Here is a 229725-nt window from a genome sequence, read left to right as displayed (position 1 = left end):
ACGGTCTTGCCCACGCCGGCGCCGCCGAACAGGCCGACTTTACCGCCCTTGGCGAACGGGCAGATCAGGTCGATGACCTTGATGCCGGTTTCCAGCAGGTCCGCGGACGCGGCCTGGTCGGCATAGCCCGGTGCCTTGCGGTGGATAGCCCAGCGCTCGTCTTCGCCGATCTCGCCCTGCTCGTCGATGGGACGACCCAGAACGTCCATGATCCGGCCCAGGGTCTTGGTGCCGACCGGGACGGAAATGGGTTTGCCGGTGTTCTCGGCTTTCAGGCCACGCTTGAGGCCTTCGGTGCTGCCCATGGCGATGGTACGGACGATGCCGTCGCCCAGCTGCTGCTGGACCTCAAGCGTTGTCTCGCCACCTTCAAGCAGCAGTGCGTCATATACCTTGGGGACGGCGTCACGTGGGAATTCCACGTCGATGACCGCGCCAATGATCTGAACGATGTGTCCGCTACTCATGCTCGGTTCCTCGTATCTTCAAAGTCAAAAAAACCAGTCGGATCGTGGCCGCCTTATACCGCGGTCGCGCCGCTCACGATCTCGGAAATCTCTTGGGTGATCGCCGCCTGACGTGCCTTGTTGTAGGCCAGCTGCAGTTCGTCGATGATGTTGCCGGCGTTGTCGGTCGCGCTCTTCATCGCGATCATCCGCGCTGCCTGCTCACAGGCGAGGTTTTCCACCACGCCCTGATACACCTGAGATTCGATGTAACGTATCAGAAGGCCATCGAGAATCGGCCGGGCATCCGGCTCGTAGATGTAATCCCACTGGCTTTGCTTGACGTCGTCCTTGCCCTCTTCTTCCTTCGGCAGCGGCAGCAGCTGGCTGACCACCGGCTTCTGCGTCATGGTGTTCACAAACTCGTTGCTCACCAGATACAGACGGTCGATGGTGCCTTCCTGGAAGGCGTCCAGCATAACCTTGACGCTGCCAATCAGCTGCTCGGCGCTGGGGCGATCGCCCAGGTGCGTGAGCGCGGAGACAACGTTGCCACCGTAGTTGCGGAAGAAGGAAGCCCCTTTCTGACCGATGGCGCACAGGTCAGTTTCGACGCCCTTCTGCTTCCATTGTTTCATTTCGCGGACCAGGGCCTTGAACACGTTGATGTTCAAGCCGCCACACAGGCCGCGATCCGAGGACACGACGATAAAGCCGACCCGTTTGACCTCACGCTCGTTCATGAACGGGTGGGTGTATTCGGCGTTGGCCTTGGCGATGTGCCGGATCACCTGCTGCATCTTTTCCGCGTACGGGCGGGTCGCCTGCATACGATCCTGAGCTTTGCGCATCTTGCTCGCCGCCACCATTTCCATGGCGCTGGTGATCTTCTGCGTGCTCTTGATGCTGGAGATCTGATTACGAATTTCTTTTCCGACGGCCATAACTCACTGCCTTTTCAAGTTAGACACCCGAGCCTGAAACCAACAGAGCCCGCCTTGAAGGCGGGCCATCCGTGGTTACCAGGTCTGAGTGGTCTTGAATTTCTCGAGTGCAGCTTTCAGGCCGGCGGCGATCTCATCGTTGTAATCGCCTTTCTCGTTGATCTTGGCCAGAAGCTCACTCTGTTCAGTGCGCATCCAGTCCATCAAGGAGGCTTCGAATGCCACCACCTTGTCGACCTCAACGTCGTCCAGGAACCCTTCGTTCGCTGCGTACAGAACCGTACCCATTTCAGCCACGGACATCGGGCTGTACTGGTTCTGCTTCATCAGTTCGGTGACGCGCTGACCATGCTCCAGCTGCTTGCGGGTCGCGTCGTCCAGGTCAGAGGCGAACTGGGCGAAGGCCGCCAGTTCACGGTACTGGGCCAGGGCGAGACGGATACCGCCGCCGAGCTTCTTCATGATCTTGGTCTGTGCCGCACCACCGACCCGGGAAACCGAGATACCCGCGTTCATCGCCGGACGGATGCCAGAGTTGAACAGGTTGGTTTCCAGGAAGATCTGACCGTCGGTGATGGAAATCACGTTGGTCGGTACGAACGCAGACACGTCACCGGCCTGGGTCTCGATGATCGGCAGAGCCGTCAGGGAGCCGGTCTTACCTTTCACTTCGCCGTTGGTCATCTGCTCGACGTAGTCGGCGTTGACGCGGGAGGCACGCTCCAGCAGGCGGGAGTGGAGGTAGAACACGTCACCCGGGTAAGCTTCACGGCCCGGCGGACGACGCAGCAGCAGGGAGATCTGGCGGTAAGCCACTGCCTGCTTGGACAGGTCGTCGAACACGATCAGGGCGTCTTCGCCGCGATCGCGGAAGTATTCACCCATGGAGGTACCGGCGTAGGGCGCCAGGAACTGCATGGCGGCCGGATCGGCGGCACCGGCGGCGACCACGATGGTGTGGTCCATAGCACCGTGCTCTTCGAGCTTGCGCACCACGGCCGCGATGGACGACTGCTTCTGGCCCACGGCAACATAGATACACTTGATGCCGGTGTTCTTCTGGTTAATGATCGCGTCGATGGCGACGGCGGTCTTACCGATCTGGCGGTCGCCGATGATCAGTTCCCGCTGGCCACGACCGATCGGCACCATGGTGTCGATGGCCTTCAGACCGGTCTGGACCGGCTGGTCAACGGACTGACGGGCGATAACGCCCGGCGCCACCTTCTCGATGGGCGCGGTCAGCTCGGCGTCCAGCTCGCCGTTGCCGTCGATCGGATTGCCCAGGGCATCCACGACGCGGCCGAGCAGCTTCTCGCCCACCGGGACTTCCAGGATCCGGCCGGTGCAACGCACCTTCTGGCCTTCGGCGAGGTCTTCGTAATCGCCCAGAACCACGGCGCCGACGGAGTCGCGCTCAAGGTTCAGCGCCATGCCGAATACGCCGCTGTCGAATTCAATCATCTCGCCGTACATGACGTCGGCCAGACCGTGGATCAGCACGATACCGTCGGAAACCGACAGGATGGTGCCTTCGTTACGTGCTTCGGAAGAGATGTCGAGCTTCTCGATTCTCTTCTTGATGATGTCACTGATCTCGGATGGATTCAGTTGCTGCATGCCTTTATCCTCAAACCGTTATCTGCAATCAGGAACCTATCGCGTCGGCCAGCTTGGCCAGCTTGCCCCGCACGGAGGCATCGATGACGACGTCGCCTGCGCGAATCACGACGCCACCGATCAACGACGAGTCAGTCGTGGTAGACAGGTTCACTTTACGGCCTAACTTGCGGGAGAGCGCTTCGACCATTTTGGCTTCCTGTTCGCTGGTAACCTCGAACGGGGACGCCATTTCCACATTCACAGAGCTCTCCAGCTGAGCCCGCAACCCTTCAAACAAGGCATTGATTTCCGGCAAGAGGGGCAACCGCTTGTTTTCGGCCAGCAGCGCAATGAAATTACGCCCCTGCTCCGACAATTTACCCTCGCAGAAATCGGCAAATGCCGATGCTTTTTGCTCGTCCGACAGCGTCGGATGCATCACCAGGGCTTTCGCCTCGGGATGGCTCGCCACCGCGCTCGCAAAGGCCAGCATGTCGGTCCACTCATCGAGGGTACCGGATGCCTGGGCAACGGCGAACGCGGCATTGGCGTATGGCCGGGCTAGCGTTATCAACTCTGCCATGTCAAACCTCGTTTACAGTTGCGCAGATAGCTTGTCCAGCATCTCGCTGTGAGCTTTGGCGTCGACAGAGGTTTCCAGGATCTTTTCCGCCCCGATCACAACCAGGGAGGCGAGTTCCGCGCGCAGGGCATCCTTGGCACGGTTCTGCTCCCGTTCGATTTCGGAACGGGCCTGGGCGATGATCCGATCGCCTTCCTCGCGAGCACTCTCTTTTGCTTCGTCGATCAGACGGGCTGACCGCTTGTTCGCTTGCTCGATGATCTCGGCCGCTTTTTGCTTGGCTTCACGCAGTTCCTGGGACGCTTTTTCCTGCGCCAGCTCCAGATCACGGTTCGCGCGGTCAGCTGCGCTCAGGCCGTCGGCAATGGTCTTCTGCCGGTCTTCCATGGCCTTGGTGATCGGAGTCCAAACGTACCGCATGGTCAGCCATACAAATACGGCAAACGCGATCATTTGACCGATAAATGTAAGGTTAAAACTCACACCGCTTCTCCACTAATGGAATGAATTAGGTGGTCAACTTCGGTGCTTGGTTAGCCTGCAACAACGAACAGGATGTAGAGCCCCAGACCAACGCCGATCATCGGTACCGCGTCCACGAGACCCATGACAACGAAGAACTGGGTACGCAGCATCGGGATCAGTTCCGGCTGACGGGCGCCGCCTTCCAGGAACTTGGAACCGAGGATACCTACGCCGATGGCCGCGCCGACGGCTGCCAGACCCATCAGGATACCGCTTGCCAGTATGATCAGAGCTTGTGCTTCACTCACAGTGTTATCTCCTAGTTAATGGTTTAGCTTGGGTTAGTTGGTAATGGTTGATGGAACGAAATTTAGTGGTGCTCACTGGTCTCGAAGGACTGTGACATATACACAATGGTCAGCACCATGAAAATGAACGCCTGCAGCGAGATGATCAGGATGTGGAACATCGCCCACACGATCTGAAGGCCGCCGCCGAAAATGCCCAATGCCGGGCCGGCACTGTACATCAATGCAATCAGGATGAAGATCATCTCGCCCGCGTACATGTTGCCGAACAGCCGCAGCCCGAGGGATACCGGCTTGGCAATCAGGTTCACGAACTCAAGGACAAAGTTGATGGGCACGAACAGGGCCTGGACCACCGGGTTCTTGTGACTGAACGGGTGGGTCGTCAGTTCCCCGACGAAGCCGCCAAAGCCTTTTTCACGGATGCTGAAGAACAGGATCAGCAGGAACACGTCGAAGGCCATGCCCAGGGTAATGTTGGGATCGGTGGACGGCACCACCTTGAAATAGACGTGGTGCGGGTCCATGCCAAAGACATGCTCACCGACCACCGCCGCCGCCGCAGGCAACAGGTCCACGGCAATCAGGTCCATGAAGTTCATCAGGAACACCCAGACCAGAATGGTCAGGGCCATGGGCGCGATCATCGGATTCTTGTACGGGAACATGCTCTTGACGTTGTCCTGGACAAAATCCACGACCATTTCCACGAAGTTCTGGAAGCCGCTCGGCACGCCCGCCGTCATGTTCTTGGCCACCTTGCGGAACATGATGAAGAACACCAGGCCAAGGGCCAGGGACCAGCCCATCATGTCCACGTGGATGGCCATAAAGCCCATCTGGGAGGCTTCCTCACCGTTCTGCGCCAGGGTCCAGACCGCGTGGTCCTGACCGGGGCGGCTGCCCGCCGGCAGCTGACCGAACGTCAGGTTGGTCAGGTGGTGGTCGATGTAACTTCCCGGAGTCAAGTTCTCGCTCTCGCCAGCCATGTCAGTCTCTCAAGTTCTAAGTTTCAAAGATTTTGGCCCCCAAAACAGGGGAGCCAATGAATTCGTCAGCAACACCAGGATGAAGGCCGCAAAATACAGCCTGGCGTCGAGGGGGTGGGCCCACTTGAAAACGGCGACGAAACACAGCCCCGTGAGCGATAACTTGACCACTTCACCCCAGTAAAACGCACTCACCGTGCGTGCTATCGCCCCCGCGGGCCGATAGCGGAATACGTGCCGTGCGAACAGTGCGTTGGGGAGAGTAAAGGAGAGCCCACCCAGCAGCGCAGAATACGCACCAACCAGACCAAAAAACAGGTAGCCGATGACGGCAATGGTCAGTGTCAGGCCCAGTTGCGCCAGGATCAGGCGGTGTACCGGTGGCCGCATCCGGTCGGTTCTGCGTTCCGTTTGCTTGCGCGGAATGAGCATTTCGCCGGCCACCTTCGAGGCTTCAGACACGGTCTGGCATTTAAGATAACGGGGCGGGATTATATGTGTTTACCGAGGCGGGTTCAATATGAACGATTCGTAATTCGGTGAGAAAAACACCTTTATCGGATATGGCCCAGAATGCCGTCCAGTTCGTCCAGCGAACTGTACTCAATGACCAGCTTGCCTTTGCCCCGCTGGCCATGGGCGATGGATACCCGGGCACCCAGCCGCTCCGCCAGATCGTCCTGCAGCGCGCGGATGTTCGGGTCCAGGGCGCCTTTCTCCGCCGGCTTCGCCCGGCCGGCTTCCTGCTGCAGCCGCCGCACCAGCGCTTCGGTCTGGCGCACGGAGAGTGACCGGGCCACCACCTGCCGCGCCACCTGCAGTTGCTGTTCCGGCGGCAGGGTAAGCATGGCGCGGCCGTGGCCCATTTCCAGGTCGCCGTGCTCCAGCATCAGGCGCACGTCCTCGGCCAGGTGAATCAGTCGCAGCAGATTGGTGATGGTGGTGCGGGATTTGCCAACGGCCTCGGCGACCTGGGCCTGGGTCAGGCCAAACTCGTCCTGCAACCGCTGAAGGGCGAACGCTTCCTCCACCGGGTTGAGGTTCTCCCGCTGGATGTTCTCGATCAGCGCCATGGCGATGGCGGCGTCGTCCGGCACGTCGCGAATAATGGCGGGCAGGCGGTCCAGTTCGGCCATCTGCGCGGCGCGCCAGCGGCGCTCGCCGGCGATCAGCTCAAAGCGTCCCTCGGCAACGGGGCGCACCACCACGGGCTGCATCACACCCTGCTGCCGAATGGAATCGGCCAGCTCCTGCAGCGCCGCGGGGTCCATGTCACGGCGCGGCTGGTACCGGCCCCGCTGGATCAGGTCGACCGGGATTTCACGCAGCTCGCCGTCGTGGCTGGTCGCTTCCTGGTTCAGGTTCACCCGCGAGCCCTGCAGCAAGGCGCCGAGTCCGCGTTCACCCAATCCTCGTTTTTTAGCCGCCATGGTGTCTGTCATGTGTCCCGTTGCTGTTGGTGAAATCGCGGCCCATGTTACACCGCAACCGGCGCCGATGTCTTTTTGCTGCCGTGCCGGCGGACCATTTCCCCGGCCAGCGCCAGGTAGGCGACCGCGCCCTTGGAGGCACGGTCGTATTTCAGCGCGGGCAGGCCGTAGCTTGGGGCCTCGGCCAGGCGCACGTTGCGGGGAATCACCGCCCGGTACACCTTGTCGCCGAAGTACTCCGCCAGCTGGGCGGACACGTCCAGGGTCAGGCTGTTGCGGGGATCGTACATGGTGCGCAGCAGGCCTTCGATCTGCAGGTCCGGATTCACGGTTTCCTGGATCTGCTCGACGGTGTTCATCAGCGCCGCCAGGCCTTCGAGAGCGTAATACTCGCACTGCATGGGGATCAGCACGGAGTCGGCGGCGGAGAGGGCGTTCACCGTCAGCAGGTTGAGGGAGGGCGGGCAGTCGATGAGCACGTAGTCGTAGCGGTCCCGGATCTTGTTCAGGGCCAGCCGCAGCCGATGCTCCCGGCCGATCTCGTTCATCAGCTCCACTTCGGCGGCGGTCAGGTCACCGTTGCCCGGCATCAGGTCAAAGCCGGCGCTGTCCACGGTCACCGCCACCTGTTCCACGTCCGCGCGTTTGGTCAGCACGTCGTAGCCGGACCGCTCCACCGCGTTCTTGTCGACACCGCTACCCATGGTAGCGTTGCCCTGGGGATCCATGTCCACCAGCAGCACCCGGCGCTTGGTGGCCGCCAGCGACGCCGCCAGATTGACGCAGGTGGTGGTTTTGCCCACACCGCCTTTCTGATTGGTCACTGCGATGACGCGCGCCATGATTCGCCTCCTGTTGCGGGTTGCCGGCACAGAACCGGGTCGATCGTACCGGATAACGGTGGTGTCGGCCGGGGCCTGCTCAGCGGGCCCGGGTCACGATCAGCAGGTGCCGTTCGCCGTCCGAGCCAGGCACCGCCAGCGGTTTGCTGGATTCTACCTGCCAGCCGGCCGGAAGGGCAGCCACTTCATCATCCGGATACTGGCCTTTCATGGCAAGGAAGGCGCCGCCGTCCGCCAGCAGCGGTCCGCACCAGGCCACCAGGTTCGGCAACGCGGTGAAGGCCCGACTGCTGATCTGGCGAAACGGCTCGCCCGGCCGGCAGTCCTCGGCCCGGCCGTGGATCACCGAAACGTTGCCCAGGCCCAGTTCCAACACGCACTGGTTCAGGAACCGGGTTTTCTTGCCGTTGCTGTCCAGCAGGGTGACGTGCAGGTCCGGCCGGGCGATGGCCAGGGGAATGCCGGGCAGGCCGCCACCGGCGCCGACGTCCAGCAGGCGGTCGGTGGTCACTTCGGGCAGCAGGCTGAGGCTGTCGAGTAACTGGCGGGACACCATGACCTGCGGGTCACGCACGGCGGTCAGGTTGTAGGCCCGGTTCCACTTGTCGAGCAGGGCCAGAAACGCCAGCAGTTGCGCCTGCTGATCACCGCTGAGACCCAGGTTCATACGTGCCAGTCCGTCCCGGAGCTGGCCCGGCCACTGTGGATAACTCATCTCAGGCGCTTTGCTTTTTCAACAGGTCACGCTTTTTCAGGTGCACCAGGATCTGGCTGACCGCAGCCGGCGTCACGCCCTGGATACGGGAGGCCTGGGCCACGGTTTCCGGCCGCACGTCCTTGAGTTTCTGCTTGATCTCGTTGGACAGGCCGCCAATGACGTCGTAGTCCAGATCGATGGGCAGCCGGGTGTTCTCGTTCCGGCGCAGCCGGTCGATCTCGTCCGCCTGCCGGGCGATGTAGCCCTCGTACTTGATCTCGATTTCCACCTGCTCGGCCACGGTCTGATCGTCCGCCCGGTCCGCCCCGATGGCGGCGATCTGCTCGTACGCGATTTCCGGACGGCGCATCAGCTCGGCCAGGGACTGGTCCCGGGTCAGGGGCTGGTTGAGGAAGCCGTTGGCCCGGTCGCCCGCCTCGGTGTTCGGGTGGACGCGGGTGCTTTCCAGGCGCTGGCGTTCCCGGGCAATGGCCTCCCGCTTGTCATTGAACGCGGCCCACCGGTCGTCGTCCACCAGCCCCAGCCGGCGTCCGGTGTCGGTCAGGCGCAGGTCGGCGTTGTCTTCCCGCAGGATGAGGCGGTATTCCGCCCGGCTGGTGAACATCCGGTAGGGCTCCTTCGTGCCCATGGTGATCAGGTCGTCCACCAGCACGCCCAGGTAGGCTTCGTCCCGGCGCGGGTACCACTCGTCTTTATCCTGCGCCCGCAGGGCGGCGTTGATGCCCGCCAGCAGGCCCTGGGCGCCCGCTTCCTCGTAACCGGTGGTGCCGTTGATCTGGCCGGCAAAATACAGGCCCCGGATGAACTTGGTCTCCAGGGTGTGGCGCAGGTCCTGGGGGTTCAGGTAATCGTATTCGATGGCGTAGCCCGGCCGGGTGATGTGGGCGTTCTCGAAGCCGGGGATGGAGCGCACCGCCGCCAGCTGGACGTCAAACGGCAGGCTGGTGGAAATCCCGTTCGGGTACAGCTCGTGGGTGGTCAGGCCCTCGGGCTCCACAAAAATCTGGTGCGAGTCCTTGTCCGCGAACCGGTTGACCTTGTCCTCGATGGACGGGCAGTAACGCGGGCCAACGCCCTCAATGTTGCCGGCAAACATCGGCGAGCGGTCAAAGCCGCTGCGGATGATGTCGTGAGTCTGCTCGGTGGTGCGGGTGACGTAGCAGCAGATCTGCTCCGGATGCTCGTCCCGGTGGCCGATGAAGGACATCACCGGGGTCGGGTCATCGCCCCATTGCTGTTCCATCACGGAAAAGTCCACGGAGCGGGCGTCGATGCGCGGCGGGGTGCCGGTTTTCAGGCGGCCGACGTTGAACGGCAGCTCCCGTAATCGCTTGGCCAGGGCATTCGCCGGGGCATCGCCGGCGCGGCCACCGGCGTGGTTCTGCATGCCGATGTGGATAACCCCGCCCAGGAAGGTGCCGGTGGTCAGCACAACCGTCTGTGCCCGGAAGCGGATCCCGGTCTGGGTCACCACGCCGGTCACCTGATCGTTCTCGACGATCAGGTCGTCGGCGGCCTGCTGGAACAGCATCAGGTTGGGCTGGTTTTCCAGCAGGTGGCGGATGGCGGCCTTGTACAGCACCCGGTCCGCCTGGGCGCGGGTGGCGCGCACCGCCGGGCCCTTCCGGCTGTTCAGGGTGCGGAACTGAATGCCGGCGCGATCGGTGGCCCGGGCCATGGCGCCGCCCAGGGCATCAATTTCCTTGACCAGGTGGCTCTTGCCGATACCCCCGATGGCGGGGTTGCAGGACATCTGGCCCAGGGTCTCAATGTTGTGGGTGAGCAGCAGCGTCTGGGACCCCATGCGCGCCGCCGCCAAAGCGGCTTCAGTGCCGGCATGGCCGCCGCCAATGACAATGACATCGAAACGGGTCGGAAAGTCCACTCTACACCTCGGAAATCTGGGGATATCAACAGGGCGGCGAGTATAACGCCTCACCGGTGAAATTGCAGCGGGAATGCGCAAATTTTAACCAGTTTGAGCCGGTCCCGGGCGGCCATCGGGAGCGCGGGTGTCCTTCGACCGGCAGAGCTTCCGTCAGTGAATACCGAAATTCCCGGTGAATCATGGGCTTGTAAACGGGTGTTGAACTCACGTTTTAAAATTTTATCCACAGGAAAAGCGGCCTAAAAAAGCCCTATTATAGAAGCCTAATATATTGTTTTTATTGTATTTTATGAAAATGACACTCCGCTTATCCGGGAGTTGTTCATCAAGTTTTCCACAATGTGCCCGGGTATTGCCCTGCACCGGTGCAGCCGCACCAACCGTGACGGGCCTCGGCGTCGTTTTGGTGCGCCGCCGGATGCGAACGATCGGCCATGGCCGTCCCTGGCGGCAAATTCCACAAGTTGGCACGGAACTGGCCTCATGGTATGTCCCTGGTTTCTGTTGTACCGGCTATGATCAAACACCACCATTTGTCCTCGGCCTACCAGCCGATCCTCAGCCCCACCCACCAGAAGCTGGTGGGTTACGAGGCGTTGATCCGCGCCAGTGACCGGCGCGGACAACCGGTCTCACCGCCGGCGCTGTTTGCCGAGGCGGCCCGCCAGGGCTGCAGCGCCCAGCTGGACCGCCACCTGCTGCACCAGCATGTGGCCCACTGCCCTGTCGGGCCGGACCCGGCCTGGCTGTTTCTCAACATTCACCCGGACTCCTGCACCCGGCCGGACACTTCTCTGGACGAACTGGCCCTGCAGTGCGAAGCCGGCGGCATCGCGCCGGACCGCATCGTACTGGAGTTCGTGGAAACCGCTTCCGAGCATCCGGAAGCCTTGCTGAATTTTATCCACAGGGCGCGGGCGCGCGGGTTCCAGGTGGCGATTGACGATTTCGGCGTGGGCGACTCCAACTTTGAGCGGCTCTGGCGCATCCAGCCGCTGATTGTGAAACTGGACCGGAGCCTGCTGCTGAACGCGGAATCCCACCGCCGGGCCCGGCTGCTGCTGGAAAGCCTGGTGAAGATGATTCGCGAAAGCGGCAGCCTGGTGCTGCTGGAAGGCATCGAGACGCCGGCCCAGGCCCAGCTGGCGCTGGCAACGGACGCGGATCTGCTGCAGGGGTTCCTGTTCGGCCAACCCGGGCCTGTGACAGAGGAGGGGCGGGCTCAGGCCGAACAGCGCCTTCGGGAGACCGTGGCCCGGAGCCAGGACTGGTGGCAGCAGAACGACCGGGACCAGGAAGGCTACCTGACCCTGCTGCGCTACGAGATGATGGAGGCAGGGCACCGGGTGGTGCGGGACCTGCCCTTTGCCGAGGCCTGCGCAGCCCTGCTTGGCCTGGACGGCGTCAAGCGCTGCTTTGTGCTGGATCATCGGGGCGTGCAGCTGGGGCGTCTGGCCCGGGCCAACCCGGACCGGCAGCAGATCCGCTTCAACCCGCTGTACGAGTCCTCCGGCGCCTGCTGGGCGCACCGGGATTATTTCCAGCGGGCCCTGGAGCACCCCCAGCGGATCCACTGCTCCCGGCCCTATGTCGGCCTGCCCGACGCCCGCCGAACGGTCACTTTGTCCACCGCCCTGCCCGGTGCCCGCCACCGCCGGGTGCTGTGCGTGGACATTCACCCGGACGATCTGTTCGATGGCCACCTGACCTTTCCCGCCAGCCTGTAGCGGGCCGCCCGCCGGGCCTCAGCGGGATTCCGCCGAGGCCTGGCGGTCCAGTTCCTGCTCAATCGCGTTGGTGGATTTGGCAAACCGGGCCAGCAGGTTGTACAGCACCGGGATCAGGAACAGGGTCAGGGTGCTGGCGAACAGCAGCCCGCCCAGAATCACCATGCCGATAGACGCCCGGCTCTCGGCGCCGGCACCGGTGGCGATCACCAACGGAATGGCCCCGAAGATGGTGGAGATGGTGGTCATCAGCACCGGCCGGAAACGCAGCACGGCGCCTTCCAGGATGGCGTCACGGACCGCGTAGCCCTGATCCCGCAGCTGGTTGGCGAATTCCACGATCAGGATGCCGTTCTTGGCCATGAGCCCCAGCAGCATGACGATGCCGATCTGACTGTAGATGTTCAGGCTGATGCCGGACCACCACAGCGCCAACAAGGCACCGGTCACCGCCAGCGGCACTGTGAGCATGATGATCAGCGGGTGAATCCAGCTTTCGAACTGGGCCGCCAGCACCAGAAACACGATGATAAAGGCGAGACCGAAGGTGATGAAGATGGCGTTGGAGGACTCCTGGAATTCCCGGGACAGGCCCTTGTAGCTCACCCGCGCCTCCGGCGGCAGGTTATCCACAGCCAGGGTGGTCAGGTAGTTCAGAGCCGACCCCAGATCGTACCCCTCCGCCAGGGAGGCGCTGATCACCACCGCCGGCAGCCGGTCAACCCGTCTGAGGTCCGGGTTGGCGCCGGTCTCCTTCACCGACACCAGGGCTTTGAGGGGAATCAGGCTGCCGCCGTCCCGGGGCCGCAGAAAAATCTGCTCCAGGTCGTCCGGCGTCGCCCGGTCCGCGTCGGCGGCCTGCACGATCACATCATACTCCCGGCCCCGATCCAGGTAGGTGGTGACCTGGCGGGAAGCGAGCATGGTCTGCAGGGTCAGGCCCACGTCCTGGACGGTGATGTCCAGGTCCGCCGCCCGCTCCCGGTCGATGTTCACCAGCAGCTCAGGCCGGGTCAGCTCGAAATCGGTTTCGAGGTTCAGCAGGTTCGGATTGTCCCTGGCCCGTTCGACGATTTCCTCGCTCCAGGCCTGGACCGACTCATAGTCCGGCCCCGCCACCACAAACTCCACCGGCTGGTTAAAGCCGCGCTGGCCCAGGCCAGGCGGGTTCACCGGCACCACCCGCACGCCGGAAATGTCCGCCAGCTTGCCGCGCAGCTCGTTGGTTACCTGCTGCTGTTTGATGTCCCGCTGGCCCCAGGGGGCCATCCGCAAGATCATGAACGCGTTGTCTTCCTCGTCCCGGAAACCAACGATGGACAGCAGTCCGTCCGCCACGCCGCTGTCCAGGTACGGCAGCAGACGGGCTTCCGCCCGCTGGACGTAATGATCGGTGTACTCCACCGTGGCGCCCCGGGGCGCCTTGGTCGGCAGGATGATGACCCCGCGGTCCTCGGTCGGCGCCAGTTCCTGGGGCAGCGTCGGGTAGATCACGGCGGCCGCGATCAGCCCGGCGATACCCAGGCCAATCAGCAGGCCGGGCTGGGCCAGGGAGAACCGTAGAAGGCGCGCATAGCCCCGGGTCAGGCCGCCAATCATCCGTTCGCTGGTGGCCCAGAACCGGTGCCCCTCGGCGCTCTCCGGGCTGTGGCGCAGCCACTTGGAGCACAGCATCGGGGTCAGGGTCAGGGCCACCACGCTGGAGAACACCACCGCGGCGGCCAGGGTAAAGCCGAACTCGGCGAACAGTCGGCCGATGTTGCCCCCCATGAACGAAATCGGCACAAACACCGCCACCAGGGTCAGGGTGGTGGCCACCACCGCGAACGCCACCTGTTTGGCGCCCCGGAAGGCCGCCAGCAGCGGCGGCTCACCTTCATCGATGCGACGCTGGATGTTCTCCAGCATGACGATGGCGTCGTCCACCACCAGGCCGATGGCAAGGATCACCGCCAGCAGGGTCAGCACGTTGATGGAAAACCCCAGGAACCCGAGGCCAATGAAGGCGCCGATCACCGCCACCGGGATGGTAACCGCCGGAATCAGCGTGGCACGCCAGGAGCGCAGGAACAGGAAGATCACCAGTACCACCAGCACCACCGAGATGGCGAGGGTGCTGATCACCTCCTCGATGGAGGCGCGGATAAACACCGATTCGTCGTAGTTGTCCTCTATCGACACCTCCGGCGGCAGGGTCTCGCGGATCTTGTCCAGCTCGGCCCGGACCGCATCCGAGACCGCCACGGTGTTGGCCTTGGACTGGCGGATAATGCCCAGGCCCACGGCGGTCTTGCCGTCCGCCCGCAGCCGGCTGACGTCGGATTCGACCCCCAATTGCACGTTGGCCACTTCGCCCAGCCGCAGCAGATCGTTGCCGTTCCGGCGGATCACCAGGCGGCGGAACTGGTCAACGCTGGACAGCCGGCCTTCGGCCCGCACGGTAAAATTGCGGGTCGAGGAATCCACCGACCCGGCCGGCAGCTCCACGTTGTTGGCCCGCAGGGCCTGCTCGACTTCCGCAACGGTGATGTCCCGGGCCGCCAACCGGTCCCGGTCCAGCCAGACCCGGATGGCGTAGCGGCGCTCGCCGCCGATGCGCACGTCGGCCACACCGTCCAGCACCGAGAGCCGGTCCGCGAGGACCCGGTCGGCATAGTCGCTCAGCTCGGCGCTGTCCCAGACGTCGCTGCGAAGGGTCAGCCACATCATCGGGCGGGCGTCCGAATCGGCCTTCTGGATCACCGGGGCGTCCGCCTCCTCGGGCAGCTCATTGGACACCCGCGCCACCGCATCGCGCACGTCGTTGGCGGCAATGTCCACGTCCCGGGACACGTTGAACTCGATGGTGGTGCGGGATTCGCCCTGCTCGGTGGACGATTCAATGGAGCGGATGCCTTCAATACCGCTGATGGCGCCTTCGATCACCTGGGTAATCTGGGTATCCACCACCTCGGCCGCCGCGCCGGTGTAGTCCGTCGAGATGGACACCACCGGCGGATCGATGTCCGGGTATTCCCGCACCGGCAGGCCGAGCAGGGCCGAGACACCGAAGACCACGATCAGCAGGTTGAGGACGGTGGCGAACACCGGCCGCTTGATGGACAGATCGGAGATAATCACGGATCAGGACTCCGACGGTGGCGCGAAACGGTTGTCTGGCAGAACGTTCTCGTCGTCTTTCACGGAAATCCTCTGGCCGGAACTGAGGCGGTCCTGACCGGTGACCACCACCGGCTCGTCCTCGCTCAGGCCGGAAACCACTTCCACAATGCCGGGCTCGCGGACCCCGAGGGCCACGGACCGGCGGTCCGCCACGCCGTCTCCGGCGACAAACACATAGCTTTCATCACCGCGCACCAGCACCGCCTGCTCCGGCACCACCAGGGCCCTGCGTTCGTTCAGGGTCAGGGAGGCGGACATGAACTGTCCCGGCCGGAGGGCGTGGTCCCGGTTGTCAATCAGCGCCCGTACGGACAGCGACCGGCTCAGCTCGCTGACCCGCGTATCCAACTCCGCCAGGGCGCCGGTAAAGGTGCGGTCCGGGTAGGCCGGGGAGGTGCCCCGCACGGCCTGGCCGGCCGCCACCTGGCCCAGGAAACGCTCGGGGATGGCAAAATTGAGTTCGAGACGATCGGTGTTATCCAGCGTGGTGATCGGAGTACCGGCGGTCAGGTACGCGCCGGGAGAGAGATCGGACAGGCCAACCACGCCGTCGAACGGTGCTTTCAGGGTAAGGTTGTCCAGGCGCACCCGCGCCGCCTGCCGCTGGGCGAGGGCCACGTCAACGGCGGTTTTCAGGGCGTCCACCTGGGATTCGGCGATGCTGTTGTTGGAACGAAGCTGGCTGGCCCGGGCGAGCTGGCGGCGGGCGTCCGCCAGTTGCGCCTCGATCTCCGCCAGGTCAGCCCGGGCCTGGCGGTCGTCCAGGCGAAGCAGCAGGTCGCCCTTGCGCACCCGCTGTCCGGCCTTGAGGTGGATTTCAACCACCCGGCCGCTGACTTCGGTGGTCAGGGCCACCGCGTCCACCGCCTTCAGGCTGCCGACGGCGTTCACCGCGTCCCGCACGGTTTCCATGTGGGGCAGCACCGTGTGGACCGGTGTGGGCGGGCGCTCGCCCTTTGCCACCGCTGCCTCGGAACTGCCATAGCGCTGATACCCCAGCGCCATCAGCACTGCCACTACCACCACGGCCAGGGCCGTCACCCACTGTCGGATCATGATTGCTTCGGTCTCTCGGTCAGCGGGGCGCCCGTGGCCCCGGTTACTCTTTCTGGATCACCAGCACCAGTTCGCCGACGTCGACGCCCCATTTGCTCATGGTGGTCTGGTTGATCACCGTGTCCGGCGTCACCAGGTACATCCAGTCATCCATGCGCAGGTCCAGGGTGCCATCCCCGTAGGCGACCCGCAGCACGTAGTTCATGTTGATGGCGTTGCCCTGCCAGCGCATGACACCGGGCTCCACCACATCGCCGGCGGTGGCCTGGTAGCCCTTGCCTTTCGGCGTCAGGGTCCAGACCCGGGTCTGCACCTCGCCGTCGTCGAAATGGAACTCCTCGTTCAGCGTTCCCACGCCCTGGTCGTCCCAGGACGCCTTGATGGTGGCGTCGAAGGTCCGGATCACTTCCCCGGAATAGTCCTTGACCACGCCCCGGGCGCTGAGGGAACCCTGGAAAAACTCGCTCGGAATCAACGTGGGCTGGCGGCCGTCATAATCGTCCAGAGAAGGCGACGCACAGCCGCTGAGCAACAGTACCGAGAAACATACGGACAACGCCCAGCGCAGACCAGCGGCGCTCGGACGGATACGGGACGTTTGCATGACTTTTACACTCCTTGGCGGTGGAATCGTGGGGCTTGCGCCTGGCAGAAGTACGCTGGGAACGGGGGCTCCGATCAGCGGCATGGCCAGGGCCGGCCCGCACGGCTGCGACAGGCGCAGCGCGCTGTGGCCGCCGCGGCCGGGCGGGCAGAACCGCCGCCGGATTGTCCAAGCTGACAGGCCTCCGGGCGCTTTCCGTCAATGGCAGGCCTCGGGGAATAGCGTACAACAGAGCCATTGGAGCCCCGTCTCCCCGGATCTCAACGGTCGTTTCACCCCCGATTTCAACCCGGATACAGAGGATTTGCCATGCCCGTATACAAGGCCCCGCTGCGCGATATGCGCTTTCTGCTGAACGAGGTATTCGACTACCCCAGCCATTACGCCTCCCTGGAGGGCGGCGCCAACGCCACCCCGGACATCGTGGACGCCATCCTGTCCGAATGCGGCCGCTTCTGCGAGGAAGTGCTCAGCCCCCTGTACCAGTCCGGCGATGAAGAGGGCTGTGTGCTCAAAGACGGCGAAGTGACCACACCCAAGGGTTACAAGGACGCCTACCAGCAGTATGTGATGGGCGGCTGGCAGGGGCTGTCGGCCCCGGAAGCCTATGGCGGCCAGGGCCTGCCCGCGTCCATGGGCCTGCTCAAGCAGGAAATGATGGGCACCGCCAACTGGCCGTTTTCCATGTACCCGGGCCTGTCCCTGGGGGCCATGAACACCATCTACCTGCACGGCGATGAGGACCAGAAGCAGACCTACCTGGTGCCCCTGACCGAAGGCCGCTGGGGTGGGACCATGTGCCTGACCGAACCCCAGTGCGGCACCGACCTGGGCCAGGTCAAAACCCGCGCCGAACCCCAGGCGGACGGCAGCTATGCGGTGACCGGCACCAAGATCTTCATCTCCTCGGGGGAGCATGACCTCACCGAGAACATTGTCCACATCGTGCTGGCCCGGCTGCCGGACGCCCCCAAGGGCACCCGCGGCATCAGCCTGTTCATCGTGCCCAAGTTCCTGCCGGACGCTGACGGCGGGGTCGGCGAGCGCAACGGCGTCACCTGCGGCAGCCTTGAGAAAAAGATGGGCATCAAGGCGTCCGCCACCTGCGTGATGAACTTCGATGGTGCCAAGGGCTTTTTGATCGGCCCCGAGAACCAGGGCCTGGAGTGCATGTTCACCTTCATGAACACGGCCCGTATCGGCACCGCCATCCAGGGCGTGGGCCCGGCGGAGCTGTCGTACCAGTGGTCACTGGATTACGCGAAGGAGCGGCGCTCCATGCGCGCGCTGTCCGGCAAGAAAGACCCGGATCAGGCCGCCGATGCGATCATTCACCACGCCGACGTGCGCCGCATGTTGCTGACCCAGAAGGCCGTCGCCGAGGGCGGCCGGGCGATGCTCTACTACGCCGCCCGGCTGGCAGACCACATGGTGGAGGGCCACACCCAGGGCGACGACAAAAAGGTGGAGGAATACGATGACAAACTCGGCTTTCTGACGCCCATCCTGAAGGGTTTCCTGACCGAGCTGGGCTACGAGTGCACCAACCTGGGCATGCAGGTGTTCGGCGGCCACGGCTACATTCGCGAGCACGGCATGGAGCAAATCGTTCGGGACACGCGGATTGCCACCCTGTACGAGGGCACCACCGGCATCCAGGCCCTGGACCTGCTGGGCCGAAAGGTGCTGCTGATGACCAAGGGCGGCGCGGTGCGGGACTTCAGCCTGACGGTCGCCAACTTTGCCCGCAAGCACGTGGCGGACAAGCGCCTGCGCCCGTTCGCCGTGGAACTGCTGAAGCTGACGGCCCAGTGGAACGTGCTGACCATGCGGCTGATGCTGGCGGCCCGCAAGGACCGGGACCTGGTCAGCGCCGCCGCCAACGACTTCCTGATGTACAGCGGCTACGTGACCATGGCTTACATCTGGCTGCGACAGGCGGCGGCCGCCGCCGCGCGGCTGGATAACGGCGGCGAACAGGCGCCCGAGTTCTACCAGGCCAAGCTGGCCACCGCCGAGTTCTACTTCGAGCGGCTGCTGCCCCGGGCCCAGACCCACGCCACCAGCATGCTCAGCCCGACACGCTCGCTGATGCAGCTGGACGCGGAGCACATGAGCTTCATGGGTTGATGATGCAGGCCTGACGGCACCTGGCAACGAGCCGGGGCCTCACGCCTACGGGGTTGAACCCGGCTCGCACAGACCGCTGTGGGCGCAGGGGGTGGGAACCACAAACCGCTCCCGCGGCTCCGGCGCCGGGCAGGCCGCCTTGCGCTGGGCCGGGCCCAGCAGCAGGAAGCGAGTTCGGTCCGCCTTGCCCAAGGGCGCGGCGGTGGTGTCATCGAAACAGCTCAGATCGGTGCCGGTTTCGATCACCAGGTACCGGTCCGGGCCTTCGGCCATCCACTGCCAGGCGTTGCGCTCCTGCTGCTCAACGCTCGAGAAGTAGCTGAAGTGGGTCATGTCCTTGCGGGAAAACAGGATGAGCTGTTCGCTGAAGTTCAGCAGGCCCAGCTGGGCATCCGGCGGGGTCAGCGCTTCGGCCCGGGCCAGCACGTTGCGGGGCGTTTTCACCGGTTCGAGGATGGTGAACCCCCAGGTGGCGTAAAGCACCCAGGCGGCCATCATGCCGACAAACCAGCGGGCCAGCGCGTCGCTGCGCCGAAAGCCCCAGAGCAGGGCACACCAGATCAGCCCCGCCACCAGCAGCATCGCACCCGCCTGGTGCCAGAGTGAGGGATCGTCGGTGAACCGCTTGGCGCCTTTGACCAGGGCTGGGAAATCCGCCAGCGCCAGGCCGCCGGTGACCACAAGTGCCACCGCCAGTATCGCCTGGGCTCCGGTGATCACTGCGCCAAACCAGCGGCTGGGCCGCTGTCCGTCGGACAGTGCCCGATCCAGCACCGCCGCCACCGCCAGGGTGAACATGGGCAGGGCCGGCAACACGTACAGGCCCCGCTTGCCCGGGCTGAGGCTGAAAAAGGCCACCACCAGAACCACCCACACCAGCAGGATCCGAAGGGCCGGATCAGACCGCCAAAGACGAACCAGCGGACGCCACAGCGCCAGCAGCAGGAACGGCAGCGGGAACCACTGGCCGGGAATCACCTTGGCAATGAAGAAATACCAGGGCTCGATGTGCATCCAGGCGTTGGCGTAGCGGTGGCCCGTCTGCTTGAACAAGATATTGTCCCGATAGGCCAGGGCGTCCGGAGTGTTCAGGTGCTGCACGTACAGCAGCATCGGCACCAGCCAGCAGGCAATCACCGCCAGCATCGCCACCGGCCCGAGCCAGAGACGCCAGCCCAACGTGCCGGTCGGCAGGGTGTTGTCCCGCCAGCGCCACCACAGTACCGGCAGCAGTAGGAAGATGGGCAGAAAACCGACGCCCTTGGTGATCACCCCCAGCCCCATGAAGGCAAAACCGGCCAGGTACCAGCCCCAGGCCGGCCCGAGCAGGAAGTGCCGCAGCAGGCCGTAACAGCCCACCGTCACCCAGGCCATCTCCATGCCGTCGATCTGGGCGTTTTTGGTCTGGGTGACAAACTGCACCGGCAGCAACAGGAGCACGGCCGCCAGCGCCGCCACCCGGGGGTTCCAGAGCCGACGCCCCAGGTCATACACCAGGAAAACGGTGAGCAACCCGCACAAGGCGTTCGGAATCAGGTAGGTGAGCTTGAGGTTGCCGGTCAGCCAGTACAGCGCCGCCAGCGTCCACATGAACACCGGCGGTTTGTCGGGGTACAGCTCGCCGCCGCGCATGGGCAGCATCCATTGGCCGGAATCCACCATTTCCCGGGCGACTTCCACAAACCGGGGGCTGTCCGGCGGCCAGGGGGAGTGCAGGCCCAGCCCCAGGAAGATCAGCACGGCGGTGCCCAGAAAAATCAGCCAGAAACGCCGGCGCTCCGGCCACTGGTCCAGGCGTGCCATGACACGGTTCAGGGTATCCGGCGCCAGCATGTCAGTGGGGTCTCCGGTGGGTCAGGCCCGAGTCAAGGCCAGAGTTGAGGGTGGCGTTGAGGTCGGCATCGAAGCCGGAGCGAAGGTCCGAGGTGGGATCAGAGCCAGGCGCAGCGCCCGCCGCTTCCTCCAGAACCGCCTCGGGAGCGGCACGCCGCAGCAAGGCCCGCAGGCCCCACGCCACCGCCAGAGACAGCGCCACCAGCAACCCGCCAAAGGCGACCGACCCGGACTGGGCGTGGCCGGCGCCGGAACCGGCCAGCGCAAACACCAGAGTCTGGGGCAGATAGCCCAGGGCGCTGCCGGCCAGGAACGGGCGTGCCCGCAGCCCGGACGCACCGCTCAGCAGATTGGTGACCAGGTTATTGCCCACGGGCAGCAGGCGGATCATCAGGATGGCGCTGAACGGGTGCCGGGTTACGGACTGGTGAAACCGGCGAAGCCGGCCGCCCATGCGGCTGGCCAGCCAGGGACCGAGCAGCCAGCGGGCGGTGTAGAACGGCAGCAACGCGCCCATCAGTGTGGCCAGGGTGGCCATCGCGGTGCCCACGGTGGCACCCAGGGCAAAGCCGCAGGCCAGGGCCAGCACCTGCCTCGGGCCACCCACCCCCGTGTACAGCGCCCCGAGCAGGATCGCGGTGACATACCCCAATGCCCCATGCTCATGCAGATAGCCGGCCAGCCTGGTTCTGTCGGCAATCACCGACCAGTCCCCGTTGCCGGCCAGGGCAACCAGAACCACCACCACGCCGAGGACCAGGACGCCCGGCTTCAGCCATCGCCTCACGTTAACGCCGCTCCGCTTCCACCGGCGACGGCCAGCCCAGGGACGGCAGCCGGTGAATCAACCACCAGACCCCGATCAGATCCACAATCCCGACCCAGGCCCGGTTCCAGGCGGAATACTTTGATACGCCCCGGGTTCGGTGCCGGTGGTTCACGTCCACCACCACCACGTTGCCGCCAATGGCGCGCACCAGCGCCGGCACAAACCGGTGTGCGTGATCAAACCAGGGCAGGGCCAGAAACGTGCGGCGGGGCAACAGCTTGAGCCCGCAACCGCTGTCCGGCACGCCATCGTGCAGCAGGGCGTTGCGAACCCGATTGGCGAGCCGGGACTGGAACCGTTTCCAGCGGGTATCCCGCCGCTGTCGGCGGTAGCCGGCAATCACATAGTCGGTTGCCGCCAGGCCCCGGGCACGTTCGAGCAGCGCCGGGATATCCGCCGGATCGTTCTGGCCATCGCCGTCCAGGGTGACCAGCCAGATACCCGTCGCGTGACAGGCACCGGTTTTCACCGCGGCGCTCTGGCCCAGATTGCGGGCGTGGGCGATGCCCTGGAACCGGCACCCCAGGGTCGTCGCTGTCTCTTCAGCCCGGGCCAGCGTGCCGTCCGAGCTGCCGTCATCCACCACCACGATTTCATAGGTGGGGCCCTCCGCCAGCGCCTGATGGATTTCCTGCATCAGGTCGCCGATGTTCTCGGCTTCGTTCATCACCGGGATGATCACGGACACTTGGACATTGGGCGACATGCTGGCGGGTTCCTGCTCCTGGCGTCATTCGCCCTCGATGAGAGAGCGGTCAATGCAGGAAGTGTCGCGCCAAAAACTTAACTCAATCTTGTTTTCGGTCAGGAACGCGACAGGAGGCAAAGAGACGCTGACCGATTACCTACCCGGACGCGGATGTTAGTATGCCGCTTAACATCGGACCCCAAGGAGGAAGTGACTTGACCACGACGCCCACGCACTATCCCATCGGCACGCCCGGTATCCCGTGGGGCGATGCAGAACGCGCGGAATGGCTATCCCGTCAGACACGCCAGCGCAGCTATGGGAACGAGGTGTTGGACGTGATCGAGCGCCTGCGCTCGCGCTTTGATGTGGAGGAGTACGGTTGCCTCGACTACGGTGCTGACCGTTATCCTCTGATGGCGATCCGCAGTCGCGGCTGGCGGGATGATCGGCCAATCGTGCTGGTGACCGGCGGTGTCCACGGTTATGAAACCAGCGGTGTTCATGGTGCGCTGCAATTCGTCGAGCAGCGTGCCTCGGACTATGAGGGCCGCATCAATCTGCTGGTGGCGCCTTGCGTCAGCCCCTGGGCTTACGAGCGTATCCACCGCTGGAACGCCAACGCGGTCGATCCGAACCGCTCGTTCCGGGATGACGGTCAGGCGGAGGAGGCGGCGGCCCTCATGCGCCTGGTCGCGCCCATCCGCCATCAGGCCTTGCTACACATCGACCTGCACGAAACCACCGACACCGACGAAAGTGAGTTTCGCCCAGCCCTTGCCGCCCGCGACGGCAAGCCGTTCGAGCCGGGCGGGATTCCCGATGGCTTCTATCTGGTGGATGACAGCGAACGCCCGCAGCCCGAATTCCAGCAGGCGGTGATTGAGGCGGTGGCGCAAGTGACCCATATCGCGCCGGCCGACGACAAAGGCGAGCTCTTTGGCACCCCCGTGGCAGCCCGCGGCGTTATCGAGTACCCGATCCAGCACATGGGCCTGTGCACCAATCTCACCCGCGCGCCCTACCGGACGACGACCGAGGTGTACCCGGACAGCCCCCGCGCGACAACCGAGCAGTGCAATGCCGCCCAGGTGACCGCCGTGTGTGCGGCGATTGATTACGCCCTGGCGCACCGATAAGTCGGTGCAGCGATCGCTCCCGACTCAGTGAGAAGATACATAGAAGGACGGGGACTCCGGGGGCGGAAGCTCGAAGGATGACCGCATCCAGGCCACCTCTTCCCGGGGCGAGCGCCCGAAAAGACGGCGAAATTCCCGGCTGAATTGGGACGAGCTCTCGTAGCCGACATCCGCTGAGGCCGCCGCTGCGGTCATGCCATTCCGGAACATCAGCAGTCTCGCCTGATGAAGCCGGACGGCTTTCACATACTGCATCGGCGATGTCTGCGTGACCTGTCTGAAATGGGTGTGGAAGCTCGGCGTGCTCATGCGGGCTTCCCGGGCCAACTGATTCACGTCCAGGGCGGTGGCATAGCGGGCATGGATGAGCCGGACGACTCGGGCGATGCGCCCGAAATGTCCCTCCATGTCCAGAGCGGCCCGCATGGCACCGCCCTGGGCACCCGTCAGCACCCGGAAATAGAGCTCACGCACCATCGCCGGCCCCAGAATCTGGCTGTCCCCGGGCGACGCCATGATTTCCAGAAAGCGTTCCACGGTGGCTTCCAGGGCGGGCTCCATCCTGGACGAGAACATACCGCACGGCGGCGCCGACGCGGATATTCCGGATTCCTGCAGTTCAATCAGCAGTTCGGCCGCCAGCGGTAAGTCCAGATGCAGGTAGATGGCCAGCAATGGCGCTTCCGCCGAGGCATCGGTCTCCATCGTGAATGGCACCGGAATGGAGACCGCCAGGTACTGCCGGGCATCGTAAACGTAGGTTCGATTGCCCCAGTAGCCGCGTTTACGCCCCTGGCAAACAATAACAATGCCGGGGTCATAGAGGACAGGCGTTTTCTGCAGCGGGCGGTTCGACCGCAGAAAGCGAACGCCAGGCAACGCCGTCAGATTGTAGCCCTCCCGGGGAGCCATCGACTCCAGCAACGCCACCATGCGCCGTTCCCGCTGACCCTCCGCGCTTGATTCGCCCGCCATGCACCTGCTCCTGATCGTTTTGTCCCCCTATTCTGGCCCATTTCCGACCCCAGACCATTCCTGTCATAGGATTAGGCAACAAACTCAGAAGATCCTGCGTTCTGATCCTGACCCCACCGCTCTACGATGGCTCCACCGCCCATCAACCAGAGAGTGACGTTATGAAACGAAGCAAAACCCTTCTGATCACCGGTGTCAGCAGCGGGTTCGGCCAGGCCCTCGCTGAAGCTGCGCTTGCAGCGGGGCACCGGGTGATTGGCACGGTGCGCCAGGCCAGCGCGGTGTCCTCCTTCGAAGCCCATCCGTCCGGAAACGCCCATGCCCGTCAGCTTGACCTGACCAACACCCCCGCCATTGCCCGGGTTGCGGAAGAGATTGAGGCCAGCCTCGGCCCCGTCGATGTCTTGGTTAATAACGCCGGCTATGGCCATGAAGGCGTACTGGAAGAATCACCAACCGACGAACTGCGCCGGCAGTTCGAGGTCAACGTGTTCGGTGCGGTTGAACTCACCCGGGCGCTACTCCCCTTTTTCCGTCAGCGCCGGGCCGGCCACATCATCAACATCACCTCAATGGGCGGGTACATCACCATGCCCGGCATCGCCTACTACTGTGGCAGCAAGTTCGCGTTGGAAGGCATTTCAGACGCCTTGGGCAAAGAGCTGACACCGTTCAACGTCCACGTAACCGCGGTGGCACCCGGCTCCTTCCGGACCGATTGGGCCGGCCGTTCCATGCGCCGTTCGCCCCGGAAAATTGCCGATTACGATCCGCTGTTCGATCCCGTTCGCCAGGCTCGTCTGGAGAAAAGCGGCCAGCAACTGGGAAATCCGCAGAAGGCAGCCAAGGCCATGCTGGAGCTCATCGCAAGCGACCAACCTCCGGCGCATCTTCTGCTGGGCAGCGACGCCCTAAAGCTGGTCCGAGAACGCCTGGTGGGTATGGCACAGGACATCGACGCGTGGGAGCGCCTGACCGTTTCGACGGATGGCTGATCGTCAACCGGGGCCAACGTCGAGGCCCGGAGAAAGGGGATGTTCAAACGTATCCCGGTGTTTCACTTCCCGATACAGAAGCTCGAGAAAATATGCCCCAGCAGATCATCCGGTGACAGGTGCCCGGTGATCTCTCCAAGGGCGTCCTGGGCGGCCCTCAGGTCTTCGGCCAGGAGTTCGCCGGCGCCGTAGCCTTCGAGCTGGGCCTGGCCGGCCAACAGCGAAGCCTGGGCCCGTTCCAGGGCGTCCAGGTGCCGGCGGCGGGCCAGGAAGCCGCCTTCGGTGGTGGTCTCAAAGCCCATGCACTGCTTGAGGTGATCCCGCAGGGCGTCCAGGCCTTCGGCGGACTTGGCCGCCAGGCGGATGACCGGCGCGGCGCCGTGCTCGCCCCCGGTGTAACCCGCGGTCTCGCCGGACAGGTCAACCTTGTTTCGAATTACGGTGACCGGCGCGCCGGCGGGCAACTTGTCCACAAAATCCGGCCAGATCGCCTCGGGGCGGGTCCGGTCCGTTGTGGTGGCGTCGACCATCAGCAGGATCCGGTCGGCCTGGCGAATTTCCTCCCAGGCCCGGGCGATGCCGATACGCTCCACCTCATCCGGGCTGTCCCGCAGACCCGCGGTGTCGATGATGTGCAGGGGCATGCCATCGATGTGAATGTGCTCCCGGAGCACGTCCCGGGTGGTGCCTTCGATGGCGGTGACGATGGCCGCCTCCCGGCCGGCCAGGGCATTGAGCAGGCTGGACTTGCCGGCGTTCGGGCGACCGGCAATGACCACCTTCATCCCATCCCGGAGGATGGCGCCCTGCTGCGCCTCGGAAAGAATGTCCCGGACCTGGGCAATCAACCCGGCCAGGTCGCTGCCGACCTTGCCGTCCGCCAGGAAATCGATTTCCTCCTCCGGAAAATCGATGGCCGCCTCCACGTAGATACGCAGATGCGTGACCGCGTCCACCAGCGCATCGACCCGTCGGGAGAACACGCCCTGCATGGAGCGGACCGCGCAGCGGGCGGCCTGCTCGGAGCTGCTCTCGATCAGGTCGGCAATGGCCTCCGCCTGGGCCAGGTCCAGCTTGTCGTTGAGGAACGCCCGCTCGGAAAACTCACCGGGGCGCGCCAGCCGGGCGCCCAGGGCACAGGCGGCTCGCAGCAGCAGATCCAGAACCACGGTGCCACCGTGGCCCTGAAGTTCAAACACGTCTTCGCCGGTGAATGAATGGGGGTTGGGAAAAAACAGGCCAATGCCTTCGTCGATCAGCTCGCCGTCGGCGCCGTGGAACGGCCCGTAGTGGGCGTATCGGGGCCGCGGTGAGTAACCCAGCATGGTGTTGGCAATCGCGAGGGCCTCCGGGCCGGAAACCCGGACAATACCGACACCGGCGCGGCCGGGCGCCGTGGCGATGGCGGCAATGGTATCGGTTTTCATGGTGGGGGCTCCCTTGAACGCAACCTTGAACGCAACAAAGGCTCCCGGAGGAGCCTCTGTTGTATCCGTCAGCGAGTTTGGCCGGCTCAGCTCTTCTTGGCCGCCATCTCGTTCTGGATCTTACGGGTAATGTACCACTGCTGGGTGATGGACAGCAGGTTGTTCACCAGCCAGTACAGGACCAGGCCTGCCGGGAACCACAGGAAGAACACGGTGAACACCATCGGCATCAGCTTCATGATCTTCGCCTGCATCGGGTCCGGCGGTGTCGGGTTCAGCTGGGTCTGCAGGAACATGCTGGCGCCCATCAGGATTGGCAGAATGAAGTACGGGTCCATCTGCGACAGATCATGAATCCACAGGAAGAACGGCGCGTGGCGCAGCTGGACGCTCTCGAACAGAACCCAGTACAGGGCAATGAACACCGGCATCTGTACCAGGATCGGCAGGCAGCCACCCAGCGGGTTGATTTTTTCCCGCTTGTACAGGGCCATCATTTCCTGGGACATGCGCTGGCGATCGTCGCCGTAGAGTTCCTTCAGCCGGCTCAGTTGCGGCGCCACTGCGCGCATCTTGGCCATAGAGCGGTAGCTGGTGGCGGACAGGTGGAAAAACACCGCTTTCACGCACACCGTCAGCAGGATGATGGATACACCCCAGTTGCCCACCAGGCCGTGGAACCATTGCAGGATGTAGAACAGCGGCAGTGAGATGAAGAATAGCCAGCCAAAGTCGACGGTGCGATCCAGGTTCGGGGCCACGTTTTCCAGCCGGTCGATGATCTTCGGACCAACGTAGACCCGGCCGCCGACCTCGGCGCTGTCACCCGGTGCCACATCGGTAGACGGGTAAACAAAGCCCATCACGTTCAGGTTGCCACGATGGGTGGTCTGGAACTGGGCAGGGACGTCCTTGGCGGGAATCCAGGCGCTCAGGAAGTAGTGCTGCAGGAACGCCATCCAGCCGCCGGTGACGGTCTGGTTGACCTTGTTGTCCTTGAGGTCACCGAGGTCGTGTTTCTCGTAAGGATCTTCCGGCGTGCTCACCACCAGCCCCAGGAACGACTTGATGCCCATACTGGTCTGGGCCGTGGGGTCCGGGGTGTCATCACGGACGATCTTGCCGGTGAAATTGGCTTTCCACGGCTTGGCAGACTGGTTGTCGATCAGGTAGTTGACGCCAATCTCGTAGCTGTTCCGGGCAAACTGATACTGCTTGGTAATCTTCACGCCCTGCCCGGTGGTCAGGGTCAGATTCACGGTCAGTTTGTCTTGCCCGTCCTGAAGCTGGTACTGGCTTGCCTCCGTGTTGTAGACCGGCGCATCGCCGTTAGAACGGCTGTCCGGGCCGTCCTGGCCGATCAAACCACTTTCCAGCACGTAGGTTTCGTTGGCGGTATGCTTGAGCAGCGCCATCGGGTCCGGGCTGTTCAGGGACTTGCTGTATTTGAGCAGGGAAGCGCGCACCAGGTTGCCGCTGACCCGGTCAATGGTGATGTCGTACACGTCGGTGCGCACATCCACGTAGCGGTTGTCGGCGGACACGGCGGCCTGGCTCTGGCTGCCGGCATTGCTGGTCTGGGTATCCGGTGTGCTGAGCTCTGCATTCTTTTTGGCGGTGTCCGGTCCCGGCAGGGTCAGGTCATCGGGTGCCTGGCCAGGTGCACTGCCGGTATCGATCTGCGCCGAATCCGCGGCGGTGCGCTGCGGCGGCTGGTGATAATCCTTGTTCCACGCCAGTACCATCAGATAGCTGACTACCGCCAGGCCGGCAAATAACACAATGCGTTTGATGTCCATAGGATTACTGTCTGGTCTGGGAAGTGGGGGAGCAGGTGTCGATACCGGGAACGGGATCGTAGCCGCCGGGGCTCCAGGGATGGCAGCGCCCAAGGCGTCGTAGCGTCAGGTAGCCACCTTTGAAGGCGCCGTGGTGACTAATGGCTTCAACCGCGTACTGGGAACACGTGGGAATGTGCCGGCAGTGGCTCGCCATCATGGGACTGATGGCCAACTGATAGACACGGATGGGAACCAGCAGTAAACGGCGCATTAGGCGGACCCTGTACCGGGCGGCGAGCGGTCTCCGGTGAGGGAGCCTTCGGCGGACCGGACTTTCTTCCGGAGCCGGCGCCAGAGTTCGGTCAAAACGGTGTGAACCTCGGTGTTGTCGAGCTGGGGAAGCCCCTGACGACCGAGTACCACGATATCCAGGGCGGGGAGAGCCGTTTCGTGGCGAAACGTTTCCCGAACTTGGCGTTTGATCCGGTTTCTCTGGACAGCCAGTTTCACGTTCCGCTTGGAGAAGATCAGTCCGACCCTGGCGTGTCCCAGTGAATTGGGTGCCGCCAGGATCAGAAAGTTCCGATGCGGAACCTTGTACGTCACCCGATCAAAGACCTGGCTGTAATCCGCCGGTCGCAGCAAACGATGCGATTTGGGGAAGCCCAGGGTCGTCATCGGGGGAAGTCAAACTCAGGCGCAGAGACGGGCGCGACCTTTCGCACGACGACGGGACAGCACCTTGCGGCCGTTGGCAGTGGCCATGCGGGCACGGAAACCGTGAACGCGCTTACGCTTCAGGACGCTCGGTTGAAACGTTCTTTTCATGATGACGATCTCACAAATCAGGTTTTGGAATTCAGTAACTGGCTGGAAAATGAACAGCCAAAACAGGAGCGGCATTCTATGCAACTGGGGCCGAAAATTCAACGGCTTTGATGCGGCGCGCATCCGTGCTTTCCGATAACTAATGTAATGAGTCTTTTTGAAATTTCTTTTAAGGATATTTATTACTGTTGTTAGGCAGGGCCTTTTCTGTGGAAAACCGGCTTTTTCTCAGGTAAATCCGTTTTTTAGAGCGTTGACAAGGAGGCCGACAAGTCGGTCTGAGCCCTGTTGAAAACGCCAGGACCGATTGTGGGAAAGTCGGCAAACGCCGGATCGCATAAGTTATCCCATGATTCGTCCGAAGGTTGCGCACAGGGCTGAGCCCGGGGCGTGCACAAGGGGCTGTGGGTAACTCTTCTGCGGGTATTTTTCTGTACACAAGCCTGTAGGTAAGTCTGCACGTTTTTGTTTTTCTGAAAGATTAATTTCCACAGGCTGTTCATGAGCGTGTTCAGACCCTTTCACAGAGCTGGCGGCTCAGGGTAGAATCCTGGGTCACCTCGCATTACCGGACGGTGGTCGTCCGGTCAGAGAATGTCTGTGTTTTCGGGAGTGGCCGGTTGTGCCCAACAGTGTCTGGCATCAGTGTCTTGACGTACTCCGGGACGAGTTTCCCGCGCAACAGTTCAATACCTGGTTGCGGCCGTTGCAGTCTGATCATCGTGAAGGCCAGTTGGTGCTGTTTGCGCCGAACCGCTTTGTCATGGACTGGGTCAACGAGAAGTACCTCCGACGTATAGAAGAAGTGCTTAAAGAGTTGAACGGAGGCCAGGCACCCCGCGTAAACATGAAAGTGGGCTCCGCCCCGAGGGCCCAGGCATCCGTGGAACGTGCCGACGATGCCCGTCGCGCGTTCAACGGCGCCGGAACGGCAAGGGACGTTGGCGAGGAAACCGGGGGCCAGGTCACGGAAGAAGAGCGGGGCGTTGCCGCGACCGTATCTACCCCGGTCAATGGCACCGGCAGCCATCCCCGGGAGCGACGGGATGTTCAGGTAGAAGGGGATATCAAGCACCAGAGCTTCCTGAACGAAAGCTTCACCTTTGAGACCTTTGTTGAGGGTAAATCCAACCAGCTGGCCCGGGCGGCGTCCATGCAGGTGGCGGAGAATCCGGGCGGCGCCTATAACCCGCTGTTCCTTTATGGCGGCGTCGGCCTGGGCAAAACCCACCTGATGCACGCGATCGGCAACGAGATCGTGCGCCGGAATCCCCGGGCAAAGGTGGCTTATCTCCGGTCTGAGCGGTTTGTGGCGGATATGGTCAAGGCGCTTCAGTTGAACGCCATCAATGAATTCAAGCGTTACTACCGGTCGGTAGACGCGCTGCTGATTGACGATATCCAGTTCTTTGCTCGCAAGGAACGTTCCCAGGAGGAGTTTTTCCACACCTTCAACGCGTTGCTCGAAGGGGGCCAGCAGGTGATCGTGACCTGTGACCGGTTCCCAAAAGAGATTTCCGATATGGAGGAACGCCTGAAGTCCCGGTTTGGCTGGGGTCTGACGGTGATGGTGGAACCGCCTGAGCTGGAAACCCGGGTGGCCATCCTGATGAAAAAGGCAGAGCAGGCGAACGTCAAGCTGAGCAGCGAAGCGGCGTTTTTTATCGCCCAGAAAATTCGTTCCAACGTTCGTGAGCTGGAAGGCGCCCTTCGTCTGGTGATAGCGAATGCTCACTTCACCGGTTCGGACATTACCCCCCCGTTTATCCGGGAAAGCCTGAAGGACTTGCTGGCGCTGCACGAAAAGCAGGTCAGCATCGACAACATTCAGCGAACCGTGGCGGAGTACTACAAGATCAAGGTGGCGGACCTGCTGTCCAAGCGGCGCACCCGGACCGTCACCCGGCCGCGACAGGTGGCCATGTCGCTGTCCAAGGAGCTGACCAACCACAGCCTGCCGGAAATCGGTGAGGCGTTTGGCGGGCGTGACCACACCACGGTGCTGCATGCCTGCAAGAAGATCGTGGAACTCCAGGAGACTGATCCGGGGATTCGCGAGGACTACCAGAATTTCATGCGATTGCTGACCACCTGACGTGGCGGGCGTTGGCAAGTCGAGATAACCCTTGAACCTACAAACCGAATAAGCCGAGTGCCATGAAACTGACGATCAGCCGTGAATCCTTACTCACGCCACTTCAGAGCATCGCCGGGGTGGTGGAAAAGAAACAGACCATGCCGGTTCTGTCCAACGTGTTGCTGGTGGCGGAGGACAACATCCTGACGCTGACCGGGACCAATATGGAAGTGGAACTGGTGGCTCGGGTCACGCCGGTACATGTGGATCAGCCGGGACGCATCACCGTGCCGGCCCGGAAGCTGGCGGACATCTGCCGCGCGCTCAATGATGAAGCGCCGATCGAGCTGGCGGTGGAAGGTGATCGCCTGCACCTGCGTTCGGGCAACAGCCACTTCACCCTGTCTACCTTGCCGGCGGAGCATTTCCCCAACGTGGAAGACGAGGCCGAGAGCTTCCGGCTGGACGTGCCCCAGAAGGAACTGAGCCGGATGCTGGACGCCACGGCATTCGCCATGGCCCAGCAGGACGTGCGCTACTACCTGAACGGCCTGTTGCTGGAAGTGGCCTCGGACCACGTGCGGACGGTGGCCACCGACGGTCACCGGCTTGCGCTGGCCCACTTTGATACCACCACCGGCAGCGGGGATCTTCGGCAGGTGATCGTACCCCGCAAGGGCGTCCTGGAACTGGCGCGGCTGCTGGACGACGTGGAAACGCCGGTCACCCTGGTGATCGGCGACAACCACCTGCGGGCGACGGTGGGCGCCTACACCTTTACCTCCAAGCTGATCGAAGGCAAGTTCCCGGACTACAACCGGGTGATTCCGAAAGGCGGGGACAAAGTGGTGCTGGCAGATCGGTCGACCCTGAAAAATACTCTGCAGCGCGCGGGCATCCTGTCCCACGAAAACATCCGCGGTGTTCGCCTGAACCTGAGCCCGAACCAGCTCCAGGTCTTCGCCAACAACCCGGACCAGGAACAGGCCGAAGACGCGCTGCCGGTGGAGTACCAGGGCGAATCCCTGCAGATCGGGTTTAATGTAGGGTATTTGGTGGACGTGATGAACGCGCTGGATGAGGCCGAGGTAAAGCTGACCCTGTCAAACCCGAACAGCAGCGCGCTGATCGAAGCGGAGAACGACAACCGGTGCCTGTACGTGGTCATGCCCATGCGGCTGTGATCGGCCGCGCAGGGATCGCGTTGATGATGAAAGGAGAATGCCGCCCATGGGTACGGTAACCAATAGCCTTAAAGGTGCTTTCCGGATTGGCCAGACGCTCTCGGTACTGGGCCGTACCGGGCTGGACTGGGTGCGTGGCGACCGGCCGCCAGCGCCCCGTCTGCTGCGCCAGACCTTTGAATCCCTTGGGGCCACTTACATCAAGCTGGGTCAGTTCATTGCCAGCTCCCCCACGTTTTTCCCCAAGGCGTATGTGGAAGAGTTCCAGTACTGCCTGGATAAGACGCCGAGCCTGCCGTTTGGCGTGATCAAGCGCATCTTGCGGGACGAGCTCGGGCGCCCCCTGGATGAGATCTACGCGGAGATCGATCCGGTGGCGCTGGCGTCAGCGTCCATTGCCCAGGTGCACGCCGCCAAACTGGTGACGGGCGAGGACGTGGTGATCAAGGTCCAGAAGCCCGGGGTGGAAAACATCCTGCTGACGGACCTGAATTTCCTCTACCTTGGCTCCCGCATTCTGGAAACCCTGGCGCCAAAGCTGTCGTGGACGTCCCTGTCTGGCATTGTGGAAGAAATCCAGCGCACCATGATGGAAGAGTGCGATTTCATCAAGGAAGCGAACAACCTGAAGGTGTTCCGGCAGTTTCTCCAGAACACCCACAATGAAGACGCTACCTGCCCGCGGGTTTACGATCATTGCAGCACCCGGCGCGTGCTGACCATGGAGCGTTTTTACGGCGTGCCGCTGACCGACCTGGAAAGCATCCGGGGATACGCGCGGGACCCGGAGCACACCCTGATCACGGCGATGAACACCTGGTTCGCCAGCCTGACCCAGTGCGAGTTTTTCCACGCGGACGTCCACGCGGGCAACCTGATGGTGCTGCGGGACGGCCGGATTGGTTTTATTGATTTTGGCATTGTCGGGCGGATCCGACCGGACACCTGGCAGGCCGTCAGCGACTTCATTTCCACGGTGATGGTCGGCAATTTCGAAGGGATGGCGGATGCCATGATCCGGATCGGCGTGACCCGTCGGACGGTGCGCGTCGCCGACCTCGCGGCGGATCTTCGCCGTCTGTATCAACAGATGGATCGGATGGTTCCGGACGATGTGCCGTATCAAGCCGACAAGGCGGACGACGACGTCAACAACATTCTCATGGACATGGTGAAAGTCGGGGAAAGTCACGGACTGCACTTTCCTCGGGAGTTCGCCCTGCTGCTCAAACAGTTCCTCTATTTTGACCGGTACGTGCACATTCTGGCGCCGGAGATGGATGTGTTCGTGGATGAGCGGCTGACCATGCTGCACTGATCGGCGCCCATGGCCCTGGTTCGCCTTCAGACCGAACACTTTCGAAATCTGGGCCACGATTCTGTGGCCTTCTCTCCCTCCTTCAACCTTCTTTACGGCGCGAACGGCAGTGGCAAGACCAGCGTGCTCGAGGCCATCGGCTATCTGGGCCTCGGGCGCTCGTTCCGCATCAGCCGTCATAAAGCCGTCGTTCGTCACGGCGAAGCCCGGTTCACGGTCTTCGGCGCGCTTGCCGGTTTAGCACCGGTCGTCGGGGAAGGGCCTCATCGGGTTGGGTTGTCCCGGGACGTCGTGGCCAAGGAGACGACGCTGCGGGTCGACGGCGAGAACGTCCGCAGCTTGTCGGAGTTGGCGCGGCACCTGCCGGTGTCGGTGATCGACCCGGGCGTTTTTGAAATCGTGGCCGGGGGACCCGGTTATCGTCGGCAGTTTCTGGATTGGCTGGTGTTCCACGTGGAACCTTCGTTCGCGGCGCTGTGGCAGCAATGCCAGAGAGTCACGTCACAGCGGAATCAAACGCTGAGAAATGGTAGAATTGATGAATCCCTGTTGCGGGTCTGGGACAGCCAGTTCGCTGGCCTGGCAGAGCGCCTGAGTGATTTCCGGCTGGCCGGGTTCGAGCGGTTCCAGCGAGCCTTCCAGGCGCTGATTGCCGAGGTGTCGGTGCCTTGGACGGACGGTCTCCGTCTGGAGTTCTACCCGGGATGGGACCGGCAGCAGGCGCTGATGGATGTGCTCCGTGCGCACCGCGAGCAGGAGCTGAAGGTGGGCCACACGCTTTATGGCCCGAACCGTGCGGACGTCCGGCTGAAGTTCCAGGGCCGGCCGGTGGCGGAAACCTTTTCCCGGGGCCAGCAGAAGACGCTGGTTATCCTCATGAAGATTGCCCAGGGCATGGTGCTGGGGGAAGAAGGCCGGCAGGTGACCTACCTGCTGGACGACATCAACGCTGAGCTGGACGTCGGGCATCGGGCGATGCTGGCCGAGCGGCTCAGCGCCTTGGGCAGCCAGGTCTTTATAACCGCGATTGAGCGACCGGAACCCGAACAGCTGTGGGGCACGCACCGAGCCCCGGAACACCAGATGTTCCACGTGGAACATGGCACATTGACGGAAGAATAAATCGGCGTGGCCCGAACCCGGCATTTGTCCGGACGGACAACCCACGGATCGACGGTCACGACCCTCAGGAGTCACCCAATGAGTGAATCGAACTACAATTCGTCCAGCATCAAGGTTCTGAAGGGACTGGATGCGGTGCGAAAGCGGCCGGGCATGTACATCGGTGATACCGACGATGGTACCGGCCTTCACCACATGGTTTTCGAGCTGGTGGATAACTCCATCGACGAGGCGCTGGCCGGCTACTGCTCGGAAATCGGCGTGATCATTCACCCGGACGAATCGGTCACCGTTCAGGACAACGGCCGTGGCATTCCGACCGACCTCCACGAAGAAGAAGGGGTCTCCGCCGCCGAAGTCATCATGACCGTGTTGCACGCGGGTGGTAAGTTCGACGACAACAGCTACAAGGTGTCCGGCGGCCTGCACGGCGTTGGTGTGTCCGTGGTCAATGCCCTCTCTTCTGAGCTCACCCTGACCATCCGCCGGGACGGCAAAGTCTGGGAGCAGCAGTACACCCACGGCGTGCCCAATGCCCCGCTGGCGCCGGTGGGCGACACCGACGCGTCTGGCACCAAAGTGCGCTTTGTGCCCTCCCCCGAGACCTTCTCCCACATCCGGTTTCACTATGACATCCTGGCCAAGCGTCTGCGGGAGCTGGCGTTCCTGAACTCCGGCGTCCGTATCCGCCTGACCGACGAACGCTCCGGCAAAGAGGAGGTGTTCCAGTACGAGGGTGGTTTGCGGGCCTTTGTGGAGCACCTGAACACCTCGAAGACGCCGCTGAACCGGGTTTTCCACTTCAATCGGGAGCGGGAAGACGGCATCGCCGTGGAAGTGGCGATGCAGTGGAACGATGCGTTCCAGGAAAACATCTACTGCTTCACCAACAACATCCCCCAGCGGGACGGTGGCACCCATCTGGCCGGCTTCCGCGCCGCCCTGACCCGCTCGCTGAACAGCTACATCGAGCAGGAAGGCCTGGGCAAGAAAGCCAAGGTAGCGACCTCCGGTGACGATGCCCGGGAGGGTCTGACGGCCATCGTCAGCGTCAAGGTGCCGGATCCGAAGTTCTCCTCCCAGACCAAGGACAAGCTGGTCTCCTCCGAGGTGAAAACCGCGGTTGAGCAGGAACTGTACCAGAGCTTCAGTGATTTCCTGCAGGAACAGCCGGGCGAAGCCAAGGTCATCGTCAACAAGATGATCGAGGCGGCCCGCGCCCGGGAAGCGGCGCGCAAGGCCCGGGACATGACCCGCCGAAAAGGCGCCCTGGACATCGCTGGCCTGCCCGGCAAGCTGGCGGACTGCCAGGAAAAGGACCCTGCCCTGTCCGAACTGTTCATTGTGGAGGGTGATTCCGCCGGTGGCAGTGCCAAGCAGGGCCGGGACCGGAAAACCCAGGCTATCCTGCCCCTCAAGGGCAAGATTCTGAACGTGGAAAAAGCCCGGTTCGACAAGATGCTGTCCTCTGCGGAGGTGGGCACCCTGATCACGGCCCTTGGCTGTGGCATTGGTCGGGAAGAGTTTGATCCGGAGAAGCTGCGCTATCACTCGATCATCATCATGACCGACGCGGACGTGGACGGCTCCCACATCCGTACCCTGTTGCTGACCTTCCTGTTCCGGCAAATGCGGGAAATCATCGAGCGTGGCCATGTGTTCATCGCCATGCCGCCCCTGTACAAAGTGAAGCGGGGTAAGCAGGAGCAGTACCTGAAGGACGAAAAGGCGAAGGAAGCCTACCTGACCCAGAGTGCTCTGGAAGGCGCGCAGTTGTTCGTGAACCCGGAAGCACCGGCTATCAAGGACTCTGCCCTGGAAACCATGGTCAAGGATTACCAGGCGGTGATGGCGATGATCGATCGCCTGTCCCGGGCCTACCCGGCCAAGGTACTGGAGCAGATGCTGCACAACGTCACCCTGAAGCCGGATGACCTGAAGGATGAAGCCGCCGTGGCCCGGTGGGTCGCGCGCCTGGGTGACGGCCTGCAGCTGGACACCCGCACCGGCACCAAGTACACCTTCTCGGTGGCCCGGGACCAGGAGCGAGGCCTGTATCTGCCCAAGGTCACGCTGACCGTACACGGTATTCCCCACGACCACACCTTCAGCCACGACTTCTTCAGTTCGTCCTCCTATGCCGCCATCGCGCGCATGGGTGAAACCCTGGAAGGTCTGATCGAGGAAGGTGCATTCGTGCAGCGTGGTGAGCGCAAGCAGGCGGTGCTGTCGTTTGAAGGTGCTCTGGATTGGCTGATGAAAGAAGCGCAGCGCGGCCTGAACATCCAGCGCTATAAGGGTCTGGGTGAAATGAATCCGGAGCAGCTCTGGGAAACGACCATGGACCCGGAAACCCGCCGGATGATGAAGGTGACCATCGAGGACGCCATTGCCGCCGACCAGATCTTCACCACCTTGATGGGGGACGATGTAGAGCCCCGCCGGAACTTTATCCAGACCAACGCGCTGGAAGTCACCAACCTGGACGTGTAAACCCGGGTGTCCGGTAACAAAAAACGGCGGGCCGTCGAAAGACGTGCCCGCCGTTTTTTTGGTGCCTGTCTGACGCTGGGTTCAGTGGCAACCGGACCCCTCAGCGGTGCCCGTCTGATTCCCGCTTTTCCGACTTTTTCTTTTCTTTTTCAAGAAGATGGGGCGCCATTACCTCCTCAAGGGTGTGGTCGGTCAGGCGCCGGATGGTGCGCCACAGGTAATAGAAGATCAGCATCATCATGACCATCGACGGAATGGCGATCATCGGGTAGCTAACGAGCGTCATCCGGCCGAGCTCTTCGTTAAACGCTTCGGTACCGGAAGGGCTGTTCACGATCCAGCGGGCCAGCACGTAGTTCATCACCGAGGAAAACGCGAAGGTGCCGGCGAACATGTAGGTGGCGTTCAACAGCCGCCGCTCGAATTCGTTTTCGTTGCCTCGCTCTCGCAGGGTCTGCTGGATTTTATCCACATCCAGCACGGAGGGGTTGTACAGCAAGGTGCGCACCAGCGGGTATTTGGTCCGGGTGGACACCAGTACGGCAATGCCGATGATGGCCGGTACCGCGGCTTCCTTGATGGCGAGCCAGCGGGCGTTCAGCTCGAGCAGGCCAATACCCCCGGTGAGCATGACGCTGATCAGGCCCAGCAGTGCGATGAAATTTTTCTTGCGATAGCGGATCAGTTCAAACAGGCCCCAGGCCAACGGAAACGCCAGCCCCAGAATCAGGGCGTTGACGCTGCCGAGGCGGTCTTCGCCGCTGAATTTCATCAGGATAACGGACGGGATGACGATACTGACCAGCAGGTCGATCCACGGGCGGGGTTTGTGGTCGTGGGCTGGGGAAGACGGTCGGGAGGTCATGAACGCTGCCTGTTGGGTGACACACGGGCAGGCCCGGAGGGGGCACTGCCGGAACGGTTGTCCGGCAGTATACGATGAATCCCGGGGGCCGGGTAACCGCTACGGCTCCAGGCACCGGCAACCCGCCGGCCTATCGTGTTGAGTGCAAGTCGGTGGTGAGTATAGGCGCTCCAAAACGCGCTCCTTGCGGCACGTCCATGTGACGCTTGAGCGGCGCCATCCCTGGCGCCGCACAGTTTTGGAGCGCCTATACTCACCACCGCCGCCGGCCATATACAGGCACCTCAACCCAGCGTCGCGTCAGAAACTCCCGGTCGTGCTCGTCGCGGATCCGCTGGCACCGGTCTGAAGCGTGTTATTCGCGCCGCCCTCCCAGACCTGAAGCGCCGACGGGTCGGATTCGCTCCGTTTCAGGCACTTCCACTCCACGGCGGTGTTGGCCGGCAGGTCAAATTGCCCGGTCCAGGTCGGGTAGCTGACCGGGTCGAGCTTGAGGGCGCTCGCCGGTGACCAGTTGCCCAGCGCCGGCAGGTTGCCAGTCACATACACGCTCTGGCCCAACTGGGTCGTGCCATTGGCGCACTCGAAGGTGACGCTGACGGTCGTCGCCGTGCCACTGCCAGCTCCGGCGCCACCGGACCCGCTCCCGCCGTCACAGGGCGCTCCGATATGAAGCGCGGCGGCGGACATGGCGGGAATATTCAGGTTCACCTGGCCGCCCTGCACCGTCACGCAGGCGTTATCGCCGGCCACGTTTCGATACTGGCCATCCGGCAGCGAGGTGGCGAAGGTTCGTGACAGCGCCCCTCCTTCACGATTGATGGCGACAAAGCCCTTGCTGCCCCGGTTGAACGCAATCTGGTTGTTGCCGTTATCCCACCAGCCGTTCACGCCGGTGCCGTCAGTCGCGTTGCGGAACGCCACCATATTGGCAATCGAGCTCCATCGGTGTTCACAGATCCAGGCCCCGCCGCACTGGGCGCTGCCGTTCTGGTACACCGGCTGAGCCGGCGGCCCCTGGTCGCTGTCGGAGAAGGCGTAGCTGGACATGACTTTCGGGTAGCCGTAGGGCCAGCCCAGCATGAACACGTTGGCCAGGTTATACAGGGCACCGTTCTTGTAGGTCAGCACGTTGCTGCCCCCCGCGCCGTGCCCGCGCTGGTTGTCGTGGTTGTCGGTGAAGACCACGGCGTTGCCACCGGCGATAAAGCCCCAGCTTTCGCCAAAGGCGTTCAGATAAGCCAGGCGCTGATTCTTGAACACGTCACCGATGGATGCGCTGTAGCGAAATTCGGTGACATCGGCGGTGCCGGTATATTCGTTGGCGCTGACCGCCTCGCCGCCCAGGTCGATCACCTCCTGGAACACGTAGAGCGGGTCGGTCACCCGGGACAGGATGCCGGCAATATCCCCAGGCGCCATGTGCTTGGCCGCGTCAATCCGGACGCCTTTGACCCCCAGCGACGCCAGGTGGTTCAGATAGCCCGCCAGGGTGTCCTGCACGTAGTTATCCCCGGTATCCAGGTCCGGCAGCCCGACCAGCTGGCAGGTGCGGACGCGCCCGGCGTTGTTGCCATAATCCTCGGGGTTGATGGTGCAGGGGCTGTGGAAATCGTTGCTGCTGTATATCGGGTAGCTCATGGCGCCGGAATTGTAAGCGGACCCACCGGTGCCCGTACCGCTGCCGTTGGCCATGTGGTTGATCACGGCGTCGGCGTAGACATCCACGCCGGCGGCGTTGCACCGCTGGACCATGTCGGCAAACGCCGCTTCGTCGCCGCTGCGGCTGCTGAGCTGATAGCTGACCGGTTGATAGCGCGTCCACCAGGCGCTGCCCTGGATATGCTCCTGAGGCGGTGACACCTGCACGGCGCTGAAGCCCTTGGGCCCGAGAAAATTCTCGCACTCCTGGGCCACATCGGACCATTTCCATTCGAACAGATGCACAAACACGCCGGCTTCGGCCTGCGTTGCCGGCGCGGTCAGCGCCAGCGCGAGGGCGGCACCGGCCGCCAGTCGGGATAGGGAGATCATGACATGCTCCTGTGTTGTCGTTGTTGTGGTGCATTGTTGCCGGCTTGGGTTGTTGGTTTTTTGTTCAACGGGCCGGTTTATGCACCATGCAATGATCAAGGCGCGTCAGGCACATCCTGAAATAGAAAAAGGGGGGCGTAGTTGCAGGAAGGGTATTGTTTTTTGTCACATCCATGGCCAGGTGAGCGGAGCGGTGAGCTCCGTCAGGAAACTGTCCGGAGCCAGGGATGGCGGAGGCCAAGCGTCACATGGGCGAGGTCGAGCGTTTATGAAGCGAAGCTTCATGCGACAACCGAGCGACTGCAATCTGCGATTGCAGGCTGGACCCCGGAGGGGTGCCGCAAGGAGCGTGTTTCCTGACGGGGCTCACCGCTCCGCTCTTGCACCAAAGCCAAGACAAAAAAAGCCGGGCAAACGCCCGGCCTTTGGTGTCCAAAAGATACGGTACCCGTCAGGCACCCACCTCCTTGAGACACGCCTCGACGATATTGAGTCCTTCGTCCAGCACCTCATCCTCGATGGTTACCGGCATCAAAAAGCGCAGGGTGTTGCCGTACATCCCGCAGCTGAGCAGGATCAGCCCCTTTTCCTTGGCTTTCTTGGTGATGGCACCGGCGAGTTCAGGCATCGGCTTGTGGGACGCTTTGCTTTCCACCAGCTCAAACGCCGCCATGGGGCCAAGGTTGCGGGCGTTATCCACATGCTCGAACTGGTCCTGCCACTGGCTGAACCGTTGCTTGAGTTTATCCCCCAGGCGCTGGCTCTTACCCAGGATGTCCTCTTCCTTGATCACGTCGAATACCGCCAAGGCTGCGGCGCAGGCGGTCGGGCTGCCGGTGTAGGTGCCGCCCAGTGAGTTCGGGCCGGAGGAATCCATCACCTTGTCGGTACCCACGACGGCAGAAATGGGCATGCCGTCCGCCATGGATTTGGCCATGGTCATGATGTCCGGCTCAACGCCGCTGTGCTCGATGGCGAACAGCTTGCCGGTCCGGCCAAAGCCGCTCTGCACTTCGTCGACGATCATCAGGATGTCGTTCTCGTCGCAGATCTTGCGGATGGCTTTCAGGAAACTGGTTGGCGCCGGGTAGAACCCCCCCTCACCCAGGACCGGTTCTAGCACGATGGCTGCGGTCTCGTGGGCCGGGGAATCGGCCTTCATGGTCATCGCCAGGCCGCGCAGCGCGTCTTCCTCGGTGATGCCGTGGTACGACACCGGGTATGGCGCGCGATAGACCAGACCGGGCATGGGTCCAAAGGACGTCTGGTAAGGCGCGGCCTTACCGTTCATGGCCATGGTGAAGAAGGTACGGCCGTGGTAACCGCCGTCAAAGCAGATCACGTTGTTCTTGCCGGTGGCGGCCCGGGCAATCTTGACGGCGTTTTCCAGGGCCTCGGCGCCGGAGTTGGCCAGCATCACCTTGCCGTGGCCTTTCACCGGCACCATTTCACTCAGCTTCTGGGCGACTTTCACGTAGCCCTCGTAGGGCATCACCGTCTGGCAGGTGTGCATCAGCTTGTCCAGCTGCGCCTTGACCGCCTCCACCACTTTCGGGTGCCGGTGGCCCACGTTGAGCACGCCGATGCCGCCGGCAAAGTCGATCATCCGGCGCCCGTCGGCGTCCCAGACCTCCGCGTTCAGTGCATGATCGGCAAACTGCTCATTGGGACTTGCTGCGCCCGCCGCAACGTAACGTTCTTTGAGTGCCTGCAATTCTTGATTGCTCACTTTGCGATCCTCCTGTTCTGGAGTGAGTAGGTTTACACCCCAGTGTAAGGAGTACGGCGGCCCGCCACAAACCGACCAATGGGTCAGTCGGCGGGGGCATCCCGGAATTGCAGGCTCGCGAGCCGTCGATAGAGGTCACTGGTGCGCAGCAGCTCGTCGTGCCGGCCCACGGCCAGCAGGCGGCCCTGGTCCATCACCGCAATGCGGTCGGCGTCCCGGACCGTGGCCAGGCGGTGGGCAATCACCAGGGTGGTACGGCCGGCGGTGAGAGAGGGCATGGCCTGCTGGATCAGATGTTCGCTTTCCGCGTCCAGGGCACTGGTGGCTTCGTCCAGAAGCAGGATGGGCGCGTCGGCCAGCAGCGCCCGGGCGATGGCCAGGCGTTGACGCTGGCCGCCGGACAGTCCCTGCCCGCCGTCTCCGAGGGGTGTGTCGTAGCCCTGGGGCAAGGCCTGGATGAACTCATGGGCGTGGGCGATGCGGGCGGCCTGCTCGATGTCCCCCCCAGAGGCGTCCGGGCGGGCGTAGCGCAGGTTATCCGCTACCGTGCCGTGGAACAGGGCCGGGTTCTGGGGCACCAGGGCAAAGCACCGGCGCAGGTCGGTCAGTGCCACCGTGGCGGTGTCCACCCCGTCCAGGAGAATGCGCCCGGCGGTGGCCGGGTAGAACGCCAGCAGCAGATCGAACAGGGTGGATTTGCCGGCGCCGGACGGGCCGACCAGCGCCAGGGTTTCGCCGGGGTGAATCGTCAGCGAGAGCTGATCAATCGCCGGCGTGCCCGTCCGCCCCGGGTAACAGAAAGTCAGATCCTCCAGGACCAGCGCGCCGGTCACCCGGGCCGGCAGTGTGGCGGTGGCGGCATCGGGGTGCCGATCCGGCGCCGTTTGAAGCAGTTCAAACAGCCGGGCGGCGGAGCCGGCAGCGCGTTGCAGCTCCCCGATCACTTCGCTGATGGCGCCGGCGGCGACCCCGACAAGTAGGCTGTAAAACACAAACGCGGCCAGCTCCCCCGGGCTGATGCGCCCGTGGATCACATCCAGGCCGCCAATCCAGATCACAATGCCGACAGCGCCCATCACCAGGGAAATGGCCAGTGTGGTCAGCCAGGCCCGTTGGCGGATGCGCTGGCGGGCGATGTCAAAGGCCCGTTCGGACACCTCGGAGAAGTACTGGCGGTCGTGGGGTTGGTGGTTGAACGCCTGTACTGTTCTGATCTGGCTGAGATTTTCCCCCACGTAGCTGCCTACATCCGCGACCCGATCCTGGCTCAAGCGGGACAGCGCCCGCACCCGTCGGCCGTAGAACAGGATGGGCGCGATCACCAGGGGAAACCCCAGCAGGATGATGCTGGCCAGCTTGGCGTTGGTGACGAACAACAGCGCCAGCCCGCCCACCAGCATGAGCGCATTGCGCAGGGCGATGGAGACGGTCGAGCCGATCACCGACTGCAGCACCGTGGTGTCGGCGGTAAACCGGGACTGGATTTCCAGGGCCCGGTTCTGCTCGAAGAACCCCGGGGTCAGATCAATCAGGTGGTTGAACACGGTCTTGCGGATGTCCGACACCACCCGCTCGCCAATCCAGGACACCAGATAAAACCGGGCAAACGAGCCGAACGCCAACCCCAGCACCAGAATGAAGAACAGGCCAATGGCCCGGGCCAGGGCCGCGGGTGATTCGGTGGCCAGCCCCTGGTCGACCAGGATGCGCAGCCCCTGCCCCAGGCCCAGGGTGATGCCAGCGGTGAACACCAGCGCGACCAGGGCGCCGGCAACGGCGTTGCGATAAGGGCGAATGAAGCCGGTGACCAGGGCCAGGGCCTTGCGGTGGCGTTCCTGCATCATGCCTGGTACACCACCACCCGATTTCGGCCCTGGTCCTTGCCCTGGTAGAGCGCCCGGTCGGCCCGCACGACCAGGTCACCGGCGTCGGTATCGGCGGCGTCGACGGTGGCAACGCCACAGGTGATGGTGCCGCGCAGGTCCCCCGACCCGTCAAACCGGAGCCCCTCGATGGCGGTGCGGATTCGCTCGGCCAGGGCCCGGGCCTGCTCGGTGGTGCTGCTGGTCACCAGCAGGGCAAATTCCTCGCCGCCGATCCGGGCGAACGTATCGGTGCTGCGCAGCTCTGTCTGGACCCGCTGGCTGAACTGTTGCAGAACCCGGTCGCCGACGCTGTGGCCGAAGCGGTCGTTGACGGTCTTGAACCAGTCGAAATCCATCAGGATCAGGCTGTACACGGTGCCCTGGCGTTGGAAGCGCTGAAACTCCGAGGACAAAATCTCCATGAACCGCCGGCGATTGGCGGCCCCGGTCAACTCGTCCGTGGTGGCGAGGTTGCGCAGTTTCGCTTCCAGGGTCTTCTGGGCGGTGACGTCCAGGATGGCGCCGTGCCAGAGCACGGTGCCGTCGTCCTCGAACTCCGGCCGGGCCTGGCCAAACACCCAGATCACCTGGCCGTGGTTGATGACCCGGTATTCGCAGGTCCAGTCGTATCCGGTGCGGCGGGACAGCTCAATGGAATCGCTGACCATCTTGCGGTCGTCGGGATGGATGACATCGAACACGATGCTCGCGTCCTGCGTTACCTGGTCCGGGGTGACGTCGTAGATGCGCTCGATGCCGGCGCTGGCGTAGGGGAAGCGAATGGTGCCGTCCGGACGCATTTCAAACTGATAGATCACCCCGGGAATGAGCGACGCCATTTTCTCAAGACGGTCAATGGTGGCCTGCTGTTCGGCCCGTGTCGCTTCCAGGGCACGGATCGCGTCATCGGGGCTCAGGGACGCGTCAAGGGCATCCTCGGGGGCGTCGGTCATGGTCGGAGCAATCAAGAAAGGGGGCGTCCTTTGATCATAGTTGAGGTTGTCCGCAAATACGACAGATCCGCTCACGCGGATGCGGTCAGGGCGCCGGCCAGTCCGGAGGCCCGCACCACTTGCTGCCCCACACTGTCCGCCAGCACCCGGGCATCCCCGGTGATCAGGCTGAACCAGTTCCGGGCCCGGGTAATGCCGGTGTACACCAGCTCCCGGGTCAGCACCGGGCTGAGCCGGTCTGGCAGCACCAGGCAGGTGTGATTGAACTCGGAGCCCTGGGATTTGTGCACCGTCATGGCGTACACCGTCTCGAGCTGTTGCAGCCGGCTGGGGGATATCCAGCGGATGCCACCACTGCTGTCCGCGTTCGGGAAGACGACCCGCAGGGTGTCCCGGGGCGCTCCGTCGGCCCCGGTATCCCAGGGCACCCGCAGGGTGATGCCGATGTCGCCGTTCATCAGGCCCAGGTTGTAGTCGTTGCCGGTCACCAGCACCGGCCGGCCCGGGTACCAGCCATCGGTGCTCTCGATCAGGCCTTCCGCCCGCAGTTGCGCGGCGATGCTCTGGTTCAGGCCTTCCACGCCCCAGGGACCCCGGCGCAGGGCGCACAGCACCTGAAAATCGCCGAACGCCTCCAACACGGCCCGGGCGTGGGCATCCCAGGCGTCCCGGGGACTGTCAGCGGAGAGCGCGGCACCCCGGATCAGTGCCAGGTAGTGGCGATAGCCCACCGGCGGTGGCAGCGCCCGGTCGTTCATCCGGCGCCCCTGCCCGGCGTTTCGGAACCGGTCCGGGGAGCCGGTCACCGCGTGCTGCTGGATCAGCGCCAGGGTCTGTTCGGCCTCCGGTGCGGGGTGGTGCCCGTTCAGCCAGATCACGTCGTCGACGGCCGCCGTACGGATCTGCTGCATCACGGAGCCGCTGAGTGACCCGGCGTTAACCGCCTCCGCCAACCGGCGGATGCCGCTGTCCTGGCTGAAGCGATAGCTCCTGCGCAGCATCGCGACGGCCTGGTCGAGGGGCCGGCCGGCCGGATCGATGAGCTGGTCAGGGACCCGGGCGCCGGTAACGGCGGCCAGCCAGTCAGCGGTTTCCGGCGTGTAGTGGGCGGCCAGGGCGCGCTGGCAGAGTTCGCCGAGCACCGCGCCGGCGTCCACCGACGCGAGCTGGTCCTTGTCCCCCAGCAGGATGAGCTGGGCCTGGGCGGGCAGGGCGTCGAACACGGAGGCCATCAGGTCCACGTCCACCATGGAGGCTTCGTCAATCACCAGAATGTCCACCGGCAGCGGGTTGTCCCGGTTATGGCGGAATCGGCGGCTGTCCGGACGGCTACCCAGCAGCCGGTGCAGGGTGGTGACCTGGGTGGGGATGTCGTCCACCGTGACCCTGCCCGGTAATGCGTCCAACGGCAGCCGCCGGACGGCACCGCCAATGGATTCGTTCAGGCGGGCGGCGGCTTTGCCGGTGGGCGCCGCCAGGCGGATGCGGTATCGCCGCCCTGCCCGCACCGGATCGGCCCCGGCCACCGCCTGCAGGGCCGCCAGCAGGTTGACCACCGTGGTGGTCTTACCGGTGCCGGGCCCGCCGGTGATCACCGCGAACCGGTGCCGGGCGGCCACCGCGCACGCCAGTGTCTGGTAGTCCACCTCGCCGGCGTTGCCGAACAGCGCGGCGAGCGCCTGTGACAGGGTGCGCGCGGCCGGTGCTTGGGGGTCTGCCAGCGGCGAGGGTTGCGCCAGCCGTTGGCGAATGCCCTGGGCAATGCCCTGCTCGTAGCGCCAGAACCGGCGCAGATAGAGCCGGTTGCCGCTCAGCACCAGGGGAGCGGGAACGGTGCCGTCGCTGACGGCCGGCGAGGCCCGCAGAGCGGCCAGGCAGTCAGGCAGTGGCACCCGGGCCAGCAGGTCCTGGGGGTGCCGGTCGTCCAGATCGGCGGATCGCTCGATCGCCGGCCCCGGGCCGATGGGTTCCTCCGGTGGCAGAGCCAGCGTCTGGGCCGCGTCCGTCAGCAGCGCCGAGAGGTCGATACAGACGTGGCCCCGGCCCACCTGGTGGGAGGTCAGTGCCGCCAGCAGCAGCACCAGCGGCGAGGGGCCCGCGCCCTGCCCGGCCGGCTGCCCATCCCCTGGTGCCTCACACAGCTCCCGGATCAGTCGGGCAAAACCCAGGTCCAGCGGGCGAATCCAGCCCGCCTGCTGCCACTGGTGCAGCAGCGCCTCGGTGGCGTACAGGCTGGTCAGCACGGCGGAGTTATCCACAGGCACTCTGGTTGCCGCCTCCAAGGGGGCGTCTTGGCCCGGGTTGTCCCGATCGCGCAGATCGCCCAGATCGAAGGCAATCTGCGGATTGGTATCGCGGTTCCGGCTCATGCGGCCACCTCCCCGGACACCGGTTCCCCGTCAAACAGCGCATCGAGCTGTTCGATCAACGCTTTTGGTGGTTTGTCGGTAAAGGCCCCGCCCGTGGCGGAATGCACACCCCGAAGGAACAGGTAGACGGCGCCGCCGACGTGCTGTTCATAGCGGTAGCCGGGCAGCCGGGCCTTCAGCAGCCGGTGCAGGGCCAGCAGGTAGAGCACGTATTGCAGGTCATAACGTTTGTCCAGAATGGCTTCGCCCATGGCCTGGTCGGTGTAGGCGGCGTCCGTCTCGCCCAGGGCATTGGATTTGTAGTCCAGCACGTAATATTGCCCCCCGTGTTCAAACACCAGGTCGATAAAGCCCTTGAGCATGCCGTTGAAGCGGTTGGCCTCAACCCGGGGTCGGTCAGCGCCGTTGAGCGTATACCGGCTGACCAGGCGGTCCAGGGTCTGAACCGGGACGTTCCGGCTTTCGAACCAGAATTCCAGCTCCGGGCGCAACGTGCCCAGGTCCACCAGGGCGGCCCTCTGCCGGGTGCTACGGTTGAGCGTCAGGGGGGTGCGCATCAGTGACAGCAGCCAGTGGTGCAGGGGCTCGACCCACTCGGTCCAGCCCCGGGTGCTGCAGCGACGGGTGAGCTGATCCCGCAGCAGGGCCGGGTTATCCACAACCTGAGCAAAGCCCTGTGCCGCGCACCACTCCAACAGCTCGTGCAGGAAGGTGCCGGGGCCAGCGCCCTTGGGGAAATGATGATGATCCCATAAGCCGGGCGCCGGCGCTGCGCCGGTGTCGTCGTCCTGGGCGCTCTCTTCGAGCAGGTTCTGGGTCTGGGCGTCCTCCACCTCCCCGGTGAAGGTGACGCCGGTGCCGGAGAGGCCCGCGTATTCGATGCTGGAGTAGCTGGCAATCCACCAGTCTTCCGCAGCCACCCGCGACGAGGCCAGGGCCGGCCCCAGCCGGTCCGGGGCGGTGTCGGTGAACCGGGCGTCGTCTGGAGCCGGTAGCGGCGCCGCGGCGATGTCCGGTTGGCCCCCGGCCAGGCGCGCCAGGGCCTCGGCGATGGACCGCTCCGGCGAGCCGGCAAGGGCGTATCCCAGGGCGCTGCGGGGCCAGTTCTCCAGAGCCGCCGCTCCAACCCAGGTGGCAAACCGGGCCCGGGTCAGGGCCACGTAGAGCTTGCGGATGTCCTCCCCGAGCCGTTCCTGATCCGCCCGTTCCACGTCGTCGGGCGTGGGATCAAACACCGTAACCCGCCGGCCCGTGTCGTCGTGGTAGCGCACAAAGGCCTGCTTGTCATTCTCGCCCCGAAACGCGGTCCCGAAGGGCAGGAACACCAGCGGGTATTCCAGGCCCTTGGATTTGTGCACGGTGATCACTTTCACCAGGCCGGCGTCGCTTTCCAGGCGCAGGGTCCGGTGCTCGTCTTCCTCATCCGCCGCCCGCAGGATCTGGGTGAAGTGGTGCACCAGGGCGTGCTCGCCGTCCAGCTGCAGGCTGTCCTGTTGCAACAGCTCGGCGATGTGGAGAAGGTCAGTAAGCCTTCGCTCACCGTCCGGTCGGCTTAGAAGGCGGCCTGGGATACCAAAATCCATCAGAAAACTGCGCAGCACCGGCAACACACCCTGGGTCTGCCACTGGCGCTGATAGCCCTGGAACCGGTCGATTTCCTGCTCCAGCGCCTGCTCGTCCGTCAGCAGCCGATCCAGCGCCGGCCAGCTCAGCCCCAGCGTGGGTGTGGCCAGGGCCGCGCGGATCAGGGCCAGTTGCCGGGGTTCGGCAAAGGCCCGCAGCCAGCACAGCACTTCCGCGGCCTCCGGGGACGCCAGTACCGAGTCCCGGTCGGACAGGTACACGCTCTTCACGCTCCGGCGTCCCAGGGCCTCCCGAACGGCAGCGGCCTCGTTGCGGTTGTTCACCAGCACCGCGATGTCCCCGGGGCGCAACGGCGCCAGGTCATCCGGTTTGTCCGTCCGGGCAAAGCCAGCGTCGCCGGACTGGCCCAGGGCCAGCAGCCGGACGATCTCGCTGGCGCAGCTTTCCGCCAGTTCGGCGGTGGCGGCGCCCTTGGTAACCGATTTGCGCGGGCCGCCGGCACTGGCTTCAGGGCCGTCGAGAGTCCAGAACACGAGGCTGGGCTGGGGTTCTCCGTTCACGCACCACGCCCGCTGGGTGCCGTTGGCGTTCACACTCTGGAACGGCAGCGGCGTGGCGTCGCCACGGCCGAACAGGAAGGCACCCCGCGGGCTGTGCTGGTCGCTGTAATCGAACACCCGGTTGACCGCGCGCACCATGCTCTGCGCCGAGCGGTAGTTGGTGCCCAGGGTGTAGGTGCGATCCTGCACGCCCTCGCGGGCCTTCAGGTAGGTGTAGATGTCCGCGCCCCGGAAGCCGTAGATGGCCTGTTTCGGGTCACCGATCATCAGCAGGCAGGTGTCCGGGCGGTTGGCCGCCACCGGGTAAATCCGGTTGAAAATGCGGTACTGCACCGGGTCCGTGTCCTGGAATTCGTCGATCAGCGCCACCGGGAACTGGTGGCGGATGGTGGCGGCCAGTTGCTCGCCCCGGGGCCCGTGCAGGGCGTCGTCCAGGCGGGTCAGCAGGTCATCGAAGCCCATTTCCGCGCGCCGCTGCTTTTCCGCCTCCAGCCGTCGGGCGATCCATTGGCTGGCGTGGCGCAGGATATCGGCCCGGGCGCTGGGGGGCTGCTGGCCGAATTCGATGATGGCTTCGATGGCGGCAAAGGCGGGGTGCCCGGGGACAGGTCCGTCGCCCTTGAGGATGGCGGCCAGGCCATCCGGGGTCTGGTTGGTGTAGCCCGCGGCGGTGCCCAGCTTGTCCGGCAGCAACGCGTCGGACCCGGCCCAGTCCACCAGGAGATCCCACACCTTGAGCATGGCGTTCTTGCTGGCGCCGTGCAGCCGTTTGCTTTTGTTGAGGGCGTTGAGCAGGTCGGTGACCTCGTCCCGCCACGGGCCCCAGGGGTGGCGTTTGAGCGCCCTGGCCTGCTCGAGCCGCTGGCCGACCACCGCATCGATGGCCTCGTGCACGGATTCCGGCGGCGCACCCAGGCTGGCCGGATCGTCCAGCAGGCTGCGCACCGAGGCGCGCAGGGCGTCCGGGGTGGTCCAGTGGCCCAGGAACTCGTCCATCAGCGCCGGCGGCAGCGGGTACACGTAGGTGCGCCAGTAGTCGCGCACCACGTTGTCCAGCAGCTCGCTCTGATCGGTTTCCAGGGTCAGCCGGAACAGGCTGCCGCTGTCGAAGGCGTGCTCGCTGAGCATGCGGTTACACCAGCCGTGGATAGTGGACACCGCGGCCTCATCCATCCACTCCGCGGCCAGCAGCAGCTTGCGGCGGCAATCGGCCCAGGTGGCCGGGTCCGGATAGCTCTGGTCCCGGAGTTGGTGGATCAGGGCGGTTTCCGGGGTCGGCACGGTCTGGTCCGGGTTCTCCGAAAACACCTCAGCGGCCTGGGTCAGCCGGGTGCGGATACGGTCCCGCAGCTCCTTGGTGGCGGCGTCGGTGAAAGTAACCACCAGCAGGTTGGGCGGCAGCAGGTCTTGCAGCGGGCTGCCTGCCGGCTGGCCGTGGCCCAGGATCAGGCGTACGTACAGGATGGCGATGGTGAAGGTCTTGCCGGTACCGGCGCTGGCTTCGATCAGCGCGCTGCCGTGCAACGGCAGGGTCAGCGGGTCCAGGGTGGCGCTGCGGGCTGTGCCCGCGACCCCGGCCTGGGTGGTGTCGGCTCCGTCCGGCTGGAGGCTGGCGTCGGTCATGTCTGCTCCTCATGGGGGTAGCCAAGCTGCTCGGCCGCCGACTTGCCCTGCTCCGCTTCCCACAGCGGCAGGTACAGCTGGTGCAGCAGGGCGTCGAACTCGCCGCTGGCCAGCAACGCGTCTGCGCTGTCGTAGGTGCCCCGAAGGTAGCCGGCGTCCCGCTCCAGGGCGAGGGTGTAGGTCTGGCGGGACTGCTCGGCGGCGCGCTCGTGGTCGCCTTTGAAATCCCGGCTCTGGTAGTAGCTGTAGATCCAGGCAAAACCGGCGTCGCTGTGCAGCGGCAACGGGCGGGTGGTGGCCTCCATCCAGCGGGCCAGGATGGCCTCGAACCGGGATCGGGCGGCCTCCGGTGGGAGCGGCGGAAACCGGAACTCCCGCTTCTCTTCCTTGGCCAGGATCCGGGTCTCAAAGCCCGGGCCGTCGAGCTGGCCGGCCAGGTGAATTACCCAGTCCCGCAGCAGGTTGGCGTAGCGGATTTTCTTGCCGGACCCGGCGCCAGCCAGCAGGCCGGCGCTGGCCACCACCAGCCGGCATCGGTCGCCGTTGGCGTTGGCGCGAAGGTTGCCAATCAGGTCGGCCACCTCCACGGTGCCGGTGGCGTCGGTGAAGCGGTAACTGAACGGTTCCGGCTCGGGCAGCGCTCTGGGCCAGTCCGCCAGGGCCTGTTGATAACGCCCGAACAAGTCCGGCAGGCGCCCGGCCAGTTCGCTTCGCAGCCGGTGCTCGGTCACGCCCATGCCCAGGTCGCCGCGCCGGGCCATGCGGTCCAGGGTGCGGGTCAGGCGGTCTTGCAGGTCATCGTCATCGCCGGCTTTGAGGACCGCCTCGGCAATCAGCTCGTTGTCCAGGCGCCAGCGGTCGAGGCCGTCTAGGTCGAAGTTTTCGTTGTCGGTGTCGTCGTCGTCCACGGTCTCAAAACGCACCTGCAGGCGGCGCTGGTAAAAATGGTCGATGGGCGCTTTCAGGAAGGTGGCCAGGTCCGCCAGGCCGATCGGCTCTTCCGGGGCCCGGTACGGCAGGCCGGCCGGCACCGTGTCCTCGCTCCCGGCGCCATGGGCGCTGCGCCATTCCCGCTCGTAGGTGAACAGCCGGCGGTCCCGCAGGATGTCCGCCAGCGGCCGGGGCTGGTCGGGGTTGCCGTTGTCACCGTTGGCGGCGGGAAAATAGGCCCGGCTGAACGGCTGCAGGGGGTGCCGGGTGGTCAGGGCGGCGCTCACCGGCTGGCCGGGGGCGCCGGCGATCGACCACAGGCCGTCCAGGTGGTCCCGAAGCTGGGACACCAGCACCGACGGCGGGCGCTCGGAATCGTCCCGGATGCTGCGGCCCACCCAACTGATGTACAGCTGCCCCCGGGCGGACAGCAGCGCCTCCAGGAACAGGTAGCGGTCGTCCTCCCGGCGGGAGCGATCCCCCGGCCGGTAATCCCGGGCCATCAGATCGAAATCCACCGGCGGACGGGACCGGGGATAGTCGCCGTCGTTCATGCCCAGCAGGCACACCACTCGGAACGGAATCGCCCGCATCGGCATCAGGGTGGCAAAGTTTACTTTGCCGGCGAGGAAGCGCTGGTTCAGGCCACCCTCATCCAGGCCTTGGAGCAGCACGTCCCGGAGGATGTTCAGGGGCAGTGGCTGGTCCGTGAGGCCGGCGGCGAGGGCATGGTCGAGCCACTGCTCAAGCTGGCGGCGAAAACGGTTCAGCAGGAGCAGATCGTGCCCCTCCACCCGGTGGAAGAATCCCTCCAGCATGCCTGAAAGCAATGCTTCCCACTGCGGCGGCGTACGCGCCTCCTGCAGTGATCTCCAGAGGCAATCGAGCTGGTGCACAAAGCCCTGCAGACGGCCCGCCAGGCTGGCCTGAAGGCCGCCGATTTCGCCGTAGGGTTCCACGCCGGCCCAGGGCTCGTCGTCGCCCATCCCGTAACCGAGCAGCATTGAACGGAGCCCGGACTGCCAGGTGTTGCGGTCGAGCTCCGCGGGCAGATCGAGGCTTTCCCGATGCTGGCCATGCAGGCCCCAACGGATGTTGGCCCCCTCTACCCAGCGCCGGGCCAGGGGCAATTCGTCCTCGTGGATGTCAAAACGGTCCCGCAGGCCGGGCACTTCCAGCAGGCTCAGGATCTCGCTCACGCCAAAGCGGCTGCCGGGCAGCGACAGCAGCGTCTCCAGGGCAATCAGGATCGGCTCGTGGTGGCGTTGGCCCTGGTCGGAAATCGTGAACGGGATGTGGCGTTTGCTGTCGGTGGCGTGAAGGCCAAACACCGCCTGGATATGGGGCGCGTAGACGTTGATGTCCGGCACCATCACAATCACATCCCGGGGCCGCAGCGTCGGGTCGGCGTTGAAGGCGGCCAGCAGCTGATCGTGCAGGATCTCCACTTCCCGTTGGGGGCTGTGGGCCTCGTGGAACATCACGGAGCGGTCGGCGGCCAGGTCCACCGTGCGCTGCTGGGCGCGAATTTCCTGCAGCGGGGTCAGGTTGTGGATGTCGTCCTGGATCTGGTGCAACAGGCGGGGCGCGGCGGGATTGCCGTGGTCGGTGAAGATGTCGATCTTCTGGCCCGGGGTCTGGAAGCTGGCCCGGTACTCGTCCGGGTTATCGAACTCGTCCAGCAGCCGGATGTAGTCCCGGCCCTGCTTGCCCCACGCGGCCAGCAGCGGGTTGGCGTGCTGGTGGAGCTGGTCCGGGTCGTCCAGCCGGGACAGCACCGGATGGGCGGCACCCCGCTTGCGCTGCGCCTTCAGCAGTTCCCGGTCGCTGATGATGTCCGCCCAGTAGAATTGGCAGGGGTTGTGGACGCACAGCACCACCTGGCTGAAGCGGCTGAGCACGTACAGGGCTTCCAGCGCCTGCCGGGGCAGGGACGAGACCCCAAACACCACAATGCGCCGGGGCAGTCGGCCCGGGTTGGCCGGTGCCGCCATGGCCTGGCCCTGGGCCATGAACCGGGTGTGGATGCGCGAGCGGCTGGTGTGGGCGTCGGCGCCGATGTCGTCCACCAGGGCGCGCCAGAGCATGGCCTGCCAGCGGGTGTCGGCCTCCAGTGGGCGCTCCTCTCCACGGGCGGTGATGATGACATCGCCACCCTGTTCCCAGGCCGCCAGCCAGTCGGCACGGAAGACCTGGTACTGGTCGAACAGGTCCGCCACTTTCTCCGCCAGTTGGAAAACACGCAGGTCGGTGTCGGTGCCGTCGATAAACCGGGCCAGCGGCAGGTAGGCGTCGTCCTGCCCCACCAGAGCCGGCAGCAGCCGATACAGCCGCCACAGCAAGCGCGGCTTGTCGAACGGGGATTGCTCGGGCACCTCGCCGTCCGGAAGCACCGCCCGGTATGCCTGCCAGATAAACCGGGCCGGGAACAGGAAATCCATGCCGGCGGCGATGCCCAGCCCGCCGTCCACGCCGTTGCCATCCGCCGCCCGTTTCTCCGCCAGCGCCAGCTTCAGCCACTGCGCGATGCCGTTGCTTTGCACCAGGAACGTCTCGCTTTCCAGGGGCGGCAGCGGGTTCTGCTGGCAAAGGAACACCACGGCCCGGCGCAGGTCTTCCAGATGATTCGCGTGGATGGCGTGGAAGCCGGGTTCAATCGGTGTCATGGGCGGTTCGTTTGGGCGGGTTTGATCTGGGCGTGGAACACGTCGATAACGGTCTGGCACAGCCACTGGTGGCCGGAGTCCGTTTCGGACCGGCGATCCCAGCACAGGTCAAAGGAAAACACCACTTCCTCCAGCGGCAGCGGCGCGGACTTAAGGGCTTTCAGCCGGGGATCCAGGGCCAACAGGTGGCGCGGCGCAATGGCGATCAGGTCGGTGGTCAGCAACAGGTCCGGGATGGTGTCCCAGCTGGACACAATGAGCGCGGAATGGCGCTTCAGCCCCCGCTGGGCCAGCGCGTCGTCAATCACCGTGGTGCCGGTGGAAGCCTGGGACAGTTTGACGTGGGGCAGCCGGGCGTACAGCTCGGCGGTCATGGGATCGCCCGCCCGGGGGTGGTCGGGCCGCATCAGCACCACCACATCGTCCGCCATCAGCCGTTTGCTGCGCACTGCCTTGGGTTTGAGGCGGCCGGGGGTCAGGCGGATCTGCACGTCCACCCGGTCCCACACGCTGTCCGCGGAGATAGAGAACGGCAGGATGTCGATGGTGATGTTGGGCGCTTCCTCCCGGATACGGTGGGTAAAGCCGGGCAGGAAGAAACCGGACAGGTAGTTGGCGATCTGCATGCTGAACACCCGGTTGGATTCCCCGGGTACAAACTGCTGCTGGGCGCTGATGGCGTTGGACAGGTGGGACAGCCCGTGCTCCACCTGGCCGAGGATGTCCCGGGCCCGCTCGGTGGGCTCCAGGCCCTTGGCGGTCCGGTAGAACAACTGATCGTTGAGCATGTCCCGCAGCCGGCCGAGGGCGTGGCTGACCGCCGAGGGCGACAGGCCCAGCTCGTTGGCGGCTTTGGAAATGGAGCGGTGCTCCATGATGTTCGTGAAAATGACCAGCAAATTCAGATCAAAATCTCTCAGATTCACCATGGCGTTGGCGTCTCGCAGCTCACAGGGTCGGCGTGTCTCGGGGCAGTGAGACCGGACCACGGACGTCAACGGCAGGAACGCCCGCAAGACCGGAACCGGTCCAGTCTCGCAGAGCCGCCACCATTCTTCCACAACGGGTTGATGATGGGGGGTGATGATGGGTGGCGATAAAAGGGCAAAGCGGGCACCCTCCGGCCCGAAACAGGCCGGAGGGTATGTCACCCCCGGAACGTGAGCCTGGCCTCAGCCAAAGTGCTCGGGCAGCCAGAGAGTGATGGCGGGCACGTAGGCCACCAGCGCCACCACGGCAATCAGTACCAGCAGGAAGGGCCAGATGTGGCGGGCCACGGTTTCCACCTTCAGCCCGCTGATGCTGGACGCCACGAAGATGGAGTAGCCCACCGGCGGGGTGACCATGCCCACCGCGAAGTTGATCACCACCATGGCGCCGAGCTGGATGGGGTCCAGGCCGATCTGCTGGCCGACGCCAATCAGCACGCCGCTGAGAATCACCATCGCCGACACGTTGTCCATCACGGCGCCGAGCAACAGCAGCATGATGTTGAGGATCAGCAGCAGGAGGATGGGGTTGTCCGTCACTTTGAGCAGGGCTTCGGTCAGGTGGGCCGGTATCTGCTCGCTGGCCATCACCCAGGCAAAGCCATAGGCCACCGCGATGATGAACATGATCACGCCGGTGGTGCGCATGGAACGGATCAGGATGGCGGGAATCTGCTGCCATTTCAGATCCCGGTACAGGAACAGGCCGACGATGGCGCTGTACAGGGTGCCCACCATGGCCGCTTCCGTGGGCGTGAACATGCCGCTGTAGATGCCGCCGAGGATGACCACGGGCGCCAGCAGCGCCCAGATGCCGTTGCGCAGCGCCGCCAGGATTTCCCGGCCAGTGGCGCGGGCTTCCTTTTTTACGCCGTAATGGCGCGCGTACAGAACGCTCACCACGCAGAACCCGGCGGCGGCAATCAGCCCTGGCAGAATGCCGGCCAGGAACAGCTTGGCGATGGATTCCTCCGCCAGCACGCCCCAGATCACCATGGGAATGGACGGCGGAATCATCTGGCCCAGCGGGCCCACCGCGGTGGCCAGGGCGGCGGCGTAGCCTTTTTTGTAGCCCCGCTCGGCCAGCTCATCAATCATGATGGAGCCGACGGCGGCGGTGGTGGCCGGCGCGGAGCCGGAAATGGCGCCGAAGAAGGTGCCGGCGGCGACCGTCGACATGGACAGCCCGCCAGTGAGGTGGCCGAAGAACGTCTCCGCCACCCGCACCAACCGCCGGGACAGGCCCCCGGCGCTCATGATTTCCCCGGCCAGAATGAACCCGGGAATCGCCAGCAGGCTGTTGACGTTACTGCCGGCAATGAACTGCTGGGGCAGGATCATCGGGTTGACGTCCGCCATCCAGATACCCACCGCTGCCAGAATACCGATGGTAAAGGCGATGGGTACGCCCAGGGCCAGCAGTACCGCCAGCCCGACCATCATGACCATGCCGATATCACTCATGATCCGGGGCTCCTGTTTGGCGAAGGGCCGTGGGTTGCAGCAACAGAACCAGCCCGTGGAAGACAATCAGCGCGCCGCTGACCGGCACCGCCGAGTTGCTCAGCCAGGCCGGGTAACGCAGCGCTGGCGAGACCTGGCCGGCGGTGAACACGGTGAAGTCCCAGCCGGTCCAGATCATCAGCACGCCAAAACCGATGATCAGCACCACCACGCCCCGCTCAATCACCTCGGTGACCAGGGCGGGAAAGGCATCAATCAGCAGGGTGATGCGCACGTGCGCATGGTCCCGCACCAGCGAGCTGGCGAACAGGAAGATGGTCCAGGTGAAGCCGAGGGACGCCACCTCATTGCTCCAGACCAGGGAATCGTCGAGCACGTAGCGGTAGAACACGCCCAGCAGCAGGCTCAGCACCATGGCCAGGGCAATGAGTGCCCCAACCACCTGAGAGCCCATCGCCAGACCCCGTCCGACCTTATCGAGGGTGTGATACATCGGTGGAATTCCTGCAGTGAACGTCGTCAGGGCGCCGGAGCGCCCCTTCAGCCGGGGTTGCCCCGAGACGGGTTACTCAGAGACCTGCTTGAGGGCGGCGTCCACGATGTCCGCGCCGATCTTGCTCCGGTACTCGTCGTACACGCCGGACACCTTCGCCCGGAACGCGTCCACGCTGTCCACCTCGTTCACTTCCATGCCAGCGTCCTTGATCTGCTGAAGCACCTCGTCGTTATTGGCAGCGACGGTCTCCCGCTGGCGCTGGATGGCCTGCCGGGCGGCCTTCTGGACGATGGCCTGATCGTCGGCGGAGAGCTTGTCATAGGTCTGCTTGGACATCAGCAGCGCCAGTGCGTTGTAGGTGTGGCTGGTCAGCGACAGGTACTTGGTGACTTCCGGGTACTTGTTGGCATAAATCACCGGCAGCGGAATTTCCAGGCCGTCAACGGTGCCCTGCTGAACCGCGGTGAACACATCACTCCAGGGCAGCGGCACCGGGTTAGCACCGATGGCGCGGAAGCTGGCAATGAACAGATCGCTGGGCTGCACCCGCAGTTTCACCCCGGCAAAGTCTTCCGGCGTGCGGATCGGCCGTTTGTTGTTGATGGCGTGGCGGAAGCCGGCTTCCGGGAAACCCAGTCCGACAATGCCCTTGGATTCCAGTTTGGCCATCAGCTTCTGCCCGACGTCGCCATCGAGCACCTTGTGGGCCTGCGCGCTGTTGGCGTACAGGAATGGCAGGTCATTGAGCTGGAAGGCCGGCTCCAGCGTGCCCACCTGGGTGCCGGTAATCACGCCGGCACCGATGATGCCAATCTGCATGGCCTGCAGCATGGCGGAATCATCGCCCAGCTGGTGGTTGGGGAAAAAGCGCACGTCGAATTCGCCCGGGGCCAGCGATTCCAGCTCCTCGGCAAAGTAATGGGCGGCAATGGCGTAGGGGTCCACCTTGCTGTCGGCGGTGGTCCAGCCCAGTTTGATGGTGGTCTGGGCGTGGCTCAGGGAGGCCGCGCCCAGCAAAACCGAGGCGGTCAGACCCATGGCGGCGGATTTCAGGAAAGCGTGTTTGATTGTTTTCATTATTTTTCTCCGATAAAAGCCTGGCAATAACACAGTATGTCAAGCGCGACTTATATAATCATTCCGGTTATGGAACCAATAAGTGACGCGGAATCGGGTGTTCTCTGTCACTCAGTATTTTGGAATATAGAGCAAGAAAAATATCCGCGCAAACTTAATGTTATGCATTTCAATGTGCATGAAATTCACAAAGGTCATGCAGTTCTATGCAGCTAATAATGAACGAAATTCACGGTGAAAAAGACTTTCCTGCCGGTACATTCGGCGATATATTTTAATGCCAGTGATTTAAATAAATAACGGCGCGCAGCGGGGGTTATTATGGGTCAGGAAACGGCATGTGATATATATAAGCTCGATAAAGACTTTCTCTGGCCAGATAATAAACGCCTGGCGATGGTGTTCAATATTGCCTATGAAATGTGGACGCCGGGCAACGGCTCCAGCGTGAATCCCATGGGCAATGTGCTGGCTGGACATCTGCTGGACCCGAACGCCGACAGCTACGGGCGCTACAACGCCAACGCCGGCAGCCGGCGTCTGTTTGATATCGCCGAGCGGGAAGGCGTGACCACCAGTGTGTTCACCTCATCCCGGGTGGCGGAGGAACACCCCGAGGCGCTCCGTCGGGTAGCGGAACGCGGCCATGAGATTATTGGCCACAGCTACGGCCAGAACCAGCTGTTTCCCACCATGGACGAGCAGGCCCAGGACGACACCATTGCCACCTCGACCCGGTTGATCGCCGACGCTACCGGCCACCGGCCAACCGGATGGATCAGTCCGCGAATCACCTCGGATCTTTCCGTGCAGCGCAAGTTTGCCCAGCACGGATACCGTTGGCACGGCGATGTGTTGGACGCCGACGCGCCCTACCTGCAACGGTTCGAAGACGGAGACATCCTGGCGATTCCGACCACCATCGATTTCAATGACTTGCCCCATGCCATGCGATTTGGCCGCACGCCCGGGCAATTTGTGGAGATGTTCAACACGGCCCTTGACCGGTTGCTGAGCAGCCGGCGGGAAACCCTGATTCTGGATGTGATTGTCCACGGCCACTGTTTTGGCCGGCCGGCGGCGGCCTGGGCGTTCGAGGACATCGTCAAACGCTGCGCCCAGGAGAAGGATCTGTGGCTGACCACGCGGGGCCAGATCTGCGATTACGTGCGGCCGATGCTGCCGATCTGATCCGGTAACGGGAAACCGGCCGGATCGCTTACTTCAAAGGAACACGCATGACCTCATCGCCGGTCTGGGGCATGCCGATCATCTCGTCGGTCCCGGTCGGCGGAATCACCTCGACCCGTTCAAGGGTGTGTTCCCGAAAGCAGTCCCGCACGGCACAGGCCCCCGGGAACATCATCGGCCGGTCCGCCGCGTCGGTCAGGATGAAGACCTGCTCACCCCGATGGAACCGCGCCATGTAGCAGCGCCCCTCCATGGATACGATTTCCAGCAGTGAAATGGGGGTCTGCCGGCTCGCCCGCAATGTGCCAATCGTCATGTGCATGGGAGTCTCCTCCGCGTCGGTGGTCGTAACAGAACCTACGACGAACCCGCTGGAGTAGGTCAAAAAGTAGGCAGATATGACGCGTATGGATCGGATTCGCGCTCTGATCAACGAGCGTGAATCCGACCGATACGTCAGCGCGTATTGTCTTCCATCGCTGATCAAAAAACGCACAGGTGCGCGTCATGGTGAGTCGGTGCAGAATGCTGCTAACCCGTGTCTTTCCCTTCGCCCTGCTTATGCTCGGGCTCAGTCTGGTTTATGGCTATCAGCCCAGGGCCGACGAATCCGGCGCGACCGAGGGCATTCACGAGGCCATACTGAGCCAGATTGAAGCCTTCGCCAATGACGACCGGGCCACCGCCTGGTCTTATGCGGCCGACGGCGTCAAGCAGCGGTTTGGCTCCCCGGACGTGTTTGTCCGCATGGTGGCGCTGGCCTACCCTGCGGTGCATCACGCCACCGCCATCGAGTTCCGCCAGCGGGTGCCCCACGGGTCCTACGACGTTCAGGTGGTTCGGCTGCGCGGGCCGGACGGCAAGATGTGGGACGCTTACTATCAGATGGTGAACGGCGAACAGGGCTGGAAAATCGCCGGGGTTGGGCTCAAACCGGCGGACCCCGGTATCTAAAGCGCGCCCCGACGTGGCAAAATCCGGATAATAATCCAACTCCCGATATCCGACCCCGGTCGTTCGTACCCCATGGTTTCACCGCGCCCGACGGCGCCGCTGCCGGCGGCGGCCAACCTTGATGATCCCCTGTACTACCTCCGGAATCTGGAGACCGTGGTGGGCTGGGTGCTGGACCACCACAGCGACCTGCTGGTGCCGGCGGAACGGCGCCGACTGAGCGCCTGCCTGGCGCTGCCCACCGCCGCCCGGGCGCTGCTGACCCGCCTGATCATGCGCACCGGCGAGCTGTTCCGGGCGGACAAACTGCGCTACCCGGAGCTGGGCGTGCCGGAAGCCGAGGCCCTGGCCACGCTGGTGGCCGAGGGCTGGCTGGACGATGAACCCATCCTGGCTGCGCCCGAGCTGTTTCGCCTGTGCACCCTGGGTGAGCTGCGCCCGGCGTTTGCCGGCTGGCTGGCGGAGCAGGGGTTAACGCCCACCCTGGCCAAGGGCCCGCTGCTGGAGGCGGTGTCGGCAGGGTTTGCGGACCCCCGCCCGCTGAGCCAGTGGCTCGACCGGCCGGAGATCCGTGTGGTTCGCCTTGCCCACATGGCGCTGTTTGACCGGGTTCGGCTGATGTTCTTTGGCAACCTGCGCCAAAGCTGGTCCGATTTCGTGCTGGTGGAACTGGGGCACCAGCGCTACGAAACCGTGCCCCTGACCCCGGACGGTCGCGCTTTTCAGCACCGATCCGAGGTGGATCTGTACCTGGCCATGCACGAGTGTCGCGAGCAGCTCGACCAGGGCCTACCGGCCGCCGACGTGTGGCGTCAGGTGCCGCCGGCCACCGATAACCCCTGGCTGACCCGCCGCCGGGACCGGCTGCTGCTGGAGTTGGGACGACAAGTGGAACGGCAGGGCGACCGGCCCCTGGCGCTGGCGGCGTTGACCGAAAGCGGGCACCGGGAGGCCGGGCTCAAGCGCCTGCGCCTGCTGGAGCGGATGCGGCGGCATGCTGAGGCCTGGGACCTGGCCCGGCGCTGGTACGCCCGGGACGATCTGACCGACGCCGAGGCCCAGGGGCTTGCCCGGATCCTCAAGCGACTGGCGGCCCGCCAGGGGGAGCCGGCCCCGGCGCTTGCCGAACCGCCGGCCATACAGGCGTTCGAACTGGACCTGCCCAACCCCGCCCCGCAGTCCGTGGAGTGGGCGGTGGCGCAACACCTGTGGCGGGACGACGCGCCGGTGCACTACGTGGAAAACACCCTGTTCACCGCCCTGTTTGGCCTGCTGTGCTGGCCGGCGATCTATGCGCCGGTGCCCGGGGCCTTCTTCCATCCGTTCCACGTGGGGCCAGCGGACCTGAACGACGAGGGGTTTGTGGGGCGCCGCCGCGACCGGTTTGAGGATTGCCTGGCCGCACTGGATGACGGCACCTATGAGGACCGCATCCGGGCCATCTACGCTGCCAAGCAGGGCGTTTCCAACCCCTTCGTGGTGTGGCCGGTCATCACGCCCGACCGGCTGGACCTGGCCCTGCACTGCCTGCCCGCCGATCATCTAAAGCCACTGTTCCGGCGCCTGATGGCGAATGTGCGGGAGCACCGCAGCGGCTTTCCGGACCTGATCCGGTTTTTCCCGGACCGCCCCTCGGACGAGATCCGGTATGAGCTGATCGAGGTGAAAGGCCCCGGCGACCGTCTGCAGGATCACCAAGTCCGCTGGCTGGAATTCTTTGCCCGGCAGGGCATGCCGGCCCGGGTCTGTTACGTGCGCTGGCAGGGGGAGGCCCCGGCGCCGTGACCCCGGTTACTCGTTCGGATCCCGCCAGCTGTGCCATGACCGCCACCGTCGCCGTGCGCACCCTGTGCGAGTTTGCCGCCCGAACCGGCGACCTGGACCACCGCTACACACCCGCGCCCAGCGCCGACGAGGGCATTCGCGGCCACCAGTCGGTGCAGGACCGCCGGGGCTATGGTTGGAAAAGCGAGTACTCGCTGACTGGCGAATGCCTGGGGCTGAGGCTCTCCGGCCGCGTAGACCTCTTTCATCCGCACCGTGGCCGGCTGGAGGAGATCAAGACCCACCGGGGCGATGTCTCCCGCATCCGCCCCCACCAGCGAGCGTTGCACCGGGCCCAGCTGAGAGCCTATGGCGCGCTGCTGTGCCGGCAGGACAAGCGCCCGTCCCTGGAGCTTGCGTTGATCTACTACGACACCGGCAACGATCGGGAAACCGCCGTGGTGGAGACCGCCCGGGCGGAGGAGCTCTGGCAGGAGCTGGAACAGTTGTGCCGCATCTATCGCCTGTGGGCCGAGCAGGAAGCCCACCATCGGGAACAGCGGGACGCGCACCTGGCCGCGCTGGCGTTCGCCTTCCCCGAGTTCCGGGCCAACCAGCGGGCCCTGGCGGAGACCGTGTACAAGAACGCGGTGAAAGGCGGGACCCTGCTGCTGGAGGCCCCGACCGGCCTGGGCAAAACCCTGGGTACCCTGTTTCCCGCCCTCAAGGCCATGCCCGCCTCGGGCCAGGACCGCCTGCTGTACCTGACCTGCCGCAACACCGCCCGGGGCCTGGCCCTGGACGCCCTGGCCCGCCTGCGCTCTGCCCAGCCGGAACCGGGACGCTGGCCGCTGCGGGTGCTGGAGCTTGCCGCCAAGGACGACGCCTGCGAACACCCGGACAAAGCCTGCCACGGCGAGTCCTGCCCGCTGGCCCGGGGCTTCTTCGACCGCCTGCCGGACGCCCGCGCCGAGGCCGCCCAGACCGACGGCCCCCTGGACCCGCCCACCCTCGCCCGGATTGCTGCCGGCCATGACCTCTGCCCTTACTTTCTGGCTCAGGAAATGGCCCGCTGGAGTGACGTGGTGGTTGCCGACGTCAACCGGCTGTTCGACCAGTCCGCGCTGCTGCACGGGCTGATCCGGCAGAACGGCTGGAAGACCACCGTGCTGGTGGACGAAGCCCACAACCTGGTGGACCGGGCCCGGGGCATGTACTCGGTGCAGCTCAGCCAACAGCGCCTGCTGGGCCTGAAAAAACAGGCGCCCACGCCCCTGAAACGGGCCCTCGACCGAACCGCCCGGGCCTGGCAGACGCTGATCCGGGAAGCGCCGGCCGGCGATGACCAGCCGGTGTTCCTGGACGCCTTGCCGGGCCCGCTGACCGGCGCCCTGCAAGGGCTGGTGTCCAGCCTCACCGATTACCTGGCGGACCACCCGCCGGACCTGGCGCTGCAGGAACTGCTGTTCGAGAGCGTCGGCTTCCTGAAACTGGCGGAGCGGTTCGGTGATCACTCCCTCGCGGAGTTCCAGCGCGCCGGCCGGGGCCGCGCCCGGCTGACCATCCAGAACCTGGTGCCGGCGGATTTCCTGGCCGAGCGCTTCGAGGCGTTGCACTCGGCGGTGCTGTTCTCCGCCACCCTGACCCCGGGCGTTTACCACCGGGACCTGCTGGGCCTGGGGAGCGAGGCCCGGTTCACCACCCTGCCCAGCCCGTTCCGGGGCCACCAGCTGCAGGTGCACTTCACCCCGGACATCAGCACCCGGCAGGCCCACCGGGAAGCGTCCCTGGGGCCCATCGCCGACCGCATTGCCCGCCAGTTCCGGGCGCGCCCCGGGCACTATCTGGCGTTTTTCAGCAGTTTCCAGTACGCGCGGCAGGTCAGCGAAACGTTGGCGCGCACGGCGCCGGACGTTCCCCAACGTGCCCAGCAGCCGGGCATGACCCCGGCCGAGCGGGAGGCGTTTCTGGCGGGATTCCGGCAGCCGGGCGGGCAGGTGGCGTTTGCGGTGCTGGGTGGGGTGTTCAGCGAAGGCATTGATTTGCCGGGGGACCAGTTGATCGGCGCCTTTGTGGCCACCCTGGGCCTGCCGCCATTTGATCCCTGGCACGAGATTCTCAAGGCGCGGCTGCAGGCCCGGTTCGGCGAGGGCTATGCCTACACCTACCTGGTGCCGGGTGTGCAGAAGGTGGCCCAGGCCGCCGGCCGGGTGATCCGCACCCCGGACGACGAGGGTGTGATCTGGCTGATTGACGACCGCTTCCTGCAGCCTCAGGTGCGCTCGCTGCTGCCGTCCTGGTGGTTTGAGGCCGGCTGACCGGAGGCGCGGCGCTGTGTCAGAGACCGGTTGATGGTCACGGGCGGCACCGGCCCGGCGGGGGCGCCCTGGCGCTGGGCCTCAATGGCCGCCAGCGCCTGCTCCAGGGTGGCGGCCGCAATGGCGTCGTGGTCCTGGGGCAGGGAGTTGACCGGCACCGGCAGGAACTCCAGCAGCCGGTCGTCGCCGAAGGTGGCCAGTGCCACCGTCTCCGGCAGCCCGCCCGGGCGCTCCAGCCAGACATCCAGCACCCCCTGCAGCAGGGTGAACGAGGCGGTGATCAGCGCGTCCGGCAGGCCCTGTTCGTCCAGCATCTGCCGGGCCATGGCGGCCCCGGAGGCGCGATCGTAATGGGCGCCGCTGTAGAGCCAGGGCTGGTGCTCGGGGGGCATGGCCGCGAGGAATCCCTGTCGCCGGTCCCGGGTCATGGCGAGCTCCGGTACGGCATCCAGCCAGGCCACGCGTCGGGTGGTGGGGGTTAGCACGGACCGGGTCAGCTCGGTGGCGGCGCCCGCGTTGTCGCTCAACACGCAGCGAATCTGCCCGGGGGACTGGGCACGGTCCACCGCCACCACGGGCAGGCCCTCCGCCTGGAGATCCAGATAGAAACGGTCGCCGTCGGGCAGGGCGCTGGCCACGATCAACGCGTCGCAGCGGCGGGCCTTAAGGGCCAGAGCGAGGGCTCGTTCGGTGGCCGGGTCGTCGTCAGAACCGGCGATCAGAAGCTGGTAGCCCCGGGCCCGGGCACCCTGCTCCAGCCGTTTGGCCAGCCGGGCGTAACTGGTGTTCTCCAGATCCGGCAGGATAAACCCGAGGGTGCGGCTGGCACCGCCCCGCAGGGCCGCCGCCTGGGTGTCCAGGCGGAAATCGTGGGCCCGGGCCACGGCCAGCACGTGGTCGATGGTGTCGCGCTTGATCCGCCGGGCCTCACCCTGGCCGTTCAGGACATAGCTGGCGGTGGTGCGGGACACCCCCGCCAGTCTCGCCAGTTCCGCCAGTGTCATGCCGCCTCTCCCCGTCTTCCGTGTGCTTGATTTTTGATCATAACTGTTTCATCATCGATTTTATGCTTGCTGACACGATTCAGCAACCGTTCAACCGTTTCCCGCCGAAGGCCACGGCCACCGGCGAACAACAACAACGCGAGGCACTGTCCATGCTGACGCTGAACGCCAACGACGTCCGCCTCGGCGCCACCGCGCCGGACTGGCAACAGGCCCTGGCTCTGGCCGCCGACGACCTGCACGCAGCCGGTTACACCACCCCCGACTACCTGGCGGGCCTGAAGGCTCGGGAACGCCAGTCGTCCACCGTGCTTGGCAACGGCATCGCCATTCCCCACGGCACCCCGGACAGCCGCACCGCCGTCGTACGTACCGGCATCCGGGTTCTGCAGTTTCCCGAGGGCATTGTCTGGCACGACGGTGCCGTGGTCACGGTGCTGGTGGCCATCGCCGCCCAGTCCGATGAGCACCTCGATATTCTCCGCCATCTGACCCGGGTACTGGACCAGCCCGGGCTGGCGGATGCGCTGGCGAGCGCCCGGGACCCGAAGGCGTTGGTGAGCCTGCTCGCCAAGGCCCCGGTGACGCCCCGCTGCGACATCGACACGCTGTGCCTGCGCCTGGACGCCACCACGGCCAACGAACTGGCCCTGGCCGGTGCCGCCCGGCTGCGGCGGCTGAACTGTGTCGACAGCCCCTTTGTGGCCACGGTGGCGCAACAGGCGCCGGTGGCGCTGGGGCACGGCTACTGGCTGGTGCACCACACCGAACACACTCGGCGACCGGCGCTGGCGCTGGCCGCCCCCGCCGTTCCCCGGTCCGATCTGCAGGGCGTGTTCTGCCTGGCCGGCCCCGGCGACCAGTGCCACGAACTGCTGGAACGTCTGGATGCGTTCCTCGCCGACCCGGCCCCGGTGGCCGGCCAGTCGGCCGAAGCCGTGCTGGCCCGGCTGTCCGGTGAAGCCAACCAGGCGGTCACCGCCCGGGTGGTGCTGCTGAACGCCCACGGCCTGCACGCCCGCCCGGCCAAGCAGTTGGTGCAGGAAGCCCGGCGCTATAACGCCGCCATCCGCGTACGCCTGGAGGAGGGCGATGGCGCCGCCGTATCCGCCACCAGCCTGACCCGGGTGATTGGCCTGGGCGCCCGCCGGGGCCAGACCTTGGTGCTTTCCGCCACCGGTGAGGACGCCGAACGGGCGGTGGCCGGCCTCAGCCGCGCCATCACCGACGGACTCGGGGAAACCGTCTCGCCCCTGCAGCGTTCGACGCCCCGCCCCGAGGTTGCCGAACCGACGCCGGTGACCTTGGCAGACGATGAGCCGATCAAGGCCGTGCCCGCCTCCCCCGGACTGGCCCTCGCTCCGGCCTTTGTATTGCGCCCGCCCGAACTGGATTACCCCGCCCAGGCGAACGACCCGGAAGCCGAGATCCAGCGGCTGAACCGGGCCATCGACGAGGCTGACGGCCAGCTTCGCACCTTGATCCGCCAGGCCGAAGGCGGCGAGGCGGCGCCGATTCTTTCCGTGCACGTGGAAATGCTCCAGGACGATGACCTGTATCAGGCCGCGCTGGAAGCCATCAATACCGACAGTGCCTCTGCCGAGGCCGGCTGGTGGCACGCCATCGACACCGCCGCCCGGGCCCAGGAGGCCCTGGCGGACCGGCTGCTGGCCGAACGCGCCGCCGATCTGCGGGACGTGGGCCGGCGGGTGCTGGCCAACCTGTGCGGCGTGGCCCTGCCGACGCCGCCGGACCAACCCTACGTGCTGGTGGCCGACGATCTGGGCCCGTCCGATGTGGCACGGCTGGACACTACCCGGGTGCGCGGCCTGGTGACCGCCCGGGGCGGCGCCACCGCCCACAGCGCCATTCTGGCCCGCGCCCTGGGCCTGCCCGCGGTGGTGGGTGCCGGGGAGGGCGTGCTCGCCATCGACGATGGCGCCGAGGTGGTGGTGGACGGCGAACGGGGCTGCCTGGTGGTGCGCCCCGGCGAGGAGCGCCGCGCCCGCATCGAACAGCGCCTGGCCCAGCTCGAGGCCCTGCAGGCCCGCGCCCACGCCGACCGCGAGCAGCCCGCCACCACCCGGGACGGCCACACCGTGGAGGTGTGCGCGAACCTGGGCAACACCGCCCATACACCGGACGCGGTGGCCCGGGGCGCGGATGGTGTCGGCCTGCTGCGCACCGAATTCATCTTTATGGCCCACCCCCAGGCGCCGGACCTGGCCACCCAGGTGCGGGAATACCAGGCCGCGTTTGACGCCCTGGACGGTCTGCCGCTGGTGGCCCGGACCCTGGACGTCGGTGGCGACAAGCCGCTGGACTACTGGCCCCTGCCCCAGGAGGACAACCCCTTCCTCGGTCTCCGGGGCATCCGCCTGTCGCTGACCCGCCCGGACATCCTGGAAACCCAGGTGCGGGCCCTGCTGACCGCCGCCGGCGACCGGCCCCTGCGCATCATGTTTCCCATGGTGAAAGACCTGGCCGAATTCCGGGCGGCAAAAGCGATTGTCGACCGGGTGCGGGCCACGGTGCCGGCCGCCGACGTGCAAATCGGGGTGATGGTGGAGATTCCCTCCAGCGCCCTGCTGGCACGAACCCTGGCGCCAGAGGTGGATTTCTTCTCCATCGGTACCAACGACCTGACCCAGTACACCCTGGCCATCGACCGGGGCCACGGCCAGCTGTCCGCGGAATCCGACGGCCTGCACCCGGCCGTCCTGCGGCTGATCCGCATGACCGTCGAAGCCGCCCACGAACACGGGCGCTGGGTGGGGGTCTGCGGCGAGCTGGCCTCCGATCCCCAGGCGGTACCCGTGCTGGTGGGCCTGGGCGTGGATGAACTGTCCGTGTCCAGCCGCCGGGTGCCGCTGGTGAAGGCCTGCATCCGGGCGCTGACCCTCGCGGTGGCCCAGGACCAGGCGGGCCGGGCGCTCACCCGGGCCACCGCCGCGGAGGTGCGAGACACCCTGGAGGCCGAGTGATGGCCCGGATTGTCACCGTCACGCTGAATCCGGCCCTGGATCTGAACGTCACCCTGGACCATTTGGCCACCGGCGCCGTCAATCGCGCCCGGGAGGCAGACCTGATCGCCGCCGGCAAAGGGATGAACGTGGCCCGGGTGCTTGCTGCCCTCGGGCACTCGGTGGTGGTGACTGGCCTGCTGGGGGCCGACAACGCGGCGCCGTTCGAGCAGGCCTGCCGCACCCACGGGCTTGCCGAGCGGTTTGTCCCGGTGCCCGGCCAGACGCGCACCAATGTGAAAGTCGCCGACGCCGAGGGCGCGGTGACGGAAATTAATGGCCCCGGCTTCTACCCGCCGGCGGATGCCCTGGCGCACCTGGAACACACCCTCGCAACCGTGTTGCCGGGCTGTGACGGGATGGTGCTGGCCGGTAGCCTGCCCCCGGGCCTGCCGGCGGATGCGGTGGCCAGTCTGGTGCGCCAGGGCGCGGCGGCCGATGTGCCGGTGTGGCTGGACACCAGCGGTGCCGCGCTCGCCGGGGGCCTGTCCGCCCGTCCCTTCGGCATCAAGCCAAACCGGGAGGAACTGGCCGAGTGGCTGGGCCGCCCGCCCACCGATCCGGACCTGATACCCGAGGCGATTCGCCAGTGCCGGGACCTCGGCATCGCTCACGGGGTGTTTTCCCTGGGAGGCGACGGGGTGATCTGGTGCACCGCCGACGCGGTCTGGGCCAGTACGCCGCCGCCGGTGCCGGTGGCCAACACCGTGTGCGCCGGCGACACCCTGCTGGCGGGCATGGTGCACGGGGTGCTCACCTGGCCCGGCAGCCCGGAGCAAGCACTGACATACGCCACTGCCCTTGCCGCCGAATGCGTCCGCCACCCTGGCGTGGGCAACCCGAAGGCTGAGGATTTGCCGGCGCTGGTGGCGCAGACGCGTGTGGGCCACCGCCCACTGAACCGCACTCGAGAGACCGACACCGGAAACAAAAAGACCGGGGAGATGCCGACATGAATCTGATCATTGTGACTGCCTGCCCCCAGGGCGTCGCCACCGGCTTTCTGGGCGCCCGGGCGCTTGAGCGCGCCGCCCAGCGCCTGGGCTGGACCGTAACCACCGACATCCGTGGCCCTGGGGGCCGCCCGGTGACGCCGCCGCCGGAGGCCATCGTTAGCGAGGCGGACCTGGTGATTGCTGCCCTGAACGCGCCGGCGGAGCTGACCGCTTACGTGGGCAAGCCGGTGTACCGGGTGCCGCTGGCCGAGGCCCTGAGCCAGCCGGATGCGGTGTTGGCAGAGGCGCCGTCGGCGGCGCAGGCGCTGACGGAAGATGCCGCCCGCCCGGCACCGGGCAGGGAACCCGCCGCGGCTAGTGATAACGGCACCCGCCAGCCGGGCGAGCAGCCGCTGGTGGTCGCGGTGACCGCCTGCCCCACCGGCGTGGCGCACACGTTCATGGCCGCCGAGGCCCTGGTGGGCGCCGCTGAAGCCGCCGGTTACCGCATCCGGGTGGAAACCCAGGGATCCGTGGGCGCCCAGGACCCGCTCACCGAGGCGGAAATCCGCGAGGCCGAGGTGGTGATCCTCGCCTGCGACATTGAAGTGGACCCCAGCCGCTTCGCCGGCAAACGCCTCTGGCGAACCTCCACCGGCACCGCCCTCAAGGCGCCGGCCCAGACCCTGGAGCGGGCCCTGAACGAGGCCACCGCTGAAGCCGGCGCCAGCGCCGCCAAAGCGACCGGCTCCGGTGGGTCGGAGCGCAAGGGCCCCTACAATCACCTGCTCACCGGCGTGTCCTTCATGCTGCCCATGGTGGTGGCCGGCGGCCTGCTGATTGCGCTCTCGTTCGTGTTTGGCATCGAGGCGTTCAAACAGGAAGGCACCCTCGCTGCGGCGCTGATGCAGATTGGCGGTGGTACCGCCTTCAAGCTGATGATCCCGCTGCTGGCGGGCTACATTGCCTGGTCCATCGCCGACCGCCCCGGCCTGGCCCCGGGCATGATCGGCGGCTATCTGGCGGGCACGCTCGGCGCGGGCTTCCTGGGCGGCATCGCCGCCGGCTTCCTGGCCGGCTACACCGCCCGGGCCGTCAGCCGCCATCTACCCCTGCCGGAGAGCGTGGAGGCCCTCAAACCGATCCTGATCATCCCCCTGGTGGCCAGCCTGGTCACCGGCCTGGGCATGATCTACGTGATTGGTGGCCCGGTGGCGTCCATCATGACCGGCCTCACCCACTGGCTGGAGAACCTGGGCACCACCAACGCCCTGCTGCTGGGCGCCATCCTGGGGGCGATGATGTGCTTTGACCTGGGCGGGCCGGTGAACAAGGCCGCCTATACCTTCGGCGTCGGGCTGCTGTCCGAAAGCAGCGGCGGCTCCGCCCCCATGGCGGCGGTGATGGCGGCGGGCATGGTGCCGGCCATCGGCATGGGCCTGGCCTCGTTCATCGCCCGGCAGAAGTTCGCTGAGGCGGAACGCCAGGCCGGCCGGGCGTCGTTCGTGTTGGGGTTGTGCTTCATTTCGGAGGGGGCCATTCCGTTCATGGCCAAGGACCCGCTGAGGGTGATCCCGGTGTGCATGGTGGGCGGCGCGCTCACCGGCGCCCTGTCCATGCTGTTCCAGGTAAAACTGCTGGCGCCCCACGGCGGGCTGTTCGTACTGGCCATTCCCAACGCGGTGAGCGCGGTGCTGCCCTACCTGCTGGCGATCGCCGCCGGCTCCGTGGTGATCGGCGTGGGCTATGCCCTGATCAAGGCGGGTCAGGCGGACGTTGCTGCCACCGCCTGACCGCCCGGCCCGGCGTTCCCCGTTGCGGGGTCGCCGGGCCGGCTTGCCCTGTCACGGGCGTCGGCGGGGCACTCAGCCGAAGTGGAAGAACGCCAGCTTGTTGCCGTCCGGGTCCCGCACGTAGGCGCCGTAGAACTGGTTCGGAATCCGCTGCCCCGGCTCACCGTCGCAGGTAGCGCCCAGCTCAATCGCCTTCTTGTAGTAGGCGTCCACCGCCTCCTTGGAGCCCGGCTGAATGGCAAACATGTTGCCGTTGCCCGGATGGTTGGCCTCGCCGTTGTAGGGTTTGCAGACCGCCAGCATGGGAGACCCCATGTTCTTGCCGATGAACGCGATCCGCTCCAGATCCAGCAGAACCTTCGCGCCCAGATCCGCCAGCAGATCGCTGTAGAACTGCTTGGCCTTGCTCATATCGCTGACGCCGATGGTGACGTATCCGATCATGGTGTGCTCCTGTTGTTGGTAGGGGTGACGGTGGGAGAGCCCCGCCGTCGAACGGTGGGTATACGAGTATGGCCGGGATTTGGTGCTTTGGGGAAGGCCGGAAGAACGCCAGCGGCGAAATACTCAGAGGCGCGCAGGAACGTTGATCTGTCACTTGGCCCGGGGGTATAGTTCCTGCTGCTCAGGATGAGCAACGGATCCGGATCGCGCAATGCGCCGGCTCCTTTTATGGAAACCACACCAAGGATAGGGATATGAAATCGTTCAAAATCTTCACGCACCCCTCTGGAACCCGCGTCGCCGTCAAACAGGGCTGGTCCTGCCGGGCTTTTTCTTCGGCGGTATCTGGGCGCTCGTCAAGCATCTGTGGCTTCACGGCATTGTGATTCTGGCCGCCGGTTTCGGGGCCGGCTATGTCGCCGGCCTGACCATGCCAGGCCCAATTGCTGACGTTATCGCCAACTTCGTCGGTCTTGGCATCTGTCTGTTTGTCAGCGCGAACGGCAACCAATGGCGGGAAGCCAATCTTCTGTCCCGCGGCTACAAAACCGATGGCGAGCTGATCGAGGCCGAGAATCCGGACGGCGCTCTCGCCCAATACCTTGAAGGCGCTGCCGTTCCCGCCGTGTAACAGCGGCATACCGGGGCGGGCAGTGCCCGCGCCGTATCCAAACCCCATGGATGAACGCGTTTTGGTGTAAGGCGCCAACAACGCCCCCCTCACTGGCTTCGGAAACACGGACGTGACCCGAATTGCAGACCCGCAGACTCTTGCGCTTCACGAAGCGCTGATGATTGACGGTGGCTGGGACCGGTACAGCGATCAGGAACTGGCTCGCCAACTTCCACCCACTGTTCGCCCGGCGCGACTCAAGGATCAGCTTGCCAACGGTGAGCTGGTGCTGCTCCGCGATACCCCGTCGATCCCCCTTTTTCAGGTGGTGGCCGGCCGCGTTGTGCGCTCGGAAAGCCCCAGCGGTGCCATCAACCCTCTGGCTGCTGATGCGCTCGGGATTCGCTTCGGCGACCGGGATTTTGCGGCCCGCGCGCCCGGATACGGGCAGAGCGACAGCCTGCCACCGCCGCCGGCGTTGACCTACACACCGGAGCCACCGGTGCCTGAGCCGCCGCCAAACACCTTTCCACCCGTTGCGGTGATTTCGGAAAACTTTGCGCTGCCACCGCTCGGGCCCAAGGTGTTTGCCAAGTCCTGCACCCGGCCCAACGGCGATACCGACAGCAACGAGGGTGAGGAGAAAGCCAGTAACTTCGGTGCACTGGCTCTGTTTGCGACGGCTAACACGTCCGGCGCCAGCGCCCTGCGCCCATTGGACCTGGTCGCCGGCTCGTCGATGCGGCTAACGGAGGGGTGGGCTATGGCGATGCGGCTCGGCGCCAGCGTGCTTACCTCCGCCGCCGGCGTAGCCCTGCTGGCGCTGTGGCCGGCAAAGCTCGGCGATGGCACGCTGTACACCGAGGAGGAGCTGCGAGCGATCTCAGAGGCCGCCATCCGGGTGCGATTCCATCTACATATGGATGAGAGCGGCAAGCTCAGGGTCTCCGGGTATCACGCTAATCACGAAACCGGGCACGGCGATACGGTTCGGGTTGTTCAGGCGAGGCGCATCGGCGAGCATTTTGAAGCGGTGGTCGATAACGACGTCACCCTCGTCTGGTACCCGGACGACAGCGGCTATCGCCCGGTCGCGACCACAGAATACCCGGCCGATTCCGGTGTGAATCCTCACCGCATTCTGGTGACGCCGATCCGGGAGGAGGGGCAGGAGGCGATCACGCCGGGGAACTATGAGCGGCCGTTTGAAGATCAGATTGAACGGATCGTGAGCTTTCCTGCGGACAGCGGGATTGAGCCGTTGTATTTGGTGTTTCGGAAGACGGCACGGGATGAAAGAGGCGTGGTAACAGGAAATGGCGAAGAAATCACCGGAATCTGGTTGGAAAGTGCCTCCAGAGATCTTGGGGCACCAATACCGGCAAAAATTGCAGATCGGCTACGGGGGCGCGAATTTGCCAGTTTTGATCGGTTCCGTGAGGCGTTTTGGCTGGAGGTGGCCCGCGATCAAGAACTGATGGGGCACTTCGGTTCTCGAAACCAGAAAGCCATTAGAGCTGGTAGAGCGCCTTTTACCAGGCTTAATGATCAAGCTGGCAAAAGGAACCGATATGAAATTCATCACGTTCTGGAAATTAGAAACGGTGGCCTGGTATACGACGTTGAGAATTTACGTGTGGTAACTCCCTCAAATCACATTGAGATGCATCGGAGGAAATGATGATTCTGATAAAAAAGAAACTGAGCGATTATGCCGAAGACGAATTCCTGGATGCATTGCGGTGGTTCTGGAACGAGGATATTAGCGAAGATGAAGAAAGTAAGTTTGTAAATCAATTCAACGAGTTGGTTGAACACCCATCAAAAAGCGATTTGATCTTTTTTCCTGAGACGGGCCGCGAAGATTCGCCACGAGGCATCGTTGATGAGATCAAGCGGTGGTATCACGAACACGGCAAGGTCTGCTTTCGCGACGAGCAATCAGAATAGCGCGGCATCTCTGTCTGACGGGGGCATCACGCACTCAAGCGGGCTGCTTGATTTTAGGTCTGCTGGTCATTGCGGTTGGTTAGCTCAATCTACCCACGGTACCCCGACCGCTTAAGATGCCGCTCGGCATCACTCCCAAGGTAGCTGCGTATGGCCGTAAAGAAGGCGCGCCATTTGCCGTTGGCGGACTTTGTGAGGTAAACCGCCGCAAGCTGCTGCCTTGCGTTACCCATGGCTACCCCTCGCTGTAGCAACGTCTGTAAATCGCGATTGAGTTGATTTAAAACCTGTTGCCTTAGCCGATTAAGCCTCGGTGCGTTCAGGTTCAGTTCACGTATGGTCTGTTCTGCTTGTTGAACATTGACCCCTGCTTTTACGCAGTGTGCCGCCAGCACAGACAGTTCACCGGTGCTTCGGCTACAGGAGAAAACCGCCGGGAAAGCCGGCAAGTGAATTGGATTGAGGATGACTCCATCAAGATTTTTGTCCGCTTTCGGTATGTCACAGGACGTGTCCGGACTTGTGAAGCGGGTTGCCGCATCAGCAACAGTGCGTTGACTTCCCCCGTGACAGCAACCTAACAGGTTTTGCCACTCCAGGTTCCAGTTTAGGGGACCTTTATGATCCGATTTCGGATGAAAATGTTCAACGCGGAAGTCCGCGTCTCCATTCGCCGCTTTTTCGATCAGGTCAATCTCGCAGTAGGCACACAGAAAACCCTGATCTGCTCTCAACTGATCCTGAACCGCTTGGCGTCGGCGTTCCCGGTTGGCAAACCTGCTCCATGTGTTGTTCGGTTGATTGGCTCGGTAGTGCGCGAGTTCCTCAGGTTGTTCAGGCAACGTCCGTTGGCGAGCACTTTGAAGCGGTGGTCGACAACGACGTCACCCTCGTCTGGTACCCGGACGAAAGTGGCTATCGGCCGGTTGAGACCACAGAATATCCGGCCGTTTCCGGCGTGAACCCTCATCGCATTCTGGTGACGCCGATCAAAGAGGATCGGCAGGAGGCGATCACTGCGGGGGACTATGAGCGGCCGTTTGAGGATCAGATTGAACGGATCGTGAGTTTTCCTACGGATAGTGGGGTTGAGCCGTTGTATGTGGTGTTTCAGAAGAGGGCTGGTGGTGAAAGGCAGACCATTCCAAATTCCCAAACCGAGATGGAGCTCAACGCCCAAGCGGCTGAGGACGTTAAACATGTCACAGCACCGATAGACTTTGATGGCCATGTACTAAATGCTGAGGTCAAGCCAGATGGAAAAGTCGTTGGAGGGCATTCAACGGCACTAGGCGGAGTTAGAGTGATTCCCGGGACCGCATCGTCGCCCAACGCTCACGGCGTTTACAGCGCCAGGATTGAAGTTTCAGATCCCGAGAACCCGGGTAGTTTCTTGCCAAAGACGAATAGTGGTGGCGTATCGACCATGTTCCCGGAGTTCTGGAGCGCCGATCGCATCAAAGTCGAGGTGGATGCTGCGTATAAAAATAAAACGATAATCGGCAATAAATGGACTGGCGTTACGCCAAGCGGTGTTAGGGTTGAAGGCTTTTTGAAACCTAAAACGACGGTCTACCCAAAAATTTGAGGCTATTAGATGACGGTATATTTTTCTTGGGAAAATGCAGGTGGATATTTGATTCCTTTTTGTCGGTCATCAGTTGAAAATGACGACGGCATTAGTCCACTAGCGTGTGTATTAATGGATGACGGCGGTCTGGATATTCCGGACGTTCTGTCCAGTTTAGAAGAAGGACTCGAAAAGATTGAATTAGCGAAGCGCGCAGAGTCAACGGGTGTGGAGTGGGAGCGCGAAACGTGGAGCGTTAAGTTGACGCCCACCGACGCCACAGTGTACTCACTGCATGATGCCGAATACGTTGAAAATATTTCAATCAGTGCCTTCGAAAAGATTTTGATTTCGTGGTTTGAATTTATTTCGGCAGGGCAGGCGGAGGGCGCCAGTAAAAAGGTTGATGTTTGATCATGATAGGGAAAACATCAATCGTGAAACTGTCAGTGCCAACTGGCTGAAAATCCCTGCCCGGTTCCTGAAATAATCATTAAAAATCCTGGGTTTTATCTCTTAGTGATCTCGAGATACTTTTGGAAATATCGATGATTTCCGATTCAATCTCAGGATCAAGGTTTTTATTACAAAGGTACTGAGGAACAACAAGGTCCGCTTGTTCAACGCCCGGTAACTGTCGAATCACATCGAGATAGTACTGCAGCCGATCAGGGTACTCTTGGGGTCGCTGGCGAAGGCCCGTTCTGCGCAATCAGCCAGTTCCACGAACAGGGCATCGTGCTCTGACAGAAACGAAAAGTTGCCGGACGCCGATTCCGTTGCCTTGCTCAATGTATCCCTCCACGACAGTCTTATCGCAGAACATTAGCAGACTCATCAACAAGACAGAAACGATGCGCCAGAGGTGGCGATGACATCGGAGGGGGATTCAAATACAGGGGGTGTTCAGAAACAACGCGGGAAAGTGGTCGGCGTGGCAGGATTCGAACCTGCGACCCCTTCGTCCCGAACGAAGTGCGCTACCAAGCTGCGCCACACGCCGAACAACGGCCGGTATTATACGGAATCAATCCCACTTTTCCAGCCCTGTGATCGCTTCGGATGAAAAATCTCTTCGTCCTGTGTCCTGCGGCCAATCAGCTCACCGGGAATTCGGTGTTGGCGTAGCGCACCAGGGACTTGCGGCGCACGGTGAGCATGTAGCCGAGGGTCAGGGGCCCCACCCGGCCGATCAGCATGGTGGCCATGATGATCAGTTTGCCGGCGGTGTCCAGCTCGCCCGTGAGGCCCCGGGACAGGCCGACGGTGCCGAAGGCAGAGACCACCTCGAACGCGATATCGAGGAACGGGCCTTTGACGGTGACGCTGACGCCGAGTATGCCCAGGAAGATCACGGCCATGGCCAGGGTGGTCACCGCCAGAGCCTTCATCACCGTCTCGTTGGACAGGGAGTGCCGGCCCAAAGTGACGTTGAGGTTACCCCGCAGGAACGAGCGGGTGGCGGACAGGAGCACGATAAACGTAGACAGCTTGATGCCGCTGGCGGTGGAGTTGGGGGCGCCGCCAATGAACATCAGCAGCAGGAACAGCACGCAGCTGCCGGTGGTGAGTGCGCCAATGTCCAGGGAGTTGAAACCGGCGGTGCGGGTGACGGTGGCCTGGAACCAGGCCGCCATCAGCTGGTCGCCCAGGCTGGACAGGCCGCCAAGGGTCTGGGGGTTGCCGATTTCCATGGCGAAAAACAGCCCGGCGGCCACCAGGTTGAGAATCAGCGTGCCCCACAGGATCATCCGCGCGTAAACCGAGAGCCTGGAAACCCGGCGCTTTTCCAGAAGTTCCCGAGCCACCAGGTAGCCCAGCCCGCCGACGATGAACAGGGCGCTTACGGTCAGCAACACGCCGGGCTGGTTCGCATACCCGGTGAGGCTGTCCGGGGACAGGCCGAAGCCGGCGTTGTTGAAGGCGGAGATGCTGTAGAACAGGGCCTGATACAGGCCTTCCCCCCACCCCAGCGTCGGCACCATCTGGGCGGCCAGCAAGACGACGCCGAGCCCTTCAACCGCCAGGGCAAACAGCGCGATGTGGGCCCCGGCGGATTTGGCGGTGGTGATGGAGATCTCGTTGAACGCCTCCTGGGCCGCCAGGTGGTGGCGCAGACCCAGCCGGAAGCCCAGCGCAAGTGCGGTCAGTACGGCGAACGTCATCAGGCCCAGGCCACCAAGCTGTATCAGGGCCAGAATCACCAGTTGGCCGAACAGGGTGAACTCGGAGCCGGTATCCACCACCGTCAGGCCCGTTACCGTCACCGCCGAGGTGGCGGTAAACGCGGCGTCCAGCCAACTGATGGGTGATACGGTCGCCCAGGGCAGCTTCAGCAGGCCGGTGCCAATGATGATCAGGATGACAAACCCTTCGATCAACAGCCCGGGCGGTCGGATGCGATTGGGGCCCTGGCGATCGTTTCGGGGGCGAATGGGGAGCAGGTCCCGGGTCTGAAAGCGCATGGGTGGCTACAGGTACTGTTCGAATTTTCGGAAATCGTCCAGAGTGCCGCCGATGACCACGTGATCACCTTTGCGCAGGGTAAAGGTATCCGCAGGCCGGTGGTGAACGCTGGTGGCCCGCTTGACCACCAGCAAACGGACATCGGTGCCGGTTTCCTCGATCAGCTCACCGAAGGTTCGGTCGTTGAGGCTGTCGCCGGCGACGATTTCCACCACATAGTCCCGATCACCCAGGCCGATGTAGTTCTGCACGTTCGGGTAGTTCAGCTCCTGGGCGATGCGGATGCCCATTTCGAATTCCGGGGCGATCACCCGGTGCACGCCCAGGCGCTCAAGGATCTTCTGGTGCTGGCGGGTCAGGGCCTTGGCCCAGATTTTCTTCAGGCCGACTTTCTGCAGGTGCATGGTGGCCAGCAGGGTGGCCTCGAAGTTGCGGCCAATGGCGATCACGGCGACGTCGTAGTCGGCCAGGCTCAGTTCTTCGATGGCCTGTTCGTCGGTGACGTCGGCGATGACAGCGTGAGTCATGCACTCCGATAACCGATCAACGATCTGTTCGTCCTGGTCGACCCCGAGAACGTCGTGCCCCAGTTGGGTCAGCTCCCGGGCAATGGTTTCGCCGAAGACGCCCAGGCCAATCACGGCGATCTGCTGTTTGCTCTGCACGGCGCTTTCCCTCCCGGACCGGCCCTCTATGTCAGCCCTTACCCTACCAGATTCCGGTGGGATTTTAGCCTAAGAACGTGTATAACAGCGCGTATTCTCTCGTTATCACGCCCCGCGCGGAGCCGCTACGCAGTGAGCATTCGGCCTATTGTCCAGATCCTCGGATTTCTGCTGATCCTGCTCAGCTTTCTGATGACCTTGCCGGTGAACCTGCTGATGCTCGATCAGTCACCGGACTGGCCGGCGTTTGTGAAGTCGGCGGCCATCTGCTTTGGCACGGGCTTGGCCGCCCTGATGGTCACCCGCCGCAGAAATCACGCGCTCAAGCAGCGCCAGATGTTCCTGCTGACCGTGTCGGCGTGGATCGTCATCCCCTTGTTTTCCAGCCTTCCTCTGCTTTGGAGCGGTCTTAATCTCAGCGTCACCGACGCGTTTTTCGAAAGCATTTCCGGGATTACCACCACCGGCTCGACGGTGCTCTCCGGGCTCGACGACCTGCCTGCAGACATTCTGCTCTGGCGCTCCATCATGCAGTGGATGGGCGGCATCGGGATTATTGGTATGGCGGTGGCAATCCTGCCGTTCCTGCGCATCGGCGGCATGCGGCTGTTCGCCACCGAATCGTCTGAGTGGAGCGAGAAGGCGGTGCCGCGGACCAGCAGTCTGGCCCGTAGCCTGGTGGGCGTTTACCTTGGCATCACCATCCTGTGCGTGCTCAGTTACTGGACGCTGGGAATGGGATTGTTTGACGCGGTCAACCACGCCCTGACCACGGTCTCCACCGGCGGCTATTCCACCTCTGATCAGTCCATGGGCAAGTTCGACACGCCGGGCATCCTGCTGGCGTCGACGGTGTTCATGGCCATCGGCGGCATGCCCTTCTTCCTGTTTGTGCGCTTTGTGCATGGCCAGCGCAGCCCCCTGTTCCGGGACTCACAGGTTCGATTTTTCCTGGTGTTGCTGGTGGCGATCGCAGCGGTGCTGGCGGTCTACCGGGTGGTCACCGACCATGTCGATCCTTTTACCGCCTACGTGGAGGCGCTGTTCAACGTAACCTCGGTGGTAACCACCACCGGTTATGCCTCCCAGGATTACACCCTGTGGGGGCCGTTCGCCGTGGTGATCTTCCTGTTCATCACGTTCGTGGGAGGCTGCTCCGGCTCCACCGCCGGTGGCATGAAGGTGTTCCGGTTCCAGCTGTCCATGCTGCTACTGCGGGAGCAGATTCGCCGGCTGCTGCATCCCCACGCGGTCTTCGCCCGGAATTATAACGGGCGGGTCATCAGCGACGACATCGTGGCCTCCAGCGTCGCCTTCTCGTTCATCTTCCTGGCCACCCTGGCGGTGATGACGTCCCTCCTGGGTATCCTTGGGCTGGATCTGGTGACGAGCTTTACCGGTGCACTGACGGCGCTGACCAACGTTGGGCCGGGCCTGGGAGACATCATCGGGCCTGCGGGCAATTTCCAGTCTCTGCCGGACGGCGCCAAGTGGGTGCTGATGATTTCGATGATTCTGGGGCGGCTGGAACTGCTCAGCGTGCTGGTGATGCTGTCACCGGACTTCTGGCGCAGCTAGGGAGACGGGCGATCGGACCGGCACGCCGGCACCGACCGCCCGAGGCAGGGTTAGCCTGCGGTGGGCAGAACCGAGATGTCCGCCACCCGCAGGAACAGGTTGCGCAGGCGGTTGAGCAGCGCCAGGCGGTTGTTCCGGACGGCCTCGTCCTCCGCCATCACCATCACTTCGTCGAAGAAGGTGTCCACCGGAGCCCGCAGACTGGCCAGGGAGCTCAGCGCGCTGGCGTAGTCTCCCTGCTCGAACATCGGCAGCACGGCGTCGGACTGCTCGTTCACGGCCTGCGCCAGGGCTTTCTCGGCCGCATCCTGCAGCAACGCGTCGTTCACCGTTTCGCCTACGTCGTCCCCACCCTGTTTGGTCAGGATGTTGGACACCCGCTTGTTGGCGGCGGCCAGCGCCTGGGCTTCCGGCAGCTGGCGGAAGGCCTCCACGGCTTTCACCCGGCGGTCAAAGTCCAGCGGCCGGGTTGGACGGCGGGCGTGTACGGCCAGGTACACTTCGGCACCGATGCCCTGTTCTTCATAGTGGGCGCGGAAGCGCTCCAGCATGTAGTCCACTACGGCGTCCGCCGCGTCGGCTTCGGTCAGGCTGGTGTGTTCGGCGGCGGCCCAGTCGCACAGGGTTTTCAGGTCGAGCGGCAGTTCGCGCTCAATGATGATGCGCAGCACCCCCAGCGCAGCCCGGCGCAGGGCGAACGGGTCCCGGGTGCCGGAAGGCGGCTGGTTGATCCCGAACAGGCCCACCAGGGAGTCGATGCGATCGGCGATGGCCACGGCGCAGCCGGTCAGGGTGGTGGGCAGCTCGTCGCCGGCAAAGCGGGGCATGTACTGCTCGTTCAGCGCCTTGGCGACGTCCGCCGGCTCGCCGTCGTGGGCGGCGTAATACTGGCCCATGATGCCCTGCAGGTCGGTGAATTCCAGCACCATCTCGGTGACCAGGTCGGTCTTGGCCAGCATGGCGGCCCGCTTGGCCAGCGCCGGTTCGCTGTGGATGGCGTCGGCGATCTTCCCGGCCAGCGCGGCGACCCGCACGGATTTATCGTACAGGCTGCCCAGCTTCTCCTGGAACACGATGGGCTTGAGGGCGTCCACCCGGTCTTCCAGGCGGGTTTTCAGATCCGTCTCGTAGAAGAAGGCGGCGTCCGACAGGCGCGGGCGAATCACCTTCTCGTTGCCGGAGATGACCTGGGTCGGGTCCTTGCTCTCCAGGTTGGCCACAGTGATGAACAGGGGCAGCATCCGGCCCGCGTCGTCCACCACGTGGAAGTATTTCTGGTGTTCCTTCATGGAGGAAATCAGCGCCTCGGCGGGCACCTTGAGGAAGCGTTCCTCGAAGCGGCCCATCAGCGGCACCGGCCACTCGTTCAGGGCGGTGACCTCGTCCAGCAGGGCCTCATCGATGACCGCATGGCCACCGGCTTCGTTCTTTGCCAGGGCCTCAACGCCGGCGCGGATGCGGGCGCGACGCTCGGCGAAGTCGGCCAGCACGTAGCCCTCTTCCCGCAGCACCAGCTCGTAATCGCCTGGCGTGGGAATAATCAGCGACTGCGGGCAGTGGAACCGGTGCCCGCGGGTCTTGTTACCGGGCTTGAGGCCCATGATCGGGGCGTCGATCACCTGGTTGCCGAACAGCAGCACCACCCAGTGGACCGGGCGGACAAACTCGGTGCGATGGGCGCCCCAGCGCATGCGTTTCGGAATTGGCAGCGCCGCCAGGGACTGCTCCACCAGCTCCGGCATCAACTCCACGATGGGGCGCCCTTTTTCGATGGTGCGGTACACCACCCAGGCGCCCTTGTCGGTTTCCAGGGTGTCGAGCTGGTCCGGGGTAATGCCGAGGGAGGTGGCAAAACCGGTCAGGGCGCGGGTCGGGTTGCCGGCGTCGTCAAAGGCGGCTTTTACCGCGGGGCCGCGTTTTTCCACCGGCTTGTCCGGCTGGGCGTCTTCCAGGTCACGGATGCGCACGGCCAGCCGTCGGGGCGCCGCAAAGGCTTCCACCGCACCAAAGCCAACACCGGCGGCGTCCAGGCCCTGGGTGATGCCCTGGGTAAAGGCGTCGGACAGCGGCTTGAGGGCCTTGGGCGGCAGCTCTTCCGTGCCCAGTTCGACCAGAAAATCCTGTGTAGCCATGGTTATGCGTTCCCCTGTGCCTGCGGTGCGGTGTGGCCGTTTTTCGCTTTGCCCTTCTTGTTGGCCTTGCCTTCGGCCTTGGCATCGGCGGCCTCAGCGGCGGCCAGAACTTCCTTGCGCAACGCCTCCGGCGCCAGCGGGAAGCCGAGCGCCCGGCGGCTGTCGAAGTAGGCCTGGGCAACGGCGCGCGCCAGGGTGCGGACCCGCAGGATGAAACGCTGGCGCTCGGTCACCGAAATGGCGTGGCGGGCGTCCAGCAGGTTGAAGGTGTGGGAGGCCTTGAGGACCTGCTCGTAGGCGGGCAGCGGCAGGCCGGCGTCAATCAGCCGGGCGCTCTCCCGCTCGTGCACGTCAAAGCTGTGGAACAGGAACTCGGTGTCCGCCTGCTCGAAGTTGTAGGTGGACATCTCCACTTCCTGCTGGTGGAACACGTCGCCGTAGGTGACCACGCCGTCCGGGCCGTGGGTCCACACCAGGTCGTACACGCTGTCGACGCCCTGCAGGTACATGGCGATGCGCTCAAGGCCGTAGGTCAGCTCGCCGGTGACCGGGAAGCATTCCAGACCGCCCACCTGCTGGAAGTAGGTGAACTGGGTGACTTCCATGCCGTTCAGCCAGATTTCCCAGCCGAGGCCCCAGGCGCCCAGGGTCGGCGACTCCCAGTTGTCCTCGACGAACCGGATATCGTGCACCAGCGGGTCCAGGCCCAGGGCGCGCAGGGAATCCAGATACAGCTCCTGAATGTTGTCCGGGGACGGCTTGAGCACCACCTGGAACTGGTAGTAATGCTGGAGGCGGTTCGGGTTTTCGCCGTAACGGCCGTCAGTGGGTCGGCGGCTGGGCTGCACGTAGGCGGCGTTCCAGGTTTCCGGCCCGATGGCCCGCAGGAACGTGGCGGGGTGAAAGGTCCCGGCGCCCACTTCCATGTCCAGCGGCTGGAGCACCACGCAGCCGTGCTGCGCCCAGAAGTTCTGCAGGGCCAGAATCAGGCCCTGGAAGGTCCCGATGTCCGGGGCGGAGGTGTTGGTTGCCTTGTCTGTCACGACGATTGCCTGCTGATTGGTCCGTGTGTCGCCCCGGCGTTCCGGCGGGGCATCTTCGAAAGCTGCGCATTATACGCCGGCCGGCGCGGCATTTCTAAGCGCGTGTCGGCGGTCAGAAGAAGGTGAGGCCGACCTGGAACAGTTTTTCCACGTCCCGGATGCGGGATTTGTCCACCAGGAACAGAATCACGTGGTCATCCGGCTGTATGCGGAGGTGGTCGTGGGCAATCAGCACCTCGTTGTGGCGCACGATGGCGCCAATGGTGGTGCCCTCCGGGAGCTTGATCTCGTCCAGCCGCTTGCCGACCACCTTGGAGGACCGATGATCGCCGTGGGCAATGGCTTCAATGGCCTCGGCCGCGCCCCGGCGCAGGGAGTGCACGTTGACCACGTCGCCCCGGCGCACGTGGGTGAGCAGGCTGCCGATGGTGGTCTGCTGGGGTGAGATGGCCACGTCGATCTCACCGCCCTGGATCAGGTCCACGTAGTCCGGGTTGTTGATCAGGGTGAACACCTTGCGGGCGCCGAGTCGCTTGGCCAGCAACGACGCCATGATGTTGGCCTCGTCGTCGTTGGTGACGGCGCAGAACACGTCGGTGCTCTCGATGTTCTCCTCAAGGAGGATTTCCTTGTTGGCGGCGTTGCCCTCCAGCACCACGGTGTTGCGCAGGCTTTCGGACAGCATGACGCAGCGGTCGTGGCCACGCTCCAGCAGTTTTACCTGATAGCGGCCTTCCAGGGTGCTGGCCAGGCGGTAGCCGATGTTGCCGCCACCGCAGATAAAGATGCGCTTGTAGGGCTTTTCCAGGGGCTGCAGCTCGCTCATCACCGAGCGGATGTGGTCGGCGCCAGCAATGAAGAAGACTTCATCGCCGTCCTCGATGACGGTATCGCCGGCCGGCATGATCGCCCGGTCCTTGCGGAAAATGGCCGCCACCCGGGTGTCGATGCGGGGCATGTGGGTGCGCAGGTACGACAGTTCATGGCCCACCAGGGGACCGCCCTCGGTGGCCCGGATGGCCACCAGCCGCACCAGGCCGTTGGAGAATTCGAGTACCTGGAGCGCGCCCGGGTATTCGATCAGCCGGGTGATGTGGCGGGTCACCAGGTGCTCGGGGCTGATCAGCACGTCAATGGGGAAGCCCCGCAGGCTGTCCAGGTCCTTGGCCATGTCCCGCTGGTAGAACAGCTCGGTCTTGGCGAGGTAGGCGTTGGCGCGCACCCGGCAGATGGTGGTTGGGGTCTTGTACAGCAGCTTGGTGACCTGGCAGGCGACCATGTTGGTTTCGTCGCTGTTGGTCACGGCGATGATCATGTCGGCGTCTTCGGCGCCCGCCTGGCGCAGGGCGGTCGGGTAAGAGGCCTTGCCCTGAATGGTGCGGATGTCCAGCTTGTCCTGCAATTCCCGGAGCCGAGCACCGTCACTGTCGACCACCGTGATGTCGTTGGCTTCATCCGCCAGGTTTTCCGCGAGGGTGCCGCCGACCTGGCCGGCGCCTAGAATCAGGATCTTCATGGTTCGGGTTTCTCCAGTACCGAGTAGAAGAAGCCATCGTGGCCGCCGATTTCCGGGAACAGCTGGCGGCCGTGGCCGGTGTCCAGCCCCCAGGCGACCGCCGGCATGGCCAAGCGGCTGTCCGGCTGCTGTTTGCCGAATCGCTGGATTATACGGTGGTTTTCCTGCGGGAACACCGAGCAGGTGGCGTACACCAGGCGCCCGCCGGGTTTCAGCAGCGGCCAGAGGGCCTCAAGCAGGCCCATCTGTACGCCGGCCAGGGGCGTGATGTCCGATTCCCGGCGCAGCAGCTTGATGTCCGGATGCCGTCGGATGACGCCGGTGGCGCTGCAGGGTACGTCCAGCAGGATGCGGTCGAAGGGCTCGCCGTTCCACCAGGCCGCGGTGTCGGCGGCGTCGCCCTGCAACACGGTGGCGTCTAACCCAAGCCGGTCCAGATTTTCATCAATGCGGGACAGGCGATCGGCGGATTCGTCGATGGCGACCACGCCGGCCAGGCCGTCACAGGCCTCAAGAATGGCGCAGGTCTTGCCGCCGGGGGCCGCACAGGCGTCCAGCACCCGCTGGCCGGGGTGCAGGTCCAGCAGGCCGGTGCACAACTGGGCGGCCTCGTCCTGAACGCTGACCGCGCCGTCGGCGAAGCCCGGCAGCGCGTCCACCGGCACGGGCTGGGCGAGCTGGATACCCTGGGGCGCGTGTTCGGTAGGCCGTGCGTCCAGGCCGATGTCCGCGAGCCGCGCCAGATAGGCCTCCCGGGTGGTTTGGCGGGCGTTCACCCGCAGGGTCATGGGAGCCTGGGCGTTGTTGGCGTCCAGAATGGCCTGCCAGTGATCGGGCCAGTTGTGGCGAAGCTTGTCCACCAGCCACGCTGGGTGGCTGAAGCGGGCGGCGTCGGTGCCGGGGGTTGGCGCGCCCTCCCGCTCGGCGGCCCGGAGCACCCCGTTCACCAGCCCGGTCAGGTGCGGCCGGCCCAGGGCCCGGCAGGCCTCGACGGTCTCGTTCAGCACCGCGTAGCCCGGGCGTTCGCTGAAGCGAAGCTGGAACAGGGCGACGATCATCAGGAGATGGACGATGCGGTCCTGACGGCGCAGCGGCCGGTTCAGGCGCCCGGTCAGCTCGTCGTCCAGACGGTGGAACCAGCGGCAGGCGCCGTAGCTCAGGGCCTGCAGTTCGGCCCGCTGATCGTCCCCCGCCTCGGCGAGGGCGGGCGGTAGGCACTGGGACAGGGACTGCCCCTGCTCCACCGCAAGCAGCACCCGGGCGGCCAGGGCGCGCAGCGGCAAGGTGGCGGCGTGGTTCATGTCAGTTCAGCTCCTGGCCGGGCATCAGCAGCGGCTTGCCGCCGTTGATCAGATCGCTGACGGTCTGCGCCCGGGCGCCGGGTAGCTGCAGCCGGGTCACCCTCAGTACGCCGGTGCCGCAGGCGACGTCGATGCCGTCCCGTTCCCGCCGCAGCACCGTCCCGGGGGGCTGGTTCGTGGCCTGATCCAGCGCGTTGGCCTCGTGCAGCCGGATCCGCTGGTCGCCAAGGTCGGTAAACGTTCCGGGCCAGGGGTTGAAGGCCCGCACCGTTCGGGCCAGCTCGTCCGCGGGCTTCTGCCAGTCCAGGTGGCCCTCGTTCTTGGACAGCTTGTGGGCGTAGCAGGCCTGGGCGTCGTCCTGGGGCTCGGGATGCAGGGCGCCCTGTTCCAGCGCCGCAAGGGCTTCGACGATGGCGACGCCACCCAGCTCGGCCAGCCGGTCGTGCAGGCGGCCGCCGGTGTCGTCCGGGCGAATGGGTTCCGCCCGCTTGAGCAGCATGGCCCCGGTGTCCAGGCCCGCGTCCATCTGCATAATGGTGATGCCGGTTTCGGGATCGCCGGCGGCGATGGCACGGTGGATGGGCGCCGCGCCGCGCCAGCGGGGCAGCAGGGAGGCGTGGATGTTCAGGCAGCCGTGGCGGGGCACGTCCAGAATGGCCTGGGGCAGGATCAGGCCGTAGGCGGCCACGATCATGACGTCCGGTTCCAGGTTGGCCAGGGCCTCCCGGGCCTCCGGTGTTTTCAGGGACACCGGTTGGAACACCGGCAGCCCGGCATCGAGGGCCACCTGCTTGACCGGGCCGGGCTGGGATTTCCGGCCCCGTCCGGCGGGCCGGTCTGGCTGGGTGTAAACACCCACAACGGTGTGTTCTGTGGTCAGCAGGGCCCGGAGCGCGCTGGCGGCGAAATCCGGTGTGCCCGCGAATACGATGCGCACGTGGCTAGGGTCTCTGTTCCGTTCAAGACAAAAAGACCGGGCGTTGCCCGGTCAGTGATGGTGTTCTGGCGCCGGCCTGGTAGGGGCTCAGGCGCTCTTGCGGTGCTGCTTCTCCAGCTTCTTGCGGATGCGGTTGCGCTTGAGCGCGCTCAGATAATCCACAAACAGCTTGCCGTTCAGGTGGTCCATCTCATGCTGGATGCACACCGCCAGCAGGCCCGTGGCCTCCAGCTCAAACGGTTTGCCATCCCGATCGAGCGCGCGGATCAGGCAATGCTCCACCCGATCGACGTCCTCGTAAAAGCCGGGCACAGACAGGCAGCCTTCCTGCATGGCTTCGAGATCGCCATCGAGCACGGTAATCTCCGGGTTGATAAATACCCGCGGCTCGCTCTTGTCCTCGGACAGGTCCATCACGATGATCTGCTTGTGCACATCCACCTGCGTGGCCGCCAGGCCAATGCCGGGGGCATCGTACATGGTCTCGAACATGTCGTCGATCAGCGTGCGGATCTCATCGGTAACGGTCTCCACCGGCTTGGCGAGGGTGCGCAGGCGGGGATCCGGGTATTCGAGAATGTTCAGAATCATAAGGGTTGCGTATCAGGCCTGTGATTGCGTTGCCGGGCGGCACGGTGCCGCTGTCCGGTTGATGCTCAAATTATCCCGGATTCGGCGATTGAGTACAAACTGATCAGTCGATAGGCAAATTCTTTCACGGTTCCGGCAGAAACCACTCGAAGAACAAAAGATAACATCACAATTTGCGAGACTTCTTCTATAGTAACGGGAACAACAACGTCATAATCTGCAGATGACCGGTTGCCGGCCAACCGAATGCAATGACCATAAAGGCACGCGATCAAGGACTTACACAATGAGGAAACTGCTGTACGCTCTGGCGGCCGTCGCGCTGCTGTACACTTCCTGGGCCCAGGCGGCACCTGAACTGCGGCCCGATCACCCCGAGCGTTACACCGTGGTCAAGGGGGATACCCTCTGGGATATTTCGGCGCGCTTCCTGAAGAGCCCATGGTACTGGCCGGAAATCTGGCAGGTGAATCCCCAGGTGGCGAACCCGCATCTGATCTACCCGGGCGACCAGCTGGCGCTGATTTACGTGGACGGACAGCCGCGGATTACCAAGGTGGCCACCAGCGACGTCGTAAAGCTGTCGCCCCAGGTGCGCTCCGAGCCCATCGATACGCCCATTCCGGCCATTCCGCTGGACGCCATCAGCAGCTTCCTGACCGACACCCGGGTGGTGTCGCCGGACGTCCTGGAGAGCGCCCCCTACGTTCTTGAAGGCGCCGACGGCCGCATCATTACCGGCGCCGGCGACCGGGTTTACGCCCGCGGTACCAAACCGGCCGATAAGGTTGGCATTTTCCGCCGTACCAAGGAATTCGTAGACCCGGATACCGGCGAGTTCCTGGGCCTGGAGGCCCGCAGCATCGGCGCCGGCAAAATCACCGCGGAAAACGGCGACGTGCTGACCGTGGACCTGACCGAATCGAACCAGGAAGTGCGCATTGGCGACCGCCTGCTGACCTCCGTCAACCGTCCGCTGGCCACCCAGTTTGTGCCCAGCGCACCGGACCGCCAGATCAAGGGCACGATGATCGCAGTGGACGGCGGCGTGACCCAGATCGGCCAGTATGACGTGGTGGCCATTAACCGTGGCGAGCGTGACGGACTGGCCCCGGGCAACGTGATGGCGGTGCTGGAAGCTGGCCGGCTGGTCCGGGACCCGGTGACCAATGAAACCATCGAGCTGCCGTCCGAACGGGCCGGTCTGCTGATGGTGTTCCAGGCCTATGAGAAAATGAGCTATGGCCTGATCCTGCAGGCCAACCGGCCGCTGGCGGTGGGTGATAAGGTCACCAACCCCTGATACGGCCCTGATGACACGGCGCGGCGCCAGCCGCGCCCGCTGATACCATGGACGCCGGGCAGGATGCCCGGCGTTGTCTTTCAAGGATGATGTCCCCATGCCCGATTCGCTGCCGGCGGCTGACGCCGCGATTTCTGACTTGACGTCCACCGCCACGCCGGATCTGAAACACCCGGCCGCGCCCTGGATTGCCCTTACCCTGTTGCCCGGATTCGGCCTGCGCTATCGACATGCCGCTTCCGAGGCGTTGGATTCGCTCACGGACCTTCTGCGTCTCGGACCGGCGACGCTGTCCGCCATGGGCCTGGCCCCGGAAACCCGCGATGGGGTGCTGGCCTGGCAGGCGGGCCGCCGGGACGACCCGGTAGTGGCGGGGGTGCTGCGCATTCTGGCGGACTGCGATGGACTTGGCGTTGCCCTCTGCACGCCCGCGGATGCCGCCTACCCGGACCCGCTGAGGCACATTCACGATGCCCCACTGGTGCTCTATCTGCAGGGGGAGGCGAGCCTGCTCGCCCGGCCGCAGATCGGCATTATCGGCAGCCGTAACGCCACCGCTGCCGGCCTGGACCACGCCCGGCGTTTTGCCGCCGAACTGGCCGGCCGGCGCCTGGTGGTCACCAGCGGCCTGGCTCTGGGCGTGGACGGCGCGGCCCACACCGGCGCCCTGGACGCCAACGGCGGCACCGTGGCGGTGATCGGCTGCGGGCCGGATCGCGTGTACCCGCATCAGCACCGCCGTCTCCGTGACCGGATCCTTGAGCAGGGGCTGGTGGTCTCCGAATACCCGCCGGGCACCCCGCCCCGAGCTGGCCATTTCCCCAAGCGCAACCGCATTCTCAGCGGTCTGTCCCTGGGTATTCTGGTGGTGGAGGCCGGCCTCAAGAGCGGCTCGCTGATCACCGCTCGCCTGGCGCTGGAACAGGGCCGGGAGGTCTTCGCCATTCCAGGGTCCATTCACAATCCGGTGGCCCGGGGCTGCCACGCACTGCTGCGCCAGGGCGCCTGCCTGGTGGAAACGGTGGACGACGTGCTGGCGGAGCTTGACGGCGCCTGGGCTGAAAGCGAAGCGCCTGACGATTTGAGCCAGATCAGTCGCGGGCCGGATTTGACCGGTCTGGCGGCACGGGAAATCGCGGTGCTGGAGGCTTTGGGGTATGATCCGGTATCAACCGACACCCTGGGTTCGGCCACCGGATTGTCCGCCGATGCGCTGATGCAGTCCCTGTTGCTGCTGGAGCTGGAAGGGCTCGCTGCCAGCGTTCCTGGCGGCTATCTGCGGCTGGCCTGACACCCGGTGTGCTCATCTTCCCGATCTTCATCCGGACATCGAGACTGTCATGACGACCCGCGAGACCTGCGTTTCTCCCCTGAGTGACTTTCAACAGCGCCTGGCCCGCCGCACCGTGCTGGAAGGCGGCGTGATCGCCTATCCGACCGAGGGCGTGTGGGGCCTGGGTTGCGACCCCTGGGACCTGACCGCCGTGGAACGGATTCTCGAGCTGAAGCAGCGGCCCATGGAGAAAGGCATGATCCTGGTGGCGGCGTCGGTGGATCAGGTGCGTTTCCTGCTGGATCCCCTGCCCCCCGAACTTCAGCGGGAGGCCTGCCAGTACTGGCCTGGCCCGGTAACCTGCCTGGTGCCGGATGTGAATGAACAGGTCCCCGAGTGGGTCCGGGGTAAGCACCGGTCGATCGCGGTGCGGGTCAGCGACCACCCGGTCGTACGCGCCCTGTGTCACGCCACGGGTATGCCCCTGGTGTCTACCTCCTGCAACCCCGCCGGCCGTGAGCCCGCCCGCCACATCTGGCAGGTACGGAGCTACTTTGGCGACGCCGTGGACCGTATCGTCCCCGGCGCCCTGGGGGGCAACCGCAAGCCCAGCCGTATTCTCGATATTGTCACCGGACAACAGCTTCGATAGGAGGCAGCATGGCCCATCAACCGGACAGCCAGGCCGTTAAGGCGTATCTGCTCGGCCTGCAGCAGCGCATTTGCGAGCGCCTCGGCGCCCTGGATCATCAGGCGGACTTTGTCACCGACGCCTGGGACCGGCCCGAAGGCGGTGGCGGCATCAGCCGGGTGATTGCGGACGGCGCTGTGTTTGAGAAAGGCGGCGTCAACTTCTCTCACGTGACCGGCGACCGCATGCCGGCGTCCGCCACCGCCCACCGGCCGCATCTGGCCGGCGCCCGCTGGGAAGCCATGGGCGTGTCCCTGGTGATTCACCCCAACAACCCCTATGTGCCCACCTCCCACGCCAACGTTCGGTTCTTCATTGCTACACCGGAGGACGCCGCGCCGGTGTACTGGTTTGGCGGCGGCTACGACCTGACCCCCTACTACGGCTTCGACGAAGACTGCGTGCACTGGCACCAGACCGCCCGGGACGCCTGCGCACCGTTCGGTGAGGATCTGTACCCGCGTTTCAAACACTGGTGCGACGAGTATTTCTATCTCAAGCACCGGCAGGAGCCCCGGGGCATCGGCGGCCTGTTTTTCGACGACCACAACACCGGCGACTTTGATCGGGATTTTGGTTTCCTGCAGTCGGTGGGAAACAGCTACATTGACGCCTATGAGCCCATCGTTCGAGACCGTATGGACCACCCTTATGGCGAGCGGGAACGGGATTTCCAGCTGTTCCGGCGGGGCCGCTACGTGGAGTTCAATCTGGTCTATGACCGGGGCACCCTGTTTGGCCTGCAGTCCGGCGGCCGCACCGAGTCGATCCTGATGTCGCTGCCGCCGCTGGTGCGCTGGGACTACAACCGGTCGCCGGCGCCGGGCACTGAAGAGTACCGGCTGACCGACCACTTCCTGACGGCCCGGGACTGGCTAGGGGCGAACCATGGCGGATGATCTTTACGCGGTAGTGGGCAACCCCATCAGTCACAGCAAGTCGCCGCGCATCCACAGCCTGTTTGCAACCCAGACCGGTGAACCGGTGGAGTACATCGCCATCCAGGCGCCCCTGGACGATTTTGCCGGCACCGTCGGGGCGTTTTTTGACCGGGGCGGCAAGGGCCTGAACGTGACCGTGCCGTTCAAGGAGCAGGCCTGGGCCCTGGCCGGCCGGCGCACGGAGCGGGCAGAGAACGCCGGGGCGGCCAATACCCTGTACCGGGACGAGAACGGCACCCTGGTGGCGGACAACACCGACGGCGTTGGCCTGGTGCGGGACCTGACCGTCAACCAGGGCGTGACGCTCAATGGCCGCCGGATTCTGGTGCTGGGCGCCGGCGGCGCCGTGCGCGGGGTGCTTGGCCCGCTGCTGGCGGAGGCGCCGGCAACCCTGGTGATCGCCAACCGGACCGTTGCCCGGGCCGAAGCGCTGGTCGCGCTGTTTGCACCGAATGCCGGTGCCACGCGTATGAGTGCCTGTGGCTTCGCCGAGGCCGCGGGCCCGTTCGATGTGATCATCAACGGCACCAGCGCCAGCCTGCAGGGGGACCTGCCGCCGCTGCCCGCAAATGTGATTGGCAGCGGATCGGTCAGCTACGACATGATGTACGCTTTAGGCACCACCACCGTGTTCAATCGCTGGGCCGGGGAGCAGGGCGCGGCCCGGACCCTGGACGGACTGGGCATGCTGGTGGAGCAGGCCGCGGAAGCCTTCCGGGTCTGGCGGGGCGTGCGCCCTGAGACCGGCCCGGTGATGGACACCTTGCGCCGGGACTGACGCCGGCCCGTAACTCGGAACTGTTACCTAGTCGTCGAGGCTGTAAGCATGGACATACTCACCCTCGTAGGCCTGCTGGCAGGCATTGTCATCCTGGTTCTGGCCATGCTGGCGAACGCCTCGCTGCTGACCTTCCTGAACCTGCCTGGGCTGGCCATTGTGGTCGGCGGCACCCTCGCGGTCACCCTGATCAAGTTCCGCCTGGCCACGGTGATGAGCGCGTTTCGGCTGGCCATGACCGCCGCCTTCACCGACCGGGTCGCCCGGCCGGCGGACCTGGTGCGGGAGGTCGGGCGCCTGGCCCAGGTGGTGCGCAAGGAAGGGATTCTCGGGCTGGAGAATCACACCACCGGCGACCCCTTCCTGCGCAAGGCCATCAACCTGTGCGTGGACGGCCACCCGCCGGAGCTGGTGGAGGAGGCCCTGGCCCAGGACACCCAGCAGACCCAGGAACGCTATGAAGTGGCCGAGCGGGTGTTCCGGGGCATCGGGGATTCGGCGCCAGCCCTGGGCATGCTCGGGACCTTGGTGGGCCTGGTGCAGATGCTCAATACCCTGGACGATCCCTCGTCCATCGGCCCGGCCATGGCGGTGGCGCTGCTGACCACCCTGTATGGCGCCTTCATCGCCCAGATGATTGCCCTGCCCCTGGCGGACAAACTCCAGCTCAAGGCGGAGGACGAAGTTCGCAACCAGGTGCTGATCACCACTTCCATGCGCAACATCCTGCGCGGTGACAATCCCCGGGTGATGACCGAGCTGCTGTCGTCGTTCGTGGTGCCGGAACATCGGACCGGCCTGGCCCCGGAGCGTGAAGGCTGATGCCGGGCCCGGCGCCCCGGCGGCCGGCACGGCCCCGCAACGCCACCCCGGCGTGGATCGTCACCTTTGCCGATCTGGCCACCCTGCTGCTGACGTTTTTCATCCTGCTGCTGTCGTTTGCCCAGATGGACGTCGACAAGTACCGGGCCATGGCCAATTCCATGGCCATGGCGTTCGGCAGTGCCAACGTGATCGGTGAGGACGTCGGTGGTGCCCCGGACACGCCGATCCAGCAGGACTCGGTGTCCCTGCCGGAGCCGAGCGACACCCTCACCACCGAACCCCAGTTCATCGATGAGCGCGCCCCGGAGGCGGCGGTTACCCAGATCCCCGGCGGCGTGATCGACCTGGCCACCCGGCTGATCCAGGAGCTGCAGGCCGAGGTGGCCAGCGACACCCTGAGCGTGAACTACGACCCCCGGCAGGTGGTCATCCGGTTCTCCGAGGACGCCACCTTCCAGTCCGGCGAGGCCACCATCAAACCGGACATGATCCCGATCATCGACCGGGTGGTGCAGGTTCTGGCAACCTGCAGCGGCGACGTGCTGGTGTCCGGGTACACCGACGACCGGCCCATCCGCAGCGGTCGGTTCCGGTCGAACTGGGATCTGTCCGCGGCCCGCGCCGTGTCGGTGGTCCATGAACTGGTGCTGAACCGGGCCATCCCCGCCGACCGGGTGATTGCCGCCGGCCGCGCCGAAACCCATCCGCTGGTGCCCAACGACAGCCCGGAGAACCGGGCCCGAAACCGTCGTGTCGAGATTGCCATCCGCAATCCGAGCTGCGATGATCCGGCCGCGAAAGGCGCCACGCCAACCATCAACGACCAGTGAGGACGATCATGAGCGGACCCGACAAACCGAAAGTGATTGGGGAAGAGTGGAGTGACGAACGGGTCAAGGCCTTCCTGGCCATCGAGCCCTATGACACCGGCATCGACCCGGATTTCAACGCGTTGCTCAAGGCCTACTACGCCATGCGGGCGGAGGATTTCGCGCGCTTCATCGGGTTTTTCGTGGACGCCGGGCGCAACCTGAACGCCCGGGATGAGCGGGGCCAGACCATTCTGGATCGGGTGTCCCAGCACCGCCGCAGCGCTGACTACGCCGAGGCCCTGAAGCAGGCCGGGGCGGAAACCGCTTCAGACACGGTGCACTGATCGCGGTCAACGGGAAGGAAGCACCGCCCGCCTGCGCGGGCGGTGCTCAGCCGGTCAGTGGACTTCCACCTCGATGGCCTTGGGGGCTTTCGGAGCGGCCTTGTTGACCGTCAGGGTCAGCAGGCCGTCCTTGAAACTGGCCTTCACGCTGCCCTCGTCCACGTTGTCCGGCAGGGTAAAGCGGCGCAGGAAACTGCCGTAGAACCGCTCGACCCGGTGCACTTTCTTGTCCTTGGTTTCCTCTTCCTGGCGCCGCTCGCCCTGGATGGTGAGCACGCCGTCCTCAACCGTCACCTTGACGTCGTCCTTGTTCATCCCCGGCAGCTCGGCCTCGATGACAAAGGTCTTGTCGGTCTCGCGGATATCCACCGCCGGCGCCCAGTCGCTGCGCTGGAACAGATCCCGGCCTTCTCCGTTGCCGGCCCGGCTGATCCCGAAGAACCGGTTGTAGCGGTTCATCAGGTCTTCAAACTCATTGATCGGATTCCATAAACTCAAGTTACTCATGGGAACACCTCCTCGGGTCACGAACCTGAATAGACACTCAGCTTCGTTTCCGGAAACGCTCCCCGCCGGTGGCGCCAACCGGCAGGTCCTCCGTGAAACGCTGCCTGTGTTCCAATCTAGGTTCGGAGGCCGGGATTTCAAGCAGGCGTTGCGCAAATTTTGACCTGCATCAGCCGGCCCGGTATTCGTCCTTCAAGCGCACGTAATTGGCAGCGGTGTAGGTGAAAAAGCCCCGCTCCTCATCGCTCAGCGCCCGCACCTGCCGGGCCGGCGAACCCACGTACAGATGGCCGGATTCCAGCCGCTTGCCCGGCGGCACCAGGGAGCCGGCGCCGAGGATCACCTCGTCCTCAATTACGGCGCCGTCCATCACCACGCAGCCCATGCCCACCAGCACCCGGCTGCCGATGGTGCAGCCGTGCAGCAGCGCTTTGTGGCCGACGGTGACGTCGTCCCCCAGGGTGAGCGGGTAACCGCCGGGGTTGTAGGTGCTGGCGTGGGTGATGTGCAGCACCGAGCCGTCCTGGATGCTGCACCGGTGGCCGATGCGAATCCGGTGCATGTCGCCCCGGATCACCGTCAGCGGCCACACCGACACGTCATCACCTGTGACCACGTCGCCGATGACCACGGCGGTCTGATCCACCCACGCCCGTTCACCGAATGTTGGTGTGATACCCTTGTGAGAACGTACATTCGTCATCATATAGACCTCATAACGTGTCCGGACGGAGCCCGGTGACGGTGGGGGATGGCTTTCAGAAACTCGCTCCTGGCGGCACATCCCTGTGACGCTCGATCGCCGCCATTCATGGCGGCTCACGGTTTCTGAAAGCCATCCCCCACCGCCACCTCCTGTATGTCGGCACGCTAACGCATTCATTAAAGGCTGAGAAGGGGACCTATGAATAACCCGCTGTTGACCGAGGATCTGTTGCCCAGGTTTGGCCACATCCGCACCGAACACATGGAAACGGCCATCGACCAGATTCTCAGCGAGAACCGCCTGAAAATTGCCCAGCTGGCCGAACAGGAGGAACCCACCTGGGAGACCCTCGTACAGCCCATGCAGGCCCTGGACAACCAGCTCTCCAACGCCTGGTCGGTGATTTCCCACCTGAACGGGGTCATGAACAGCGAGGACCTGCGCAAGGTCTACAAGTCCTGCCTGGAGAAACTGACCGAATACGGCACCGAAGTGAGCCAGAACGCAGCTCTGTGCGAGGCCTACAAGAAGCTGGCCGCCCGGGACGATTTCGCGCAGCTGAGCGTGGCCCAGCGCAAGGCCGTGGAAAACACCCTGCGGGACTTCCGCCTGGGGGGCGTGGACCTGCCGGCGGAGGACAAGAAACGCTACGCCGACCTGGCCCGGGAGTTGTCCGAACTGACCAACAAGTTCAGCGACAACGTGCTCGACGCCACCCAGCACTGGTTCAAGCACATCACCGACGCCGGCGAGCTGGCCGGCCTGCCCGAGAGCGCCTTGGGCGGTGCTCGCCAGGCGGCGGCCCAGCGTGACCTGGACGGCTACGTCATCACCCTGGATTTTCCCAGCTTCCACCCGGTGATGACCTACTGCGAAAACCGGGAACTGCGCCGGGAAGTGTACGAGGCCTTCGTCACCCGCGCCTCTGACCAGGGCCCGGATGCGGGCACCTGGGACAACACCCCGGTGATGGCTGAAATCCTCAAGCGCCGGCACGCCCTGGCCAAGCTGCTGGGTTTTGACAACTACGCCGAGCGTTCCCTGGCCACCAAGATGGCGCGGACCGTGGACGAGGTGATCGAGTTCCTCAACCAGCTGGCTGCCAAGGCCAAGCCCCAGGCGGAAGCCGAAGTGGCCGAGCTGAAGGCGTTTGCTAGGAATGAGCACGGCGTTGACGACCTGCAGGCCTGGGACATCGGCTTCTACAGCGAAAAACTGCGCCAGAAGCGCTACGACATCTCCCCGGAAACCCTGCGCCCCTGGTTCCCCGCGGACAAGGTGGTGAGCGGCCTGTTCCGGGTGGCGGAAAAACTCTTCGGCGTGCAGATTGAAGCCCAGCCGGACGTGGACACCTGGCACGAGAACGCCACCGCCTACCGCATCAGCCGCAACGGCGAACCGGTCGCCTGGTTCTACCTGGACCCATACGCCCGTCAGGGCAAGCGCGGCGGCGCCTGGATGGCCGACTGCCGGGTGCGCTGGCGCAACCTGCGGGGCCAGTTGCAGCTGCCGGTGGCCTTCCTCACCTGCAACTTCACCCCGCCGGTGGACGGCAAGCCGTCACTGCTGACCCACGATGAGGTCACGACCCTGTTCCACGAGTTCGGCCACGGCCTGCACCACATGCTGACCCAGGTGGACGTGCTGGACGTGTCCGGCATCAACGGCGTGGCCTGGGACGCGGTGGAGTTGCCCAGCCAGTTCCTGGAAAACTGGTGCTGGAACCCGGAGTCCCTGGCGCTCATCGCCCGCCACCACGAAACCGGCGAGCCGCTGCCTCAGGATCTGCTGGAGAAGCTGCTGGCGGCCAAGAACTTCCAGTCCGGCATGGGCATGGTGCGCCAGCTCGAGTTCTCCCTGTTCGATTTCCGCTTGCACGCGGAATTCACGGAGACGGCACCGACCAATCCGCTGGACATGCACCGGGCGGTGCGCGACGAGATTGCGGTGATCGAGTCCCCGGCCTTCAACCGTTTCCCGAACGCGTTCTCCCACATTTTTGCCGGCGGCTACGCGGCGGGCTATTACAGCTACAAGTGGGCGGAAGTGCTGGCGGCGGATGCGTTCTCGCTGTTCGAGGAGAACGGCATTTTCGATCCGGAGACGGGCCAGTCCTTCCTGACCAACATTCTGGAGAAAGGCGGTTCCGAGGAGCCCATGGCCCTGTTCAAGGCGTTCCGGGGCCGCGAGCCGAAGGTGGACGCCCTGCTCCGGCAGTCCGGCATCACCGGTGACGCCGCCTGACCGGGCGGCGTTGTATCTGATGGTTGATAGGTGACGGGAGAGACGTATGGCGACCCCAAAACGCTTCATCGCCGGTGCGGTCTGTCCCCGCTGCGCGGAGATGGACAAAATCATGATGTTCACCGACGACAACGACAAGCAGGTGCGCGAATGCGTCGCCTGCGGCTTCACCGACGCCCTGACCGAGACCCCGGACGCGCCCCCGGCGGAGCTCCAGACCCGCGTCAACAAGCGCCGCAATGAGGACGATCACACGGTCCAGCAGGTGGTGTTTTTCAAATCCGGCGGCGGTGACGACTGAGGTCTGGCTCTGTGCCTGCCTCTCCTCCCCAGCTTGCCGGGTTTGAGGGAGGCGAGGCAGCCGGGGGTGTCTTTTCCCTTGGACATGGAACTCGCTGCGCTCAGACACCCATGTCTGGCGGGAAAAGACACCCCCGGCCCCCTCGCGTTGAACTAACGGCGATACCGCTTTGGACAAACAACCAACGCACACCAGGAAAGAGGGGTAAGGTACGGTCTGTGAGGGCCGAAACCCTAGAATCTAATGGCTTGCGATTACCCCCAAAGGCGCTAACTCGTCAGTAACACTGAGAGGGTGCGGGGGGTCTTTTCTGCCGGGAAAAAGGTGTCTGAGCGCAGCGAGTTCTTTTTCCCAGAAGAAAAGACCCCCCGCGCCGTCTCACATACCCCGAGCCAGCAGGCTACAAGCCAAACCCCAAGCCAGACCTCAGAGCACCATGGCCGCCAGCCACCCAAAGCCCAGCAGCGGCAGGTTGTAGTGCAGGAACGTGGGCACCACGGTATCCCAGATGTGATTGTGCTGGCCGTCCACGTTCAGGCCCGCGGTGGGCCCCAGGGTGGAATCGGACGCTGGCGAGCCGGCATCCCCCAAGGCGCCGGCGGTGCCCACCAGGGCCACGATGGCCAGGGGGCTGAAACCCATCTGCACCGCCAATGGCACGTACAGGGCCGCGATGATGGGAATGGTGGAGAAGGACGAGCCAATGCCCATGGTGATCAGCAGACCCACCGCCAGCATCAGGAAGGCCGCCAGCGCCCGGTTATCGCCAATGGCCGCGACGGAACCCTGCACCAGGGTGGCGATATCGCCCGTGGCCCGCATCACCTCGGCAAAACCGCTGGCGGCGATCATGATGAAACCGATCATCGCCAGCATCTTCATGCCCTCGGTGAACAGATCGTCCGCTTCTTTCCACTTCACCACGCCGGACACGTTAAACAGCACAAAGCCTGCCAGGGCGCCCAGGATCATCGAATCCAGCCACAGCTGAACCACAAACGCCGCCACGATGGCCACCAGCGCCATGGTCAGGGTGCGGGGGCTGTAGCTCACGTCCACCCGCTCGGTCCGGGCGATCGCCTCCATGTTGTACTGACGCTCACCCCGGTAGCTGACAAACACCGCGACCAGCAGGCCCGCCAGCATCCCCAGGGCCGGCAGGGCCATGGCGGACATCACGTTCAGGCCGTCGGTGGCCACGCCGTTGTTCTCGATGTTCGCGAGTAGGATCTCTTTCAGGTAGATGCCGCCAAAGCCCACCGGCAGGAACATGTACGGGGTGATGAGGCCAAACGTAAGCACGCAGGCCACCAGCCGGCGGTCCATGTTCAGCCGCGCCATCACGTACAGCAGGGGCGGAACCACCAGCGGGATGAAGGCAATGTGGATGGGCAACACGTTCTGGGAGGAGATGGCGATGGCCAGCAGGATGCCGATGATCACGAAGCGGATGCCGGTAGCAGCAGCGCCGTCGTCCTGTTTGCCCACCAGGGCCAGGGCCCGGTCCGCCAGGGCGTGGGCCAGGCCGGATTTGCCGATGGCGACGGCGAAAGCGCCCAGGGTGGCGTAGGACAGCGCCACGGTGGCGCCGCCGCCAAGGCCGTTATTGAAGGCAGTGATGGTGTCCTCGAGGGACAGGCCGGCGATCAGGCCCCCCGAGATGGCACCGAGGATCAGGGCGACCACAACGTGAATGCGGCACAGGCTCAGCGCGAGCATGATCAGTACCGCGGCAACAACGGCATTCATGGCGAAACTCCGGGTAGGAATGACGGATTATGCCGGCCCCTTGTGGGGGCCGGCGTCACGAAAAGCGCGGTAATGTGCAGGAAATGAGCGGACGTGTCAAAACCGGCGGGGAAATCCCCGAAGCCGGCTCAAGGATGGATCAGTCGCTCACCCGGGCAAAGCGGGGCACCTGTTCGCCGGCGACCTCGACGGTCTCCCGGAACATGGCCAGGGGCCGAACCCACAGGCTGTGGTCGCCGTACAGGCAGCGGTAGACCACCAGCGGCTCTTCGGTTTCGCTGTGCCGGGCGACGCCCAGCACCTCGTAGTCCTGGCCCTTGTAGTGCCGGTACCGGCCGGGCGCGATCGTGGCGGTGGTCATGGCGGGGCCTCAGCTGTGCAGCTTGTAGCGGCCCGGGCCGAGGAACACCAGCGCCAGCGCCGTGAACAGGAAGAAGCCCTGCAGTTCCAGTGCCCAACCGCCCTGGGAACCGAGTGAAAGCAGCTGGCCCATGTGAACCAGGGCAATGGCCACCACCATGTTGATGACGATCAGAATGGCGCCGATGCGGGTCTGGTAGCCCAGGATTACCATCAGCGGGGCCAGCACTTCGCCGATGAAGACACCGTAGGCCAGGAAACCCGGCAGCCCATGGCCGGCGAGCATGCCGGCGATGCCGTCAACACCGTGGAGGATCTTCGCAATCCCGTGAAACAGGATCAGGCAGCCCAGGGTGAGGCGAACAATGAGTTTTCCAAGATCGGCGTTTTCAAGCACGGGGCATCTCCTGTCTCCATGGTCGGTCCGGTGAGCGCCAAGCTTAACCCGTCCCGGCGCCGGCTCAAAGCCCCGGGCCGGCGCCGTTATTGCCCGCGGATCTGGGGATAGAGGCGAACGAGCCGGCCGAGCAGCCGGTTCTGGGTAGCCACCGGCACGTTGTTTTTCTCCATGGCCAGGATCAGGTCTTCCGCCAGGGCGTTGAACTGGGTGTCGGTGATGTGCAGCGATTCGTGGGATTCGCGCATGGTTCGCCCGGTGTAAGTGCAAGGGCCGCCGCTGATCTGGCAGAGCTGGTCGGTGAGGTTGCGGTGGAACTGGGTAATGTCCACGCCCTTGAAGGTGTCGTTGATGCGGTCGTCCTCGACGATCACGTACAGCAGGTCCTCGACAATGCGGGCGATGCCGGTGCGCTCACCCAGGGCGTCGTAAAGCGCCGGCGGCTCGGCGCCGAGGCTGGCGGCATTTACGTCGGCGGGATACTGGTTGGCGGCTGTCCCGGCCAGGTTCTGGCAGCCGCCGGCGGCCATTAGCGCCAGCAACAGGCCAGCGGCGGCAAGGCGATGGCGCAGACGGCCGGCAACGTGAAGCGGATGGGACGGTGTCATCAGAAACTCCCCTGCAGCGAAAGGTACACGCCCTGTTGATCGGTCAGGGTGGCGACGTCTCCCAGGTTCACCAGGGCGGCGGTCAGGGCCAGGCGCCGGTCCGGCACCCAGGCGACAAACAGATCCCACCAGTCGTCTTCCCGGGCGAAACTCAGGTTATCCGGCTTTTGCCGGTATTCGGCCCCCACCAGCCAGGCCCGGTTCAGAAACACGCCGACGCTGCCTTCGGCCTGAGCCCGGTAGCCGTTGTTGCGATCGCCACCGAAGCCCAGCAGCCCGCCCTGATTGGCCCGGGTGATGCGGGCGGTGCCGTTCACCAGCAGGTTGCGGCCAAACACGGCGCCGAAGAACAGTTTGCTGCCGCTGAGGTAGGCGTCGTAGCCGGCGTCGTCCTTTGCGCCAATGGCCTCCGGCACGGTGAAGTCCTTCAGGCGCTTGTACTGCACCCCCGCGGACCACTGGCCCCAGGGCGTGTAGAGCACGTCGCCGGTGAGCTGCACCTTGAGGCCGAGGATGTCCTGCTGCAGCTCGTCCTGCTCAATGCCAAAGCCATCCTTGAGGGCAAACACCAGACTGTCCAGGTCCAGCGTCTGGCGGGCCACCGTCAGTTCAACCCGGTTGTGCCAGTTCAGCCCGGCGCTGAGGACGTCCAGGGTGTAATCGTCCACCGTTGCCTGGCTGATGGCGGCGGTGCCGCCCCACTCGGTGTCGCTGGCGTAGCTGCCCAGCAGGGCCCAGGGCACCAGCCCGCCGCCGGCGCTGCCCTCAATGGTGGTGACGCCGCCGGTGGCCCACAGTCGGCTGCCGATGTCGGCAAAGGCCGTGGTGGGCAGGAGCAGGGCGCTGCACAGCAGCAAGAGGCGGGTATTCATCCGGAATTCTCCGTGGCGTTGTGAGTCAGGTTGGCGCGTTGCTGATGCAGTGTCTGGGCTGCGCCGGGCAAGTCAGCCGCAGGCATTGGCCGGCCGAGCGCGAAACCCTGGGCCAGATTGCAGCCCCAGCCCCGCAGCAGGTGCCAGCTGTCGAGATCCTCAATGCCCTCGGCGGCTACCGCCAGACCCAGACCGTGGGCCATATCAATGATAAACCGGACGATCAACTGGTCGTCCGGTTCGCTGCGCAGACGAAGCACGAACGACTTGTCGATTTTCAGCTCCTGCACCGGCAGCTGGCGAAGCTGGGCCAGGGAGGAATAGCCGGTGCCGAAATCGTCCACCGACAGGTGCACCCCCAGCGCGCTGAGCTGGGCCAGGGTTTCCAGGGCGCGCACCGGGTCGTCCATCAGGGCACTTTCGGTGACTTCCAGGGTGATCCGGGACATCGGCTGGGGCCAGTCGGCAAAGGTCCGGGCCACCAGGCCCGGCAGCGCCGGCCAGGTCAGGTCCTTGGCGGACAGGTTAATGGCGATGCCGATGTCCAGTCCCTGGGCGATCCAGCCCCGGGCGTCGTCCGCGACCCGCTGCAGAATGTGTCCGGTCAGGTCGTGAATCTGGCCGGACTGCTCCGCCAGGCTAATGAACTCATCCGGCGACACCGGGCCCAGACTGGGGTGCTGCCAGCGCACCAGGGCTTCCACTTGAACCAGCCGACCGAGGGACACGTCCAGCTTGGGCTGGTAATGCATGGCGAGCTGGCCCTGGCGAATCGCCCCCTGGAGATCGCCAATGATCTGCAGGCGTCGCAGGTGGTTTTCGTCCAGCCCGGGCCGGTACCGCAGCACCGGGTCGTCGCTGCGTGCGGCGCGCTCGAACGTGAGGTTGACCCGCCGGCGAAACTCGTTGAGGGTGCCGGCATCGTCCGGCAGTTGCAGCGTCACGACGGAGGTCCGCACCGTAAACGACGTGTGGTCAATCTCCAGCGGTGTCTGCAACTGCCGGTGCAGCCGGCGAGCGGCGTCGACCTGGGCGGCATCGGACAGCCGTTCAAGCAACAGCAGGAATTCCCGCCCGCCGGTCCGTGCGACCACCAGCGCGGTGGGCCAATGCTCACGCAGACGATTCGCGACCGCCGTCAACACCTGGTCGCCAAAAGCCAGGCCGAGGGAATCGTTGATGCGGGACAGGTCGTTCAGGCGCAGGCCAATGAGCGAACAGGGCTGATTGGCCACCAGCCGCTCCTCAAGGGCGTCGAGCAGGGCAATCCGGTTGGCCAGGCCGGTCACGTCGTCGTGGGTGGCGGCGTGCCGTATATGGGCTTCCCTGTCCCGCAGCCGGGTAAAGGTGTCCCTGAGAGTATTGCGCAGCTGCAGCAGTTCCCCGCCGACCCTTAGGCGCGGCGGTGTTGCGTCCGCGTCGCCGGTGTGAACCCGCCCAATGGCCCTGGCGTACTCGGCCAGTTGGCGCACCGGACGGCTCAGGGTCCGGGCAATGATCATCGCGACCAGGATGGCGAACACCAGGATGGCCAGAACCAGCAAGCCGATCTCCCGGGCCCGCTGATAATATCGCTGGAGACTGGCCTGGCGGTCGACCATCAGGGTGGCGTGCAGGTCTGAGGCTGGATCACTGTCCCCGAGGGCTATCCTCCGCACGAAAAAGCGCTGGTCCGACACGTCCTCCCGGGTACCGCCGAGGTGGCTGGCCGCAAAGGTGGCAAAGGTGGACGCTTTATCGTCCATGGCGGTCTGGAACTCAACCCGGGTGCCGCTCAGCTCGGCAATGATCCGGGCCAGCGCGTCATCAAGCCGGAAACCCGCTACCAGCCAGGCTCGCAGTCCGGGCGCCTGCACCGGTACGACGAGCAGCTCGTAGCCAGTGCCGCGAAAGGCGACCAGCTCCCGGCCATTGCCGGCGCGGTCAAGGAGCCCGTCCGGCAACGGAAACCGGCCCAGGCGGACGGTGCTGGCAATGACCTGCCCCTCGGTGTCGAGCAACACCGCCAGGTCAGCCCCGGCTCGCTCGCTGTGGTTGTCCAGGGCGCTGATGAGCGTGGCCCGGTCGCCGCTGGCAATCGCAGAGAGAAAGCCAAAATCCTGAACCACGACCTGAAGCCGGGAGCGCTCGAGGTCGGCCCGGCGCTGGAGGACTTCCTGGGTCACCCGAGCGCCGATGTCCAGCTGCTCAACGGCGCGCTTTTTTTCATCGTCGAACAGGTAGGCCGCCATCAGGGCGCCGATCACCAGCACGACAACCACCACCAGCGCCACCATCGCGGTGATCAGGCGACCCCGAAACCCGAGACGGCCGAGTCTTCGCATTACAGATCCTGGAAGCGTCGCTGCAGCCGATCCAGGGCGTTGTCCCTGACCGGTTCCGGGGTCAGTTCGAGGGTGAGGTCTGCCGGCGTGTTCGGGTCAACCGTGCGTTTGACCGGGTGGGTGGTGTCCGCCAGGCGGGGATGCCACAGGGTGACCGGAACCCGACCGTCCACCATATCCTCCGCTTCCGCGGACAGGGTGATCCGGCCGTCGGCGTCGGTCTGGCCGATGTCGCTGGTGGAGGTCACCACGATAAACGCCTGCATCCGGTCATGGATGTTGCAGCCCAGCTCGACGATGCCCGGTTTGTCGAACACGATCGGAGCGTCAGGCCGGTCCGCGTAAAGTTTCAGGTTGAAGGGCTTGGCGGGCGAGAAGGAGTAGACCTGATGCTGCGTGTTGTCGCGATTGGGAAAATCCACCCGGGAGCCGACCGGCACGATCAGCAGCTGGGGATGGAACTGGCGGTCTTTCTGGTAGATTTCGGCCTGGACGGGTTTGACCGGCTCGGCGCCGGTCAGGGCCACCACCACTCCGGCCAACGGACCGTTGGCGTCCCGGACCGTGATCCGGATGTCTTTTGCCCACAGCAGGCCCGGCGCCGCCAGCAAGGCGACGCACAGGGCAATGACAGCTTTCATAAAACCCCGAGTGTCTAGGTGCGGCCAGAGCCCAGCGTAAAGCGGATGTGGTTTCTGACCAGCAGGTTTTCCCAATACTGGCGCATCCAGTTCCACGCGGCATGGTTTACCTGCTCTACGAATGGATCCAGATTCAGCTCATAGTAATCGGGCGAGCCGGCAATCTGAAGCACCGTGACGGTTATCGCATCGTCCAGCTCGTTGGCAAACGGCTCACCGATGAGCTGGTGCACCAGCAAGTTGGCCCGGGTGGCTTCCATGTCCACCAGTTCGCTTGCACGGATGGAACGGTTGTTCTCGTGCATTTCTTCCATCAGACGGTGGCACAGGTAGGCCCGGATCAACAGCCCATCGAGGCCGTCGTAGCGGACCAGCAGCACGGACGGCTGGGTAAAGTAACGGGTGGCGGCACTGACAAACGGCTCGAACAGGGCGGCTTTGCCGGCCTGCCGGGCACAGGCCTCGACGCACTCGATCAACCGGGGGGCCATCTCGATGTACTCCACCGCGAACTGGAACAGGGCGGTGGCCGGGGCATAGTCTTCGATGACCACGGACGCGGGCAGCCGCGACGCCCGTTCCCGCATCTGCTGCAGGAAGGTGCCGGTTCTCGCTTCCTTGCGGCGCGCCGTGTCAATGATGTCGAGGACTGCCTGTGGTGTCATGTCCGGAGTGGCCGGTGTCGTTGCCAGTTGAGGTCGCAAGGCGCCTCCCGTCGTTCATCACGGGTCAGGGGGTGGCCGGTGGTACGCGTGGGCACCCTGCCACGGCCGTTTTCCAGTAGTGTAGTCGACATTCCCGGGATTGCTGTGCGGGCGGGAAAATTGCCCGCGGCGTCAGGGCGCGGTGGCGAACCAGGCGCCGGTGCGCTGGTGCCGGAGAAACAGCCAGCCCATGCCCAGGGCCCGCCCCAGCATCAGGCTGATCAGCGCCAGCCATAGGCCGTGATTGCCCAGGCCCTGGCTCAGCCACCAGACCGGCAGGAACACCCCCAGGGCGGCAAACAGCATGGTGTTCTGCATGTCCCGGGTGCGGGTGGCGCCAATGAACACGCCATCGAGCAGAAAACCCCAGACCGCCGCCATGGGCAGCAGCCAGAGCCAGGGCAGGTAGGCAATGGCGGTGGCGCGCACCGCCTCAATGCCGGTGAGCAGGCCGATCAGGGGCCGGCCCCCGAGCACGAACACCACCGTCAGCAGCAGCGAGCCCCACAGGGACCAGCGCAGGGCGCTGCCGAAGGCGGCCCGGAACCGGCGCCGGCTGCCCCGGCCGACCGCCTCCCCCACCAGTGCCTCGGCGGCGTTGGCAAAGCCGTCCAGAGCGTTGGAGATCACCATCAGAAAGGTGATCAGCACGGCGTTGGCGGCCAGGATCACCTCCCCCTGGCGGGCGCCCTGGGCGGTGAAAAACGCCAGCACCAGCAGCAGGGTGACCGTGCGCACCAACAGGTAGCGATTGACCCGCAGGATGGCCAGGTAATCGGCCAGCCGGCCCAGCAGCGCCGGCCAGGGCCAGGCGCCCCGGGGCCGCCTGGCCAGCACCAGGGCGAAGCCGATCAGGGCGGCACCGTATTCCGCGCAGACCGTCGCCAGCGCCACGCCCCGGCTGTTCCAGCCCAGGCCGGTGACAAACAGCACGTCCAGCACGATGTTCACGCCGTTGGCGACGATCAGCATCACCATGGGCCCCCGGGGCGCCTGCATGCCGATCATCCAGCCCACCAGGGTGTACTGGCACAGCACCGCCGGCGCGCTCCAGATACGGATGGCCGCGTACTCCGCCGCCAGTGCCCGCACCTCCGGCCCCGGCTCCATCAGGGTCAGCCCCAGGGCAATGAGCGGCCGGTGCGTGGCAATCAGCACCAGGCCAATGGCCACCGCCAGCAGCACGGAGCGCAGCAGCAGGGCGGTCTGGGCGAACGGGTCACGCCGGCCCCAGGCTTGCGCCGCCAGGCCGGTGGTGCCCATACGCATGAAGCCGAAGGTCCAGTACAGCAGGCTGAACAGGTTCGCGCCCACCGCCACCGCGCCCAGATACTCCGGCGAGTCCAGGTGGCCGAGCACGGCGGTGTCCACCAGGCCGAGCAGGGGCACGGTCAGGTTGGTCAGCATCAGGGGCCAGGCCAGGGCCCACAGGCGCCGGTCGGTTCGGGTGAGCCATCGGGACATATGCGATCTGATTATGAGTGGTAGCGTGTTAGCACATTTGGATTTAGGCGATTTTTTAACCTTTCCGAACCCCCTGTCTATACTCCGGGAGAGGCCCTGGAGGGGAACCGGGACTCGCCAGGAACAACAAGAGCAACAACAGGAACAACAGCCTCTGGAGACGCGGTATGTGCGTGTGGGCCAGGCGAACGGTAGCGTTGTTGGTTGGATTGGTGACGGCGATGGACGCCAGCGCCGACTGGACGGTGAATCTCCGGCCGGGCGCGACGGGCATCAGCCACGATATATTCGGGCTGCACATGGCCATTCTGTGGATTTGTGTGGCCATTGGCGTCGTCGTATTCGGCGTTATGTTCTACGCCATCGTTGCCCACCGCAAGTCCCGGGGCCACAAGCCGGCCCGCTTTCATGAAAACACCACCGTTGAAGTGCTCTGGACCCTCATCCCCTCGATCATTCTGGTGATCATGGTGGTGCCGGCCACGGCGACCCTGATGGATATCTACGACACCTCCGGCGCCGACCTGGACATTCGCATTACCGGCTACCAGTGGAAATGGCGCTACCAGTACGTGGACGACGACTTCGGCTACTTCTCCAACCTGGTCACCCCCCAGGACCAGATCCACAACCGCCAGACCAAGAACGAGCACTACCTGCTGGAGGTGGACAACCCGCTGGTGTTGCCGGTGGGCCGCAAGATCCGCTTTCTGGTGACCTCCAACGACGTCATCCATTCCTGGTGGGTGCCGGACCTGGGCGTCAAAAAGGACGCCATCCCCGGCTACATCAACGAAACCTGGACCCGCATCGACAAGCCCGGCCTGTACCGGGGCCAGTGTGCCGAACTGTGCGGCAAGAACCACGGCTTCATGCCGGTGGTGGTCAAGGCGGTGCCGGCGCCGGAGTACGCCGCCTGGGTGAGTGACCAGAAGGCCGCCGCCGAGCAGGAACGCCTGCTCACCGAGAAGGACTGGACCCTGGAGGAACTGGTGGCCCGGGGCGAGCAGGTCTATCAGACCACCTGCGCCGCCTGCCACCAGCCGGACGGCTCCGGCGCACCGCCGGCGTTCCCGGCGCTGAACGGCAGCCCGGTGGCCACCGGTGATGCCAACGGCCACATCGAGGTGGTGCTTAATGGTCGCCAGGGCACCGCCATGCAGGCCTTCGGCAAGCAGCTCAGCGAGGTCGATCTGGCGGCGGTGATCACCTACGAGCGCAACGCCTGGGGCAACCACACCGGTGACAAGGTCACGCCCCAGGACATCGTGGCGTATCGCAAACAGCATTCGTCACCCTGACAGGGAGAGCGCCATGAGCACGGTTGCACAGAGCCATACCGAGGGCTACGGCCACGGTCCGGCCCGGGGCATTACCCGCTGGCTGCTGACCACCAACCACAAGGACATCGGGACCATGTACCTGGTGTTCAGCTTCACCATGTTCCTGCTCGGCGGCAGCATGGCCATGGTGATCCGCGCCGAGCTGTTCCAGCCGGGGCTGCAGATCGTGCAGCCGGAGTTCTTCAACCAGATGACCACCATGCACGGGCTGATCATGGTGTTCGGCGCCGTCATGCCCGCCTTCGTCGGGCTCGCCAACTGGATGATTCCGCTCATGATCGGCGCGCCGGACATGGCCCTGCCCCGGATGAACAACTGGAGCTTCTGGCTGCTGCCCTGCGCCTTCCTGATCCTGGTGTCCACCTTGTTCATGGAGGGCGGTGCCCCCAACTTCGGCTGGACCTTCTACGCGCCCCTGTCCACCACCTACGGGCCGCCGAGCACCACCTTTTTCATCTTTGCCATTCACATCATGGGCATCTCGTCGATCATGGGGGCCATCAACGTGATCGCCACCATTCTCAACCTTCGGGCCCCGGGCATGACCCTGATGAAAATGCCCCTGTTCGTGTGGACCTGGCTGATCACCGCGTTCCTGCTGCTGGCGGTGATGCCGGTCCTGGCCGGGGTGGTCACCATGATGCTGATGGACATCAACTTCGGTACCAGCTTCTTTGACGCCTCCGGCGGCGGCGACCCGGTGCTGTTCCAGCACGTGTTCTGGTTTTTCGGTCACCCCGAGGTGTACATCATGATCCTGCCGGCGTTCGGGGCGGTCTCCCACATCATTCCCGCGTTCTCCCGCAAGCCGCTGTTCGGCTACCACTCCATGGTGTACGCGGTGGTGGCCATCGCCCTGCTGTCGTTCATCGTCTGGGCGCACCACATGTTCACCGTGGGCGTGCCGCTCACCGGGCAGATCTTCTTCATGTACGCCACCATGCTGATCGCCGTGCCCACCGGGGTGAAGGTGTTCAACTGGGTGGCCACCATGTTCCGGGGTTCGCTGACCTTCGAGGCGCCCATGCTGTTTGCGGTGGCGTTTGTCATCCTGTTTTCCATCGGCGGCTTTTCCGGGCTGATGCTGGCCATCGCGCCGTCGGATTTCCAGTATCACGACACCTACTTCGTGGTGGCCCACTTCCACTATGTGCTGGTGCCCGGCGCCATCTTCGGCATCTTCGCGTCCGCCTACTTTTGGCTGCCGAAATGGACCGGCCACATGTACGACGAAGTGCTCGCCAAGACCCATTTCTGGCTCTCGTTCATTGGCATGAACATGGCCTTTTTCCCCATGCATTTCCTGGGGCTGGCAGGCATGCCGCGGCGGATTCCGGACTATGCCCTGCAGTTTGCCGACTTTAACCGGGTGTCCAGCATCGGGGCCTTTACCTTCGGCGCCACCCAACTGCTGTTCCTGTTTATCGTGATCAAGTGCGTGCGCGGCGGCGCGCCGGCCCCGGCCAAACCCTGGGAGGGCGCCGAAGGCCTGGAGTGGACGGTGCCGTCGCCCGCTCCCTATCACACCTTCAGCACCCCGCCGGAGGTGCGCTGATCGCAGGAGGCTGCCATGGCGGTGCATCAGACCTACTACGTGCCGGCCCAGAGCAAGTGGCCGATCATTGCCACGGTCGGGCTTGGCCTGACCCTGTTCGGGGTGGCTTCCATCCTGGTGCAGGGGCGTCAGGGCAACAGCACCACGGTGCCCTGGGCGGTGTTTTTCGCCGGGGCCCTGATCATGGCCTACATGCTGTTCGGCTGGTTTGGCAATGTCATCCGGGAGGGCCGGGCGGGGCTGTACAGCCCCCAGATGGACCGCACCTTCCGCTGGGGCATGAGCTGGTTCATTTTTTCCGAGGTGATGTTCTTCGCCGCCTTCTTTGGCGCCCTGTTCTACGTGCGCACCTTTGCCGTTCCCTGGCTCGGCGGCGAGGGCGACCGGGGCTCGTCAGCGATGCTGTGGGACGGTTTCCGGGCCACCTGGCCGCTGCTGGAAAACCCGGACCCGGCGCGCTATCCGGGCCCCCGGGAGGTGATCGGGCCCTGGGGGCTGCCGCTGGTCAACACCCTGCTGCTGGTCAGTTCCTCGGTAACGGTGACCATCGCCCACCACGCTCTGAAGAGCGGCCACCGTGGCCGGGTCAAGGCGTGGCTGGGTGCCACCATCCTGCTGGGCCTGGGGTTCATCACGCTGCAGGCCTTTGAGTACCACCACGCCTACACCGAGCTGGACCTGACCCTGCATTCCGGCATTTACGGCACCACCTTTTTCATGCTCACCGGTTTCCACGGCGCCCACGTGACCCTGGGCTCGCTGATGCTGATCATCATGCTGGTGCGGGTATTCCGGGGCCACTTCACCACGGAGCATCACTTCGCGTTCGAGGCGGCGTCCTGGTACTGGCACTTCGTGGATGTGGTGTGGTTGGGGCTGTTCGTGTTCGTGTACATCCTGTGAGCATGGCCGGCTCAGGGCGTCGGGTGCAGGGTAAGCCCGCCCTGCCAGAGCGCCAGGATGATCACGATCAGCAGCAGCACGCTGAGCAGCACCCGCAGGGCCAGGGAATGCACCACCCGGCGGGTTTTGCCGCCGTCGCGGATCAGGAAGAACAGCCCGCTGAACAGGCTGGCGATCACGGCGAGCAGCAGCAACACAATGATGGCTTTGAGCATGGCGGGGCCCGCCCCGTGGAGACACCTTCCAACACTATAGCAGGGCGACGGGGCCGGCGACGCCTGCTGGTGTTTGCCGGGTTGATGATGCCGGTCCTGATCAGCCTGGGGGTGTGGCAACTGAACCGGGCGGCCGAGAAGCAGGCCCTGCTGGACCGCTGGCAGGCGCAGGTGGATACCCTGCCCTGGGCCGAGGTGGCGCGCCGTCCGATGGCGTTAGACCAGCCGGTGCGGGTGACCGGGCACTACGACGACGCCATCTGGTTGCTGGACAACCGCACCCGGGACGGCCGGCCCGGCTACGAGGTCATCAACCGCTTCGTGCCGGATCTGGGGCCAGCCGTACTGGTCAACCGGGGCTGGGTGCCCGCGCCGGCCCGCCGGGACCAATTGCCAGAGGTGAGCGTGCCGACGGCACCGGTCACCCTGGCCGGTCGCCTGGCGGATTACCCGGAGCCGCCGGTCCTGGGCGACGAGGCCGAGCCCGGCGACTGGCCCCGGCGAGTCCAGCGGTTGCCCAGAACGGTGGCGGAAGCGTCGGTGGGGCCGCTGACCGCCTACTTGATCCGTCTGCGGGACGATACCCAGCGGGGCGCCTTCCGGGCCGACTGGGCGCCAGAGATGATGGGGCCGACGACCCACTATGGCTACGCCGCCCAGTGGTTCAGCCTGGCGGTGGTTCTGGCCGTGCTGACGTGGCGAGCCTGCCGTCGGCCCCGACGCCCCGGATCAAACGCACAAGGAGATGGCCATGAACGCAATCCCGACCCGCTCTGACCAATCACCCTCCGGGGCGGCATCGAACGCGTCGGCGCGACCCACCGCTGCCGACGTTCGCCGCGCCCGGCGCACCGCGGGCCTCCTGTTTGTGCTGGGCTTTGGCCCCATGCTGCTGGCCACGGTGATGTACTACACCGGCTGGCTGACCCCGAACGGCCAGACCAACCGGGGCGAGCTGATCCAGCCGCCGCTGCCGGTGGCCGGCCTGGCGCTGCAGACCGCCGACGGCGAACCCCTCGGTCACCGGTTCGGCCCGGCCGTGGGCGAGCCCCAATGGCTGTTGCTGGTGGTGGCCGGCCGGTGCGGGGCGGACTGTGAACAGCTGCTGTACCTGACCCGCCAGGTCAACATCGCCCTGGGCAAGAACGCCAATCGGGTGTCCCGGGCGGCGCTGCTGGCGGAGGTGTCCGATGACCTGGCCGGACGCTGGAGCGAGGCCTATGGCCGGACCGAGCGGCTGTCGGTAATGCCCGGCCAGACACCTGCTTGGCCCGACGGGCTGGTGCCGGCATCGGCGCCCGGCGTGCTGCTGGTGGACCCCCACGGCAACCTGGTGATGCGCTACGGCCCATCCCACACCGGCAAGGACATACTCACGGATCTCAAGCACCTGCTGAAACTGTCGAACATCGGCTGACCGGGGAGGTGACCCATGCGCGGCATCTACAGTCACAGTCTCCACCAGGCCCAGCCCAGGGCCGAGCCCCAACGCCGGGAGCCTGATCGGGCCCGGCTCCAGCGTTTGGCCGCCTGGGCCACGGCGACCACCCTGCTGGCGTTCCTGGTGATCGGGCTGGGGGCCTGGACCCGGCTGATGCACGCTGGCCTGGGCTGCCCGGACTGGCCCGGCTGCTACGGTTTTCTCACGGTGCCCGGCAGCGACCAGGCCATCGCCCTGGCCAACGCCCGGTTTCCAGCCACCCCGGTGATACCCTCCCAGGGCTGGCCGGAAATGATCCACCGCTACGCCGCCGGCCTGCTCAGCCTGAGCGTGTTCGGGCTGGCGGTCACGGCGATACGGCACCGCCGTCGCCGGACTCCGGAATCCCTGCGGTTGCCGTTGGGCCTGCCGCTGTTCATCGCCGGCTTCGTGACCCTCCAGGCGGCGTTCGGCATGTGGACGGTGACCCTCAAGCTCTGGCCCCAGGTGGTGACCCTGCATCTGCTTGGCGGCTTTACCACCCTTAGCCTGCTGGCCCTGCTCAGCCTTCGGCTGTGGCGGTTGTCCGGACGCGCGCCTGAATCCGGATCCGGGCCCCATCCCACGCGCCGGCCGGGCGCGCCCGCTTCCCGCGGCCTGCTGGCCTGCCGGCCCTGGTTGCATTTGGGCCTGGTGCTGGTCAGCCTGCAAATCGCCCTTGGTGCCTGGACCGCCGCCAACTACGCCGCCGTTGCCTGCGTTGACCTGCCCACCTGCCAGGGCCAGTGGTGGCCCGAGGGTATGGATTTCCGGCACGGGTTTGACGTCACCCAACAGGTGGGCCCGAACTACCTCGGCGGACAGCTTCAGACCCGGGGCCGGGTGGCCATTCACGTCGCCCACCGTTTGGGCGCCGCCACGGTGCTCGTCTATTTTCTGGTGCTGTTACCGGTACTATGGCGTCGCCGGGGCTCATACGGGCTTGGCGGGGCCATCCTGCTGGTGGCGGCGCTGCTCACCGGCCAGATTGGCCTTGGCCTCGCCAACGTACTGCTGCACGTGCCGGTACCGGTCGCCCTGACCCACAACCTGCTGGGCGCGGGCCTGCTGCTGTCGGTGGTGCACCTGGCCTGGCGTTGCCACCACCTGCCGGAACCCCGGCCCCTGCGCCAGCACCGCCCGGCCCTCATCCCCAGGCGTGCGGCGGTGTGACCGGGGCGAGGGCGCCTGACAAACGCCCCGTCTTGGCCTAGACTGCCCGCTTCTCAATACGTAGCACACTTACGATCGGGCCGAATCCATGACCACCGTTGCGCCGTCCTCATCACCGTCATCCGAGCCCTCCCTCTACGGCACGCTGCTGGCCGGCGGGCTCCTGCTGCTGGTGGTACACGGCCTGGGCCGGTTCATCTTCACGCCGCTGCTGCCGTACCTGGTGGCGGACGGCCAGGTCACCGCGCCCCAAGGCGCGGCGGTGGCCACCTGGAATTACCTGGGTTACCTGATCGGCGCCATCCTCGCCATCCGCTGGCACCGCATCCACCACATCCGCCGGATGCTGCCCCTGTTCCTGCTGGTGCACCTGGTCACCACACTGATCCTGACCCAGACCGACAACCTCACCGCCATCGCCGCCAACCGCTGGCTCAACGGCGTCGCCAACGGGGTGGTGTTCGTGCAGGCGCCGGCGCTGATTCTGGAATGGCTGGTGCTGCGGGGCCGGCCCGACCTGAGCGGGCTGGTGTACATTGGCGTTGGCATCGGTCTGCTGGTGTCCAGCGGCCTGGTCAGCGGCACCGCCACCAGCCTGAGCGGCGCCGAACGCTGGTGGCCGGCCCTTCTGCTGTCCGTGCCCCTGGCCTGGTGGGGCACCGTTCGCCTGCGGGCCCTGAACGTCCCGGACCGGGCCCCGGACGATACCGGCCGCCATCCGCCCAACCAGCCGCTTCTGGACCGGGCCAGCATCCCGCTGTTCCTCTCCTACGCCGGCGCCGGCCTGGGCTACATCCTGCCGATGACCTTCCTGCCCCTGCTGGCCAGCCTGGAGCTGCCCGCCGGCCACTGGCTGGTGGACGGCACCTGGCTTATCGCGGCCCTGTTCACCATCCCCGCCTCCTGGCTGTGGAACCACCTCGGCGCCCGCATCGGCGACCTCCGTGCCCTGCGCCTGAACTTCCTCATTCAGCTGCTTGGCGTCCTGGCCGCTCTGGTCAGCCCCGGCCCGGTCGGCCTGGTGCTTTGCGCGGCCCTGGTGGGCAGCACCTTCCTCGGCACCGTCCTGCTCACCCTGCGCATCGGCCGCGCCCTGCACCCGCAACAGGGGCCGCGCCTGTCCGCCGCCCTGGTGGCCCTGTACGGCTTCACCCAGATGGTCGGCCCCTGGCTCACCAAATATTGGCTCGAGGCGGGCGGCACCCTGCTCTCCGCCTTCGGCATCGGCGTCGCCGCCCTGGCCCTCGGGCTTGTGTTTGCGTTTCTGGTGCCTTCTGGGTTTCGGCGGTAGTTCTTTTTGGGGGCGGACCGAGGGCGAGGGGGGTATTTTCCTCTGGGGAAACGAACTCGCTTCGCTCAGACACCGTTTCTCCCGACGGAAAATACCCCCCTCGCCCTCGGTCTTCGACCATTGGGGATACCGCTGGTGGGAGTGGGTTTCGTGGGGCACCTTCAACGGGGGTGGGGGGAACGTGGGTTCCTTCATCTCCGCGACTGGTTGATCAAAAACCTCCGCCGCTTTCAACCCAATCCATGAGAGCCACCCATTCAACCCATCAAGCCAACGCAGCAACCCAATTCATCAGTCCAGCCCATCAATCCGACCCATCAGTTCGGCCCATCAACCCCGGCCAAAGTCATGCTACCCTCTGGCGATATCTCAGCCTTTCGGCAGGGTGTGGGGGGTGTTTGTTTTTTTGGGGCCGAAAAAGGTGTCCGAGCGAAGCGAGTTCTTTTTCAACCCAAAAAAACAAACACCCCCCACGCCCACTCCAAACCCCCAGGCTAAACCCAGCCCAGACAAAACATGCTCCCAATAGACAACCTGCTCCCAGACCTGACGCAAACCCTGGCGGACCACACCACCGCCCTGCTGCAGGCCCCGCCGGGCGCCGGTAAAACCACCCGGGTGCCCCTGGCCCTGCTCGACGCCCCCTGGCGCCAGGGCCGGACGCTGCTGATGCTCGAACCCCGGCGACTGGCCGCCAGATCCGCCGCCCGCTACATGGCAAAACAACTGGGGGAAGCGCCGGGCCAGACCGTCGGCTACCGCACCCGCCTGGACAGCAAAGTCTCCGGCGCCACCCAAATCGAAGTGGTCACCGAAGGCATCCTCACCCGCCTGATCCAGGACGACCCCATGCTCGAACGCTACGCCGCCGTGCTGTTCGACGAATTCCACGAACGCTCCCTGCAGGCCGACCTGGGCCTCGCCCTGGTCCGGGAAACCCAGCAGGCCCTGAGGGACGATCTCCGGGTGCTGGTGATGTCCGCCACCCTCGACACCGCCCCCATCGCCCGCCTGCTCGATAACGCCCCCGTCCTCACCAGCGAAGGCCGGGCCTACCCGGTGGATGTGATCTACCGGCCGGCGGGCCGCAACAGCCGCCTGCCGGACCAGGTAGCCGCCGTCGTGCACGAAGCACTCGCCGACCAGGACGGCTCCTTGCTGGTGTTCCTGCCCGGGGCCGGGGAAATCCGCCGGGTGGCCCAGGCGCTGGCGGGCCAGCTGCCGGCCGGGGTGCATCTGGCGCCCCTGTATGGCAACCTCCGGGCCGAAGAGCAGGACCGGGCCATCGCCCCGGCGCCGGCGGGAGAACGCAAGGTGGTGCTGGCCACCGCCATCGCCGAAACCAGTTTGACCATCGACGGCGTGCGGGTGGTGATCGACGCCGGGTTGCAGCGCCGGGCCGTGTTCGACCCCAACAGCGGCATGACCCGCCTGATGACCGGGCGGGTCTCCAAGGCCTCCGCGGAGCAGCGTAAAGGCCGGGCCGGGCGCATCGAGCCCGGGGTCTGCTATCGGCTGTGGAGCGAAACGGAACAGTTCGGCCTGGCGGAGTACACGCCGCCGGAGATTCGCGAGGCGGATCTGGCGCCGCTGGTGCTGGAGCTGGCCCAGTGGGGCGCCCGCACGCCGGACGCCGTGGCCTGGATTGATCCGCCGCCGGCCGCCCACTGGCAGCAGGCGGTCACCCTGCTGCAGTGGCTGGACCTGCTCGATGCCGACGGCGCCATCACCGACCACGGCAAGGCGGCGCGCGCTCTGGGCCTGCACCCCCGGCTGGCCCACATGGTGTTGCGGGCCCGAGACCTTGGGCCGGGCCTGGCCGAGCTGGCGGCCGAGCTGGCCGCGCTGCTGGAAGAACGGGATCTGCTGGGCCCCGGCGCCGGTGCGGATCTGCACGAGCGGGTGCGGGTACTGCGCGGGGAATCCGGCCATCGCGGTGTCGACCCGCAGCGGCTCAAACAGGTGCGGCAGGCCGCCCGTCGTCTGGTGTCGGGCGCCGGCGCATCGACCGCAACGGCGCCGGCTGCCCCGGCGGTGGGCCGGCTGCTGGCCCAGGCCTACCCGGACCGGGTGGGCCGACGTCGCCCGGGCGACGCGCCCCGGTACCAGCTCAGCAATGGCAAGGGCGCGGTGCTGCGGGACGACGATCCGCTGGGTCGGGAAGACTGGCTGGTGGCGGCGGAGCTGGACGGTCATGCCCGGGAGGCCACCGTGTACCTGGCGGCGCCGGTGGATCTGGCCGACCTGGAACGGGACATGGCCGGCCACATCGAGACCCGTGACGAAGCTACCTGGGACGACCGTCGCGGCACGGTGGTGGCCCGGCGGGTGCGGCGGCTGGGCGCTCTGGTCCTGGCGGAGCAGCCGCTGGCCACGGTCGATCCGGCCCTGGTGCAGCAAGGCCTGATGGACGCCGTGCGCCGCCGCGGCCTGGGTGCGCTCAACTGGACCGCGTCCGCCCGCCAGTGGCAGGCCCGGGTGCAGCTGCTGGCGCGGCTGATTCCGGACGAGTGGCCGGACGTCAGCGACGAGGCCCTGATGGCCCGCCTCAATGACTGGCTGGCCCCGTTCACCGCCGGCCTGACCCGCTGGTCGGCGCTGGCCGAACTGGACCTGTGGCCGGCCCTGAACAGCCTGTTGCCTTACCCACGGCAACAGCAGCTGGACGAACTGGCGCCAAAGGCCCTGACCATTCCCACCGGCCAGTCGGTCACCCTGGACTACCGGGCGGACAACGGTCCGGTGCTGGCGGCCAAGCTGCAGGCCCTGTTCGGCTGGACCGACACGCCCCGGGTCGCCGGCGGCCGGGTGCCCGTGGTGATCCACCTGCTGTCGCCGGCCCAGCGGCCCCTGGCGGTGACGGCGGACCTGGCCAGTTTCTGGGTGAACGCTTACCCGGAGGTGCGCAAGGACATGCGCGGGCGTTACCCCAAGCATCCCTGGCCCGAAGACCCGCTCACCGCCGAGCCCCGCCAGGGCGTAAAACCCCGCCCGGGAGGCCGCGGCTGACGGGGCTTTGCGGCCCCCGGCACGCTATGTACAAATAGCGCTTGCCAGGAACCGGAACCTGCATAAAAATGCCGTCGCTTTTTCATCTGTGTCGTCTGTCTGATCTGCGCGGCGGTTCCCATGCATCTGGTGTCGTTCAACGTCTTCCGTACCCTCGGGTTCCCCGATACCACGGTGCTCAAACCCGAGCATTTTTTGCGCCACAAGGCCCTGCTTCAGGAGGCCGACTGGGTGCTGTTTCCCGAGTACTGGCAGCTCAATGCCCTGGTGCACGGCCTGAAGTGCCGGGTGTTTCCCAGCGAAGCCAGCTATCGCATCGGCCACGACAAGATCGAGATGACCCGGGCCTTCCAGACCGTCGCCCCCGAGCACACCCCCTGGACCCTGATCGAGGCCAACGGCCCCCAGGAGCGGGAAATGCTGTGGGACGCCATGTCCCTGCCGTTCGTGGCCAAGTTGCCGAAAGCGAGCATGGGCGAGGGCGTCTGGCTGATCGAGAACCGTGCCGACTGGCAGCGCTACTGCGAACGCACGGATGTGCTGTACGTGCAGGAGTACCTGCCCATCGACCGGGACGTGCGCGTGGTAGTGGTGGGTGACCGGGTGCTGACCGCCTACTGGCGCACCCAGGCGCCCCAGGGGTTCTACAACAACGTGGCCCGGGGCGGACAGATTGATACCGCCCCGGTGCCGCCCGCCGCCACCGACCTGGCCCTGCGGCTGGCTCGGGCTCTGGGGGTGGATCACGCCGGTTTCGACATTGCCCTGGTGGAAGGCTACCCCTACGTGTTCGAGTTCAACCGGCTGTTTGGCAACCAGGGCCTGGGCCAGGGCAGCGACCTGCCGGCGGCCATTCTGGAGTATCTGAACCGCCAGAGCCGGCCCCAGGATCCGGACACGCCCATCGACCCGCCGCCGCCCTGGCCAGTCGCTGTCTGAGCCGCCGCTGCCGGCGCCTCCGGCATGGGTAAAAGTGCGCATTGGCGCGCCGGCGGCAAAGGCCGGATGATCGCGCGCATTGGATGTGGGTGCTACAGTTGTAGCGCCTTTTTTTGTATTGAACGCCCGGCAACGGGCCCCGTGGAGGGACACACCACCCATGATTGATGCCGTGAACCCGAACATCGCCGATTATTACACCCCCGAGACCTTCAAGCGGATCAAGGCGTTTGCCGACACCAAGGACACCCCGTTCGTGGTGATCGACACCCAGATCATCGATCAGCAGTACGACGAGCTGATTGAAGGCTTCCCGTACGCCAAGGTCTATTACGCGGTCAAGGCCAACCCGGCCCCGCAGATCCTGACCCTGCTGCGGGACAAGGGCGCCAACTTTGACATCGCCTCGGTGTACGAGCTGGAAAAGGTGATGGCCCTGGGCGTGACCGGTGACCGCATCAGCTATGGCAACACCATCAAGAAAGCCCGGGACATCCGCACCTTCTACGAGAAGGGCGTGCGCATGTTCGCCACCGACTCCGAGGCCGACCTGCGCAACATCGCCCGGGCGGCGCCCGGCTCCAAGGTGTACGTGCGGATTCTCACCGAAGGTACGCTGACCGCCGACTGGCCGCTGTCCCGGAAGTTTGGCTGCGAGGCGGACATGGCCATGGACCTGCTGATCCTCGCTCGCAACCTGGGCCTGGAACCGTACGGCGTGTCGTTCCACGTGGGTTCCCAGCAGCGGGAAATCGGTGCCTGGGATGCGGCGCTGAACAAGGTGAAGGTGATCTTCGAGCGCCTGAAGGAAGAGGACGGCATCGAACTGAAGATGATCAACATGGGTGGCGGTTTTCCCGCCAACTACATGACCCGCACCAACGAGCTGAAGGTGTACGCGGCGGAAATCGCCCGCTTCCTGCACGAGGACTTTGGCGAGATCCTGCCGGAGATTATCATCGAGCCGGGCCGCTCGCTGATTTCCAACGCCGGCGTGCTGGTGAGTGAAGTGGTGCTGATTTCCCGTAAGTCCCGCACCGCCCTGCACCGCTGGGTGTACACGGACGTGGGTAAATTCAGCGGCCTGATCGAAACCCTGGACGAGTCCATCAAGTTCCCGATCTGGACCGAGAAAGTCGGCGAAGGCGAGGACGCGGTCATCGCCGGCCCGACCTGCGACAGCGCGGACATCATGTACGAACATCACAAGTACCCGCTGCCCCTGAACCTGGCCATCGGCGACCGCATGTACTGGCTGTCCACTGGCGCCTACACCACCACCTACAGCGCGGTGGAATTCAACGGCTTCCCGCCGCTGAAGGACTATTACCTCTGAAGCCTGGTGCCCGGGAGCCCGGGGTCAGATGAAACTCATCTGACCCCAGTTCACCCCCAATCTCCGCGATAGACCCCGGGGTCAGATGAGTTTCATCTGACCCCTTTTACTCCCCAATCTCATCTGAACCCGGCTTTCCGCCCCCCAAGGTCCAGCGAAAACGCCAGCGGCAGCACCGCCACGCCATAGCCGATCATCACCCACAGCGCATGCTGCACGTTGCCGGTGGCGTCCGCCAGCAGGCCTCCCAGCGTGGGCACGGAGAAGGCGACGGTGTACCCCACCAGAAACGCCCCGGCGGACAGGCGGCCGGTGTCTTCCGGCGTTGTCAGCAGCGGCGGCAGGGCCACCAGGACAATCAGCAGGATACCCGCCGCGAAGCTCATCAGGGTGGCGCAGGCGATGGACCAGACGCCGTCCAGAAGCGTGGCGCCGACGGTGCCCAGAAGGCTGATCACCGCCAGGATCACGATCACCGAGCGTCGGCCGACCCAGACCCGGGCCATGGGCAGCATCAGCAGGGAGGCGAACACCTGGGCGATGTTGAACCAGAACAGGGCGTCCGCAAGGTGGTCAAACTGGCCCTGCTGCTGAAGCAGGTTGCCCAGGTAGGCGTTGAGCCCGAAGAACAGGCAGCCAGACAGTCCCAGCAGCAGCCCCAGGCGCAGGGTCAGCGGGTTGCGCCAGTCTGGCAGCCAGCGGCCCCGGCCCCTGGGACGGCTCAGGTCCCGCCGGGGCAAAAACAGAGCGGCGGCCACCAGCAGCGCGGGCAGTGACCAGACCACCAGCGTGGCGCGCCAGCTGTGATCGAGGGCCGGCATCAGCACCGGCAGGGTCACCCCGGCGCCAATGAATTCCCCCATCAGCATGCCGTTCATGTAGATGGCCGAGCCCATGGCCAGGTGCCGGGGTTCCAGCCAGCGCGGCAGTAGCGCCGGCAGCGCCGGTTGCATCATTGCCACGCCAAGTCCCATCACTGCGCTGGCGATCAGCAGCGTCAGCGCGTCCGGGGCCAGGCCCCGGGCGGCGGAGCCGGCCACCATGATCACCATGGCCAGGGCGAGGGTGTTGCGGGGTCCGGTGCGGGCAATGGCGAGGGCGCCGGGCATGGCGCCAATGGCCAGCATCAGGATCGGCAGGGTGGTCAGCGCGCCGGTGGCGGCCTGGGACAGCGCCAGGTCGTCGCTGATAAAGGGGGCCAGCGGCGGCGCCACCAGCACGGGAATACGCAGATAAACACCGGCCAGCCAAAGCAACACCGCCACCGGCAGCAGGCGCGCTGGCGGTGGCGGTGTCCGATCAGACGGTTGATCAGCCACGGCGGGCCGGATCAGTTGTCGCTGGTGTCCGGCAGGTAGGCGCCGTCCTTGTCATGGACTTCCTGGCCGGTGACCGGCGGGTTGAAGGCGCAGATCAATCGCATATCCTCGGTACCACCGCGGAGGATGTGCTTGTCGTGCTTGTCCAGCGCGTACAGGGTGCCGTCGGAGATCTGGTGGGTTTCGTTGGTGGCCAGATCGGTGATGGAGCCGTTGCCGGCAACACAGTAAACGGCCTCGAGGTGGTGCTTGTACCAGAAGGTGTGCTCGGAGCCCGCCGGGATGATGGTCTCGTGGAAGGAGAAGCCCATGCCGTCCTTTTTCAGCAGCAGGCGGCGACTGGTCCACTGCTGGGCGCTGACTTCACGGTCGGTTCCGATGATGTCCTGCACTCGTACGATTTTCATAAGCATTCCTCGTGGTTTGATGGAATAGCTTTACAGTATAAACACGTCGCTTACTATCGGTTCAACCGCCATTCCCCGTACACCACCATGGCGGACTCCACCGCATCCGCCAGGGCGGCCCGCTGCCGATCGTCCATGGTCTGCCGCTTCCGGCCCCGATCCAGGGCCCGCTGCAGCGCCCGCCGGCTGGTCCGATCCAGGCCCTCCAGCCAGTGCTGGTCGGTCGGCGCCAGGTCCAGCAGATCCCGGCCGGCGTGGTTGCGATGGCTCACCTGCCACCAGTGATCCACCGCCCGGCCCAGCACGATGTAACCGAACTGGCTGTCCTGCACCGGGCCGAGGCGGGCGGTTTTCAGGCCGTTTTTCAGGGCGCCGATGGCCAGGGCCGGCAGCCGCAGCCGATCGCCGTAGAAGTAACTGCCGGCGGCGCCGATCACCCCGCCCACCAGCGCGCCGGTGCCCAGGGAGCCGCCCAGGGTCAGGGCGTCGATGCCGGCACCGCTCACCGCACCGGCGCCGAAGCCGGCGGTGGCCAGGTACCGGCGGTTGACGGCCCAGGCGCGGCGACTGTCCTCGGAGAACAGATCGTGCTCGAGGTGCCAGCTCAGCTCCGCCTCCTGACGCTTCAGGTGTCGGTGCTGGTACAGGTGCTCCACCTCCGTGCGCAGCCGCTGCTCGCGCTGGCGCTGGTGTCGGTACCAGGCGTCCCGGAGCTGCACGGCCAGGGTGTCGTCCGGGGTGTCGCCGGCCTGGCCCCGGGTCAGGATGCGGGTTTCCTGGTGGCTCATCAGGTCCATCAGCGCGTCGGCGATCAGCCGGGCCGAGGCCCGCTGCCGGTGCGACCGCTGGCTGGCGAGGAAGTCGGTTGCCTTCGCCAGCGGCGCCTCCCAGCCGGGCTCCAGTTGCCCGAACGCCCGCAGCAGGCCCAGGTGCTGCTCGAACGGCGCCCGCACCGCATCAAAGCGGCGAACCACCTGGAAAAACTGCCCCAGGGCTACCTGCCAGGCGTCGCTGTGGTCGTCCGGGCCGATGCTGTTGATCAGCGCCAGGCTCGGCCGCCCGGTCCAGCGCAGGATGGTCATTTCCGCCTCGTGCTCCGGGCTGTAGGGCACCGAGCCGTCCACCACATAGATGATGCCGGCGCCCTCGATCAACGGTGTCAGCAGTTCGCATTCGTCGGTGAACCGGCCATCGCCCCGGTGCTGCTGCACAAACGCCCGCACCGTGTCCGGATGGTCGGTGGCGGACAGGCTGTGGGCTTCCAGCCAGGCCAGCACCCGGCGGGGGCGCTGGAACCCCGGGGTGTCCACCAGGGTGTACAGCACCTCGCCGTCCACGCTCATGGGGTAGGCCTGCCGGGCCCGGGTGGTGCCGGGTTCCAGGGCAATGGCGATGGCGTCGTTCTGGGCCAGAGTAGCGACCACGCTGGATTTGCCTTTGTTGGGGTGGCCGACAACGGCAAAGGCCGGGGCATCAACCATGGTGCGGTCCCCCGGCGGCGGGCCACTGGCCGACGCGGGCGAAGCCGGCGGGCAGGCGAGTGGTGAACCTGAGCCAGGCGTCCAGGTGGCGCTGTTCCGGCGCCTGGTCGGCGGCACCGGTCACCGGCGCCAGGGTCACGGTGGTGGCCTCGGGCCAGCGCGATCGGGCGGCTTCCAGAAAGTCCTGCAGTTCACCGGTGGGTGGCTCCCAGCTGCGCACCGCCATCAGAACCTCCGGGCGGACGTCCCGGGCCAGGGACTCACCCAGGGCGGCGATCACGGCATCGTCCTCCGCCAGCGCCGACTGGCCACCGGCGCGGTACACCGGGCCGGGTGTCTGCAGCATGGCTGGCAGGGCAGGCTGATCGGCGCCGGCCCAGGCGATCAGGTGGTGCGTCTCCGGCAGCGGTACCGGTTCAACCCGGGTTCGGGTATCGGGCAGGTCGCTGGCGTCGTTGTGGGCGTTGCCGGTGTCCAGGATCGGGGTTTCCATGCGGTAGGCCAACGCCTGCTGGCCGGGGTGGCGGGCCAGCTCCCGCCGGGCGCGCGTCCGCAGCACCGTCTGGGCGGTGAGGGTGAGGACCAGCCGGGGCAGCAGGACCCACACGGTCCAGGTCATTACCACGAACGGCCACCACTGGCCCCACAGGGCCGGATTGCCGGCGGATTCCGGGCCAGCCCGGAAGAACCGGGTGTGCTCCACCAGGGCCAGGGAGGGCACGGCGTCCGGCCAGAGCCCGGCCCAGGGGCTGGCCACCGCCAACACCAGCCGATGGTAGGCGCCGGCGCCGGTGGCCAGGGTGGTGCTCCAGCCGAAGGCCAGGTCCTGCACCACCACGAGGACCAGCAGGGTCATCAGGCTGGTGAGCGCAAACGCGCTGCCGCCGGCCTGGGCGGCCCGTGCGGTAAACGTCGGCAGCAATCGGGCCGCGGCGCTGTGGTCGGGCGCGGGCAGCAGGCGACGGACCAGGGGCCGCCAGGGCTGCCACCCCGCGAGGGACTGAACGAGGGTCAGTACCGCCAGCAGCAGTTGCAGCAACGCCAGGGCGAGCAGCAGCGTGACGTTGATGCGCTGGCCGCCGTCGAAGGCCAGCAACCCGGCCATGGTGACGATGCCGGCGACACCACCGGCCAGCGCGAACCCGCCGGTGGCCGCGCGCCAGCGGCTGAGCAGGCGGTCGCTGCCGGGCGTTGCCCGGCCGGGGCCGGAGCGCTGGGCAATCCACGCCAGCCAGTGGGCCGCGTCCGCTGGCACGCCCTGGGCCTGGCAGTCCAGGGCGAAACGACGGTCCCGCCGGTGCAGGAACGCCGGCGGCTGGTCACGGTCACGGCGGACCTGCTCGTCGAAGTCCAGCAGCAGTCGGAGGGGGGAGGATCGCATGCGGCAGGGGCGCTCCGTTCGGTCAGCGTCAATTTGGTGCTAGCATATAGGCAACGCTCATCCCGATACCAGCCAGCGCCGACCCCATGCCCCAGTTACTGATGAACCTGCGCCACGTGCCCGACGACGAGGCCGACGACATCCGCGAGCTGTTCGAGCAGCACGATGTGCGCTATTACGAAACCCCGCCCAGCCGCTGGGGCATCAGTATGGGCGGCTTCTGGGTGCACGATGACGACGAGGCCGACCGCGCCCGGGCGCTGCTGGACGAATACCAGGCCAGCCGGCAGCAGCGGGAGCAGCAGGCGTACCTGGCCCGCCAGCAACGCGGCGAGGCCGGGTTCTGGTTCCGCTTCCGGCAACGGCCGGTGGCCATGGTGGCCGCCTGTGTGGCGGTGTTGGCCATTCTGGCGCTGAGCCTGGCGCCATTTTTGTCCATCGGGAACTGATCCTGAATGCCGCCTTCTGACACCCTCCGGCCTGATGACGCCAAGCGCCACGGCCTCACCCGTGAGCTCATCGAAGCCCTGTTCCCGCTGTTTGAAGAGGCCAGCGCCGGGGCCATCGCCGTTGACCAGGCCGCCCGCATCACCTGGATCAACCAGAGCTATGCCCAGTTACTCGGCCTGACCGAACCCGCCCAGGCCATTGGCCAGCCGATCCAGACGGTGATCCCCCACACCCGGATGCCCGAGGTGGTCAACCAGGGCCAGCCGCTGCTGCTGGACATCATGGAGCACGATAACCAGCAACTGGTGGTAACCCGGCTGCCGTACTTTGACGACAAAGGGGCCGTGACCGGTGCCGTCGCGTTCGTGCTCTACGACGACCTCCAGCCGCTGACCCCGCTGGTGAGCAAGTTCCGGCGCCTGCACGAAGACCTGGCCGCCGCCCGCCGTGCCCTGGCCCGTAGCGCCCGGGGCACCCGCTACAGCCTGGGCGACTTTGTCGGTGCCAGCCCGGCGGCCCTGGAAGTGAAGCGCCGGGCGCGCCTCGCCGCGGGGCGGGATGTGCCGGTGTTGCTGCTGGGGGAAACCGGCACCGGTAAAGAGGTGCTGGCCCAGGCCATCCACGGCGCCTCCGCGCGGGCCGACCGGCCGTTTGTCGGGGTTAACCTGGCGGCCATTCCCGAGAACCTGCTGGAGGCGGAGTTTTTCGGGGTCGCGCCCGGGGCCTACACCGGCGCCGATCGGCGCCAGCGGGACGGCAAGTTCCAGCGGGCCAACGGCGGCACCCTGTTTCTGGACGAGGTGGGCGACATGCCTCTGCCGCTGCAGGCTAAGTTGCTGCGGGCACTGCAGGAGAATGAGATCGAGCCACTGGGCTCGAACCGGGTGGTCCCGGTGGATGTGCGGGTGATTGCCGCCACCAGCCGGGACCTGGGCAAGATGATGGCGGATGGCGCCTTCCGGCCGGATCTCTACTACCGCCTGAACGTCCTGGAAATCACCGTGCCGCCTCTGCGGGAGCGCCTGGCGGACCTGGGCGTTCTGTGCGAAGCGCTGCTGGCGGATATCGGCCGGCCCGGCGCCATGGCGGAGATCACGGACGACGGTGTCGCCGCGCTGTCGGACTACGACTGGCCGGGTAACGTGCGGGAGTTGCGCAACGTGCTGGAACGGGCGCTGACCCTGGGGGAGGACGCCAGCCTGCTCGACGCGGCCGACGTGTTCCGGGTGCTGCCGGAGTCCATGGCTCGTGTCCCGGCCTGTGGCTCCCTGAAACCGGTTCGCCCGCTGGCTCGGGTGGTAGCGGACGCCGAAGCCAGCGCCATCCGGGAGGCCCTGGTGGCGGCCCGCGGTAACCGGACCCGGGCGGCCCGTTTGCTGGGCATTTCCCGGTCGGTGCTCTACGAAAAAATCGCCAAAATGTCCTGATTTTCGGACGGTTGTCCGATAATCCAGACAGTTGAGTACGACCAACGTCCCGTAATGTCCGGAATTCCGGTCGCTTTGGCTGGCGCCGGCGCTCCCATTCTCTCCTAACATATTGTTTTTTCGAGACTCTTCCTGTCTGGCACAAAGTCTGCTCCCGGGTTCGGCGCCGAACGTCAGAACAACGCAGACAACAAGACCGGCGACTTCCTGTTGGACCCAAGACCCGTGTCACGGTCTTCTGCCTGTGTGTGTTCTGGCGGCGCTCTACAAAAACAACGCCAGGAGAATTCTCGATGAAGCTGCTCACAACCGTCACCGCCATCGCCGGTGCCCTCGCCATTACCGCTGGATCCGCCCACGCGGACAACCTTCGCTGGAAGATGCCGGTGGCCTTCTCCACCAACCTCCCCGGACTGGGCTCCCCCGCGGCCTGGGTGGCCGACAACCTGACCACCGCCTCTAGCGGCAGCATTCAGGTGCGTGTCTACGAGCCGGGCAAGCTGGTCCCGCCGTTCGACATTCTGGATTCGGTTTCCGACGGCAAAGTGGCCGCCGGCTACACCTGGATCGGGTACGACCAGGGCAAGGTGCCCGCCGTACCGCTGTTCGCCGCGGTGCCGTTCGGCATGAAGCCCTGGGCCTACATCGGCTGGTACTACTACGGTGGCGGCGAGCAGATGCTGCAGGACGTCTACGCCAACAAGGGCTATAACGTGCACGCCCAGCTGTGTGGCATCGTCGGCCCGGAAACCGCCGGCTGGTACAAGAACAAGATCGAGTCCCTGGACGACTACAAGGGCATGAAGATCCGCTTCGCCGGCCTGGGCGGCAGGGTGCTCGAGAAGCTCGGCGCCTCCGTCACCATGATGCCGGGCGGCGAGCTGTATCAGGCTCTGGAGAAAGGCACCATCGACGCCACCGAATTTTCCATGCCGGCCATCGACCAGATCCTCGGTTTTGACCAGGTGGTCAAATACAACCTGTTCCCGGGCTGGCACCAGCAGTTCACCGCCCAGTACATGCTGATCAACAAGGACGAATGGAACCGGGCCACCGACGCCCAGAAAGCGCTGGTGGAGGCCTCCTGCACCGCCGCTACCACCCGTGGCCTGGCCGAGGGCGAGTACAAGAACGGCAAAGTGCTGGCCGGCTTCCAGGCGGAAGGCGTCCACGCCGACCAGATTCCTCGTCCGGTGCTGGAGAAGCTGAAATCCGTCACCGAGGAGGTGCTGAAGGAAGAGGCGGCCAAGGACGCGGACTTCAAGAAAGTCTACGAGAGCCAGAAGGACTTCATGGAAACCTACAAGGTTTGGGACCAGCGGGCGTACCTGCCGGCGGACATGGACTGATCGGATCGCGAACCGATGACGCCGGCACCGGCCGGTGTCCGGAGCACACATGGGTGGCCCTTCGGGGCCACTTGCGGTTTCCATCCAGGTTTGTCTGAGCGAGGTATTTCCGATGACGGTGTCTGATCCGGGGTCTGCGCCCCCTCAACGGGCGTCGGTGGACGCGCCCGACGAATTGCTCCACCACCACACGGCACTGCCGACCACCCGCCCCAGCCAGTGGATCGACGGGCTCATGTCCGCGATTGGCAAAGGGGCGTCCTGGGCCTGGCTGCTGGTGACGGGGTTGATCATTTACGCGGTGATTGGCCGCTACGTATTCGGCCAGGGCTCGGTGCTGCTGGAGGAGCTGGAGTGGCACGTGGCCGGCGCCGGCTGGCTGCTGGGCATGGCCTACACCCTGGTGGTGGATGACCACGTGCGCGTGGACGTGCTGCACGAGCGATTTTCGCTCCGGACCCAGGGCTGGGTCGAGTTGTTCGGCCTGGTGATCCTGCTGTTGCCGTTCCTCGGCCTGGCCATCTATGAAATGGTGCCCTACGCCATTCACGCGTTTGACGTGGGTGAAACCAGCCAGGCGCCGGCGGGCCTGTCCAACCGCTGGATTCTCAAGGCGGTACTTGCCGCCGCGTTCATGCTGATTGTGCTGGCGGCCGTGTCCCGGCTGCTGAAAGTGACCGCCCTGCTGTTTGGCGTTCCCCACCCCATTGCGGTCCCCCGCCCCATTGCCGTCCCCCACGACGGCCCGGCCCAGGAGGACGCAGTCTGATGGCTCTCGAAACCCTGTTTGTGATCGGCATGTTCGCCACCTTTGGCGTGCTGCTGCTGACCGGTTACCCGGTGGCCTGGGTGCTCGGCGGTACCGCGGTTATCTGGACGGCCATCGGCGTTCTGGCCGTGGATCAGTTCGGCGCCAACCTGTGGTTTGACTACCCCTCGTCCATGGGCCTGGTGCCCGAGCGGATCTGGAGCATTGTCGAAAGCCCCACGCTGGTGGCGCTGCCGATGTTCATCTTCATGGGCATCATGCTGGATCAGTCCGGCGTGGCCGAGCGGTTGATGAAGAGCATGGTCAAGCTGTTCGGCAACGTCCGGGGTGGCTATGCGGTCACCGTGATTGTCATCGGCGTGCTGCTGGCGGCCACCACCGGCATCATCGGTGCGTCCGTGGTTCTGCTCGGCATGCTGTCCCTGCCGGTGATGCTCCAGACCAAGTATGACAAGGGCTTCGCCGTGGGCACCGCCTGTGCCACCGGCACCCTGGGCATTCTGATTCCACCGTCCATCATGCTGGTGCTGATGGCCGATCGCCTGGCGGTGCCGGAGGCCTCGGTGGGCGATCTGTTCATGGGCGCGTTCCTGCCCGGCCTGCTGCTGGGGGCCATGTACGTGGCCTACGCCCTGTTGCGGCCGTTCTTCCAGCCCCGGGTCGCCCCGGTACCTGACGATGCGGAACCCGTGACCTGGGCCTTGGCCTGGGAGGTGTTCAAGGCGGTATTGCCGACGGCGGCGCTGATTCTGGGTGTGCTCGGGTCCATTTTCGCCGGGATCGCGACGCCCACCGAGGCGTCCGGTGTCGGCGCCCTGGGCGCGCTGGTGCTGGCGCTCGCGGCCCGGCGATTGAACCTGTCGGTGCTGCGCTCGTCGCTGTATCAGACCACCCGCACCGCGGCGTTTATCTTTGCGATCTTCCTGGGCGCCACCGCGTTCTCCGTGGTGCTGCGTGGCCTGGGCGGCGACGTGGTGATCAAGGACGCGCTACTGGGACTGCCGTTTGGCCCGAACGGCGTCATCCTCACCATCCTGTTCGCCGTCTTCCTGCTGGGCTTTTTCCTGGACTGGGTGGAGATCACGCTGATCATATTGCCGCTGGTGGCGCCCGTGGTGCAGCACCTCGGCTTTGATCTGGTGTGGTTCACCATCCTCTTTGCGATGTGCCTGCAGACATCGTTTCTCACCCCGCCGGTCGGGTTTGCCCTATTCTATATCAAGGGTGTGGCGCCCCCGGAGATCCGGGTAACGGACATCTATCGGGGGGTGGTGCCCTACATTCTCATTCAGCTGGCGGCCCTGGCCATCGTGTTCCTGATCCCCGGCATTGCGACCTGGCTGCCCAGCGTTGCGGCCCATTAAGGAGAGACAGACCATGCGTTTAGAGAACCGGATTGCACTGATCACGGGCGCCGGCCGGGGCATCGGCCGCGCCATCGCCGAAGCCTACGCCCGGGAGGGCGCCCGGGTAGCTGTGGCCGACCTCACCCTGGAGGCCACCGCCGAGACGGTGGCCGCCATCGAGCAGGCCGGTGGTACCGCCATCGGCCTGGCAATGGACGTCACCGACGAAAGGCGAGTGGACGAGGGCGTGGCCGCTGTGGTTAAACAGTGGGGCCGCCTGGACATCGCCCTGGCCAACGCCGGCATCCAGCATATCGACCCCGTTCACAAGCTTGCGTTCGAGGACTGGAGCCGGGTCATCAACGTCCACCTGCACGGCTCGTTCCTGCTGACCCGGGCGGCGCTCCGCCAGATGTACGAGACCGGCGGCGGCACCATGCTGTACATGGGCTCGGTGCATTCCCTGGAAGCCTCCCCGCTGAAATCGCCTTATGTGGCGGCCAAGCACGGCATCCTGGGCCTGTGCCGGGCGGTGGCTAAGGAAGGGGCCGAACACGGCGTGCGCAGCAACATCATCTGCCCGGGGTTTGTGCGCACCCCGCTGGTGGATAAACAGATCCCCGAACAGGCCCGCGAACTGGGCCTGTCGGAAGAAGAAGTGATCCGGTCGGTCATGCTCCGCAACACGGTGGACAGCGAGTTCACCACGGTGGAGGACGTGGCCGAGGTGGCGGTGCACCTGGCCGCCTTCCCTTCTGCTGCCCTGACCGGCCAGTCCATTGTGGTCAGTCACGGCTGGCACATGCAGTGAGATTCAGGAGACACGAATGAGCCATACAGAACAATCCCCGGTGGTCTGGTCGCCCTCCGATGCGGTGCTGACCGGGTCCCGCATGGGCCGTTTCAAAACCTGGCTGGAGCAGCAGGGCCACGGGCCGTTTGCCGACTATCACGCCCTGCACCGCTGGTCCGTCACCGAGCTGGAGACCTTCTGGCAGGCGGTGTGGGACTACTGCGGGCTGGTTTGTGATACGCCGGCGAGCCGGGTGCTGGGAAGCCGTGCCATGCCCGGCGCCGAGTGGTTCCCGGGCATGCGCCTGAACTTCGCCGCCAACCTGCTGCGGCTGGCAGACGGCGAGCAGGCCGATCAGGAAGCGGTCGTCGCCTACTGCGAAACCCGGCCGGCCCTGCGCCGGACCTACGCCCAGGTAAAGGCGGACGCGGGTGCCCTGGAAGCCTTCCTGCGTCAGCAGGGCGTTCAGCAGGGCGACCGGGTGGCGGGCGTGGTCACCAATGGCTATGAGGCCCTGGTCGGCATGCTGGCGGCCACCAGCATGGGGGCCATCTGGAGCTCCGCGTCTCCGGATTTCGGGGTCGGCGCCATCAACGACCGCTTCGGCCAGATCGAGCCGGCGGCGCTGATCGTGGTGAACGGCTACGGTTACGGTGGCAAGGTGTTCCCCCGCCAGGCAGATTTTGCCGAGCTGATCGATAAGCTCCCGTCCCTGAAAACCGTCGTCAGCGTGCAGCAGCTGCCGGACGAGGCGCCCCTGAGCGGCGACCGGGTCACCACCTGGGAAGACGCGCTGGCGGCCGGCGCCGGCCAGCCGCCGTCGTTCACGCCGGTGGCACCGGACCACCCGGTGTACATCCTGTATTCCTCCGGTACCACCGGCAAACCCAAGTGCATCGTGCACGGTACCGCCGGTTTGCTGGTGAACCACGCCAAGGAACTGATGCTGCACGGCGACGTCGGCCCCGGCGACCGGTTCCTGTATTTCACCACCTGCGGCTGGATGATGTGGAACTGGCAGGCCTCGGCGCTGATGACCGGCGCGGCCGTGATCACGGTGGACGGGTCCCCGGGTTACCCGGCCCTGGACTTCCTCTGGAACACGGTGGCCGACGAGCGGGTGACCCACTTTGGCACCAGTGCGCGGTTCATTGCCGGTTGTCGGAAGAGTGGCATTGCCCCGGCGAAAACCCTCGACCAGAACGCCCTGCGGGTGGTGTTTTCCACCGGGTCGCCGCTGCTGCCGGAAGACTACGACTGGGTGTACCAGGACGGCGCCCCGAACGCGCTGCTGGGCTCCATCGCCGGCGGCACCGACATCTGCGGCTGCTTCGTGGGCGCCTGCCCGCTGCTGCCGGTGCGCCGGGGCGAGATCCAGTGCCGGTTCCTGGGCGTGGACGCGGAAGCCTACGGCGACGACGGCAAGCCGGTGCGCGAGGGCCGGGGCGAGCTGGTGTGCCAGCAGCCGCTTCCCTCCATGCCGGTGTCGTTTTGGGACGACCCGAACGATGAACGCTACCGGGACGCCTACTTCAATACCTTCCCGGGCGTCTGGGCCCACGGCGACTTTATCGAGTTCACCGAGCACGGCGGTGCCATCATCTACGGCCGCTCCGACGCTACCCTGAACCCGGGCGGTGTGCGCATCGGCACCGCGGAAATCTACCGGCAGGTAGAAACCATGCCGGAGATCCGTGACAGCCTGGTGGTGGGCCGGCAGATCGACGGCGACGTGGAGGTGGTGCTGCTGGTGGTCACCGCCGATGGCGGCGAGTTGTCCCCGGATCTGCTCAAGGAGCTACGCAACCGCATCCGCGAGGGCGCCAGCCCCCGGCACGTGCCCAAGCGCATCCTGGAAGTGCCGGACATTCCCTACACCCGCAGCGGCAAGAAAGTGGAGCTGGCGGTGGCTCGGCTGATCAACGGTTCGGCCAAGGCGGACAACCGGGACGCCCTGGGCAATCCGGAAGCCCTGGACCAGATCCGCGCGGTGCTGGCGGCGGCGAAGCTGCTGCCCGCCTGACGGTGGTCACGGGGCGGCGCGCATCGCCTTGGAGGCGTGCGCCCCGCCCCGGTGTCAGCCGGTTACGAACGAACCCGTCCGCCATTCGCCAATGGCCATGTAAGAAACTTTCGCAAATTTCCGTATTTTTATCGCCCAGACGCGGGAGATCCGGCGTTTTTAGTCCGTTCTTATACTAAGATCGTAACCGGCTGTCACAAAAAAATGCTATCTTTGTAGTCCTATCAAAAGTTCCGAATCAGTCATGGCACTGGCCGGGGTCCACAAGACGCCCGACCCGGCAATGACCGTCCTGAATCCATCCAATCGCCTGAGGACGAAAATGACAGCATCCAAAGCCAAGATTGTCTATACGCTGACCGACGAGGCCCCCGCCCTCGCCACCCGGTCACTGCTTCCCATCCTGGAAACCTTCGCCAAGCCGGCGGGCATTGAGTTCGAGACCAGCGACATTTCCCTGGCGGCGCGTATCCTGGCGGCGTTCCCGGAGTACCTGGAGGAAGGTCAGCGCGTACCGGATGCTCTCGCGGAACTGGGTGAATACACCAAGGACCCGGACGCCAACATCATCAAGCTGCCGAACATCTCCGCGTCCATTCCCCAGCTGCGGGCGGCCATCAAGGAGCTGAACAAGCAGGGTTACAAGGTGCCCGAGTACAAGGAGCACCCGCAGACCGACGAGGAAAAGGACATCACCGCCCGTTACGGCAAGGTCCTGGGCAGCGCCGTCAACCCGGTGCTTCGGGAAGGCAACTCCGACCGCCGCGCCCCGGCTGCGGTCAAGGCCTTTGCCCGCAAATACCCCCACTCCATGGGTGAGTGGAGCCCGGCGTCCCGCACCCACGTGGCCCACATGCGCGGCGGCGATTTCTACTCCAGCGAGCAGTCCGTGACCCTGGACAAAGCCACCAATGCCCGCATCGTGTTCGAGAACAAGAAGGGCGAGCAGACCGTTCTGAAATCCGACCTGCCCCTGCAGGACGGCGAAGTGCTCGACGGCATGTTCATGAGCAAGAAGGCGCTGGTGAAGTTCTTCGAGGACGCCATCGCCGACTGCGAGAACACCGGCGTGATGTTCTCCCTGCACGTGAAAGCCACCATGATGAAGATCTCCCACCCGATCGTGTTCGGTCACGCGGTGAAGGTCTACTTCAAGGAGCTGTTCGACAAGTACGGCGATCTGTTCAACGAGATCGGTGTGAACCCGAACAACGGCCTGTCTTCCGTGTTGGAGAAGATCAAGCAGTTGCCGGAGTCCAAGCAGGAGCAGATCCAGGAAGACCTGCACGCGTGCTACGAGCACCGTCCGGAAATTGCCATGGTCGATTCCGTTAAAGGCATCACCAACCTGCATGTGCCCAGCGACGTGATCGTGGACGCGTCCATGCCGGCCATGATCCGCAACTCGGGCAAGATGTGGGCCCGGGACGGCAAGCTCAAGGACACCAAGGCGGTGATGCCGGAGTCCACCTACGCCACCATCTATCAGGAAGTGATCAACTTCTGTAAGACCCACGGCGCCTTCGACCCGACCACCATGGGCACCGTGCCCAACGTCGGCCTGATGGCCCAGAAGGCGGAGGAGTACGGCTCCCACGACAAGACCTTCGAGATCAAGGAAGACGGCGTGATTCGCGTGGTGGCCGAAGACGGCACCGTATTGACCGAGCACAAGGTTGAGCAGGGCGACATCTGGCGCGCCTGCCAGACCAAGGACCTGCCGATCCGCGACTGGGTCAAGCTGGCGGTCAACCGGTCCCGCTCCAGCGGCATGCCAGCGGTGTTCTGGCTCGATCACGAGCGCCCGCACGATGCCCAGCTGATCAAAAAAGTGGAGGCGTACCTGAAGGAGCTGGACACCGACGGCCTGGATATCCAGATCATGCCGCCGGTCAAGGCCATCCGCCACACCATGGAGCGCCTGATCCGTGGCCAGGACACCATCTCGGTGACCGGCAACGTGCTGCGGGACTACCTGACCGACCTGTTCCCGATCCTGGAGCTGGGCACCAGCGCCAAGATGCTGTCCATCGTGCCCCTGCTCAACGGCGGCGGCCTGTACGAGACCGGCGCCGGCGGTTCCGCGCCCAAGCACGTGCAGCAGCTGATCCAGGAAAACCACCTGCGCTGGGATTCCCTGGGGGAATTCCTGGCCACCGCGGTGTCCCTGGACGAGCTGGGTGAGAAGCAGCACAACCAGCGCGCCCGTCTTCTGGGCCAGACCCTGGACAAAGCCACCGAGCGCCTGCTGGAGAACAACCAGTCTCCGTCCCGGGTGACCGGCGAGCTGGACAACCGGGGCTCCCACTTCCACCTGGCCCGCTACTGGGCGGAGGAACTGGCCAAGCAGGACGACGACAAGGATCTGAAGGCTTTCTTCGAGAAGCTGTCCAAGCAGCTCGAAGAGAACAAGGACAAGATCCTGGAAGAGATGACGGTAGTCCAGGGCCATCCGGCGGACATTGGCGGCTACTATCACCCGCCGATGGAGAAGGTCTGCCACGTGATGCAGCCCAGCGAGACGCTGAACCGCATCCTGGCCGAGGCGCGGGATTCGGTGAAATAAATGCCGACGGCCGGCTTGTTCTGCGTGCCAGGGCGGGTGGGCCTCTCGTGAGTCGTTACCACGACCCCAAGAACCGGAGTGCTCCCTCGGAGCCTCCGGTTTCTTTTTGGTTCCGATTTCTCCGGCGTTTCCGGCGGCATCGGGCGACCTGGCGGGCGCTGTCCGGGACTCTGGTGTACGTGCTGGTGGGCAGTCTCTGGATCGCGTTTTCCGACCGGGTGGTGGAAGCCTGGTTCGGCGATACCCACCTGCTGTCGACGGTGCAGACGTGGAAAGGCTTCGCGTTCGTGCTGGTCACCGGCGCCGTGCTGTTCGGGGTGCTCAAGCGCCAGCTGAACAAGGATCGCAAGCTGGTGGCCCGGCTGCAGGACATGGCCACCCGGGACGGCCTCACGGGCCTGGCCAATCGTCGGGAAACCACCCGGGTACTGGCGGAGGAGATCGAGCGGGCCCGGCGGTATCGCCGCTCCCTGGCGGTACTCTGGGTTGATTTCGACCGCTTCAAGACCATCAACGATACGCTCGGCCACGCCGCCGGCGACCAGGTGCTGCAATCCGCCAGCCGGACACTGCTGGACAGCGTCCGCGCCGTCGACACCGTGGGCCGGTTCGGCGGCGAGGAGTTTGTGATCGTGCTGCCGGAAATGCGTACCGGTGAGGCCCGGGATACCGCCGAGCGCCTGCGCCGGCGCATTGCCGACCAGCCTATCGCCCTGGCCAACGGGGAATCCGTGCGGCTGACCATCAGCATCGGGGTGGCGGTGTATCCGGATCACGGCGACGATGTGGACGCCCTGTGCGCGGCGGCGGACAACGCCATGTACCTGGCCAAATCCGGCGGACGCAACTGCGTGGTGCTGGCAGTTCGGCCAATGCCAGCGAACCGGCGGGCCACCACACTGGCGTCATCTTCCAACGACAACGCCAAGACCTGATATGAAGTCCATTACCCGCCTTGCTCTGCACACCTGCACCGTCCCCCGGGATCTGTCTGCCATTACCTATCGGGACCCCTCCGGAGAGGACCCGGCGGCGGCCGGCCTGGACCCCGCTGTACCCGAGGCCATCTGGCGCTCCGTGGAGGGCCTTTACCGGACCGGTGTGCACCCCGGCATCCAGCTTTCCATACGGCACCGGGGCCATCAGGTGCTGCACCGGGCCCTGGGCCACGCCACCGGTAACGGCCCGGACGATGGCCCGGATACGCCCAAGGTTCCGATGACCACGGACACGCCGGTGTGTTACTTCTCCGCCTCCAAGGCGGTCACCGGCCTGCTCATGCACATCCTGGCGGAGCAGGGCCGGGTCAACCTGACCGACCCGGTGGCCTACTACTGCCCGGAATTTGCCCAGAACGGCAAGCGCACCATCACCATTCATCAGGTGCTCGCCCACCGGGGCGGCATTCCCGCCATTCCACGGGACACGCCCATTGAGGTGCTGTGGGACCGGGACGCCATCTGGCGCATCCTGTGCGAGGCCCGCCCGGTGGAGGTGGACGGCGCCAAGGTGGCCTATCACGCCATTACCGGTGGCTTCGTGCTGCAGCGGGTGCTGGAGAAGGTCACCGGCGAGTCCATCGAGCAGTTCCTGGATACCCATCTGCGTCAGCCCATGGGCATGCGCTGGTTCACCTACGGTATCGATCGGGCTCACCTGTCTGAGCTGGCCACCAACTATGCCACGGGCCCCAGGCCCGTCTTCCCCGTCTCCTGGGTGGTCAACCGGGCTCTGGGTGGCGATATCAAGACGGTGGAAGCCGTCAGCAACGATCCCCGTTTCCAGGAGGCGGTGATTCCGGCCGGCAACCTGTGCGGAACCGCCGAGGAAATGGGCCGGTTTTTCCAGATGATGCTCAACGGCGGCGTCTGGAACGGCCGCCGTATCTGCCAGGAGCTGACCGTGCGCCGGGCCATCCAGCAGTTTGGCTCACTGCAGATCGACCGGACCATGCTGGTGCCCATGCGCTTCAGCGCGGGCTTGATGCTGGGGGGTAATCCGGTGGGCCTGTGGGGTCCCCACAGCCGGTACGCGTTTGGTCACGTGGGGCTGATTAACAAGCTGTGCTGGGCGGATCCGGCCCGGGACATCTCCGTCAGCCTGCTGAACACCGGGATTCCCATCGTGGCCCACCACCTGCCGGCGCTGGTGCGGTTTGTGTATACCGTCGGCCGGCAGTTCCCGGTGCTCCCGGAGGCGCGCTGGCCGTTGTCGGCGGCCTGAGGGCAACCCTAGAGCGTGCGGACCTGGGCCTCCAGGATGCCGAGGACCGAGGACAGCAGGTCCCGGAAATCGGTCAGGGTCTGGGTCCGCTGGATCACGTCCTCCCGGTACTCATCCAGCCGTTCAAGCTTGGGAATCAACCGCCGCATACCTTCGGTGACGATCTCGTAGGGGTAGTGATGGTCCTGCACGCTCAGCTTGTTGATCTCCGCCACTTCCTGGCTGAGGATGCTGATGATGTCGTAGAGCATGTCCTTGTGGTGAATGCGGCTGGCCTCCCAATAGGCGTCGTCCAGCAGCTCCAGCAGGGACTGGTATTCCCGGAGGGTATCGGCAACGGTGGTTTGGGTCATGGCGCTCTCACGGGTCCGAATGGGCGGGTGCGACCGAACGATGGCCGGACTAAGGGAACTATAGCAGGGCCTGGCGCGTCTCAGTAACCAGAGGCCGTGCACACAATAAGTGAAAGTGTGTTCATTTTTATTGCGGGTCCGCCGGCCCCTTGGCACACTGTGCGCAGTTCAAGAAGCCGATGCGTCTTGGCTGACCCCAGGATCAGAAACTTGCGCCCTCAAAGGATGAGGCGCTCTCAACGGACGAAACGCCATGGAATGGAACCCCCGAACACCTCTCTCCCCGGAATTCCGGCGCGATCTCGATCCGGCGGATCGACGTGCCGTGCGCCTCGACCAGCACGACAGCGTGCGCAGCCACGTGTCCGAGCAGGTGCAGGCCGAAGTGGCCCAGCTGGAGCGCCGGCTGGCGCTGCTGCGCCAGAATCCTTCCCCCCACGCCGATATCCTGACCGCCACTTACCAGCGCCTGCTCGATCGCAAGCGCGGCTTTCTCGAGCACTGGGACCTGGGCCGGCGCCCCGGCTGAGGCGCCGAACGCGCTACTGCGAACGGGCCATCACCGGGGTGGCGTCATACAGCAGGGCTTCATCGCCGCTGCGCTGGTTGCCACAGTAAGCCGGGTTGGCCGTGGTTTTGCCGTCCGTAGTAGTGGTTGAAGGTTCCCCGGTGGACGCGTACACATGAACCTTCTCGTTCTGGTAGTCCATATCGACCCGAATGCAGTCCGGGGTCTGGCCGTTCACCGTGATACCGGGTGACCCGGTCGTACCCTTGGTCAGCGACAGCGTGTCGCGCTGGTCCCCCACAAACTCCTGTAGCAGCTCCAGGCTGCCGGTGGTCTGCCCGGTGATTTCTGTGGCCGCATACTCCGGCGCGTTGTAGCCGGAGGTGCCGAAGCTATTTCCAGCGTAACGGGCACTCCAGAACGCGCTTTTCAGTTCCGGCACGGTCCCGGCGGGGTCGGCCGGTTTGGTCGCGATAAACTGGAAGGCCCGGAAGATCCGGTTGATGTCCGGATTGCTCTTCCAGTCGAGCAGCGGGTAGAGCCACGCCTGGTCTTCCGGTGGCGTCGAGCTGTCCGGATCCGTTTCGGTGAACCGAATCAGGGCGTCGTTGGCCGGCGTGTTGTAGTTGGCGGCGTCGCCGTTGTTCAGGGCCCGGCGCACCAGTGCGCGGCCATCGTTGAAACTGTCCACCTGCCCGGAGGTGATCACCTCGTTCATCAGATCCAACGGGTTGCGGGCGCGGACGTAATCGGTCCCCTCCGCGTTCGGGGTCAGCCCCATCAGAGTGTCCAGGTAGCTCTGGAGCTGATCGGCGAAGCCCTGGTCCGCACCGTCGGTCGCCGGCTCAATCGCCCGGTACAGGTCTCGGAAAATGGTGCGGGGCAGCACCGGTGCCAGACCGCTCTGGTCTTCCAGGGCAAAACTGCGCAGGGCGAGGTCGACGTCGGTGGCCGGATTAGGGTAGCTGGGGCCGCCGCCGCTGTCGGCACCGCAGCCGGACAGACCCAGGAAAATGGCGGGAACGGCGGCGAACAGGCAGGAGTGTCTCATTTTTGAACGTCCCGGGCGTTGCGAGGGTGCAGAGGTGCGCGTTTGGCGCTACAGTGAACGCGACTGGCGGCGACAATAACCCATAAGGCCGCGTTGTACCCGCGTGGAGATCACATTTTGCGGCAACGGCTTTTTCTTCCCGTTCCTGAGCGGGCGTTATCGGCCAGGGGGCGGTGGCTGCTGCTTCTGGTGATGGCGCTGACCCTGGTGTCCGGTGCCGCCTGGGCCGGCCCCTGCAAGGACGGCGTGCTGGAAGTGGCGCCGCAGACCAGCAGCATCCAGGAGCTGGGTGGCTGCATTGCCTACCTGGAGGACGCCAGCCGGGCGTTGACCCTCAGCGACGTCATGGCCCTGCCGGATGAGGCCTTTACCCGTCACGATGGCGGTATTCTCAACTTCGGCTATACCGAATCCGCCTACTGGACCCGTATCGATCTGAAACCCACCGGCGCCGAAGGCACCTCGGACTGGATTCTGGAACTGGCCCTGCCGCTGGTTGACCAGGTGGCCGAATACCTGGTCCGGGACGGCGACGTGGTCAACCGGGCCAACGCCGGTTACAACGACACCTGGAGCGAACGGGATCTGTCGGTGCCCAACCCCACCTTCCGGCTGAGCCTGCCGGCGGGAGAAGTCACCCGCATTTACTTGAGGGTACAGACCACCAACACCTTCCGTCTGCCCATTACCCTCTGGCACCCGGACGCCTACATTGCCAAGGTGTCCGTCGACGAAGTGGTGCGCGGGCTGCTTCTGGGCGCCATCCTGTCCATTCTCGCCTACAACCTGTTCGTGGCTGTGTCCGTGCGGGAGCGCAGCAACATCTACTACGTGCTGTACCTGGTCTCTGCGGTGATTTTCATTGCCACCGAGCAGGTTCACGGCACTCAGCTTTTTGACGAGCGGCCGGCGTTGCTCGACAAGGATTACCTGCACCTGCAGATTGTCATGACCTGGTTCTGGGGCCTGCTGATGGCCCGGGCGCTGCTGGAAACCCGGGAGCACTCCGCTGACCTCGACCAGATCATTCGCCTGTGTCTTTACGCGGTAGGCGTTACCTTCGTGTTGTGCTTCTTCCTGCCTTACCACATCGCCATGCAGTGGATCGTACTGGGTACGGTGTTGCTCAGCCTGATCATGATTGCCGTCAGCTACCTGGCCTGGCGCTACTACAACCCGGCCGCCCGCTCCTACTTCTTTGCCTGGACCCTGGCGCTGGTTGGCTTCGGTGTCTACGCCTTGACGGTCACCGGCTACCTGCCCCTGAACGCCTTCACCATGTACTCACCACAGATCGGCCTGACCGCCCAGATCATCGTGTTCTCTTTCTCGCTGGCGGACCGCATCAAGCGGGTACAAGGCGAAGCCCTGGGCTGGAGCCAGCGGGCGCTGTCAAACCTGGGCCGCTACCAGTCCCTGTTCGACAACGCGGTGGAGGGCATTTTCCAGATGTCCGTGGACCGCCGGTTCCTGGCCGCCAATCCCGCCATGGCGGGCATGCTCGGCTATCCCTCCAGCGAGGCGCTGCTGCGGGACGATCCCGATGTTCTGGACACCTGCTTCCCGGACGAGCGGGTGCGGCGCCTGGTGGTGGATCAGCTCCAGACCCGGGGCACGGTCAAGGGCATCGAGGCTCGCTATGAGACCCGACAGGGGGAACCTCGATGGGCCAGCCTGTCCCTGCACGCTGTATACGATGATGACGGCGCGCCCACGCATCTGGAGGGCACGTTCATCGACGCCACCGAGAGCCACCAGCGCCAGCGGATTGAACGGGAGCGGGAGCAGGAGCGACTGGAAAAGGAGCTGGCCCGAAACTCGGCGGAGGCGAAGAGCCAGTTCCTGGCCAACATGAGCCACGAGATCCGAACCCCGCTGGCGGCCATCATCGGCTACGGGGAGACCCTGCTGGACACCGACCTGACCGAAACGGAGAAGCGCAGCAGCGCGGAAACGGTGGTGCGCAGCGGCCGGCATCTGCTGGACCTGGTGAACGACATCCTGGACCACTCGAAGATCGACGCCAACCGACTGGAGGTGGACGTGGTCCCCGTGAACCTTCCGGAGCTGCTGGACGAGGTGCGGGCGTTCTTCCTGCCCCGGGCCCAGGAAAAGGGGCTGGATTTCCGGATCGTCTGTGATTTTCCCCTGCCCGAGCAGATTCTCACGGACCCGACGCGGTTGCGCCAGATCATTATCAACCTCTGCGGAAACGCTCTGAAGTTTACCGACAAGGGCGCCATCACCCTGACCGTGCGCTGCGACACCGCCGCCGAACGGCTGATGGCCAAGGTGGTGGATACCGGCATTGGCATGAAGCCCGAACAGATGGCCCGGTTGTTTGACCCGTTTGCCCAGGGCAGCGCGGCGATCTCCCGGCAATATGGCGGCACCGGCCTGGGCCTGAGCATTTCCCGGCGGCTGGCGGAGCTGCTGGGCGGCGATATCCGGGTCAGCAGCACCTGGGGCGAGGGCAGCGAGTTTGAACTGAGCATCCGCACCGGAGCGCTGGATGGCGTGCATTTCCTGCGGGATGCGTCGGAGCTGCAGCAGCGTCGCCGGGTGATGCCCATGGTGCTGGCACCGGCGCTCACCGGCCGCATCCTTTGCGCCGAGGACAACGACGTGAACCGGCGCCTGGTGTCGCTGCTGGTGTCTCGGACCGGGGCTGAGCTGGTGCACGTGAATAACGGCGCGGAGGCGCTCGAGCGGGCCACCCGGGAGCTGTTCGACCTGATTCTGATGGACATCCAGATGCCGGTAATGAACGGCCGGGATGCCACCGCCGCCCTCCGGGAGGCCGGCATCAACACCCCGGTGATCGCCTTGACCGCAAACGTCATGACCGAGGATATTGCCGATTACCGGCTCGCCGGCTGCAATGATCACCTGGCCAAGCCCATCGACAAGCGCCGGTTTTACGAGGTGCTGTCCCGCTATCTGGTGGCCGCCCCGCTGGATACCAACCGCGCGGTGGCATACTACGCCGGCAGGGTGCTGCTGGCCGAGGATAACGACGACAACCGCGCGCTGGTGGAACGCCTGCTGACCGGGCATGGCCTGGAGGTTGTCACCGTGGGCCGGGGCGATGACGCCGTGCGCACCGCCCTGGCCGATACCGTACACCTGGTGCTGATGGATCAGCACATGCCCGGCCTGAACGGCGAGGCGGCCACCCGGCTGCTGCGCCAGGCGGGCTTCCGACGGCCGATTGTGGCGTTCAGTGCCGGTGACCGGACGGACGGGCTTACCGAGGCAGGCTGCGACGACGTGCTCGCCAAGCCGGTGGACGCGGACGCCCTGAACCGATTGCTGGCCCGGTATCTGGCCCCTGCCGGAAGCCCACCGGAAGACAGCGTGGATGACGGCCTGAACGATCTGATCGCCCGCTTTCTGGACGGGTTGCCCGGGCGTCGGCAGGCGATGAAGGCCGCTCTGGGCCAGGGCGACGCCGCTGCCCTGCGCTCCGAGGCTCACCAGATCAAAGGCACCGCCGGCGCCATGGGCTACCCCGCCATGACGCGGCAGGCCGGCGCCCTGGAGGCCGAACTGAAGGTGGAAACCCCGAACTGGGACCGGGTTCGCAGCGAATGGCACGCCCTCGATGAAATGATGGCCCGCGCGCTGACCCATCCGGCCTGAGCACGCAGACAATGGCCGCAGAAAAACGGACAATCGACACTTGGTGGAGCGCCCCATGGCAGATAGCGACAACGACCGCGAACAGCATTCCCTGAGCATGATGTACGGTACCTACGCCGACATCCTGTTCGTGCTGTTCCCCTTTCTGGTGATCGGCATGCAGCGGCTGTGGGATGGCCGACTCTACGACACGCTTTTGCAGCCTGACCTGAGCATTGCCGCCGCCATCCTGGCGGGCCTGGCCATTGGCAAATTTGTCCTGGGTCTGGTCAGCAACCGGGACCTGGGCCGCTACAAGGAGCGCATCGTGTTCTTCATCGCGCTCACCCTGTTTGTTGTGCTGGGGCCGGCCATCATCCTGATGCTGAGCATCGTCGGCAACGCCACGGTGCCGGGGTTCGTGGCGTTTGCCCAGCCAGTCCTGCTGATCATCGCCATCTCCCTGTACAGTACGGCGGTCAGTATCAGCAACCTGCTGACCCGGTTTGGCGACGTGACTCGCGCCGGTAGCAGCGCGCGCGATGGCGATTCATCCACCAACCGGGCCCGGCCGGCACCGCTGGACCTGCCCCGCCGTTCCGGCAACGACAGTCTGTAACGTTTTCTGGAGAGTGCTGATGAGCGAACTCAAAGTCCTGGTGGTGGAAGACGAGCCCATTATGCGCCAGCGCCTGGTGGATATGCTGTACAAGGCGGGCGCCACGCGGGTTACCGAGGCGGAGGACATGGCGACCGGGCGAGCCGCCTACGCGGAGCAGGCGGTGCACATTGTGCTGCTGGATCTGGGCCTGCCGGATGGCGACGGCCACGATCTGATGCAGGCGTTCAAGGCCCAACGCCCGGAGCAGCACGTGGTGCTGGTGACCGCCGATGACTCCATCGACAGTATCCAGAAAGCCATCAGCGCCGGTGCCAACGGCTACGTGGTCAAACCCTATTCGCAGGAAAAGATTCTGGATGTGGTGAACAACTACGCCACTGTGCACGGCGAGGATGCCGTGCCGCCGGAGGGTAGCCGGGCCCATTGACCCGGCTGCGGGGTATCGCCTCAAGCCACCTGCTTGGCGATCCAGGAGTTGTAGCGGGTGGCCAGCGCCCGGACGTACCGGGCCTCGGCCCCGTCCAGGGAACTGAGCACGCCTTTAAAGATCCAGCCGCGCTCGTAAAGCCCTAGCACTCGCTGCTCGTCGTCCAGGTTGACCCGCTGGTTCAGCTTCTTGCAGATCGCATCGAGCAGCGGCAGTTTCTCTGGCCGCTTGATCGGACCCTGGCGACTGCTGGTTGCGGGGTTGCCGGCCCTGGGTGTCGGTTGTCGTCTCATGTTCTATCCCCCTTGTTTTGCGTCCGCAAAAACAGAAAACCCCGACGCCAAGGGCAACCGGGGTTTCAGGAGATCTGTTCCCGGTTGCGCCGCAGGCCCCCGGGACGATTCGGAAGCCGTTAGCGATCTTTCACCATGACGCGGGCGGACTGGCCTTTGAGACCGGTCGTCGCGATGTTGATCAGTGAGTGGTGAGCCATGCCTGCCTTCCGTTACGCGTGTTGAGCGTTGTGTGATTCGACTCCAGTGTATCGGCAAACCGCCGCTTTGCAAGCGTCCGCCGCCTTCGGCAAACCCGTACAGACGGCGATCGGCGGCGAGACGATAATGATCGAGTCACGTGTTTTTACGTTGTGCAATCCGCGACGCCCGCCAAGCCGGGTGTCTATGGATCTCTCCTTTTTTCAACGCAGCCTTCTGGCTGCGTTTTTTTTGGTCTTTCGGAATGTTCGTAGCCGCTACTGCGTACCGACAGGCGGCCCCCCGTTGCGGGATAATTCGCACACTACACATCACATTGCTGATTTATCCAACGGAGGTTGAAACACCCGATCATGTCCGATGACAACGGATCTGCCACCCTGAAATTCCGGTCTGATTTTTTCGTCGAAGTGGCGGTGATTGCCGCGCTTGCCGTTTACCTGGTGCTGGCCCGCGGCCAGCGCGTGGGTGATGACCTCGGCTTCACCGTGCTCGGCGCCGTGCTGATGGCCCTGGCCAGCTACTGGACGCTGCACACCTTCAAGGACGGCCTGCAGCTTATGGTGCTACGGCAGCGTCACGGGAAATAATCCGCTGCCAGGTGCTGTGCAGGATCAGGGCGTCGTTCGCGGCCCGGTGAACCGGCAGGCCCAGATCGGTGATCACCTGCTGACGCAGGCCTGACCAGAGCCGGACCTGCTGGCTGTTCAGCAGCATGGAGATGGACTCGAGCTGGAACTCGGGGCGCACGCCAGCGGCTTTGTAGAGCCGATGCAGCCAGAAGCTGTCGAAGGTCCAGGCGTCACAGTACACCTGCTCCGGCAGTAGCCGGTTGAGCTGGTGGGCTACGTCCCGTACCTCGGTGCCTTCCGCCTGCAGCCGGGCCCGGCTGATGCCGTGAATCTGCTCGGCGCTCTCGGACCAGTCCTGCCAGAGCACGTGGGGGCAGATCAGCCAGCTGTGCAGCTCGCCGTCCGGCATACAGATACCCACCTCGATCGGGTAGCTTGCGATCAGATCAAGGCTGGACGCCTCGAAATCGATGAAGGCGGGATGGCACTGGCTGGTCATGTCGTTCGTTTCATACGGTCTTTATGGTCATCCATCGAGTTTAACCCCCCGATCGCCAGGACGCGAACCCAACCGGCCGCGCCACTGTTACAATATGTCCACGCCGTGTAAACATCCGATGACACCCGGTGGCCCGCCACCGGATCCAGGAGCCTGAATGACTGACACCGTTGTTGTGATTTACTCCGGAGGCATGGACTCCTATACCCTGCTGCACCAGGCCAGAACCGACGGCTACGCGGTGCACGCCCTGTCGTTCAACTACGGCCAGCGCCACGTCCGGGAACTGGACTGCGCCCGTGCGGTGTGTGAACGCCTGGGTATTCCCCACAAGGTCATTGATATCCGGGCGATGGCCGAAGTGATGGCCGGCTCGTCCCTGACGTCGGATCTGGCGGTGCCGGAGGGGCATTACCAGGAGGATTCCATGAAGTCCACGGTGGTGCCCAACCGCAACATGATCCTGCTGTCCCTGGCCACCGGCTACGCGGTGACGGTGGGCGCGCAGGCGGTCTGGTACGGCGCCCACGGTGGCGATCACGCCATCTACCCGGACTGCCGGCCGGAGTTTGTCGAAAAAATGGATGCGGTCTGCCGGGTGGCCAACTACGAGCCGGTCGGTGTGGCGGCGCCGTTCATGGCGATGGATAAGGGCGAGATCCTGGCCCGGGGCCTGGCCATGGGGCTGGATTATCGCCAGACCTGGACCTGCTACAACGGTCGCGAACAGGCGTGCGGCCGTTGCGGCGCCTGCGTTGAACGGCTGGAGGCGTTCGCCGCCAACGGCGTCACGGACCCGCTGATGTACGAGGCGAGCGCCTGATGTACCGGGTCAAGGAGGCGTTTTATACCCTTCAGGGCGAGGGCGGTCAGGCGGGCCGGGCGGCGGTGTTCTGCCGGTTCAGCAAGTGCAACCTGTGGAACGGCCGCGAGGCGGACCGTGCCAGCGCCGTGTGCTCGTTTTGTGACACCGATTTCGTGGGCACGGACGGTCAGAACGGCGGGCGTTTCGAGACCGCAGCCGCGCTGGCGGACCACATTCGGAACCTGTGGCCGGATGCCCCCGGTACGCCCTACGTCGTCTGCACCGGCGGCGAGCCACTGCTTCAGCTCGATGAGCCGCTGATTGAGGCGTTTCATGACCGGGGCTTCGAAGTGGGTGTGGAGACCAACGGCACCCTGCCGGCACCGGCGGGCATTGACTGGCTGTGCGTCAGCCCGAAGGCGGACGCGCCGGTGGTGATCGAGGCCTGCGACGAGCTGAAGGTGGTGTTTCCACAGCCGCTGGCCATGCCGGAACGGTTTGAACACATTCGGGCCCGGCACTATTTCCTGTCGCCCATGGCGGCGCCCGCGCCGTCCTCCCCGGCGGACGATCCGGTTCGCCAGAGCAACACCCGCAAGGCCACCGACTACTGCCTGGCGCACCCGCGCTGGCGCCTGACTCTGCAAATGCACAAACTCATCGGCATTGACTGATCAGGCCAGTGCCGGGGAACGCACGGGCGTGGCCGCCGCGTCCTGCGCCTCGACCCGATACTGGCTGGGGCTGACCCCGGTCCACCGCTTGAACGCCCGGGTGAAGTTGGCAGCGTCGGCGTAACCGAGGGCGTCGGCAATCTGGCTCAGGTTCAGGCGGGTACTGGTCAGCAGTTCTCTGGCCCGCTCCAGCCGGACCTCGTCCACCAGGTTCTGGAAACTGGCCTCCTCTTCCTGTAACCGGCGCTTCAGGGTGCGTTCGGAGACAAACAGGGTGCCGGCCACCCGGGCCAGTTTCGGCGGGAACGGGTGGCTGGTTTCGATCACTCGTCGAACCCGGCAGGCAAAGCCGGCGTCCGCCGTAAGGCGCCGCAGGGCGTCCTCGCACTGGGCTCGGGAGGCAGCCGCCAGTTGATCGTCGGTGAACCGTACCGATAGCTCGAGGCTGCTTTCCGGAATCACCATGGCGTCTTCGTCCGCGCCGAACTCCACCGGCACCGGAAGGGTCTGACGGAAGCGTTGGAAGTAGTGGGGTTCGGCGCAGCGGCGGCGAATGCGGGCGCCGGTGATGGCGGTGCCAGTCAGTTGGGGGCCCATGAACGCGAAACCAAACAGCACGGTATCCAGGATGAATCCCTGAAGAGGCCCCAGGTCGACGCCGCAGGTCACCCGGAAGTGTGCGTCGGGGCCAACCCGCTGGCGCTCGATGCGCAGGTGCGGCGCACGCAGGGCGAGAAACCGGGTAACCAGCTGCAGGCTGTCCGACAGGGTTCGGCTGCTCATCACGGCGGTGCCGAGGGCGCCGTGCAGCGGCAGCTTCATTTCCCGGGCCATGAGAATTCCCAGGCCCGGTTCGCCGCTCTCCATGATGGCCCGGGTGACGAACTCACTGGCCTGGGCCTGGCTGACCCGGAGTTCCGGAGAGGCCAGGCGCTGCGGGTCCAGGCCCACCTTCAACAGCAGTGCCTGCTGATCCACACCCAGTGTGCTGAGCAGTTCCGCCAGGGTGTGGAGGTAAATGGCCGGCAAGCCCAGATCCTGGGCCGTCGAAGCGTTAGCGCGCATGACGTTCCTCGTTCAGTCGTTGTTGTTATGCGGGGTCCTTCCTTGGATTATCCCCGATGGTCATCCGATAACCATGGCTCGACTGACGAGGCGGGCGGCCCGATGGGCCAATTGGCCCCTTTGTCAGGCGGCCGGTGTCTGGTGCTGTTCCACGAACGCCCGGAACACGCCGGCGGACTTGCCGGGCACTTCCACCATGGGCAGGTGGCCCACCCCCCGGAACACCTCCACCCTGGCCGCCGGTGTCGCCTTGGCGAACCAATCGACGCAGCGAGTGGGGGTAATCACGTCCCGGTCGCCCCACTGCACCAGCATGGGCGGTGTCGACGGGCCCAGGTACCGAACCGGCGCCAGGGGATCCGCCAGCATGTCAGCAAAAATATGGCGCAGGGACTCGGTACGCCGGAGCAGGTCCGGGCCCAGAATGCCCGCCATGACCACGCCGGTGGCGGTGGGTTTGCCGCTGCCAACGCTGTTGAACATCCGGTAGACGCCGCGCCAGTCCCGGGGGATCAACAGGCCGTCCCGGTCGGACTCGAACGGAGCGTCGGCCGGGGTGTCCGGGTGCTCGGGGATGCCAGCGCTGTTGAGCAGGGTCAGGGAGCGCGGCGGCGTGGCCAGGCGGTGGGCCAGCAGGGCGGCAATGGCGCCGCCCATGGAGCTGCCCGCCAGGTGCAGGTCGTTCAGGGCGAGTCCGTCCAGCCATTGGGCGAACCGATCGGCCTGGGCCTCGTAACGATAGCTGGCGGCGGCCTGATAGTCGCTTTCGCCCAGGCCGGGCACGTCCGGTACCAGCAGGTGCCAGTGTTTGGGCAGCTTCTGCAGCCAGAACGCCCAGTTTTCCTTCATGGAGGCGAACCCGTGGATCAGCACCACGCTCGGGATGCCCGGTTGCGGGCGGCCGCGCTCCCAGAACACCATGCGGTGGTTGTCGATGGTGGTGGTCCGGCGGCGGGCGCCGAGCAGCCAGCGTTGTCCGGTGCGGGCGGCGGGCCAGAGGTTGGGGGTCAGCGTCATATCGGGTCCTGGGTCAATGGGTCCGGGACCAGTATAGCCGGCCATGGCCGCCGGGTGATGGCTCAGTTGCCGTTGCCCGGGGGCAGGCTGGCCAGCCCGGGCTCAGAGCGCCAGGTCGATGATCAGGGGGTTGTGATCGGAGGATCGCCAGGGCCCGGGCGGGGTGCCAGAGGGTAGACCCTCGGGTTCGTCGGCGTTGATGGTCCAGATGCTCGCTGCCCGCACGTCTGGTTGAAGCTGTGGGCTGGCCAGGGCGTGGTCCAGAGAGCCCTTGTGGCCCCGGAAACGGTAGCTGTACTGGCGGCAGTCTGCCGGCGTGCACGGATGGCGCCGGGCCACCAGATTGCCCCAGCCGGCCTCGGTAAACACAGACAGGGGCGTCTCCCGGGTATAGCTGTTGAAGTCCCCGGTGACCAGGGTCCGGGGTGCCGGCGGCAGCGCCGCCAAGCCGTTGAGGACCGATCGGGCCTCCTCCGACCGGGTGTGGGCGAAGCAACCCTGGCCGTCGCCCTGATCGGCGTCGGCGCCGCGGGCGTGACCGCACGCTTTGGACTTGAAGTGCACCGCCACCACCTGGACTGACCGGCCGCCGTTCATCGGCCGGAACGCCTGGACCAGGGGTGGCCGGCCACGGTGGGCAAAGGCGCCCGCGCGCAGACGGCGCGGCGACCCGTCTGGCTGAACCCGGTCGGCGCGGTACAGAAGCACCGTTCGGATGGCGTCAGAGCCGTCCTGGCCTGGGGTGGTTATCATCCGCCAGTCTGGTCCAAGCGCCTGCGCCAACGTGGCAACGGCGCTTTCGGGGCCGTAGCCGTCGTTCTCCAGCTCGCTCAACGCCAGGATGTCCGGGTCCGGTCCGGTGAGTGCCGCCACCAGAGCGGCTTGCTGGCGCTGGTAACGGCGCTGCGTGTCCGCGCCTCGGGGCGTTGGAAAGCCGCCGCCGCGGCCATCGCCGTTAAACAGGTTCTCCACGTTCATGGCTACAACGCGGACGGTCGCGTCTTTTGGGCGCTTCGGCGGCGAGGGCCGGTCGTTGGTGGCGATGGGCTCGGGCGTCCCATCCGGTTGTATCCGCCAGTGGCCAAAACGGAAATCCAGCAGGCCCGTCAGCGCCGGCAGGGTGTCCCCGGCCCGGACCGAGTCCGGGCCGAGGCGGCGGTCAGCCAGCCAGGGAATGGGCGAGGGGAAGCGAACAGCCTGGCCGTCGTCCAGCAACAGGGGCGTTGAGGGGGAATCCCCACCGTCAGCCAGCCCCGGAACCGGAGCCTGATACTCGGTGGGGGTGATCGGGTCCCGGGGCGCCAGGGTAAGCTCGCCGTAGCGTGCCAGGTTGTGGGTGTCGGTAATGACCAGTCCGGCCGGCAGCCGAACCCGCATGTTCTCAAGGCGTTCCAGAGAGTGGGCGGCACCGTCGCTCTGCCAGTGTTCCGGATTGAGGGTGATCGGTTCCGGCAGTGGCAGGCGGTGATCACCACAGACCGTCAGCGCGGTGACGCTGGCCAGTTCGGTCAGGCCGTGGAATTCCTTGATGGTACCGGACACGCGCAGGCGCTGGCCGGGCTCACCGGCGGATCGTCGGGTGTAGACGAACAGGGCGTCCGAGGTGGCCGGGTTGCCGTCACCAACGGCGGCCTGCAGGTACAGGCCACGAAAGCCGCCCGGTCTGCGGCTGTCGCGGGTCAGCAGGCCTTCAACGGTGACGGTTTTGCCCACATAGGGGGAACGGTCGCCGTCACCCTGAACGGCACCGATGGCCAGGGACGGACCGCCGCACGCCGCGAGCGAAGACAGAGGGGCCAGCAGGGCGAACACCAGGGCGGTGCAGGCCGCCCGGCGGCCACAGGCGGGCCGGGTCAATGCACGCCGGCCACCGCCTTGAGGGCCAGCTCCCGGCGGCTGCCAAAGCCGAGCGCGTCGGGATTGGCCAGCTCCAGCTGCTGGATCAGCGGGTCCGGATGACGGTTGTCAAAGGCGATGCCCAGCCTTGAAAGCACGTACGGGGCCAGGGCTGCGCGGGTGCGCAGGGTCAGCTGGCCTTTTTTCATGCCGTAGTCCCGGGCAATGATGTCCTGCTGTGCCGGGGTCAGCCGGCTATCCGGAACCACCGCGAGGGTGACTTCCCGGGTCCAGTCCTGGTCCTGCTCCTGGCGATGCCGGGCCCGTTGGCGTAAAACCTCCGGAGTCTGGCGGAACCGGCTCAGGGCGAAGTCCCGGAACTCCCGGTTGGCTTCACACCAGGCCCGTAGATGCCACTGGTGGCCGGTGCAGACCAGGGTGTGGGGTTCAATCACACTGTCCACCGGCTCGGGCCGGCTCAGGGATGCGTAACCGATGCGCAGGCGACGACCGCCCCGGGTGGCCGTGACCACCGCCCGCATCACCTCCGGCGGAACCGCGTGGCCGGGCACCTCCACCACATGGCTTCCCGGAACGTCTACGTCCAGGGTATCAATGGTGTGGCTCAGGGTCTGCTGGCGGGCCAGCAGATCGTGGTACTCGTCCACGGTGCCCCGGGTGACCACCGGTCGAAAGCCGTTGGCGGGCACGTAACCCTTGATGTGGCGGTCATACTGCAGGTTGCCCGGCGCCAGTTCCCGAAGGTAGGTGTTGATGTCCTTGGACGCTTGCTGGCGGCCGATGCCAAACCCATGGCAGATATGGTTGGTGGTCAGTCGCCCTTCCCAAAGGGCGATGATTTCAATCAGTCGGTAGCGAAGCAGCAGATCCCATCGAATGGGCCAGTCCGTTTTCTTCATGTCCAAAGTGCTCACGGAGTCGTTGATAAGCCTGAAATCATGGTACCCGCTCCCGCCGTGGCGGTCTGTTACGGCCCATTAATAATGTAAAATTATGTAAAACAACGGGGTTTTTCGAGGATGATCGGGCCTTTGTCGCGGCAAATGCTTAGTGTGCGACACGATTGCGGATCGCAATAATGATGGGTCCGGCGAGTGCCGGTGTCCGCTGCTATGCTGGTGGGCAAACGCCAACACATCGCCCGGTCCCGCCGGTTCCCGGAGTTACCCCATGACCCGCATGGTCACGTCCTTGTCCGCGCTGATTCTCAGCATTGTCCTGCTGGTTAGCGGCAATGCCTTTCTGATGACCCTGCTGGGCATCCGTCTGAGTCTTGAGCAGGTGCCGCCGGATGTGATTGGTTGGGTACTGGTGTGCTACTCCATCGGCTTTGTGCTGGGCACCCTCTATGTACACCGGGTCATCGGACGGGTTGGCCACATCCGCGCGTTCGCGGTGTTCGCGGCGCTGGCAGCCGTGACCTCCCTGATGTATCCCATGGCGATCTCGATGGTGTTCTGGGCCGTCTTGCGGGTGATTTCAGGGTTCAGCATTGCCTGCGTGCTGGTGGTAATTGAAAGCTGGTTTTCCAGCCGGGCCACCAACGCCAACCGGGGCGCCCTGTTTGCCGTTTACCAGATCGTGTTCTATCTCTCCGCGGCGGGCGGCCAGCTGGTCGTGAATGTGGGTGATCCCGCCAACTTCCTGCCGTTTTCCCTGGCGGCCATTTTGCTTACCCTGGCGCTGATCCCGCTGTCGCTGACCCGGATGGAGGCGCCGGTGATCGAACAGGTCAACCGGCTGTCGTTCTTTACGCTGGCCCGGGAGTCCTTCACCGGCGTGGCCGGCGCCCTGATCTGCGGCGTGCTGATCGGCGGCTTCTACGCGCTGGGGCCCGTGTACGCCACCCTGACCGGCCTGGACGTGGCCAAGACCTCCACCTTCATGGCCAGCGCCATCATCGCCGCCATGCTGGTGGCCTGGCCCCTGGGCCGGATCTGTGACCGCCACGACCGCCGGCGCGTGATGTTCTGGGTGGCGCTGGTGGCTGCCTCGGCGTCCGGCGCCATTGGCCTGCTGGGCACCATGGATCTGTGGCTGCTGACGCTTCTGGTTGGGTTGTTCACCGGCCTGTCCGCCACCGTGTATCCCATTGCCGTGGCCATCACCAACGACCGGATGGAAAGCAGTCGCATCGTTGCCGCCAGTGCCACCTTGTTGCTCAGTTACGGCGTGGGCAGCGTGATTGGACCCGTAGTGATGGCCGAGCTGATTGGCCTGCTCGGACCCAGAGGGCTGTTCCTGGGTAACGCCGGCTTCCTGGTGCTGCTGGCGCTGATCACCAGCTACCGCATTACCCACACCGAAGACGTCGCTGTGGCTGATCAGGAGCATTACGTGCCGGCCATGCCGGAGGCGTCTCCGGTGCTGGCGGAACTGGATCCCCGGAACGAAGAATTCCACGCTACTGAAACGGCGGCCGAAGAGGATGAACACCTCCGCCAGGTGGGTTAACGCACGGTAACGTGTGTTTTCGAATCACATCTGTATTTTTCTCAATGGTTAGCATACTATTGGTAACTTTCTGGTATTGATAGCAGGCCTCCGGCTGTGAGGGGCCTCGGAAAGGAGCAGTGGCCATGAGAGAACAGTTTCCCTTTGCGGTTGCCCGAGTGACCCGGCGCTGGCGCAAAATGCTCGACGAACGGCTCAAGGACCTGGGCGTCACCCAGGCGCGCTGGAGCACCATGGTGTACCTCCAGCAGGGCGGTGAGGGCCTGACCCAGCGGGAACTGGCCAACCTGATGGCGATTGAGAACCCGACCCTGGTGCGGCTGCTGGACAGCCTGGAGCAGCAGGGCCTTATCGAACGTCGTCCCTGCCCCAACGACCGACGGGCCCGTCGCCTCCACCTGACCGACGCCGGTCGCTCGTTCATGGACGACCTGTCTGAGCGAGCCGCCAAACTCCGGGACGAGATGCTCGACGGCATCAGTGACCGGGAGATCGAATGCTGCATCAAGGTGTTCCACCGGATTATGGAGAACGCCGAGAAGCAGCGTTAAGTTTGCCCTGACCGGTTGCGCGGGTGCGGCGCATCGGCTAGGATTCACCCTCCTTCAGGGGAGTAGCCTCCGGGTCGCGTACCGCGACTGGACGGCCGTCAACATACTTGGGGCTCAATCTCCATGGCGGTCGTGTCCTGCACAGCAGGATTGGCAAGACCTGAGGCGATCCACTTCCGTTGGGCGGAGGGTGGTTCGTCTCATGTCGATAGAATCCGCCCTGGAGTGTTCTGATGGATGCCTTCCTCACATCGACCGCGGCGGTTGCCATTGCCGAGATCGGTGACAAGACCCAACTGCTGTCCCTCTTTCTGGTTGCCCGCTACGCTGCCCGCTGGCCGATTATCCTCGGCATTTTTCTCTCGACGCTGGTTAACCACGGCCTGTCTGCGTGGATTGGTGCGTCTGTGGCGCGCTGGTTGCCGGAAGGCTGGCTACCCTGGATTCTGGCGGTCAGCTTCGTGGCCATCGCACTGTGGTTGCTGATTCCCGACAAGGACGACAGCGAAGATTCCAAATTTCTGGGGCTGGGCGCCTTCGCGGCCACGCTCGTGTTGTTTTTCCTGGCGGAAATCGGCGATAAAACCCAGATTGCCACGGTGGTACTGGCGGCGAAGTTTGATGACACATTCTGGGTTATCATGGGAACCACGGTGGGCATGCTGCTGGCAAACGTACCGGTGGTGATGGCCGGCAGCTGGCTGATGGAGCGGTTGCCGCTGGCCACCGCGCGCATCGGCGCGAGCGTTCTGTTTGCCATCCTGGCGGTGATCACCGTCTGGACCACGGTCATGAACGCCTGAGGTTTTTTCCGGTCAGACCTCACGGGTTTCCTGGTTTTGAGTGAGAGGACAGTCCTAGATCATGCCGTTTCGACAGTTGTGGGCCCTGCGTGCCCGGTGTGTCCTGAGCGCCCTGTTCGGCGTTTTTCTGGTCAGCCCGCTGGCCGCCCAGGCGGAAGGCACGGCCGCCGCGCCGGCGGTTCAGTCAGCCGGTGATGGGGCGGCCGAGGCGGATGACCGAACCCCCCGGGTGGACACCCTTGCGATCCAGGGTGATCTGGCCGGCGAACTGGACACCTACACCACCCATTACGAGGACACCTTCGCCGCCATCGGCACCCGCGAAGCGCTGGGGTTTCTGGAGCTGGTCAAGGCCAACCCCGGCGTGGATCCCTGGCTGCCCGGGGAAGGCACCGTGATCACCCTGCCACGGCAGTATGTGATGCCCATGGAGGTGAAGCGAAACGGCATCGTGATCAACCTGTCTGAATACCGGCTGTACTACTTCACGGATGAGGACCACGTGCAGGTCTATCCGGTCGGCGTGGGTACCGATGAGAACCCCTCGCCGCTGACCGATGCCAAGGTGGTGATGCCGCTGGAATCGCCGGCCTGGTATGTGCCCGAGAGCATCCGGGCCGCGGCGGCGGCCAAGGGCAACATCATGCCCCGCATGGTGCCGCCCGGTCCCGACAACCCCTTGGGCACCCATGCCCTGCTGCTCAGCGCTGACGGCTACCTGATCCACGGGACCAATAAGAAGTTCGGCGTAGGCCTGCCGGTCAGCCATGGCTGCTTCCGAATGTACAACGAGGACATTTCCCGGTTCGTCTATGAGGTGAGTAAAGGCACGCCGGTGCAGATCATTCGCCAGCCGGTGAAGCTGGGACTGTCCAATGGGGAGGTCTGGATGGAGGCCCATCGCCCCCGGGAGAAGTACACGCAAGAGGACCGGGACGCGCTCTGGCAGGCGGCGACCGACGCGCTGGAGGCGTTCCAGGCCAAGCACCCGGACGTTCAGCTCAAACGCCGCGCCATTGAACTGGCGATTGACCAGGGTGATGGGTTGCCAACGCTGATTGGCGAGCGGGTCACGCAGATGGCGTCGGACGACAACTCACGGAAACCGAAGGCGGCATCCGCTCAGGATCAGCCGGAAAACGGGCTGTATTTCTGAGGGCCGCAGGCGGGCTGGCGAGTGACAGGCAGGTATAAAAAAAGGCCGGTAAAACCGGCCTTTTCTGCGTCAGAACCGAGCCATTACTTCTGGCTGGAGGTCTGCAGCATGCGCTTGGCGCGCTCGTTGGCCTGATCAGCAGCCATCTGAGCCGCTTTGGCCGCAGCCAGAGCTTCTTCAGCGGTTTGCTGGGCAGAACGGGCAGCGGCAGCAGCGCTGTTTGCGGTGTTCATGGCGTTATCAGCGGTTTGCTCAGCAGACATGGCGTTGGCGTTGGCTTCGTCAACGGCGCCCTGGTCCGTGGTGGCACAACCTGCAGTCAGAGCGGTGGCCAGTGCAAACCCTGCGATCATAAGCTTACGCATTGTGAATCCCCTTATTGGTCGAGTTATTTCCTGAGTTCCGGAAGCAGTATAGACCACTCCCCATGAAACCGGCTCCGGTGGCTTGACCACCGAATCGTAAAACAGTGTAAATCACAATCACGGAAAATGTTAACTCGCCCCGGGTAATTTTTTGGCTCCCGTGACAGTAACTTAATGGATCTGTCAGATTGGGCCGTTCAGGGAAGAATGCGGATGGGGGTGCCATCGGGCACCAACTGCCAGATTTCATCAATTGCTTTGTTGTTGACCGCAATGCAGCCGTCGGTCCAGTCCAGCCCCGCGAACGCAAAGGCCATGTCGCCGGCGTTGTTGGGCAGGCCGTGGATCATGATGCTCCCGCCCGGGTCCAGGCCCCAGGCGTTGGCCAGCTCCTTGTCCCGGGCATTGGGGTAGGAGATGTGGATGGAGCGGTGGAAGTCGCTGCCCGGATTGCGCCAGTCCAGCACGTAATCGCCTTCGGGCGTCCGCTCATCGCCCTCATACAGTTTGTGGCCTTTGGGGTTGTCGCCCAAGGAGATCGGGTACTGGCGAACCACCTCGTCGTGGTCCAGCAGGTACAGCCGCCGTTCGGACTTGCGCACCAGGACCTGTGTAACCGTCAGCGACTGGACGTCCGGGCTGACAACGTGCGGTGCCGGCATGTGGCTTTCGGCTTTTGCCATCAAATTCTGGGCCAGCGCCGGATGGGCGGCGGCCAGCAGGCCGGCGAGCAGCAGGTAGGAAATGCGTTGTGCCATGAGCTATCGGTTAACCAGTATGACCAAAAATTCACGTTTCGCGACGTTATACCACAGGTGGCCGGGCCGCCGGGTACCGGTTTTGTTACGTTTTTTGGCGTTGTTCGCAGTCTCGGCGATCAGGCTGGGGCCGAACCGTCCATTTTGAGGCCCACCTTGGTGACCCGATCGGCGTCGGTCGCGCGTGCCACCAGGGTCACGGGGCCCAGGGTGACGGTATCGCCGACCACCGGATGCCCCCGGGTTTCCCGGGCGAAGCAGTCGGTCAGGGACATCTCCGGCGGCAGCTCGTCAAAGGCGATGCCGTAGAACTGCTCCACGTCCCCGAGCAGGGCGTCTCCGTTCAGCACGAAGTCGCCAAAGAACGCCCGCTCCGCCAGATACTCAGGCGCGTGCCGCCCGCTCAGCGCGCGCCCGAGCTCCGGCAGCACCGAGGGCGTTGCGAACATGGCCAGCATGTCGCCGCTGACCACCTCGAGTTCGGCGCTGGGTTGCAGGCAGGTCCGGTCGCGGAACACGCCGGCCACCGCGGTGTTGTCGGGGAACCGCAACTGGCCCAGGCGCCGCGGGGTTTCCCAGTTGCTGCCCCGCAGGGGAAACAACATCAGCTCATGGTCCCCCGCCGCCGGGGCGTCCAGGGGCAGCCGCCGGAACGGATCCTCGCCGGCGGGGACCTCCAGGCGCAGCTTGCGGGCCAGGGGTGCCATGGTCGTGCCCTGCACCAGCAGTGAGACCAGCACGATGAAAAAGGCGGCGTGGAACACCAGCTGGGCGTTAGGCAGGTTTGCGATGATCGGAAACAGGGCGAGCACAATCGGCACGGCGCCCCGCAGGCCGACCCAGCTGATAAAGCCCAGTTCCCGGCGTTTGAAGCCGAAAGGCCAGAGGGTGGCGAAGATGGTCAGCGGGCGGATCACGAAGATCATGGCCAGGGCCAGGATCAGGCCGCCGCCGGCCAGGGGCAACAGCTCCGAGGGGGTCACCAGCAGCCCCAGCATCAGGAACAGGCACAGCTGCGCCAGCCAGGACAGGCCGTCGTGCACCTGCAGGATCATGGGCATCATGCGCACCGGGCGGTTGCCGATGACGACGCCGGTCAGGTAAATGGCGAGGAAGCCGCTGCCGCCCAGGGCGTTGGTGCCAGCGAAAACCGCAATGCCGGCGGCCGCCACCAGCAGCGGGTAGAGCGCCGGTGTCAGGCGCATCCGGTTGGCCAGCCAGACCACCGCGTGGCCGCCGGCAATACCCGCAATACCGCCGATACCGAACTGTTCCACAAGCATCAACAGCGCCGACCAGGTGGCGCCCTGGCCGTGGTCGCCGATCAGCGTCACCAGCATCAGGGTGAGGAAGATCGCCATGGGGTCGTTGCTGCCGGACTCGATTTCCAGCGTCGCGCTGACCCGCTCGTTCAGGTGCAGGCCCCGGCCCTGGAGCAGCGAGAAAACGGCGGCCGCATCGGTGGAGGAGATGATGGCGCCGATCAGCAGGGCAGTCAGCCAGTCCAGATCAAACGCCCAGTGGGCGACAATCGCCGCACCGCCGGCGGTCAGGAACACGCCCAGGGTCGCCAGCATCAGGGCCGGCCGCAGGCCCACCCGGAAGGTTTCGGCCCGGGTGCGCATACCGCCGTCCAGCAGGATGACCCCCAGGGACAGGTTGGCGATCACGAACGCCAGTTCGAAGTTGTCGAAACGGATGCCCCCGGGGCCGTCCTCCCCCATGATCATGCCGACCACCAAGAAGATCAGCAGCACCGGCATTCCGACCCGGCTCGACAGCGGGCTGAGCACGATGCTGATCACCAGCATCATCGCGCCAACCAGGGTCAGAATGGGGTCCATGGGTTCTCCGTACGGTGCTTGCGTAGGCGGGCGGGGACCGCTTATGATTCACACGCGGTCGACAGACGCGGGTGTAGCTCAATGGTAGAGCAGAGGCTTCCCAAGCCTACGACGAGGGTTCGATTCCCTTCACCCGCTCCAATCCGGGCCGCCCTTCCTTTCTGTTAATGAAGCTTCAGGCGCGGCTGCATGGCCCGGCTGATCTTGTCCATGAGCCAGATAATACCGGTTCTGAGCAGCCCGTGCAGGGCGACCTGGTGCATCCGGTACAGGGACACGTAGAACAGCCTGGCCACCTTGCCTTCAATATACATGCTGCGGCCAGAGAGGTTGCCCATGAGGTTGCCGACCGTGGTGTATCGGCTGAAGTTGATCAGCGAGCCGTGGTCGTTGTAGACGAAGGGCACCGCGTCCTTGCCTTCGAGGCGGTTGCAGAGGGTCTTGAACAGGGCGTCGGCCTGCTGGTGGGCGGCCTGGGCCCGGGGCGGCACCGGGCGGTCCGAGTCCGGCTGTGGGCAGGCGGCGCAGTCGCCGAAGGCGAAGATGTTGGGGTCTTTTGGGGTGCTCAAGGTCTGATCCACCACCAGCTGGTTGCCCCGGTTCACATCCAGGCCGTCCAGCTCGGCCAGGAACGCCGGCGCCTTGATGCCGGCGGCCCAGATGGTCATTTCCGAGGGCAACTCCGTGCCGTCTTTCATCACCAGGCTGTTCTCGCGCACTTCGCTGACCGGTTGGCCAGTCAGCACCTTCACGTTCTCCCGCTCGAGCTCCCGGGTGGCGGCCGCCGACAGACGGCCGGGCAGGGCCGGCAGGATCCGGTCCGCCGCCTCGATCACGGAGATCGAGACGTCCGAGGCTTTCAGGTGGTTCATGCCGTACACCGGCAGCTCCCGGGACGCCATGCGCAGCTCGGCGGCCAGTTCCACGCCGGTGGCGCCGGCGCCGACAATGCTGATGTTGAGCTGGTGCGGCTGGCCCTGCATGGCCTCGTGGTTCTTGCGCAGGAACGCGTTCAGCATCAGATTATGGAAGCGCCGGGCCTGGCCGAGGCTGTCCAGGAACAGGCAGTGGTCTTTCGCGCCCGGGGTGCCGAAATCGTTGGCGGTGCTGCCCACGGCGATCACCAGGGTGTCGTAGCCGATGCGGCGCATGGGCACGACTTCTTCGCCGTCGTTGTCGTAGAACGGCTCGACCAGGATCTCCCGGGATTCCCGGTCAAGCCCGCCCATGCGGCCAAGCTGGAACTCGTAGTGGTGCTTGCGGGCGTGGGCCCGGTAGTTGATCTCGTTGGCGCTGGCGTCCAGGGACCCGGAGGCGACTTCGTGCAGCAGCGGTTTCCAGACGTGGGTGAGGCTGGCATCGACCAGGGTCACGCGGGCCTTGCCCTTGCGTCCCAGCCGGTTGCCGAGGCTGGTGACCAGTTCCAATCCGCCGGCGCCGCCGCCGACCACAACGATGTGGTGAAGCTTTTCCATGGGTGATGCACCTTTGAGTAAAGAGAGCCAAACACTCTCAGCGCCTCGGGGGCAAAAGCGCTTGGCTGTCGTTACTGGCAAGGCGAAGGATAGGGAGCTATTGCAATGGTCGAAGTCTAGCGCGCAGGTCCGGGGGAGTACAATCCGACGGAAGTTGCGTATGGTGTTAGAACAACCAATCCGACAGGAGGTGAATCGTGAAACTGACCGTCAACGGCCTGACCGATGGCCAGCCCGTGCCTGAAGTGTTCGCCTTTGGCGTGCCCAGCGCCGACGACCATATGGCGTTCGGCCCGAACCGCAACCCGGAACTGGTCTGGGACGACGCGCCCGAAGGGACCCGAAGCTTTGTGGTGATGATGTTCGATCCGGACGTGCCCAGCGTGGCGGATGACGTCAACCAGGAAGGCAAGGTGGTCTCGAAGAGCCTGCCCCGGGTGGACTTTTTCCACTGGTTGCTGGTGGACATTCCCGCCAGCGTGCACCGCATTCCCGAAGGCGCAGACAGCGACGGCGTGACGCCCAAGGGCAAGTCCGGCGGGCCGACCCGGCTGGGCGTGCGGGGCATCAACAATTACACCCAGTTCCTGGCCGGCAATCCTGACATGGCCGGTACGTACGCCGGTTACGACGGCCCCTGCCCGCCCTGGAACGATGAGCTGCTGCACCACTACCACTATGAAGTGCACGCCCTGGATGTGGAATCCCTTGGCCTGACCGGCGAGTTCGACGGTGCCGCCGTGCGCGACGCCATGGCTGGCCACGTCCTCGCCAGTGCCCGGGTGACCGGCACCTACACCCTGAATCCGGATCTGCGCTGATCGCAGATCCTGCCTTTCCCGTATATCTTTCTGCTTCACCGGCGGGCATTTCGCCTGCCGGTGGCCGTAAAACCTGTCGTAAAGTGCGCCATGCCGTTGATACGGCTCGGTTTTGTGCGAGTGATTGGCTGGTTGGCTTATGAATCCATAAATAAGCATTATGGTTCATAAGACTTTCCGCTAGTTGCCGTAACGGCGCGGCTTCACTGAAATCAGCAGGTGTTTGATGCCGCTTTTGACTCAGATCAAATATGCTCTAGCGTGCATATTAAGCGGCATCCATTCACAACGACAACAGACAAAACAACAAACGAGGTACGGTTATGGATGGAGTGACGGGAGAGCGCGCGTACGACGGCGCCGGGCGCAAGCCGGGTCTGCTTGACCGCGAGAACACCATCGCGGGTCCCAACTTCAATCGCTGGCTGGTTCCCACCGCAGCGCTGGCAATTCACCTCTGTATTGGTATGGCGTACGGGTTCTCCGTGTTCTGGATTCCCATGGCCAACACCATTCCTGCGGGCACGGCGGCTGCCTGTCCGGACCTGAGCCTGATGCAGGCGCTCACCACCACCACCTGTAACTGGGCGGTGAGCCATGTGGCTTACACCTTCGGGATCTTCATTGCGGTGCTGGGTATTGCCGCCGCACTCTGGGGCGCCTGGCTCGAGCACGCTGGCCCCCGCAAGGCCGGTTTCTTCGCGGCGATCTGCTGGGGCGGCGGTATGGCTGTTGGCGGCCTGGGCGTGATGACCCACCAGCTGTGGCTGCTGTACCTGGGCTGTGGCGTGCTGGGCGGTATCGGCCAGGGCCTCGGTTACATCACCCCGGTATCAACGCTGATCAAGTGGTTCCCGGATCGTCGGGGCATGGCCACCGGTTTTGCCATCATGGGTTACGGCGGTGGAGCCATGGTCGGTGCGCCGCTGGCGGTGTGGCTGATGGGCGTGTACTCCCAGAGCGGCGGTACGGGCGTGGCCAGCACCATGATCACCATGGGCTTTATCTACTTCCTGGTCATGAGCGCCGGCGCTTTCGGCTTCCGCGTTCCGCCCAATGGCTGGAAACCCCTGGGCTGGACCCCGAGCAAGAAGGCCAGCAGCGACGGCATGATCACTCACGGTCACGTGCATCTGAACGTGGCGTGGAAGACCAAGCAATTCTGGCTGATCTGGAGCGTGCTGTTCCTGAACGTGACCGCGGGTATCGCGGTGATTTCCATGGCGAGCCCGATGCTGCAGGACGTGTTTGGCGGCGCGCTGCTTGGCCTTGAAGACACCGCAGCGACCCTGACCACTGCCCAGAAAGCTGCCGTTGCGGCCGCCGCTGCGGGCCTGGTGGGTCTGATCAGTCTGTTCAACAGCCTGGGCCGTTTCCTGTGGGCGTCGGCGTCCGACAAGATCGGCCGCAAGAACACCTACTACACCTTCTTTGTGCTGGGCATCATCACCTACTGCCTGTTGCCGACCTGGGGCCACCTGGGCATGCCGGGCATGTTCGTCATCTCCATCTGCATCATCCTGAGTATGTACGGCGGTGGCTTTGCGACCGTGCCGGCGTACCTGGCGGACATCTTCGGTACTCAGATGGTGGGCGCGATCCACGGCCGTCTGCTGACCGCCTGGTCCGCGGCTGGTCTGGTGGGGCCGGTGCTGATTGCGCTGTTGCGTGAGGCCCAGCTGAAGGCGGGTGTCGAGCGTGCGCTGGTGTACGACCGCACCCTGTACATCATGGCGGGTCTGCTGCTGTTGGGCTTCATCTGCAACAGCCTGATCAAGCCGGTGGACAAGTCCAAGCACATGAGCGAGGACGAGCTGGCCCGGGAGCGTGCCCTGCAGCACGACGACAGCGTTGCCGGCAACGCCGAGAACGCCGCCCGTGGCAAGTTCGGTCCCCTCGGTGTCGCCTGCTGGCTGGCCGTGGGTATTCCGTTCCTGATTGGCCTGTACATCGCCATCGCCAAGGCGACGGCGCTGTTCTGAGGTCTTCCCTAGCCGTCCTCGGCGATCAGCTGGTCAAACGTGATCACGTCGCCGGGGCGGTCAGGGGCATAACCGGGCACCTGGTGGAGCCGTTCAATAAACGGCTCTGACCGCATCAGGCGGATCAGGTGCTGCAGGTTCGGGTCCTGAAGCCGGTCTTTGCGGCACAGCAGCAGATAGTGCTCCGAGACCATGTGAATGAATTCCAGATTGAACTGACGGGCGGCGGCTTCCACACCAAACCCGACGTCCGCCATGCCGGCGGCCACGAACGCGGCCACGGCGGTATGGGTCAGCTCCTGCTGAGGCATCCGGTTGATGGATTTCTCCGAGTAGCCGGCCTGGGCCAACAACAGATTCGACAGGAGCCGGGTGCCGGATTGACGGTCCCGGCCGATGTAGCGGGCCTGGGTGTCCACCAGGTCCTTGAAGCTTTCCACCCGGGGCATCAGGTCGCTGCGCATCATCAGCCCCTCCCGCCGGGTGACAAAGCGGATCAGCCGGAACTCATTCCGGCGCAGATGGGGCTGATAGTGCTTGAGAACCTGCTCGGCGAGGGCGGGTTCGTTGGGGAAGTGGAAGCTCGATACGTCGCAGTCGCCCCGGTTCAGGGCCGACAGGGCTTCTTCGGGGTTCCGATACTGCAGGTTGATTTCCACCGAATCGGAGAACTCCGGCAGCAGGGACACCGCGTAACCGTGGCTGGCGTGCATGCGCAGCACCCGGTGCGCACCGGCCAGGATCTGTTGGATCTGGTCGTTGAATTCGGAGGCCATGCTGTCGATTTGCGGGCCGAGCCGGGCGCGAACCCGCTGTTCCGCCCACAGCAGTTTTTCCCCCAGGGGGGTGAGTTTGGTGCCGTGGCCTTTCTGCATGGCCACCAGGGGCAGGCCGAACAGGTCGGCGGCCCGGTTCAGCAGGTTCCAGGCGTGCCGGTAGGAAATACTGGCGGCACGGGCGGCCTCGGTGAGTTTGCCGCTGTCCCGCAGGCTCTCCAGCAGCCGGAACAGCACCGGTTCGAACCAGTCGCCCTGGTCCGTCTGGAACACCCAGGCGGGGGTCACCGTGAGCTTTTTCTTATGCATTCGGATTCATATTCCGTGTGCGTTGATGGGGTGCTACGTTAGCCGTAGAACTGTATCAGAATAACAATAGGTAGGAATAGCGATGCATATGTCAGAGCAGAGTAACCCACCGTCGGGGCAGGGAATGCTGCCCGGCTCCGAGGAATGGACCCCTGACATGATCCGGGAGGTCGTGGATGACCTCAAGCACATGCCCGGTGCCCTCTTGCCCATTCTCCACGCCGTCCAGAATCGCGTGGGCTACGTGCCCGAGGGCGCGGTGGCCATCATTGCCGACGGCCTGCGCCAGACCCGAGCCGAAGTGCACGGCGTGATCAGCTTTTACCACCATTTCCGCACCCACCCGGTGGGCAGCCACGTGGTCCAGGTGTGTCGCGCCGAGGCCTGCCAGTCCATGGGCAGCCGAGCGCTGGAAGCCCACATCAAAGACCGCCTTGGGGTGGATTACCACCAGACCAGCGCCGACCGGGAGTTCACCCTGGAGCCGGTGTACTGCCTGGGCAACTGCGCCTGCGCGCCGTCCATCCGGGTTGGCGATCGCATCCACGGGCGCATGTCCCCGGAGAAGTTTGACCGCCTGGCGGACAAGCTGACCACCTCGACACTCGAACTCAAATAACGCGGGGAGCCCACCATGACGACCAAGATTTACGTACCCTGCGACACCACCGCCCTGTCCCTGGGCGCCGACGAGGTGGCCGAAGCCATCCAGCGCAGCGCCGCCGAGAAGGGCGTGGCCATTGAACTGATCCGCAACGGCTCCCGGGGCCTGTTCTGGCTGGAGCCCCTGGTGGAAGTGGACGCCGGCGCCGGCCGCGTGGCCTATGGCCCGGTGGAGCCGGACGACGTGGACGAGCTGATTGCCGCCGGCCTGCTCGAAGGCGCCAGCGGCCATGAGCGTTGCCTGGGCAACATCGAGTCCCACGACTACCTCAAGCGCCAGCAGCGGTTGACCTTTGCCCGCATCGGCATCACCGACCCGCTGTCCCTGGACGACTACCGGGCCCACGGTGGCTATGAGGGCCTGGACAAGGCCATCGCCCTGGAATCCCAGGCGATTGTTGACGAGGTGAAGACCTCCGGCCTGCGGGGCCGGGGTGGCGCAGCCTTCCCCACCGGCATCAAGTGGCAAACTGTGCACGACGAACCCTGGCAGCAGCAGAAGTATGTGGTCTGCAACGCTGACGAGGGCGACTCCGGCACCTTCGCCGACCGCCTGGTGATGGAATGCGACCCGTACATGCTGATCGAAGGCATGACCATCGCCGGTCTCGCCGTGGGCGCCACCCGGGGCTTCATCTACCTGCGCTCCGAGTACCCGGTGGCCCACCGCATCCTGGACGAAGCGATTCGCCGGGCCGAAGCGGCGGGCTACCTGGGCAACGACGTGCGCGGCAGCGGCCGGGCGTTCCATCTGGAAGTGCGTCTGGCGGCCGGCGCCTACATCTGCGGCGAGGAAACCTCCCTTCTGGAAAGCCTGGAAGGCAAGCGTGGCCTGGTCCGGGCGAAGCCGCCCCTGCCGGCCATTAAAGGCCTGTTTGGCCAGCCTACCGTGGTCAACAACGTGCTGTCGTTCGCGGCGGTGCCGTTCATCCTGGCCAAGGGCGGCCAGGCCTACGCCGATTACGGCATGGGCAAATCCCGGGGCACCCTGCCGATCCAGTTGGCCGGCAACATTCGCCGCGGCGGCCTGATCGAACTGGCCTTCGGTGTCACCCTGCGGGAAATCCTGGAAGACTTCGGCGGCGGCACCCTGACCGGTCGCCCGATGAAAGCGGTTCAGGTGGGCGGCCCGCTGATGGCCTACCTGCCACAAAGCCAGTGGGACACGCCCATGGATTATGAAGCCTTCGCCAAGCTGGGCGCGGGCATCGGCCACGGCGGCGTGGTGGCGTTCGACAACACCGTGGACATGGGCGCTCAGGCCCGCTTCGCCATGGAGTTCTGCACGGTGGAATCCTGCGGCAAGTGCACCCCCTGCCGGATTGGCTCGGTGCGCGGCGTCGAGGTGATCGACCGCATCCGCGCCGGCGAGAATCCGGAGGCCAACCTGGCCCTACTGGAAGACCTGTGCGAAACCATGGTGGACGGCTCCCTCTGCGCCATGGGCGGCATGACGCCGTTCCCCGTGCAGAGCGTGATGAAACACTTCCCTGAAGATCTGACGGCCTGACCGACTCGAGTGGAGGCACGACATGTTGCAATTTTTTGATCCGACCCAGCACGAGTACAACCCGAACATCGATTACGGGACCCCACCGAGCACGTCGGAAACCCAGGTCAGCCTGACCATCGACGGCATCGACGTGACGGTCCCCGAGGGCACATCGGTGCTGCGCGCCGCCACCCTGGCCGGCATCCAGATTCCGAAGCTGTGCGCCTCGGACAACCTCGAAGCTTTTGGCTCCTGCCGCCTGTGTTCGGTGCAGATTGAAGGCCGCCGTGGCTACCCCGCCTCCTGCACCACGCCGGTGGCCGAGGGTATGGCGGTGGTCACCCAGAACACCAAGCTGGCCAAGCTGCGCCGCAACGTGATGGAGCTGTACATCTCCGACCACCCGCTGGACTGCCTGACCTGCCCGGCCAACGGCAACTGCGAGCTGCAGGACATGGCCGGCGCCGTGGGCCTGCGGGAAGTGCGTTACGGCTTTGACGGCGAGAATCACCTGGACGCCGAGACCGACGATTCCAACCCGTATTTCAGCTTCGATCCGAGCAAGTGCATTGTCTGCTCCCGCTGCGTCCGGGCCTGTGAAGAGGTGCAGGGCACCTTCGCCCTGACCATAGAAGGCCGGGGCTTCGAGTCCAAGGTGTCCGCCGGCCAGAGCGAGCCGTTCATGGACTCCGAGTGCGTCTCCTGTGGCGCCTGCGTGCAGGCCTGCCCGACCTCCACCCTGATGGAAAAGAGCGTGATCGACGCCGGCCAGCCGGAGCACAGCGTGGTCACCACCTGCGCTTACTGCGGCGTGGGCTGCTCCTTCAAGGCGGAGATGAAAGGTGACCAGCTGGTGCGCATGGTGCCGTACAAAGGTGGCGACGCCAACCACGGTCACTCCTGCGTGAAAGGCCGGTTTGCCTTCGGCTACGCCACCCACAAGGACCGCATCAAGGAACCGATGATCCGCGAATCCATCGACCAGCCCTGGCGCACCGTGTCCTGGGATGAGGCCATTGGCTTTGCCGCCAAGCGCCTGAAAGATACCCAGGCCAAATACGGCCGGGAGAGCATCGGTGGCATCACCTCCTCCCGCTGCACCAACGAGGAAACCTACCTGGTGCAGAAGCTGGTGCGGGCCGCGTTCGGCAACAACAACACCGACACCTGCGCCCGGGTCTGCCATTCCCCCACCGGGTTTGGCCTGAAGACCACCATCGGCGAGTCCGCCGGTACCCAGACGTTTGATTCGGTGATGAAGGCGGACACCATCGTGGTGATCGGCGCCAACCCCACCGACGCCCACCCCGTGTTTGGCTCCCAGATGCGCCGCCGCCTGCGCCAGGGCGCCAAGCTGGTGGTCATCGACCCGCGCCGCATTGACCTGCTCAAGACGCCGCACCTGAAGGACGCCATCCACCTGCCCCTGCGGCCCGGCACCAACGTGGCCATGGTCAACGCCATCGCCCACGTGGTGGTCACCGAAGGACTGGAGGACAAGGACTTTATTGCCGGCCGCTGCGAGCCGAAGCAGTACGAGGCCTGGCGCTCGTTCATCATGGAAGAGCGCAACTCCCCGGAGGCCATGGAAGCGGTCACCGGCGTGTCCGCCGAGCTGGTGCGCCAGGCTGCCCGGATCTACGCCGAGGCCGGCAACGGCGCCATCTACTACGGCCTGGGCGTGACCGAGCACAGCCAGGGTTCCACCATGGTGCAGGGCATTGCCAACCTGGCCATGGCCACCGGCAACCTGGGCCGCGAAGGCGTGGGCGTGAACCCGCTGCGGGGCCAGAACAACGTGCAGGGTTCCTGCGACATGGGCTCGTTCCCTCACGAACTGCCGGGTTACCAGCACGTGTCCGATGCCGCCGTACGGGCGAACTTCGAGGCCGTCTGGGGCGTGGCCATCGACAATGAGCCGGGCCTGCGTATCCCGAACATGTTCGACGCCGCCATCGCCGGCACCTTCAAGGCGCTGTACGTGCAGGGCGAGGACATCGTCCAGTCCGATCCCAACACCCAGCACGTGGAAGCCGCCCTGTCGGCCCTGGACTGCCTGATCGTGCAGGACATTTTCCTGAACGAGACCGCCAAGTACGCCCACGTGCTGCTGCCCGGCTCCACCTTCCTGGAAAAGAACGGCACCTTCACCAACGCCGAGCGCCGGATCAACCGGGTGCGCAAGGTGATGGCCCCGGTGGCCGGCATGGAAGACTGGGAAGTGACCATGGCGCTGTCCAACGCGTTGGGTTACCCAATGCACTACAACCACCCGTCCGAAATCATGGACGAGATTGCGCGTCTGACCCCGACCTTCACCGGTGTCACTTACGAGAAACTGGAGAAGCTGGGCAGTATCCAGTGGCCGTGCAACGAGGAGCACCCGGACGGCACCCCGACCATGCACGTGCTGGACTTCCCCATCGGCAAGGGCAAGTTTGCGGTCACCGAGTACATGCCCTCCGAGGAGCGTACCAACCGCAAATTCCCGCTGCTGCTGACCACCGGCCGGATCCTGTCCCAGTACAACGTGGGGGCCCAGACCCGGCGGACGGAAAACAGCCGCTGGCACGAGGAAGACGTGCTCGAGATCCATCCGAGCGACGCCGAGCTGCGGGGCATCCGCGACAACGACTGGCTGGGCATTTCCAGCCGCGTGGGCCGCACCGTACTGCGGGCGAGGGTGAGCGACCGGATGCTGCCGGGGGTGGTCTACACCACCTTCCACCATCCGGGCAGCGGCGCCAACGTGATCACCACGGACGCCTCGGACTGGGCCACCAACTGCCCCGAGTACAAGGTGACCGCGGTGCAGGTGGAAAAAGTGAGCCAGCCGTCCGAATGGCAGCAGCACTTCGAGCGCTTCGACAAACAGCAGCATGAATTGCTGGAGCCGGCGACCGAGGATGCGGATGTCGCAGCCCTCAAGTAATCCGCTGAACGACGGGTCGGCCGACGACCGGCCCCCCGTCACTCGCACCGTCGCCGTCTCCGTATGGGAAGGCGGCGTGCGAGTGGGCGGCGAGGACGCGGTGGCCGAAGAGGTGCCGGTGGCGCTGGTGTACAACGGCGTGTCCCATGCGGTGATGATGACCTCGCCGGCGGACCTGGCGGATTTCGCCCTCGGGTTCAGCCTGACGGAAGGCATCCTGGAGCGCCCGGACGAGCTGTTCAGCCTGGAAGTCCGGCCGGAAGCGGACGGCATTGAGGTGGACATGCACATCGACGGCGCCCGCTTCGCCGCCCTGCGGGAACACCGGCGGAACCTCACCGGCCGCACCGGTTGTGGCCTGTGCGGCACCGAATCCCTGGCGTTTGCCATCCGGCCGCTGCCCCGGGTCACCTCCGGATCGCTGCCGGACGACAACGCCGTCCAGCGGGCCCTGGCCGGCCTTCGGGAGCGCCAGCCGCTGCAGCAGCAAACCGGCGCGACCCACGGCGCGGCCTGGTGCAGCCTGGAGGGCGAGGTGCTGGCGGTGCGGGAAGACGTGGGCCGCCACAACGCCCTGGACAAGCTCATTGGTGCCCTGAGTGCCGAGGGCCCATCCGCGTTCGACAACGGCTTTGCCCTGGTGTCCAGCCGGGCCAGCTATGAAATGGTTCAGAAAAGCGCCCGGGCCGGCATCCGCTGCCTGGTGGCGGTATCGGCACCGACGGCGCTGGCGATCCGGGAGGCCGAGCAGGCTGGCCTGGCGCTGATTGGCTTTGGCCGGCCCGGCCGGCACGTACGTTATACCGAGGGGCAGACTGGCCCCGACGACTCCGAGGAGGCTCTGACGTGAGCAACGACCAACTGCACCACCTGATCAAAATGGTCAACCAGATCAGCGACAACAACCGCTACCACGACAGCCCGGAAGCCGCCGCTGAGGCCGTGGCCACGCACCTGCAGAAATTCTGGGCACGCAGCATGAAGCAGATGATCATCGACTACGCCCAGCAGGACGGCAGCGAGCTGAACGAGATGTCCCGGGCCGCCGTGGCGCGCCTGGAGCGGCCCGCCGACGCGGCCTGACGAGTGTTTCCTCCGTTGGCCCGGGCGGAAGCGAGTCGCCGCCCGGGCCCTTTCTTGGCGTCTTATTCTCCAGCCTGGCGTCACCGACCCTTTAGCGACATGGTCTGAAACGTTTTCAGAGCGGGCGCGGCGAGGCGAGGAAGGGATCGAGTGTGGCTGCCATGTCCTCGCCCAGCGCCGTCAGGGCGTCCGGCGGTAGCGGGCGCTCCGCCATAATACGCAGGGCCATGATCTGGCCCTGAATGAACCGTGCCAGCCGGCGACAATCCACCGACGCGTCCAGTTCGCCCTGATCCCGGGCGCGCTCCAGCCAACGCTTCAACCCTTCTTCGATATCCGCAAGAAACGCGTTTGCCTGCTGGGACATGACCGGATGAGTGCGGCTTGACTCTAGCAGGGTTTTCACAATCAGACACGCTTTCGACGGGCGTCTGCTTTCGTCCGAGCAATCCCGGGCGATGTCACGCAGGTACCCCTTCAGACCGTCAATGACCGACGTGTATGACGCCATATGTTCGGCCAGCGCCTTGGCGCCATGGCCGGCATACCGCGCCAGCGCCTCGGAAAACAAGCCGTCCTTGCTGCCAAAGCTGGCATAAATGCTGCCCGGACGCATATCCAGTGCCTGCTCGATCTGCTTCAGTGAACTGGCGTGATATCCCTTCTCCCAGAACAGTTCTACCGCTTGGTCCAGCGCCAGGTCGCGATCATAGCTGGGTTGCCTTGCCATTCGGATGTCTCACTGAGTATTGAACAACCGCTCAACTATATCTTGAGTGTTCGCTCAAAAACAGATAGTGTTTTGAGCGAACACTCAAAAATTGTACAAGGAGAATACTATGACGACGTTTACACTGCACGATAAAGACAGTGCGCCTGGAGATTCCGTCCCGCTGATGGAGCAGTCCGAAAAGGCGATGGGTATGGTGCCCGGGCTGCATCGCGTGATGGCAGAGTCTCCTCAGGTTTTGCAGGCGTACCAGACACTCCACAAACTGGTGCTTGAAAGCAGTTTCGACAATGACGAAAAGACCGTCGTTTGGCAGACCATCAACGTTGAGAATGCCTGCCACTACTGCGTACCCGCCCACACCGGCATCGCCAAAATGATGAAGGTCTCTGATGACATCATCGACGCCCTGCGCAACGAGACGGCGCTGCCAAATGAGCGGCTCGAAGCGCTGCGGACCTTCACCCTGGCGGTAATGCACAAGCGTGGGAACGTCAGTGAAGAAGAGCTGACCGCCTTCTTCGACGCCGGTTTCGACAAACGTCAGGTGCTGGAAGTCATCATGGTGCTGTCCCAGAAAGTGATGAGCAACTACATCAATCACATCGCCGAGACCCCGGTAGACGAGCCGTTCCAAAAATTCGCCTGGGAAAAGACGCGCTAATTCCCGGCAATTTATTTAGCGCAAAAAAGAATAGGGGGCCACCCGTACATAACTGTAATGGAATTTATAATGATCGCTCAAGAATTTCTGCCTGACGGAGGTAGAGCAATGAAACGATTCGCAGTTTTGGTGGCTCTTTGTTTCACGACTGTGTTTGCCTACGGCGCCGACGCCGCTGTTCCGCCCCTGGTGGACGCGCAATGGCTCAAGGCGCATCTGGGTGACGAGAACCTGGTGGTACTGGATGTCCGGTCAGGGATTGACAACGGCGGCGACCGCAGCCGCTTTCAGGAAGGCCACATTCCCGGCGCGGTGTACAGCAACTACAACGACGATGGCTGGCGGGAAACCCGCGACGGCGTTGCTGGCCTGCTGCCCCCGGTGCGTTCCCTCGAGCGCCTGATCGGCAGCCTCGGGATCAGCAACGATGACACCGTGGTGGTGGTGCCGGCGGGCACCGGCCCGACCGATTTCGGCAGTGCTGCCCGGGTGTTCTGGACCTTCAAGGTTCTGGGGCATCAGCCGGTGACGGTGCTCAACGGCGGCTACGCCGGCTGGAAAGCCGCCGGGTTTGACGTGGAATCCGGCGAGGGCGCGGCCCGTCCGGTGGCCCAGTTCAAGGGTGAACTGCAGGAGGACCTGATCGCCTCTTTGAAGGAAGTGCAGGCCGCCCGGGACACCCAGGCACAGCTGGTGGATGCCCGCCCGGCCGAATACTTCCGGGGCGAGCAGAAATCCCCGGCGGCCAAGGCCCCCGGCACCATTCCCGGCGCCCTGAACCTGCCGCACCAGTCGTTCATTGGCGAGCAGAACCAGGTGTTCTACCTGAACAAGGAGAGCATCGCGAGCAAGGTCAACACCGCCGAGCTGAATGCGGATGAGCGTACGATTGCCTTCTGCAACACCGGCCATTGGGCCGCCACCGACTGGTTCGTGCTGAGCCAGCTGGCCGGCTTCAAGGAGGTGGCCCTGTACGACGGCTCCATGGCCGAGTGGTCCCAGGACAGCAGCCGCCCGATCCAGGTGGCCAAGCGTGGCCTGAGCAAGCTGCTGGATTTCTTCAACTGAGCCGCGCTACATGAACCAGACCGCAACCGCACAGCCGGGGCTCGACAGCCCCGGCTGGCAGACTGACCGTTTTATTGTTGGCGCCGCGCTGATCGGCTTTGTGCTGCTCGGCGGCCTCATCTGGCTGGAAACGGCGCCCTTCCTGCTGGCGCTGTTTGCTGTGGGTGCCCTGCTGGGGATTGCCCTCTACCACGGCGCCTTTGGCTTTACCGCCGGCTGGCGCAACCTGGTGGTGCACAAGCGCGGTGCCGGCTTCCGGGCCCAGCTCCTGTTGTTTGGCCTGAGTTCGCTGATCATGGTGCCTCTGCTCAACAGCGGCCAGCCTGGTATGGTGGGCGCGATAGCGCCGGTGGGCACGTCCCTGGTGGTGGGCTCGTTCATCTTTGGAATCGGCATGCAACTGGGCGGTGGCTGTGGCTCCGGCACCCTGTTTACCGTGGGCGCCGGCAACATCCGCATGGTGGTCACGCTGCTGTTTTTCATTGTGGGCACGGTGCTGGGCTCCATTCACCTGCCCTGGTGGCTGGACCAGCCGGGATTTGATCCGGTGCCCCTGGTGGCCACCTTCGGCGTGCCCGGTGCTCTGATCCTGCAGTTCGTCGGCCTGGGCCTGCTGGCCTGGTGGGTCAACCGCATTGAGCGCCGGGCTCACGGCAATGTGGAGCGGGGCGAGCTGCTCTGGAAGCCCCAGGAACACGGCGTGCTGCGTACGCTGCTCAGCGGCCGCTGGCCGTTCACCTGGGCGATCCTGATTCTGGCGGTGGGCAACGCCCTGACCCTGGCCATCGGCGGCGCGCCCTGGAGCATCACGTTTGCCTTTAACGTCTGGGGTGCCAAGGCCCTTGAAGCCATTGGCGTGAACATGGGGCAGTTCGAATTCTGGACCTGGGATTACCCGGCCACCGCGCTGCGGGATTCGGTGCTCACCAACATTCCGTCGGTGATGAACTTTGGCCTGCTGCTGGGCGCGATGCTGGCCGCCGGCCTGGCGAACCGGTTCAACGCGGCGAGCCAGAACCGGCCCGAGGGCCGTCAGTTCCTGGCGGCGGTGATCGGTGGGCTGCTGCTGGGCTATGGCGCCCGGCTGGGCTTTGGCTGCAACATTGGCGCGCTGTTTTCCGGCATCGCGTCCGCCAGCCTGCACGCCTGGGTCTGGTTCGCCTGTGCCTTCGTCGGTTCGCTGATCGGCATCCGCCTGCGGCCGGTCTTCCGGCTGCCCAACTGAGGAGGATGCGACCATGGCACGCGCTTACAGCCGAGCGAAAATCGTCGCGATCCTGGCGGTCATCCTGGTACTGATCCTTGCCGATCATATCCAGAGCCCGACCTTCGCGTTCAACAGCGGGCACGGCAACGTGGACACTGCCCTGATGCAACGGGACGACACGGCCTGCGCCCCCTGCGGTGCGCCCTGTCCGTCCACCCGCAAATGATCCTGCCAGACACGGCGGTGCCGATAGCGTCACGCCCGGCGCCGCCACATGAGCACTAAACCCTTTGGGCGGAGTTGATCTCCGCCCATTTTTTTAGGCGATCTTGAAATCGAAAACGGTCGTACAGAATACTGGTACTGAACACCTGAACGTGGAAGCGGACAAACCACAGCGCCTGAACCCATCGGCTGTGGGGAAGCAGCGCGGGCCGGACCGACGGGTACGTTGTCCGCCACGCGCTGGAATCACTCTGAAACACCAACCATGAGGTGAGTCATGAGCTACACGCTGAGAATTCAGGACATCCGGGAAGTCACCCACGACGTCCGGCAGATTCGGCTGGAAAAACCGGAGGGGTACACGTTTGTCCCCGGCCAGGCCACCGAGGTGGCCATCGATCGAGACGGCTGGCGGGACGAGGGGCGGCCCTTCACGTTCACTTCCCTCGACACCGACCCCTACCTGGAGTTCGTGATCAAAATCTACCCGGACCACGAGGGCGTGACCGAGCAAATCGGGCGGCTGAGCAAGGGCGACCGCCTGATCATCGGCGACCCCTGGGGCACCATCGCCTACAAGGGCGAGGGCACCTTTCTCGCCGGCGGTGCCGGCGTGACGCCGTTTATTGCGATTCTCCGGGACCTGCACCGCAAGGGCGAGATCGGCCAAAACCGCCTGATCTTTTCTAACAAGACCGAGCGGGACGTCATCCTGAAGGAAGAATTCAAGGCGCTTCTGGGCGACCGGTTTGTCGGCGTCATCACCGAGGAAAACCCATCGGATGATGCGACCTTCTTGGACGGCGTGATCGACAAGGCGTTTCTGAAGTCCCACATCCGAGATTTCGACCAGGCGTTCTATGTCTGCGGTCCCGATCCGTTCAACAAGGCGATCATGGCCGCATTGGAGGAGTTGGGGGCGAAACCTGACGCCCTGATTTTCGAGAAGTAATCAGCGGACCAGTTACCTGTATGGCCGTGTTACAGAGTCTGCATTCCCGGGCGCGTCGGTGAGCAGATTTGAGTTGCTCGGTGGGACTGCACTCTTATGATTTCAAGTTGGTTGGTATCTAACGAACGTGGAAGCGCAGGCTCTGCGTGAGCAAGCGCTGATGGCCTCAAGTCGCTGTTCTCTGAGCTTCAATAAGGTCGATGTGGTGTTGTTGGGCTAGTCCCCTGCTTTATAGCGGGGCGCCGCCAGGGCACTCACCAGCTCAACGAGGTTGTTGGACATATGGGGCGGTTTCGTCATGGCCGGATGGAACGTCTGGTCCTGGCGGCGCACCCAACCCGCCAGCATGCCGGCGTTCATCGCGCCGGACGTATCCCAGGCATGGGCGGCAATCATGGCGCAATCGGCCGGTTCTCTGCCAATACTCTCGACCGCTGACCGGTAGGCGCCTTCTTTTGGTTTCCATTCTTGGCAGTCATCAATCGAGAAGATGTGATCAACCCAATCGCCCAGGCCATTGTTTTCAACCAGCGCGTCCGTGTTGTGCTTTGAGCCGTTGGTGAAAAACAGAACGTCAAATCCCCGATCTTTCGCTAGCGCCAATGCCTCTTTGACATCCGGATGGGCCTCAAGTTGACTGAAAACCGGCAGGATCCGATCAGTAGCTGACTCGGGAGACGACACGCCCGCGTTGGTCAGCAGAACCTGCAGCGTTCCCCGGGCCATCTCGACGAAGGGAACGTAGGCCCCGGTGGCGGAGGTTGCAAACGCGTCCCGCAGCAGTTGTGCGAAAAATACATCTTTCGTGTGCGCAGACAGACCTTCTGAGACGAACGACCGGGATAGGGCGTCCAGCGAGAAGATCGTTTCGATAACGTCGAATACAAGAACCGGTTTATTATGATTCACAATCAGGCCTCCCAAGGAACGTTATAACGATACAGCGTTTGTGTGTCGAAGTACTGACGGAATCGGATGGCTCTCACCCCGATTGTTGTCATTTTAAACCTCGACCTGGCGCGTACTTCTGGACGCGCCTTTTTTGTAACCTCTGACGTAACGCCAAGTCGCCCAGCAGGTGCACTCGAATGTTCCGAGCATCTCTCTCCGCGCAATACATTACCTGCTCATGAGTGATTGCTCAAAAATAATTCCCGGCCTTAAGCGAAGAGCCGAAACGCTGAGAACCGGTATGTCACGCGCAAAGAAAGATGCGTGAGTCAACAGGCGCTGACGCAACTCCGGACAAGGGCCTTGCAGGGCGCAATCCGTTTCATTATCCGCCATCGCTTGCCACGAGCGATTCCTGAACGGACTCGCCTCGAGGGTGTAACAGTTCCTGCATTCCCGTGTCTCTGTTCTCATGACACTGCCGCTGGCTGCGGACAAAGACTCTGCGGACATGGCCGGTGATATTCAGGAAAAACGATCGAAATAGGAGGAGTCGCTATGGGGTCGTACTTGAAGGCGATAGTCGCCGGCTTCATTGCTACCATTATTTTATCCGTCATCATGGTTCTAAAAAGCATGATGGGTGTTTTGCCACAGATGAACGCCATCGCGATGCTGGCCCAGATGGCTCACGGCATGGCTGGCATGCCCGCGTCCCCGGCTGTGGGCTGGGTCCTGCATTTTTTGATTGGGAGCGTGCTTTGGGGCGTACTGTATGCGCTTCTCTATGCAAAGCTTCCAGGAGCTTCGGCCCTGCCCAAAGCGCTGAGTTTCAGCGTACTGGCCTGGTTGCTCATGATGGTGGTGGTCATGCCCATGGCGGGCAAAGGATTATTCGGGTTCGGCATTGGCATTATGGCAGCCGTGGCGACGCTGATATTACACCTGATCTGGGGCTTGGCGCTGGGCGTGATCTATCGAATGCTTACCCGCCCGTCAGGCACTGAACAAGGGCGCCCCAGTCGCGCTTGAAACCTCCTGCTCTGTGGGTGACGGGCCGTTGGGGTTGAGAGGCCGGCAGCGCTTTGATGCGCAGAACGACAACGACCAACGAAAACGGAGATGAGACATGAAGCACGTTTGTGTTGTAGCGGGTGTGGGTCCGGGTAACGGCGAAGCCTTTGTACGGCGTTTCTGCAGCGAGGGTTACGCGGTGGCGATGCTGGCCCGCAGTCAGGACTACCTGAAACAGCTCGAGCGATCGGTGGATGGTGCCCATGCGTTTTGCTGTGACCTGATGGATCCCATACAGATTTCATCCGTGTTGGCGGGTATTGAGCGCAAGTTGGGGCCGGTATCGGTGTTGCTCTACAACGCCGGTGGCGGCGCTTTCAAGACAGTGGAGGAGGCCAGCCTGGAGGAGTTTGAAGCAAACTGGAGGATTAACGTCCAGGGCCTGGTCGCGGCCACCAAGGCCGCACTGCCCCAACTGCGGCAGCACAAAACGGCCAGCATCGTTGTTACCAGCGCCTCGGCGGCAACCCGGGGACGGGCGAATACCGCGCCTTTTGCCTCTGCCAAGGCGGCCCAGCGCAGTTTGGTCCAGTCCCTGGCCCGACAACTCGGGCCAGACAGGATTCATGTGGCGAACGTGGTGATCGACGGTGTGGTGGATCTGCCGCGCACCCGCAAGATGCTGCCCGACAAGCCGGACGACTTCTTTGTGCAGCCTTCGGCGGTAGCGGATGCGGTCTGGAACCTCTGTCGGCAGGATGCATCCGCATGGACCCATGAGCTGGATATCCGGCCATTCGGGGAGAGTTGGTAGCCGCTATGCCGCATCAGGTGGCCCCCGCTGCAGGGCTACCGGATCGGCGTCTACATCTGACATTCGCTCGACCGAAGGAGGCAAACGACATGAGTAAACAGCAAGCTGGCCGTCGCTCCTGGACCGGCGCCATCGGCATTGGCCTCGGCGTTTCCATCATCACGGCCATCGTCATGGTGACCGCCTTAAAGACTGGCCTTTCCCCTTTTCCCAAGCCTCCTTCCCTGGCTTTTGCCGAAACGGTGCTGGGCCGCACATTGCCCTTGCCGATCGGCCTGCTGTTTCACACGGCCTATGTGACCTTCTGGTCCGTGGTGTTCGTGCAGTTCTTCCCGAAACGTGGATTCTGGCCGGCCATGGCGCTCGCCGGCGCACTGTGGGTCGTCATCCTCGCTGTCTTCTTTCCGGCGGTCGGCTGGGGGCTTGCGGGCCTGCACGTGAGCCCCCGGCTGATTCCGGCATCTTTTCTGCCCCACCTGTTGTTCGGCCTGTTGCTGTGGGCGCTGGAAACGTACATGCCACGCAAGCGCGTTTCGACCAGGTGAGAATCAGTATGATCGAGCCTATTGACACCGTCACCCTACAGGACTGTCAACGCAAGGGACGGGATTTCATCCTGATCGACACCTTGCCGCTTGGCATTTTCGCCGAGGGGCATCTGCCGGGCGCAATCAACCTGCCGTCCGATGACATTCTGGAGCAGGCCCCCAAGCGACTGCCGGATCGGGATGCAACGCTCGTGGTCTATTGCGCCAGCGCAGCCTGCAAGCGAGCGGGCCCTGCGGCAGGACGACTCGAGCAGCTCGGCTACACCCGCCTCTTCCATTACGACGCAGGCAAGAAGGGATGGCTTGCCGAGGGCTTAACGTTGGAAGGCCCGCGTTGATGATGCCGTTGTCCGAGACCGGCCGGATGCTGACGATCTACGCGGCAGCGGCCTTCTTCGAGATCGCCGGCTGTTTCGCCCTTTGGGCCGTGCTGCGCCTGGGCAAACCCGCCTGGTGGACGCTGCCCGGCGTGGTGTCGCTGCTGGTCTTTGCCGGATTGCTGACGCGCATCGATGTCGACCTTGCCGGGCGCGCCTACGCCGCGTATGGCGGCATCTACATCGTGGCGTCCCTGGTCTGGCTGTGGGGCGTTGAGAATCAGACGCCGGATCGCTGGGATCTGGCCGGCGCCGGGCTCTGTCTGATGGGCACGCTTGTGATCCTGGCGGGGCGTCACGGTGCGACACCCTGAATGTGGCGCTATCCCTTTCAACGGGCGACAAGGTCAATCCATCTTTTATTTCTTAAGCCCTTCCATGGGCCTATCAAGCTCCTTATACAGTGAATGAACCATGGGGCATCGCTGCGGGTCATTACTGCACCGGCAACGTTCTACCAGATTATCCAGGGTTGTCTCCATCTTCTTCAGGCCGGCGATTTTGCTACGCACATCCTCCAGTTTGTGTTCTGCCATGGCCCGGGCCTCGTCGCAATGTGTCCCGTCCTCTAACTTCAGCAGTTCGGAAATCTCCTCAAGGCTGAAGCCCAGCCATTGGGCCGATCGAATGAAGTGCAGCCGGGCGACGGCCGTTTCATCGTAGTGCCGGATACCGCCAAAGGGTTTCTGTGGCACCGGTAACAGGCCCCGACGCTGGTAATAGCGAATGGTTTCCACATGGGTGCCGGCCTGCTTTGCCAGGGTTCCGATGGTCATGGAATGTGCGGTCATAGCGGTTGACTCTGTAGTCAGGTACGGAAGTATTGTTACGTCGTTGACCAAAGTAACAATACGGAGTTCCCATGGAAAAACCGACAACCGGCAAAGCTTCGCTGTTTGCAGGAGGCGTGGCCGCCATTCTCGCCTCGGCCTGCTGCCTGGGTCCGCTGGTCCTGGTAACGCTGGGTTTTTCCGGTGCCTGGATTGGCAACCTGACGGTTCTGGAGCCTTACCGGCCATGGTTTATTGGCACGGCGTTGGTGGCCATGTTTTTTGCGTGGCGCCGGATTTTTCGGCCAGTGGAAACGTGCCGATCCGGTGATGTTTGCGCCATTCCCCAAGTGCGAACGATCTACAAAGTCGTGTTCTGGGCGGTGTCGGTACTGGTTTTGATCGCCCTGGTTTTTCCTTATTTTCTCCCTCTGTTCTACTGATAATGCGCCTGCCTGTTGGAGGTTATGCCATGAAATTACGTCTTGTCGTCATGCTGTTCGTCACACTGATCAGCCTGCCCACGTGGGCGGCTACCCAAACCGTTACCCTGGCAGTGCCGGGTATGACCTGTGCCGCCTGTCCGGTGACGGTCAAAATGGCGCTGGGAAAAGTGGATGGCGTATCGAAAATTGAGGTGAACTATCCCGATCGGGAGGCCGTGGTCACCTTTGACGACGACCGCACGTCTGTTGCGGCGTTGACCGAGGCAACCCGCGATGCTGGCTATCCCTCAGCGCTCAAGTCACCACAAGCCACAGGGGACAGACCATGAAGGACCCCAAACGGCTGCTGCGGCTGAGTATCATCGGCACTGTCCTGGTAGCGCTGTGCTGTTTTACACCAATACTGGTGATTCTGCTCGGTGCCGTCGGCCTGGCCACACTGACGGGCTACCTGGATTATGTGCTGCTGCCCGCCCTGATGTTCTTCATTGGTCTTACGATTTATGCCCTTTGGCGTAAAAAACAGTGTGATGCCGGTGGTGGAACCTCAACAAAATCGGCAAGGAGTTCCCGACATGAGTAGTGACTTGAATCTGCATATCGCTGTTATCGGCAGCGGTGGTGCGGCCATGGCAGCCGCCCTGAAGGCAGCTGAGCGTGGCGCCCGGATCACCCTGATTGAACGTGGCACCATCGGGGGCACCTGCGTGAATACTGGCTGTGTGCCCTCGAAGATCCTGATTCGCGCGGCACACATCGCGCATTTGCGTGCTGAAAGCCCCTTCGATGCCGGCGTGAGTGCCCAGGCGCCTGTCGTGGATCGGGGCAGGCTGGTCCGGCAACAGCAGGCGCGTGTCGAGGCGCTGCGTGACGCCAAGTACGAGGGTATTCTGCGCGACCATCCGCGCATTACGGTGCTTCATGGCGAAGCCCGGTTTACGGGTTCCCGGAGTCTGTCCGTCAGATTCGCGAATGGGGGTGAGCAAACCGTCCATTTTGATAAAGCACTGATCGGTACCGGTGCGCGGCCTGCCATACCAAAGGTTCCCGGTCTTGCGGATACGCCCTATCTCACCTCAACGAGTGCCCTGGTTCTGGAGGAAATTCCCGATCGGATGGTCGTGATTGGCGCGTCTGTGGTCGCCGTAGAACTGGCCCAGGCGTTCGCGAGGTTGGGTAGCAAGGTAACGATACTGGCCCGAAGCCGGCTGCTGTCTTCGGAAGAACCATTGGTTAGCGATGCGATAGAGGTGGCGTTCCGCCGCGAAGGTATCGAGGTGCTCAGGCAGACGCAGGCGAGTCGGGTGGATTACCTCGACAATGAATTTGTGGTGGAGACCGGCGCAGGCATCCTGCGAGCGGATCAATTGCTCGTGGCTACCGGGCGCACCCCGAATACGGACAGCCTGAACCTGGAAACCATCGGCGTCGAAACCCGGGACGCCAGGGTTATCACGGACGACCATATGCAGACCTCGGTGCCGGGCATCTACGCCGCTGGCGATTGCACTGACCAGCCCCGGTTTGTCTACGTCGCGGCGGCCGGAGGCAGCCGGGCGGCCGTGAACATGACCGGCGGCGACGCCACCCTCGATCTGAACGCCATGCCGACGGTGATATTTACCGATCCCCAGGTGGCCACCGCCGGCCTGACAGAAGCCGAAGCTATCAAACAGGGTTTCACGGTGGATACGCGTTCCCTGGATCTCGAAAACGTGCCACGGGCCCTGGCGAATTTTGATACCCACGGATTCATCAAGATGGTCGCCGAGCACGGATCGGGGCGGTTGCTGGGCGTTCAGGCGGTCACTGGCGAGGCGGGTGAGCTGATTCAGACGGCAGTGATGGCAATCAAAACCGGTATGACCGTGCAGACCGTCGGCGATGAGTTGTTTCCGTACCTGACCATGGTGGAAGGGCTCAAGTTGTGTGCCCAGAGCTTTACCAAGGACGTGAGCCAGTTGTCCTGTTGTGCGGCCTGAACAGCGAGAGCATCCGTACCACGACTCTTGAAATCCGAACTGGTCGGACAGAGGACTACGATTGAACGCACTTGAAAGTGGAGAGCGGGATGACCACAGCGACTGACAACACTCGCTTGCCGGCCGACGCAGTAACCGGCGAAATTACCTTTATGGTAGCGACGGGCGAGCGCCCGTACGTGCACACCGAAGCGCTCACCGGCGAGCCCGAGCCGCGTTATTACGCCGAGCTTCAGCGCCGAGCGGTCACCATTCACAATGCGCGTACCCAGATGCAGGGGCTGTCGCTCGACCGCCATGGCATTGCCCTGTACCAGCAATCGACTGGTGTGGAAGATCTGTATGACGACGCGTCTGTCGAGCAGTACTATTATTCAGAAATCGAAGCCCTGGTTAAGGCAGCGACGGGCGCTTCCCGGGTGGTGATCTTCGACCATACCCGGCGCCGTGATGACGGCGGCGACGGCCGTGCCAAGACCCCTGCCGATCGCGCGCACAACGATTACACCGAGTGGTCGGCACCGCAGCGGGTGAGGGACGTGCTCGGAGAGGAGGAAGACCAGCGTCTGTGCGACGTGCCATTTGTACAGGTCAATGCCTGGCGCCCCATCCGCGGACCAGTCAGGCGTTCGCCACTGGCAGTGCTGGATGCCGCCACCCTTGATCCCGCGGACCTGATCGCCACCGACATGGTCTATCCGGGGCGCACCGGTGAAATCTACCACCTGGCGTACAATCCGGCCCAGCGCTGGCTCTACTTCCCGGCCATGGAACGTGACGAGGTCCTGCTGATCAAGGGGTTCGACTCACGCACCGATGGGCGCGCCCGCTTCGTGCCCCATACCGCTTTTCATGATCCGCGTACCCGGGCCGATGAACCGCCTCGGGAAAGCATTGAAGTGCGCACGCTGGCGTTTTTTGAGTCTTGATGTGGGTTTCTGTGCGCGTCCGCCCAGACATCAAGCATGAGGGATTGCGTCACCGGAAGCGCCAGCGTAGACCCGCCGCGCGGCGCTCAGCCAGGCTGCAACCCCCTTCTTCTGTAGCAGCCGGTAGACGAAAGTCACCTTCAGCGCGCCGGCGAAGCCGTCAACACTCTCTATGACGAACCTCCATTGACGCCATTACGTTTGACATTAGCAAACAGATAAACGTCGGAACCATACTTTGGTATCGCCGGATACCACTGGGCTTGACCATGTACCACAGTACGGACGTTAGTATGAATCAAGAAATCGCGAGGGTGCCCATGACTGACATGACGATTGGCAAAGTGGCTGAGGAGGTGGGCGTCGGCGTTGAGACGATTCGTTTTTACGAACGGCGCCAACTTATTGAGCAGCCACCACGTCCCAGGGAAAGTGGTTACCGCATCTATTCAGGGGCGACCGTGCGGCGGCTGCACTTCATTCGCCGCGCCCAGGAACTGGGCTTTTCCCTGCGTGAGATTGCGGAACTGCTCGCACTGCGCGATGCCGGCAGCGACCAGGCTGGCGCACGTGATGTACGGCAACGGGCGATGTCAAAACTTCACGATGTAGACCAGAAAATTGACCAGTTACAGCGAATTCGCCAAGGGCTTGCGGCACTTGTGGATCGTTGTCCAGGGCAGGGACCGTTGCAGTGCTGTTCCATATTTGACGCACTGGAGCAAAATTCGGGGCCTGCCAGCGGGCCGGCAATGAGTGAGGAGATCGGCATGCAGACAATCAGGCTTTCAATTGGTGGCATGCACTGCAACGGGTGCGAGGAAATTGTCCGTCATGTTCTCGAGCAGCAAACAGGTGTCAAAGGATGTTCCGTCTCCCATGAAAGCGGTGAAGCCAGGGTGGCGGTTGACGAATCACGGATTTCGGACGAGCAACTTGCAGAGGCCGTGCGCGGTGCAGGCTATTCTGCAAATGTCATGAAGACGACAGAGTAATCCCTTGGAATTTTCTGTTGCCTTGCCTCTGGCCGCCGGCCTTGGGTTACTGGCCTTTATTGAGCCCTGTTCCGTGGGCAGTCACTTATTGTTCATTCGCTATCTGGAAGGGTTGCCACAGCGGATGAAGGTTGTCCACACGCTGCTTTTTGCCCTGACGCGAGCCTCGTTGATGGCCGCGCTCGGCGTGGTTGCCGTATTCGTTGGCACCGCCTTCACCGGGCTGCAACAAAGCCTCTGGGTTCTGCTCGGGAGTATTTATGTGGTGGTCGGGCTGCTGTACCTGGGTGGTGGTACGTCCTGGTTTCTTGCGCTCGTGAACCGTTTTCTGCCGCGCATAACCCGCATCCCCGGCGGTCCCGGATTAGGCGTGGTGTTTGGTTTGAACGTGCCGGCCTGTGCCGCTCCTCTTCTGGCGGTGCTGCTCGGCGACGCCGCTACTCGAGCCTCCGGCAATGGCGGTGTCATCTTCGGCGCTTCGACGTTGATGGTTTTCGGGCTGGCGTTCTCCGCGCCTCTGCTGTTCATTGTGTTTACTGCCCGTGGCCGTCGCTGGCTGGAACACCTCACGCGCATTGCAGGACGCATGCCTCGCTGGACCGGCGCCATCATGGTGGCGCTGGGCGCATGGACCTTCTGGCTGGCGCTGGCTTAGCGTCTGAGACCAAGCACCCCCTTCCTGTGCTGACATCCCTCTTATTCTGATGGGTTCCTCGACCCCTTGACTCCGTATCTTGGTACGGGGCCTATCCTTGAATAGTGACCTCATTTCATCAAGGGGATACGTCATGAATACGGCTGCGACAACCGCTGACGAAGGCACCCGGCCCTGGAGTCTGGAATCCACGGCGGAGCCCTATATTCAGCGGGTCAAGGCCCATATCGGTGGGCTGCACTGCTCGCTGTGCACCGGTACGATTGAAAGCGCGCTGGGCAAAAAGCCTGGGGTTCGTCGGGTCGCGGTGAGCCTGACCCACGAGCAGGCGCTCGTGGAGTTCGACGCCCGGGAGAACAGCGCCGAGGCCCTGATGGGCACCTTGCAGCAGATCGGCTATACCCTGAGCGACCCGCGCAAGGTAGAGCCCTTTGAGCGCCAGGAGCAGGCTTTGGCGGCTGAGCGCAATCGATTTGTGGTTGCCCTGGCCATGAGCCTGGCAGCGGTCGGTTTGATTGTGGATTTTACCTCGGCCTGGACTTTCGGGCTTTCCGCGCTGGTGTACGTCAGCCTGGTCCTGTTCGGCTTCGCGGTGTTGCGCGGCCAGGGTAAGTCAGCCGCGCTCACGGGCACGGCTTTGTTGGCGGCAGGCGGACTGGCATTCCTTGCGCTACGTACCGCCGGCGTTTTGGGCGGCTATGAGCCGTTGGCCGTCGGTGTGCTGGCACTGGGTATGGTGTTTGGCGTGGCACGGCAAATGCTGAACATGGCCTTTCAGGCGCTACGCCGTGGGATCCTGAATCAGCACGTACTGGTCGAAATCGGTGCCTTCGCCGGCTTGGCTGGCGGCGCCATCGGTCTGATCGCTTCTCCTGAAAACTACCCCACCGCGGCGTTTTTCGCCGTCTCGGTCATGGTGCTGACTTACCACCTGTTCTCCGAATGGCTGTCGCTGATCGTGAAGACCCGCAGTTCGCAGTCGGTCAAGCGCTTGCTGGATTTGCAGCCGGAGACGGCGCGTGTAGTCATGGAGGGCGGTGAACGGGACCTGCTGGCGGACCAGGTTGAGATTGGTATGCGGGTAAGGATCCGTCCGGGAGAGCGCATTCCCCTGGACGGCGAGGTGATCGAAGGCCGCTCGGCGGTGGACGAGTCGCTGATTACGGGCGAGCCGCTGCCGGTGGAGAAAACCACCGGAGATACTGTGGTGGGTGGCTCCATCAATAACTCCGGCACCCTTGTGGTCCGGGTCACGGCGATTGGCAGCGAAAGTTTCCTCCAGCAAGTGATCAGCAGCATTGAGGATGCCCGTGCGCTCAAGCCGGGATTGCTGCATCTGGTGGACCGTGTGCTGCAGGTCTACACGCCGGTCGTGTTGATCATATCGGCGCTGGCCTTCGCGTTCTGGACGGTCGGCCCCGTCCTGATCGGCAGCGAGCCGGCCCTGGAGCGGGCCGTGTTCGCCGCCTTGACCGTGCTGGTCATGGGTTATCCCTGCGCGGTGGGTATTTCCGCGCCCCTGTCCATCGTGCGTGGCGCTGGCGAAGCGGCGGACAAGGGTGTGCTGATGCGCACGGGAGAGGCCTTCCAGGCCCTGCGCAAGGTAAACAAAGTGGTGTTCGACAAGACCGGCACCCTCACCGAAGGCCGTCCCGCAGTGCGTGCCATGAACAGCGTGGATGGCGACGACGATGGACTGCTGGCGCTGGCGGCAGCCGTGGAAGTGGCCTCCGAGCATCCACTCGGGCGGGCGGTGGTTGAAGCCGCGCTCGAAAGGAACTTGGACTTCCCCGAGGTTGCCGACTTTCAGGCCGAATCCGGCCGTGGTGTCACCGCGCAGGTGGATGGCAAACAGGTGCTGGTGGGTAGCCCACGTTTTGCCGAAGCGGCCGGCGTGGAAATGACGCCCGTTGCCGGGGCCGTGGAAGCGGATGAGGCCCAGGGCCGGACGGTGATCGTGGTGGCCCGCGACGGGCACTTACTGGGCACCCTCGCGCTCGGGGACGCCCTGCGCCCTGATGCCGCCGACACCGTGGCCAGGTTGCAGGGGATGGGCATCCACACCGCGATGGTGACCGGCGACAATGAACGCACGGCCCGTCACATCGCGCATCACCTGGGTATCGACGAAGTTTACGCCAGCGTGCTGCCCGGGGAGAAGGCGGACCGGCTGCGCACCACCATGCAGCAGGACCACCGGATCGCCATGGTCGGCGACGGTATCAACGACGCCCCCGCCCTGATGCAGGCGGACGTGGGCATTGCCATGGGTGGTGGCACCGACATCGCCATTGATGCCGCCGACATCATCATTCTCAACAGCCGGGTGGGTGCCGTGGTGACCGCAATAGACATTAGCCGTTGGGGCTATCGCAAGATGCTCCAGAACGTCAGTCTGGCCTTTGTCTTCAACGGCATTGGTATCCCGCTGGCCAGCACGGGGCTGATTTATCCAGTCTGGGCGATGGTGGCTATGGCAGCCAGCGTGACGGCCATTTTCATCAATTCGCTCTGGCAACGCCCTGCGCTGTTTTTCGACACTATCGCCAGTGTTGGCGATTGAGCGTTGGGCTCGAACGATACAGTTCCAAATGTCCTAAATAATAGGGTGTTACCAAGGTCGGGAGGAATCGTGAGCAAAATAGTTTGGCGCGTAACATACGGAGTAACGGGTTTTGCTGTTGCCATTCTTGTAACCGCCTGTAGTTCGGGCGCCATTAACTGGAACCAGCAACCACCATACACACTGGAGCAAACCTGGGGCGAAAAAGGCAGCGCCCCGGGGCAGTTCAACAACCCGATCGGCATTGCGGTCACGGATACCGAGGTCTTCGTGTCGGATGCGCGCAACGGGCGCATCCAGGTGTTCGATCATTCCGGGCAGTTCAAACGGTCATTCGGCACGCCCGGCGACGGTGTCGGCGAACTCGGGCGACCGATGAACCTGACCATTCACAACGACAAGCTCTATGTGCCCGAGTACATGAACGACCGGATTCAGGTGTTCAGCCTCGCTGGTGAATCTCTGGCCGTGATTGGTGGACCAGGCTCAGGGCCGGGCCAGTTCAATGCGCCGGGGGGCGGGCATCGGCAAAGGTTATGGTCGCTTTGAAGAGGACGGAGGCACGCAGACAGGCCGCACCCCGACCACACTCTCCAGCAAGTACCGTTTCTGGAGAAATGACATGCCGGGCGCACAGGGGTCAGCGGCCGTTCTGGGCCGCGTCATTCTGGATGACGGCGAGGTGGGTCACCACGACGCCAGTCGCGAGGGCGAAGATTATTTGGTAGGACTCACCTATGGGTATGAAGGGCGCAAGTGGTATCGCTGGGCCTCCATCCGACACCGTTTTAACCGCGACGCCGCCAACGGGTTCGAGCGCCCGGATAAAACAAAAGTCGATCTGGTCGGCGGTATTCGTTTTACCCCCACAGAATATCGCGAGCCAGACTGGGTCTGGATGCTGGAGCTTAATTATGAACGTTTCGAGCGCACGAACGAGGTTGTTGATGGCACTTCGCGTGAATTGGGCGGAGATCAGCTTTTTCTGTCCCCTGGATTGATGTGGACTTACCGCAACTTTGCGGCCAAGGCCGGTGTTCAGGCAGGAATTTACGAGGATTTTCCAACAGGTCAGGAGGCGGACGACTATCGCGCTTTGATCGAACTGGAATGGCATCTGTAACTTCAGAGGAGTGATTGATATGCGGACACTGTTATCTGTGATTTTTTTGATGGCACTGGCATTACCTGCCTGGTCAGCCGAATTCCGATACGAGCTAAGCGTTGACGGTTTGGCTTGTCCTTACTGCGCTTATGGTATCGAGAAAAAAATACTGTCCGTACAAGGAGTAGAGAATGACAGCCTCGATATCCAACTGAATGAAGGATTGGTTGTTTTCAACGCAGACACCGACAAACAAATCAGCGAAGACTCGCTGAAAGAACTGGTGAATGACGCCGGCTTTACGTTGCGCGGCCTGGAAACTCGGGCCCTCGAAGACGAGGCCCGCTGATCGGATCGTGATCGTTAGTTGTCGGGCTAGCGTGGGAGGACTCTGCAAACCCGGAACAGAATGGTCGACCATCCCGTCCCGTTGAGACGCGTGTATTCACCCGAAAGACCCGATTGACCAGGGGCTCGGTAATAACCTCTCCGGGACTGCCGATGATTTCGAGCTGGCCATTGGCCAGCACCGCAATCCGGTCGGCAAACTGGGCGGCCTGATTCAGGTCATGCAAGGACATCACCACCGTGAGACCGTGTTCGCGATTCAGCGTGGATAACAACTCCAGCACTTCCAGCTGATAGCCCCAGTCAAGAAACGTGGTAGGTTCGTCCAGCAGCAGAACGTCGGTTTCCTGGGCCAGGGCCATGGCAACCCATACCCGCTGCTGTTGCCCGCCGGACAGCGCTTCAACCGGGCGCTCAGCGAGATCCGTAACGCCCGTCATGGCCATGGCGTCTTGGATTGCGTGTTCGTCAGTGGTGAGATTTCGCTGCCACCATTTCCGATGAGGGAAGCGGCCTAGTGACACCAGATCCCGGACCCGGATACCCTCGGGCACAATCGGCTTCTGGGGCAGCATGGCGAGCCTTAGGGCCAGTTTACCCCGGTGCCATTGGTCAACTGGCTGATCGTCCAGGTAAACCTGACCTGACTGGGGGAGCAACAGGCCAGCGAAACTTTTCAGCAAGGTACTCTTGCCCGAGCCATTGGGGCCGAGCAGACAGGTAATGCCACCCTCGGGAATAATCAGCGAGACGTTGTCTACAACCGTTTTGTCGTCATAAGCCAGCGAGAGAGACTCGGTTCGTAACATGGTGAAGGGGTCCGGCTTCAGGGTTGACGCGATAACAGATACAAAAAGAAAGGTACGCCAAGGACGGCGGAAACGACGCCCACGGGCACTTCATAAGGTGTGAACAGCGTTCGGCCCAGTAAATCCGCCAGTACTGCCAGCACCGCGCCCAATAGTACACACAACACCAGCTGCACCGGAAGGTTGGCGCCGGCCAGCCGGCGGCTGATGTGGGGGATTAGCAGGCCAATGAAACCAACGGGGCCCACCACGCCGACCGCGCTGGCCGCCAGCAGGGTGGCAATCAGCAGAGCAAAGGTACGCCAGCGGTTCAGGCCCAGGCCCAGCGCACGTGAGTGTTGGTCGTCGAGTTGCATCACATTCAGTGGACGTATGAGCAGAACCACACCGATCAGCCCAATGAGTGTCCATGGAAGCAACGTGTGCAGGTGTTGCCACTCGCTACCATACAGCGAGCCGGCCAGCCATTGGGCCACCAGCTCGGTATGGGCGTGGCCCCAGAACGCCAGGGCACCGGTGGTCAGCGCGTGCAACATGCCGGCAATGACCGCGCCGGTCAGCGTCATTTTCACCGGCGAAAGCTGGCCGTGGCGCATGCCGAGGCAAAACACTGCAAGCGCCGTCACCAGTCCCCCGGCCATCGCAAACAGTGGCTGGTATTGAAGGGCAAAGGAGGTATTGCTGTAGGGATTCTCACTGGACACCAGCCAATCGCCAATGATGAAGGCTATGACGGCTACAAGACTGGCGCCGGCGGAGATGCCGAGAATGCCGGCTTCGGCCAGGGGATTGCGGCTGAGCAACTGCAACAGCCATCCCGACAGGGCGAAGTGAATACCGATAAGGGCGCCGGTCAGGGTGCGGGGCAGCCGCAGTTCGAAGACGACTCTCTGCACGTGTTGCGAGCTGTCTCCGGTGAGCCCCGCCCAGACCTGGGACCAGCTCAGGTCCACCGCCCCCAGTTGAACGCCCGCGATAATGACAACAACCAGGCTGAGCCCGCCGGCCAGAAACAGCCTGGCGACAGAACTGGCACCTGAAGGCCGGCTGCCGCGGCGGCTTGCCCGGGTTGGTGTCGTCGCCGGATGGGTCACGTTATGCACTCCTCGGTGAGGTTCGCGCATTGAGCAGGTAGATCAGCCATGGGGCTCCGATAAGGGCGGTCAGCATACCGACGGGTAATTCCTGGGGGAAGGCCAGTTGCCGTGCCAGGATATCGGCTGCGAGCAGCAAGAGTCCTCCAAACAGAGCGCTCAGAGGTAGCCAGTGCTGAATCTGATCGCCCGCCAGTCGCCGGGCGATGTGTGGCGCCACCAGGCCAATAAACACGATCGGACCGGTGAAGGCGACCAGCGCGGCCGCCAGTAGCAATGCCAGTAGCAAAAAAGTCAGGCGCCAGCGACCGACGGCCAGCCCCATGGCCAGCGCCAGATCGTCGTCCAACTGCAACACACGGAAGGGGCGCTGCATGACCAACAGGGCACCAAGCGGTAGCAGCAGCCAGGGCAGTACCATCTGGAGCTGGAGCCAGCCTCGCCCCATCAGGCTGCCCGCCAGCCAATAGTAGAGTTCGGCCGCCTCCGCCCCGGATACCAGCAAAAGGCCGGTAGTCAGTGCCGTTGCCAGCGAGGTGACGGCGATGCCGGCGAGTACCACGCGCTCGGGTTGGAGCCTCCTTCGCCCGGCGATGGCAAAGGTCAGAGCGCCCCCGAGCAGGCCCCCGCCCAGTGCCATCAGCGGCAGCCACATGGCACCCGGTGAACTCAGGGCTCGAAGTGACACCACCGCCAGGGCGGCGGACGCAATCACACCGGTCAGGCCGGGCGATGCCAGGGAGTTCCGGGTAACGCCTTGCATGACGGCCCCGGCAACCCCAAGCGCGGCACCGCCGAGGATGCCGAGCAGGTTGCGGGGCATTCGCAACTCCAGCACGGTAATGCGCGTCAGCAGGTCGCTGGTGCCATCAACCGCTGACAGCAGCCGGGCCGGCGACACCCACTGGGGGCCCGCCATCAAACCCACGAAGAACAGCAACACGAGAAACAGCAGTGTCGCTCCATAGAGTGTGTGGGGGCGTGTGGTCGGAGCGCTACCGATCATTTGCCGGATTCCGTTGCCAGCAACAGACGTTGGATGTCATCAAGAATGCGCTCCCGGGCGATGGGTCCGGCGCCTTCTTTCCAGTAATGCGGCACTTCGTAGACCTGGCCGGTGCTTACCGCCTTGAGATAGAGCCAGATCGGATTCATCGTGAACGCCCGCTGCCGACTGGTGGGTAACAGGAGAATGGTATCCGGATTGAGTGTCAGCAGGGCCTCAAGGCTGATCCGGTAGCCCAGAGGGATGCCACTGTCGGGATTGGGTGGCTTGCCACCGACATTGTCGAAGCCCAGTTGTTCAAGCAGAGCAGTGGGCAGAAAGTGGTCGTAGTAGACAAAGGGCGTTTCACTGCCGCTGGTCAGCAGTGCCACGGTCCCCATGGGCTTGTCATGTTTGCGCTCCGCGAGTGATTGAACGTGTTCGAGGAACCGGTCGTTGAGTGCCTCCGCTTTGGTCGGCTTTCCGAGCGCCTTGCCTGCCAGCTCGACCGCCCGCAGGCTGTCCTCGACCGTTATCAGGTCCAGAGCCAGAAGCGGTGCGATGGCTTCGATCTGATCACCGTCCTTCTCGGTATAGCGGCGGATGGCGATCACAAGATCCGGCCGGACCGACGACAGCACTTCCAGATTGGGCTGGTGTCGCGGTCCGAGACCCCGAACACCGCTTAACTGTGACGCCAGGTAATCGGGCACCCCCTGGAGTCCATAGTCGGTGACCGCGACCGGCGCTGTTCCCAGCGCCAGTGCGACATCCGCACCGAAAGTCGAAATCGCCGCGGGCCGGGTTGCCGCAGCAGGCAACCGCAGGGTTTCCCCGCGGTCATCCGCCAGCCGGATGGTGTGGTTGTCCGCCCAGCCCGATGCAGGCGAAAGCAGGACAACCAGCAGGCTCGTTGCAATCCGTTTCCGCAGTGAAGCCATCAGAAGTCCAGCTGGGCCTCGAGGATAAAGCTTCGGCCTGGCTGGGGCACACGACCAACCGGGCTCACGTCCACGCCCCGGAAGTAGTAATCCTCATCCAGCAGGTTGTTGACCGCCAGGCCGAGGTTCAGCACACGATCACCGCCTAACACGAAGTCGCGACCGACCCGGGCAGTCACCAGGTGGTAATCCGGCAACTCTCCGGCACTGCCATTGCTGGTTTCCTCTTCAGTGTTGTCGGCATCGCTGTAGCTTTTGCTCACGTACACCCAGTTCACGCTGGCGTCCCAGGCCTGGTAGGTGTAGACCGCATCGGCGCTGACTTTATGGGTGGGTGCGTTGGGCAGCTCGTTGCCTTCGTTGTCACCGCTCAACTGTTCGGTATCCAGGAAGGTGTAACCCAGGCCCAGTTCCCACTGGCTGTTGAGGTGCCAGCGGTTTGCCAGTTCGATACCCTGGTGGCGGGTTTCGCCCAGGTTCTCGAAACGACTGGTCGAACGGTTGAACTGAATCTGATCCTCGTAGTCGATGCGGAACAGTGTGGCGGAAGAGAACAGGTCCGGTGTGACCTGCAGGCGTGCGCCCAGCTCATGGTTCCAGGCGGTTTCATTGGCCACGGCACCTTCTCGGGTGGTCTGGGCAATCTGGACCGGCACCAGGGAACGCTGGCTGTTGGCAAAGACAAACAGATCATCAGACGCCTGGTAGCCCACGGTCAGGCCCGGCAGCAGCTCCTCCGCGTTGTTTTCCTCGGTGTTGCCACTGAGGTTGTCGCGGAAATCCATATCGACGTCTTCGTAACGCAGGCCCGGTGTTACTGTCAGGCGGTCATCCAGGAAGGACACGGTATCGCTGACATAGAAGGCCGCGGCCCGGGTGTCCAGGTGCCAGTCGCGCGCCACGGAACGATTACCTGAGGAAAACTCCAGGCGATTGACGTCGAACTCCACATCCTCACTGACAAATTGCGCGCCCAGGGTAATATCGTGACGACCATGACGAATAGCGAGTCTGGGCTCCGTGCCCAGTACGGTAAACAATCGTGGCGAATCCGCAACGTGGGTGGAGTCCAGGCCCGGGTCGAACACATTGCCGGTGCCGCTGAGGTTCTGGCCGAAGAAGAAGGTGCGGTCGGCATCGTGTACGAAGTTGCGCCACTGGAATTCCACGCTGTCCGCCGGCGTGTACGTCCAGGTGAAGGTAGCGCGGGTCATGTCCGCTTCGTAGCCATCGTGTGGGCGCTGGCTCTGGGTGCGGTCCTGCTCGTAGGCTTGCGGTGTCAGGGCGCCAGGCAGTTCGGCGTCGACGCGGTAGTATTGTAGCTGCGAGGCCAGTTCGTTCTTGTCGTTCAGATAGTAGCGGGCATCCAGGATCAGGTTATCCACTTTGGTATCGGAGTGGTCGCGAAAGCCGTCGCCCCGCTGGACGTTGGCCTGAAACTGCAGGTCCAGCTTGTCGGTCGCGCGTCCGCCGACCCGGTAATAGGTATCGGTAAAGACGTTGCCGGTCTCTTCGGCAATGGTTACCCGTTCACGAAGGGTCTGGGAGGTTTCCGCCGGAATCGGCTTGGTAACGAAGTTGACCACGCCACCCACGTTGTTGGGCCCGTAATGAACCGAGGCGCCCCCACGAACAATATCCACAACTTCCAGGCTCGGAAGGGTAACGGGGAAGAGCGACACGCCGACGTTGCTGTAGGGGCCGATGGCAATCGGGTAACCGTCCAGCAGAATCTGAAGTCGTTCACTGCGCAACGGATTCAGGCCACGCACACCGATATTGGGGAGAATGCCCGTGCCGGTTTCGTCAAGCACGGTAACACCGGGTACCGGGCGCAGGGCGTCCTCCAGGTTCAGAGCACCGGTATCCTGAAGCTCCTCTTCCTCCACCACCGTGCGGGCCCCTGTGTAGGTTCTTTCGGACGCCTCTGTCGGCGGCCCCAGCCAGTCTGCGGTGACGTTCAGTCCCGGAAGCAGGGCAGCAGCCTCAGCCTGCTCCTGTGCCACGGCGCCGGGTGCGATGCCCATGGCCAGCAGGGAGACGGGGAGCATGGCGATGGCTACAGACAAAGGGTGGCGCTTTAGTGGCGTTGAAACTTCAAACTTCGACATTGTGTTCTCCAGCACGTGTTTAATTTTAGTGCGCATTGTACTGATAATAATTCGCATTACAATTATGTCAGATTGTCCCACGGGTCAATCGGCTGTCCGGTTACTCGATGAAAACTTCGTTTGGGTGGGGATGCATCAGAAAGGCCTGATGGGAGATGTTCCAGGCGTAGGCCCCGGCGTGGTGGAAGACCACCAGATCGCCAATTCCGAGCGAGTCGACCTCAACCCGGCGGGCAAAGACATCCTTGGGTGTGCACAGTTGGCCAACCAGGGTGACAGGGTTGCCTTTGACGCCAGGTGATTCGAAGGTTGTCTCGGAAGCAGGCAATACCTTAAATGGATGATTGTGCGCCTGCGCCGCAGGGGTCCGGAAGTGGTGTGTCCCTCCCCGGCAAATCGCAAACCATTCGTCGCCACAGCGTTTGACATCCAGGACTTCGCCAACATAGAAGCCGCAGGGGGCGGTGATGAAACGGCCACATTCGAACCGGATGGTCCAGGCCCGATCCGAGTGAGCTTGAAGCAGCTCGTCGAGACCGGCACAAAACCCTGGCCAGTCAAATTGCTGATCGGGCTGTGTATAGTTAATCCCGATTCCTCCACCGACATTGATCTCGGCAAGGTTCAGGTCGTACGTCGTTTCCCAGGCGCGAACCGACTCCAGGTAGTGCCTTATCAACGCAAGATGACGTTTCTCGTCGAGCTGGTGTGACATCAGGTGAAAGTGAAAGCCACGCAGCCTGACCCGGTTCTGCTTCGCCAGCAATGCCAGTGCTTCTGGTATACAGGCTTCCTCCATGCCAAACGGCGTGGGCACGCCGCCCATGGTAAGCCGTGTGGAGGGTGTTTCGGCAAGTTCGAGATTGATGCGCAGCAGAATGTCCTGATGGGTCTGTTTTCGGTCGGCGATGTCACACAGGCGCCGTAATTCCAGCAGGCTTTCCACATGGATCCGTTCAACCTTCTGATCAATAGCCTTTTCGAGGTCCGATGCCAGTTTGCCGGGGCCGCCAAAAATTACCGGCGTGGTCGGGAAATGACGACGCACCCAGTCCAGTTCTCCACCCGACGCTACTTCAAAGCCCCGTACAAAGGGGGCCAAGGCGCCGAGCACCGGCAATGCCGGATTCGCCTTGGCGGCATAAAACATGTCACAGCCGGCCGGCAAGCACTCGACAATGCCCTTTATCCGGTTGCGGAGTCCGGGCAGGTCATACACATAGGCGCACAGCGGGTCGCTTTCACTGCGCTTGAGCGCGTGGATGGCCTGCTGAACGGAGGCAGGTACGTCAGGCATGGCACAGCTCCTCCATGGTCGCCACGGTGATAGGCATCGTCAGCGCCAGCGGGTTGGGTACCCGGGTGTACTGTGACTCACGGTCCGGGCGCTTGAACAGTCGAGTCATCAGGTTACTTTTGTTGGGAATCGGGTCGCCCTCCAGAAGCCTGCCGAGAACATCCGTGGCCCATGGGTCGTCGGTCTCTTCCAGCCAGTCGCGCACGACTCCGGCGAGTGCCTGCCATAACCGGCGTTCAATAGACTTGTCTCCCCCGCAGAGGCAGGCTACGGCCTGGAACAGGTGATTGACCAACAGGCAGTATGCGATCCGTTTCCAGGCTTTGTCCTGACTGTAATGAACCGACGCCAGTGTTTGTTCATCGAGGGTATCCGGCAGTTGTCCCGACCATCGGCCGGGCACGAGCTTCGTTCCCTCCAGGTCACGAACAAACACCTGGACGGGATACCCCTCCCGAATGCCCACAACCACGTTTTGAAGATGTGGTTCAAAGACCACGCCATGATGGAACAGCGACTCGAAGATCGGTGGGATCAGCAAGGCGAGGTACTGCTCGAACCACGCCAGTCTGGCATCCAAAACGGTGAGCCGTTCTGCAACTCCCAGGGTATCGGCAGCTTCGGTGGCCGGGCAGCGACCGAAACGGTCTTCGCTGAAGAGCGCTGCGGCCAGCAATGGTGTGACACCAGGTTCGAGGTACGATTCGATACTGTCTCGCATAATGACGCCGAATCCCTCTGCTATGGTGCGGCGATCAGGCTCTGGGTGATCAGTAAAATCAACCGTCTGGTAGCCGGGCTCATACAGCAGCCTGAACCCGCGCCAACGGGCCAGTGACGGGGCAAGATAGGTCTTGAGTGCGGCGGAGAGGGCTACAGCACTCTCCAATTCATAGACCGCGTTTTTCCGGATGCAGTTGGTCAGTCGGACGTGGGTTGAAAATTTGAGGAAGTAGGGGCTGCCGGGCTGGTACAGCGTGCGAACCGATGCGGTCGGGTAGAATCGTTGACCGGCCTGGCCCAGGGGCAGAAGGCGCCCGGAACGGATACCACTGCGGATGACGGGCTGGCGCATGAGGAAGCGTGCCTGCCAGGGGTGTACAGGAACCGCGACCCAACCGTCGGGCACATCCAGCCCGATGTCCGGACCGGAGGCTGAAACTGGCCCGGCAATGTCACCCCGGGTGCGAAGATCGTCCGGATGAACCGAGAAATAATAGAGAGCAAACCCCGCGCCCATTTCCGGGGAATATTGCAGGATATCCTCCGGGTCGAACCCTTCCCTGGATTTTGGTGCCGGGTGGTAACGGTGCCCGAAACTCAGGGATTGCTCAGACCAGCGGAAAGCCTCCAGCCCCTGCCCCCAATCGGCGGGAACGCGGGTGTATTCGAGAATGCTCCGCATGACGTTCCGGCTGAGAAGAATCTGTCGGTAGAGCTCGCTGTTGAAGGGTTCATTGAAGCGCCGTGCCATTTGATGGAGCAGGATCCGGCCCAATTGCTCCAGCCCCAGGACCCGCCAGCCCCTGAGCGCGGATTTGTAGTATGGCGCAGACAGGTAGCGGTAGTTGCACGTTCGTGAGTCTCCTGCAACCAGAACCAGAAGGGCATCTTCGGAATCGGGGAACCCGATGTGCAGCACACTGGCAGGCTCCAGCGCCAGGCGAACCCGGAGCCCCTGCGGCCAGGACCAGTTCCTTTCGCCGTCCTGAACCGACAGCTCCCCGGAGGGTTCGGCAATATCCCGACAATAACAATTCAGCAGGGCCTCCATGCTGGCCTGGTCGGCCTGATAGTCGCAGTGCTGATCCCTGAAATAATGATGTGAAGCTGTTATGGGCATGGCTTTATTCCTCTTTCAAGCGTTCATGATGGTCGATGGCGGGGGTGTTGGCCCGGTAGGAGTTCAGGGTGACGGTAAGAAGGGTCACCACAGCGCCCAGCCAGAGTGGCGCGGTCTGGTTGCTCATCCCCGCGGCGACCCCCGCGAGTACACCAGCTGCGACACCGGCCCATTTACCAGCGCTGTCAAGGGCGCCAAAGCTTTGGCCAGCATTTTCCGTTCGTGTGAGACGTGCGGTTTCGGCGTTGAGGGCAAAAAGACAGGTCGTCATGCCCAGCCCCATGACCAATCGTCCGGCGAGAATGGCGGCCGTTGTTCCGGCCGTCGCCTGAATAACGTAGGACAGTGCGAACAGTGCCAGGCCCGCGGGCAAGGTCAACGGGTTACCGAAAAACACGCTTCGTCGCAGTGGGCTGACCAGAATAATCAGGTAGATGGCATGAGGGAGGCTGTAGAGAACTCCGGCCATCGCAGCGGTGCTGCCCGTTCGTTCCTGGGTCCAGGGAATGAAGTAGGGAAAACTGGCCACCAATGCGAAATTGAAACCGAAGTAAAGTAACCGCAATCGCAGCCAACTAGCGGATGCCGAAACCCTTTCACGGGAATGTTTCTGGCCACCAGACCCACCCGAAACCGGATCTGGCGGGGCAAGCTTCCATACCAGCAGTGCCGACAGAAGCGGCAGGATGGCCATGTAGAGGTACAGACGCTGGGCTGGGACCCAGGTCATGAAAAAACCGAAAATGATGGGCGCCAGTATCATGGCCGACCTGGCCGAGCCCTGCATCCAGTTCAGTGACTGGGTCAGGTTTTGACCGCGAGCAACGGTGGAAAGGTACGCGCTCGATGCGGCAAAGGTTCCACCCAGAAAGCCCTGAACCATCAGTGCCATGGCAAAGGTGACCACGCCCGGCGCCAATCCGGCGACTACGAAGGCCACGGCCAGACCAATCTGGGCACGCAGCAGCGACCAGCGGCGGCCGAAACGGTCCGCTATCCTTCCCCAGAACGGCGCCGCCAGCGCCGTGCAAACCGTCGGGATAATATAGAACCAGCCCACCCAAACGGTGTGTTCAACCGCAAATGTGTCGGTCAGGATCAGCCCAAAAAATGGTGGCATCCCCAGCGCCACCAGGGCCGCGGTAAAGTGGCTGAGCAGGACCACCGGCAGAACGGACTGGCTCATGATCCGTTCCTGAGAAAGTTCGGGGCCAGCTTACCGTAGAATTTATTGATGTCAGCGGCGCCGGTGCGGGACTTGCTTTCCAGGCTGCCAGCCCTGAGAAGATACTTGGTGTAAAGCTGGCGATCCTCCAGCAGCACCTTGCGCGCTGGCTGGGTATTGACTCCGAGGTCGTCAAGCTGATCGAGGACGCAGATCACCTCCTCACGAAGCACCCTATACCAGTGGGCCCTTGATCCGAGCCCCCGTGCGGACAGGCCCTCAAGAATGACCGCCAGGTTCAGTTGCAGGGTGATGGTGGTAAACATCTGCGCCAGGGGTGTTTCATCATTGACCAGGATGCGTTGATCCCGGAGTTGCGCCACTTTTGACTCGATGGACGGCAACTGTCCGCATAGCCTGTCTGGCCACAGCCTGGGGGCGTCGTTATCCTTGAAAAGCAGCTGCGGTGGCTGCCCCGGAGTGAGCACCACCATGGAGTTCTGCTGGTTGGATTCCAGTGCAATGCCGTAGACAAGCCACAGTCGCAGGTGCACCGTCAGCGTCAAGGCAACGTACTGGCGCACCCACTCTGTCAGGTCGCCACGATTGAACTCGTCCGCCATCATTTGGGCAACGCAGCGACCGTCCGGGCTGTCGGCTAACAGGGAGGCAACGGGCACAATCTGCTGCTGGTCGGAAAACCCGCAAAACCGGCGCACAATACAGCCCAGCCAGGGCAGATCGCCAACGTGCAGGCCTGAGGATTCGTCGGTTACAGAAAAGGTCCCTTTAAGGACCGGGTCCTTGCCGGCTATCTCCTGCAGGATTTTCTGAACCGTATGACCATCATAAAGTGTGCTCGGTTTGACCGTTCGAATGTTCCGGTTGCCCAGTGTGCGAATGGTCAAAGGGACTTTCACGTGGACCTCCGGCGCGGCCTCAACCTGGAGGGTTCGTACCGACAGTGTTGGCTGAACCCAAAGCGCAGGCGCTGGCGCACGGATGACCCTGGCACCGATGTCTGTGTTCGACAGATAGTCACTCAGCGCGGTGTCCCAGAGATGAGGATGCACCGGCAACAAGTGGTGGCTGTCAGCAAGCTGGTTATCCAGCCCTACCTCGCTGAAATCCGGCCAGCAACCCGGGAGCTCGCCCACCGCAGTGACTTTCGAGCCGGGGACGGCAAGCCACCGTAACCGGAAACGCGGGGCAAATTCAGGCGCGTACGCCGCCAGTGCCGCCTCATCAAAGCCACTCTTGGCGCGGGCACTGGGGTAAAACGGATGATCGAGGAAGGCCGCGAGGCGATCGAAGTGGAGCACGCGTTCGGATAGCCGGGGAAAATCCTTCCAGCTTTGCCCCTGATGGCGGATTTCGTCAAACCACCTGGACCGCTCCTCGTAGCAGAAGGAGGCGTGAGACTCCGCCGTTCTGCACTCATCGGCATAGATCTCCAACTGCTCCCCGGAGTCGTCGTGTTCCTCCGCGGTGAGGCAGGCCAGAACCTGTTCGTAGTGATTCACTTCCGACACGCTTCCGACCTGACCTGCGGGCTGCCAGATGAGTGCGTCGCCACTCCACTGCCAACGCTGCATGAAGGTTGCCGGATGGACCGGCAACCACAGGATGCCCTGTGCCAGCGTCCACCGTAACCAGGTGGCCGGCGTTCCCGGGGAGCCGGGCACGCTGTCCACCCCAACTGCCTGAGAATCACTCTGGCAGCCGGCCACATCTTCGCGGATCAGGGCATCGACCAGCCTCCGGGTCAGATACTGCCCGGGGTCTGTTGAAGACAGAGCGGTGTTCCTGGTCATCAACCTATCTCCCACTCTGCTTCAAGATCGGTGGCCCATTCGGCCAACGTATCCTTCACCCGGGCGGGATCGCTCGAAAACAACCGCAACACACCCAGGTAGTCTTTGTTTGAATGAGTCAGTCGGACGTCATCGCCCACTTTCCTCAAAGGCTCGAACTCGGCAATGCCGTCACCGCATGGCTCCCTGCGTTCAGGAGCTGAACGGCGAACCCGTCCGCTGGCAGAGGCACTGAGATAGCGTATCTGCGCCGTCTGGGTGGGGGGGGATAATTCAAGAGGGTTGCCAATATGGGCCTGAAGGATGGCATGGAACAGTCCATGATTCGTCATGCGGTCAAGCAGGAATTCGCGGCCATCCCCCACCGTTCGGTAATTGATCTCGATAAGTCTTGGCCCAGTGGCGGTGATCACAAATTCGGAATGGCAGGCGCCAAGGCCCACACCGAAGTGCCGTACCTGCCTGAACATTTCCTGTAGGTGAGGACTGTCCGGCTGGTAGGGCACCCACGCCGCTTCAAGTTCGACGAAATGGGGAGGCTCGGAAAGCCGCACTTCAAATCCTCCGAGCGCAAACAGGCTGTTTCCGTCGCCAATGGTCTCCAGAGTGTGAACAGGGCCTGAAAGAAACTCTTCCAGCAGCAAGGGTTGCCCGGGTTGTTCCTGCCAGAACTGATCACAGAACGATTGCAGTTGCGCAGCGTTGTCCAGGCGCCTGACGTTGAGGCTGGCAACCCCCTCCCGGGGCTTGGCAATACACGGGAAGGGAACGTCGTCGATCACCTTCCCCAGGGATGTCTGATCATTCACAGCCCTGAACCAGCATGCGCCATCATCGAGCGCTTTCAGATACTGGCGCATGGCGGCCTTGTTTTTTGCCCGGTAACAGGTTTGCCAGTCTTTGCCCGGCAGATTCAGGTAGGCTGCGGCCAGAGCGGTCACCGTCTGCAGGTGATCGCTGTTGGAAAACACGCCCACGGGGGCCGGGAGTTCTGAGAGAAGATCGAGAACAGACAGCGGATTAAATACATCACACTGGAGAATCTGTTCCGGATAGGCGGGAAGGTCCGGTTGACTGAAATAGTGGTGATGAGTCGCCGCCTGGTCTGTCAGCAGGATCACTTTCAGCCCCATCGACTGGGCTGCAGGCAGGAATCCCCGATTCACGGCTGGCGTTGGAACATGAGCAAGAAAAAGAACGGTATCGCGCATTGGAAAACTCTTGTCAGGCTTGAATAAGAATGGTTGCCTCAGTACGAGCTCGGCTCGGTACGGCAGGTCGCAAGGTGAGACTTGAGAAACTTGAAGAGCAGACTGCGGTCTTCTCCCAGGAGAAAGGCTCTTGCTCCCCACGCCTGCCATTCCGTTAATTGCTCAGGACTTCGTGGCAAGGCGCAAAATTCCACAGGACGCCCGCGGCAACTCGCTGCCAGTTCCGCGATCGCGTGATTGACAGACGAATGGAACGGGTCACCAGGGCAGCCTAGTGATTGCGACAGATCGACCGCTCCCGGAAGCACCCAGTCAACACCGGGAACACCCAGGATGGCTTCGCGGTTGTCGATGCCTTCCTGATCCTCAATCATGAGCACAATGAGGACTTCCTGGTTGGCCTGCCTGAGGTAGTCTTTCAGCGGGAGGGTTCCGAAACCTGTTGTCCTGCCGCCGGTAATTCCACGTTGCCCCGCAGGCGCGTACCGCGCCATCTGAACAACGTCGCGCGCCTCTTCGGCATTACGGATACGGGGAACAACAATTCCCTGAGCACCACTGTCCAGAGCCCGGGTAATGGCAGCACGATCAACCCCCGGCACCCGCACCAGGGGTGTGACGGAGGCGCACTCGGCGGCGCGGATCATGTGCTCTAGGGACTCAGGGTTGGTGGACATGTGTTCCGTGTCCAGGATGACAAAGTCATAGCCGGCATGGCCGATCATTTCGATCATCCATGGCGTTGGTACTGCGTTCAGAAGGCCATATGCCGCATCGCCTCTGGTGATCTTTTCGCGCGTACGATTTGTGTTAAGCACTGCACTCTCCGTGTTGTAATTGTATATAACGATAATCGTTTGCATTATCATTTGCAAAACATGCGCATGGACGTCAATGTGTGAGCGTATGTGCGGGGACATTGGGCGCCGGATGTGAGGTCAAAGCTGATATGGTTGGGCGCACAAGCGTGGCAGAAAGGTTAGATCTCGTTGGAACAGTGTTGGCGCCGAAAAGCCGAAGCCACTCCAGTCGGGTGATGCGGTCTCGTTCCGATGTTTTTTAGGTATTGCCTATATTTTGAAGGGCTTCAGTTGTTACGTGCGTGATGGTCAATGCTGGAACCCTGATCGTTGTCACTACCAGGGAGGGGCGTTATTGAGGATCGGGATGGTTTTGAGCGGAGTCAGAGACGCTTAGGAGGGCTTTTTCCCGGAGCTTTGCCGCACAAGCGCTTCCGCGACGCGTTTGCTAACCCGGTTAAGCAGCTCATCATCAGCACCGCCTGAAGAGTGGGCACGCAGCAATCGGTTGCTCTCTTGCAGGTTGCCGATAAACCTCCGACAGTGCCGGCACATCATCAGGTGCAGCTTGACGGACAGCCGTTTGCTGCCATTTAGGTTGCCGTCGAGGTAGTCGCTGGCGATGCAGGCAACGTCTTTGCACATTAACATTCGCCGGTCTCCTGGAAAGTCTCCACCATGAGGAAGATCTTTTGCCTTGCCCTGTGTAGCAGCACCCGAAGGTTAGAGGCGCTGACACCCAGAATGTTACAGACGTCGTCGGATCGGTGCTGGTGAGCTTCATACAGTATCAGGGCAGAGCGCTGGGTTTCCGGCAGCGCAGACAGATGTTTGTCCAGGCAGTCGCTCAGGGCACCGTTCTCCATCAGCGTGTCTGCCGATTCATGAAACCGCAGTTTCGGGGGCAGCTCCCAGCGTCCATGGGCGTTGAAACGGCTGGCGAGGCCTGGCTCCAGTGGTTCGGAAAAATCCATGGCCACTTCCCGGTTAGCGTTTCGCACGCGATTCTTGCAGCGGTTAGCGACAATGCGCTGTAGCCAGGTGTTCAGGCTTGATCGGCCTTCGAAGGTATGGATCGCGTCGATGACGGTGACCCAGCAGTCCTGCACCACGTCTTCAGCGCTGGATGGGTCCAGGTAAAACCGAGCCACCGCGAGCATGCCGGGGGAGTGCGCGCGGACTGCCGTCTGATAGGCTTTGGCGTCTCCCTGTCTGAGGCCGTCGATCAGTGTAGCTTCCTGGTCCTTGAAGTCTGCGGTGTCCATGGCGTATGCCTTTCGTTGATGGCTGTCGGCAGTGGCTTTTTGTCGCTTTATTTCGCGGAAAGTTCCATGGTCCCCGGTACCTGAGTATAAACGATAAAGAGCATTTTCCGGTCGGCGTGTAACATTGGACCAGTGATCGTGTCTTGACCATACCAGCGTATGGCTTTTACACCTCTGACAGGCGTACCTATGAATCGCAACAAAGTGCTACTGCTTCTGATTATCGCGGCCATCGTCGGCGGCTTCCTCGGCCTTGGCGGGGGCGACCTGCTGACCCTGGACAACCTCCAGGCCAACCAGCGGGCGCTGGGCCAGTGGATTGATCAGCACCTGCTGTTGGCGGTGGGCGCATACGCCGCCGTCTACATCGTCGTGACGGCGCTGTCGCTGCCGGGCGCGACCATCATGACTTTGGCGGGCGGCGCCTTCTTCGGCAATGTGTACGGACTGGTCGCCGTGTCCCTGGCGTCCACCGCTGGCGCTTCCCTGGCCTTCCTGGCCGCCCGCTTCCTGGTGCGGGACACCCTGCGCCGGCGCTACGGGGAAACCGTGGCGAGAATGGACCGGGGCATCGAGAAGGACGGTGCATTTTACCTCGCTACCCTGCGCCTGGTGCCGGTGTTCCCGTTCTTCCTCATCAACCTGGCCATGGGCCTGACGGCCATGAAGCTGCGCACCTACGCGCTGGTGAGCTGGGTCGCCATGCTGCCAGGCACGTTCATCTACGTGAACGCCGGTACCCAGCTGGGGCAGCTTGAGTCGATGGGCGATATCCTGTCCCCAGATCTGCTGCTGTCGCTGGCTCTGCTGGGCCTGTTCCCATTGATCGCCAAATTCCTCGTGGCCTTTCTGCGACGCCGCAAAGTCTACGCCGGCTGGCAGAAGCCCGCCCATTTTGACTACAACCTGTTGGTGATTGGCGGCGGCTCCGCCGGGCTGGTGTCCGCCTACATTGCCGCCGCCGTCAAGGCAAAGGTGGCGCTGATTGAGAAACACAAAATGGGCGGGGACTGCCTGAACACCGGCTGTGTACCGTCCAAGGCGCTGATCCGCACGGCGAAAGCGGCGGACACCCTGCGCCACGCCAGCCGCTACGGCCTGGAATCGGTGCCGGTGAAAGGCTCGTTCCGAAACATCATGAACCGGGTTCAGGCGGTGATCGCGAAGGTGGAGCCCCACGATTCCCCGGAGCGCTACGAAAAACTCGGGGTGGACTGCATCGCCGGTGAGGCCAGCTTCGTATCGCCCTGGGAAGTCGAGGTAAAACACCCCGATGGCCGAACCGAGCGCCTGACCGCCCGGAGTATCGTGATTGCCACCGGCGGTAAGCCGGCGATGCCGCCGGTGTCGGGCCTCGAGGCGATGCAGCCGTTGACCTCGGAGAACCTCTGGGCGCTGGAAGAGCAACCCAGGCGCCTATTGGTGTTGGGCGGCGGCCCGATCGGCTGCGAGCTGGCCGAGGCGTTTGCCCGGCTGGGCAGCGAGGTGACCCAGGTGGAAATGGGCGACCGCCTGCTGCCGCGGGAAGACGCCGAGGTGTCCGAGCGGGTGCTCAAGCAGTTCCAGGCGGATGGGGTGGACGTTCGCCTGCAGCACGCGGCGGTAGCATTCGCCTGGGAGGACGGGGAAAAGGTCGCTTACTGCGAGCACCAGGGTGAACGGGTGCGGATCGTCTTTGATGACGTGCTTGTGGCGGTGGGCCGGGCCGCCAACACAGCGGGCCTGAACCTGGAACGCCTTGGTATTGAGGTTCGCAAGAACGGCACGGTTCCGGTGGAGGACGACATGAGCGTGCGCTTCCCGAACGTGTTCGCCTGCGGCGATGTCGCCGGCCCTTACCAATTTACTCACGCGGCGGCCCATCAGGCCTGGTACGCGGCGGTGAACGGACTGTTTGGCACCTTCAAGCGGTTCAAGGTGGACTACCGGGTGATGCCCTGGGTGACGTTCACGTCGCCGGAGGTGGCCCGGGTGGGCCTCAGCGAAGCGGAAGCGAAGGCACAGGGCGTGGCCTACGACGTCACCCACTACGGCTTGGACGACCTGGACCGGGCCATCGCCGACGGTGAGGACCACGGCGTTATCAAGGTGCTGACGGTGCCGGGAAAGGACCGTATTCTGGGGGCCGTGGTGGTGGGCAGCCAGGCCGCCGCGATTCTGGCGGAGTTTACGCTGGCCATGAAACACGGCCTGGGCCTGAACAAGATTCTGGGAACGATTCACCCCTACCCGACCTGGAACGAAGCGGCCAAATACGCCGCCGGGGAATGGAAGCGAGCCCACGCGCCGGAGGGCGTGCTGCGCTGGCTGGAAAAGCTGCACGGCTGGCGGCGAGGCGCGCCCCGTGGCCCGGCCCGGCACCCTGAGCCGGCCCGAAAGCAAGGGTAAGCGCCCGATATCGAAACCTGCAGGCAGGTTGCAACACCATCGCCGGAACGGTGTCTGCCACTGAGATCCGGTTTGATCGAATGAAGGAGCTGTTATGTCTCTGACCGAAGTCCGGGAGTCCCGAAAGCGCATTCCCGTGGTCGAGGTTCTGGAACCCCGGGCCCGGGACAGCTGGACCCACACCCGCAACGGCGACCCCCGGGGTTATATCGACTCCGATGCCTTGCGTGAGCTGTGGATTCACACCGGTACCGCGTGCAATCTCTCGTGCCCGTTCTGCCTGGAAGGCTCCCACCCTGGCGACGGGCGCATTCCGGGCATGAAGCTCAGTGACGTCGAGCCGTTCATCCACGAGGCGATGGATTTGGGGGTGGCGCAGTTTTCGTTCACCGGCGGCGAGCCGTTCGTGATCCGGGATTTCGTGAACATTCTGGATTACGCCAGCCGGCACCGCCCCTGTTTTGTGCTCACCAACGCCACTGAGCCGCTGCTCAAGCGCCGCCACCAGGTGTTGCCGCTGCTGGACAATCCGCACCCGATCCACTTTCGGGTGAGTCTCGATTTCCCGGATCGCGCCCGTCATGACAAGGACCGGGGCGAGGGCAGTTTTGACCAGGCGCTGGCGGGCATCGAGTGGCTGGTGTCCGTTGGGTTCAAGGTGTCCATCGCCCGCCAGACCGATCCCGGAGAGGATCCGGCGCAGGTTGAGGCGGCGTTCCGGGCGATTTTCCGGGATTGGGGCATTCCGGAGGATCTGGCGTTTACGGCGTTTCCGGATCTGGGTACGCCGGGGTCGGACGATGGCAGTCCGGAGGTGACGGAGACGTGCATGGAGAAGTATCCGTCCCGGGAGTCCCGCTCGCATTTCATGTGTACCTATACGCGGATGCTGGTGAAGCGGGGCGATCAGGTGCGGGTGTATGCCTGTACCTTGGTGGATGATGATCCGCAGTACGATCTGGGCGGGACGCTGGCGGAGAGTCTGGACGAGCGGATTATGTTGCGGCATCACCGGTGTTTTGCCTGTTATCGGTTTGGGGCTAGTTGTTCGGCGCCTGGGTGATTTTTTTGCCTTTTGTTTGGTGGGTTGGGAGTTGGCGGCCTGGGGGGTGGGGGTGTGTTTTTCCTTGGGAAACGAACTCGCTTCGCTCAGACACCGTTTCCCGGCGGAAAAACACACCCCCACCCCCCAGACCGCGGCGACGACTTTGCAAAGACCGATAATTTGAAATGAAAAAAAGAATAATGACGAACACGGGGTGCTTTGGCCGTGAATGGGTCGTTGGGCAACTTATTCATCGGGGCGGGCACTTGGGAATTCAGAAGCGGGGATAGGGCGGGCCTGGGTCAAAAAACGTGGAGCGCCAGGGATGGCGCGACCGAGCCCTACAGGGACGTATTCACGGGCGTTTTTTTGACCCAGGCCCGCCCTATCCCTGCAGCCACCAGAACCTGAAACCCCGGACAAGGCCCCGGATAACAAAACCCAGGAAAGCACCCAACAAGGAACAATACACCATGAACACACCCGAAGCCGCCCTGTTCTGGGGCTTTCTGCTGGTTTACGGCATCGTGATGTACGCGCTGTCGCCCAAGAGCCGGAACGCGGAGTCGTTTTATCGGGGGGCGGACGATCAGGGCAATCCGGTGGGGCAGTGGTCGCTGACGGCGAGCATTTTTATCAGTTGGATTTTTGCCAAGTCCGTGACCAACGCGGCCAACTTGGGGGCGGCCTATGGCGTGGTGGGTGGTCTCGCCTATGCCAGCTACTGGCTGTCGATTCCGGTGGCCGGTTATGTGATTTACCTGATCCGGACGCAGACCGGGGCCCGGAGCCTGCAGGAGTTTCTGGTGTCTCGGTTCGGGCGGCTGGCGGCGCTGGCGTTTGCCGCGGCGATTCTGATTCGGCTGTACAACGAGATCTGGAGCAACACGGCAGTGGTCGGGGGCTACTTTGGCCAGCCGGGGCAGTGGCAGTACTACACGGCGGCCATGCTGTTTACCGCCTTTACCCTGGCCTACAGCCTCAAGGGCGGGCTGCGGTCGTCGATTTTTACGGATGTGATTCAGGCGGTGGTGTTTGTGTTCTTTGTCGGCGCGGTGCTGTTCCTGATTGTGCCGGCCAACGACGCCTCCGCCCTGCTTACCAACGGCAGCTTCCGCCTGGATGCGGGCTTTGACCTGCTGCTGGTGGCGCTCCTGCAGATCTTCAGTTACCCCTTCCACGATCCCGTGCTGACCGACCGGGGCTTTGTGAACCGGGAGAAAACCATGCTCCGCAGCTTCGTGGTGGCCGGGTTGCTGGGGTTCGTGGCGGTGTTCATTTTCAGCCTCGTGGGTGTGCACGCCCGCCTGAACGGTATCGACGCCATGGGCAACGCGCCGGCGGCGGTGGGCCAGTCCCTGGGGCTGGCGGCGTTGTTCTTCATGAGCGTGGTGATGATGACGTCCGCCGGCTCCACCCTGGATTCCACGTTTACCTCCCTGGCCAAGTCCCTGGCGGTGGATTTGCCCCGGTTGGCCAAGCGGGTTGGTGAGCGCCTGCCGAGCCGGCGGTTGGGGGCGACGATCATGGTGGTTTTTGCCCTGCTGGGGAACCTGCCCATGTTTGCCGGCACCGACATCCTCAAAGCCACCACCATCTCCGGCACCATGGTCATGGGGCTGGCGCCGGTGTTTCTGTTCTACGGCGTGACCCGCTGGTCGCCCTGGAGTTTTCACCTGAGTTTCTGGAGCGGCCTGGTGATGGGTGTGCTGCTGGCGCTCGGAGGCATTCCCCAGGGCTGGGCCATTGGTAACGGCGCCTACGCATTGCTGCTGGGGGTGAATGCCTGGGGCTTCCTGATCTGCACGGCGGCGTTCTTCCTGCCGCTGCTGCTGCGTCGGCTGGCAGGCCGTGGCCTCGCCACCGGAGAGGTTCGGTCGTGACGGACGGGCGCAGTTGCCCGCTGGCCTATCGCTACGCCCCCGAGACCCTGGAGCGGGACCCGGTGCCCGTGGAGGCCGACGTGGTGTATGTGGTCGGCGGCCTCTACGGCAACCTGGATGCCCTCGACGCCATCGAAACCATGGCAGAGCGGGAGGTGGCGGCTGGCCGGCGGGTTCAGCTGATATTCAACGGGGATTTCAACTGGTTCAACGCCAGCGATGATCTGTTCGAGGCGGTGAACCGCCGGGTGCTGGCCCACACCGCCCAGCTTGGCAACGTCGAGTACGAGCTGGCCAATCCCAGCCCGGGCGCCGGTTGCGGCTGCGCTTACCCGGACTTTGTGGACCAGGGCGTGGTGGACCGCTCGAACCGCATCATGGAACGCCTGAAGACGGTCGCGGCGCGGCATCCGACGCTGACGCGGGCGCTGGCCGACCTGCCCCGTTACCGGTGCTTGTTCTTTGGAGGCCTAAAGATTCTGGTGCTGCACGGCGATCCGGAATCCCTCGCCGGCTGGGGGCTGGCCCACGAGGCGTTTGCCGCCGGTAACCGCACGGAATTGGATCGGTGGTTCCAGGCGACCGGCGTGGACGGCATAGTCTGCACCCACACCTGCCTCCCGGTGCTTTGGCAGGGCCAGGTGCACGATCAGGGGCAGCCTCGCCCCCGCTGGGTAAGCAACAATGGCTCTGCCGGCATGGGCAACCTCAAGGACGATCCACGGGGGCTGGTGGTCCGGCTTTCACCCCTGCCGCCTCTGGACGAAGCGGTCGTCGCAATGACCTGCGAAGCGCCAGGAGGCCCGCTGCACCTTGGCCTGGTGCCTGTGGCGTTTGATTCGGGCCGCTGGTTGAGCCGGTTTGACCGGCTCTGGCCGGCCGGTTCCGACGCGGCGGTGTCCTACCGCGCCCGGCTGGCCTGCGGAACACGGTTGAGCGCGAATGACGTTCGCTTTCCCGCCACCTGACCGGTCCGCGCACGGTGTCGATGTCCTTCTGGCGAACCGGGAATCTCCCGCTATTCTTTAAAAACCGTGCAAACGCATTTGGCCACTCAAGACGAGGGGTTTGCTGGCCCAAACCTGTGGTCCGACTTGAAAAGTATTTTGTGGTCTATATAATTTAGGGCTAACTTTTTGAGCGGAACGATCACGCTATGACATCAGATCCGTCGAATACCACCGCCATCCGCCTTCGGAAACCGACCAAGGAGGATGGCTTCCGGCTCCACCAGCTGGTGGCAGAATGCCCACCGCTGGACCCCAACTCCATGTACTGTAACCTCCTGCAGTGCAGCCACTTTGCCGACACCGGCGTGGCCGCCGAGAAAGACGGCGACCTGGTGGGCTTCATCTCCGGCTACATCCCTCCCGCCAAACCCGACACCCTGTTCGTGTGGCAGGTGGCGGTGCACGAGAAAGGCCGGGGCGAAGGCCTCGCCAAGCGCATGCTCAAGGCCATTGTTGACCGGGATGCCTGCGGCGACGTGACCCATCTGGAGACCACCATCACGGCGGACAACGAAGCCTCCTGGGCGCTGTTCCGTTCTTTCGCCCGGGACATGGGTGCCGAGCTGGAGTATCACGAGTTCTTTGAGAAGGACGCGCACTTCGGCGGCCAGCACGATTCCGAGTTCCTGCTGCGCATTGGTCCTTTCCACCCGTAGTGGCTCCCGCCCGGCGTGCGCCGGACTCCCGATTCTGGCCGGCAGGTGACCCGAGGTGGGCCTGCCACTGCCGCTCGACTGACCGAACCCCTACCTCGAACCTGACATGCTAAGAGGCAAGACGATGGAAATTTTCAAGTCCACTGAATCTGAAGTACGCGTTTACTCCCGGGCCTTCCCGGTGGTGTTCAACCGGGCCAAGAATGCCCATCTGTACACCGAGGACGGCAAGGCGTACCTGGACTTTCTGGCCGGTGCCGGTTCCCTGAACTACGGCCACAACAACGACATCCTCAAGAAGGCGCTGCTTGAGTACATCGAATCAGACGGCGTGAGCCAGGGCCTGGACCTGTTCACCACCGCCAAGCACGACTTCATGGAAAGCTACAAGAGCCACATCCTGGAGCCCCGCGGCCTGGACTACAAAATGCAGTTCACCGGCCCGACCGGCACCAACTGTGTGGAAGCGGCCCTGAAGCTGGCTCGGAAGGTGAAAGGCCGCAGCGGCGTGATTTCCTTCACCAACGGCTTCCACGGCGTCACCATGGGTGCGGTGGCCACCACCGGTAACCAGCACCACCGTGGCGGCGTGGGCGTGCCCCTCGGCAACGTCGACTTCCTGTTCTACGATGGCTATCTGGGCGAGGACGTCGACACCCTGAAGATCATGGACAAGGTACTGTCCGACAACTCCTCCGGCACCGAGCTGCCGGCGGCGGTGATCGTCGAGGCGGTACAGGGCGAGGGCGGCCTGAACGCGGCCCGCGCGGAATGGCTCAAGGGCCTGTCCGAGCTGTGCAAGAAGCACGACATCCTGCTGATCGTGGACGACATCCAGGCGGGCAATGGCCGCACCGGTGAGTTCTTCAGCTTTGAGTTTGCCGGCATCAAACCGGACATCGTCACCGTGTCCAAGTCCCTGTCCGGGTACGGCCTGCCGATGGCGCTGGTGCTGTTCAAGCCGGAGCTGGACGTGTGGGATCCGGGCGAGCACAACGGTACCTTCCGGGGCAACAACATGGCCTTCATCACCGCCCGTGCGGCGATCGAGACCTACTGGAAAGACGACGCTTTCGCCAACGAGGTCAAGGCCAAGAGCGAGGTGCTCGGCAACGGTCTGCAGGCGATCTGCGACAAGTACCCGGGTGAGTTCCACTTGAAGGGTCGCGGCATGATGCGGGGCATTTCCGCCAAGCGCCCGGACCTGACCGGGCCGATCACCAAGCGGGCGTTTGAGAAGGGCCTGATTATCGAAACCAGTGGCCCGAGGGACGAAGTCATCAAGTGCCTGATGCCGCTGACCACCAGCGAGGCCGACCTGAAGCAGGGCATCGCGCTGCTCGCCGAGAGCGTGGACGAGATCATGCAGGAGGGCATCAGCGAGGCGTCCTGAGGGACGCCCGCCAGGCCCCGGCCGTTATCATCCGATCAGCGATCATCAGGACAACCATGCGCAGGACAGCAAAGGCAGAATCATGACAACCGCACAGCATACCGTCGAGAAAATCGGCGGTACTTCCATGAGTAACTACGAGGCCGTCCGGGACAACATCATCGTTGGCCAGCGAACCGGGGACGACCTTTACCAACGCATCTTCGTGGTGTCGGCCTACGGTGGCGTCACCAACGAGCTGCTGGAGCACAAGAAGACCGGTGAACCCGGGGTTTACGCCCTGTTCGCCGACGCCGAGTCCGACTGGGCCTGGGGCGACGACCTCACCAAACTGGTCAAGCTGCTCACCGACATCAACGGCGAGCTGTTTCCGGACCCGATGCTCAAGCAGCAGGCGGACCAGTTCATTACCGACCGCGTCGAAGGCGTTCGTGGCTGTCTGATCGATCTGCAGCGCCTGTGCTCCTACGGCCAGTTCCAGCTGGAAGAGCATCTGCTGACCGTGCGGGAAATGCTGGCGGGCATCGGTGAGGCCCACAGCGCTTTCAATACGGCCCTCAAGCTCCAGCAGGAAGGCGTGAATGCCCGGTTTGTGGATCTCACCGGCTGGCGCGACTCGGAGCTGCTGCCCCTGGACGAAAAACTGCAGCGGGCCTTCGACAGCATCGACCTGAGCCGGGAGTTGCCGATCGTGACCGGCTACGCCCAGTGCAAGGAAGGCCTCATGCGCACCTTCGATCGGGGCTACAGCGAGATGACCTTCAGCCGGATTGCGGTCATCACCCACGCCCGGGAAGCCATCATCCACAAGGAATACCACCTGAGTTCGGCGGACCCGAAGATCGTCGGCGAGGGCAAAGTGGTACCCCTGGGCCGCACCAACTACGACGTGGCGGACCAGCTTGCCAATTTGGGAATGGAAGCCATTCACCCCCGGGCCGGCAAAGGCCTGCGCCAGAACGAAATTCCGCTGCGGGTGATGAACACCTTCGAGCCGGAGCACACCGGTACCCTGATCACCGGCGATTACGTCAGTGAGACGGCCCAGGTGGAAATCGTGGCCGGCGCCAAGGGCGTGTTCGCCATTGAGGTGTTTGATCAGGACATGCAGGGCGAGCCGGGCTCGGACCGGAAGATCCTGGACGTGCTCACCCGCTTCAAGGTGCGGTTCATGTCCAAGGACACCAACGCCAACACCATCACCCACTACGTGGACACTACCCTCAAACACGTCAAGCGGGTGGTCAAGGCGCTGGAGGAGGTGTTCCCCAACGCCGAGATCAGCACACGTAAGGTGGCGCTGGTGTCCGCCATCGGCAGTGACATGAAGGTGCCGGGCATCCTGTCCCGATCCGTGAAGTCCCTCGCCGACCGGGAAATCAGCGTGCTGGCCATTCACCAGTGCATGCGCCAGGTGGACATCCAGTTCGTGATCGACGAGAGCCACTACGAGGATGCGATTGCCGCCCTGCACGGGGCGCTGATCGAACCCCACAATCACGAATACGCCATTGTCGCAGCGTCCCTCGAATAACCGCCTGCCAACGTATCCGGGCGCCGTCATCCGGCGCCCGGCATGAATCCATGGGCCGGTCCCTCACGTAATTCCCAATACATTCTTACACGACGATCGGTGCCATGGTCATTGAACAACTCGACCGGACGGGGCCGTCTCAGACGCCAGCCCGAGACAACGACCGGGATTCCCTGGTTGGGCTGTACTTCCGGGATGCGTCCCGCTATCAGATTCTGACGGAAGACCAGGAAAAGCGGCTCTCCCGCCGCCTGAGCCTGTGCTTCCGAGTCATCCACCGGGAACTGGCGTTGCCGGAGGATACCCCTCACACGTTCCGCGAAATTATTGGCAGCCTCGGCGACGCCGGCGCGCTGACGACCCGATGCCGTCGAGCCTATCACCTGTCCCTCGATTGCCGGCGCACGCTGATTCAGAGCAACCTGCGCCTGGCGGTGCACATTGCCCGTCGTTTTGGCCAGCATGGCATTCCCATGCCGGACCTGATCCAGGACGCCAACGTGGGGCTGATCAAGGCCGCCGAGCGATTTGATCCGTCCAAAGGATTCCGCTTTTCCACCTACGCCTACTGGTGGATCAGCGAAGAGGTCAAACGCTGCCTGCAGCGGGGCGTGCGCGTGGTGCACACCCCTGAGGGCGTGGTGGACGAGATCCGCGAGCTGCAACGGGTGTCGTTGCGGCTCAACCGGGCCCTGGGCCGGGAGCCGTCCCAGGCCGAGCTGGCACGGGAAATGGAAGCGTCACCGTCCCGCATTGGCGAGCTGCGCGCCCTGGCGAGCCGGGAAGTGTCCACCGACGCGCCCCTGCTCGACGACAGCAGCATCACACTGGGCGACAGCCTGGCCGGTTCCAGCCGCATGACGCCGGACCATCCCATGGCGGAACGGGATCGGCGGCGGGCGCTGCGGGCCATGCTCGCCGAGCTGACCGAGCGAGAGCGGGACATTCTGGCCCGTCGCTTTGGCCTGGACCTGCCTGCGCCGGAAACCCTTCAGGTGATTTCCGACAACCTGGGCATCAGCCGGGAGCGGGTAAGGCAGATCGAAAAAGGCGCGTTGAAGAAACTGCAAAGCCGCTTTGTGCGGCTGGATGAGGCGTACGGCGCCTGAGCTCCCTGCTCGGGCGTCGTTGGATAACATCATGGGTCAAGGTCGGTCAGGCGTCACATCTGGCGCCAAGACCGGGCTCGGATCGTCAGTGGGCCAGTAGCCAAATACCAACGGCGACCTGGCAGAGCAGGACCACGGAGGTCAGCAGCAAGCGGATACGCCGGTACCAGTCCGGCCAGTATTGACGCATCCAGCGGACATCCACCACGTACAGGGCGAGATAGGCCAGCCCGTAGAGTATGAACTGCGCCAGTGGCGGCAGCAGCAGGCCAATGCCGGCGGCCACGAAAAACACCTGGCTCAATACCATGGTCACCAGCGGCGACAGCGGGTAGCAGCGGTTTTCCAGCTGCATCGCGATGGGCCAGTAGACCCCGGCCATAAACGCCAGAATGCCGGCGCTGTAGAGGTAGAAGTAGCCCAGGATTTCGTCACTGCGCTCAGGCATCAGCCAGAGGCCGAAGGTGGTCAGCAGGAAGGGAATGAGACCGGCAATGCCCACCAGATAGGCGAGCCGGGCGACGGAAATCACGACGATTGCCTCTGAACCCGAATCCTGAGCGGTTCGATATCGGCCGGCGCCATCCCCACCATTTCATGATAGGCCGAGGGGTGCACCACCTGGGTCTCCTTTACGGTGAAGGCGGCCAGTGCGTCCTGCACTTCCCAGGCGCTTCGGAATAGCCGGGTGGTGCCATCCCGGCCGGAGAGCAGCAGCGTCTGCTCGCCGATGACCAGCCTGGCCATGTAGCGCTGGCCTTCAAGCGACAGGATTTCCAGAAGGTCAATCACCAGGTCCCTGGTGTTCCTGAGTTGTTCGAAGGTGATTCTCACAGTGGCGCTCCGGTGTTGCACGGTACTTCATAGGTCCAAGAGATACGACCCGGGGCGGCCACAGGATCAGTCTGGCAGTGGCCGATGCTCGGCCTTGCACTCGGCGTGCTGTGGACAGGTCACCAGGTGGTCGTTGACCATGCCGGTGGCCTGCATGAACGCGTACACAATGGTGGGGCCGACAAAATTGAAGCCTTCCTTGCGCAGGGCCCGGGACAGGGCCTCCGAGGCCGGTGTCTGGGTGGGCACCTCGCCGATCGAGCGCCAGTGGTTCTGCACCGGCTCGCCCCCCACGAACGACCACAGAAATTCGGTAAAATCCACGCCCCGGTCCCGCAGTGCCAGGTAGCCCCGGGCGTTCTTGATGATGGACGTTACCTTCAGCCGGTTGCGGACGATGCCCGGATTGGTCAGCAGCCGGGCAATGCGGGCCTCGTCAAAGGTGACGATGCGTTCCGGGTCGAAACCCTCGAAGGCCTCCCGGTAGCTGGCTTGTTTTCGCAGAATCACCAGCCAGCTCAGCCCCGCTTGCTGGCCGTCCAGGCACAGTTTCTCGAACAGGGCCAGAGGATCAAACTCCGGGCGGCCCCAGACGGTGTCGTGATAATGCACGTAACCCGGGTCGGTACCGCACCAGGGGCAGCGTTCGTCGACGGTCATGGGCGTTCCTTGGTCTCGGATTTACAGACGACCGGTTGCCCCGGCCGCACGTCGCTGGTCCAGGCCGCCGGCCGTGGCGTGATGGACCGCTGCAGAAACGGTTCCCACAGTGTGGGGAGGCGTTCGGCCTGGCTCAGGGCCAGATCCTCCGGCGGCGGCTCCAGCAGCTGGATGGGGGGCCAGCCGCTGGGATGGTCGGTGCCGTCCCGGCGCCGGTAAACCAGGGTGACCAGATAGCCCTCGCAGTCAAAACAGGCGGCATGCCAGCCGGCGAGTGCGGTGTCGCCGGTGAGTATAAATCCCGGACCGATCTCCAGCGTCTGCAGGTTGCCGGCAATGCCCCGGCCGGTGGCTTTCAGCCAGGCTTCTTTCAGGGTCCAGGCCACCAGAAAATCTTCCGGGTTATCCCGGGCCAGCAGCCAGGTCTGCTCAGCCTCGGAAAACCAACGGCGCACCACCCTCTGCCACTGGGGATGCCGGCCCCGGGGTTCCAGATCGATGCCGAGGGCATCGGAATCGCCCACCGCGCAGGCACACAGGCCGTGGCTGTGGCTGAGGCTGAGCCTCCAGCCCGGCGGCCGGGCGGACTGCACCGGCCGTCCGGTCACCGGGGCGCATGCCTCGGGGCGCTCATCGCTGGCCAGGGCGAGGGCCTGGCGAATCAGCCAGCGGGAGCTCAGGAATTCCCGGCGCCGAGGGCTACCCAGCCGTGCGACGGTCTCGGCTTCCGCCGGCAGCAACCAGCCCGGGGTTGGGGCGGATTCGGCAACCTGATGGCACAGCCAGATGGAGGGCATACGGCAGGGCGACCCTCAGGGCTGAAGACGATCGATGCGCCAGCCACCGTCGGTGCGCACATACTCAAAGCGATCGTGCAGGCGGCTGGGCCGGCCCTGCCAGAATTCGATCCGCTCCGGCACCACCCGGTAGCCGCCCCAGAAGTCCGGCAGTGGCACCTCGCCGCTGGCGAACTTCCGCTTCATCTCGGCCACTTTCTGTTCCAGCAGGCCCCGTGAGGTAATCGCCCGGCTCTGCTCGGACACCCAGGCGCCGATCTGACTGCCTCGGGGGCGCGAGGCGAAATAACGCAGGGACTCGGCTTTGCTCACTTTCTCCACCGGGCCCTGGATACGCACCTGACGGTTCAGGTCAAGCCAGGGGAACAGCAGCGCCGCCCGGGGGTTCTCCGACAGTTCGTGGGCCTTGCGGCTGCCGTAGTTGGTATAGAAGACAAAGCCCTGCTCATCGAAATACTTGAGCAGCACGGTGCGAATGTCCGGCTGGCCGTCTGCACCCGCCGTGGCCAGTGACATGGCGTTGGGCTCCAGAATGCCCCCGTCCCGGGCCTGTTCGAACCAGGTCTGGAATTGGGCTACCGGGTTGTCGTTGAGGTCGCCCCGGTCCAGTCCTTCACTTTCAAAATCACGGCGCATATCACCGATGTCCATCCACGTCTCCTCGTCAGTACCGCCTGCGTGGTGTTACGAACGCAGAGGATAGCGGGTTCAACGTCATGCCGCGAGTGAGGGGCGAGGGTGGTTGTGTCGATAACGGTTACAGAAAAACACGAAATTCCGAACGCCAACGGCCGGCCCCAGCGTATCTAACCGCAGTTTTCGGGACGAAGGCGCTGACAGACCCATCCGGACGGGATCTCTGTGACTCTACTCTGATGGGGACTTAACGTGGGACATTACGACATCACTCTGGTTCTGGCATCGTTCGTGGTCGCCGTTCTTGCGGCCTACACGGCGATTTACTTCGGTCTGCGCCTGGGCATTTCCACCGGCCGGGAACGTGGCCGTTGGTTGGCACTGGGCGGTATTTCCCTGGGTTCCGGCATCTGGACCATGCATTTTGTGGGCATGCGTGCCATGGACATGGGCGTGGAGATGTCGTTCGATGCCACGCTGACCCTGGTGTCCTGGGGCGCCGCCGTACTGGCCTCGTTCCTGGCCCTGCGGATGATCAGCCTGCCGGCACTCGGGCGCGGCGGTTTTCTGGCGGCCACCGTGGCGATGGCCACCGGCATTGTGGTGATGCACTACCTGGGCATGTACGCCATGCGCATGTCCGCGCCGGCGCAGTTCGATGCCCTCTGGCTCCTGGTCTCGATCGTGGTGGCCCTGACGGCCTCCGGTGGCGCCCTCAGCCTGTGCCGGCGGCTGGTGCACGGCAGCGGCCGGTTGATGCTGCAGTTCGGCGCGGCCGTCACCATGGCCGTGGCGATTTGTGGCATGCACTACACCGGCATGCTGGGCATGACGTTCCCGCCCGACGCCGTGCCCGCAGCGGACAACCTCGTCCGTGGTGAGTGGATGGGCATTCCGCTGGCGGCGTTCTGCGTTACTGCGCTGGCGCTGACGCTGTTCCTGACGGTGTCCGATCTTCGCGAGCGCCGCCGGCTGGCGGACGAGGCCCGGGCGGTGCAGGCCCGGGTGGTTGAGCGGGCCTTTCAGGACCCCGCCACCGGCTTGCCGAACCGTTCCGGACTGGAACAGCGCCTGCTTGAAGCGCTGGCACGGGACGATGCCCGGCAACATCCGTTTGCGTTGGTGTGCCTGGACATTGCCAACTTCCGGGAGTTGAACCAGCGGCTGGCCGCCGACGCCCTGGCCGCCCTGGTCGAGGGGCTTGCCCGCGATCTGAGTCGCATGGTTCCGGAATCGGCCACCCTGGCCCGCTACTCCGCCAGTGCGTTCTTCCTCATGCTGCCGGATTACCGGGGGCCGGCGCAGGCGGGCGTCTTCGCCGAACTGCGGGCGTGGCTGCAGCGAACGGAACAGGCCGGCGTATCGGTATTGTGGCGCACGGGGCAGGCGGTGTTCCCGCTCACCGGAAATTCCAGCCGCAAGCTGATTCGCGCGGCCATGGTGCCCAGACCCTCGCAGGAACTGGGCCGGTTTTCCAACGTGCGGGTGAATCCGGAGCTGGTTCTGCCAGGTCGACAAAGGGCGAGCTGACAAACCCGCCGTGTCATGACTATCCTTGTGACAGACCGGGGCCCTGAGGCCCCGGTTGTCCATCGGGCATTGCGCCCCTGATTCGTCGATGTCACCGGGAGAGGTCACGTGGTTCAGAGCCGTCAGCGCCGCCGTCTTGCCAGAAACAGTCTGATTGTTGTTTTGGTGCTCGTCGGGCTCTATGGGGTCGCGGGGTTTGTGGTGCTGCCCTGGTGGCTTGAGCGCAACCTGCCGGCGCAACTGGAGCAACAACTGGGCTGGCAGGCGTCCGTGGATAACGTGGGGCTGAACCCGTTTGCCCTGACCCTCGACGTCCAGGGCGTGTCGGCCAGCGACAGCGATGGCCAGAAGGTGCTCGCCTTCGACGACCTGTTCGTCAACCTCAGCCTGCTCGATCTGGCCCGGGGCATCATCGGTTTCCAGGACATCCGCCTGACCGAGCCTTACGTCCGGCTCGACCTGCTCAAGGGCAACACTCTGAATCTCGCCAGGGACTGGCAACGGGCGCATCCGTCGGCCGCTGGCGATACCCCCGCCGAGGCCCAGGCATCCGCGGATTCCGGGCCGGTGCACCTGCTGTTCCAGGCGCTGACCATCGACGGCGGCGAGCTGCTGTTCCGGGACCTGACCGGCGACCAGCCCGCCGAGTTCCGGATTACGCCCCTGAGCCTGTCCCTGAACGATCTGGCCACCTGGCCCCGGGACGACGATCCCAGCAACTACACCCTGCAGGCGGCCCTGGGCGATCAGACCCTGGAGTGGCAGGGCCGGCTCAGCGTCAGCCCGCTGGCCTCCAGCGGCCGACTGCAGCTGTCCAACGTGGGGTATCAGGTACTGGCCCATTTCCTGGCGCCGTACCTGCCGTACGACCTGCGGGGTGGCAGCGTGACGGTCCGATCCGATTACCGGTTCTCCGCCGGCGACCGCATGCATCTGGCCACGTCCAACGGCGAGCTCTCCCTGAAAGACCTGGCGGTGGCCCTGTCTCCGGAGGCGGAAACGCCCCAGTTGCTCACCGGTTCGGTGTCCGTGGACGCGGTCAGTGTCGATCTCGATCAGCGCCGGGCCCGGGTCGGCCAGGTGACCCTGCGCCAGCTCGATCTCGACGTGCGCCGGGACGAGGATGGGCAGATCAACTGGCTGGCGCCCTTTGCCAAAGCGGACGACGGCGCGCCGGATGCCCCGGAACCGGATACCTCATCGGACGCCGGCCCGTTCCGCTGGTCGGTGGCCGGCATCGAAGTGGCGGAGTCCCGGGTGCGGTGGCAGGACGCCCTCACCCCGGAGCCGGCGGATCTGACCCTGACGGATCTGTCCCTGACCACCGGCGCCCTCACCGATGCTCTGGATGAGTCGGTGGACTATTCCGTGAGCGCCAGCCTGGCCAGCGGCGGCACCTTGTCCGCCAAGGGCCAACTGACCCCCTCGCCCTTTACCCTGCGGGCGGCGCTGTCCGGTAGCGACATTGCCCTGGCGGCGTTCCAGCCCTACGTGCGCCAGCAGGCCAACCTGGCCATCGCCGATGGCACCCTGGCGGTGGACGGCGATCTGGATCTGGACGGCCAGAAAACCCCGCTCACCGGCACGTTCAACGGCACTGCCGAGGTTCAGCGCCTGGCGGTACGGCTGCCGGACGCCGAGCAATCCCTGCTGGCCTGGGACCGGCTGCGGCTGTCGCCCATCGAGTACAACGTGCACCCGGCCCGACTGGAGATTGGCTCGGTGGCCCTGGCCGGCCCGAACCTGAACGTGATCCGTAACGCAGACGGCGTGCACAATCTGGCGCGTGTGGTGCCGGCCGGGGACGCCGCGCCCGAGGACACCAAGGCGTCCACAAGCGGAACAGCGGACGACAAGGCCCAGGGCGAGTCCGGTGCCGACGCACCGGCGCTGATCTTCCGGGTCGGGGAAGTCACTCTGGAGCAGGGCTCGGTGCACTACACCGACCGCACCCTGGAGCCGGCGTTTACCACTTCCCTGACCAACCTCAAGGGCGCGATTACCGGCATCAGCAACATCGCCCCGCAGAAGGGCTCGGTGCACCTCACCGGCACCGTCGGCGAGGTAGGCGATCTGACGGTGGACGGCGCCCTCGGAACGCTGGGTACCGACGACGGCACCACGCTGACCCTGGTCGCCAAGAATCTTTCCCTGCCGGCCCTGTCGCCCTATCTGGCCCAGTACCTGGGCTACGCGGTGGACAATGGCAAGCTCAACCTGAATCTGGACTATCGCCTCAACGGCACCCGGATAGAGGCCTCCAATCAGGTTGTGATGGATCGGCTAGCCCTGGGCCGCCAGGTCAAAAGCCAGCAGGCGGTCAACGCGCCGGTCCGGCTGGGCCTCGCCCTGCTGACCAATCGGCAGGGCGTGATCGATGTGAACCTGCCGGTCAGCGGGGATCTGTCCAACCCGGATTTCAGCGTGGGTGGCGTGGTGATGCGCGCCTTCGTGAACCTGCTGGTGAAAGCCGCGGCCTCCCCCTTTACCATGCTCGGCTCGCTGGCGGATCTGGCTGGCCTGAGCGGTGAGGACCTGGGCTCGGTGGCGTTCGTGCCCGGCAGCACCGAGCTGGCGGACGGTCAGGCGGAGAAGCTGGCGGCCCTGGCCAAGGCCCTGCGCAAACGGCCGGACCTGCTGCTGAACGTGCGGGGTAGCGTGGCGCCGGAGGCGGATGGCCTGGCCCTGCTGCGGGAAGACCTGAGCCAGGGGGGGCAGGCGCCCCTGAGTGACGACGCCTGGGCCAAGGCCCGCGACGCCTACCTGAACGGTGAGCGTTCGCTGCCGCCAGAGGCGCTGAGCAACCTGGCCCGGGAGCGGGGGCTGGCCCTCAGAAAGGTGATGGAAGAGACCCAGGGTGTGCCGGACGATCAGCTGTTTTTGCTGGAATCCGCCCGGGACGCCTCGGTGAACGACGCCGGCAGCGTGGTGGTGCCGTTCCGGCTGGACGTGCGCTAGGCCCCCGGCGGATTACTCGGCGCCGGCCCGGTCATCGGCAAAGCTGGCGAAGAACCCGGGCGGCAGCCGCAGGTTCCACTTTTCCACCAGCAGCCGGTACTGGCCGTTATCGATCAGTGGCTCCAGCAGGTTGATCATGTCGTCGGCGGTCACCGGCCCGTTGGGGCGGGTGACGATACCAAGCTTGTAGGTCTGATCCGGGCGGTCGGAAATCAGCAGTTTGTCCCAATCCTTCGGGGACTTGGCGAGGTGGCCCCGCAGGAACGACTGGCTCATGATCGCCACCTCGGCCACCGACGGCCGATCCGCCTTGATCAGCTTGAGGTTACGCTGCTGGCTGTCGGAAAACTCGATGTGGAACCGCTTGCGCAGCTCCCGGTCGTCGGCCTCCAGGCCGGCGAAGCCATAGTGGTAGCCGGCCATGGCCAGAATATGGCGGTCCGCGATGTCGTCGAAGAAGCTCAGGTCCCGCCCCGGTTTTTTCAGGGCGACGTAGAATTCCTCGTCCATCAGGATCGGCCGGGACACCAGGGCGCCTCGTTTACGCCATTCCCAGTCGCCGCTTTCAAAGAACATGACGTCGAACAGCCCTTCCTGGTAGTCCAGGTAGCGCCGCCGGGGTGAGGTGTACACTGGCTTGAAGTGAACGCCCGGGTGCACGGCCTCAAGGGTTTCGAGCAGGTCGCCCAGCAGGCCCGTCACCCGGTCACCGTCCATGCCAGCGATAGGGGGGAAGTTGTAGACGCCGATGGTAATCTCGGTGTCGGCGAACGCCGGCCGGGTGTTGGCGATAAGGGTCAGCAGCCACAGGGCCGTGAGGAGGGCAAAACGCGTCACGCAGGTCACCGAGGTTGGTGGTATGTCTCTTTGTTCTACATTCGACTGTATCACGAACCATTTTGGTGCGGCATGAACGCCACAGCAAAATGCCCCAGGTTTATGTAAAGAAATGTACCGGCCCGCGAGCCGGTCGGAGGAACCCCATGCCTACAAGCAGTCCGTTTTTTGCCTACCTGTCCCGGCTGCGCTGGATTCGCCGCTGGGGATTGATGCGTAACGCCATCGAGGAAAACGTCGCCACCCACTCGTGGGAAGTGGCTACCCTGGCTCACGCCCTGGCGCTGCTGCGCAATCGCCGGTTTGGCGGCACCGTCAACGCCGACCGGGTCGCCGCCGCGGCCCTCTATCACGACGCCACCGAGGTGATCACCGGCGACCTGCCCACTCCCGTGAAATACCACTCCCGGGTCATGCGGGAAGCCTTTGGCGATATTGAACACAAGGCCGAGGACGAGCTGCTGGCCCTGCTGCCCGAGGCGCTGCGGCCGGCCTTTGAGCCGTATCTTCGGGAATCCGGCTTGAGCGAGGAGGAGCGAACGCTGATCAAGGCCGCGGACCGGCTTTCCGCCTGGCTCAAGTGCCGGGCCGAACTGACCGCCGGAAATCCCGAGTTTGCACCGGCTGAAGCCCAGATCCGCCGACGCCTGGAGCAGGAGGACCTGCCGGAGGTGCGGTATTTCTTCGAGGTGTTCGCTGGCAGCTACGATCAACCCCTGGACCATCTGCTGAAACCGGACTGACCGGGTTGCCCCTGACGGTTGGTAACCGGTGCCATAGGCGCCCCGGTCAGACCGGCCTACAGTGGCGTTTCAAGCACGCTCTGCTTTACTTGAAACACCCTGATAAGAGGCGCATTCCATGAAGGATCTGAACAACAAGGTGGCGGTGGTGACCGGCGCTGGCTCCGGCATTGGCCGGGCGCTCGCCCAGTTGCTGGCCAAACGGGGCTGTAGGCTGGCGCTGTCCGATGTGAACGAAACGGGACTGGCGGAAACGGCCGCCGGCATTCAGGGCGCCGAGGTGCGCACCTACCGCCTGGACGTCTCCGATCGGGACGCCATATACGCCCACGCCGAGCAGGTGGCCGCCGATTTCGGCCAGGTCAACCTGATCATCAACAACGCCGGCGTCGCGCTGTCTGCCACCGTTCGGGAAATGACCGATGACGATTTCCGCTGGGTCATGGACATTGACTTCTGGGGCGTCGCCCACGGCACCCGGGCGTTCCTGCCCCACCTAATCGCCTCCGGCGACGGCCACGTGGTGAATATCTCCAGCGTGTTTGGCCTGATTGGCGTGCCCAAGCAGAGCGCCTACAACGCCGCCAAGTTCGCCGTGCGCGGATTCACCGAATCCCTGCGCCAGGAAATGAAGCTGGAGAACCAGCCGGTGCAGGTCAGCTGCGTGCACCCGGGCGGTATCCGCACCAACATCGCCAACGCCGCGCGCATGGGCAAGTCGGAGAACGCCGAGGCCCAGCGCAAGGGCTTCGACAAGCTGGCCATCACCACACCCGACAAGGCGGCACAGATCATTGTGCGGGGCATCCTGAAAAATGAATCCCGCATCCTGGTGGGTCCGGACGCCTGGGGCATCGATGCCATCAACCGCCTGCTCGGGTCCGCCTATCAGCCGCTGGTGGAACGCTTCTCGCGGCGCAATCTGTACGTATAATCCGGCGGCGGGCGGGATGCCCGCTGTCCATTTTACAGACACATTTTCGGGTCTATACTGGCGGTTCAACCAGGGACGAGGTTCGTATGAATACGCCAGAGCACCCAGACCTTGGCGTGGCGCTGGAACACAGCCGCTCCGGGCTGAGGGACGGCCACCGCCGGTCGCTGACCCGGCTCCTGTTCCTCGTTACCGGCCTATCGCTGGCGGTGTTCGGGGTATTGCAGGTGTTCAACGGTTTCCCGCGAATTGCCCTCGTCGAATGGGCGATCAGCGGTCTGTTGCTGGCCGGGGTGTCCCGGCTGCGGACAACCCGCCGTTTGCAGGCCTGGATCTACGTCTATCTCACTGCCCTGTTCGCCTTCTTCCTCGCCATCATGCTGTTCCCGGATGCCTCTATTTCCGCGTTCGCCTGGGTGCTGATGATGCCGGTCCTCGCCTACCTGCTTCTGGGCAAGCGCGAGGGTCTCTGGCTAAGCCTGCCGTTCATGCTGGCCGGGGCGGTGGTCTATCTGATTTACCTTGGGCGCCTGGGCAGTGCCCACGCCCTGATTGATCTGCTCAACATGGTGCTGTGCGGTGCGCTCATGCTGGTGTTCATGCACCACTACGAGGCCCGGCGGGAAGAGGCGGAGCACCGGCTGGTGGCCATGGCTCAGACCGACAACCTTACCGGGCTTGCCAACCGGGCCAGCTTTCAGTCCACCCTGAACCGCACCATCGCCGAGTGCGACCGCAGCGGCACCGGGTTTGCCCTGGTGATGATGGACATCGACCACTTCAAACTGGTGAACGACACCCTGGGGCACGAGGCCGGGGACCATGTGCTGGCGCAGATCGGCCGGTGCCTGAGCGACCGTTTGCGCGCCACGGATTCGGTGGGCCGGCTCGGCGGCGAGGAATTCGGCCTGATTCTCCGGGACGTGCAGCCGGCGGTTGCCTTCGAGCTGACCGATGAGTTGCGCCAGCGCATTGCCGGCCAGGACCTGCGCTACGGCGACGTCGACATCCGGGTGACGGCGTCCTTCGGTATCGCCCATTGGCCGGAACACGGCCGGGACGCCGCGACCCTGTTCCGGGTGGCGGACCGCTGCCTGTACGCGGGCAAACATGAGGGCCGCAACCAGGTCCGTGGCCTGGTGGCTGCGGCGCCGGACCCAGTGACGCCGAAAGCACCGGCTGGCGAAGCCGGCTGAGTAAGGTATCCTGTTGCCTGAACCCACCCGAACGGTCTGACTGCGGCGAATCATGTGTGAACTGCTGGCCATGAGTGCCAATACCCCCACGGACCTCTGCTTCAGCTTCACCGGCCTGACTCGTCGCGGCGGCGCTACTGGCCCCCACAAGGACGGCTGGGGCGTGGCGTTCTACGAAGGCAAAGGCGTACGCTGCTTCCACGACGCCGGCGCCAGCGCCTCATCCCGGCTGGCCGAAGTGGTCCAGACCCATCCCATCAAGAGCGAAGTGGCCTTGTGCCACATCCGTCAGGCCAACGTGGGTGAGATCTGCCTGGCCAACACCCACCCGTTCATCCGGGAACTCTGGGGCCGTTATTGGGTGTTTGCCCACAACGGCCAGCTCTCGGATTTCCGTCCCCGGCCCGGGTTCTACGAACCGGTGGGCAGCACCGACAGCGAAGCGCTGTTCTGCGACCTGCTCAATCACCTGCGCCAGCACGGTGACCGGGACGGGCCGGAAGACCAGCTGGTGGCGCAGATGGTGGACCTGTCCCAGGCGTACGCCGCCCAGGGCGTGTTCAACCTGCTGCTGAGCAACGGCGACTGGTTGTTCACCTACTGCAGCACCAAGATGGCGAGCATCACCCGGCGCGCGCCGTTCGGCCCGGCCCGGCTGAAAGACGCCGATGTCACCGTGGATTTTGAATCCGAGACCACGCCGAACGACGTGGTGAGCGTGATCGTTACCGAGCCACTGACCACGGACGAAACCTGGGACGTCTACCAGCCCGGCGAGTGGCGCCTGTGGCGGCGGGGAGAGGTGGTGCGCTCGGGCCTGACGCCCGCTCGTCGAGGCGACTGAGCCGCAAACGCACCGCCCCCGCGATGAGGCGGGGGCGGTGCCAAGCCGGCATGGCCTGCCGGCGGTATGGTGCGCCGTTAACAGCCCCCTTACTGAAGCGTACGCCGGTTGCCGTTGCGGTACTGCGGCGCAATGGCGCTCTGGATCTGGGCCTTGAAACGGCCGATCAGCTCGCTGTTGTCCTTGTCCCAGGGATGGAAGCCGGGCTTGAAGTACTCGAGCCAGGTCGGCGCCAGGCTGGAGAAGGTGCCCTTCACCCCCCACATGCGCCAGAGGCCCTTGGCGGTGTCGCGGACCGACACGTTGGCCCGGTCCCGCAGCATCATGCGGCCGGTGTACCAGGAGCCGACCAGCGCCAGCGCGGTGGTGCTGAACACCTGGTAGAACGCCCGCTCGGCGTAGGTGCCGCCCACCTGCTGGAACACGTCGTAGGCTACCGCCTTGTGCTCGGTTTCCTCAATGGCGTGCCAGGTCCACAGCGGGCGCATGCTCTCGTGCATGTCCTCGCGCACGTCATCCCGCTCCAGCAGCATGTCTGCCATCATCGCGGTCATGTGCTCCAGGGCACAGGTGATGGCCAGCTGGTGGCGCTTCGGCAGCTTCTTGGCCACCCCGAGGATCACCCGCAGATCCCGCTCCATCTCCTCAACGGGCATGCCCTGCTCCCGCACGCGGGCGTTCATGGCATCGTGCTCCAGGGAATGCATGGCCTCCTGGCCGATGAACCCACGCACCTCGGCTTTGAGCTTGGGATCGTCGATGCTGTCCCGGTAGGCGCGAACCGAGTCCACAAAGAACTGCTCGCCCTCGGGGAACAGCACGGACAGCGCGTTCATCATGTGGGTCAGGAACGGGCTCTCGTTGAGCCAGTACCGGGGCACCTGCCCGTCAAACTCAAAGCCCATGCGCTGGGGC

General features: G+C 64.2%; 206 protein-coding genes and 2 tRNA genes (2 of these 208 running past the window's edge). 105 read left to right on the top strand and 103 right to left on the bottom strand.

Annotation, left to right across the window (positions count from 1 at the left end):
* The 12 genes from atpD to mnmG form a co-directional block, all read right to left on the bottom strand.
* Positions 1-467 carry the 5' end (the start) of a F0F1 ATP synthase subunit beta gene (gene atpD, locus V3388_RS12475; protein WP_336367878.1) on the bottom strand. The gene continues 925 nt to the left of window position 1, outside the view, so only the first 467 of its 1392 coding nucleotides appear in the window; it begins with the start codon at positions 465-467; its stop codon lies off the left edge, out of view.
* A gap of 53 nt (positions 468-520) precedes the next feature.
* Entirely contained in the window at positions 521-1390 is an 870-nt protein-coding gene (atpG, locus tag V3388_RS12470) for a F0F1 ATP synthase subunit gamma (RefSeq protein ID WP_336367877.1), read from the bottom strand.
* Between the two features lie 75 nt (positions 1391-1465).
* A complete protein-coding gene (atpA, locus tag V3388_RS12465; protein ID WP_336367876.1) occupies positions 1466-3010 on the bottom strand; it encodes a F0F1 ATP synthase subunit alpha in 1545 nt (514 codons plus the stop codon).
* Positions 3011-3038: 28 nt separating this feature from the next.
* Positions 3039-3575 carry a F0F1 ATP synthase subunit delta gene (locus V3388_RS12460; protein ID WP_336367875.1) on the bottom strand — a complete coding sequence of 179 codons (537 nt, stop codon included), beginning with the start codon at positions 3573-3575 and terminating at the stop codon, positions 3039-3041.
* Positions 3576-3587: 12 nt separating this feature from the next.
* Positions 3588-4058: a F0F1 ATP synthase subunit B gene (locus V3388_RS12455; protein WP_336367874.1), complete on the bottom strand. Its 471-nt coding sequence runs from the start codon at positions 4056-4058 to the stop codon at positions 3588-3590.
* Positions 4059-4108: 50 nt separating this feature from the next.
* Entirely contained in the window at positions 4109-4348 is a 240-nt protein-coding gene (gene atpE / locus V3388_RS12450; protein ID WP_008940031.1) for a F0F1 ATP synthase subunit C, read from the bottom strand.
* 62 nt (positions 4349-4410) lie between these two features.
* On the bottom strand, positions 4411-5337 hold the full coding sequence (gene atpB / locus V3388_RS12445) for a F0F1 ATP synthase subunit A (protein ID WP_336367873.1): 927 nt from the start codon (positions 5335-5337) through the stop codon (positions 4411-4413).
* Between the two features lie 9 nt (positions 5338-5346).
* A complete protein-coding gene (locus tag V3388_RS12440) occupies positions 5347-5799 on the bottom strand; it encodes an ATP synthase subunit I (protein ID WP_336367872.1) in 453 nt (150 codons plus the stop codon).
* A gap of 92 nt (positions 5800-5891) precedes the next feature.
* Positions 5892-6767: a ParB/RepB/Spo0J family partition protein gene (locus tag V3388_RS12435; protein ID WP_336367871.1), complete on the bottom strand. Its 876-nt coding sequence runs from the start codon at positions 6765-6767 to the stop codon at positions 5892-5894.
* Positions 6768-6814: 47 nt separating this feature from the next.
* Complete coding sequence (locus tag V3388_RS12430) at positions 6815-7609, bottom strand: ParA family protein (RefSeq protein WP_336367870.1); 795 nt, start codon at positions 7607-7609, stop codon at positions 6815-6817.
* A gap of 79 nt (positions 7610-7688) precedes the next feature.
* Positions 7689-8324: a 16S rRNA (guanine(527)-N(7))-methyltransferase RsmG gene (gene rsmG, locus V3388_RS12425; RefSeq protein WP_336367869.1), complete on the bottom strand. Its 636-nt coding sequence runs from the start codon at positions 8322-8324 to the stop codon at positions 7689-7691.
* 1 nt (position 8325) lies between these two features.
* The gene (mnmG, locus tag V3388_RS12420; protein WP_336367868.1) at positions 8326-10212 is read right to left on the bottom strand and encodes a tRNA uridine-5-carboxymethylaminomethyl(34) synthesis enzyme MnmG; all 1887 of its coding nucleotides are present in this window, start codon (positions 10210-10212) and stop codon (positions 8326-8328) included.
* A 518-nt stretch (positions 10213-10730) separates the two neighbouring features.
* Here mnmG and V3388_RS12415 point away from each other — a divergent pair.
* A complete protein-coding gene (locus tag V3388_RS12415) occupies positions 10731-11942 on the top strand; it encodes a sensor domain-containing phosphodiesterase (RefSeq protein ID WP_336367867.1) in 1212 nt (403 codons plus the stop codon).
* Positions 11943-11960: 18 nt separating this feature from the next.
* Here the strand turns inward: V3388_RS12415 and V3388_RS12410 are convergent, their stop codons facing one another.
* From V3388_RS12410 to V3388_RS12400, 3 genes are read right to left on the bottom strand one after another with little or no spacing between them, the layout of a single operon-like run.
* The gene (locus V3388_RS12410) at positions 11961-15062 is read right to left on the bottom strand and encodes an efflux RND transporter permease subunit (RefSeq protein WP_336367866.1); all 3102 of its coding nucleotides are present in this window, start codon (positions 15060-15062) and stop codon (positions 11961-11963) included.
* A 3-nt stretch (positions 15063-15065) separates the two neighbouring features.
* On the bottom strand, positions 15066-16160 hold the full coding sequence (locus V3388_RS12405) for an efflux RND transporter periplasmic adaptor subunit (RefSeq protein ID WP_336367865.1): 1095 nt from the start codon (positions 16158-16160) through the stop codon (positions 15066-15068).
* Between the two features lie 43 nt (positions 16161-16203).
* A complete protein-coding gene (locus V3388_RS12400; protein WP_336367864.1) occupies positions 16204-16764 on the bottom strand; it encodes a DUF3833 domain-containing protein in 561 nt (186 codons plus the stop codon).
* Positions 16765-17073: 309 nt separating this feature from the next.
* On the opposite strand from V3388_RS12400, the gene V3388_RS12395 reads away from it, so the two are divergent.
* Positions 17074-18894, top strand: coding sequence for an acyl-CoA dehydrogenase C-terminal domain-containing protein (locus tag V3388_RS12395; protein ID WP_336367863.1), 1821 nt, complete (start codon positions 17074-17076; stop codon positions 18892-18894).
* 45 nt (positions 18895-18939) lie between these two features.
* Here the strand turns inward: V3388_RS12395 and V3388_RS12390 are convergent, their stop codons facing one another.
* Genes V3388_RS12390 through V3388_RS12380 form a run of 3 tightly spaced genes read right to left on the bottom strand, consistent with a single transcriptional unit; the run spans position 18940 to position 22262 of the window.
* A complete protein-coding gene (locus V3388_RS12390; protein ID WP_336367862.1) occupies positions 18940-20727 on the bottom strand; it encodes an ArnT family glycosyltransferase in 1788 nt (595 codons plus the stop codon).
* A gap of 1 nt (position 20728) precedes the next feature.
* Complete coding sequence (locus tag V3388_RS12385; protein ID WP_336367861.1) at positions 20729-21514, bottom strand: TVP38/TMEM64 family protein; 786 nt, start codon at positions 21512-21514, stop codon at positions 20729-20731.
* 1 nt (position 21515) lies between these two features.
* Entirely contained in the window at positions 21516-22262 is a 747-nt protein-coding gene (locus V3388_RS12380) for a glycosyltransferase family 2 protein (RefSeq protein ID WP_336367860.1), read from the bottom strand.
* 197 nt (positions 22263-22459) lie between these two features.
* Between V3388_RS12380 and V3388_RS12375 the strand changes: the two genes are divergently transcribed.
* Positions 22460-23383 carry a M14 family metallopeptidase gene (locus V3388_RS12375; protein WP_336367859.1) on the top strand — a complete coding sequence of 308 codons (924 nt, stop codon included), beginning with the start codon at positions 22460-22462 and terminating at the stop codon, positions 23381-23383.
* Positions 23384-23407: 24 nt separating this feature from the next.
* On the opposite strand, the gene V3388_RS12370 is transcribed toward V3388_RS12375, so the two are convergent.
* Positions 23408-24358, bottom strand: coding sequence for an AraC family transcriptional regulator (locus tag V3388_RS12370; RefSeq protein WP_336367858.1), 951 nt, complete (start codon positions 24356-24358; stop codon positions 23408-23410).
* Positions 24359-24519: 161 nt separating this feature from the next.
* Between V3388_RS12370 and V3388_RS12365 the strand changes: the two genes are divergently transcribed.
* Positions 24520-25353 carry an oxidoreductase gene (locus tag V3388_RS12365; protein WP_336367857.1) on the top strand — a complete coding sequence of 278 codons (834 nt, stop codon included), beginning with the start codon at positions 24520-24522 and terminating at the stop codon, positions 25351-25353.
* A gap of 62 nt (positions 25354-25415) precedes the next feature.
* Here V3388_RS12365 and mnmE read toward each other — a convergent pair whose 3' ends face one another.
* The 5 genes from mnmE to rpmH all read right to left on the bottom strand — a co-directional run bounded on the left by mnmE (position 25416) and on the right by rpmH (position 29389).
* Complete coding sequence (gene mnmE, locus V3388_RS12360) at positions 25416-26780, bottom strand: tRNA uridine-5-carboxymethylaminomethyl(34) synthesis GTPase MnmE (protein ID WP_336367856.1); 1365 nt, start codon at positions 26778-26780, stop codon at positions 25416-25418.
* Positions 26781-26866: 86 nt separating this feature from the next.
* Entirely contained in the window at positions 26867-28579 is a 1713-nt protein-coding gene (gene yidC / locus V3388_RS12355) for a membrane protein insertase YidC (protein ID WP_336367855.1), read from the bottom strand.
* Positions 28580-28583: 4 nt separating this feature from the next.
* On the bottom strand, positions 28584-28832 hold the full coding sequence (gene yidD, locus V3388_RS12350; RefSeq protein ID WP_336367854.1) for a membrane protein insertion efficiency factor YidD: 249 nt from the start codon (positions 28830-28832) through the stop codon (positions 28584-28586).
* On the bottom strand, positions 28832-29239 hold the full coding sequence (rnpA, locus tag V3388_RS12345) for a ribonuclease P protein component (RefSeq protein WP_336367853.1): 408 nt from the start codon (positions 29237-29239) through the stop codon (positions 28832-28834). The genes yidD and rnpA overlap by 1 nt, the downstream gene beginning before the upstream one ends.
* Before the next feature lie 15 nt (positions 29240-29254).
* Positions 29255-29389: a 50S ribosomal protein L34 gene (rpmH, locus tag V3388_RS12340; RefSeq protein WP_336367942.1), complete on the bottom strand. Its 135-nt coding sequence runs from the start codon at positions 29387-29389 to the stop codon at positions 29255-29257.
* 622 nt (positions 29390-30011) lie between these two features.
* Here rpmH and dnaA point away from each other — a divergent pair.
* From dnaA to gyrB, 5 genes are all read left to right on the top strand, one after another.
* The gene (dnaA, locus tag V3388_RS12335; protein WP_336367852.1) at positions 30012-31484 is read left to right on the top strand and encodes a chromosomal replication initiator protein DnaA; all 1473 of its coding nucleotides are present in this window, start codon (positions 30012-30014) and stop codon (positions 31482-31484) included.
* A 62-nt stretch (positions 31485-31546) separates the two neighbouring features.
* Complete coding sequence (gene dnaN / locus V3388_RS12330) at positions 31547-32650, top strand: DNA polymerase III subunit beta (RefSeq protein ID WP_336367851.1); 1104 nt, start codon at positions 31547-31549, stop codon at positions 32648-32650.
* 46 nt (positions 32651-32696) lie between these two features.
* Positions 32697-33968 (top strand): ABC1 kinase family protein, encoded by a 1272-nt coding sequence (locus V3388_RS12325; protein ID WP_336367850.1) that lies wholly within the window; start codon positions 32697-32699, stop codon positions 33966-33968.
* Positions 33969-33977: 9 nt separating this feature from the next.
* On the top strand, positions 33978-35090 hold the full coding sequence (gene recF, locus V3388_RS12320) for a DNA replication/repair protein RecF (RefSeq protein WP_336367849.1): 1113 nt from the start codon (positions 33978-33980) through the stop codon (positions 35088-35090).
* 78 nt (positions 35091-35168) lie between these two features.
* Positions 35169-37583 carry a DNA topoisomerase (ATP-hydrolyzing) subunit B gene (gene gyrB, locus V3388_RS12315; RefSeq protein ID WP_336367848.1) on the top strand — a complete coding sequence of 805 codons (2415 nt, stop codon included), beginning with the start codon at positions 35169-35171 and terminating at the stop codon, positions 37581-37583.
* A 100-nt stretch (positions 37584-37683) separates the two neighbouring features.
* On the opposite strand, the gene V3388_RS12310 is transcribed toward gyrB, so the two are convergent.
* The 12 genes from V3388_RS12310 to V3388_RS12255 form a co-directional block, all read right to left on the bottom strand.
* Positions 37684-38448 (bottom strand): VC0807 family protein, encoded by a 765-nt coding sequence (locus V3388_RS12310; RefSeq protein ID WP_336367847.1) that lies wholly within the window; start codon positions 38446-38448, stop codon positions 37684-37686.
* A gap of 300 nt (positions 38449-38748) precedes the next feature.
* Positions 38749-40482 (bottom strand): carbohydrate-binding module family 20 domain-containing protein, encoded by a 1734-nt coding sequence (locus V3388_RS12305; RefSeq protein ID WP_336367846.1) that lies wholly within the window; start codon positions 40480-40482, stop codon positions 38749-38751.
* Positions 40483-40933: 451 nt separating this feature from the next.
* Complete coding sequence (gene gabT / locus V3388_RS12300; RefSeq protein WP_336367845.1) at positions 40934-42211, bottom strand: 4-aminobutyrate--2-oxoglutarate transaminase; 1278 nt, start codon at positions 42209-42211, stop codon at positions 40934-40936.
* Between the two features lie 83 nt (positions 42212-42294).
* The gene (locus V3388_RS12295; protein ID WP_336367844.1) at positions 42295-44055 is read right to left on the bottom strand and encodes an ABC transporter transmembrane domain-containing protein; all 1761 of its coding nucleotides are present in this window, start codon (positions 44053-44055) and stop codon (positions 42295-42297) included.
* The gene (locus tag V3388_RS12290) at positions 44052-45044 is read right to left on the bottom strand and encodes a GGDEF domain-containing protein (protein WP_336367843.1); all 993 of its coding nucleotides are present in this window, start codon (positions 45042-45044) and stop codon (positions 44052-44054) included. Before V3388_RS12290 ends, V3388_RS12295 begins: the two co-directional genes overlap by 4 nt.
* Positions 45045-45100: 56 nt before the next feature.
* On the bottom strand, positions 45101-47398 hold the full coding sequence (recD, locus tag V3388_RS12285) for an exodeoxyribonuclease V subunit alpha (protein ID WP_336367842.1): 2298 nt from the start codon (positions 47396-47398) through the stop codon (positions 45101-45103).
* Complete coding sequence (recB, locus tag V3388_RS12280; protein WP_336367841.1) at positions 47395-51165, bottom strand: exodeoxyribonuclease V subunit beta; 3771 nt, start codon at positions 51163-51165, stop codon at positions 47395-47397. Before recB ends, recD begins: the two co-directional genes overlap by 4 nt.
* Positions 51162-54761 (bottom strand): exodeoxyribonuclease V subunit gamma, encoded by a 3600-nt coding sequence (gene recC / locus V3388_RS12275; RefSeq protein ID WP_336367840.1) that lies wholly within the window; start codon positions 54759-54761, stop codon positions 51162-51164. The genes recB and recC overlap by 4 nt, the downstream gene beginning before the upstream one ends.
* Positions 54758-55690 (bottom strand): LysR family transcriptional regulator, encoded by a 933-nt coding sequence (locus V3388_RS12270; RefSeq protein WP_336367839.1) that lies wholly within the window; start codon positions 55688-55690, stop codon positions 54758-54760. Before V3388_RS12270 ends, recC begins: the two co-directional genes overlap by 4 nt.
* A 243-nt stretch (positions 55691-55933) precedes the next feature.
* Entirely contained in the window at positions 55934-57214 is a 1281-nt protein-coding gene (locus V3388_RS12265) for a TRAP transporter large permease (protein WP_336367838.1), read from the bottom strand.
* A complete protein-coding gene (locus tag V3388_RS12260) occupies positions 57207-57707 on the bottom strand; it encodes a TRAP transporter small permease (protein ID WP_336367837.1) in 501 nt (166 codons plus the stop codon). The genes V3388_RS12265 and V3388_RS12260 overlap by 8 nt, the downstream gene beginning before the upstream one ends.
* A 72-nt stretch (positions 57708-57779) precedes the next feature.
* Entirely contained in the window at positions 57780-58787 is a 1008-nt protein-coding gene (locus V3388_RS12255) for a TRAP transporter substrate-binding protein (protein ID WP_336367836.1), read from the bottom strand.
* Positions 58788-59183: 396 nt separating this feature from the next.
* Between V3388_RS12255 and V3388_RS12250 the strand changes: the two genes are divergently transcribed.
* Complete coding sequence (locus tag V3388_RS12250) at positions 59184-59978, top strand: polysaccharide deacetylase family protein (protein WP_336367835.1); 795 nt, start codon at positions 59184-59186, stop codon at positions 59976-59978.
* A 28-nt stretch (positions 59979-60006) separates the two neighbouring features.
* Here the strand turns inward: V3388_RS12250 and V3388_RS12245 are convergent, their stop codons facing one another.
* Positions 60007-60300 carry a DUF6482 family protein gene (locus V3388_RS12245; RefSeq protein WP_336367834.1) on the bottom strand — a complete coding sequence of 98 codons (294 nt, stop codon included), beginning with the start codon at positions 60298-60300 and terminating at the stop codon, positions 60007-60009.
* 203 nt (positions 60301-60503) lie between these two features.
* Between V3388_RS12245 and V3388_RS12240 the strand changes: the two genes are divergently transcribed.
* From V3388_RS12240 to V3388_RS12230, 3 genes are all read left to right on the top strand, one after another.
* Positions 60504-60932 (top strand): DUF4864 domain-containing protein, encoded by a 429-nt coding sequence (locus tag V3388_RS12240; protein WP_336367833.1) that lies wholly within the window; start codon positions 60504-60506, stop codon positions 60930-60932.
* Positions 60933-61004: 72 nt separating this feature from the next.
* Complete coding sequence (locus V3388_RS12235) at positions 61005-62717, top strand: VRR-NUC domain-containing protein (RefSeq protein WP_336367832.1); 1713 nt, start codon at positions 61005-61007, stop codon at positions 62715-62717.
* 35 nt (positions 62718-62752) lie between these two features.
* Positions 62753-65014 carry an ATP-dependent DNA helicase gene (locus V3388_RS12230; RefSeq protein ID WP_336367941.1) on the top strand — a complete coding sequence of 754 codons (2262 nt, stop codon included), beginning with the start codon at positions 62753-62755 and terminating at the stop codon, positions 65012-65014.
* Here the strand turns inward: V3388_RS12230 and cra are convergent.
* Positions 64969-66018: a catabolite repressor/activator gene (gene cra / locus V3388_RS12225; RefSeq protein ID WP_336367831.1), complete on the bottom strand. Its 1050-nt coding sequence runs from the start codon at positions 66016-66018 to the stop codon at positions 64969-64971. The two genes, V3388_RS12230 and cra, sit on opposite strands and share 46 nt — an antisense overlap.
* A 152-nt stretch (positions 66019-66170) precedes the next feature.
* Between cra and ptsP the strand changes: the two genes are divergently transcribed.
* Genes ptsP through V3388_RS12210 form a run of 3 tightly spaced genes read left to right on the top strand, consistent with a single transcriptional unit; the run spans position 66171 to position 71769 of the window.
* The gene (ptsP, locus tag V3388_RS12220) at positions 66171-69002 is read left to right on the top strand and encodes a phosphoenolpyruvate--protein phosphotransferase (RefSeq protein ID WP_336367940.1); all 2832 of its coding nucleotides are present in this window, start codon (positions 66171-66173) and stop codon (positions 69000-69002) included.
* Positions 69002-69997: a 1-phosphofructokinase gene (pfkB, locus tag V3388_RS12215; RefSeq protein WP_336367830.1), complete on the top strand. Its 996-nt coding sequence runs from the start codon at positions 69002-69004 to the stop codon at positions 69995-69997. The genes ptsP and pfkB overlap by 1 nt, the downstream gene beginning before the upstream one ends.
* Positions 69994-71769 (top strand): PTS fructose-like transporter subunit IIB, encoded by a 1776-nt coding sequence (locus V3388_RS12210; RefSeq protein ID WP_336367829.1) that lies wholly within the window; start codon positions 69994-69996, stop codon positions 71767-71769. Before pfkB ends, V3388_RS12210 begins: the two co-directional genes overlap by 4 nt.
* A 72-nt stretch (positions 71770-71841) precedes the next feature.
* Here the strand turns inward: V3388_RS12210 and V3388_RS12205 are convergent, their stop codons facing one another.
* Positions 71842-72213: a VOC family protein gene (locus V3388_RS12205; protein ID WP_336367828.1), complete on the bottom strand. Its 372-nt coding sequence runs from the start codon at positions 72211-72213 to the stop codon at positions 71842-71844.
* A 226-nt stretch (positions 72214-72439) separates the two neighbouring features.
* Positions 72440-72922, bottom strand: coding sequence for a hypothetical protein (locus V3388_RS12200; protein WP_336367827.1), 483 nt, complete (start codon positions 72920-72922; stop codon positions 72440-72442).
* 34 nt (positions 72923-72956) lie between these two features.
* Here V3388_RS12200 and V3388_RS12195 point away from each other — a divergent pair, with 34 nt between their 5' ends.
* Positions 72957-74507 carry an S-type pyocin domain-containing protein gene (locus tag V3388_RS12195; protein ID WP_336367826.1) on the top strand — a complete coding sequence of 517 codons (1551 nt, stop codon included), beginning with the start codon at positions 72957-72959 and terminating at the stop codon, positions 74505-74507.
* The gene (locus V3388_RS12190) at positions 74507-74776 is read left to right on the top strand and encodes a bacteriocin immunity protein (RefSeq protein WP_336367825.1); all 270 of its coding nucleotides are present in this window, start codon (positions 74507-74509) and stop codon (positions 74774-74776) included. Before V3388_RS12195 ends, V3388_RS12190 begins: the two co-directional genes overlap by 1 nt.
* A gap of 89 nt (positions 74777-74865) precedes the next feature.
* Here V3388_RS12190 and V3388_RS16415 read toward each other — a convergent pair whose 3' ends face one another.
* Positions 74866-75510 carry a retron system putative HNH endonuclease gene (locus V3388_RS16415; RefSeq protein WP_442915644.1) on the bottom strand — a complete coding sequence of 215 codons (645 nt, stop codon included), beginning with the start codon at positions 75508-75510 and terminating at the stop codon, positions 74866-74868.
* Between the two features lie 50 nt (positions 75511-75560).
* Here V3388_RS16415 and V3388_RS12185 point away from each other — a divergent pair, with 50 nt between their 5' ends.
* Both V3388_RS12185 and V3388_RS12180 read left to right on the top strand, forming a co-directional pair.
* Positions 75561-76364 (top strand): EndoU domain-containing protein, encoded by an 804-nt coding sequence (locus V3388_RS12185; protein WP_442915643.1) that lies wholly within the window; start codon positions 75561-75563, stop codon positions 76362-76364.
* A 9-nt stretch (positions 76365-76373) separates the two neighbouring features.
* A complete protein-coding gene (locus V3388_RS12180) occupies positions 76374-76760 on the top strand; it encodes a hypothetical protein (RefSeq protein WP_336367823.1) in 387 nt (128 codons plus the stop codon).
* Between the two features lie 228 nt (positions 76761-76988).
* Here the strand turns inward: V3388_RS12180 and V3388_RS12175 are convergent, their stop codons facing one another.
* The 4 genes from V3388_RS12175 to V3388_RS12160 form a co-directional block, all read right to left on the bottom strand.
* A complete protein-coding gene (locus V3388_RS12175; protein WP_336367822.1) occupies positions 76989-77138 on the bottom strand; it encodes a hypothetical protein in 150 nt (49 codons plus the stop codon).
* A 134-nt stretch (positions 77139-77272) separates the two neighbouring features.
* Positions 77273-77349: transfer RNA gene (locus V3388_RS12170), tRNA-Pro, on the bottom strand.
* Between the two features lie 94 nt (positions 77350-77443).
* Positions 77444-78811: a TrkH family potassium uptake protein gene (locus V3388_RS12165; protein WP_336367821.1), complete on the bottom strand. Its 1368-nt coding sequence runs from the start codon at positions 78809-78811 to the stop codon at positions 77444-77446.
* Between the two features lie 6 nt (positions 78812-78817).
* The gene (locus tag V3388_RS12160; RefSeq protein WP_336367820.1) at positions 78818-79477 is read right to left on the bottom strand and encodes a potassium channel family protein; all 660 of its coding nucleotides are present in this window, start codon (positions 79475-79477) and stop codon (positions 78818-78820) included.
* A 132-nt stretch (positions 79478-79609) separates the two neighbouring features.
* Here V3388_RS12160 and V3388_RS12155 point away from each other — a divergent pair, with 132 nt between their 5' ends.
* Complete coding sequence (locus V3388_RS12155; protein WP_336367819.1) at positions 79610-81055, top strand: TrkH family potassium uptake protein; 1446 nt, start codon at positions 79610-79612, stop codon at positions 81053-81055.
* Between the two features lie 50 nt (positions 81056-81105).
* On the opposite strand, the gene glyS is transcribed toward V3388_RS12155, so the two are convergent.
* The 6 genes from glyS to def all read right to left on the bottom strand — a co-directional run bounded on the left by glyS (position 81106) and on the right by def (position 88575).
* Positions 81106-83187: a glycine--tRNA ligase subunit beta gene (gene glyS / locus V3388_RS12150; protein ID WP_336367818.1), complete on the bottom strand. Its 2082-nt coding sequence runs from the start codon at positions 83185-83187 to the stop codon at positions 81106-81108.
* Positions 83188-83189: 2 nt separating this feature from the next.
* Positions 83190-84194: a glycine--tRNA ligase subunit alpha gene (glyQ, locus tag V3388_RS12145; RefSeq protein ID WP_336367939.1), complete on the bottom strand. Its 1005-nt coding sequence runs from the start codon at positions 84192-84194 to the stop codon at positions 83190-83192.
* A 148-nt stretch (positions 84195-84342) separates the two neighbouring features.
* Entirely contained in the window at positions 84343-85746 is a 1404-nt protein-coding gene (gene trkA / locus V3388_RS12140) for a Trk system potassium transporter TrkA (RefSeq protein WP_336367817.1), read from the bottom strand.
* The gene (gene rsmB, locus V3388_RS12135; protein ID WP_336367816.1) at positions 85743-87047 is read right to left on the bottom strand and encodes a 16S rRNA (cytosine(967)-C(5))-methyltransferase RsmB; all 1305 of its coding nucleotides are present in this window, start codon (positions 87045-87047) and stop codon (positions 85743-85745) included. Before rsmB ends, trkA begins: the two co-directional genes overlap by 4 nt.
* A 1-nt stretch (position 87048) precedes the next feature.
* The gene (fmt, locus tag V3388_RS12130; protein ID WP_336367815.1) at positions 87049-87984 is read right to left on the bottom strand and encodes a methionyl-tRNA formyltransferase; all 936 of its coding nucleotides are present in this window, start codon (positions 87982-87984) and stop codon (positions 87049-87051) included.
* An 87-nt stretch (positions 87985-88071) separates the two neighbouring features.
* Complete coding sequence (def, locus tag V3388_RS12125) at positions 88072-88575, bottom strand: peptide deformylase (protein WP_336367814.1); 504 nt, start codon at positions 88573-88575, stop codon at positions 88072-88074.
* Positions 88576-88861: 286 nt separating this feature from the next.
* On the opposite strand from def, the gene V3388_RS12120 reads away from it, so the two are divergent.
* The 8 genes from V3388_RS12120 (at position 88862) to V3388_RS12085 (ending at position 95542) form a co-directional block, all read left to right on the top strand.
* Positions 88862-89878 (top strand): LysM peptidoglycan-binding domain-containing protein, encoded by a 1017-nt coding sequence (locus tag V3388_RS12120; RefSeq protein WP_336367813.1) that lies wholly within the window; start codon positions 88862-88864, stop codon positions 89876-89878.
* A gap of 97 nt (positions 89879-89975) precedes the next feature.
* On the top strand, positions 89976-91169 hold the full coding sequence (dprA, locus tag V3388_RS12115; RefSeq protein WP_336367812.1) for a DNA-processing protein DprA: 1194 nt from the start codon (positions 89976-89978) through the stop codon (positions 91167-91169).
* Positions 91170-91218: 49 nt separating this feature from the next.
* Positions 91219-91803, top strand: coding sequence for an L-threonylcarbamoyladenylate synthase (locus V3388_RS12110; protein WP_336367811.1), 585 nt, complete (start codon positions 91219-91221; stop codon positions 91801-91803).
* Between the two features lie 8 nt (positions 91804-91811).
* Positions 91812-92741 (top strand): oxygen-dependent coproporphyrinogen oxidase, encoded by a 930-nt coding sequence (gene hemF, locus V3388_RS12105; protein WP_336367810.1) that lies wholly within the window; start codon positions 91812-91814, stop codon positions 92739-92741.
* A complete protein-coding gene (aroE, locus tag V3388_RS12100; RefSeq protein WP_336367809.1) occupies positions 92731-93561 on the top strand; it encodes a shikimate dehydrogenase in 831 nt (276 codons plus the stop codon). The genes hemF and aroE overlap by 11 nt, the downstream gene beginning before the upstream one ends.
* A gap of 48 nt (positions 93562-93609) precedes the next feature.
* Positions 93610-94383, top strand: a complete 774-nt coding sequence (locus V3388_RS12095; RefSeq protein WP_336367808.1) for a motility protein A — start codon at positions 93610-93612, stop codon at positions 94381-94383.
* Positions 94383-95216 carry a flagellar motor protein MotB gene (locus V3388_RS12090; RefSeq protein ID WP_336367807.1) on the top strand — a complete coding sequence of 278 codons (834 nt, stop codon included), beginning with the start codon at positions 94383-94385 and terminating at the stop codon, positions 95214-95216. Before V3388_RS12095 ends, V3388_RS12090 begins: the two co-directional genes overlap by 1 nt.
* Before the next feature lie 8 nt (positions 95217-95224).
* Positions 95225-95542 (top strand): PA4642 family protein, encoded by a 318-nt coding sequence (locus V3388_RS12085; RefSeq protein ID WP_336367806.1) that lies wholly within the window; start codon positions 95225-95227, stop codon positions 95540-95542.
* Between the two features lie 54 nt (positions 95543-95596).
* Here the strand turns inward: V3388_RS12085 and V3388_RS12080 are convergent, their stop codons facing one another.
* Both V3388_RS12080 and V3388_RS12075 read right to left on the bottom strand, forming a co-directional pair.
* Complete coding sequence (locus tag V3388_RS12080) at positions 95597-96049, bottom strand: Hsp20/alpha crystallin family protein (RefSeq protein WP_336367805.1); 453 nt, start codon at positions 96047-96049, stop codon at positions 95597-95599.
* Between the two features lie 169 nt (positions 96050-96218).
* Complete coding sequence (locus V3388_RS12075; RefSeq protein ID WP_336367938.1) at positions 96219-96752, bottom strand: gamma carbonic anhydrase family protein; 534 nt, start codon at positions 96750-96752, stop codon at positions 96219-96221.
* A 201-nt stretch (positions 96753-96953) separates the two neighbouring features.
* On the opposite strand from V3388_RS12075, the gene prlC reads away from it, so the two are divergent.
* Together prlC and V3388_RS12065 are read left to right on the top strand one after the other, a co-directional pair.
* On the top strand, positions 96954-98999 hold the full coding sequence (gene prlC, locus V3388_RS12070; RefSeq protein ID WP_336367804.1) for an oligopeptidase A: 2046 nt from the start codon (positions 96954-96956) through the stop codon (positions 98997-98999).
* Between the two features lie 46 nt (positions 99000-99045).
* Positions 99046-99300: a YheV family putative zinc ribbon protein gene (locus tag V3388_RS12065; RefSeq protein WP_336367803.1), complete on the top strand. Its 255-nt coding sequence runs from the start codon at positions 99046-99048 to the stop codon at positions 99298-99300.
* A gap of 426 nt (positions 99301-99726) precedes the next feature.
* Here V3388_RS12065 and V3388_RS12060 read toward each other — a convergent pair whose 3' ends face one another.
* The 9 genes from V3388_RS12060 to V3388_RS12020 form a co-directional block, all read right to left on the bottom strand.
* On the bottom strand, positions 99727-101049 hold the full coding sequence (locus V3388_RS12060; protein WP_336367802.1) for a Na+/H+ antiporter family protein: 1323 nt from the start codon (positions 101047-101049) through the stop codon (positions 99727-99729).
* A 139-nt stretch (positions 101050-101188) separates the two neighbouring features.
* Entirely contained in the window at positions 101189-101410 is a 222-nt protein-coding gene (locus V3388_RS12055) for a DUF1653 domain-containing protein (protein WP_336367801.1), read from the bottom strand.
* A gap of 9 nt (positions 101411-101419) precedes the next feature.
* Complete coding sequence (locus V3388_RS12050; RefSeq protein WP_336367800.1) at positions 101420-101806, bottom strand: DoxX family protein; 387 nt, start codon at positions 101804-101806, stop codon at positions 101420-101422.
* A gap of 86 nt (positions 101807-101892) precedes the next feature.
* Complete coding sequence (locus V3388_RS12045) at positions 101893-102414, bottom strand: group I truncated hemoglobin (protein ID WP_336367799.1); 522 nt, start codon at positions 102412-102414, stop codon at positions 101893-101895.
* Positions 102414-103286, bottom strand: coding sequence for a DUF3034 family protein (locus V3388_RS12040; protein ID WP_336367798.1), 873 nt, complete (start codon positions 103284-103286; stop codon positions 102414-102416). Before V3388_RS12040 ends, V3388_RS12045 begins: the two co-directional genes overlap by 1 nt.
* A complete protein-coding gene (locus tag V3388_RS12035; RefSeq protein WP_336367797.1) occupies positions 103283-105610 on the bottom strand; it encodes a putative bifunctional diguanylate cyclase/phosphodiesterase in 2328 nt (775 codons plus the stop codon). Before V3388_RS12035 ends, V3388_RS12040 begins: the two co-directional genes overlap by 4 nt.
* Positions 105610-106251, bottom strand: coding sequence for a methylamine utilization protein (locus V3388_RS12030; protein ID WP_336367796.1), 642 nt, complete (start codon positions 106249-106251; stop codon positions 105610-105612). Before V3388_RS12030 ends, V3388_RS12035 begins: the two co-directional genes overlap by 1 nt.
* Before the next feature lie 14 nt (positions 106252-106265).
* The gene (locus V3388_RS12025) at positions 106266-106916 is read right to left on the bottom strand and encodes a hypothetical protein (RefSeq protein WP_336367795.1); all 651 of its coding nucleotides are present in this window, start codon (positions 106914-106916) and stop codon (positions 106266-106268) included.
* Positions 106917-107087: 171 nt separating this feature from the next.
* Positions 107088-108419: an MATE family efflux transporter gene (locus V3388_RS12020; protein WP_336367794.1), complete on the bottom strand. Its 1332-nt coding sequence runs from the start codon at positions 108417-108419 to the stop codon at positions 107088-107090.
* 167 nt (positions 108420-108586) lie between these two features.
* Between V3388_RS12020 and coxB the strand changes: the two genes are divergently transcribed.
* Genes coxB through V3388_RS12005 form a run of 3 tightly spaced genes read left to right on the top strand, consistent with a single transcriptional unit; the run spans position 108587 to position 112220 of the window.
* Positions 108587-109720 (top strand): cytochrome c oxidase subunit II, encoded by a 1134-nt coding sequence (coxB, locus tag V3388_RS12015; protein ID WP_336367793.1) that lies wholly within the window; start codon positions 108587-108589, stop codon positions 109718-109720.
* 13 nt (positions 109721-109733) lie between these two features.
* Positions 109734-111317, top strand: a complete 1584-nt coding sequence (ctaD, locus tag V3388_RS12010; protein WP_336367792.1) for a cytochrome c oxidase subunit I — start codon at positions 109734-109736, stop codon at positions 111315-111317.
* Between the two features lie 15 nt (positions 111318-111332).
* Complete coding sequence (locus tag V3388_RS12005; protein ID WP_336367791.1) at positions 111333-112220, top strand: cytochrome c oxidase subunit 3; 888 nt, start codon at positions 111333-111335, stop codon at positions 112218-112220.
* Positions 112221-112231: 11 nt separating this feature from the next.
* Here the strand turns inward: V3388_RS12005 and V3388_RS12000 are convergent, their stop codons facing one another.
* Positions 112232-112435, bottom strand: coding sequence for a twin transmembrane helix small protein (locus tag V3388_RS12000; protein WP_336367790.1), 204 nt, complete (start codon positions 112433-112435; stop codon positions 112232-112234).
* 15 nt (positions 112436-112450) lie between these two features.
* Here V3388_RS12000 and V3388_RS11995 point away from each other — a divergent pair, with 15 nt between their 5' ends.
* The 7 genes from V3388_RS11995 (at position 112451) to V3388_RS11965 (ending at position 121642) form a co-directional block, all read left to right on the top strand.
* Positions 112451-113212: an SURF1 family protein gene (locus V3388_RS11995; protein WP_336367789.1), complete on the top strand. Its 762-nt coding sequence runs from the start codon at positions 112451-112453 to the stop codon at positions 113210-113212.
* Positions 113187-113852, top strand: coding sequence for a hypothetical protein (locus V3388_RS11990; RefSeq protein WP_336367788.1), 666 nt, complete (start codon positions 113187-113189; stop codon positions 113850-113852). The genes V3388_RS11995 and V3388_RS11990 overlap by 26 nt, the downstream gene beginning before the upstream one ends.
* Positions 113853-113867: 15 nt before the next feature.
* A complete protein-coding gene (locus V3388_RS11985; protein ID WP_336367787.1) occupies positions 113868-115067 on the top strand; it encodes a COX15/CtaA family protein in 1200 nt (399 codons plus the stop codon).
* 88 nt (positions 115068-115155) lie between these two features.
* Positions 115156-116358: a YbfB/YjiJ family MFS transporter gene (locus V3388_RS11980; RefSeq protein ID WP_336367786.1), complete on the top strand. Its 1203-nt coding sequence runs from the start codon at positions 115156-115158 to the stop codon at positions 116356-116358.
* A gap of 516 nt (positions 116359-116874) precedes the next feature.
* Positions 116875-119367, top strand: coding sequence for an ATP-dependent helicase HrpB (gene hrpB, locus V3388_RS11975; RefSeq protein WP_336367785.1), 2493 nt, complete (start codon positions 116875-116877; stop codon positions 119365-119367).
* Between the two features lie 120 nt (positions 119368-119487).
* Complete coding sequence (locus V3388_RS11970; RefSeq protein ID WP_336367784.1) at positions 119488-120306, top strand: ATP-grasp domain-containing protein; 819 nt, start codon at positions 119488-119490, stop codon at positions 120304-120306.
* Positions 120307-120466: 160 nt separating this feature from the next.
* Complete coding sequence (locus tag V3388_RS11965; protein WP_442915642.1) at positions 120467-121642, top strand: type III PLP-dependent enzyme; 1176 nt, start codon at positions 120467-120469, stop codon at positions 121640-121642.
* Positions 121643-121761: 119 nt separating this feature from the next.
* Here the strand turns inward: V3388_RS11965 and V3388_RS11960 are convergent, their stop codons facing one another.
* The 4 genes from V3388_RS11960 to V3388_RS11945 are packed head-to-tail and all read right to left on the bottom strand — an operon-like array spanning position 121762 to position 126230.
* Positions 121762-122961: an MFS transporter gene (locus V3388_RS11960; RefSeq protein WP_336367783.1), complete on the bottom strand. Its 1200-nt coding sequence runs from the start codon at positions 122959-122961 to the stop codon at positions 121762-121764.
* 11 nt (positions 122962-122972) lie between these two features.
* Entirely contained in the window at positions 122973-123368 is a 396-nt protein-coding gene (locus V3388_RS11955) for an ectoine synthase (RefSeq protein ID WP_336367782.1), read from the bottom strand.
* A gap of 53 nt (positions 123369-123421) precedes the next feature.
* Entirely contained in the window at positions 123422-124849 is a 1428-nt protein-coding gene (locus V3388_RS11950) for a GTPase/DUF3482 domain-containing protein (RefSeq protein WP_336367781.1), read from the bottom strand.
* Positions 124842-126230, bottom strand: coding sequence for a DUF2868 domain-containing protein (locus V3388_RS11945; protein WP_336367780.1), 1389 nt, complete (start codon positions 126228-126230; stop codon positions 124842-124844). The genes V3388_RS11950 and V3388_RS11945 overlap by 8 nt, the downstream gene beginning before the upstream one ends.
* A gap of 86 nt (positions 126231-126316) precedes the next feature.
* Here V3388_RS11945 and V3388_RS11940 point away from each other — a divergent pair, with 86 nt between their 5' ends.
* The 10 genes from V3388_RS11940 (at position 126317) to V3388_RS11895 (ending at position 139176) form a co-directional block, all read left to right on the top strand.
* Positions 126317-126679, top strand: a complete 363-nt coding sequence (locus tag V3388_RS11940; RefSeq protein WP_336367779.1) for a DUF6164 family protein — start codon at positions 126317-126319, stop codon at positions 126677-126679.
* Positions 126680-126685: 6 nt separating this feature from the next.
* Positions 126686-128107: a sigma-54 interaction domain-containing protein gene (locus V3388_RS11935; RefSeq protein WP_336367778.1), complete on the top strand. Its 1422-nt coding sequence runs from the start codon at positions 126686-126688 to the stop codon at positions 128105-128107.
* A 293-nt stretch (positions 128108-128400) separates the two neighbouring features.
* Positions 128401-129456 (top strand): TRAP transporter substrate-binding protein, encoded by a 1056-nt coding sequence (locus V3388_RS11930; RefSeq protein ID WP_336367777.1) that lies wholly within the window; start codon positions 128401-128403, stop codon positions 129454-129456.
* A 112-nt stretch (positions 129457-129568) separates the two neighbouring features.
* On the top strand, positions 129569-130225 hold the full coding sequence (locus V3388_RS11925; protein WP_336367776.1) for a TRAP transporter small permease subunit: 657 nt from the start codon (positions 129569-129571) through the stop codon (positions 130223-130225).
* Complete coding sequence (locus V3388_RS11920) at positions 130225-131589, top strand: TRAP transporter large permease (protein WP_336367775.1); 1365 nt, start codon at positions 130225-130227, stop codon at positions 131587-131589. The genes V3388_RS11925 and V3388_RS11920 overlap by 1 nt, the downstream gene beginning before the upstream one ends.
* A 13-nt stretch (positions 131590-131602) precedes the next feature.
* Positions 131603-132382 carry a 3-hydroxybutyrate dehydrogenase gene (locus tag V3388_RS11915; RefSeq protein ID WP_336367774.1) on the top strand — a complete coding sequence of 260 codons (780 nt, stop codon included), beginning with the start codon at positions 131603-131605 and terminating at the stop codon, positions 132380-132382.
* A gap of 16 nt (positions 132383-132398) precedes the next feature.
* Positions 132399-134387 carry an acetoacetate--CoA ligase gene (locus tag V3388_RS11910; RefSeq protein ID WP_336367773.1) on the top strand — a complete coding sequence of 663 codons (1989 nt, stop codon included), beginning with the start codon at positions 132399-132401 and terminating at the stop codon, positions 134385-134387.
* 322 nt (positions 134388-134709) lie between these two features.
* Positions 134710-136953: an NADP-dependent isocitrate dehydrogenase gene (locus V3388_RS11905; protein WP_336367772.1), complete on the top strand. Its 2244-nt coding sequence runs from the start codon at positions 134710-134712 to the stop codon at positions 136951-136953.
* Positions 136954-137000: 47 nt separating this feature from the next.
* Entirely contained in the window at positions 137001-137888 is an 888-nt protein-coding gene (locus V3388_RS11900; protein WP_336367771.1) for a GGDEF domain-containing protein, read from the top strand.
* Position 137889: 1 nt separating this feature from the next.
* The gene (locus V3388_RS11895) at positions 137890-139176 is read left to right on the top strand and encodes a serine hydrolase domain-containing protein (RefSeq protein WP_336367770.1); all 1287 of its coding nucleotides are present in this window, start codon (positions 137890-137892) and stop codon (positions 139174-139176) included.
* 8 nt (positions 139177-139184) lie between these two features.
* On the opposite strand, the gene V3388_RS11890 is transcribed toward V3388_RS11895, so the two are convergent.
* Positions 139185-139529: a hypothetical protein gene (locus tag V3388_RS11890; protein ID WP_336367769.1), complete on the bottom strand. Its 345-nt coding sequence runs from the start codon at positions 139527-139529 to the stop codon at positions 139185-139187.
* Positions 139530-139782: 253 nt separating this feature from the next.
* On the opposite strand from V3388_RS11890, the gene V3388_RS11885 reads away from it, so the two are divergent.
* Positions 139783-140058 (top strand): hypothetical protein, encoded by a 276-nt coding sequence (locus tag V3388_RS11885; protein WP_336367768.1) that lies wholly within the window; start codon positions 139783-139785, stop codon positions 140056-140058.
* A gap of 13 nt (positions 140059-140071) precedes the next feature.
* Here the strand turns inward: V3388_RS11885 and V3388_RS11880 are convergent, their stop codons facing one another.
* On the bottom strand, positions 140072-141088 hold the full coding sequence (locus V3388_RS11880; RefSeq protein ID WP_336367767.1) for a hypothetical protein: 1017 nt from the start codon (positions 141086-141088) through the stop codon (positions 140072-140074).
* 117 nt (positions 141089-141205) lie between these two features.
* Between V3388_RS11880 and V3388_RS11875 the strand changes: the two genes are divergently transcribed.
* The 3 genes from V3388_RS11875 to V3388_RS11865 are packed head-to-tail and all read left to right on the top strand — an operon-like array spanning position 141206 to position 145758.
* Positions 141206-144730, top strand: a complete 3525-nt coding sequence (locus V3388_RS11875; protein WP_442915641.1) for a response regulator — start codon at positions 141206-141208, stop codon at positions 144728-144730.
* A 55-nt stretch (positions 144731-144785) separates the two neighbouring features.
* Positions 144786-145328, top strand: a complete 543-nt coding sequence (locus V3388_RS11870) for a hypothetical protein (protein WP_336367766.1) — start codon at positions 144786-144788, stop codon at positions 145326-145328.
* A 19-nt stretch (positions 145329-145347) separates the two neighbouring features.
* Positions 145348-145758: a response regulator gene (locus V3388_RS11865; RefSeq protein ID WP_336367765.1), complete on the top strand. Its 411-nt coding sequence runs from the start codon at positions 145348-145350 to the stop codon at positions 145756-145758.
* Between the two features lie 20 nt (positions 145759-145778).
* Here the strand turns inward: V3388_RS11865 and V3388_RS11860 are convergent, their stop codons facing one another.
* Positions 145779-146051 carry a hypothetical protein gene (locus tag V3388_RS11860; protein WP_336367764.1) on the bottom strand — a complete coding sequence of 91 codons (273 nt, stop codon included), beginning with the start codon at positions 146049-146051 and terminating at the stop codon, positions 145779-145781.
* 554 nt (positions 146052-146605) lie between these two features.
* On the opposite strand from V3388_RS11860, the gene V3388_RS11855 reads away from it, so the two are divergent.
* Positions 146606-146842 (top strand): hypothetical protein, encoded by a 237-nt coding sequence (locus tag V3388_RS11855; RefSeq protein WP_336367763.1) that lies wholly within the window; start codon positions 146606-146608, stop codon positions 146840-146842.
* On the opposite strand, the gene V3388_RS11850 is transcribed toward V3388_RS11855, so the two are convergent.
* Entirely contained in the window at positions 146811-147323 is a 513-nt protein-coding gene (locus V3388_RS11850; protein ID WP_336367762.1) for a 3'-5' exonuclease, read from the bottom strand. The genes V3388_RS11855 and V3388_RS11850 overlap by 32 nt on opposite strands.
* Positions 147324-147480: 157 nt before the next feature.
* Between V3388_RS11850 and queC the strand changes: the two genes are divergently transcribed.
* Complete coding sequence (gene queC, locus V3388_RS11845; protein ID WP_336367761.1) at positions 147481-148146, top strand: 7-cyano-7-deazaguanine synthase QueC; 666 nt, start codon at positions 147481-147483, stop codon at positions 148144-148146.
* Positions 148146-148802 (top strand): 7-carboxy-7-deazaguanine synthase, encoded by a 657-nt coding sequence (queE, locus tag V3388_RS11840; RefSeq protein WP_336367760.1) that lies wholly within the window; start codon positions 148146-148148, stop codon positions 148800-148802. Before queC ends, queE begins: the two co-directional genes overlap by 1 nt.
* On the opposite strand, the gene V3388_RS11835 is transcribed toward queE, so the two are convergent.
* The 4 genes from V3388_RS11835 to V3388_RS11820 all read right to left on the bottom strand — a co-directional run bounded on the left by V3388_RS11835 (position 148803) and on the right by V3388_RS11820 (position 153640).
* Positions 148803-149867 (bottom strand): AraC family transcriptional regulator, encoded by a 1065-nt coding sequence (locus V3388_RS11835; protein WP_336367759.1) that lies wholly within the window; start codon positions 149865-149867, stop codon positions 148803-148805.
* 123 nt (positions 149868-149990) lie between these two features.
* Positions 149991-150884: an alpha/beta fold hydrolase gene (locus tag V3388_RS11830; RefSeq protein WP_336367758.1), complete on the bottom strand. Its 894-nt coding sequence runs from the start codon at positions 150882-150884 to the stop codon at positions 149991-149993.
* Positions 150885-150986: 102 nt separating this feature from the next.
* The gene (locus V3388_RS11825) at positions 150987-152741 is read right to left on the bottom strand and encodes an ExeM/NucH family extracellular endonuclease (protein ID WP_336367757.1); all 1755 of its coding nucleotides are present in this window, start codon (positions 152739-152741) and stop codon (positions 150987-150989) included.
* A complete protein-coding gene (locus V3388_RS11820; protein WP_336367756.1) occupies positions 152738-153640 on the bottom strand; it encodes a helix-turn-helix transcriptional regulator in 903 nt (300 codons plus the stop codon). Before V3388_RS11820 ends, V3388_RS11825 begins: the two co-directional genes overlap by 4 nt.
* 271 nt (positions 153641-153911) lie before the next feature.
* Between V3388_RS11820 and V3388_RS11815 the strand changes: the two genes are divergently transcribed.
* The 4 genes from V3388_RS11815 (at position 153912) to V3388_RS11800 (ending at position 157705) form a co-directional block, all read left to right on the top strand.
* Entirely contained in the window at positions 153912-155195 is a 1284-nt protein-coding gene (locus V3388_RS11815) for an MFS transporter (RefSeq protein WP_336367755.1), read from the top strand.
* Positions 155196-155320: 125 nt separating this feature from the next.
* Positions 155321-155746 (top strand): MarR family transcriptional regulator, encoded by a 426-nt coding sequence (locus V3388_RS11810; RefSeq protein ID WP_336367754.1) that lies wholly within the window; start codon positions 155321-155323, stop codon positions 155744-155746.
* 233 nt (positions 155747-155979) lie between these two features.
* On the top strand, positions 155980-156549 hold the full coding sequence (locus V3388_RS11805; protein WP_336367753.1) for a TMEM165/GDT1 family protein: 570 nt from the start codon (positions 155980-155982) through the stop codon (positions 156547-156549).
* A 61-nt stretch (positions 156550-156610) separates the two neighbouring features.
* Positions 156611-157705: a L,D-transpeptidase family protein gene (locus tag V3388_RS11800; protein ID WP_336367752.1), complete on the top strand. Its 1095-nt coding sequence runs from the start codon at positions 156611-156613 to the stop codon at positions 157703-157705.
* Positions 157706-157788: 83 nt separating this feature from the next.
* Here the strand turns inward: V3388_RS11800 and V3388_RS11795 are convergent, their stop codons facing one another.
* From V3388_RS11795 to V3388_RS11785, 3 genes are all read right to left on the bottom strand, one after another.
* Positions 157789-158070 carry an Lpp/OprI family alanine-zipper lipoprotein gene (locus tag V3388_RS11795; RefSeq protein ID WP_336367751.1) on the bottom strand — a complete coding sequence of 94 codons (282 nt, stop codon included), beginning with the start codon at positions 158068-158070 and terminating at the stop codon, positions 157789-157791.
* A gap of 197 nt (positions 158071-158267) precedes the next feature.
* Positions 158268-158828: a L,D-transpeptidase family protein gene (locus V3388_RS11790; RefSeq protein ID WP_336367750.1), complete on the bottom strand. Its 561-nt coding sequence runs from the start codon at positions 158826-158828 to the stop codon at positions 158268-158270.
* 119 nt (positions 158829-158947) lie between these two features.
* Entirely contained in the window at positions 158948-160672 is a 1725-nt protein-coding gene (locus V3388_RS11785) for a potassium/proton antiporter (protein ID WP_336367749.1), read from the bottom strand.
* A 67-nt stretch (positions 160673-160739) separates the two neighbouring features.
* Here V3388_RS11785 and V3388_RS11780 point away from each other — a divergent pair.
* A tRNA-Gly gene (locus V3388_RS11780) sits at positions 160740-160813 on the top strand.
* A 23-nt stretch (positions 160814-160836) separates the two neighbouring features.
* Here the strand turns inward: V3388_RS11780 and V3388_RS11775 are convergent.
* Complete coding sequence (locus V3388_RS11775; protein ID WP_336367748.1) at positions 160837-162147, bottom strand: NAD(P)/FAD-dependent oxidoreductase; 1311 nt, start codon at positions 162145-162147, stop codon at positions 160837-160839.
* A gap of 197 nt (positions 162148-162344) precedes the next feature.
* On the opposite strand from V3388_RS11775, the gene V3388_RS11770 reads away from it, so the two are divergent.
* Both V3388_RS11770 and V3388_RS11765 read left to right on the top strand, forming a co-directional pair.
* Positions 162345-162968 carry a YbhB/YbcL family Raf kinase inhibitor-like protein gene (locus V3388_RS11770; protein WP_336367747.1) on the top strand — a complete coding sequence of 208 codons (624 nt, stop codon included), beginning with the start codon at positions 162345-162347 and terminating at the stop codon, positions 162966-162968.
* A 323-nt stretch (positions 162969-163291) separates the two neighbouring features.
* The gene (locus V3388_RS11765) at positions 163292-164950 is read left to right on the top strand and encodes an OFA family MFS transporter (protein WP_336367746.1); all 1659 of its coding nucleotides are present in this window, start codon (positions 163292-163294) and stop codon (positions 164948-164950) included.
* Between the two features lie 8 nt (positions 164951-164958).
* On the opposite strand, the gene V3388_RS11760 is transcribed toward V3388_RS11765, so the two are convergent.
* On the bottom strand, positions 164959-166035 hold the full coding sequence (locus V3388_RS11760; protein WP_336367745.1) for a substrate-binding domain-containing protein: 1077 nt from the start codon (positions 166033-166035) through the stop codon (positions 164959-164961).
* A gap of 88 nt (positions 166036-166123) precedes the next feature.
* Here V3388_RS11760 and V3388_RS11755 point away from each other — a divergent pair, with 88 nt between their 5' ends.
* From V3388_RS11755 to V3388_RS11735, 5 genes are read left to right on the top strand one after another with little or no spacing between them, the layout of a single operon-like run.
* Positions 166124-166654, top strand: a complete 531-nt coding sequence (locus tag V3388_RS11755; protein ID WP_336367744.1) for a formate dehydrogenase subunit gamma — start codon at positions 166124-166126, stop codon at positions 166652-166654.
* A 15-nt stretch (positions 166655-166669) separates the two neighbouring features.
* On the top strand, positions 166670-168208 hold the full coding sequence (locus V3388_RS11750) for a formate dehydrogenase beta subunit (protein ID WP_336367743.1): 1539 nt from the start codon (positions 166670-166672) through the stop codon (positions 168206-168208).
* A gap of 22 nt (positions 168209-168230) precedes the next feature.
* On the top strand, positions 168231-171122 hold the full coding sequence (fdhF, locus tag V3388_RS11745) for a formate dehydrogenase subunit alpha (protein WP_336367742.1): 2892 nt from the start codon (positions 168231-168233) through the stop codon (positions 171120-171122).
* Positions 171103-171972 (top strand): formate dehydrogenase accessory sulfurtransferase FdhD, encoded by an 870-nt coding sequence (gene fdhD / locus V3388_RS11740; protein ID WP_336367741.1) that lies wholly within the window; start codon positions 171103-171105, stop codon positions 171970-171972. The genes fdhF and fdhD overlap by 20 nt, the downstream gene beginning before the upstream one ends.
* The gene (locus tag V3388_RS11735) at positions 171969-172205 is read left to right on the top strand and encodes a formate dehydrogenase subunit delta (RefSeq protein ID WP_336367740.1); all 237 of its coding nucleotides are present in this window, start codon (positions 171969-171971) and stop codon (positions 172203-172205) included. Before fdhD ends, V3388_RS11735 begins: the two co-directional genes overlap by 4 nt.
* Before the next feature lie 115 nt (positions 172206-172320).
* On the opposite strand, the gene V3388_RS11730 is transcribed toward V3388_RS11735, so the two are convergent.
* Entirely contained in the window at positions 172321-172935 is a 615-nt protein-coding gene (locus V3388_RS11730; RefSeq protein ID WP_336367739.1) for a TetR/AcrR family transcriptional regulator, read from the bottom strand.
* A 109-nt stretch (positions 172936-173044) separates the two neighbouring features.
* On the opposite strand from V3388_RS11730, the gene V3388_RS11725 reads away from it, so the two are divergent.
* The 5 genes from V3388_RS11725 (at position 173045) to V3388_RS11705 (ending at position 177051) form a co-directional block, all read left to right on the top strand.
* A complete protein-coding gene (locus tag V3388_RS11725; protein WP_336367738.1) occupies positions 173045-173599 on the top strand; it encodes a carboxymuconolactone decarboxylase family protein in 555 nt (184 codons plus the stop codon).
* A gap of 108 nt (positions 173600-173707) precedes the next feature.
* The gene (locus V3388_RS11720; protein ID WP_336367737.1) at positions 173708-174667 is read left to right on the top strand and encodes a sulfurtransferase; all 960 of its coding nucleotides are present in this window, start codon (positions 173708-173710) and stop codon (positions 174665-174667) included.
* Between the two features lie 10 nt (positions 174668-174677).
* The gene (locus V3388_RS11715) at positions 174678-175892 is read left to right on the top strand and encodes a YeeE/YedE family protein (RefSeq protein ID WP_336367736.1); all 1215 of its coding nucleotides are present in this window, start codon (positions 174678-174680) and stop codon (positions 175890-175892) included.
* Positions 175893-175905: 13 nt separating this feature from the next.
* On the top strand, positions 175906-176100 hold the full coding sequence (locus V3388_RS11710; RefSeq protein WP_336367735.1) for a hypothetical protein: 195 nt from the start codon (positions 175906-175908) through the stop codon (positions 176098-176100).
* Between the two features lie 276 nt (positions 176101-176376).
* Positions 176377-177051 (top strand): FAD-binding oxidoreductase, encoded by a 675-nt coding sequence (locus tag V3388_RS11705; RefSeq protein ID WP_336367734.1) that lies wholly within the window; start codon positions 176377-176379, stop codon positions 177049-177051.
* Positions 177052-177267: 216 nt separating this feature from the next.
* On the opposite strand, the gene V3388_RS11700 is transcribed toward V3388_RS11705, so the two are convergent.
* The gene (locus V3388_RS11700) at positions 177268-177960 is read right to left on the bottom strand and encodes a haloacid dehalogenase type II (RefSeq protein ID WP_336367733.1); all 693 of its coding nucleotides are present in this window, start codon (positions 177958-177960) and stop codon (positions 177268-177270) included.
* 540 nt (positions 177961-178500) lie between these two features.
* Here V3388_RS11700 and V3388_RS11695 point away from each other — a divergent pair.
* The 5 genes from V3388_RS11695 (at position 178501) to V3388_RS11675 (ending at position 181009) form a co-directional block, all read left to right on the top strand.
* Positions 178501-178974 (top strand): DUF6789 family protein, encoded by a 474-nt coding sequence (locus V3388_RS11695; RefSeq protein ID WP_336367732.1) that lies wholly within the window; start codon positions 178501-178503, stop codon positions 178972-178974.
* A 97-nt stretch (positions 178975-179071) separates the two neighbouring features.
* Entirely contained in the window at positions 179072-179770 is a 699-nt protein-coding gene (locus tag V3388_RS11690) for an SDR family NAD(P)-dependent oxidoreductase (RefSeq protein WP_336367731.1), read from the top strand.
* An 89-nt stretch (positions 179771-179859) separates the two neighbouring features.
* Positions 179860-180315, top strand: a complete 456-nt coding sequence (locus V3388_RS11685) for a hypothetical protein (protein WP_336367730.1) — start codon at positions 179860-179862, stop codon at positions 180313-180315.
* 8 nt (positions 180316-180323) lie between these two features.
* The gene (locus V3388_RS11680) at positions 180324-180656 is read left to right on the top strand and encodes a rhodanese-like domain-containing protein (protein ID WP_336367729.1); all 333 of its coding nucleotides are present in this window, start codon (positions 180324-180326) and stop codon (positions 180654-180656) included.
* Positions 180656-181009 carry a YnfA family protein gene (locus tag V3388_RS11675; RefSeq protein ID WP_336367728.1) on the top strand — a complete coding sequence of 118 codons (354 nt, stop codon included), beginning with the start codon at positions 180656-180658 and terminating at the stop codon, positions 181007-181009. Before V3388_RS11680 ends, V3388_RS11675 begins: the two co-directional genes overlap by 1 nt.
* Positions 181010-181054: 45 nt before the next feature.
* Here V3388_RS11675 and merR read toward each other — a convergent pair whose 3' ends face one another.
* Positions 181055-181471: an Hg(II)-responsive transcriptional regulator gene (gene merR, locus V3388_RS11670; RefSeq protein WP_336367727.1), complete on the bottom strand. Its 417-nt coding sequence runs from the start codon at positions 181469-181471 to the stop codon at positions 181055-181057.
* 86 nt (positions 181472-181557) lie between these two features.
* Between merR and merT the strand changes: the two genes are divergently transcribed.
* The 11 genes from merT to V3388_RS11615 all read left to right on the top strand — a co-directional run bounded on the left by merT (position 181558) and on the right by V3388_RS11615 (position 190489).
* Complete coding sequence (gene merT, locus V3388_RS11665; RefSeq protein ID WP_336367726.1) at positions 181558-181908, top strand: mercuric ion transporter MerT; 351 nt, start codon at positions 181558-181560, stop codon at positions 181906-181908.
* A gap of 29 nt (positions 181909-181937) precedes the next feature.
* Positions 181938-182240, top strand: coding sequence for a mercury resistance system periplasmic binding protein MerP (gene merP / locus V3388_RS11660; RefSeq protein ID WP_336367725.1), 303 nt, complete (start codon positions 181938-181940; stop codon positions 182238-182240).
* Complete coding sequence (merF, locus tag V3388_RS11655; protein WP_336367724.1) at positions 182237-182494, top strand: mercury resistance system transport protein MerF; 258 nt, start codon at positions 182237-182239, stop codon at positions 182492-182494. The genes merP and merF overlap by 4 nt, the downstream gene beginning before the upstream one ends.
* Positions 182487-183893, top strand: coding sequence for a mercury(II) reductase (gene merA, locus V3388_RS11650; protein WP_336367935.1), 1407 nt, complete (start codon positions 182487-182489; stop codon positions 183891-183893). Before merF ends, merA begins: the two co-directional genes overlap by 8 nt.
* A gap of 89 nt (positions 183894-183982) precedes the next feature.
* The gene (locus V3388_RS11645; RefSeq protein WP_336367723.1) at positions 183983-184822 is read left to right on the top strand and encodes a CmcJ/NvfI family oxidoreductase; all 840 of its coding nucleotides are present in this window, start codon (positions 183983-183985) and stop codon (positions 184820-184822) included.
* A gap of 293 nt (positions 184823-185115) precedes the next feature.
* A complete protein-coding gene (locus V3388_RS11640) occupies positions 185116-185817 on the top strand; it encodes a MerR family DNA-binding protein (protein WP_336367722.1) in 702 nt (233 codons plus the stop codon).
* A gap of 4 nt (positions 185818-185821) precedes the next feature.
* A complete protein-coding gene (locus V3388_RS11635) occupies positions 185822-186472 on the top strand; it encodes a cytochrome c biogenesis protein CcdA (RefSeq protein ID WP_336367721.1) in 651 nt (216 codons plus the stop codon).
* Positions 186473-186605: 133 nt separating this feature from the next.
* Positions 186606-189035, top strand: coding sequence for a heavy metal translocating P-type ATPase (locus V3388_RS11630; protein WP_336367720.1), 2430 nt, complete (start codon positions 186606-186608; stop codon positions 189033-189035).
* Positions 189036-189104: 69 nt separating this feature from the next.
* The gene (locus V3388_RS11625) at positions 189105-189584 is read left to right on the top strand and encodes a hypothetical protein (protein ID WP_336367719.1); all 480 of its coding nucleotides are present in this window, start codon (positions 189105-189107) and stop codon (positions 189582-189584) included.
* A 73-nt stretch (positions 189585-189657) separates the two neighbouring features.
* Complete coding sequence (locus tag V3388_RS11620) at positions 189658-190158, top strand: hypothetical protein (protein ID WP_336367718.1); 501 nt, start codon at positions 189658-189660, stop codon at positions 190156-190158.
* 19 nt (positions 190159-190177) lie between these two features.
* On the top strand, positions 190178-190489 hold the full coding sequence (locus tag V3388_RS11615) for a heavy-metal-associated domain-containing protein (RefSeq protein ID WP_336367717.1): 312 nt from the start codon (positions 190178-190180) through the stop codon (positions 190487-190489).
* Here the strand turns inward: V3388_RS11615 and V3388_RS11610 are convergent.
* The 13 genes from V3388_RS11610 to V3388_RS11550 form a co-directional block, all read right to left on the bottom strand.
* Positions 190440-191297: an ABC transporter ATP-binding protein gene (locus V3388_RS11610; protein WP_336367716.1), complete on the bottom strand. Its 858-nt coding sequence runs from the start codon at positions 191295-191297 to the stop codon at positions 190440-190442. The two genes, V3388_RS11615 and V3388_RS11610, sit on opposite strands and share 50 nt — an antisense overlap.
* A gap of 17 nt (positions 191298-191314) precedes the next feature.
* Positions 191315-192391, bottom strand: coding sequence for a FecCD family ABC transporter permease (locus tag V3388_RS11605; RefSeq protein WP_336367715.1), 1077 nt, complete (start codon positions 192389-192391; stop codon positions 191315-191317).
* 1 nt (position 192392) lies between these two features.
* On the bottom strand, positions 192393-193397 hold the full coding sequence (locus tag V3388_RS11600) for a FecCD family ABC transporter permease (protein WP_336367714.1): 1005 nt from the start codon (positions 193395-193397) through the stop codon (positions 192393-192395).
* A complete protein-coding gene (locus tag V3388_RS11595; RefSeq protein ID WP_336367713.1) occupies positions 193394-194317 on the bottom strand; it encodes an ABC transporter substrate-binding protein in 924 nt (307 codons plus the stop codon). Before V3388_RS11595 ends, V3388_RS11600 begins: the two co-directional genes overlap by 4 nt.
* Positions 194317-196428, bottom strand: a complete 2112-nt coding sequence (locus tag V3388_RS11590) for a TonB-dependent receptor family protein (RefSeq protein WP_336367712.1) — start codon at positions 196426-196428, stop codon at positions 194317-194319. Before V3388_RS11590 ends, V3388_RS11595 begins: the two co-directional genes overlap by 1 nt.
* A gap of 100 nt (positions 196429-196528) precedes the next feature.
* On the bottom strand, positions 196529-197725 hold the full coding sequence (locus tag V3388_RS11585; protein ID WP_336367711.1) for a type III PLP-dependent enzyme: 1197 nt from the start codon (positions 197723-197725) through the stop codon (positions 196529-196531).
* On the bottom strand, positions 197718-199568 hold the full coding sequence (locus tag V3388_RS11580; protein WP_336367710.1) for an IucA/IucC family protein: 1851 nt from the start codon (positions 199566-199568) through the stop codon (positions 197718-197720). Before V3388_RS11580 ends, V3388_RS11585 begins: the two co-directional genes overlap by 8 nt.
* Before the next feature lie 4 nt (positions 199569-199572).
* On the bottom strand, positions 199573-200754 hold the full coding sequence (locus V3388_RS11575; protein WP_336367709.1) for an MFS transporter: 1182 nt from the start codon (positions 200752-200754) through the stop codon (positions 199573-199575).
* Positions 200751-202547 carry an IucA/IucC family protein gene (locus V3388_RS11570; RefSeq protein WP_336367708.1) on the bottom strand — a complete coding sequence of 599 codons (1797 nt, stop codon included), beginning with the start codon at positions 202545-202547 and terminating at the stop codon, positions 200751-200753. Before V3388_RS11570 ends, V3388_RS11575 begins: the two co-directional genes overlap by 4 nt.
* Positions 202547-203758: a hypothetical protein gene (locus V3388_RS11565; protein ID WP_336367707.1), complete on the bottom strand. Its 1212-nt coding sequence runs from the start codon at positions 203756-203758 to the stop codon at positions 202547-202549. Before V3388_RS11565 ends, V3388_RS11570 begins: the two co-directional genes overlap by 1 nt.
* A gap of 38 nt (positions 203759-203796) precedes the next feature.
* On the bottom strand, positions 203797-204621 hold the full coding sequence (locus V3388_RS11560; RefSeq protein ID WP_336367706.1) for an HpcH/HpaI aldolase family protein: 825 nt from the start codon (positions 204619-204621) through the stop codon (positions 203797-203799).
* A gap of 330 nt (positions 204622-204951) precedes the next feature.
* Complete coding sequence (locus tag V3388_RS11555; protein WP_336367705.1) at positions 204952-205209, bottom strand: zf-HC2 domain-containing protein; 258 nt, start codon at positions 205207-205209, stop codon at positions 204952-204954.
* Positions 205203-205823: an RNA polymerase sigma factor gene (locus V3388_RS11550; protein WP_336367704.1), complete on the bottom strand. Its 621-nt coding sequence runs from the start codon at positions 205821-205823 to the stop codon at positions 205203-205205. Before V3388_RS11550 ends, V3388_RS11555 begins: the two co-directional genes overlap by 7 nt.
* A 189-nt stretch (positions 205824-206012) precedes the next feature.
* On the opposite strand from V3388_RS11550, the gene V3388_RS11545 reads away from it, so the two are divergent.
* The 8 genes from V3388_RS11545 (at position 206013) to V3388_RS11510 (ending at position 216841) form a co-directional block, all read left to right on the top strand.
* Positions 206013-208211 carry an FAD-dependent oxidoreductase gene (locus V3388_RS11545; RefSeq protein WP_336367703.1) on the top strand — a complete coding sequence of 733 codons (2199 nt, stop codon included), beginning with the start codon at positions 206013-206015 and terminating at the stop codon, positions 208209-208211.
* Between the two features lie 94 nt (positions 208212-208305).
* The gene (locus V3388_RS11540; protein ID WP_336367702.1) at positions 208306-209274 is read left to right on the top strand and encodes a radical SAM protein; all 969 of its coding nucleotides are present in this window, start codon (positions 208306-208308) and stop codon (positions 209272-209274) included.
* 455 nt (positions 209275-209729) lie between these two features.
* A complete protein-coding gene (locus tag V3388_RS11535) occupies positions 209730-211139 on the top strand; it encodes a sodium:solute symporter family transporter (protein WP_336367701.1) in 1410 nt (469 codons plus the stop codon).
* Positions 211136-212107 carry a hypothetical protein gene (locus V3388_RS11530; RefSeq protein WP_336367700.1) on the top strand — a complete coding sequence of 324 codons (972 nt, stop codon included), beginning with the start codon at positions 211136-211138 and terminating at the stop codon, positions 212105-212107. Before V3388_RS11535 ends, V3388_RS11530 begins: the two co-directional genes overlap by 4 nt.
* A 188-nt stretch (positions 212108-212295) precedes the next feature.
* Positions 212296-212805, top strand: a complete 510-nt coding sequence (gene ectA / locus V3388_RS11525; RefSeq protein WP_336367699.1) for a diaminobutyrate acetyltransferase — start codon at positions 212296-212298, stop codon at positions 212803-212805.
* A gap of 124 nt (positions 212806-212929) precedes the next feature.
* Positions 212930-214198, top strand: coding sequence for a diaminobutyrate--2-oxoglutarate transaminase (gene ectB / locus V3388_RS11520; protein WP_336367698.1), 1269 nt, complete (start codon positions 212930-212932; stop codon positions 214196-214198).
* An 82-nt stretch (positions 214199-214280) separates the two neighbouring features.
* Positions 214281-215732: an aspartate kinase gene (locus V3388_RS11515; protein ID WP_336367697.1), complete on the top strand. Its 1452-nt coding sequence runs from the start codon at positions 214281-214283 to the stop codon at positions 215730-215732.
* Positions 215733-215836: 104 nt separating this feature from the next.
* On the top strand, positions 215837-216841 hold the full coding sequence (locus V3388_RS11510; RefSeq protein WP_336367696.1) for a sigma-70 family RNA polymerase sigma factor: 1005 nt from the start codon (positions 215837-215839) through the stop codon (positions 216839-216841).
* 85 nt (positions 216842-216926) lie between these two features.
* On the opposite strand, the gene V3388_RS11505 is transcribed toward V3388_RS11510, so the two are convergent.
* The 5 genes from V3388_RS11505 to pdxH all read right to left on the bottom strand — a co-directional run bounded on the left by V3388_RS11505 (position 216927) and on the right by pdxH (position 219783).
* Positions 216927-217373 (bottom strand): DUF3429 domain-containing protein, encoded by a 447-nt coding sequence (locus V3388_RS11505; RefSeq protein ID WP_336367695.1) that lies wholly within the window; start codon positions 217371-217373, stop codon positions 216927-216929.
* Entirely contained in the window at positions 217370-217675 is a 306-nt protein-coding gene (locus V3388_RS11500) for a DUF6482 family protein (RefSeq protein WP_336367694.1), read from the bottom strand. Before V3388_RS11500 ends, V3388_RS11505 begins: the two co-directional genes overlap by 4 nt.
* Positions 217676-217741: 66 nt before the next feature.
* The gene (locus V3388_RS11495) at positions 217742-218335 is read right to left on the bottom strand and encodes a DNA-3-methyladenine glycosylase I (RefSeq protein WP_336367693.1); all 594 of its coding nucleotides are present in this window, start codon (positions 218333-218335) and stop codon (positions 217742-217744) included.
* Positions 218332-219132, bottom strand: coding sequence for a 4'-phosphopantetheinyl transferase family protein (locus V3388_RS11490; protein ID WP_336367692.1), 801 nt, complete (start codon positions 219130-219132; stop codon positions 218332-218334). Before V3388_RS11490 ends, V3388_RS11495 begins: the two co-directional genes overlap by 4 nt.
* Before the next feature lie 15 nt (positions 219133-219147).
* Positions 219148-219783: a pyridoxamine 5'-phosphate oxidase gene (gene pdxH / locus V3388_RS11485; protein WP_336367691.1), complete on the bottom strand. Its 636-nt coding sequence runs from the start codon at positions 219781-219783 to the stop codon at positions 219148-219150.
* A 237-nt stretch (positions 219784-220020) separates the two neighbouring features.
* Here pdxH and V3388_RS11480 point away from each other — a divergent pair, with 237 nt between their 5' ends.
* Positions 220021-221298 carry an MHYT domain-containing protein gene (locus tag V3388_RS11480; RefSeq protein WP_336367690.1) on the top strand — a complete coding sequence of 426 codons (1278 nt, stop codon included), beginning with the start codon at positions 220021-220023 and terminating at the stop codon, positions 221296-221298.
* A 108-nt stretch (positions 221299-221406) separates the two neighbouring features.
* Positions 221407-224256, top strand: coding sequence for a DUF748 domain-containing protein (locus tag V3388_RS11475; protein ID WP_336367689.1), 2850 nt, complete (start codon positions 221407-221409; stop codon positions 224254-224256).
* A 12-nt stretch (positions 224257-224268) separates the two neighbouring features.
* Here the strand turns inward: V3388_RS11475 and V3388_RS11470 are convergent, their stop codons facing one another.
* On the bottom strand, positions 224269-225093 hold the full coding sequence (locus tag V3388_RS11470; protein WP_336367688.1) for a transporter substrate-binding domain-containing protein: 825 nt from the start codon (positions 225091-225093) through the stop codon (positions 224269-224271).
* Positions 225094-225239: 146 nt separating this feature from the next.
* On the opposite strand from V3388_RS11470, the gene yfbR reads away from it, so the two are divergent.
* The 4 genes from yfbR (at position 225240) to V3388_RS11450 (ending at position 228810) form a co-directional block, all read left to right on the top strand.
* Positions 225240-225836: a 5'-deoxynucleotidase gene (gene yfbR / locus V3388_RS11465; protein ID WP_336367687.1), complete on the top strand. Its 597-nt coding sequence runs from the start codon at positions 225240-225242 to the stop codon at positions 225834-225836.
* A gap of 118 nt (positions 225837-225954) precedes the next feature.
* Complete coding sequence (locus V3388_RS11460; protein WP_336367686.1) at positions 225955-226770, top strand: SDR family NAD(P)-dependent oxidoreductase; 816 nt, start codon at positions 225955-225957, stop codon at positions 226768-226770.
* Positions 226771-226856: 86 nt separating this feature from the next.
* A complete protein-coding gene (locus V3388_RS11455; protein ID WP_336367685.1) occupies positions 226857-227966 on the top strand; it encodes a GGDEF domain-containing protein in 1110 nt (369 codons plus the stop codon).
* Positions 227967-228018: 52 nt separating this feature from the next.
* Positions 228019-228810: a class II glutamine amidotransferase gene (locus tag V3388_RS11450; RefSeq protein ID WP_336367684.1), complete on the top strand. Its 792-nt coding sequence runs from the start codon at positions 228019-228021 to the stop codon at positions 228808-228810.
* Positions 228811-228899: 89 nt separating this feature from the next.
* Here V3388_RS11450 and V3388_RS11445 read toward each other — a convergent pair whose 3' ends face one another.
* Positions 228900-229725: the 3' portion of a metal-dependent hydrolase gene (locus V3388_RS11445; RefSeq protein WP_336367683.1), read on the bottom strand. It continues 86 nt past the right edge of the window; the window shows 826 of its 912 coding nt (coding positions 87-912); its start codon lies off the right edge, out of view — the gene reads right to left on this strand; the stop codon is at positions 228900-228902.

Source organism: Marinobacter sp. C2H3 (assembly GCF_037080155.1).
Taxonomy (GTDB): Bacteria; Pseudomonadota; Gammaproteobacteria; order Pseudomonadales; family Oleiphilaceae; genus Marinobacter.
Note: the sequence above shows the minus strand (reverse complement) of the source record. Positions and strands in the feature narration are given on the sequence as shown.

What these genes read in the sequence shown, in the direction of transcription:
- V3388_RS12250 (WP_336367835.1), top strand. Translation starts at nt 59,184, where the DNA reads ATGGTGTTCAATATTGCCTATGAAATGTGGACGCCGGGCAACGGCTCC.
- glyS (WP_336367818.1), bottom strand. Translation starts at nt 83,187, where the DNA reads ATGGCTACACAGGATTTTCTGGTCGAACTGGGCACGGAAGAGCTGCCG.
- V3388_RS12400 (WP_336367864.1), bottom strand. Translation starts at nt 16,764, where the DNA reads ATGCAAACGTCCCGTATCCGTCCGAGCGCCGCTGGTCTGCGCTGGGCG.
- V3388_RS11720 (WP_336367737.1), top strand. Translation starts at nt 173,708, where the DNA reads ATGAAACGATTCGCAGTTTTGGTGGCTCTTTGTTTCACGACTGTGTTT.
- V3388_RS11940 (WP_336367779.1), top strand. Translation starts at nt 126,317, where the DNA reads ATGCCCCAGTTACTGATGAACCTGCGCCACGTGCCCGACGACGAGGCC.
- V3388_RS11755 (WP_336367744.1), top strand. Translation starts at nt 166,124, where the DNA reads ATGTCAGAGCAGAGTAACCCACCGTCGGGGCAGGGAATGCTGCCCGGC.
- queE (WP_336367760.1), top strand. Translation starts at nt 148,146, where the DNA reads ATGTACCGGGTCAAGGAGGCGTTTTATACCCTTCAGGGCGAGGGCGGT.
- V3388_RS11955 (WP_336367782.1), bottom strand. Translation starts at nt 123,368, where the DNA reads ATGAAAATCGTACGAGTGCAGGACATCATCGGAACCGACCGTGAAGTC.
- V3388_RS11685 (WP_336367730.1), top strand. Translation starts at nt 179,860, where the DNA reads ATGAGTAAACAGCAAGCTGGCCGTCGCTCCTGGACCGGCGCCATCGGC.
- V3388_RS11790 (WP_336367750.1), bottom strand. Translation starts at nt 158,828, where the DNA reads ATGGCACAACGCATTTCCTACCTGCTGCTCGCCGGCCTGCTGGCCGCC.
- V3388_RS11575 (WP_336367709.1), bottom strand. Translation starts at nt 200,754, where the DNA reads ATGAGCCAGTCCGTTCTGCCGGTGGTCCTGCTCAGCCACTTTACCGCG.
- V3388_RS11760 (WP_336367745.1), bottom strand. Translation starts at nt 166,035, where the DNA reads ATGCATAAGAAAAAGCTCACGGTGACCCCCGCCTGGGTGTTCCAGACG.
- V3388_RS12230 (WP_336367941.1), top strand. Translation starts at nt 62,753, where the DNA reads ATGACCGCCACCGTCGCCGTGCGCACCCTGTGCGAGTTTGCCGCCCGA.
- V3388_RS12000 (WP_336367790.1), bottom strand. Translation starts at nt 112,435, where the DNA reads ATGCTCAAAGCCATCATTGTGTTGCTGCTGCTCGCCGTGATCGCCAGC.
- V3388_RS12165 (WP_336367821.1), bottom strand. Translation starts at nt 78,811, where the DNA reads ATGCGCTTTCAGACCCGGGACCTGCTCCCCATTCGCCCCCGAAACGAT.
- V3388_RS11695 (WP_336367732.1), top strand. Translation starts at nt 178,501, where the DNA reads ATGGGGTCGTACTTGAAGGCGATAGTCGCCGGCTTCATTGCTACCATT.
- V3388_RS11805 (WP_336367753.1), top strand. Translation starts at nt 155,980, where the DNA reads ATGGATGCCTTCCTCACATCGACCGCGGCGGTTGCCATTGCCGAGATC.
- V3388_RS11810 (WP_336367754.1), top strand. Translation starts at nt 155,321, where the DNA reads ATGAGAGAACAGTTTCCCTTTGCGGTTGCCCGAGTGACCCGGCGCTGG.
- V3388_RS11535 (WP_336367701.1), top strand. Translation starts at nt 209,730, where the DNA reads ATGAACACACCCGAAGCCGCCCTGTTCTGGGGCTTTCTGCTGGTTTAC.
- V3388_RS12415 (WP_336367867.1), top strand. Translation starts at nt 10,731, where the DNA reads ATGATCAAACACCACCATTTGTCCTCGGCCTACCAGCCGATCCTCAGC.
- V3388_RS12255 (WP_336367836.1), bottom strand. Translation starts at nt 58,787, where the DNA reads ATGAAAACAATCAAACACGCTTTCCTGAAATCCGCCGCCATGGGTCTG.
- V3388_RS11540 (WP_336367702.1), top strand. Translation starts at nt 208,306, where the DNA reads ATGTCTCTGACCGAAGTCCGGGAGTCCCGAAAGCGCATTCCCGTGGTC.
- V3388_RS11610 (WP_336367716.1), bottom strand. Translation starts at nt 191,297, where the DNA reads ATGTTACGAACCGAGTCTCTCTCGCTGGCTTATGACGACAAAACGGTT.
- V3388_RS11895 (WP_336367770.1), top strand. Translation starts at nt 137,890, where the DNA reads ATGAAGTCCATTACCCGCCTTGCTCTGCACACCTGCACCGTCCCCCGG.
- V3388_RS11570 (WP_336367708.1), bottom strand. Translation starts at nt 202,547, where the DNA reads ATGACCAGGAACACCGCTCTGTCTTCAACAGACCCCGGGCAGTATCTG.
- V3388_RS11490 (WP_336367692.1), bottom strand. Translation starts at nt 219,132, where the DNA reads ATGCCCTCCATCTGGCTGTGCCATCAGGTTGCCGAATCCGCCCCAACC.
- V3388_RS11835 (WP_336367759.1), bottom strand. Translation starts at nt 149,867, where the DNA reads ATGCGCGCTAACGCTTCGACGGCCCAGGATCTGGGCTTGCCGGCCATT.
- V3388_RS12020 (WP_336367794.1), bottom strand. Translation starts at nt 108,419, where the DNA reads ATGTCCCGATGGCTCACCCGAACCGACCGGCGCCTGTGGGCCCTGGCC.
- V3388_RS11615 (WP_336367717.1), top strand. Translation starts at nt 190,178, where the DNA reads ATGCGGACACTGTTATCTGTGATTTTTTTGATGGCACTGGCATTACCT.
- V3388_RS11710 (WP_336367735.1), top strand. Translation starts at nt 175,906, where the DNA reads ATGGCACGCGCTTACAGCCGAGCGAAAATCGTCGCGATCCTGGCGGTC.
- V3388_RS12065 (WP_336367803.1), top strand. Translation starts at nt 99,046, where the DNA reads ATGGCGACCCCAAAACGCTTCATCGCCGGTGCGGTCTGTCCCCGCTGC.
- V3388_RS12005 (WP_336367791.1), top strand. Translation starts at nt 111,333, where the DNA reads ATGGCGGTGCATCAGACCTACTACGTGCCGGCCCAGAGCAAGTGGCCG.
- V3388_RS11645 (WP_336367723.1), top strand. Translation starts at nt 183,983, where the DNA reads ATGACCACAGCGACTGACAACACTCGCTTGCCGGCCGACGCAGTAACC.
- V3388_RS12390 (WP_336367862.1), bottom strand. Translation starts at nt 20,727, where the DNA reads ATGCTGGCGCCGGATACCCTGAACCGTGTCATGGCACGCCTGGACCAG.
- V3388_RS11680 (WP_336367729.1), top strand. Translation starts at nt 180,324, where the DNA reads ATGATCGAGCCTATTGACACCGTCACCCTACAGGACTGTCAACGCAAG.
- V3388_RS11690 (WP_336367731.1), top strand. Translation starts at nt 179,072, where the DNA reads ATGAAGCACGTTTGTGTTGTAGCGGGTGTGGGTCCGGGTAACGGCGAA.
- merR (WP_336367727.1), bottom strand. Translation starts at nt 181,471, where the DNA reads ATGACCATCGGAACCCTGGCAAAGCAGGCCGGCACCCATGTGGAAACC.
- pfkB (WP_336367830.1), top strand. Translation starts at nt 69,002, where the DNA reads ATGGCCCGGATTGTCACCGTCACGCTGAATCCGGCCCTGGATCTGAAC.
- pdxH (WP_336367691.1), bottom strand. Translation starts at nt 219,783, where the DNA reads ATGGACATCGGTGATATGCGCCGTGATTTTGAAAGTGAAGGACTGGAC.
- V3388_RS11510 (WP_336367696.1), top strand. Translation starts at nt 215,837, where the DNA reads ATGGTCATTGAACAACTCGACCGGACGGGGCCGTCTCAGACGCCAGCC.
- dnaN (WP_336367851.1), top strand. Translation starts at nt 31,547, where the DNA reads ATGAAACTGACGATCAGCCGTGAATCCTTACTCACGCCACTTCAGAGC.
- V3388_RS12305 (WP_336367846.1), bottom strand. Translation starts at nt 40,482, where the DNA reads ATGATCTCCCTATCCCGACTGGCGGCCGGTGCCGCCCTCGCGCTGGCG.
- V3388_RS11865 (WP_336367765.1), top strand. Translation starts at nt 145,348, where the DNA reads ATGAGCGAACTCAAAGTCCTGGTGGTGGAAGACGAGCCCATTATGCGC.
- V3388_RS11550 (WP_336367704.1), bottom strand. Translation starts at nt 205,823, where the DNA reads ATGGACACCGCAGACTTCAAGGACCAGGAAGCTACACTGATCGACGGC.
- rsmB (WP_336367816.1), bottom strand. Translation starts at nt 87,047, where the DNA reads ATGAACCACGCCGCCACCTTGCCGCTGCGCGCCCTGGCCGCCCGGGTG.
- dprA (WP_336367812.1), top strand. Translation starts at nt 89,976, where the DNA reads ATGCCCGATTCGCTGCCGGCGGCTGACGCCGCGATTTCTGACTTGACG.
- recB (WP_336367841.1), bottom strand. Translation starts at nt 51,165, where the DNA reads ATGACCGACGCCAGCCTCCAGCCGGACGGAGCCGACACCACCCAGGCC.
- V3388_RS12205 (WP_336367828.1), bottom strand. Translation starts at nt 72,213, where the DNA reads ATGATCGGATACGTCACCATCGGCGTCAGCGATATGAGCAAGGCCAAG.
- rpmH (WP_336367942.1), bottom strand. Translation starts at nt 29,389, where the DNA reads ATGAAAAGAACGTTTCAACCGAGCGTCCTGAAGCGTAAGCGCGTTCAC.
- V3388_RS11945 (WP_336367780.1), bottom strand. Translation starts at nt 126,230, where the DNA reads ATGCGATCCTCCCCCCTCCGACTGCTGCTGGACTTCGACGAGCAGGTC.
- V3388_RS11595 (WP_336367713.1), bottom strand. Translation starts at nt 194,317, where the DNA reads ATGGCTTCACTGCGGAAACGGATTGCAACGAGCCTGCTGGTTGTCCTG.
- V3388_RS11630 (WP_336367720.1), top strand. Translation starts at nt 186,606, where the DNA reads ATGAATACGGCTGCGACAACCGCTGACGAAGGCACCCGGCCCTGGAGT.
- V3388_RS11915 (WP_336367774.1), top strand. Translation starts at nt 131,603, where the DNA reads ATGCGTTTAGAGAACCGGATTGCACTGATCACGGGCGCCGGCCGGGGC.
- V3388_RS11890 (WP_336367769.1), bottom strand. Translation starts at nt 139,529, where the DNA reads ATGACCCAAACCACCGTTGCCGATACCCTCCGGGAATACCAGTCCCTG.
- V3388_RS12295 (WP_336367844.1), bottom strand. Translation starts at nt 44,055, where the DNA reads ATGATGCAGGAACGCCACCGCAAGGCCCTGGCCCTGGTCACCGGCTTC.
- V3388_RS12235 (WP_336367832.1), top strand. Translation starts at nt 61,005, where the DNA reads ATGGTTTCACCGCGCCCGACGGCGCCGCTGCCGGCGGCGGCCAACCTT.
- V3388_RS12325 (WP_336367850.1), top strand. Translation starts at nt 32,697, where the DNA reads ATGGGTACGGTAACCAATAGCCTTAAAGGTGCTTTCCGGATTGGCCAG.
- ctaD (WP_336367792.1), top strand. Translation starts at nt 109,734, where the DNA reads ATGAGCACGGTTGCACAGAGCCATACCGAGGGCTACGGCCACGGTCCG.
- V3388_RS11870 (WP_336367766.1), top strand. Translation starts at nt 144,786, where the DNA reads ATGGCAGATAGCGACAACGACCGCGAACAGCATTCCCTGAGCATGATG.
- V3388_RS12055 (WP_336367801.1), bottom strand. Translation starts at nt 101,410, where the DNA reads ATGACCACCGCCACGATCGCGCCCGGCCGGTACCGGCACTACAAGGGC.
- aroE (WP_336367809.1), top strand. Translation starts at nt 92,731, where the DNA reads ATGGCGGATGATCTTTACGCGGTAGTGGGCAACCCCATCAGTCACAGC.
- V3388_RS12210 (WP_336367829.1), top strand. Translation starts at nt 69,994, where the DNA reads ATGAATCTGATCATTGTGACTGCCTGCCCCCAGGGCGTCGCCACCGGC.
- V3388_RS11725 (WP_336367738.1), top strand. Translation starts at nt 173,045, where the DNA reads ATGACGACGTTTACACTGCACGATAAAGACAGTGCGCCTGGAGATTCC.
- def (WP_336367814.1), bottom strand. Translation starts at nt 88,575, where the DNA reads ATGATTCTGAACATTCTCGAATACCCGGATCCCCGCCTGCGCACCCTC.
- V3388_RS11935 (WP_336367778.1), top strand. Translation starts at nt 126,686, where the DNA reads ATGCCGCCTTCTGACACCCTCCGGCCTGATGACGCCAAGCGCCACGGC.
- V3388_RS12270 (WP_336367839.1), bottom strand. Translation starts at nt 55,690, where the DNA reads ATGGTGAATCTGAGAGATTTTGATCTGAATTTGCTGGTCATTTTCACG.
- V3388_RS12090 (WP_336367807.1), top strand. Translation starts at nt 94,383, where the DNA reads ATGCCGGGCCCGGCGCCCCGGCGGCCGGCACGGCCCCGCAACGCCACC.
- ectB (WP_336367698.1), top strand. Translation starts at nt 212,930, where the DNA reads ATGGAAATTTTCAAGTCCACTGAATCTGAAGTACGCGTTTACTCCCGG.
- V3388_RS11565 (WP_336367707.1), bottom strand. Translation starts at nt 203,758, where the DNA reads ATGCGCGATACCGTTCTTTTTCTTGCTCATGTTCCAACGCCAGCCGTG.
- V3388_RS12025 (WP_336367795.1), bottom strand. Translation starts at nt 106,916, where the DNA reads ATGACACCACAGGCAGTCCTCGACATCATTGACACGGCGCGCCGCAAG.
- V3388_RS12120 (WP_336367813.1), top strand. Translation starts at nt 88,862, where the DNA reads ATGAGGAAACTGCTGTACGCTCTGGCGGCCGTCGCGCTGCTGTACACT.
- gyrB (WP_336367848.1), top strand. Translation starts at nt 35,169, where the DNA reads ATGAGTGAATCGAACTACAATTCGTCCAGCATCAAGGTTCTGAAGGGA.
- mnmE (WP_336367856.1), bottom strand. Translation starts at nt 26,780, where the DNA reads ATGAAAACCGATACCATTGCCGCCATCGCCACGGCGCCCGGCCGCGCC.
- V3388_RS11970 (WP_336367784.1), top strand. Translation starts at nt 119,488, where the DNA reads ATGCATCTGGTGTCGTTCAACGTCTTCCGTACCCTCGGGTTCCCCGAT.
- V3388_RS11815 (WP_336367755.1), top strand. Translation starts at nt 153,912, where the DNA reads ATGACCCGCATGGTCACGTCCTTGTCCGCGCTGATTCTCAGCATTGTC.
- yidD (WP_336367854.1), bottom strand. Translation starts at nt 28,832, where the DNA reads ATGCGCCGTTTACTGCTGGTTCCCATCCGTGTCTATCAGTTGGCCATC.
- V3388_RS11985 (WP_336367787.1), top strand. Translation starts at nt 113,868, where the DNA reads ATGCGCGGCATCTACAGTCACAGTCTCCACCAGGCCCAGCCCAGGGCC.
- V3388_RS11795 (WP_336367751.1), bottom strand. Translation starts at nt 158,070, where the DNA reads ATGCGTAAGCTTATGATCGCAGGGTTTGCACTGGCCACCGCTCTGACT.
- V3388_RS12245 (WP_336367834.1), bottom strand. Translation starts at nt 60,300, where the DNA reads ATGCACATGACGATTGGCACATTGCGGGCGAGCCGGCAGACCCCCATT.
- V3388_RS12380 (WP_336367860.1), bottom strand. Translation starts at nt 22,262, where the DNA reads ATGTCGCCCAATGTCCAAGTGTCCGTGATCATCCCGGTGATGAACGAA.
- V3388_RS11820 (WP_336367756.1), bottom strand. Translation starts at nt 153,640, where the DNA reads ATGAAGAAAACGGACTGGCCCATTCGATGGGATCTGCTGCTTCGCTAC.
- V3388_RS12395 (WP_336367863.1), top strand. Translation starts at nt 17,074, where the DNA reads ATGCCCGTATACAAGGCCCCGCTGCGCGATATGCGCTTTCTGCTGAAC.
- V3388_RS12185 (WP_442915643.1), top strand. Translation starts at nt 75,561, where the DNA reads ATGTGTTGTTCGGTTGATTGGCTCGGTAGTGCGCGAGTTCCTCAGGTT.
- V3388_RS11980 (WP_336367786.1), top strand. Translation starts at nt 115,156, where the DNA reads ATGACCACCGTTGCGCCGTCCTCATCACCGTCATCCGAGCCCTCCCTC.
- fdhD (WP_336367741.1), top strand. Translation starts at nt 171,103, where the DNA reads ATGTCGCAGCCCTCAAGTAATCCGCTGAACGACGGGTCGGCCGACGAC.
- prlC (WP_336367804.1), top strand. Translation starts at nt 96,954, where the DNA reads ATGAATAACCCGCTGTTGACCGAGGATCTGTTGCCCAGGTTTGGCCAC.
- V3388_RS12435 (WP_336367871.1), bottom strand. Translation starts at nt 6,767, where the DNA reads ATGGCGGCTAAAAAACGAGGATTGGGTGAACGCGGACTCGGCGCCTTG.
- V3388_RS12085 (WP_336367806.1), top strand. Translation starts at nt 95,225, where the DNA reads ATGAGCGGACCCGACAAACCGAAAGTGATTGGGGAAGAGTGGAGTGAC.
- V3388_RS12405 (WP_336367865.1), bottom strand. Translation starts at nt 16,160, where the DNA reads ATGATCCGACAGTGGGTGACGGCCCTGGCCGTGGTGGTAGTGGCAGTG.
- V3388_RS11640 (WP_336367722.1), top strand. Translation starts at nt 185,116, where the DNA reads ATGAATCAAGAAATCGCGAGGGTGCCCATGACTGACATGACGATTGGC.
- trkA (WP_336367817.1), bottom strand. Translation starts at nt 85,746, where the DNA reads ATGAAGATCCTGATTCTAGGCGCCGGCCAGGTCGGCGGCACCCTCGCG.
- V3388_RS11460 (WP_336367686.1), top strand. Translation starts at nt 225,955, where the DNA reads ATGAAGGATCTGAACAACAAGGTGGCGGTGGTGACCGGCGCTGGCTCC.
- V3388_RS11455 (WP_336367685.1), top strand. Translation starts at nt 226,857, where the DNA reads ATGAATACGCCAGAGCACCCAGACCTTGGCGTGGCGCTGGAACACAGC.
- V3388_RS12110 (WP_336367811.1), top strand. Translation starts at nt 91,219, where the DNA reads ATGACGACCCGCGAGACCTGCGTTTCTCCCCTGAGTGACTTTCAACAG.
- V3388_RS11785 (WP_336367749.1), bottom strand. Translation starts at nt 160,672, where the DNA reads ATGGACCCCATTCTGACCCTGGTTGGCGCGATGATGCTGGTGATCAGC.
- V3388_RS12430 (WP_336367870.1), bottom strand. Translation starts at nt 7,609, where the DNA reads ATGGCGCGCGTCATCGCAGTGACCAATCAGAAAGGCGGTGTGGGCAAA.
- V3388_RS11880 (WP_336367767.1), bottom strand. Translation starts at nt 141,088, where the DNA reads ATGAGACACTCCTGCCTGTTCGCCGCCGTTCCCGCCATTTTCCTGGGT.
- queC (WP_336367761.1), top strand. Translation starts at nt 147,481, where the DNA reads ATGACTGACACCGTTGTTGTGATTTACTCCGGAGGCATGGACTCCTAT.
- recC (WP_336367840.1), bottom strand. Translation starts at nt 54,761, where the DNA reads ATGACACCGATTGAACCCGGCTTCCACGCCATCCACGCGAATCATCTG.
- V3388_RS11515 (WP_336367697.1), top strand. Translation starts at nt 214,281, where the DNA reads ATGACAACCGCACAGCATACCGTCGAGAAAATCGGCGGTACTTCCATG.
- V3388_RS11910 (WP_336367773.1), top strand. Translation starts at nt 132,399, where the DNA reads ATGAGCCATACAGAACAATCCCCGGTGGTCTGGTCGCCCTCCGATGCG.
- V3388_RS11930 (WP_336367777.1), top strand. Translation starts at nt 128,401, where the DNA reads ATGAAGCTGCTCACAACCGTCACCGCCATCGCCGGTGCCCTCGCCATT.
- fdhF (WP_336367742.1), top strand. Translation starts at nt 168,231, where the DNA reads ATGTTGCAATTTTTTGATCCGACCCAGCACGAGTACAACCCGAACATC.
- V3388_RS11990 (WP_336367788.1), top strand. Translation starts at nt 113,187, where the DNA reads ATGAACGCAATCCCGACCCGCTCTGACCAATCACCCTCCGGGGCGGCA.
- V3388_RS12180 (WP_336367823.1), top strand. Translation starts at nt 76,374, where the DNA reads ATGACGGTATATTTTTCTTGGGAAAATGCAGGTGGATATTTGATTCCT.
- V3388_RS12035 (WP_336367797.1), bottom strand. Translation starts at nt 105,610, where the DNA reads ATGCGAAGACTCGGCCGTCTCGGGTTTCGGGGTCGCCTGATCACCGCG.
- yfbR (WP_336367687.1), top strand. Translation starts at nt 225,240, where the DNA reads ATGCCTACAAGCAGTCCGTTTTTTGCCTACCTGTCCCGGCTGCGCTGG.
- V3388_RS11800 (WP_336367752.1), top strand. Translation starts at nt 156,611, where the DNA reads ATGCCGTTTCGACAGTTGTGGGCCCTGCGTGCCCGGTGTGTCCTGAGC.
- V3388_RS11705 (WP_336367734.1), top strand. Translation starts at nt 176,377, where the DNA reads ATGAGCTACACGCTGAGAATTCAGGACATCCGGGAAGTCACCCACGAC.
- V3388_RS12045 (WP_336367799.1), bottom strand. Translation starts at nt 102,414, where the DNA reads ATGACACCGTCCCATCCGCTTCACGTTGCCGGCCGTCTGCGCCATCGC.
- cra (WP_336367831.1), bottom strand. Translation starts at nt 66,018, where the DNA reads ATGACACTGGCGGAACTGGCGAGACTGGCGGGGGTGTCCCGCACCACC.
- V3388_RS12040 (WP_336367798.1), bottom strand. Translation starts at nt 103,286, where the DNA reads ATGAATACCCGCCTCTTGCTGCTGTGCAGCGCCCTGCTCCTGCCCACC.
- atpG (WP_336367877.1), bottom strand. Translation starts at nt 1,390, where the DNA reads ATGGCCGTCGGAAAAGAAATTCGTAATCAGATCTCCAGCATCAAGAGC.
- merT (WP_336367726.1), top strand. Translation starts at nt 181,558, where the DNA reads ATGGAAAAACCGACAACCGGCAAAGCTTCGCTGTTTGCAGGAGGCGTG.
- V3388_RS11450 (WP_336367684.1), top strand. Translation starts at nt 228,019, where the DNA reads ATGTGTGAACTGCTGGCCATGAGTGCCAATACCCCCACGGACCTCTGC.
- atpB (WP_336367873.1), bottom strand. Translation starts at nt 5,337, where the DNA reads ATGGCTGGCGAGAGCGAGAACTTGACTCCGGGAAGTTACATCGACCAC.
- V3388_RS11555 (WP_336367705.1), bottom strand. Translation starts at nt 205,209, where the DNA reads ATGTTAATGTGCAAAGACGTTGCCTGCATCGCCAGCGACTACCTCGAC.
- recF (WP_336367849.1), top strand. Translation starts at nt 33,978, where the DNA reads ATGGCCCTGGTTCGCCTTCAGACCGAACACTTTCGAAATCTGGGCCAC.
- hemF (WP_336367810.1), top strand. Translation starts at nt 91,812, where the DNA reads ATGGCCCATCAACCGGACAGCCAGGCCGTTAAGGCGTATCTGCTCGGC.
- V3388_RS11675 (WP_336367728.1), top strand. Translation starts at nt 180,656, where the DNA reads ATGATGCCGTTGTCCGAGACCGGCCGGATGCTGACGATCTACGCGGCA.
- V3388_RS11850 (WP_336367762.1), bottom strand. Translation starts at nt 147,323, where the DNA reads ATGACCAGCCAGTGCCATCCCGCCTTCATCGATTTCGAGGCGTCCAGC.
- V3388_RS11830 (WP_336367758.1), bottom strand. Translation starts at nt 150,884, where the DNA reads ATGACGCTGACCCCCAACCTCTGGCCCGCCGCCCGCACCGGACAACGC.
- V3388_RS11750 (WP_336367743.1), top strand. Translation starts at nt 166,670, where the DNA reads ATGACGACCAAGATTTACGTACCCTGCGACACCACCGCCCTGTCCCTG.
- V3388_RS11545 (WP_336367703.1), top strand. Translation starts at nt 206,013, where the DNA reads ATGAATCGCAACAAAGTGCTACTGCTTCTGATTATCGCGGCCATCGTC.
- V3388_RS11860 (WP_336367764.1), bottom strand. Translation starts at nt 146,051, where the DNA reads ATGAGACGACAACCGACACCCAGGGCCGGCAACCCCGCAACCAGCAGT.
- V3388_RS11580 (WP_336367710.1), bottom strand. Translation starts at nt 199,568, where the DNA reads ATGCCCATAACAGCTTCACATCATTATTTCAGGGATCAGCACTGCGAC.
- V3388_RS11590 (WP_336367712.1), bottom strand. Translation starts at nt 196,428, where the DNA reads ATGTCGAAGTTTGAAGTTTCAACGCCACTAAAGCGCCACCCTTTGTCT.
- coxB (WP_336367793.1), top strand. Translation starts at nt 108,587, where the DNA reads ATGTGCGTGTGGGCCAGGCGAACGGTAGCGTTGTTGGTTGGATTGGTG.
- V3388_RS11775 (WP_336367748.1), bottom strand. Translation starts at nt 162,147, where the DNA reads ATGGAAAAGCTTCACCACATCGTTGTGGTCGGCGGCGGCGCCGGCGGA.
- V3388_RS12265 (WP_336367838.1), bottom strand. Translation starts at nt 57,214, where the DNA reads ATGAGTGATATCGGCATGGTCATGATGGTCGGGCTGGCGGTACTGCTG.
- V3388_RS11560 (WP_336367706.1), bottom strand. Translation starts at nt 204,621, where the DNA reads ATGCAAACGATTATCGTTATATACAATTACAACACGGAGAGTGCAGTG.
- V3388_RS12260 (WP_336367837.1), bottom strand. Translation starts at nt 57,707, where the DNA reads ATGTATCACACCCTCGATAAGGTCGGACGGGGTCTGGCGATGGGCTCT.
- V3388_RS11855 (WP_336367763.1), top strand. Translation starts at nt 146,606, where the DNA reads ATGTCCGATGACAACGGATCTGCCACCCTGAAATTCCGGTCTGATTTT.
- recD (WP_336367842.1), bottom strand. Translation starts at nt 47,398, where the DNA reads ATGAGCCGGAACCGCGATACCAATCCGCAGATTGCCTTCGATCTGGGC.
- V3388_RS12080 (WP_336367805.1), bottom strand. Translation starts at nt 96,049, where the DNA reads ATGAGTAACTTGAGTTTATGGAATCCGATCAATGAGTTTGAAGACCTG.
- V3388_RS12460 (WP_336367875.1), bottom strand. Translation starts at nt 3,575, where the DNA reads ATGGCAGAGTTGATAACGCTAGCCCGGCCATACGCCAATGCCGCGTTC.
- V3388_RS11600 (WP_336367714.1), bottom strand. Translation starts at nt 193,397, where the DNA reads ATGATCGGTAGCGCTCCGACCACACGCCCCCACACACTCTATGGAGCG.
- V3388_RS12310 (WP_336367847.1), bottom strand. Translation starts at nt 38,448, where the DNA reads ATGACCTCCCGACCGTCTTCCCCAGCCCACGACCACAAACCCCGCCCG.
- V3388_RS11905 (WP_336367772.1), top strand. Translation starts at nt 134,710, where the DNA reads ATGACAGCATCCAAAGCCAAGATTGTCTATACGCTGACCGACGAGGCC.
- V3388_RS12365 (WP_336367857.1), top strand. Translation starts at nt 24,520, where the DNA reads ATGAAACGAAGCAAAACCCTTCTGATCACCGGTGTCAGCAGCGGGTTC.
- merF (WP_336367724.1), top strand. Translation starts at nt 182,237, where the DNA reads ATGAAGGACCCCAAACGGCTGCTGCGGCTGAGTATCATCGGCACTGTC.
- V3388_RS12075 (WP_336367938.1), bottom strand. Translation starts at nt 96,752, where the DNA reads ATGACGAATGTACGTTCTCACAAGGGTATCACACCAACATTCGGTGAA.
- V3388_RS12095 (WP_336367808.1), top strand. Translation starts at nt 93,610, where the DNA reads ATGGACATACTCACCCTCGTAGGCCTGCTGGCAGGCATTGTCATCCTG.
- rnpA (WP_336367853.1), bottom strand. Translation starts at nt 29,239, where the DNA reads ATGACGACCCTGGGCTTCCCCAAATCGCATCGTTTGCTGCGACCGGCG.
- V3388_RS11965 (WP_442915642.1), top strand. Translation starts at nt 120,467, where the DNA reads ATGATTGATGCCGTGAACCCGAACATCGCCGATTATTACACCCCCGAG.
- V3388_RS11950 (WP_336367781.1), bottom strand. Translation starts at nt 124,849, where the DNA reads ATGGTTGATGCCCCGGCCTTTGCCGTTGTCGGCCACCCCAACAAAGGC.
- V3388_RS12240 (WP_336367833.1), top strand. Translation starts at nt 60,504, where the DNA reads ATGCTGCTAACCCGTGTCTTTCCCTTCGCCCTGCTTATGCTCGGGCTC.
- V3388_RS12190 (WP_336367825.1), top strand. Translation starts at nt 74,507, where the DNA reads ATGATTCTGATAAAAAAGAAACTGAGCGATTATGCCGAAGACGAATTC.
- V3388_RS11495 (WP_336367693.1), bottom strand. Translation starts at nt 218,335, where the DNA reads ATGACCGTCGACGAACGCTGCCCCTGGTGCGGTACCGACCCGGGTTAC.
- hrpB (WP_336367785.1), top strand. Translation starts at nt 116,875, where the DNA reads ATGCTCCCAATAGACAACCTGCTCCCAGACCTGACGCAAACCCTGGCG.
- V3388_RS11925 (WP_336367776.1), top strand. Translation starts at nt 129,569, where the DNA reads ATGACGGTGTCTGATCCGGGGTCTGCGCCCCCTCAACGGGCGTCGGTG.
- V3388_RS11765 (WP_336367746.1), top strand. Translation starts at nt 163,292, where the DNA reads ATGGATGGAGTGACGGGAGAGCGCGCGTACGACGGCGCCGGGCGCAAG.
- V3388_RS11730 (WP_336367739.1), bottom strand. Translation starts at nt 172,935, where the DNA reads ATGGCAAGGCAACCCAGCTATGATCGCGACCTGGCGCTGGACCAAGCG.
- atpA (WP_336367876.1), bottom strand. Translation starts at nt 3,010, where the DNA reads ATGCAGCAACTGAATCCATCCGAGATCAGTGACATCATCAAGAAGAGA.
- merP (WP_336367725.1), top strand. Translation starts at nt 181,938, where the DNA reads ATGAAATTACGTCTTGTCGTCATGCTGTTCGTCACACTGATCAGCCTG.
- V3388_RS11620 (WP_336367718.1), top strand. Translation starts at nt 189,658, where the DNA reads ATGCCGGGCGCACAGGGGTCAGCGGCCGTTCTGGGCCGCGTCATTCTG.
- V3388_RS12370 (WP_336367858.1), bottom strand. Translation starts at nt 24,358, where the DNA reads ATGGCGGGCGAATCAAGCGCGGAGGGTCAGCGGGAACGGCGCATGGTG.
- V3388_RS12030 (WP_336367796.1), bottom strand. Translation starts at nt 106,251, where the DNA reads ATGAAAGCTGTCATTGCCCTGTGCGTCGCCTTGCTGGCGGCGCCGGGC.
- ectA (WP_336367699.1), top strand. Translation starts at nt 212,296, where the DNA reads ATGACATCAGATCCGTCGAATACCACCGCCATCCGCCTTCGGAAACCG.
- yidC (WP_336367855.1), bottom strand. Translation starts at nt 28,579, where the DNA reads ATGGACATCAAACGCATTGTGTTATTTGCCGGCCTGGCGGTAGTCAGC.
- V3388_RS11885 (WP_336367768.1), top strand. Translation starts at nt 139,783, where the DNA reads ATGGAATGGAACCCCCGAACACCTCTCTCCCCGGAATTCCGGCGCGAT.
- ptsP (WP_336367940.1), top strand. Translation starts at nt 66,171, where the DNA reads ATGCTGACGCTGAACGCCAACGACGTCCGCCTCGGCGCCACCGCGCCG.
- V3388_RS11715 (WP_336367736.1), top strand. Translation starts at nt 174,678, where the DNA reads ATGAACCAGACCGCAACCGCACAGCCGGGGCTCGACAGCCCCGGCTGG.
- V3388_RS11920 (WP_336367775.1), top strand. Translation starts at nt 130,225, where the DNA reads ATGGCTCTCGAAACCCTGTTTGTGATCGGCATGTTCGCCACCTTTGGC.
- V3388_RS12060 (WP_336367802.1), bottom strand. Translation starts at nt 101,049, where the DNA reads ATGAATGCCGTTGTTGCCGCGGTACTGATCATGCTCGCGCTGAGCCTG.
- V3388_RS11585 (WP_336367711.1), bottom strand. Translation starts at nt 197,725, where the DNA reads ATGCCTGACGTACCTGCCTCCGTTCAGCAGGCCATCCACGCGCTCAAG.
- merA (WP_336367935.1), top strand. Translation starts at nt 182,487, where the DNA reads ATGAGTAGTGACTTGAATCTGCATATCGCTGTTATCGGCAGCGGTGGT.
- rsmG (WP_336367869.1), bottom strand. Translation starts at nt 8,324, where the DNA reads ATGAGTTATCCACAGTGGCCGGGCCAGCTCCGGGACGGACTGGCACGT.